Source organism: Bhargavaea ullalensis (genome assembly GCF_042432615.1).
GTDB classification, from domain to species: domain Bacteria; phylum Bacillota; class Bacilli; order Bacillales_A; family Planococcaceae; genus Bhargavaea; species Bhargavaea ullalensis.
In genome coordinates, this window is the sequence record NZ_JBHLWY010000043.1 from 111,610 (window position 1) to 334,152 (window position 222,543).

The 222,543-nt window shown below is 58.0% G+C and carries 234 protein-coding genes, 6 tRNA genes and 1 other annotated feature (1 of these 241 only partly in view); of the genes, 170 read left to right on the forward strand and 70 right to left on the reverse strand.

The window, feature by feature from the left end:
• The 73 genes from clpC to ACFFIY_RS12945 all read left to right on the forward strand — a co-directional run.
• Positions 1 to 2,026, forward strand: partial view of an ATP-dependent protease ATP-binding subunit ClpC gene (gene clpC, locus ACFFIY_RS12585; protein ID WP_354194376.1) — the 3' portion only. It extends 440 nt beyond the left edge of the window; only the last 2,026 of its 2,466 coding nucleotides appear in the window; the start codon falls outside the window, past its left edge; the stop codon is at positions 2,024 to 2,026.
• 84 nt (positions 2,027 to 2,110) lie between these two features.
• Positions 2,111 to 3,481 (forward strand): DNA repair protein RadA, encoded by a 1,371-nt coding sequence (radA, locus tag ACFFIY_RS12590; RefSeq protein WP_354194377.1) that lies wholly within the window; start codon positions 2,111 to 2,113, stop codon positions 3,479 to 3,481.
• Positions 3,482 to 3,732: 251 nt separating this feature from the next.
• On the forward strand, positions 3,733 to 4,812 hold the full coding sequence (locus ACFFIY_RS12595; protein ID WP_354194379.1) for a PIN/TRAM domain-containing protein: 1,080 nt from the start codon (positions 3,733 to 3,735) through the stop codon (positions 4,810 to 4,812).
• A 54-nt stretch (positions 4,813 to 4,866) separates the two neighbouring features.
• Positions 4,867 to 5,574, forward strand: a complete 708-nt coding sequence (gene ispD, locus ACFFIY_RS12600; protein WP_354194381.1) for a 2-C-methyl-D-erythritol 4-phosphate cytidylyltransferase — start codon at positions 4,867 to 4,869, stop codon at positions 5,572 to 5,574.
• On the forward strand, positions 5,571 to 6,047 hold the full coding sequence (gene ispF / locus ACFFIY_RS12605) for a 2-C-methyl-D-erythritol 2,4-cyclodiphosphate synthase (protein WP_354194383.1): 477 nt from the start codon (positions 5,571 to 5,573) through the stop codon (positions 6,045 to 6,047). The genes ispD and ispF overlap by 4 nt, the downstream gene beginning before the upstream one ends.
• A gap of 165 nt (positions 6,048 to 6,212) precedes the next feature.
• Positions 6,213 to 7,670, forward strand: coding sequence for a glutamate--tRNA ligase (gene gltX, locus ACFFIY_RS12610; protein WP_354194385.1), 1,458 nt, complete (start codon positions 6,213 to 6,215; stop codon positions 7,668 to 7,670).
• 410 nt (positions 7,671 to 8,080) lie between these two features.
• On the forward strand, positions 8,081 to 8,758 hold the full coding sequence (gene cysE / locus ACFFIY_RS12615) for a serine O-acetyltransferase (protein WP_354194387.1): 678 nt from the start codon (positions 8,081 to 8,083) through the stop codon (positions 8,756 to 8,758).
• Entirely contained in the window at positions 8,758 to 10,164 is a 1,407-nt protein-coding gene (cysS, locus tag ACFFIY_RS12620; protein ID WP_354194389.1) for a cysteine--tRNA ligase, read from the forward strand. The genes cysE and cysS overlap by 1 nt, the downstream gene beginning before the upstream one ends.
• 4 nt (positions 10,165 to 10,168) lie before the next feature.
• Positions 10,169 to 10,585, forward strand: coding sequence for a Mini-ribonuclease 3 (locus ACFFIY_RS12625; RefSeq protein ID WP_354194391.1), 417 nt, complete (start codon positions 10,169 to 10,171; stop codon positions 10,583 to 10,585).
• Positions 10,585 to 11,343, forward strand: a complete 759-nt coding sequence (rlmB, locus tag ACFFIY_RS12630) for a 23S rRNA (guanosine(2251)-2'-O)-methyltransferase RlmB (RefSeq protein WP_354194393.1) — start codon at positions 10,585 to 10,587, stop codon at positions 11,341 to 11,343. Before ACFFIY_RS12625 ends, rlmB begins: the two co-directional genes overlap by 1 nt.
• Complete coding sequence (locus ACFFIY_RS12635) at positions 11,343 to 11,852, forward strand: NYN domain-containing protein (protein ID WP_354194829.1); 510 nt, start codon at positions 11,343 to 11,345, stop codon at positions 11,850 to 11,852. The genes rlmB and ACFFIY_RS12635 overlap by 1 nt, the downstream gene beginning before the upstream one ends.
• A 69-nt stretch (positions 11,853 to 11,921) precedes the next feature.
• A complete protein-coding gene (sigH, locus tag ACFFIY_RS12640) occupies positions 11,922 to 12,572 on the forward strand; it encodes an RNA polymerase sporulation sigma factor SigH (protein WP_354194395.1) in 651 nt (216 codons plus the stop codon).
• Positions 12,573 to 12,792: 220 nt separating this feature from the next.
• Positions 12,793 to 12,978, forward strand: a complete 186-nt coding sequence (secE, locus tag ACFFIY_RS12645) for a preprotein translocase subunit SecE (RefSeq protein ID WP_354194397.1) — start codon at positions 12,793 to 12,795, stop codon at positions 12,976 to 12,978.
• Between the two features lie 95 nt (positions 12,979 to 13,073).
• The gene (gene nusG, locus ACFFIY_RS12650; protein WP_354194399.1) at positions 13,074 to 13,607 is read left to right on the forward strand and encodes a transcription termination/antitermination protein NusG; all 534 of its coding nucleotides are present in this window, start codon (positions 13,074 to 13,076) and stop codon (positions 13,605 to 13,607) included.
• A gap of 168 nt (positions 13,608 to 13,775) precedes the next feature.
• Positions 13,776 to 14,201 carry a 50S ribosomal protein L11 gene (gene rplK / locus ACFFIY_RS12655; RefSeq protein ID WP_052455630.1) on the forward strand — a complete coding sequence of 142 codons (426 nt, stop codon included), beginning with the start codon at positions 13,776 to 13,778 and terminating at the stop codon, positions 14,199 to 14,201.
• A gap of 122 nt (positions 14,202 to 14,323) precedes the next feature.
• Complete coding sequence (gene rplA, locus ACFFIY_RS12660) at positions 14,324 to 15,025, forward strand: 50S ribosomal protein L1 (protein ID WP_354194401.1); 702 nt, start codon at positions 14,324 to 14,326, stop codon at positions 15,023 to 15,025.
• A 40-nt stretch (positions 15,026 to 15,065) separates the two neighbouring features.
• Positions 15,066 to 15,220, forward strand: a sequence feature (ribosomal protein L10 leader region).
• 34 nt (positions 15,221 to 15,254) lie between these two features.
• Complete coding sequence (gene rplJ / locus ACFFIY_RS12665; RefSeq protein WP_354194403.1) at positions 15,255 to 15,755, forward strand: 50S ribosomal protein L10; 501 nt, start codon at positions 15,255 to 15,257, stop codon at positions 15,753 to 15,755.
• 67 nt (positions 15,756 to 15,822) lie between these two features.
• A complete protein-coding gene (rplL, locus tag ACFFIY_RS12670; protein ID WP_354194405.1) occupies positions 15,823 to 16,182 on the forward strand; it encodes a 50S ribosomal protein L7/L12 in 360 nt (119 codons plus the stop codon).
• 193 nt (positions 16,183 to 16,375) lie between these two features.
• Complete coding sequence (locus tag ACFFIY_RS12675) at positions 16,376 to 16,978, forward strand: class I SAM-dependent methyltransferase (protein ID WP_354194407.1); 603 nt, start codon at positions 16,376 to 16,378, stop codon at positions 16,976 to 16,978.
• Between the two features lie 279 nt (positions 16,979 to 17,257).
• Positions 17,258 to 20,803 carry a DNA-directed RNA polymerase subunit beta gene (gene rpoB / locus ACFFIY_RS12680; protein WP_354194409.1) on the forward strand — a complete coding sequence of 1,182 codons (3,546 nt, stop codon included), beginning with the start codon at positions 17,258 to 17,260 and terminating at the stop codon, positions 20,801 to 20,803.
• Between the two features lie 106 nt (positions 20,804 to 20,909).
• Positions 20,910 to 24,515, forward strand: coding sequence for a DNA-directed RNA polymerase subunit beta' (rpoC, locus tag ACFFIY_RS12685; protein ID WP_354194411.1), 3,606 nt, complete (start codon positions 20,910 to 20,912; stop codon positions 24,513 to 24,515).
• A 1,666-nt stretch (positions 24,516 to 26,181) separates the two neighbouring features.
• Entirely contained in the window at positions 26,182 to 26,427 is a 246-nt protein-coding gene (locus tag ACFFIY_RS12690; protein WP_354194413.1) for a ribosomal L7Ae/L30e/S12e/Gadd45 family protein, read from the forward strand.
• A gap of 97 nt (positions 26,428 to 26,524) precedes the next feature.
• Positions 26,525 to 26,944, forward strand: a complete 420-nt coding sequence (gene rpsL / locus ACFFIY_RS12695) for a 30S ribosomal protein S12 (protein WP_354194415.1) — start codon at positions 26,525 to 26,527, stop codon at positions 26,942 to 26,944.
• Positions 26,945 to 26,994: 50 nt separating this feature from the next.
• A complete protein-coding gene (gene rpsG, locus ACFFIY_RS12700; protein ID WP_040225899.1) occupies positions 26,995 to 27,465 on the forward strand; it encodes a 30S ribosomal protein S7 in 471 nt (156 codons plus the stop codon).
• Between the two features lie 51 nt (positions 27,466 to 27,516).
• Positions 27,517 to 29,595, forward strand: a complete 2,079-nt coding sequence (gene fusA, locus ACFFIY_RS12705) for an elongation factor G (protein WP_354194418.1) — start codon at positions 27,517 to 27,519, stop codon at positions 29,593 to 29,595.
• Between the two features lie 116 nt (positions 29,596 to 29,711).
• Positions 29,712 to 30,899, forward strand: a complete 1,188-nt coding sequence (gene tuf / locus ACFFIY_RS12710; RefSeq protein ID WP_354194420.1) for an elongation factor Tu — start codon at positions 29,712 to 29,714, stop codon at positions 30,897 to 30,899.
• A gap of 1,447 nt (positions 30,900 to 32,346) precedes the next feature.
• The gene (gene ilvD / locus ACFFIY_RS12715; protein ID WP_354194422.1) at positions 32,347 to 34,014 is read left to right on the forward strand and encodes a dihydroxy-acid dehydratase; all 1,668 of its coding nucleotides are present in this window, start codon (positions 32,347 to 32,349) and stop codon (positions 34,012 to 34,014) included.
• Positions 34,015 to 34,362: 348 nt separating this feature from the next.
• The gene (gene ilvB / locus ACFFIY_RS12720) at positions 34,363 to 36,099 is read left to right on the forward strand and encodes a biosynthetic-type acetolactate synthase large subunit (RefSeq protein ID WP_354194424.1); all 1,737 of its coding nucleotides are present in this window, start codon (positions 34,363 to 34,365) and stop codon (positions 36,097 to 36,099) included.
• A complete protein-coding gene (gene ilvN, locus ACFFIY_RS12725; protein ID WP_354194426.1) occupies positions 36,096 to 36,611 on the forward strand; it encodes an acetolactate synthase small subunit in 516 nt (171 codons plus the stop codon). Before ilvB ends, ilvN begins: the two co-directional genes overlap by 4 nt.
• Positions 36,612 to 36,742: 131 nt before the next feature.
• On the forward strand, positions 36,743 to 37,774 hold the full coding sequence (ilvC, locus tag ACFFIY_RS12730; RefSeq protein WP_354194428.1) for a ketol-acid reductoisomerase: 1,032 nt from the start codon (positions 36,743 to 36,745) through the stop codon (positions 37,772 to 37,774).
• On the forward strand, positions 37,761 to 39,314 hold the full coding sequence (locus tag ACFFIY_RS12735; protein ID WP_354194430.1) for a 2-isopropylmalate synthase: 1,554 nt from the start codon (positions 37,761 to 37,763) through the stop codon (positions 39,312 to 39,314). The genes ilvC and ACFFIY_RS12735 overlap by 14 nt, the downstream gene beginning before the upstream one ends.
• An 85-nt stretch (positions 39,315 to 39,399) precedes the next feature.
• Positions 39,400 to 40,500, forward strand: a complete 1,101-nt coding sequence (leuB, locus tag ACFFIY_RS12740) for a 3-isopropylmalate dehydrogenase (RefSeq protein ID WP_354194432.1) — start codon at positions 39,400 to 39,402, stop codon at positions 40,498 to 40,500.
• A gap of 18 nt (positions 40,501 to 40,518) precedes the next feature.
• On the forward strand, positions 40,519 to 41,928 hold the full coding sequence (leuC, locus tag ACFFIY_RS12745) for a 3-isopropylmalate dehydratase large subunit (RefSeq protein ID WP_354194434.1): 1,410 nt from the start codon (positions 40,519 to 40,521) through the stop codon (positions 41,926 to 41,928).
• A 22-nt stretch (positions 41,929 to 41,950) separates the two neighbouring features.
• Complete coding sequence (leuD, locus tag ACFFIY_RS12750; protein ID WP_354194436.1) at positions 41,951 to 42,535, forward strand: 3-isopropylmalate dehydratase small subunit; 585 nt, start codon at positions 41,951 to 41,953, stop codon at positions 42,533 to 42,535.
• A gap of 1,000 nt (positions 42,536 to 43,535) precedes the next feature.
• Positions 43,536 to 44,855, forward strand: a complete 1,320-nt coding sequence (locus tag ACFFIY_RS12755; protein WP_354194438.1) for a Na+/H+ antiporter family protein — start codon at positions 43,536 to 43,538, stop codon at positions 44,853 to 44,855.
• A 311-nt stretch (positions 44,856 to 45,166) separates the two neighbouring features.
• Positions 45,167 to 45,475: a 30S ribosomal protein S10 gene (gene rpsJ / locus ACFFIY_RS12760; protein WP_008298888.1), complete on the forward strand. Its 309-nt coding sequence runs from the start codon at positions 45,167 to 45,169 to the stop codon at positions 45,473 to 45,475.
• 40 nt (positions 45,476 to 45,515) lie between these two features.
• Complete coding sequence (gene rplC / locus ACFFIY_RS12765; RefSeq protein WP_354194440.1) at positions 45,516 to 46,142, forward strand: 50S ribosomal protein L3; 627 nt, start codon at positions 45,516 to 45,518, stop codon at positions 46,140 to 46,142.
• A gap of 18 nt (positions 46,143 to 46,160) precedes the next feature.
• Complete coding sequence (gene rplD / locus ACFFIY_RS12770; protein WP_354194442.1) at positions 46,161 to 46,784, forward strand: 50S ribosomal protein L4; 624 nt, start codon at positions 46,161 to 46,163, stop codon at positions 46,782 to 46,784.
• Positions 46,784 to 47,068: a 50S ribosomal protein L23 gene (gene rplW / locus ACFFIY_RS12775; protein WP_354194444.1), complete on the forward strand. Its 285-nt coding sequence runs from the start codon at positions 46,784 to 46,786 to the stop codon at positions 47,066 to 47,068. Before rplD ends, rplW begins: the two co-directional genes overlap by 1 nt.
• A gap of 39 nt (positions 47,069 to 47,107) precedes the next feature.
• Complete coding sequence (gene rplB / locus ACFFIY_RS12780) at positions 47,108 to 47,938, forward strand: 50S ribosomal protein L2 (RefSeq protein ID WP_354194446.1); 831 nt, start codon at positions 47,108 to 47,110, stop codon at positions 47,936 to 47,938.
• 60 nt (positions 47,939 to 47,998) lie between these two features.
• Positions 47,999 to 48,277, forward strand: a complete 279-nt coding sequence (gene rpsS, locus ACFFIY_RS12785; RefSeq protein WP_354194448.1) for a 30S ribosomal protein S19 — start codon at positions 47,999 to 48,001, stop codon at positions 48,275 to 48,277.
• A gap of 19 nt (positions 48,278 to 48,296) precedes the next feature.
• Positions 48,297 to 48,641 carry a 50S ribosomal protein L22 gene (rplV, locus tag ACFFIY_RS12790; RefSeq protein ID WP_354194450.1) on the forward strand — a complete coding sequence of 115 codons (345 nt, stop codon included), beginning with the start codon at positions 48,297 to 48,299 and terminating at the stop codon, positions 48,639 to 48,641.
• Positions 48,642 to 48,644: 3 nt separating this feature from the next.
• Complete coding sequence (gene rpsC / locus ACFFIY_RS12795; protein WP_354194452.1) at positions 48,645 to 49,301, forward strand: 30S ribosomal protein S3; 657 nt, start codon at positions 48,645 to 48,647, stop codon at positions 49,299 to 49,301.
• 2 nt (positions 49,302 to 49,303) lie between these two features.
• On the forward strand, positions 49,304 to 49,738 hold the full coding sequence (gene rplP / locus ACFFIY_RS12800) for a 50S ribosomal protein L16 (protein ID WP_354194454.1): 435 nt from the start codon (positions 49,304 to 49,306) through the stop codon (positions 49,736 to 49,738).
• Positions 49,728 to 49,928 carry a 50S ribosomal protein L29 gene (gene rpmC, locus ACFFIY_RS12805; RefSeq protein ID WP_040225839.1) on the forward strand — a complete coding sequence of 67 codons (201 nt, stop codon included), beginning with the start codon at positions 49,728 to 49,730 and terminating at the stop codon, positions 49,926 to 49,928. Before rplP ends, rpmC begins: the two co-directional genes overlap by 11 nt.
• 17 nt (positions 49,929 to 49,945) lie before the next feature.
• Positions 49,946 to 50,209, forward strand: coding sequence for a 30S ribosomal protein S17 (gene rpsQ / locus ACFFIY_RS12810; protein WP_354194456.1), 264 nt, complete (start codon positions 49,946 to 49,948; stop codon positions 50,207 to 50,209).
• Positions 50,210 to 50,243: 34 nt separating this feature from the next.
• Positions 50,244 to 50,612, forward strand: coding sequence for a 50S ribosomal protein L14 (gene rplN / locus ACFFIY_RS12815; protein WP_076758830.1), 369 nt, complete (start codon positions 50,244 to 50,246; stop codon positions 50,610 to 50,612).
• Between the two features lie 36 nt (positions 50,613 to 50,648).
• Positions 50,649 to 50,975: a 50S ribosomal protein L24 gene (gene rplX, locus ACFFIY_RS12820; protein ID WP_354194459.1), complete on the forward strand. Its 327-nt coding sequence runs from the start codon at positions 50,649 to 50,651 to the stop codon at positions 50,973 to 50,975.
• A gap of 26 nt (positions 50,976 to 51,001) precedes the next feature.
• Entirely contained in the window at positions 51,002 to 51,541 is a 540-nt protein-coding gene (gene rplE / locus ACFFIY_RS12825; protein ID WP_354194461.1) for a 50S ribosomal protein L5, read from the forward strand.
• 19 nt (positions 51,542 to 51,560) lie between these two features.
• A complete protein-coding gene (locus ACFFIY_RS12830; RefSeq protein ID WP_008298870.1) occupies positions 51,561 to 51,746 on the forward strand; it encodes a type Z 30S ribosomal protein S14 in 186 nt (61 codons plus the stop codon).
• A gap of 30 nt (positions 51,747 to 51,776) precedes the next feature.
• On the forward strand, positions 51,777 to 52,175 hold the full coding sequence (gene rpsH / locus ACFFIY_RS12835; protein WP_076758837.1) for a 30S ribosomal protein S8: 399 nt from the start codon (positions 51,777 to 51,779) through the stop codon (positions 52,173 to 52,175).
• Positions 52,176 to 52,205: 30 nt separating this feature from the next.
• Positions 52,206 to 52,745 carry a 50S ribosomal protein L6 gene (gene rplF / locus ACFFIY_RS12840; RefSeq protein WP_354194465.1) on the forward strand — a complete coding sequence of 180 codons (540 nt, stop codon included), beginning with the start codon at positions 52,206 to 52,208 and terminating at the stop codon, positions 52,743 to 52,745.
• Between the two features lie 31 nt (positions 52,746 to 52,776).
• On the forward strand, positions 52,777 to 53,139 hold the full coding sequence (gene rplR / locus ACFFIY_RS12845) for a 50S ribosomal protein L18 (protein WP_354194467.1): 363 nt from the start codon (positions 52,777 to 52,779) through the stop codon (positions 53,137 to 53,139).
• Positions 53,140 to 53,160: 21 nt separating this feature from the next.
• Positions 53,161 to 53,658, forward strand: a complete 498-nt coding sequence (gene rpsE, locus ACFFIY_RS12850) for a 30S ribosomal protein S5 (RefSeq protein WP_354194469.1) — start codon at positions 53,161 to 53,163, stop codon at positions 53,656 to 53,658.
• A 13-nt stretch (positions 53,659 to 53,671) separates the two neighbouring features.
• Positions 53,672 to 53,851 carry a 50S ribosomal protein L30 gene (gene rpmD, locus ACFFIY_RS12855; RefSeq protein ID WP_354194471.1) on the forward strand — a complete coding sequence of 60 codons (180 nt, stop codon included), beginning with the start codon at positions 53,672 to 53,674 and terminating at the stop codon, positions 53,849 to 53,851.
• Between the two features lie 31 nt (positions 53,852 to 53,882).
• Positions 53,883 to 54,323 carry a 50S ribosomal protein L15 gene (gene rplO, locus ACFFIY_RS12860; RefSeq protein WP_354194473.1) on the forward strand — a complete coding sequence of 147 codons (441 nt, stop codon included), beginning with the start codon at positions 53,883 to 53,885 and terminating at the stop codon, positions 54,321 to 54,323.
• The gene (gene secY, locus ACFFIY_RS12865) at positions 54,323 to 55,618 is read left to right on the forward strand and encodes a preprotein translocase subunit SecY (RefSeq protein WP_354194475.1); all 1,296 of its coding nucleotides are present in this window, start codon (positions 54,323 to 54,325) and stop codon (positions 55,616 to 55,618) included. Before rplO ends, secY begins: the two co-directional genes overlap by 1 nt.
• 56 nt (positions 55,619 to 55,674) lie before the next feature.
• Entirely contained in the window at positions 55,675 to 56,322 is a 648-nt protein-coding gene (locus tag ACFFIY_RS12870; RefSeq protein WP_354194477.1) for an adenylate kinase, read from the forward strand.
• 354 nt (positions 56,323 to 56,676) lie between these two features.
• Positions 56,677 to 56,895 carry a translation initiation factor IF-1 gene (infA, locus tag ACFFIY_RS12875; protein ID WP_040225815.1) on the forward strand — a complete coding sequence of 73 codons (219 nt, stop codon included), beginning with the start codon at positions 56,677 to 56,679 and terminating at the stop codon, positions 56,893 to 56,895.
• 37 nt (positions 56,896 to 56,932) lie between these two features.
• Positions 56,933 to 57,046 (forward strand): 50S ribosomal protein L36, encoded by a 114-nt coding sequence (gene rpmJ / locus ACFFIY_RS12880; RefSeq protein WP_076758849.1) that lies wholly within the window; start codon positions 56,933 to 56,935, stop codon positions 57,044 to 57,046.
• 25 nt (positions 57,047 to 57,071) lie between these two features.
• Positions 57,072 to 57,437 (forward strand): 30S ribosomal protein S13, encoded by a 366-nt coding sequence (gene rpsM / locus ACFFIY_RS12885; protein ID WP_354194480.1) that lies wholly within the window; start codon positions 57,072 to 57,074, stop codon positions 57,435 to 57,437.
• Between the two features lie 24 nt (positions 57,438 to 57,461).
• Positions 57,462 to 57,851, forward strand: coding sequence for a 30S ribosomal protein S11 (gene rpsK, locus ACFFIY_RS12890; RefSeq protein ID WP_354194482.1), 390 nt, complete (start codon positions 57,462 to 57,464; stop codon positions 57,849 to 57,851).
• 133 nt (positions 57,852 to 57,984) lie between these two features.
• Positions 57,985 to 58,926 carry a DNA-directed RNA polymerase subunit alpha gene (locus ACFFIY_RS12895; protein ID WP_354194484.1) on the forward strand — a complete coding sequence of 314 codons (942 nt, stop codon included), beginning with the start codon at positions 57,985 to 57,987 and terminating at the stop codon, positions 58,924 to 58,926.
• Positions 58,927 to 58,974: 48 nt separating this feature from the next.
• On the forward strand, positions 58,975 to 59,355 hold the full coding sequence (gene rplQ / locus ACFFIY_RS12900; protein ID WP_354194486.1) for a 50S ribosomal protein L17: 381 nt from the start codon (positions 58,975 to 58,977) through the stop codon (positions 59,353 to 59,355).
• 516 nt (positions 59,356 to 59,871) lie between these two features.
• Positions 59,872 to 60,714 carry an energy-coupling factor ABC transporter ATP-binding protein gene (locus ACFFIY_RS12905; protein WP_354194488.1) on the forward strand — a complete coding sequence of 281 codons (843 nt, stop codon included), beginning with the start codon at positions 59,872 to 59,874 and terminating at the stop codon, positions 60,712 to 60,714.
• On the forward strand, positions 60,690 to 61,562 hold the full coding sequence (locus ACFFIY_RS12910) for an energy-coupling factor ABC transporter ATP-binding protein (protein ID WP_354194490.1): 873 nt from the start codon (positions 60,690 to 60,692) through the stop codon (positions 61,560 to 61,562). The genes ACFFIY_RS12905 and ACFFIY_RS12910 overlap by 25 nt, the downstream gene beginning before the upstream one ends.
• Entirely contained in the window at positions 61,559 to 62,356 is a 798-nt protein-coding gene (locus ACFFIY_RS12915; protein ID WP_354194492.1) for an energy-coupling factor transporter transmembrane component T family protein, read from the forward strand. The genes ACFFIY_RS12910 and ACFFIY_RS12915 overlap by 4 nt, the downstream gene beginning before the upstream one ends.
• A gap of 34 nt (positions 62,357 to 62,390) precedes the next feature.
• Complete coding sequence (gene truA / locus ACFFIY_RS12920) at positions 62,391 to 63,137, forward strand: tRNA pseudouridine(38-40) synthase TruA (protein ID WP_354194494.1); 747 nt, start codon at positions 62,391 to 62,393, stop codon at positions 63,135 to 63,137.
• Positions 63,138 to 63,305: 168 nt separating this feature from the next.
• Positions 63,306 to 63,743 (forward strand): 50S ribosomal protein L13, encoded by a 438-nt coding sequence (gene rplM, locus ACFFIY_RS12925; RefSeq protein ID WP_076758863.1) that lies wholly within the window; start codon positions 63,306 to 63,308, stop codon positions 63,741 to 63,743.
• Positions 63,744 to 63,761: 18 nt separating this feature from the next.
• Positions 63,762 to 64,154, forward strand: coding sequence for a 30S ribosomal protein S9 (rpsI, locus tag ACFFIY_RS12930; protein ID WP_354194496.1), 393 nt, complete (start codon positions 63,762 to 63,764; stop codon positions 64,152 to 64,154).
• Positions 64,155 to 64,298: 144 nt separating this feature from the next.
• Complete coding sequence (locus ACFFIY_RS12935; RefSeq protein ID WP_354194498.1) at positions 64,299 to 64,730, forward strand: eL42 family ribosomal protein; 432 nt, start codon at positions 64,299 to 64,301, stop codon at positions 64,728 to 64,730.
• An 89-nt stretch (positions 64,731 to 64,819) separates the two neighbouring features.
• Positions 64,820 to 65,395, forward strand: a complete 576-nt coding sequence (locus ACFFIY_RS12940; protein WP_354194500.1) for a DUF4256 domain-containing protein — start codon at positions 64,820 to 64,822, stop codon at positions 65,393 to 65,395.
• Positions 65,396 to 65,545: 150 nt separating this feature from the next.
• Positions 65,546 to 66,655: an FAD-dependent oxidoreductase gene (locus tag ACFFIY_RS12945; protein WP_354194502.1), complete on the forward strand. Its 1,110-nt coding sequence runs from the start codon at positions 65,546 to 65,548 to the stop codon at positions 66,653 to 66,655.
• A gap of 54 nt (positions 66,656 to 66,709) precedes the next feature.
• On the opposite strand, the gene ACFFIY_RS12950 is transcribed toward ACFFIY_RS12945, so the two are convergent.
• Positions 66,710 to 67,678 carry a linear amide C-N hydrolase gene (locus ACFFIY_RS12950; protein WP_354194504.1) on the reverse strand — a complete coding sequence of 323 codons (969 nt, stop codon included), beginning with the start codon at positions 67,676 to 67,678 and terminating at the stop codon, positions 66,710 to 66,712.
• A gap of 130 nt (positions 67,679 to 67,808) precedes the next feature.
• Here ACFFIY_RS12950 and ACFFIY_RS12955 point away from each other — a divergent pair, with 130 nt between their 5' ends.
• The 3 genes from ACFFIY_RS12955 to ACFFIY_RS12965 all read left to right on the forward strand — a co-directional run bounded on the left by ACFFIY_RS12955 (position 67,809) and on the right by ACFFIY_RS12965 (position 69,939).
• Positions 67,809 to 68,189, forward strand: coding sequence for a MerR family transcriptional regulator (locus tag ACFFIY_RS12955; protein ID WP_354194506.1), 381 nt, complete (start codon positions 67,809 to 67,811; stop codon positions 68,187 to 68,189).
• A 147-nt stretch (positions 68,190 to 68,336) separates the two neighbouring features.
• The gene (locus ACFFIY_RS12960; protein ID WP_354194831.1) at positions 68,337 to 69,188 is read left to right on the forward strand and encodes an Hsp33 family molecular chaperone HslO; all 852 of its coding nucleotides are present in this window, start codon (positions 68,337 to 68,339) and stop codon (positions 69,186 to 69,188) included.
• 25 nt (positions 69,189 to 69,213) lie between these two features.
• Positions 69,214 to 69,939 (forward strand): MerR family transcriptional regulator, encoded by a 726-nt coding sequence (locus ACFFIY_RS12965; RefSeq protein WP_354194508.1) that lies wholly within the window; start codon positions 69,214 to 69,216, stop codon positions 69,937 to 69,939.
• Between the two features lie 76 nt (positions 69,940 to 70,015).
• Here the strand turns inward: ACFFIY_RS12965 and ACFFIY_RS12970 are convergent, their stop codons facing one another.
• A complete protein-coding gene (locus ACFFIY_RS12970; RefSeq protein WP_354194833.1) occupies positions 70,016 to 70,411 on the reverse strand; it encodes an SET domain-containing protein in 396 nt (131 codons plus the stop codon).
• A 141-nt stretch (positions 70,412 to 70,552) separates the two neighbouring features.
• Positions 70,553 to 71,317, reverse strand: a complete 765-nt coding sequence (locus tag ACFFIY_RS12975) for an SDR family NAD(P)-dependent oxidoreductase (RefSeq protein WP_354194510.1) — start codon at positions 71,315 to 71,317, stop codon at positions 70,553 to 70,555.
• A gap of 176 nt (positions 71,318 to 71,493) precedes the next feature.
• On the opposite strand from ACFFIY_RS12975, the gene ACFFIY_RS12980 reads away from it, so the two are divergent.
• Positions 71,494 to 72,309 carry a squalene/phytoene synthase family protein gene (locus tag ACFFIY_RS12980; RefSeq protein ID WP_354194512.1) on the forward strand — a complete coding sequence of 272 codons (816 nt, stop codon included), beginning with the start codon at positions 71,494 to 71,496 and terminating at the stop codon, positions 72,307 to 72,309.
• 40 nt (positions 72,310 to 72,349) lie between these two features.
• On the opposite strand, the gene ACFFIY_RS12985 is transcribed toward ACFFIY_RS12980, so the two are convergent.
• Genes ACFFIY_RS12985 through ACFFIY_RS13005 form a run of 5 tightly spaced genes read right to left on the reverse strand, consistent with a single transcriptional unit; the run spans position 72,350 to position 78,096 of the window.
• Entirely contained in the window at positions 72,350 to 72,892 is a 543-nt protein-coding gene (locus ACFFIY_RS12985) for a glycosyl-4,4'-diaponeurosporenoate acyltransferase CrtO family protein (protein ID WP_354194514.1), read from the reverse strand.
• 18 nt (positions 72,893 to 72,910) lie between these two features.
• Complete coding sequence (locus ACFFIY_RS12990) at positions 72,911 to 74,032, reverse strand: glycosyltransferase family 2 protein (RefSeq protein ID WP_354194516.1); 1,122 nt, start codon at positions 74,030 to 74,032, stop codon at positions 72,911 to 72,913.
• Between the two features lie 35 nt (positions 74,033 to 74,067).
• Positions 74,068 to 75,564: a phytoene desaturase family protein gene (locus ACFFIY_RS12995; RefSeq protein ID WP_354194518.1), complete on the reverse strand. Its 1,497-nt coding sequence runs from the start codon at positions 75,562 to 75,564 to the stop codon at positions 74,068 to 74,070.
• A complete protein-coding gene (locus ACFFIY_RS13000) occupies positions 75,561 to 76,508 on the reverse strand; it encodes a phytoene/squalene synthase family protein (RefSeq protein ID WP_354194520.1) in 948 nt (315 codons plus the stop codon). The genes ACFFIY_RS12995 and ACFFIY_RS13000 overlap by 4 nt, the downstream gene beginning before the upstream one ends.
• A 22-nt stretch (positions 76,509 to 76,530) precedes the next feature.
• On the reverse strand, positions 76,531 to 78,096 hold the full coding sequence (locus ACFFIY_RS13005; RefSeq protein ID WP_354194522.1) for a phytoene desaturase family protein: 1,566 nt from the start codon (positions 78,094 to 78,096) through the stop codon (positions 76,531 to 76,533).
• A 256-nt stretch (positions 78,097 to 78,352) separates the two neighbouring features.
• Here ACFFIY_RS13005 and ACFFIY_RS13010 point away from each other — a divergent pair, with 256 nt between their 5' ends.
• A complete protein-coding gene (locus ACFFIY_RS13010) occupies positions 78,353 to 79,249 on the forward strand; it encodes a MerR family transcriptional regulator (protein WP_354194524.1) in 897 nt (298 codons plus the stop codon).
• Positions 79,250 to 79,418: 169 nt separating this feature from the next.
• Entirely contained in the window at positions 79,419 to 80,810 is a 1,392-nt protein-coding gene (locus tag ACFFIY_RS13015; RefSeq protein ID WP_354194835.1) for an MDR family MFS transporter, read from the forward strand.
• Between the two features lie 142 nt (positions 80,811 to 80,952).
• Here ACFFIY_RS13015 and ACFFIY_RS13020 read toward each other — a convergent pair whose 3' ends face one another.
• The 3 genes from ACFFIY_RS13020 to ACFFIY_RS13030 form a co-directional block, all read right to left on the reverse strand.
• Positions 80,953 to 81,978: an LLM class flavin-dependent oxidoreductase gene (locus ACFFIY_RS13020; RefSeq protein ID WP_354194526.1), complete on the reverse strand. Its 1,026-nt coding sequence runs from the start codon at positions 81,976 to 81,978 to the stop codon at positions 80,953 to 80,955.
• Between the two features lie 141 nt (positions 81,979 to 82,119).
• Positions 82,120 to 83,832: a phosphoenolpyruvate--protein phosphotransferase gene (gene ptsP / locus ACFFIY_RS13025; protein WP_354194528.1), complete on the reverse strand. Its 1,713-nt coding sequence runs from the start codon at positions 83,830 to 83,832 to the stop codon at positions 82,120 to 82,122.
• Between the two features lies 1 nt (position 83,833).
• Complete coding sequence (locus ACFFIY_RS13030) at positions 83,834 to 84,100, reverse strand: phosphocarrier protein HPr (RefSeq protein ID WP_354194530.1); 267 nt, start codon at positions 84,098 to 84,100, stop codon at positions 83,834 to 83,836.
• A gap of 131 nt (positions 84,101 to 84,231) precedes the next feature.
• On the opposite strand from ACFFIY_RS13030, the gene ACFFIY_RS13035 reads away from it, so the two are divergent.
• From ACFFIY_RS13035 to ACFFIY_RS13100, 14 genes are all read left to right on the forward strand, one after another.
• Positions 84,232 to 84,984, forward strand: a complete 753-nt coding sequence (locus ACFFIY_RS13035) for a DeoR/GlpR family DNA-binding transcription regulator (RefSeq protein WP_354194532.1) — start codon at positions 84,232 to 84,234, stop codon at positions 84,982 to 84,984.
• Entirely contained in the window at positions 84,981 to 85,910 is a 930-nt protein-coding gene (pfkB, locus tag ACFFIY_RS13040) for a 1-phosphofructokinase (protein ID WP_354194534.1), read from the forward strand. The genes ACFFIY_RS13035 and pfkB overlap by 4 nt, the downstream gene beginning before the upstream one ends.
• Entirely contained in the window at positions 85,907 to 87,844 is a 1,938-nt protein-coding gene (locus ACFFIY_RS13045; RefSeq protein WP_354194536.1) for a PTS fructose transporter subunit IIABC, read from the forward strand. Before pfkB ends, ACFFIY_RS13045 begins: the two co-directional genes overlap by 4 nt.
• Before the next feature lie 272 nt (positions 87,845 to 88,116).
• A complete protein-coding gene (locus tag ACFFIY_RS13050; RefSeq protein ID WP_354194538.1) occupies positions 88,117 to 88,608 on the forward strand; it encodes a PTS sugar transporter subunit IIA in 492 nt (163 codons plus the stop codon).
• A gap of 36 nt (positions 88,609 to 88,644) precedes the next feature.
• On the forward strand, positions 88,645 to 89,475 hold the full coding sequence (locus tag ACFFIY_RS13055) for a PRD domain-containing protein (RefSeq protein ID WP_354194540.1): 831 nt from the start codon (positions 88,645 to 88,647) through the stop codon (positions 89,473 to 89,475).
• 42 nt (positions 89,476 to 89,517) lie between these two features.
• Positions 89,518 to 90,987, forward strand: coding sequence for an N-acetylglucosamine-specific PTS transporter subunit IIBC (nagE, locus tag ACFFIY_RS13060; RefSeq protein ID WP_354194542.1), 1,470 nt, complete (start codon positions 89,518 to 89,520; stop codon positions 90,985 to 90,987).
• 46 nt (positions 90,988 to 91,033) lie between these two features.
• Positions 91,034 to 91,303 carry an HPr family phosphocarrier protein gene (locus tag ACFFIY_RS13065; protein WP_354194544.1) on the forward strand — a complete coding sequence of 90 codons (270 nt, stop codon included), beginning with the start codon at positions 91,034 to 91,036 and terminating at the stop codon, positions 91,301 to 91,303.
• A 133-nt stretch (positions 91,304 to 91,436) separates the two neighbouring features.
• Positions 91,437 to 91,808 carry a PaaI family thioesterase gene (locus ACFFIY_RS13070; protein ID WP_354194546.1) on the forward strand — a complete coding sequence of 124 codons (372 nt, stop codon included), beginning with the start codon at positions 91,437 to 91,439 and terminating at the stop codon, positions 91,806 to 91,808.
• Between the two features lie 97 nt (positions 91,809 to 91,905).
• On the forward strand, positions 91,906 to 92,664 hold the full coding sequence (locus tag ACFFIY_RS13075; protein ID WP_354194548.1) for an SDR family NAD(P)-dependent oxidoreductase: 759 nt from the start codon (positions 91,906 to 91,908) through the stop codon (positions 92,662 to 92,664).
• 48 nt (positions 92,665 to 92,712) lie between these two features.
• Positions 92,713 to 93,147 (forward strand): MarR family winged helix-turn-helix transcriptional regulator, encoded by a 435-nt coding sequence (locus ACFFIY_RS13080; protein ID WP_354194550.1) that lies wholly within the window; start codon positions 92,713 to 92,715, stop codon positions 93,145 to 93,147.
• 18 nt (positions 93,148 to 93,165) lie between these two features.
• Positions 93,166 to 93,975: an SDR family NAD(P)-dependent oxidoreductase gene (locus ACFFIY_RS13085; RefSeq protein WP_354194552.1), complete on the forward strand. Its 810-nt coding sequence runs from the start codon at positions 93,166 to 93,168 to the stop codon at positions 93,973 to 93,975.
• A 599-nt stretch (positions 93,976 to 94,574) separates the two neighbouring features.
• Positions 94,575 to 95,099, forward strand: coding sequence for a methylated-DNA--[protein]-cysteine S-methyltransferase (locus ACFFIY_RS13090; protein WP_354194554.1), 525 nt, complete (start codon positions 94,575 to 94,577; stop codon positions 95,097 to 95,099).
• A 321-nt stretch (positions 95,100 to 95,420) separates the two neighbouring features.
• Entirely contained in the window at positions 95,421 to 96,755 is a 1,335-nt protein-coding gene (glnA, locus tag ACFFIY_RS13095; RefSeq protein ID WP_354194556.1) for a type I glutamate--ammonia ligase, read from the forward strand.
• Between the two features lie 88 nt (positions 96,756 to 96,843).
• Entirely contained in the window at positions 96,844 to 97,143 is a 300-nt protein-coding gene (locus ACFFIY_RS13100; RefSeq protein ID WP_354194558.1) for a rhodanese-like domain-containing protein, read from the forward strand.
• A 157-nt stretch (positions 97,144 to 97,300) separates the two neighbouring features.
• On the opposite strand, the gene ACFFIY_RS13105 is transcribed toward ACFFIY_RS13100, so the two are convergent.
• Complete coding sequence (locus ACFFIY_RS13105) at positions 97,301 to 98,110, reverse strand: cupin domain-containing protein (protein WP_376837311.1); 810 nt, start codon at positions 98,108 to 98,110, stop codon at positions 97,301 to 97,303.
• A gap of 222 nt (positions 98,111 to 98,332) precedes the next feature.
• Here ACFFIY_RS13105 and ACFFIY_RS13110 point away from each other — a divergent pair, with 222 nt between their 5' ends.
• On the forward strand, positions 98,333 to 99,064 hold the full coding sequence (locus tag ACFFIY_RS13110) for an N-acetylmuramoyl-L-alanine amidase (protein WP_354194560.1): 732 nt from the start codon (positions 98,333 to 98,335) through the stop codon (positions 99,062 to 99,064).
• Positions 99,065 to 99,184: 120 nt separating this feature from the next.
• Positions 99,185 to 100,300: an iron-sulfur carrier protein/transcriptional regulator SalA gene (gene salA, locus ACFFIY_RS13115; RefSeq protein ID WP_354194837.1), complete on the forward strand. Its 1,116-nt coding sequence runs from the start codon at positions 99,185 to 99,187 to the stop codon at positions 100,298 to 100,300.
• A 269-nt stretch (positions 100,301 to 100,569) separates the two neighbouring features.
• Here the strand turns inward: salA and gerD are convergent, their stop codons facing one another.
• Entirely contained in the window at positions 100,570 to 101,196 is a 627-nt protein-coding gene (gerD, locus tag ACFFIY_RS13120; RefSeq protein WP_376837301.1) for a spore germination lipoprotein GerD, read from the reverse strand.
• A gap of 143 nt (positions 101,197 to 101,339) precedes the next feature.
• Here gerD and ACFFIY_RS13125 point away from each other — a divergent pair, with 143 nt between their 5' ends.
• Positions 101,340 to 102,047: a KinB-signaling pathway activation protein gene (locus ACFFIY_RS13125; RefSeq protein ID WP_354194564.1), complete on the forward strand. Its 708-nt coding sequence runs from the start codon at positions 101,340 to 101,342 to the stop codon at positions 102,045 to 102,047.
• Between the two features lie 36 nt (positions 102,048 to 102,083).
• Here the strand turns inward: ACFFIY_RS13125 and ACFFIY_RS13130 are convergent, their stop codons facing one another.
• Positions 102,084 to 102,743: a polysaccharide deacetylase family protein gene (locus ACFFIY_RS13130; RefSeq protein ID WP_354194566.1), complete on the reverse strand. Its 660-nt coding sequence runs from the start codon at positions 102,741 to 102,743 to the stop codon at positions 102,084 to 102,086.
• 157 nt (positions 102,744 to 102,900) lie between these two features.
• On the opposite strand from ACFFIY_RS13130, the gene ACFFIY_RS13135 reads away from it, so the two are divergent.
• The 5 genes from ACFFIY_RS13135 to ACFFIY_RS13155 all read left to right on the forward strand — a co-directional run bounded on the left by ACFFIY_RS13135 (position 102,901) and on the right by ACFFIY_RS13155 (position 106,283).
• Positions 102,901 to 102,975, forward strand: a tRNA-Asn gene (locus ACFFIY_RS13135).
• A 17-nt stretch (positions 102,976 to 102,992) separates the two neighbouring features.
• A tRNA-Thr gene (locus tag ACFFIY_RS13140) sits at positions 102,993 to 103,065 on the forward strand.
• A gap of 137 nt (positions 103,066 to 103,202) precedes the next feature.
• Positions 103,203 to 104,360 carry an AAA family ATPase gene (locus tag ACFFIY_RS13145; RefSeq protein WP_354194568.1) on the forward strand — a complete coding sequence of 386 codons (1,158 nt, stop codon included), beginning with the start codon at positions 103,203 to 103,205 and terminating at the stop codon, positions 104,358 to 104,360.
• A gap of 14 nt (positions 104,361 to 104,374) precedes the next feature.
• Positions 104,375 to 105,772: a VWA domain-containing protein gene (locus ACFFIY_RS13150; protein WP_354194570.1), complete on the forward strand. Its 1,398-nt coding sequence runs from the start codon at positions 104,375 to 104,377 to the stop codon at positions 105,770 to 105,772.
• Positions 105,773 to 105,848: 76 nt separating this feature from the next.
• Complete coding sequence (locus ACFFIY_RS13155) at positions 105,849 to 106,283, forward strand: YugN family protein (protein WP_354194572.1); 435 nt, start codon at positions 105,849 to 105,851, stop codon at positions 106,281 to 106,283.
• Between the two features lie 162 nt (positions 106,284 to 106,445).
• Here the strand turns inward: ACFFIY_RS13155 and ACFFIY_RS13160 are convergent, their stop codons facing one another.
• A complete protein-coding gene (locus ACFFIY_RS13160; protein ID WP_354194574.1) occupies positions 106,446 to 107,048 on the reverse strand; it encodes an HD domain-containing protein in 603 nt (200 codons plus the stop codon).
• An 84-nt stretch (positions 107,049 to 107,132) separates the two neighbouring features.
• Between ACFFIY_RS13160 and ACFFIY_RS13165 the strand changes: the two genes are divergently transcribed.
• The 5 genes from ACFFIY_RS13165 (at position 107,133) to ACFFIY_RS13185 (ending at position 108,642) form a co-directional block, all read left to right on the forward strand.
• Entirely contained in the window at positions 107,133 to 107,993 is an 861-nt protein-coding gene (locus ACFFIY_RS13165) for a pirin family protein (protein WP_354194576.1), read from the forward strand.
• Positions 107,994 to 108,133: 140 nt separating this feature from the next.
• Positions 108,134 to 108,205: transfer RNA gene (locus tag ACFFIY_RS13170), tRNA-Glu, on the forward strand.
• Between the two features lie 9 nt (positions 108,206 to 108,214).
• Positions 108,215 to 108,298, forward strand: a tRNA-Tyr gene (locus ACFFIY_RS13175).
• A 181-nt stretch (positions 108,299 to 108,479) separates the two neighbouring features.
• Positions 108,480 to 108,554 (forward strand) — tRNA-Gln (locus ACFFIY_RS13180).
• A gap of 15 nt (positions 108,555 to 108,569) precedes the next feature.
• A tRNA-Lys gene (locus ACFFIY_RS13185) sits at positions 108,570 to 108,642 on the forward strand.
• Between the two features lie 50 nt (positions 108,643 to 108,692).
• On the opposite strand, the gene ACFFIY_RS13190 is transcribed toward ACFFIY_RS13185, so the two are convergent.
• Positions 108,693 to 109,460 (reverse strand): zinc metalloprotease, encoded by a 768-nt coding sequence (locus ACFFIY_RS13190; protein ID WP_354194578.1) that lies wholly within the window; start codon positions 109,458 to 109,460, stop codon positions 108,693 to 108,695.
• Positions 109,461 to 109,648: 188 nt separating this feature from the next.
• Here ACFFIY_RS13190 and ACFFIY_RS13195 point away from each other — a divergent pair, with 188 nt between their 5' ends.
• The 10 genes from ACFFIY_RS13195 to ACFFIY_RS13240 all read left to right on the forward strand — a co-directional run bounded on the left by ACFFIY_RS13195 (position 109,649) and on the right by ACFFIY_RS13240 (position 119,790).
• Positions 109,649 to 110,257: a GNAT family N-acetyltransferase gene (locus ACFFIY_RS13195; protein WP_354194580.1), complete on the forward strand. Its 609-nt coding sequence runs from the start codon at positions 109,649 to 109,651 to the stop codon at positions 110,255 to 110,257.
• Between the two features lie 215 nt (positions 110,258 to 110,472).
• Positions 110,473 to 111,375, forward strand: coding sequence for an arginase (gene rocF, locus ACFFIY_RS13200; protein WP_354194582.1), 903 nt, complete (start codon positions 110,473 to 110,475; stop codon positions 111,373 to 111,375).
• A gap of 158 nt (positions 111,376 to 111,533) precedes the next feature.
• On the forward strand, positions 111,534 to 112,097 hold the full coding sequence (gene sigW, locus ACFFIY_RS13205) for an RNA polymerase sigma factor SigW (protein ID WP_354194584.1): 564 nt from the start codon (positions 111,534 to 111,536) through the stop codon (positions 112,095 to 112,097).
• A 12-nt stretch (positions 112,098 to 112,109) separates the two neighbouring features.
• Positions 112,110 to 112,748: a zf-HC2 domain-containing protein gene (locus ACFFIY_RS13210; protein WP_354194586.1), complete on the forward strand. Its 639-nt coding sequence runs from the start codon at positions 112,110 to 112,112 to the stop codon at positions 112,746 to 112,748.
• Positions 112,749 to 113,002: 254 nt separating this feature from the next.
• Entirely contained in the window at positions 113,003 to 113,839 is an 837-nt protein-coding gene (cdaA, locus tag ACFFIY_RS13215) for a diadenylate cyclase CdaA (RefSeq protein WP_354194839.1), read from the forward strand.
• On the forward strand, positions 113,832 to 115,232 hold the full coding sequence (locus ACFFIY_RS13220; RefSeq protein WP_354194588.1) for a CdaR family protein: 1,401 nt from the start codon (positions 113,832 to 113,834) through the stop codon (positions 115,230 to 115,232). Before cdaA ends, ACFFIY_RS13220 begins: the two co-directional genes overlap by 8 nt.
• A gap of 41 nt (positions 115,233 to 115,273) precedes the next feature.
• Complete coding sequence (glmM, locus tag ACFFIY_RS13225; protein WP_354194590.1) at positions 115,274 to 116,632, forward strand: phosphoglucosamine mutase; 1,359 nt, start codon at positions 115,274 to 115,276, stop codon at positions 116,630 to 116,632.
• Positions 116,633 to 116,764: 132 nt separating this feature from the next.
• The gene (locus tag ACFFIY_RS13230; protein WP_354194592.1) at positions 116,765 to 117,643 is read left to right on the forward strand and encodes a hypothetical protein; all 879 of its coding nucleotides are present in this window, start codon (positions 116,765 to 116,767) and stop codon (positions 117,641 to 117,643) included.
• A gap of 138 nt (positions 117,644 to 117,781) precedes the next feature.
• Entirely contained in the window at positions 117,782 to 118,879 is a 1,098-nt protein-coding gene (locus tag ACFFIY_RS13235) for a PfkB family carbohydrate kinase (protein WP_354194594.1), read from the forward strand.
• Positions 118,879 to 119,790: a pseudouridine-5'-phosphate glycosidase gene (locus tag ACFFIY_RS13240; RefSeq protein ID WP_376837312.1), complete on the forward strand. Its 912-nt coding sequence runs from the start codon at positions 118,879 to 118,881 to the stop codon at positions 119,788 to 119,790. Before ACFFIY_RS13235 ends, ACFFIY_RS13240 begins: the two co-directional genes overlap by 1 nt.
• Positions 119,791 to 119,853: 63 nt before the next feature.
• Here ACFFIY_RS13240 and ACFFIY_RS13245 read toward each other — a convergent pair whose 3' ends face one another.
• The 3 genes from ACFFIY_RS13245 to ACFFIY_RS13255 all read right to left on the reverse strand — a co-directional run bounded on the left by ACFFIY_RS13245 (position 119,854) and on the right by ACFFIY_RS13255 (position 121,163).
• On the reverse strand, positions 119,854 to 120,321 hold the full coding sequence (locus ACFFIY_RS13245; protein WP_354194598.1) for a hypothetical protein: 468 nt from the start codon (positions 120,319 to 120,321) through the stop codon (positions 119,854 to 119,856).
• Positions 120,322 to 120,490: 169 nt separating this feature from the next.
• Positions 120,491 to 120,667, reverse strand: coding sequence for a hypothetical protein (locus ACFFIY_RS13250; RefSeq protein ID WP_354194600.1), 177 nt, complete (start codon positions 120,665 to 120,667; stop codon positions 120,491 to 120,493).
• Between the two features lie 76 nt (positions 120,668 to 120,743).
• Positions 120,744 to 121,163, reverse strand: coding sequence for a hypothetical protein (locus ACFFIY_RS13255; RefSeq protein WP_354194602.1), 420 nt, complete (start codon positions 121,161 to 121,163; stop codon positions 120,744 to 120,746).
• Between the two features lie 110 nt (positions 121,164 to 121,273).
• On the opposite strand from ACFFIY_RS13255, the gene ACFFIY_RS13260 reads away from it, so the two are divergent.
• Positions 121,274 to 122,185 (forward strand): GNAT family N-acetyltransferase, encoded by a 912-nt coding sequence (locus ACFFIY_RS13260; protein WP_354194604.1) that lies wholly within the window; start codon positions 121,274 to 121,276, stop codon positions 122,183 to 122,185.
• Positions 122,186 to 122,227: 42 nt separating this feature from the next.
• Here the strand turns inward: ACFFIY_RS13260 and ACFFIY_RS13265 are convergent, their stop codons facing one another.
• The 3 genes from ACFFIY_RS13265 to ACFFIY_RS13275 form a co-directional block, all read right to left on the reverse strand.
• Positions 122,228 to 122,773, reverse strand: a complete 546-nt coding sequence (locus tag ACFFIY_RS13265) for a hypothetical protein (RefSeq protein ID WP_354194606.1) — start codon at positions 122,771 to 122,773, stop codon at positions 122,228 to 122,230.
• A 131-nt stretch (positions 122,774 to 122,904) separates the two neighbouring features.
• A complete protein-coding gene (locus ACFFIY_RS13270; RefSeq protein WP_354194841.1) occupies positions 122,905 to 123,405 on the reverse strand; it encodes a GNAT family N-acetyltransferase in 501 nt (166 codons plus the stop codon).
• A gap of 123 nt (positions 123,406 to 123,528) precedes the next feature.
• A complete protein-coding gene (locus tag ACFFIY_RS13275) occupies positions 123,529 to 123,969 on the reverse strand; it encodes a YtoQ family protein (protein WP_354194610.1) in 441 nt (146 codons plus the stop codon).
• Positions 123,970 to 124,111: 142 nt separating this feature from the next.
• Between ACFFIY_RS13275 and uvsE the strand changes: the two genes are divergently transcribed.
• The 3 genes from uvsE to ACFFIY_RS13290 are packed head-to-tail and all read left to right on the forward strand — an operon-like array spanning position 124,112 to position 126,115.
• The gene (gene uvsE, locus ACFFIY_RS13280) at positions 124,112 to 125,008 is read left to right on the forward strand and encodes a UV DNA damage repair endonuclease UvsE (protein ID WP_354194612.1); all 897 of its coding nucleotides are present in this window, start codon (positions 124,112 to 124,114) and stop codon (positions 125,006 to 125,008) included.
• A gap of 32 nt (positions 125,009 to 125,040) precedes the next feature.
• A complete protein-coding gene (locus ACFFIY_RS13285; protein WP_354194614.1) occupies positions 125,041 to 125,868 on the forward strand; it encodes an ROK family protein in 828 nt (275 codons plus the stop codon).
• Positions 125,869 to 125,923: 55 nt separating this feature from the next.
• On the forward strand, positions 125,924 to 126,115 hold the full coding sequence (locus tag ACFFIY_RS13290) for a transcription initiation factor TFIIIB (protein WP_354194616.1): 192 nt from the start codon (positions 125,924 to 125,926) through the stop codon (positions 126,113 to 126,115).
• A 348-nt stretch (positions 126,116 to 126,463) separates the two neighbouring features.
• Here the strand turns inward: ACFFIY_RS13290 and ACFFIY_RS13295 are convergent, their stop codons facing one another.
• On the reverse strand, positions 126,464 to 126,703 hold the full coding sequence (locus ACFFIY_RS13295; protein WP_354194618.1) for a hypothetical protein: 240 nt from the start codon (positions 126,701 to 126,703) through the stop codon (positions 126,464 to 126,466).
• Between the two features lie 123 nt (positions 126,704 to 126,826).
• Here ACFFIY_RS13295 and ACFFIY_RS13300 point away from each other — a divergent pair, with 123 nt between their 5' ends.
• The 3 genes from ACFFIY_RS13300 to ACFFIY_RS13310 all read left to right on the forward strand — a co-directional run bounded on the left by ACFFIY_RS13300 (position 126,827) and on the right by ACFFIY_RS13310 (position 128,060).
• Positions 126,827 to 127,204: an FAS1-like dehydratase domain-containing protein gene (locus ACFFIY_RS13300; RefSeq protein WP_354194620.1), complete on the forward strand. Its 378-nt coding sequence runs from the start codon at positions 126,827 to 126,829 to the stop codon at positions 127,202 to 127,204.
• A 156-nt stretch (positions 127,205 to 127,360) separates the two neighbouring features.
• Positions 127,361 to 127,840, forward strand: coding sequence for a DUF2975 domain-containing protein (locus tag ACFFIY_RS13305; protein ID WP_354194622.1), 480 nt, complete (start codon positions 127,361 to 127,363; stop codon positions 127,838 to 127,840).
• A 10-nt stretch (positions 127,841 to 127,850) separates the two neighbouring features.
• Positions 127,851 to 128,060, forward strand: coding sequence for a helix-turn-helix domain-containing protein (locus ACFFIY_RS13310; RefSeq protein WP_040225610.1), 210 nt, complete (start codon positions 127,851 to 127,853; stop codon positions 128,058 to 128,060).
• Between the two features lie 42 nt (positions 128,061 to 128,102).
• Here the strand turns inward: ACFFIY_RS13310 and csaA are convergent, their stop codons facing one another.
• Positions 128,103 to 128,438: a chaperone CsaA gene (gene csaA / locus ACFFIY_RS13315; RefSeq protein ID WP_354194625.1), complete on the reverse strand. Its 336-nt coding sequence runs from the start codon at positions 128,436 to 128,438 to the stop codon at positions 128,103 to 128,105.
• 119 nt (positions 128,439 to 128,557) lie between these two features.
• Here csaA and ACFFIY_RS13320 point away from each other — a divergent pair, with 119 nt between their 5' ends.
• On the forward strand, positions 128,558 to 129,103 hold the full coding sequence (locus tag ACFFIY_RS13320) for a GNAT family N-acetyltransferase (RefSeq protein ID WP_354194627.1): 546 nt from the start codon (positions 128,558 to 128,560) through the stop codon (positions 129,101 to 129,103).
• 43 nt (positions 129,104 to 129,146) lie between these two features.
• Here ACFFIY_RS13320 and ACFFIY_RS13325 read toward each other — a convergent pair whose 3' ends face one another.
• Positions 129,147 to 129,740 (reverse strand): hypothetical protein, encoded by a 594-nt coding sequence (locus ACFFIY_RS13325; RefSeq protein WP_354194630.1) that lies wholly within the window; start codon positions 129,738 to 129,740, stop codon positions 129,147 to 129,149.
• Positions 129,741 to 130,008: 268 nt separating this feature from the next.
• On the opposite strand from ACFFIY_RS13325, the gene ACFFIY_RS13330 reads away from it, so the two are divergent.
• The gene (locus ACFFIY_RS13330) at positions 130,009 to 131,271 is read left to right on the forward strand and encodes a multidrug effflux MFS transporter (protein ID WP_354194632.1); all 1,263 of its coding nucleotides are present in this window, start codon (positions 130,009 to 130,011) and stop codon (positions 131,269 to 131,271) included.
• Between the two features lie 146 nt (positions 131,272 to 131,417).
• Here ACFFIY_RS13330 and ACFFIY_RS13335 read toward each other — a convergent pair whose 3' ends face one another.
• From ACFFIY_RS13335 to ACFFIY_RS13345, 3 genes are read right to left on the reverse strand one after another with little or no spacing between them, the layout of a single operon-like run.
• Positions 131,418 to 132,158: a class I SAM-dependent methyltransferase gene (locus tag ACFFIY_RS13335; RefSeq protein WP_354194634.1), complete on the reverse strand. Its 741-nt coding sequence runs from the start codon at positions 132,156 to 132,158 to the stop codon at positions 131,418 to 131,420.
• A gap of 15 nt (positions 132,159 to 132,173) precedes the next feature.
• Complete coding sequence (locus ACFFIY_RS13340) at positions 132,174 to 132,536, reverse strand: DUF3221 domain-containing protein (protein WP_354194636.1); 363 nt, start codon at positions 132,534 to 132,536, stop codon at positions 132,174 to 132,176.
• Positions 132,537 to 132,596: 60 nt separating this feature from the next.
• Positions 132,597 to 133,802: an MFS transporter gene (locus tag ACFFIY_RS13345; protein ID WP_354194638.1), complete on the reverse strand. Its 1,206-nt coding sequence runs from the start codon at positions 133,800 to 133,802 to the stop codon at positions 132,597 to 132,599.
• 258 nt (positions 133,803 to 134,060) lie between these two features.
• Between ACFFIY_RS13345 and ACFFIY_RS13350 the strand changes: the two genes are divergently transcribed.
• From ACFFIY_RS13350 to ACFFIY_RS13370, 5 genes are all read left to right on the forward strand, one after another.
• Complete coding sequence (locus tag ACFFIY_RS13350) at positions 134,061 to 134,456, forward strand: VOC family protein (protein ID WP_354194640.1); 396 nt, start codon at positions 134,061 to 134,063, stop codon at positions 134,454 to 134,456.
• Between the two features lie 237 nt (positions 134,457 to 134,693).
• A complete protein-coding gene (locus ACFFIY_RS13355; RefSeq protein WP_354194642.1) occupies positions 134,694 to 135,020 on the forward strand; it encodes a pyrophosphohydrolase domain-containing protein in 327 nt (108 codons plus the stop codon).
• Complete coding sequence (locus tag ACFFIY_RS13360) at positions 135,013 to 137,436, forward strand: DEAD/DEAH box helicase family protein (RefSeq protein WP_354194644.1); 2,424 nt, start codon at positions 135,013 to 135,015, stop codon at positions 137,434 to 137,436. Before ACFFIY_RS13355 ends, ACFFIY_RS13360 begins: the two co-directional genes overlap by 8 nt.
• 368 nt (positions 137,437 to 137,804) lie before the next feature.
• Positions 137,805 to 138,305, forward strand: coding sequence for a hypothetical protein (locus ACFFIY_RS13365; protein WP_354194646.1), 501 nt, complete (start codon positions 137,805 to 137,807; stop codon positions 138,303 to 138,305).
• A 30-nt stretch (positions 138,306 to 138,335) separates the two neighbouring features.
• Positions 138,336 to 139,838 carry a hypothetical protein gene (locus tag ACFFIY_RS13370; RefSeq protein ID WP_354194648.1) on the forward strand — a complete coding sequence of 501 codons (1,503 nt, stop codon included), beginning with the start codon at positions 138,336 to 138,338 and terminating at the stop codon, positions 139,836 to 139,838.
• A gap of 112 nt (positions 139,839 to 139,950) precedes the next feature.
• Here the strand turns inward: ACFFIY_RS13370 and ACFFIY_RS13375 are convergent, their stop codons facing one another.
• Complete coding sequence (locus tag ACFFIY_RS13375) at positions 139,951 to 140,154, reverse strand: alpha/beta-type small acid-soluble spore protein (protein ID WP_354194650.1); 204 nt, start codon at positions 140,152 to 140,154, stop codon at positions 139,951 to 139,953.
• Positions 140,155 to 140,419: 265 nt separating this feature from the next.
• Here ACFFIY_RS13375 and ACFFIY_RS13380 point away from each other — a divergent pair, with 265 nt between their 5' ends.
• Positions 140,420 to 140,839, forward strand: coding sequence for a DUF1801 domain-containing protein (locus tag ACFFIY_RS13380; RefSeq protein ID WP_354194652.1), 420 nt, complete (start codon positions 140,420 to 140,422; stop codon positions 140,837 to 140,839).
• Positions 140,840 to 140,878: 39 nt separating this feature from the next.
• Here ACFFIY_RS13380 and ACFFIY_RS13385 read toward each other — a convergent pair whose 3' ends face one another.
• Positions 140,879 to 142,117: a dicarboxylate/amino acid:cation symporter gene (locus ACFFIY_RS13385; RefSeq protein WP_354194654.1), complete on the reverse strand. Its 1,239-nt coding sequence runs from the start codon at positions 142,115 to 142,117 to the stop codon at positions 140,879 to 140,881.
• Positions 142,118 to 142,347: 230 nt separating this feature from the next.
• Here ACFFIY_RS13385 and ACFFIY_RS13390 point away from each other — a divergent pair, with 230 nt between their 5' ends.
• Entirely contained in the window at positions 142,348 to 143,070 is a 723-nt protein-coding gene (locus ACFFIY_RS13390) for a dihydropteridine reductase (protein WP_354194656.1), read from the forward strand.
• 188 nt (positions 143,071 to 143,258) lie between these two features.
• On the opposite strand, the gene nhaC is transcribed toward ACFFIY_RS13390, so the two are convergent.
• The 7 genes from nhaC to ACFFIY_RS13425 all read right to left on the reverse strand — a co-directional run bounded on the left by nhaC (position 143,259) and on the right by ACFFIY_RS13425 (position 149,260).
• On the reverse strand, positions 143,259 to 144,740 hold the full coding sequence (nhaC, locus tag ACFFIY_RS13395) for a Na+/H+ antiporter NhaC (RefSeq protein ID WP_354194658.1): 1,482 nt from the start codon (positions 144,738 to 144,740) through the stop codon (positions 143,259 to 143,261).
• Positions 144,741 to 144,776: 36 nt separating this feature from the next.
• Positions 144,777 to 145,931, reverse strand: a complete 1,155-nt coding sequence (gene iadA / locus ACFFIY_RS13400; protein WP_354194660.1) for a beta-aspartyl-peptidase — start codon at positions 145,929 to 145,931, stop codon at positions 144,777 to 144,779.
• A 142-nt stretch (positions 145,932 to 146,073) separates the two neighbouring features.
• A complete protein-coding gene (locus ACFFIY_RS13405; RefSeq protein WP_354194662.1) occupies positions 146,074 to 146,526 on the reverse strand; it encodes a GNAT family N-acetyltransferase in 453 nt (150 codons plus the stop codon).
• 126 nt (positions 146,527 to 146,652) lie between these two features.
• The gene (locus ACFFIY_RS13410; protein ID WP_354194664.1) at positions 146,653 to 147,204 is read right to left on the reverse strand and encodes a VUT family protein; all 552 of its coding nucleotides are present in this window, start codon (positions 147,202 to 147,204) and stop codon (positions 146,653 to 146,655) included.
• 32 nt (positions 147,205 to 147,236) lie between these two features.
• Positions 147,237 to 147,911, reverse strand: coding sequence for a 7-cyano-7-deazaguanine synthase QueC (queC, locus tag ACFFIY_RS13415; protein WP_354194666.1), 675 nt, complete (start codon positions 147,909 to 147,911; stop codon positions 147,237 to 147,239).
• 210 nt (positions 147,912 to 148,121) lie between these two features.
• A complete protein-coding gene (gene queF / locus ACFFIY_RS13420; protein ID WP_354194668.1) occupies positions 148,122 to 148,622 on the reverse strand; it encodes a preQ(1) synthase in 501 nt (166 codons plus the stop codon).
• Positions 148,623 to 148,855: 233 nt separating this feature from the next.
• Complete coding sequence (locus tag ACFFIY_RS13425; RefSeq protein ID WP_354194670.1) at positions 148,856 to 149,260, reverse strand: hypothetical protein; 405 nt, start codon at positions 149,258 to 149,260, stop codon at positions 148,856 to 148,858.
• A gap of 103 nt (positions 149,261 to 149,363) precedes the next feature.
• Between ACFFIY_RS13425 and ACFFIY_RS13430 the strand changes: the two genes are divergently transcribed.
• Positions 149,364 to 149,759, forward strand: coding sequence for a hypothetical protein (locus ACFFIY_RS13430; protein ID WP_354194672.1), 396 nt, complete (start codon positions 149,364 to 149,366; stop codon positions 149,757 to 149,759).
• A gap of 42 nt (positions 149,760 to 149,801) precedes the next feature.
• Here the strand turns inward: ACFFIY_RS13430 and ACFFIY_RS13435 are convergent, their stop codons facing one another.
• Together ACFFIY_RS13435 and ACFFIY_RS13440 are read right to left on the reverse strand one after the other, a co-directional pair.
• Positions 149,802 to 150,287 (reverse strand): GNAT family N-acetyltransferase, encoded by a 486-nt coding sequence (locus ACFFIY_RS13435; RefSeq protein WP_354194674.1) that lies wholly within the window; start codon positions 150,285 to 150,287, stop codon positions 149,802 to 149,804.
• Positions 150,288 to 150,291: 4 nt separating this feature from the next.
• On the reverse strand, positions 150,292 to 150,483 hold the full coding sequence (locus ACFFIY_RS13440; protein ID WP_354194676.1) for a PspC domain-containing protein: 192 nt from the start codon (positions 150,481 to 150,483) through the stop codon (positions 150,292 to 150,294).
• 252 nt (positions 150,484 to 150,735) lie between these two features.
• Between ACFFIY_RS13440 and ACFFIY_RS13445 the strand changes: the two genes are divergently transcribed.
• From ACFFIY_RS13445 to ACFFIY_RS13460, 4 genes are all read left to right on the forward strand, one after another.
• Positions 150,736 to 151,335: a TlpA disulfide reductase family protein gene (locus ACFFIY_RS13445; protein WP_354194678.1), complete on the forward strand. Its 600-nt coding sequence runs from the start codon at positions 150,736 to 150,738 to the stop codon at positions 151,333 to 151,335.
• 90 nt (positions 151,336 to 151,425) lie between these two features.
• Positions 151,426 to 151,731: a metal-sensing transcriptional repressor gene (locus ACFFIY_RS13450; protein ID WP_376837304.1), complete on the forward strand. Its 306-nt coding sequence runs from the start codon at positions 151,426 to 151,428 to the stop codon at positions 151,729 to 151,731.
• A gap of 98 nt (positions 151,732 to 151,829) precedes the next feature.
• Positions 151,830 to 152,039, forward strand: coding sequence for a copper chaperone CopZ (gene copZ, locus ACFFIY_RS13455; RefSeq protein ID WP_354194683.1), 210 nt, complete (start codon positions 151,830 to 151,832; stop codon positions 152,037 to 152,039).
• Between the two features lie 83 nt (positions 152,040 to 152,122).
• Entirely contained in the window at positions 152,123 to 154,549 is a 2,427-nt protein-coding gene (locus ACFFIY_RS13460) for a heavy metal translocating P-type ATPase (RefSeq protein WP_354194685.1), read from the forward strand.
• Between the two features lie 198 nt (positions 154,550 to 154,747).
• Here the strand turns inward: ACFFIY_RS13460 and ACFFIY_RS13465 are convergent, their stop codons facing one another.
• Positions 154,748 to 155,035 (reverse strand): hypothetical protein, encoded by a 288-nt coding sequence (locus ACFFIY_RS13465; RefSeq protein ID WP_354194687.1) that lies wholly within the window; start codon positions 155,033 to 155,035, stop codon positions 154,748 to 154,750.
• 164 nt (positions 155,036 to 155,199) lie between these two features.
• Here ACFFIY_RS13465 and ACFFIY_RS13470 point away from each other — a divergent pair, with 164 nt between their 5' ends.
• The 3 genes from ACFFIY_RS13470 to ACFFIY_RS13480 all read left to right on the forward strand — a co-directional run bounded on the left by ACFFIY_RS13470 (position 155,200) and on the right by ACFFIY_RS13480 (position 158,425).
• Positions 155,200 to 156,774: an amidohydrolase gene (locus tag ACFFIY_RS13470; RefSeq protein WP_354194689.1), complete on the forward strand. Its 1,575-nt coding sequence runs from the start codon at positions 155,200 to 155,202 to the stop codon at positions 156,772 to 156,774.
• A gap of 17 nt (positions 156,775 to 156,791) precedes the next feature.
• A complete protein-coding gene (locus tag ACFFIY_RS13475; RefSeq protein WP_354194691.1) occupies positions 156,792 to 158,039 on the forward strand; it encodes a phosphotransferase family protein in 1,248 nt (415 codons plus the stop codon).
• 188 nt (positions 158,040 to 158,227) lie between these two features.
• Positions 158,228 to 158,425 (forward strand): YwbE family protein, encoded by a 198-nt coding sequence (locus ACFFIY_RS13480; RefSeq protein ID WP_354194693.1) that lies wholly within the window; start codon positions 158,228 to 158,230, stop codon positions 158,423 to 158,425.
• A gap of 43 nt (positions 158,426 to 158,468) precedes the next feature.
• Here ACFFIY_RS13480 and ACFFIY_RS13485 read toward each other — a convergent pair whose 3' ends face one another.
• Together ACFFIY_RS13485 and ACFFIY_RS13490 are read right to left on the reverse strand one after the other, a co-directional pair.
• Positions 158,469 to 159,062 (reverse strand): nucleotidyltransferase family protein, encoded by a 594-nt coding sequence (locus ACFFIY_RS13485; RefSeq protein ID WP_354194695.1) that lies wholly within the window; start codon positions 159,060 to 159,062, stop codon positions 158,469 to 158,471.
• Complete coding sequence (locus ACFFIY_RS13490) at positions 159,050 to 160,066, reverse strand: XdhC family protein (protein WP_354194697.1); 1,017 nt, start codon at positions 160,064 to 160,066, stop codon at positions 159,050 to 159,052. The genes ACFFIY_RS13485 and ACFFIY_RS13490 overlap by 13 nt, the downstream gene beginning before the upstream one ends.
• Positions 160,067 to 160,252: 186 nt before the next feature.
• Here ACFFIY_RS13490 and ACFFIY_RS13495 point away from each other — a divergent pair, with 186 nt between their 5' ends.
• The 3 genes from ACFFIY_RS13495 to ACFFIY_RS13505 are packed head-to-tail and all read left to right on the forward strand — an operon-like array spanning position 160,253 to position 163,913.
• Entirely contained in the window at positions 160,253 to 162,604 is a 2,352-nt protein-coding gene (locus tag ACFFIY_RS13495) for a xanthine dehydrogenase family protein molybdopterin-binding subunit (RefSeq protein ID WP_354194699.1), read from the forward strand.
• Positions 162,601 to 163,437: an FAD binding domain-containing protein gene (locus ACFFIY_RS13500; protein WP_354194701.1), complete on the forward strand. Its 837-nt coding sequence runs from the start codon at positions 162,601 to 162,603 to the stop codon at positions 163,435 to 163,437. Before ACFFIY_RS13495 ends, ACFFIY_RS13500 begins: the two co-directional genes overlap by 4 nt.
• Entirely contained in the window at positions 163,434 to 163,913 is a 480-nt protein-coding gene (locus ACFFIY_RS13505; RefSeq protein WP_354194703.1) for a (2Fe-2S)-binding protein, read from the forward strand. The genes ACFFIY_RS13500 and ACFFIY_RS13505 overlap by 4 nt, the downstream gene beginning before the upstream one ends.
• An 84-nt stretch (positions 163,914 to 163,997) precedes the next feature.
• Here ACFFIY_RS13505 and ACFFIY_RS13510 read toward each other — a convergent pair whose 3' ends face one another.
• From ACFFIY_RS13510 to ACFFIY_RS13520, 3 genes are all read right to left on the reverse strand, one after another.
• On the reverse strand, positions 163,998 to 164,387 hold the full coding sequence (locus ACFFIY_RS13510) for a hypothetical protein (protein WP_354194705.1): 390 nt from the start codon (positions 164,385 to 164,387) through the stop codon (positions 163,998 to 164,000).
• Positions 164,388 to 164,442: 55 nt separating this feature from the next.
• A complete protein-coding gene (locus ACFFIY_RS13515; RefSeq protein WP_354194707.1) occupies positions 164,443 to 166,347 on the reverse strand; it encodes an FUSC family protein in 1,905 nt (634 codons plus the stop codon).
• A gap of 184 nt (positions 166,348 to 166,531) precedes the next feature.
• The gene (locus tag ACFFIY_RS13520) at positions 166,532 to 166,690 is read right to left on the reverse strand and encodes a YfhE family protein (RefSeq protein ID WP_354194709.1); all 159 of its coding nucleotides are present in this window, start codon (positions 166,688 to 166,690) and stop codon (positions 166,532 to 166,534) included.
• 153 nt (positions 166,691 to 166,843) lie between these two features.
• Here ACFFIY_RS13520 and ACFFIY_RS13525 point away from each other — a divergent pair, with 153 nt between their 5' ends.
• From ACFFIY_RS13525 to ACFFIY_RS13540, 4 genes are all read left to right on the forward strand, one after another.
• A complete protein-coding gene (locus ACFFIY_RS13525; RefSeq protein ID WP_354194843.1) occupies positions 166,844 to 167,980 on the forward strand; it encodes a PstS family phosphate ABC transporter substrate-binding protein in 1,137 nt (378 codons plus the stop codon).
• 269 nt (positions 167,981 to 168,249) lie between these two features.
• The gene (locus ACFFIY_RS13530; RefSeq protein ID WP_354194710.1) at positions 168,250 to 169,272 is read left to right on the forward strand and encodes a nitronate monooxygenase; all 1,023 of its coding nucleotides are present in this window, start codon (positions 168,250 to 168,252) and stop codon (positions 169,270 to 169,272) included.
• Positions 169,269 to 169,697: a hypothetical protein gene (locus ACFFIY_RS13535; protein ID WP_354194712.1), complete on the forward strand. Its 429-nt coding sequence runs from the start codon at positions 169,269 to 169,271 to the stop codon at positions 169,695 to 169,697. Before ACFFIY_RS13530 ends, ACFFIY_RS13535 begins: the two co-directional genes overlap by 4 nt.
• A gap of 109 nt (positions 169,698 to 169,806) precedes the next feature.
• The gene (locus ACFFIY_RS13540) at positions 169,807 to 170,724 is read left to right on the forward strand and encodes a cation efflux transmembrane domain-containing protein (protein WP_354194714.1); all 918 of its coding nucleotides are present in this window, start codon (positions 169,807 to 169,809) and stop codon (positions 170,722 to 170,724) included.
• Positions 170,725 to 170,785: 61 nt separating this feature from the next.
• On the opposite strand, the gene ACFFIY_RS13545 is transcribed toward ACFFIY_RS13540, so the two are convergent.
• Entirely contained in the window at positions 170,786 to 171,103 is a 318-nt protein-coding gene (locus ACFFIY_RS13545; protein WP_354194716.1) for a YbjQ family protein, read from the reverse strand.
• Positions 171,104 to 171,536: 433 nt separating this feature from the next.
• Here ACFFIY_RS13545 and ACFFIY_RS13550 point away from each other — a divergent pair, with 433 nt between their 5' ends.
• Both ACFFIY_RS13550 and ACFFIY_RS13555 read left to right on the forward strand, forming a co-directional pair.
• Positions 171,537 to 172,196 carry a C40 family peptidase gene (locus ACFFIY_RS13550; RefSeq protein ID WP_376837306.1) on the forward strand — a complete coding sequence of 220 codons (660 nt, stop codon included), beginning with the start codon at positions 171,537 to 171,539 and terminating at the stop codon, positions 172,194 to 172,196.
• Between the two features lie 85 nt (positions 172,197 to 172,281).
• A complete protein-coding gene (locus tag ACFFIY_RS13555; protein WP_354194720.1) occupies positions 172,282 to 173,154 on the forward strand; it encodes a D-alanyl-D-alanine carboxypeptidase family protein in 873 nt (290 codons plus the stop codon).
• Between the two features lie 32 nt (positions 173,155 to 173,186).
• Here the strand turns inward: ACFFIY_RS13555 and ACFFIY_RS13560 are convergent, their stop codons facing one another.
• The 6 genes from ACFFIY_RS13560 to ACFFIY_RS13585 all read right to left on the reverse strand — a co-directional run bounded on the left by ACFFIY_RS13560 (position 173,187) and on the right by ACFFIY_RS13585 (position 179,174).
• Entirely contained in the window at positions 173,187 to 173,987 is an 801-nt protein-coding gene (locus ACFFIY_RS13560) for a DUF1835 domain-containing protein (RefSeq protein WP_354194722.1), read from the reverse strand.
• A 19-nt stretch (positions 173,988 to 174,006) separates the two neighbouring features.
• The gene (locus ACFFIY_RS13565) at positions 174,007 to 174,888 is read right to left on the reverse strand and encodes a DMT family transporter (RefSeq protein ID WP_354194724.1); all 882 of its coding nucleotides are present in this window, start codon (positions 174,886 to 174,888) and stop codon (positions 174,007 to 174,009) included.
• 517 nt (positions 174,889 to 175,405) lie between these two features.
• Positions 175,406 to 176,122: a Crp/Fnr family transcriptional regulator gene (locus ACFFIY_RS13570; protein WP_354194726.1), complete on the reverse strand. Its 717-nt coding sequence runs from the start codon at positions 176,120 to 176,122 to the stop codon at positions 175,406 to 175,408.
• Between the two features lie 128 nt (positions 176,123 to 176,250).
• Positions 176,251 to 178,158, reverse strand: a complete 1,908-nt coding sequence (locus tag ACFFIY_RS13575; RefSeq protein ID WP_354194728.1) for a heavy metal translocating P-type ATPase — start codon at positions 178,156 to 178,158, stop codon at positions 176,251 to 176,253.
• Between the two features lie 29 nt (positions 178,159 to 178,187).
• On the reverse strand, positions 178,188 to 178,409 hold the full coding sequence (locus ACFFIY_RS13580; protein ID WP_354194730.1) for a heavy-metal-associated domain-containing protein: 222 nt from the start codon (positions 178,407 to 178,409) through the stop codon (positions 178,188 to 178,190).
• Positions 178,410 to 178,664: 255 nt separating this feature from the next.
• Complete coding sequence (locus ACFFIY_RS13585; protein ID WP_376837313.1) at positions 178,665 to 179,174, reverse strand: cupin domain-containing protein; 510 nt, start codon at positions 179,172 to 179,174, stop codon at positions 178,665 to 178,667.
• A 306-nt stretch (positions 179,175 to 179,480) separates the two neighbouring features.
• Here ACFFIY_RS13585 and ACFFIY_RS13590 point away from each other — a divergent pair, with 306 nt between their 5' ends.
• Together ACFFIY_RS13590 and ACFFIY_RS13595 are read left to right on the forward strand one after the other, a co-directional pair.
• Positions 179,481 to 180,533, forward strand: coding sequence for a GGDEF domain-containing protein (locus ACFFIY_RS13590; protein WP_354194734.1), 1,053 nt, complete (start codon positions 179,481 to 179,483; stop codon positions 180,531 to 180,533).
• Positions 180,534 to 180,617: 84 nt separating this feature from the next.
• Entirely contained in the window at positions 180,618 to 181,304 is a 687-nt protein-coding gene (locus ACFFIY_RS13595) for a phosphoribosylaminoimidazolesuccinocarboxamide synthase (RefSeq protein ID WP_354194736.1), read from the forward strand.
• Between the two features lie 90 nt (positions 181,305 to 181,394).
• Here ACFFIY_RS13595 and ACFFIY_RS13600 read toward each other — a convergent pair whose 3' ends face one another.
• Positions 181,395 to 182,276 carry a TetR/AcrR family transcriptional regulator gene (locus ACFFIY_RS13600; RefSeq protein WP_354194738.1) on the reverse strand — a complete coding sequence of 294 codons (882 nt, stop codon included), beginning with the start codon at positions 182,274 to 182,276 and terminating at the stop codon, positions 181,395 to 181,397.
• 172 nt (positions 182,277 to 182,448) lie between these two features.
• Between ACFFIY_RS13600 and ACFFIY_RS13605 the strand changes: the two genes are divergently transcribed.
• Both ACFFIY_RS13605 and ACFFIY_RS13610 read left to right on the forward strand, forming a co-directional pair.
• On the forward strand, positions 182,449 to 185,709 hold the full coding sequence (locus ACFFIY_RS13605; protein ID WP_354194740.1) for an efflux RND transporter permease subunit: 3,261 nt from the start codon (positions 182,449 to 182,451) through the stop codon (positions 185,707 to 185,709).
• 660 nt (positions 185,710 to 186,369) lie between these two features.
• Positions 186,370 to 186,927: a superoxide dismutase family protein gene (locus ACFFIY_RS13610; RefSeq protein ID WP_354194742.1), complete on the forward strand. Its 558-nt coding sequence runs from the start codon at positions 186,370 to 186,372 to the stop codon at positions 186,925 to 186,927.
• A gap of 109 nt (positions 186,928 to 187,036) precedes the next feature.
• Here ACFFIY_RS13610 and ACFFIY_RS13615 read toward each other — a convergent pair whose 3' ends face one another.
• Positions 187,037 to 188,179, reverse strand: a complete 1,143-nt coding sequence (locus ACFFIY_RS13615; RefSeq protein WP_354194744.1) for a CAP domain-containing protein — start codon at positions 188,177 to 188,179, stop codon at positions 187,037 to 187,039.
• A gap of 181 nt (positions 188,180 to 188,360) precedes the next feature.
• Here ACFFIY_RS13615 and ACFFIY_RS13620 point away from each other — a divergent pair, with 181 nt between their 5' ends.
• Positions 188,361 to 188,813, forward strand: a complete 453-nt coding sequence (locus tag ACFFIY_RS13620; protein ID WP_354194746.1) for a DUF305 domain-containing protein — start codon at positions 188,361 to 188,363, stop codon at positions 188,811 to 188,813.
• A 214-nt stretch (positions 188,814 to 189,027) separates the two neighbouring features.
• Here the strand turns inward: ACFFIY_RS13620 and ACFFIY_RS13625 are convergent, their stop codons facing one another.
• Together ACFFIY_RS13625 and ACFFIY_RS13630 are read right to left on the reverse strand one after the other, a co-directional pair.
• Complete coding sequence (locus tag ACFFIY_RS13625; protein ID WP_354194748.1) at positions 189,028 to 190,485, reverse strand: polysaccharide deacetylase family protein; 1,458 nt, start codon at positions 190,483 to 190,485, stop codon at positions 189,028 to 189,030.
• A 232-nt stretch (positions 190,486 to 190,717) separates the two neighbouring features.
• Positions 190,718 to 191,863, reverse strand: a complete 1,146-nt coding sequence (locus ACFFIY_RS13630; protein WP_354194750.1) for a zinc-dependent alcohol dehydrogenase — start codon at positions 191,861 to 191,863, stop codon at positions 190,718 to 190,720.
• A gap of 246 nt (positions 191,864 to 192,109) precedes the next feature.
• On the opposite strand from ACFFIY_RS13630, the gene ACFFIY_RS13635 reads away from it, so the two are divergent.
• The 3 genes from ACFFIY_RS13635 to ACFFIY_RS13645 all read left to right on the forward strand — a co-directional run bounded on the left by ACFFIY_RS13635 (position 192,110) and on the right by ACFFIY_RS13645 (position 195,130).
• Complete coding sequence (locus ACFFIY_RS13635) at positions 192,110 to 192,742, forward strand: pentapeptide repeat-containing protein (protein WP_354194752.1); 633 nt, start codon at positions 192,110 to 192,112, stop codon at positions 192,740 to 192,742.
• A gap of 364 nt (positions 192,743 to 193,106) precedes the next feature.
• A complete protein-coding gene (locus tag ACFFIY_RS13640) occupies positions 193,107 to 193,574 on the forward strand; it encodes a hypothetical protein (protein WP_354194845.1) in 468 nt (155 codons plus the stop codon).
• Positions 193,575 to 193,732: 158 nt separating this feature from the next.
• Entirely contained in the window at positions 193,733 to 195,130 is a 1,398-nt protein-coding gene (locus ACFFIY_RS13645) for a VanZ family protein (protein WP_354194754.1), read from the forward strand.
• A gap of 53 nt (positions 195,131 to 195,183) precedes the next feature.
• On the opposite strand, the gene ACFFIY_RS13650 is transcribed toward ACFFIY_RS13645, so the two are convergent.
• The 3 genes from ACFFIY_RS13650 to ACFFIY_RS13660 are packed head-to-tail and all read right to left on the reverse strand — an operon-like array spanning position 195,184 to position 197,030.
• Entirely contained in the window at positions 195,184 to 195,669 is a 486-nt protein-coding gene (locus ACFFIY_RS13650) for a nucleoside deaminase (protein WP_354194756.1), read from the reverse strand.
• Between the two features lie 41 nt (positions 195,670 to 195,710).
• On the reverse strand, positions 195,711 to 196,304 hold the full coding sequence (locus tag ACFFIY_RS13655) for a stage II sporulation protein M (protein WP_354194758.1): 594 nt from the start codon (positions 196,302 to 196,304) through the stop codon (positions 195,711 to 195,713).
• A 12-nt stretch (positions 196,305 to 196,316) separates the two neighbouring features.
• A complete protein-coding gene (locus ACFFIY_RS13660) occupies positions 196,317 to 197,030 on the reverse strand; it encodes an MOSC domain-containing protein (RefSeq protein ID WP_376837307.1) in 714 nt (237 codons plus the stop codon).
• 113 nt (positions 197,031 to 197,143) lie between these two features.
• Between ACFFIY_RS13660 and ACFFIY_RS13665 the strand changes: the two genes are divergently transcribed.
• Positions 197,144 to 198,082 carry an EamA family transporter gene (locus ACFFIY_RS13665; protein WP_354194762.1) on the forward strand — a complete coding sequence of 313 codons (939 nt, stop codon included), beginning with the start codon at positions 197,144 to 197,146 and terminating at the stop codon, positions 198,080 to 198,082.
• Between the two features lie 592 nt (positions 198,083 to 198,674).
• On the opposite strand, the gene ACFFIY_RS13670 is transcribed toward ACFFIY_RS13665, so the two are convergent.
• The 4 genes from ACFFIY_RS13670 to ACFFIY_RS13685 form a co-directional block, all read right to left on the reverse strand.
• Positions 198,675 to 199,895, reverse strand: coding sequence for an MFS transporter (locus ACFFIY_RS13670; RefSeq protein ID WP_354194764.1), 1,221 nt, complete (start codon positions 199,893 to 199,895; stop codon positions 198,675 to 198,677).
• 120 nt (positions 199,896 to 200,015) lie between these two features.
• A complete protein-coding gene (locus ACFFIY_RS13675; protein ID WP_354194766.1) occupies positions 200,016 to 200,270 on the reverse strand; it encodes a hypothetical protein in 255 nt (84 codons plus the stop codon).
• Between the two features lie 146 nt (positions 200,271 to 200,416).
• Positions 200,417 to 202,540 (reverse strand): MMPL family transporter, encoded by a 2,124-nt coding sequence (locus tag ACFFIY_RS13680; protein WP_354194768.1) that lies wholly within the window; start codon positions 202,538 to 202,540, stop codon positions 200,417 to 200,419.
• Positions 202,541 to 202,712: 172 nt separating this feature from the next.
• Positions 202,713 to 203,210 (reverse strand): CarD family transcriptional regulator, encoded by a 498-nt coding sequence (locus ACFFIY_RS13685; RefSeq protein ID WP_354194770.1) that lies wholly within the window; start codon positions 203,208 to 203,210, stop codon positions 202,713 to 202,715.
• A gap of 148 nt (positions 203,211 to 203,358) precedes the next feature.
• Here ACFFIY_RS13685 and ACFFIY_RS13690 point away from each other — a divergent pair, with 148 nt between their 5' ends.
• The gene (locus tag ACFFIY_RS13690) at positions 203,359 to 203,802 is read left to right on the forward strand and encodes a MarR family winged helix-turn-helix transcriptional regulator (RefSeq protein ID WP_354194772.1); all 444 of its coding nucleotides are present in this window, start codon (positions 203,359 to 203,361) and stop codon (positions 203,800 to 203,802) included.
• 29 nt (positions 203,803 to 203,831) lie between these two features.
• Positions 203,832 to 204,053 (forward strand): hypothetical protein, encoded by a 222-nt coding sequence (locus ACFFIY_RS13695; protein WP_354194774.1) that lies wholly within the window; start codon positions 203,832 to 203,834, stop codon positions 204,051 to 204,053.
• A 174-nt stretch (positions 204,054 to 204,227) separates the two neighbouring features.
• Here ACFFIY_RS13695 and ACFFIY_RS13700 read toward each other — a convergent pair whose 3' ends face one another.
• Positions 204,228 to 204,428 (reverse strand): cold-shock protein, encoded by a 201-nt coding sequence (locus ACFFIY_RS13700; RefSeq protein ID WP_040225409.1) that lies wholly within the window; start codon positions 204,426 to 204,428, stop codon positions 204,228 to 204,230.
• A gap of 288 nt (positions 204,429 to 204,716) precedes the next feature.
• Between ACFFIY_RS13700 and ACFFIY_RS13705 the strand changes: the two genes are divergently transcribed.
• Positions 204,717 to 205,259: an NfeD family protein gene (locus tag ACFFIY_RS13705; protein ID WP_354194776.1), complete on the forward strand. Its 543-nt coding sequence runs from the start codon at positions 204,717 to 204,719 to the stop codon at positions 205,257 to 205,259.
• Between the two features lie 68 nt (positions 205,260 to 205,327).
• Complete coding sequence (gene floT, locus ACFFIY_RS13710; RefSeq protein ID WP_354194777.1) at positions 205,328 to 206,899, forward strand: flotillin lipid rafts scaffold protein FloT; 1,572 nt, start codon at positions 205,328 to 205,330, stop codon at positions 206,897 to 206,899.
• A gap of 68 nt (positions 206,900 to 206,967) precedes the next feature.
• On the opposite strand, the gene ACFFIY_RS13715 is transcribed toward floT, so the two are convergent.
• Positions 206,968 to 207,948 (reverse strand): EAL domain-containing protein, encoded by a 981-nt coding sequence (locus ACFFIY_RS13715; RefSeq protein WP_354194778.1) that lies wholly within the window; start codon positions 207,946 to 207,948, stop codon positions 206,968 to 206,970.
• Positions 207,949 to 208,285: 337 nt separating this feature from the next.
• On the opposite strand from ACFFIY_RS13715, the gene ACFFIY_RS13720 reads away from it, so the two are divergent.
• The 5 genes from ACFFIY_RS13720 (at position 208,286) to ACFFIY_RS13740 (ending at position 214,212) form a co-directional block, all read left to right on the forward strand.
• Positions 208,286 to 209,731: a hypothetical protein gene (locus tag ACFFIY_RS13720; RefSeq protein ID WP_354194779.1), complete on the forward strand. Its 1,446-nt coding sequence runs from the start codon at positions 208,286 to 208,288 to the stop codon at positions 209,729 to 209,731.
• A 175-nt stretch (positions 209,732 to 209,906) separates the two neighbouring features.
• Complete coding sequence (locus ACFFIY_RS13725; protein ID WP_354194780.1) at positions 209,907 to 210,605, forward strand: ABC transporter ATP-binding protein; 699 nt, start codon at positions 209,907 to 209,909, stop codon at positions 210,603 to 210,605.
• Positions 210,595 to 211,878 (forward strand): ABC transporter permease, encoded by a 1,284-nt coding sequence (locus ACFFIY_RS13730; RefSeq protein WP_354194781.1) that lies wholly within the window; start codon positions 210,595 to 210,597, stop codon positions 211,876 to 211,878. The genes ACFFIY_RS13725 and ACFFIY_RS13730 overlap by 11 nt, the downstream gene beginning before the upstream one ends.
• A 148-nt stretch (positions 211,879 to 212,026) precedes the next feature.
• The gene (fumC, locus tag ACFFIY_RS13735) at positions 212,027 to 213,409 is read left to right on the forward strand and encodes a class II fumarate hydratase (protein ID WP_354194847.1); all 1,383 of its coding nucleotides are present in this window, start codon (positions 212,027 to 212,029) and stop codon (positions 213,407 to 213,409) included.
• 257 nt (positions 213,410 to 213,666) lie between these two features.
• Positions 213,667 to 214,212 (forward strand): PCYCGC motif-containing (lipo)protein, encoded by a 546-nt coding sequence (locus ACFFIY_RS13740; protein ID WP_354194782.1) that lies wholly within the window; start codon positions 213,667 to 213,669, stop codon positions 214,210 to 214,212.
• 62 nt (positions 214,213 to 214,274) lie between these two features.
• On the opposite strand, the gene ACFFIY_RS13745 is transcribed toward ACFFIY_RS13740, so the two are convergent.
• On the reverse strand, positions 214,275 to 215,348 hold the full coding sequence (locus tag ACFFIY_RS13745; protein WP_354194783.1) for an MFS transporter: 1,074 nt from the start codon (positions 215,346 to 215,348) through the stop codon (positions 214,275 to 214,277).
• Positions 215,349 to 215,716: 368 nt separating this feature from the next.
• Between ACFFIY_RS13745 and ACFFIY_RS13750 the strand changes: the two genes are divergently transcribed.
• Complete coding sequence (locus ACFFIY_RS13750; RefSeq protein ID WP_354194785.1) at positions 215,717 to 216,376, forward strand: Dph6-related ATP pyrophosphatase; 660 nt, start codon at positions 215,717 to 215,719, stop codon at positions 216,374 to 216,376.
• Positions 216,373 to 216,987 (forward strand): tetratricopeptide repeat protein, encoded by a 615-nt coding sequence (locus tag ACFFIY_RS13755; RefSeq protein WP_354194787.1) that lies wholly within the window; start codon positions 216,373 to 216,375, stop codon positions 216,985 to 216,987. The genes ACFFIY_RS13750 and ACFFIY_RS13755 overlap by 4 nt, the downstream gene beginning before the upstream one ends.
• A gap of 14 nt (positions 216,988 to 217,001) precedes the next feature.
• On the opposite strand, the gene ACFFIY_RS13760 is transcribed toward ACFFIY_RS13755, so the two are convergent.
• From ACFFIY_RS13760 to nfsA, 4 genes are all read right to left on the reverse strand, one after another.
• The gene (locus ACFFIY_RS13760; RefSeq protein ID WP_354194789.1) at positions 217,002 to 217,367 is read right to left on the reverse strand and encodes a helix-turn-helix domain-containing protein; all 366 of its coding nucleotides are present in this window, start codon (positions 217,365 to 217,367) and stop codon (positions 217,002 to 217,004) included.
• A gap of 110 nt (positions 217,368 to 217,477) precedes the next feature.
• Positions 217,478 to 218,299: a purine-nucleoside phosphorylase gene (locus ACFFIY_RS13765; RefSeq protein WP_354194791.1), complete on the reverse strand. Its 822-nt coding sequence runs from the start codon at positions 218,297 to 218,299 to the stop codon at positions 217,478 to 217,480.
• A 409-nt stretch (positions 218,300 to 218,708) separates the two neighbouring features.
• On the reverse strand, positions 218,709 to 219,887 hold the full coding sequence (locus ACFFIY_RS13770; protein ID WP_354194793.1) for a class I SAM-dependent methyltransferase: 1,179 nt from the start codon (positions 219,885 to 219,887) through the stop codon (positions 218,709 to 218,711).
• Positions 219,888 to 220,016: 129 nt separating this feature from the next.
• Positions 220,017 to 220,748 carry an oxygen-insensitive NADPH nitroreductase gene (gene nfsA, locus ACFFIY_RS13775; RefSeq protein WP_354194795.1) on the reverse strand — a complete coding sequence of 244 codons (732 nt, stop codon included), beginning with the start codon at positions 220,746 to 220,748 and terminating at the stop codon, positions 220,017 to 220,019.
• A 102-nt stretch (positions 220,749 to 220,850) separates the two neighbouring features.
• Here nfsA and ACFFIY_RS13780 point away from each other — a divergent pair, with 102 nt between their 5' ends.
• Positions 220,851 to 222,443, forward strand: coding sequence for an FMN-binding glutamate synthase family protein (locus ACFFIY_RS13780; protein ID WP_354194797.1), 1,593 nt, complete (start codon positions 220,851 to 220,853; stop codon positions 222,441 to 222,443).
• Positions 222,444 to 222,543: the final 100 nt, after the last annotated feature.

Sequence of the window (222,543 nt, forward strand, 5' to 3'; positions counted from 1 at the left end):
AAACGGCCAGGGGCAGCCGGGTGCGGGAGGCGGCAACCCGTCCGCCAGCACGCCGACGCTCGACGGCCTGGCGCGCGACCTGACGGAAATCGCCCGCGAAGGAACGCTTGACCCGGTCATCGGCCGGTCAAAGGAAATCACGCGGGTCATCGAAGTCCTGTCCCGCCGGACGAAAAACAACCCGGTCCTCATCGGGGAGCCGGGCGTCGGTAAAACGGCGATTGCAGAAGGCCTCGCCCAGCAGATCGTCAACAACGAAGTTCCGGAAACGCTCCGTGACAAGCGGGTCATGACACTCGACATGGGCACGGTCGTCGCCGGCACGAAATACCGCGGCGAATTTGAAGACCGGCTGAAAAAAGTGATGGAAGAGATCCGCCAGGCCGGCAACATCATCCTGTTCATCGACGAGCTCCACACACTCATCGGTGCAGGCGGCGCAGAGGGTGCCATCGATGCGTCCAATATCCTCAAGCCGGCGCTCGCACGCGGAGAGCTCCAGTGCATCGGGGCCACGACGCTTGACGAGTACCGCAAATACATCGAGAAGGACGCTGCCCTCGAGCGCCGGTTCCAGCCGATCCAGGTTGACGAGCCGAACGTCGAGGACACGATCAAGATCATGTACGGCCTGCGGGACCGCTACGAGGCGCATCACCGCGTGAAAATCACGGACGAAGCGGTCGAAGCGGCCGCCAAGCTCTCTGATCGCTACATTTCCGACCGCTTCCTTCCGGACAAGGCGATCGACCTGATCGACGAAGCGGGATCGAAAGTGCGCCTGCGCTCGTTCACGACGCCGCCTGACCTCAAGGAACTGGAAGCGAAGCTCGACAGCATCCGCTCCGAGAAGAACGCGGCCGTCCAGAGCCAGGAATTCGAAAAAGCGGCTTCGTTCCGGGACAAGGAACAGAAGCTGAAAGAAGAGCTTGAAAAGACAAAAGAAGAATGGAAAGAAAAACAGGGCAAGAAAGAATCCGAAGTGACCGTCGATGACGTCGCGCAGGTCGTCTCCATGTGGACCGGCGTCCCGGTTTCGAAAATTGCCGAAACCGAAACGGCGAAGCTCCTCAACATGGAAGAGGAACTGCACAAGCGGGTCATCGGCCAGGACGAGGCGGTCGATGCGGTGTCCCGAGCCATCCGCCGTGCGCGTGCCGGCCTGAAGGATCCGAAGCGCCCGATCGGCTCATTCATCTTCCTCGGACCTACGGGCGTCGGGAAAACGGAACTCGCCCGCGCGCTTGCGGAAGTGATGTTCGGCGACGAGGATTCCATGATCCGGATCGACATGTCGGAGTACATGGAAAAACACTCGACTTCCCGGCTTGTCGGGTCGCCTCCAGGCTACGTCGGATTTGAAGAGGGCGGCCAGCTGACGGAGAAAGTCCGCCGCAAGCCATACTCGGTCATCCTGCTTGATGAGATCGAGAAGGCGCACCCGGATGTCTTCAATATCCTTCTGCAGGTGCTGGAAGACGGCCGCCTCACCGACTCGAAAGGCCGCACGGTCGACTTCCGCAACACGGTGCTCATCATGACGTCCAACGTCGGCGCCGAAACGCTGAAGCAGAACAAATACGTCGGCTTCAACATCCAGGACGGCAAGCAGGCGCACAAAGACATGAAGGATACGATGCTTTCCGAACTGAAAAAGGCGTTCCGCCCTGAATTCCTCAACCGTGTCGACGAAATGATCGTGTTCCACTCGCTGTCGAAAGACGAGCTCGGCCACATTGTCAACCTCATGGCCGACCAGCTCACGAAGCGGCTGTCTGAACAGGACATTGAGCTCGTGATCACGGAAGCCGCGAAGGAAAAGATCGCCGACGAAGGATACGATCCGGAGTACGGTGCCCGTCCGCTCCGCCGCGCGCTGCAGAAAAACGTGGAAGACCGGCTGTCCGAAGAGCTCCTCAAAGGCGAAGTGCTCGCGGGTCACAAGGTCGTGTTCGATGTGGATGCGGACGGCGGGTATACTGTCCGGACCGAAGAGCCCGCAACTGCAGGAAATGCCAAAGAGTGATAGAATAAGAGTATAAAAAGAATGGTCAGGGCATCCCGTCCGCTTCACTGCGGCGGGATGTCTTTTCCGTGCCTGGAGGTCCAAATGGCAAAGAAGAAAACGAAGTTCATGTGCCGGGATTGCGGTTACGAATCGCCGAAGTGGATGGGCCGGTGCCCGGGCTGCGGCGAATGGAACACAATGGATGAGGAAGTCGAAATCGTCTCGAAAAACACAAGAGGCGCTTTCCGCACCGAGTCGGGGGCTGCCGCCAAGGCTTCCCCGATCACCTCGGTCGAGACACAGGAAGAGCCGCGCGTCGAGACGGCGTTCGACGAGCTCAACCGGGTGCTCGGCGGCGGAGTCGTACCCGGCTCGCTCGTCCTCATCGGCGGCGACCCGGGGATCGGGAAGTCGACGCTCCTGCTGCAGGTATCCTCGCTGCTGGCGGAAAAGGGCCGCCGGGTCCTGTATGTGTCCGGTGAGGAATCCGTCCGCCAGACAAAGCTGCGCGCGGAGCGGATCGGCGTCACGTCTCCCGAGCTTTATATTTATTCCGAAACGGACATGGAGCACATCAAGCAGTCGATCGGGGATCTGAAGCCCGAATTCGTCATCGTCGACTCGATCCAGACGGTGCATCATCCCGACATCACATCCGCACCGGGGAGCGTGAGCCAGGTGCGCGAGTGCACCGCGGAGCTCATGCGGATCGCCAAGACGACGGGCACGGCGATTTTCCTCGTCGGCCACGTCACGAAGGAAGGCCAGATCGCCGGGCCGCGGCTGCTCGAGCACATGGTTGATACGGTGCTGTACTTTGAGGGCGAGCGCCATCACACGTACCGGATCCTGCGCAGCGTCAAGAACCGGTTCGGCTCGACGAACGAGATGGCGATCTTTGAAATGATCCAAGCGGGCCTCAAGGAAGTGCTCAATCCGTCGGAACTGTTCCTGCAGGAGCGCTCGCAGGGGGCTGCCGGCTCGACCGTCGTCTGCTCGATGGAAGGCACGCGCCCGATCCTCGTCGAAATCCAGGCGCTTGTCACCCAGTCCAGCTTCAATTATCCGAAACGGATGGCGACCGGCCTTGACCAGAACCGGATTTCACTTCTCATGGCGGTGCTCGAGAAGCGGATGAACATGCTGCTGCAGACGTCCGACGCCTACATCAAGGTTGCGGGCGGTGCGAAGCTTGACGAACCGGCAATCGACCTCGCCGTCCTGACGAGCATCGTCTCCAGTTACCGCGACAAAGCGGTGAGCCCGTATGATGTGTTCATCGGCGAAGTCGGCCTGACGGGCGAGGTCCGCCGGGTGTCCCGGATCGAGCAGCGCGTCATCGAGGCGAAGAAGCTCGGCTTCAAGCGGGCGATCGTCCCGGCGTCCAACCTGGGCGGCTGGGATTATCCCGAAGGCATCACCGTCGTCGGCGTCAATACAGTCGCCGAAGCGCTCAACGAAGCGTTCAAATGACGCGGGGAGCCGGAACAAGCGGCTGGCCGGCTGCATACAATTGGAAGAAGGCGGTTCCGTTGCCACGCGCAGCGGTTCCGTCTTTTTTTATTTCCGCCGGGATAAAGGGTTTTGGTGAATGATTGCGAAACTTTCAAGAGAGCGGAAACGTCCTAATCCTGTATGCGCCGGGGGTTTCGGGCCCTTACGCTCCGGGAAAGGAAGTTCATCGCCCGAACGTGTATAATTTAGGAAGAGGAGGTGAATTTGAAATGCTCAATATTACCGTAAAAATTGCATACATCCTGATCGGGAGCACGCTTGGCGTCTTATTCCTTCCGTCTTTATTCGATTTCTTTTCCATTACACAGCCTTGGATTGCCAACGGATACACATCGGCGCTCATCGGCGCCATCCTGTTTTATCTGCTGAGCCTGCTTCTCGCCGAGCCGACCGTGAACTTCATCAAGTGGATGGAGGAACGGTTGCTCAAGGCGCCGGTCATCGATCTTTTATTCGGCACCATCGGCCTGGTCATCGGGCTGCTCGTCGCGTTCCTGCTCAGCTTTGCGGTCGGGGCAATCCGGCTTCCCGGTGTCACGGATGTACTGACGGTCATCCTGACGATCCTGCTCGGCTATCTCGGTTTCCAGGTCGGGTTCCAGAAACGGGAAGAGCTGCTGCAGATGTTCTCCCGGTCCGGTGGCGACCGGAAAAAAGCGGACGAATCCGCCCTGCCGGAAACGGCCACCCAGAAAATCCTCGACACGAGTGTCATCATCGACGGCCGGATTGCGGACATTTCGGCGACCGGCTTCCTCGAAGGGGAACTCATCATCCCGCAGTTTGTCCTCACCGAGCTTCAGCACATCGCCGATTCGTCCGATTCGCTGAAGCGGACAAAGGGGCGCCGCGGGCTTGACGTCCTGCGCCGCATCCAGGAAGAGCGCGCATCCGGCACGGTCATCACGGACGAAGATTTCGACGATGTGCCGGAGGTGGACATGAAACTCGTCCGCCTCGCCAAGAAAAACGGCGGGGTCGTCGTGACGAACGACTTCAACCTGAACAAGGTTTGCGAACTGCACCATGTCCGGGTGCTCAACATCAACGACCTTGCCAATGCCGTCAAGCCGGTCGTCATCCCGGGCGAGGAGATGCGTGTCACCGTCATCAAAGAAGGCAAGGAAATGAACCAGGGCGTCGCCTATCTCGACGACGGCACGATGATTGTCATCGAGAACGGCAAAAGCCAGATCGGCAAGCAGATCATCGTCACCGTGACGAGCGTCCTGCAGACTTCTGCCGGCCGGATGATCTTCGCCAAGCCGGAACTTCGGCTGAAAAACTGACGGAAGGCCGGGCGGTGATGCCTGCGCCTTCTGCCTTGATGGAGTGTTGCAAAAGTGGAATATACAGTCATGCTGCCGGCGGCGGGAAGCGGCCGGCGGATGGGGGCAGGAGAAAACAAGCTGTTCCTCCCGCTCGGCGGCGAACCGATCCTCATCAGGACGCTGCGCGTGTTTGAAGAAGATCCGGCCTGCCGCGGGATTATCCTGGCCGTCCGTCCCGATGAGCGGGAGCGGATCCGAAAAATGCTGGTGGAGGCGGGGATCCAAAAAGCGGCTGCCATGCCGGACGGCGGAGAAGAGCGTCAGGACAGCGTGCGTGCATGCGTCCGGGCCTTCATTGAGGGCGGGGGCGACGGCGGCTCGGTCGTCATGGTCCATGATGCGGCCCGCCCGTTCATATCCCGCCGGGTGATCGGCGAACTCGCCGTTTCTGCCGGGCGCCATGGCGCGGCGATTGCGGCCGTGCGCGCCAAAGATACGGTGAAACAGGTGCACGGAGGAATCGTCGAATCCACCCCGGACCGCGAGTCGCTCTGGCTTGTCCAGACGCCGCAGGCCTTCCGGGCGTCTCTGCTGTCCCGGGCGGAGGAACAGGCGGCGGCGGACGGGTTCCTCGGGACGGACGAGTCCATGCTCGTCGAGCGGCTCGGCCATCCGGTGAGGATCGTCGAGAGCACGTATGATAATGTGAAGATGACTACAAAAGAAGACCTTGCAATCGGCGAAGTGCTGCTGAAACGGCTGGAGGAGGAACAGAATTGATCAGGATCGGACAAGGATTTGACGTACACGAATTTGCGGAGGACCGGCCGCTCATCATCGGGGGAGTCACCATCCCGCACGAGCGGGGCCTCATCGGGCACTCCGACGCGGACGTGCTGCTTCACACCGTCACCGACGCGGCACTTGGCGCGGTCGGCGGCTGGGACATCGGGCACCACTTCCCGGACACCGACGCCGCGTTCAAGGATGCCGATTCCGCCGTCCTTCTCGAACGCGTCTGGGCCGACATCGAGGCCAAGGGCTACCGGCTCGGCAATGTCGACTGCACCATCATGGCGCAGCGGCCGAAAATGGCACCCCACATCCCGGCCATCCGCGCCCGCATTGCGGAACTGCTCCACGCGGAAGAAGACCGGGTGAACGTCAAGGCGACCACCACCGAGAAACTCGGCTTTGTCGGCCGTGAAGAAGGCATTGCCGCCATGGCGGTCATCTTGCTGGAAAAAGAATGAATGAAGCTTCGCCGGTCCATCCTTCGGGTGGGCCGGTTTTCTTTTCGGCCGGCCATCATTCAATTCTGCTCCCGCCAATCCTTCCGCACGCCCCCAAACCGTGCGGGCTATGTTAAAATGGACGGAGCATAAAACTATTGCACGTTCGAACAGGAGGAACCATCCATGACACAGGAAGTCCGTGTACGGTATGCGCCGAGTCCGACGGGGCATCTCCACATCGGAAACGCCCGGACGGCGCTTTTCAACTATCTTTTTGCCCGCCACAACGGCGGCAAGTTCATCATCCGCATCGAGGACACCGACGCCAAACGCAACATCGAAGGCGGCGAGGAGTCTCAGCTTCATTACCTGAAGTGGCTCGGCATCGACTGGGATGAAAGCATCGATGTCGGCGGGGAATACGGCCCGTACCGGCAGTCCGAGCGCAATGACCTTTACAAGGAACTGTATGACGGGCTGCTCGAAAAAGGCCTCGCCTACAAATGCTACTGCACCGAGGAAGAACTGGAGGCGGAGCGCGAGGCGCAGCAGGCGCGCGGGGAAATGCCGCGCTACAGCGGGAAGTGCCGCCATCTGACGGATGAGGACCGCGCGAAGCTCGAGGCGGAAGGCCGCCAGCCGAGCATCCGGTTCGCCGTGCCGGAAGGCCGCACGTACAAGTTCGCCGACATGGTGAAGGACGATGTGTCGTTTGAGTCCGATGACTTCGGCGACTGGGTGATCGTGAAAAAAGACGGCGTGCCGACCTACAACTTCGCAGTGGCGGTCGACGACCACTACATGAAGATCACGCATGTGCTGCGCGGCGACGACCACATCTCGAACACACCGAAGCAGATGATGATCTATGAGGCGTTCGGATGGGAGATGCCGACATTCGGCCATATGACGCTCATCGTCAACGAAAGCCGCAAAAAGCTGTCGAAGCGTGACGAGTCGATCATCCAGTTCATTGAACAGTATGAAGAGCTCGGTTATCTGCCGGACGCGCTGTTCAACTTCATCGCGCTTCTCGGCTGGTCGCCGAAGGGAGAGGACGAGATCTTCTCGCAAGAGCAGTTCATCGAAATGTTCGATGCGGACCGTCTGTCGAAGTCGCCTGCGCTGTTCGACAAACAGAAGCTGACCTGGATGAACAACCAGTACGTGAAGGAACTGCCGCTTGAAGAAGTCGTGGCGCTTTCCCTCCCGCACCTCCAGAAGGCCGGCCTTCTGCCGGATGAGCTGTCCACAGAGCAGCGAGAGTGGGCGGAGCGGCTCATTGCGCTATATCAGGAGCAGATGAGCTTCGGTGCGGAAATTGTCGAATTGTCCGCCCAGTTCTTCCGGGATGACATTGAATACGATGAAGAGGCAAAGGCAGTTTTGGCGGGCGGGCAGGTGCCGGAAGTGATGACCGCATTCAAGGCACAGCTGGAGTCGCTGGAATCGTTCGATCCGGCATCGATCAAGTCGGCGATCAAGGCCGTCCAGAAAGAAACGGGCCACAAAGGCAAAAACCTGTTCATGCCGATCCGCGTCGTCACGACCGGACAGACGCACGGACCGGAACTGCAGGAGTCGATCTCGCTCCTCGGACGCGAGAAAGTGCTCAAGCGCGTTTCTGCCTTCGCGGGCTGATCCGCCGGGACAGAACGATTGACTTTCCGTCCGCCCTCTGTAAAATAGTTAGATAACAGCAAGATACCGAAAGCGACGAAGAGGAGAAGTACGTTGCGCATGCTCGACAGAGAGGGCCGCCGCCGGCTGAAAGCGGCCCGGGCCGCTGCGCGCGGAAATGCACCTCGGAGCGCCGGGCCGAAATCCAGTAGGCCGGCCGGAATGCCCCCGTTACGGGCACCGAGGGGGGAAGGCCGCCGTGCGGGCATCCGTGCGGCGCCTTCCCAAACCAGAGTGGAACCGCGCATCCAAGGCGTCTCTGTCATGAAGACAGGGACGCCTTTTTGATTTCCAGAAAACCTGGTTGCCGGAAGCACCCGCCCTCACAGCCGCCCCTCGCCCTTGCTCAAAAACCTGGAGGGATTACAACGATGTTCAAACGGATGAAAGAAGATATTCATGTCGTGTTCGACCAAGACCCGGCAGCCCGCAGTGCGTTTGAGATTGTGCTGACTTACGCGGGTCTCCACGCAGTGTGGGGATACCGGGTTGGACACTGGCTGCACGGCCGCGGGCTCCGGTTCATGGCCCGGGCGGTCTCGCAGTTCACCCGGTTCCTGACGGGAATCGAGATCCACCCGGGCGCGCAGATCGGCCGGCGCCTGTTCATCGATCATGGATCGGGTGTCGTCATCGGAGAAACATGCATCATCGGCGATGACGTGACGCTTTATCAGGGCGTGACACTCGGCGGGACCGGGAAGGAAAAAGGCAAGCGGCATCCGACGCTCGGCAACAACGTCCTTGTCGCCTCGGGCGCGAAGGTGCTCGGTTCGATCACGCTCGGCGACAACGCCAAAGTCGGCGCCGGATCGGTCGTCCTCAAAGACGTGCCGCCGAACTCGACGGTCGTCGGGATTCCGGGGACGATCGTCATCCAGAACGGCGTCAAGGTGCCGAAAAAGTTGGATCATGACAATCTGCCGGATCCCGTATCGGATAAATGCGACATGCTGGAGAGGAAAATCGCCGCGCTCCAGGAAGAAGTGGCGCAGCTCCGCGAAATGACTCAGGAACTGACAATGGAACGGATCAAGGAGGAAAAATGATGGCCATCCAAATTTACAATACGCTCACAAGGAAGAAGGAGCCGTTCGTCCCGATCGAGGAAGGGAAAGTGAAGATGTACGTGTGCGGCCCGACCGTCTACAACTACATCCACATCGGGAACGCACGTCCGGTCATCGTCTATGACACTGTCCGCAACTATCTGGAATATAAAGGGTACAAAGTCGACTACGTGTCGAATTTCACCGATGTCGACGACAAAATCATCAAAACGGCGAACGAGCTTGGCGAAGAAGTCGGCGAGCTCACGGAGCGGTTCATCGGGGCGTACTTCGCCGACATTGAGGCGCTCGGCTGCCGGCATGCCGATGAGCATCCGCGCGTGACGGAACATATCGATGACATCATTGAATTCATCGGGGTCCTCATCGAGAAAGGATACGCTTATGAGTCGGGGGGCGATGTCTACTACCGGACGCGCAAGTTCGACGGCTACGGGAAGCTGTCCCACCAGTCGATCGATGAACTGAAGGTCGGCGCCCGCATCCATCCGGGCGAGAAAAAGGAAGATGCGCTTGACTTCACGCTCTGGAAGTCGGCGAAGCCCGGGGAAATTTCATGGGACAGTCCGTGGGGCAAGGGCCGCCCGGGCTGGCACATCGAGTGCTCGGTCATGGCGCGGGAGGTGCTCGGAGATACGATCGACATCCACGCCGGGGGGCAGGACCTCACCTTCCCTCACCACGAAAACGAAATCGCCCAGAGCGAGGCGCACAACGACAAAACGTTCGCCAACTACTGGATGCACAACGGTTACATCAACATCGACAATGAAAAAATGTCGAAATCACTCGGAAATTTCGTGCTCGTCCATGACATCCGCCAGAAGATCGACCCGGAAGTGCTGCGTTTCTTCATGCTGTCGGTCCATTACCGCAACCCGATCAACTTCTCCCAAGAGCTGATCGAAAGCGCTGAAAACGGGCTTGAGCGGCTGCGCACCGCCTACCGGAACGTCTCGCACCGGCTTGAGGCGTCCGCCGACAACGGTGACCAGAAAGACATCTGGCTGCACAAGATCAGCGAAGAGCGCAACGCGTTCGAAGCGGCAATGGACGACGACTTCAACACGGCCAACGCGATCTCGGTCCTGTTCGACCTCGCGCGCCTTTCCAATACGTACCTGAACGAAAAGAACACCGAACGCGAAGTGCTCGAGGCATTCCGCAGCCTGATGGCCGAACTGTCCGGCGTTCTCGGACTCAAGCTGGAAGGCGCCCAGACAGAGGAACTGCCGTCCGAAGAAATCGAGTCACTGATCGAAGAACGCCAGCAGGCCCGGAAAAACCGCGACTTCGCGCGCGCCGATGAAATCCGCGATGAACTGCTCGCCCGGGGAATCGTACTCGAAGACACGCGGCAGGGCGTCCGCTGGAAGAGGAGCTGAGCAGATGGCCGAAATCACGGAATCCGACATCCGGCAGCTCAACGCCCTGACGCTCGCCTATATGGGCGACGCCGTCTACGAACAGGCGGTGAGGGAGCACCTCATCCGCTCGGGCCGGGTCAAGCCGAACACGCTCCACAAGCTCGCCACGCGGTACGTGTCCGCCGTCGCCCAGGCCTCCGCGATCCGCTCGATGGAGGCGGACGGCTTCCTGTCCGAGGGGGAGCTCGCGGTCGTCCGCCGCGGACGGAACGCAAAATCCGGGCACTCGCCGAAAAACACCGATGTCCAGACGTACAACTACAGTTCCGCGTTTGAAGCCCTCATCGGGTGGCTTTATCTGCTCGGCCGCGGCGAGCGGCTCGGCGAAGTGATCCGCCGGGCGCTCGATCACGCCGAAACGGAAAGGGAGGACGGATGATGACGAACAGGGAAGAAGAAATCATCGCGGGACGCAATCCCGTGCTCGAGGCGCTCCGCTCCGGACGCCAGCTCAATAAAATCTGGATCGCCGAAGGGATGCAGAAATCCGGTTCCGCCGACATCCGCCGCATGGCAAAGGAAGCCGGCGTCATCGTCCAGCAGGTGCCGAAGAAGAAGCTCGACCAGCTGACCGAGCTCACCCATCAGGGCGTGGCGGCAAGTGTAGCCGCCTATGACTACGCGGGGCTCGACGACTTGTTCAGCCGTGCAGAAGAAGCCGGGGAAGATCCGTTCTTCCTCATCCTGGACGAGCTGGAGGATCCGCATAACCTCGGCTCGATCCTGAGGACGGCGGACGCTTCGGGTGCCCACGGCGTCATCATTCCGAAGCGCCGGTCCGTCGGGCTCACTGGCGTCGTTGCAAAGGCATCGACCGGCGCGATCGAGCATGTGCCCGTCGTGCGGGTCGGGAACCTTGCGCAAACGGTCGATGAACTGAAGGGGCGCGGCGTCTGGATTGCCGGGACGGATGCAAAAGGGACCGCAGACTACCGGAACATGGATGCCGGCCTGCCGCTCGCAGTCATCATCGGCAGCGAAGGAAGGGGAATGTCGCGGCTTCTTGTCGAAAAATGCGATTTCCTCTACAAGCTGCCGATGGTCGGCCACGTCAATTCGCTCAACGCCTCTGTGGCCGCCGCGCTGCTCATGTACGAAGTCTTCCGGAAAAGGAAACCCGCAGAAGGGCAAGGATGATGGACGTCCTGCTCGTCGACGGCTACAACATCATCGGGGCGTGGCCTGAGTTGAAGGCGCTCCGGGACGGACAGCTGGAAGACGCACGGGACCTGCTCATCGAGAGGATGGCGGAGTACCGGGCGTACACCGGCTGGCGGGTCATTATCGTATTTGATGCCCAGTTCGTCCCGGGCATTGCGACCACGTCGCGCCGGCACGACGTTGAAATCATCTTCACAAAGGAAAATGAGACCGCCGACGAACGGATCGAGCGGCTTGCCTCAGAACTCGGAAGCCGGCGGGTGCAGGTCCATGTGGCCACATCCGACCATACCGAACAGCGCGTCATCTTTGCCCAGGGCGCACTCCGGAAATCCGCCCGCGAACTTCAAATTGAAATGAATGGCATCCGCCGGGGAATTGCCGAAAAAGTGAGGAAACTGCAGGAAAAACGGCCGTTTTCCAAGATTCCGCTCTCTGATGACGTGGCTGAAATTTTTGAAAAATGGCGGCGCGGACTGAAATGAATGGTTGACGCTAAAATTTTCCTTCCTGTATACTGGGAGACACTACGTGTGGGGACCGGGGTGATCTGAATGTTGGCAAACAGCCGGGATGAGGCTCATGTGGACGGGTTTGGGGGATTCAGTGATGAACAGCTCGTGGAAATGGCGCATTCCGGGCGCAGTGACGCCCTGGACTTTCTGATCCGGAAGTATCAGTACTTTGTCAGGATGAAAGCGCGTTCTTATTTCTTGGTCGGTGCGGACCGGGAAGACATCATCCAGGAAGGCATGATCGGGCTGTACAAGGCGATCCGTGATTTCAGGGGGGACAAGCTCAGCTCGTTCCGGGCATTTGCCGAGCTCTGCATCACGCGCCAGATCATCACGGCGATCAAGACGGCGACGCGCCAGAAGCATATCCCGCTCAATTCGTCGGTGTCGCTGGACAAGCCGATCTATGATGATGAGTCGGAGCGCACCCTGCTGGACATGCTGACGGGACCGGAATTGGACGACCCGGCGGATCTGCTGCTCCACCGGGAGGAATTCGACCGGCTTGAAGAAGAGATGAACACCGTGCTGAGCCCGCTCGAGCGGCAGGTGCTGGCGCTTTATCTGGAAGGCCGGAGCTACCAGGAAATTTCCGCCGCGCTCGGCCGTCAGGTGAAGTCGATCGACAATGCCCTGCAGCGCATCAAGCGGAAACTCGAGCAGCATCTCGCCGCGGGAATCGGGCGCTGATCGTGCCCGGCCGCATTGACAGCATCCCCCTGCAGGTGATAGGCTGAAGACGGACCGATCTGCAATCGGCGGCCGGAATGTCTTTTTGACGGACGGCCTTCACAGATGCTTTTTAGCGCAAGGGAATAAACAAAGCGGGACACGGGTGCCACTGGCCATCCAACTCCCAGTGCAATCATACAATCCTTATTATTTTTCATTCCGGAGGTTTGGCGATACAATGGGCAAGATTCGCGAGTTTTTCAACGGCGTCGTTTCGGAAATGCGGAAGGTCAGCTGGCCGAAGCGCAAGGAACTGACGCGCTATACGGTCGTCGTCCTGTCGACGGTCATTTTCATGGCAGTCTTCTTTGCACTGGTCGATCTTGGCATCTCGACGGTGTTCCGCTGGTTCCTGAAAGCCTGATGTGAATATATTTTTGAAGAATAGCCCGTCTGATTGTCCGAACGGGCTTTTTCATTTTGACCGGAAAGGGAGGGACGGACGGCCAGTCCGAATCGATGGAGAAAAATTGGTACGTGGTGCACACTTACTCGGGATACGAGAACAAGGTAAGGGCCAACCTCGAAAAGCGCGTGGACACGATGGGGATGACCGATAAAATCTTCCGTGTCGTCGTGCCGGAAGAAGAAGAGATCGACTACAAAGACGGCAAGAAGCGCGCCGTCATGCGCAAGACATTCCCGGGCTATGTGCTCGTCGAAATGATCATGACGGACGACTCCTGGTATGTTGTCCGCAACACGCCGGGCGTCACCGGATTTATCGGCTCTTCGGGCGGCGGTGCGAAACCGACACCGCTCATGCCCGAGGAAGTGGATTTCATCCTCCGCCAGATGGGCATGAAGGAAGGCAAGGTTGAAATCGACGTGTCGGAAGGCGACCTCGTCGAAGTGCTGGAAGGGCCGTTCGCCAACTTCCAGGGGCGCATCGAAGAAGTCGACGCCGCCAAAGGCAAAGTCAAGGTGGCCGTGGAAATGTTCGGCCGCGAAACGAAGATGGAACTCGATTTCGTACAAATCCGGAAAATTTGACCGGTTGGCACTTGCAAGCAGGCGCCGATAATGGTATCATTTCAAAGGTCAGGCTGAAAATCAGCTTGTGCGGATTAACCGTATTCTACCGGCAACGTGCCGGCAGACACATATTGAGTGGGAGGGGCAACCCTATTACCACATCACGGACTTAAGGAGGTGTGTCTCGTGGCTAAAAAAGTGATTAAGCTTGTAAAACTTCAAATCCCTGCCGGCAAAGCAAACCCGGCGCCACCGGTCGGACCGGCGCTCGGTCAGGCAGGTGTCAATATCATGGGGTTCTGTAAGGAATTCAACGCCCGGACATCGGATCAGGCAGGCCTCATCATTCCTGTTGAGATCACGGTGTTTGAGGACCGTTCGTTCACATTCATTACAAAAACTCCGCCGGCAGCCGTTCTTCTGAAGAAAGCGGCCGGCATCGACAAGGCGTCCGGCGAACCGAACAAAAACAAGGTCGCCGTCGTCAAGCGTGATAAGGTCCGCGAAATCGCGGAAACGAAAATGCCTGACCTCAACGCGGCTTCTGTTGAAGCAGCGATGCAGATGGTCGAAGGCACTGCCCGCAGCATGGGCATCACGATCGAAGACTAATTGATTCTTTCACTTGATGTTGTTCTGTTTTAAGAGGGTTGCGCCCGTTCTCCGCGAACGCCGCAACCCTTATTCGTGGGAGGGTTTATCCGCTATAACCACAATCAAGGAGGAAATTCAACATGGCTAAAAAAGGCAAAAAGCAAATCGAAGCGGCCAAGAAAGTGGACCGCACGAAGCTTTATGATGTAAACGAAGCAATCGCGCTCGCAAAAGAAACGAGCTCGGTGAACTTCGATGCAACCGTCGAAGTGGCATTCCGCCTCGGCATCGACGTGCGCAAAAACGACCAGCAGATCCGCGGCGCGGTCGTCCTTCCTAACGGAACGGGCAAAACGCAAAAAGTCCTCGTTTTCGCAAAAGGCGAAAAAGCGAAGGAAGCGGAAGCTGCAGGCGCTGATTATGTAGGCGAAGCAGACTATGTCGGCAAGATCCAGCAAGGCTGGTTCGACTTTGACGTGGTCGTCGCAACTCCTGACATGATGGGCGAAGTCGGTAAACTCGGCCGCGTCCTCGGACCAAAAGGCCTCATGCCGAACCCTAAGACGGGCACTGTTACGTTTGACGTGACAAAAGCCGTCCAGGACATCAAAGCAGGTAAAGTGGAATACCGTGCCGACAAATCCGGCATCATCCACGCGCCGATCGGGAAAGTGTCGTTCGAAGACGCAAAGCTCATCGAGAACTTCGAGACGATGTTCGATACGATCCAGAAAGCAAAGCCTGCCGCTGCAAAAGGCACTTACATGAAGTCCGTCAACGTGACGACTACAATGGGCCCTGCAGTTAAAATCGACGCATCCAACGTCGCTGCAAAAAAATAATCTTGACATCATCAAGGCACATCTGGTAAGATTGCCGATGTTATGAATATCGTTTGTACCGTAGACAGCAGGGGCGGCCCGCCGCTTAAACATTCCCTGCCGAGGACAAGAAGCTTTCAATCCGAATCGGTTTGAGATGCCAATTTCCAGCTCCGTGTCTACATTCTTGTGGAACGGAGCTTTTTATTTGCGGTATGAATGAAAAACTTACAGGAGGTGTCCAGCCGAAATGAGCACAGTATTGGAAGCCAAACAGGCACTCGTTGATGAGATCGCAACGAAATTCAAAGACGCGGCATCCGTTGTCGTCGTTGACTACCGCGGCCTCAGCGTCGGCGAAGTGACCGAGCTCCGCAAACAGCTCCGCGAAGCAGGCATTGAGTTCAAAGTGTACAAAAACACGATGACGCGCCGTGCTGCGGAAGCTGCTGGCGTCGAAGCCCTCAACGAATACATGACGGGCCCGAACGCCATCGCGTTCTCGAACGAAGATGTCGTCGCACCAGCGCGCATCCTCAACAACTTCGCGAAAGACAACGAAAAACTCGAGATCAAAGCCGGTGTCATCGAAGGCAACGTCGCAACTCTCGAAGAAGTCAAAGCACTGGCGGAACTGCCATCCCGGGAAGGTCTTCTTTCCATGGTACTCAGCGTCCTCCAGGCGCCGATCCGCAACTTCGCACTTGCATCGAAAGCCGTTGCAGATCAGAAGGAAGAACAAGGCGCATAATCCGGCAGCTTAGCCATCGAATCGCGGCATAGCCGCAACCATACCGAACCATTAGGAGGAAATACCAATGAGCAAAGAGCAAATCATTGAAGCGATCAAAGAAATGACGGTCCTCGAACTGAACGACCTCGTCAAAGCAATCGAAGAAGAATTCGGCGTAACGGCTGCAGCTCCAGTAGCAGTTGCCGGCGCAGCAGGCCCTGTTGCTGAAGAGCAAACAGAATTCGACGTTGTCCTCGCTTCCGCAGGCGACCAGAAGATCAAAGTCATCAAAGTTGTTCGCGAAATCACAGGCCTTGGCCTCAAAGAAGCGAAAGCTGTTGTAGACGAAGCGCCTAAAGCAATCAAAGAAGGCGTATCGAAAGAAGAAGCAGAAGAAATGAAAGCGAAGCTCGAAGAAGTCGGCGCAGGCGTCGAAGTCAAGTAATTCAGAGCCTCACCGCACGATAGAAGAGCCCGTCAGTTTTCCGACGGGCTTTTCTTTGTATGTCCAAAGAACGGGCGGGATGTTGCAGAAGTCCGTTGTGCGCCTTCGGATGGCGGCGCCGGCTCCTGTATGCACCGCCAAGCCGGCGGGCATACTTATTCACCGTCAAATTTACACATCGGGAGGGATCGGGATGGGCGACCATTATTATTCGAAGGATCCGCACGCGGAATCTGCACCCATGACTTGGAAAACCGAGCTGCGGGGCATGCCGTTCGTGTTCAGGACGGATGCCGGCGTGTTCAGCAAGGGAGAAGTGGACTTCGGTTCCCGCCTGCTGGTCGACACGTTTGAGGAACCGCCGGCCGCCGGACCGCTGCTCGACATCGGCTGCGGCTACGGTCCCGTCGGCCTGACTGCGGCCAGGTTGCTTCCCGGCCGCACCGTCCACATGGTCGACGTGAACAGCCGGGCGCTGTCGCTTGCGCGCGAAAATGCCCGCGCGAACGGCGCGGGCAACACGGAGATCTATGAGAGTGACGGAGGCGCAGATGTCCGGGGAAGCGGGTTCGCAGCCGTACTGACAAATCCGCCGATCCGCGCCGGCAAAGACACCGTGTTCCGCATCTACGAAGATGCACACGGTCTTCTTGCGCCGGAGGGGGAGTTGTGGGTCGTCATCCAGAAAAAGCAGGGTGCCCCGTCAACCGAGGCGAAACTCCGCGAACTGTTCGGCAATGCCGAAACTGTCTCCAAAAAGAAGGGGTACCATATTTTTAGGTCGGTGAAACATTGACTTGACAAATATGCTGTGATAGCATAATAAGATGCACAATTAAGTTGAGGTCGTATGCCCTTTTTGGCGGCTCCGGCAGTGCAGCCGGCTGTCCGCCCGGAAGGCGGATGGTATAGATCCGCCTGAACATAGGGGATACTTGACCGGAATGGAATAAGCCTGGTGAAACCGAAAATGAGCTCTGCCTTGAACTCGTTTTCTTTTTGTCTTTTCGGATATCATACATCATTTTCCGGCATCCGCAAAGACCTATTATCGCTTTAATGAGGGGTGAATCAGTTGACAGGTCAACTAGTTCAGTACGGTCAACATCGTCAGCGCAGGAGTTTTGCGCGCATCAGTGAGGTGCTCGAGCTTCCCAATCTGATTGAGATTCAGACGAAGTCCTACGAATGGTTCCTTGAAGAAGGGCTGCGCGATATGTTCCGCGACATCTCGCCGATCGAGGACTTTACAGGGAATCTCTCCCTCGAGTTTGTCGACTACAGCCTCGGTGAACCGAAATACCCTGTCGGCGAATCGAAAGAGCGGGATGCCACTTACGCGGCGCCGCTTCGCGTGAAAGTTCGCCTTCACAACAAAGAGACCGAAGAAGTGAAGGAGCAAGACGTCTTCATGGGCGATTTCCCGCTCATGACGGAAAACGGGACGTTCATCATCAACGGTGCTGAACGCGTCATCGTCTCCCAGCTCGTCCGCTCCCCGAGCGTCTACTTCCACGACAAGACGGACAAAAACGGGAAACGCGGCTTCGGCGCGACCGTCATCCCGAACCGCGGCGCCTGGCTCGAATACGAGACGGACGCCAAGGACATCGTCCACGTCCGCATCGACCGCACACGGAAGCTGCCGGTCACGGTACTTCTGCGCGCGCTCGGCTTCGGTTCCGACGCGGAAATCATCGACCTGATCGGCGACAACGAATTCCTCCAGAACACACTGGAGAAAGACAACACCGAAAGCACGGAAAAGGCGCTTCTTGAAATCTACGAGCGTCTACGCCCGGGCGAGCCGCCGACCGTCGAGAGTGCGAAAAACCTGCTTTATTCCCGGTTCTTCGACCCAAAACGGTACGACCTTGCCAACGTCGGCCGCTACAAAATGAACAAAAAGCTGAACATCAAGGACCGTCTCTTCAACCAGACGCTTGCCGAAACGCTTGCGGATCCGGAAACGGGCGAGATCCTCGCTGAAAAAGGGACGGTCATCGACCGCCGCGTCCTCGACAAGCTCACCCCTTATCTTGAAAACGGCACCGGATTCAAGACGCTCACCCCGGTGAACGGCGTCCTCGACGGCGACATCACCGTCCAGGCGATCAAGATCTTTGCGCCAAAAAGCGAGGACGAAAAAGTCATCACGGTGATCGGCAACGCAGGCATCGAAGAAGAAGTGAAGCACGTGACGCCGGCAGACATCATCGCGTCGATCAGCTACTTCTTCAACCTGCTGTACCGCGTCGGCATCACGGATGACATCGATCACCTCGGCAACCGCCGCCTCCGCTCGGTCGGCGAGCTTCTCCAGAACCAGTTCCGCATCGGGCTTTCCCGGATGGAACGCGTGGTCCGCGAGCGCATGTCGATCAACGATACACAGTCTATTGTGCCTCAGCAGCTCATCAATATCCGCCCGGTCATCGCGTCCATCAAAGAGTTCTTCGGAAGCTCCCAGCTTTCGCAGTTCATGGACCAGACGAACCCGCTTGCGGAACTGACGCACAAGCGCCGCCTGTCCGCACTCGGACCTGGCGGACTCACCCGTGAACGTGCCGGCATGGAAGTACGGGACGTCCACTACTCGCACTACGGCCGGATGTGCCCGATCGAGACGCCGGAAGGCCCGAACATCGGCCTCATCAACTCGCTCTCGACCTATGCCAAAGTCAATAAGTTCGGATTCATCGAAACGCCGTACCGCCGCGTCGACCCTGAAACAGGCGTCGTGACGGATCAGATCGACTATCTGACGGCGGATGAAGAAGACAATTATATCGTCGCACAGGCGAACGCGCCGCTCGACGGGGAACGCAAGTTTATCAATGACGAAGTCGTCGGGCGTTTCCGCGGCGACAACTCCGTGTTCAAGCGCGAAACGATCGACTACATGGACGTTTCTCCGAAACAGGTCGTTTCCGCTGCCACCGCCTGCATCCCGTTCCTTGAGAACGATGACTCCAACCGTGCGCTCATGGGCGCGAACATGCAGCGCCAGGCCGTTCCGCTCCTGAATCCGGAAGCGCCGTTCGTCGGCACCGGGATGGAATATGTCGATGCGCGCGACTCGGGTGCCGCCATCGTCTCGAAGCACCACGGAATCGTGGAGCATGTCGAGGCCAAGGAAATCCGTGTCCGCCGCGTCGAGGAAGTCGACGGCAAGGAAGTCAAGGGAGACCTGGATGTCTACAAGCTTGAAAAGTTCATCCGGTCCAACCAGGGGACTTCCTACAACCAGCGCCCGATCGTCAAGGTCGGCGACCGGGTTGCGCCTCTTGACGTGCTCGGCGACGGCCCGTCGATGGACAAAGGCGAACTCGCCCTCGGACGAAACGTCCTCGTTGCCTTCATGACATGGGACGGCTTCAACTACGAGGATGCCGTCATCATGAGCGAGCGCCTCGTCAAGGACGATGTGTACACGTCGGTCCACATCGAGGAATACGAGTCCGACTCCCGGGACACGAAGCTGGGGCCTGAAGAAATCACTCGCGACATTCCGAACGTCGGCGAGGATGCGCTCCGCAATCTCGACGAGCGCGGCATCGTGCGCGTCGGGGCGGAAGTTCGCGACGGCGACATCCTCGTCGGGAAGGTCACGCCGAAGGGTGTCACCGAACTGACGGCGGAAGAACGTCTCCTTCACGCGATCTTCGGCGAGAAGGCCCGCGAAGTGCGCGATACGTCCCTCCGTGTGCCTCACGGTGCGGGCGGAATCGTTCTCGACGTGAAGGTCTTCAACCGCGAAGACGGCGATGAGCTTTCGCCGGGCGTCAACCAGCTCGTGCGCGTCTACATCGTCCAGAAACGGAAGATCTCCGTCGGCGACAAGATGGCCGGACGACACGGGAACAAAGGGGTCATCTCCCGGATTCTGCCGGAAGAGGACATGCCGTTCATGCCGGACGGCACGCCGGTCGACATCATGCTCAACCCGCTTGGCGTACCATCGCGGATGAACATCGGGCAGGTGCTCGAACTTCACCTCGGCATGGCGGCCCGTTATCTCGGACTTCATATGGCCACGCCTGTATTTGACGGTGCGAATGAAGAAGATGTCTGGGAAACGATGGAAGAGGCCGGCATGGACCGCTCCGGGAAGACGGTGCTGTACGACGGCCGCTCGGGCGAGCCGTTCGACAACAAAGTGTCGGTCGGCATCATGTATATGATCAAGCTCGCCCACATGGTCGACGACAAGCTCCACGCCCGCTCGACGGGCCCTTACTCCCTCGTCACGCAGCAGCCGCTCGGCGGTAAGGCGCAGTTCGGCGGACAGCGTTTCGGGGAGATGGAAGTTTGGGCGCTTGAAGCGTATGGCGCAGCCTACACGCTCCAGGAGATCCTGACGGTCAAGTCCGATGACGTGGTCGGACGCGTGAAGACATACGAATCGATTGTCAAAGGGGAAAACATCCCGCAACCGGGCATCCCTGAATCGTTCAAGGTTCTGATCAAAGAACTCCAGTCGCTCGGCCTTGATGTGAAAATGCTGACGGAGGAGTACGAAGAAATTGATCTTCGCGACCTGGACGAGGATGAGGATCTCCAGCCGACGGATGCACTCAATATCCTGCCGGCGGAGCAAGAGCCGATCGGAGCCGAGTGATCGATTTCCTTGGGATGAAAGAGGCGGTGCCGGGCTCCGGCCCGGACCGCCGCATGATGATGAACGGAGAGCCTGTTCAGACTGAGACTAAAGGGAGGTAGGCTCCTTGATAGATGTAAACAATTTTGAGTATATGAAAATCGGCCTCGCCTCGCCGGACAAGATCCGCTCATGGTCGTTCGGCGAAGTGAAAAAGCCGGAAACGATCAACTACCGGACGCTGAAGCCGGAGAAGGACGGCCTGTTCTGCGAACGGATCTTCGGACCGACAAAAGACTGGGAGTGCCACTGCGGCAAGTACAAGCGCGTCCGCTACAAAGGCGTCGTCTGCGACCGCTGCGGCGTCGAAGTGACCCGTGCCAAAGTACGCCGAGAGCGGATGGGCCATATCGAGCTCGCCGCCCCGGTTTCCCACATCTGGTATTTCAAAGGCATCCCGAGCCGCATGGGGCTTCTGCTCGACATGTCCCCACGCTCGCTTGAGGAAATCATTTACTTCGCTTCCTATGTTGTCGTGGAACCGGCCGACACGGGCCTTGACCGCAAACAGCTCCTGTCCGAGCGGGAATACCGCGCGTACCGCGAGAAATTCGGCAATAAATTCACTGCGCTCATGGGTGCAGAGGCGATCGAAAAGCTGCTCAAGCAGATCGACCTCGAGAAAGAGACCCATGACCTGAAGGAAGAGCTGAAATCCGCACAAGGGCAGCGGCGCACACGTGCGATCAAGCGCCTGGAAGTCGTGGAATCGTTCCGCAACTCGGGCAACAGCCCGGAATGGATGATCCTCGAAGTGCTGCCGGTCATCCCTCCGGAACTCCGGCCGATGGTGCAGCTTGACGGCGGACGCTTTGCAACGTCCGACCTCAACGACCTGTACCGCCGGGTCATCAACCGGAACAACCGGCTCAAGCGCCTGCTCGACCTCGGGGCGCCGGGAATCATCGTCCAGAACGAGAAGCGGATGCTCCAGGAAGCCGTCGATGCCCTCATCGACAACGGCCGCCGCGGACGTCCGGTCACAGGTCCGGGGAACCGCCCGCTGAAATCCCTCTCGCACATGCTGAAAGGGAAGCAGGGCCGTTTCCGCCAGAACCTCCTCGGGAAGCGGGTCGACTACTCGGGCCGTTCCGTCATCGTTGTCGGACCGAACCTGAAGATGTACCAGTGCGGCCTGCCGCGCGAAATGGCGATCGAGCTGTTCAAGCCGTTCGTCATGAAGGAACTCGTCGAACGCGGACTCGCCCACAACATCAAGAGTGCGAAGCGCAAGATCGAGCGCCTGCACTCGGATGTATGGGACGTGCTGGAAGACGTCATCAAGGAGCACCCGGTCCTCTTGAACCGTGCCCCGACGCTTCACCGCCTCGGCATCCAGGCGTTCGAGCCGACGCTCGTCGAAGGCCGCGCCATCCGTCTGCACCCGCTCGTCTGCACGGCTTACAACGCCGACTTCGACGGTGACCAGATGGCGGTTCACGTGCCGCTGTCCGCAGAGGCACAGGCCGAAGCGCGCCTGCTCATGCTGGCCGCACAGAACATCCTGAACCCCAAAGACGGGAAGCCGGTCGTCACGCCTTCCCAGGACATGGTCCTCGGGAACTATTACCTGACACTCGAGCGCAAAAACGCTGCGGGCGAAGGCATGGTGTTCAGCGACACCGACGAAGTGATGGTCGCCTACCAGACGGGCTTCGTGCACCTGCACACCCGGATCGCCATCCAGGCATCTTCGCTGAACAATCCGACGTTCACCGAAAAGCAGAACAAGCAGCTGCTCATGACGACGGTCGGCAAGGTGATCTTCAACGAGATCCTGCCTGAATCATTCCCGTTCATCAACGAACCGACGAACCATAACCTGCAGGTCGAAACACCGGAGAAGTACTTCATCGACCCGACGGAAGACGTGAAGGCGAAGATCGCGGAAGCGGAACTCGTCCAGCCGTTCAAGAAGAAAATCCTCGGCAACATCATTGCCGAGATCTTCAAGCGGTTCCACATCACCGAAACGTCGAAGATGCTCGACCGGATGAAGGACCTCGGATTCAAATACTCGACGCGTGCAGGCATCACGATCGGGATTTCCGATATTGTGGTTCTGCCGAACAAAGGGGAAATCCTCCAGGAAGCCCAGGACAAGGTCGACAAGGTCACGAAACAGTTCCGCCGCGGTCTCATCACCGAGGAAGAACGCTACGACCGCGTCATCTCCTACTGGAGCCAGGCGAAGGACACCATCCAGTCCCAGCTGATGGAATCCCTCGACAACGAAAACCCGATCTTCATGATGAGCGACTCGGGTGCCCGGGGTAACGCCTCGAACTTCACGCAGCTTGCCGGGATGCGCGGCCTCATGGCCAACCCGGCCGGCCGGATCATCGAGCTCCCGATCAAATCGTCATTCCGTGAAGGCCTCACCGTCCTCGAGTACTTCATCTCGACGCACGGCGCCCGTAAAGGTCTTGCCGATACGGCGCTGAAGACGGCCGACTCGGGTTACCTGACACGCCGCCTCGTCGATGTTGCCCAGGATGTCATCGTCCGCGAAGACGACTGCGGCACCGACCGCGGCCTGGAAGTGTTCGCACTCACGGAAGGCACCGAGATCATCGAGTCCCTGGACGAACGGATTGTCGGACGCCACGCGAAGAAAACGATCCGCCATCCGGAAACGGGCGCGGTCATCGTCGAACGCGACGGCCTCATCACGGAAGACCTGGCGCGGGAAATCATGGACGCGGGCATCGAGTCCGTGACCATCCGATCCGCGTTCACGTGCAACACGAAGCACGGCATCTGCAAGAAGTGCTATGGCATGAACCTGGCGACCGGCGAAGCGGTCGAGGTCGGCGAAGCGGTCGGCATCATCGCCGCCCAGTCGATCGGGGAACCGGGCACGCAGCTGACCATGCGTACGTTCCACACCGGCGGGGTTGCCGGCGACGACATCACGCAAGGTCTCCCGCGGATCCAGGAAATCTTCGAAGCCCGGAACCCGAAAGGCCAGGCGGTCATTTCCGAGATCAACGGGGTCATCACCGAGATCGACGAAATCCGCGAGGGCCAGAAGGAAATCACCGTCAAGGGCGACGTCGAGACACGCAAATATACGCCACCGTATAATGCCCGTCTCCGCTTTGGCCTGAACGACACCGTCCGCCGCGGCGATGCACTCACCGAAGGGTCAATCGATCCGAAGGAACTCATCGTCGTCAAGGACGTCTCGACAGTCCAGGAATACCTGCTGAAGGAAGTCCAGAAGGTCTACCGGATGCAGGGGGTTGAGATCAGCGACAAGCACGTGGAAGTCATGGTCCGCCAGATGATGCGCAAAGTCCGCGTCATCGAAGCCGGCGACACCGATCTTCTCCCGGGCTCGCTGCTCGATATCCATCAGTTCGCGGAAGCCAACGCCGAAGCCATCCTCAAGGGACGGATTCCGGCCACAAGCCGCCCGGTCATCCTCGGGATCACGAAAGCGTCCCTCGAAACCGAATCGTTCCTCTCCGCCGCATCGTTCCAGGAAACCACACGTGTCCTGACCGATGCCGCCATCAAAGGCAAAATGGACGAACTGCTCGGCCTCAAGGAGAACGTCATCATCGGGAAACTCGTCCCGGCCGGCACCGGCATGCAGCGCTACCGCCAGATCGAGATCGAACACGAAGGCATGGACACGGAAGCCGAACAACCGGCAACCGCAGAATAAAACAGAAACATCCCGGAAACCAAAAGGTGACCGGGATGTTTTTTTGTTCGGTGAAGGGGTTGATAGAGGGTGAGGCGGGAGTGAGACAGCTGATATAGGAGTAAGGAAGGGCGAAAATCGGAGTAAGGAGTCAAGTATTCGCACATGGAGCGGCGGGTTCGCACTTAGAGCGGTGAGTTCGCACTTAAGATGGCGGTTTCGCACTTAGAGCGGTGAGTTCGCACTTAGAGTGGCAGGTTCGCACTTAGAGCGGGGGTTTCGCACTTAGGATGGCGGTTTCGCACTTAGAGCGGAGGTTTCGCACTTAGAGTGGTGAGTTCGCACTTAGAGCGGAGGTTTCGCACTTAGGAGGGTGGGTTCGCACTTAGAGCAGCGGTTTCGCACTTAGAGCGGTGAGTTCGCACTTAGAGCGGGGGTTTCGCACTTAGAGTGGCAGGTTCGCACTTAGGAGGGTGGTTTCGCACTTAGAGCAGCGGGTTCGCAATTAGAGCGGTGAGTTCGCACTTAGGATGGCGGTTTCGCACTTAGAGCGGCGAGTTTTCACTTACAGCCACAAGCCACAAGCCTAATATCGGAGTAAGGAAGCGGAAATCGGAGTAAGGCGCCCAATATCGGAATATGGAAGCGGAAATCGGAGTAAGCCATCCAATATCGGAGTATGAGAGCAAAAACTAGAGAAGGCGTCCAATATTGAAGTAAGGGATCAAGAATCGTACAAGGGGAAATTTGTGGACACCATCCGGCATTTGAGACCATTACCGGACATTAGGTTGTGCGACATTCAAAGGTCCTGTCGCGACATTCACGGACTGTCGCCAGTTAACCCGGCATTCGGGGCCGCTAACCGGACATTCAGTCGTGTAATCCCGACATTCGCGGACTGTCGCCAGTTAACCCGACATTCGGGGCCGCTAACCGGACATTCAGTCGTGTAATCCCGACATTCGCGGACTGTCGTCAGTTATCCCGACATTCGAAGCAACAATCCCGACATTCGAAGGCGTAATCCCGACATTCGCGGGTCCTATCCCGACATTCACGGACTGTCGTCAGTTATCCCGACATTCGAAGCAACAATCCCGACATTCGAAGGTGTAATCCCGACATTCGCAGGTCCTATCCCGACATTCACGGGCCGCCGCCAGTTAACCCGACATTCGGGGCCGCTAACCGGACATTCAGTCGTGTAATCCCGACATTCGCGGGTCCTATCCCGACATTCACGGACTGTCGTCAGTTATCCCGACATTCGAAGCAACAATCCCGACATTCGAAGGCGTAATCCCGACATTCGCAGGTCCTATCCCGACATTCACGGGCCGCCGCCGGTTAACCCGACATTCCGGGCCGCTAACCGGACATTCAGTCGTGTAACCCCGACATTCGCGGGTCCTATCCCGACATTCACCGACAGCCATCAGTGATCCCGACATTCGAGCCCACTATCCCGACATTCACGTCCCTCCGGCATTGACTCCCTACATATAGCTTGCACCCACTATCCACCTCCGCCCAACGCCCCACCCGCCGCACCCCAAAAACAGGCCGCACGGCCCTTCTTCAATAAAAGGCTGAAATCCATATGGGTATGTGTTGACAGACTGCGCTGCAGGTGATAATATATTCAAGGTTGAGAGCTGACTTTCTGTTCCTTGGAGGAAATGGCATGGCTCATGGACAAGCGAATCAGAAGATCACGATCATCGGGATCAAACAAACAGTGAAAGCACTCCGGACGGGGAAGGTGCGGGAGATTCTCCTGGCATCGGATGCGGACGGGCGGCTGCTCGGCGATCTTCTCGTGCTTGCACGGGAGAACGGGGTACCGGTCCGCTATGCGGGTACGAGACGTGAGCTCGGCCTGGCACACGGGATCGACGTCGGAGCATCAGTCGTGGCGATCACTGAATGACGGTTTTTGCGATAAAACGCAAAGACTTTGTTTTTACCCCAAAAATGAACCACCTGGATGTGTGGTATTACAAAGAAGTGAAGGGAGGACCCTATCGATGCCTACAATCAACCAACTGGTCCGCAATCCGCGCAAATCGAAAGCGACCAAGTCGAAGTCTCCGGCACTCGGGAAAGGTTACAACAGCTACAAGAAAGCGACGACAGACGTCAATTCTCCGCAAAAACGCGGTGTCTGCACGCGTGTCGGCACGATGACGCCGAAGAAGCCAAACTCGGCGCTCCGTAAATACGCCCGTGTCCGCCTGACGAACACGATCGAAGTCAACGCCTACATTCCGGGCGAAGGCCACAACCTTCAGGAACACAGCGTTGTCCTCATCCGCGGCGGCCGTGTGAAAGACCTTCCGGGTGTCCGCTACCATATCGTACGCGGCGCCCTCGATACAGCCGGCGTTCAAGGCCGTATGCAAAGCCGTTCCCACTACGGCGCGAAGAAACCGAAAGAAAAGAAATAATTCCAATTCGGCACCCCTGAGTGCCCAACAGTTTGAAAGGAGGAACACACATGCCTCGTAAAGGTCCAGTTGCAAAACGCGACGTGTTGCCGGATCCAATGTACAACTCGAAGCTCGTGACACGTCTGATCAATAAAATGATGGTGGATGGCAAGAAAGGGACTTCCCAGCAAATCCTCTATGGTGCGTTCGACCTTATCCGTGAACGTTCCGGAAAAGAACCGCTTGAAGTCTTTGAAGCCGCTCTTGAAAACATCATGCCAGTCCTCGAAGTGCGTGCCCGCCGTGTCGGTGGCGCGAACTACCAGGTACCGGTTGAAGTCCGTCCTGACCGCCGGGTGACACTCGGCCTCCGCTACCTCGTCAACTACTCCCGCCTCCGCGGCGAGAAGACGATGGAAGAGCGTCTGGCGAACGAGATCCTCGACGCGTCCAACAACACGGGTGCTTCCGTGAAGCGCCGTGAAGATCTCCACAAAATGGCGGAAGCGAACAAAGCATTCGCTCACTACCGCTGGTAAGATCGAGCCGAAGATTATTCTATTCCGACATAACAGGAGGAGAAACACATTATGGCTAGAGAATTCTCCTTGGAGAACACCCGTAACATCGGGATCATGGCCCACATCGACGCCGGTAAGACGACGACGACTGAGCGGATCCTCTACTACACGGGTAAAATCCATAAGCTTGGGGAAACGCACGAAGGCGCATCCCAGATGGACTGGATGGAACAGGAGCAGGAGCGCGGAATCACGATCACATCCGCTGCAACGACTGCTGCCTGGAAAGGCTACCGCGTCAACATCATCGACACTCCGGGACACGTGGACTTCACAGTTGAAGTTGAACGTTCCCTGCGCGTGCTCGACGGTGCGGTAACCGTCCTCGACGCCCAATCCGGCGTTGAACCACAAACAGAAACGGTATGGCGCCAGGCTACAACTTACGGCGTGCCGCGTATCGTGTTCGTCAACAAGATGGACAAGACGGGTGCAGACTTCCTGTACTCGACCAAGACACTTCATGCCCGCCTCCAGGCGAATGCACACCCGATCCAGCTTCCGATCGGCGCGGAAGATGATTTCCGCGGCATCATCGACCTGGTTGAAATGAAGGCGACGATGTACGGCAATGACCTCGGCACCGAGATCGAAGTCATCGACATCCCTGAAGAATTCAAAGACCAGGCAGAAGAGTACCGTGAGAAACTCATCGAAGCCGTTGCAGAAGTCGATGAAGACCTCATGGAAAAATACCTCGGCGGCGAAGAACTTTCCGTCGACGAACTCAAAGCGGCTATCCGGAAAGCAACGCTCGCCGTTGAATTCTATCCGGTTGTATGCGGTACGGCATTCAAAAACAAAGGTGTCCAGCTCGTTCTGGACGCAGTTGTCGACTACCTGCCGTCGCCGCTCGACATCCCGTCCATCCAGGGCATTGACCCTGACACGGGCGAGGAAATGGAACGCCATGCTGACGATGAAGAGCCGTTCTCCGCGCTCGCATTCAAAGTCATGACCGACCCGTTCGTCGGTAAGCTGACGTTCTTCCGTGTGTATTCGGGCGTTCTCCAGTCGGGTTCTTACGTCCAGAACTCGACGAAGGGCAAGCGTGAGCGCGTTGGCCGGATCCTCCAGATGCACGCAAACTCCCGTCAGGAGATCTCCGAAGTGCACGCAGGCGAAATCGCCGCTGCCGTCGGCCTGAAGGACACGGGCACAGGGGATACGCTCTGCGACGAAAAATCGCTCGTCATCCTCGAGTCCATGGAATTCCCTGAGCCGGTCATCTCGGTTGCAATCGAACCGAAGACGAAAGGCGACCAGGACAAAATGGGTACTGCGCTTGCGAAACTGCAGGAAGAAGACCCTACATTCCGTGCGCACACAGACCAGGAAACCGGCGAAGTCATCATCGCGGGCATGGGTGAGCTGCACCTCGACATCATCGTTGACCGTCTCCGCCGTGAGTTCAAGGTCGAAGCGAACGTCGGTGCGCCTCAGGTATCCTACCGTGAGACATTCCGCCAAAGCGCTGAAATCGAAGGCAAATTCGTACGCCAGTCCGGCGGCCGCGGTCAATTCGGCCACGTCTGGATCGAGTTCTCCCCGAACGAAGAAGGCGCAGGCTTCGAGTTCACCAACGGCATCGTCGGCGGTGTGGTTCCGCGTGAATACGTACCGGCTGTTGAAGCCGGTGTCAAAGACGCACTTGAAAATGGTGTCATTGCCGGCTATCCGGTCATCGACGTCAAAGCGCGCCTGTTCGACGGTTCGTACCACGACGTTGACTCCAGCGAAATGGCGTTCAAGATTGCCGCTTCCATGGCCGTCAAGAACGCTGCAGCGAAAGTCAACCCGGTTCTCCTTGAGCCAATGATGAAAGTCGAAGTTGTCATCCCTGAAGAATACATGGGTGACATCATGGGCGACATCACATCCCGCCGCGGTCGCGTGGAAGGGATGGAGGCACGCGGCAACGCGCAGGTCGTCCGTGCAATGGTTCCACTTTCCGAAATGTTCGGCTATGCGACGTCGCTCCGTTCGAACACGCAGGGCCGCGGAGTCTTCTCGATGGTGTTCGATCACTACGAAGAAGTTCCGAAGTCCATCCGGGAAGAAATCGTTAAAAAAAATAAAGGCGAATAATTGAATTTCACCTTTGTTTCGAGTATAACTAACGTATAAGCTATGGAGGGTGGGGAAGTCCGGCTTCCCCGAATCCATACACCCAATATCTCTTACCTTTAAGGAGGATTTTCCTAATGGCTAAAGAAAAATTCGACCGCTCCAAAACGCACGCTAACATCGGTACAATCGGTCACGTTGACCATGGTAAAACAACTCTGACTGCTGCAATCGCAACAGTTCTCGCCAAAAAAGGCGGCGGTGAAGCACGTTCGTACGCTGATGTTGACAACGCTCCTGAAGAAAAAGAGCGCGGCATCACGATCAACACTTCCCACATCGAGTACGAAACAGACAAGCGCCACTACGCGCACGTTGACTGCCCTGGACACGCCGACTATGTCAAGAACATGATCACAGGCGCTGCTCAGATGGACGGCGGGATCCTCGTTGTATCCGCAGCTGACGGCCCAATGCCACAAACTCGCGAGCACATCCTCCTGTCCCGTCAGGTAGGCGTTCCTTACCTCGTCGTATTCCTCAACAAGTGCGACATGGTAGACGACGAAGAGCTCCTCGAACTCGTTGAAATGGAAGTCCGTGACCTCCTCTCCGAGTACGACTTCCCTGGCGATGACGTTCCAGTCATCAAAGGTTCTGCTCTGAAAGCCCTCGAAGGCGAGCCAGAGTGGGAAGAAAAAATCGTTGAACTCATGGACGCTGTCGATGAGTACATCCCAACACCACCACGCGACACGGACAAGCCATTCATGATGCCTGTCGAGGACGTATTCTCGATCACAGGCCGTGGTACGGTTGCAACCGGCCGTGTAGAGCGTGGCCAAGTCAAAGTCGGCGACACAGTCGAAATCGTTGGTCTTGCTGAAGAAGCTAAGTCGACAACAGTTACGGGCGTTGAAATGTTCCGTAAGCTCCTCGATTACGCTGAAGCAGGCGACAACATCGGCGCGCTCCTCCGCGGTGTAGCACGTGAAGACATCCAGCGCGGCCAAGTTCTTGCAAAGCCAGGCACAATCACTCCGCACACGACGTTCACTTCTGAAGTTTACGTCCTGTCGAAAGAAGAAGGTGGCCGTCACACGCCATTCTTCTCCAACTACCGCCCACAGTTCTACTTCCGTACAACGGACGTAACTGGCGTCATCACACTCCCAGAAGGCACAGAAATGGTTATGCCTGGGGACAACATCGAAATGAACGTTGAGCTCATCTCCCCGATCGCGATCGAAGAAGGTACGAAATTCTCGATCCGTGAAGGCGGCCGTACGGTCGGTGCCGGCGTCGTTGCAACAATCAAGAAGTAATTTCCTTCAACTGAAATAACGGGAACCGTGCAGCCTGATCAGCCGCGCGCGACCCTGCGCTGTCCAGACGTGGACGGCCGCCCTCCAGCCCAGACGTGGGCCGGAGGGCTTTTTTGTGTTGTGGGGGCGAAGAAGAGAAGAGTGGAGAACGGACGGGGGAGAAAGGGGGTGGAAATCGGAGTAAGCGGTCCAAAATCGGAGTAAGGAACCGAAATTCGGAGCAAGCAGCCCGAAATCGGAGTAAGGAACCGAAATTCGGAGTAAGCGACCCGAAATCGGAGTAAGGAACCGAAATTCGGAGTAAGCGACCCGAAATCGGAGTAAGGAACCGGAAATCGGAGTAAGCGGTCCAAAATCGGAGTAAGGAACCGAATATCGGAGTAAGGGACTGAATATCGGAGTAAGGAACCGGAAATCGGAGTAAGCGGTCCAAAATCGGAGTAAGGAACCGAAATTCGGAGCAAGCAGCCCGAAATCGGAGTAAGGAACCGAAATTCGGAGTAAGCAGCCCGAAATCGGAGTAAGGAACCGAAATTCGGAGTAAGCGACCCGAAATCGGAGTAAGGAACAGGAAATCGGAGTAAGCGATCCGAAATCGGAGTAAGGAACCGAAATTCGGAGTAAGCGAGCCAAAATCGGAGCAAGGAACCGAAATTCGGAGTAAGCAGCCCGAAATCGGAGTAAGGAACCGAAATTCGGAGTAAGCAGCCCGAAATCGGAGTAAGGAACCGAAATTCGGAGTAAGCGACCCGAAATCGGAGTAAGGATCCGAATATCGGAGTAAGCGGTCCAAAATCGGAGTAAGGGACCGAATATCGGAGTAAGGGACCGAATATCGGAGTAAGCGGTCCAAAATCCGAGTAAGCGGTCCGAAATCGGAGTTGGTCCTAACAAGCCAGACGCTCTGTCTGGCTGATCGGTTAACAATCGGCCAATGCTTCAGGGCTTCCCATATTAATTCTACGTTCGATTATGCACATAAATTTTATAATAGGCCCCCGCAAACCAAACCAAACCTTCATCATTCAAACCGCCCGCCCATCATCCAAATGCCTTCACATAACCCTAACATCATTCAAGCCCCTCTCCCACAACCCAAGCCGCCGCCTGTCCCCCACACCTTCCCTCCTTTCAACCGTGCCTCCATACTTTCATTGTCCCCATCCCGCTCCCGTCATTCATCATCCTCCCGATCAGGCTTCGCCACCCGCTCTTGAAATCGCTTTCCTTTCTGTTGTCAAACAAATATTTTAAAAACTTTTCCGAATGCGTGAAATGCGATATATCGCGGTTGTAAACGATTACATTTCTTCTCCACTATTCTAAATTGGCAAAAAACTTAAAAATCGAGGTTGACGCTGTTTCGGTTCCGCGATATGATGTTCCCAATTCATTTCCGGGGACGGCGCACAGCCGTTAAGCCGCAAGACCGCAGGGAGAGATCACCATGAGAAGCGACATGATCAAAAAAGGAATTGACCGGGCACCGCACCGGAGCCTCCTTTACGCAACGGGCGTAAAGGCGAAGGATATGGGCAAGCCGTTCATCGGCGTGTGCAATTCGTACGTCGACATCATCCCGGGGCATATGCACCTCAACAAATTTGCCGAGGTCGTGAAAGACGCAATCCGAGAAGCCGGCGGCATCCCGTTCGAGTTCAACACGATCGGCGTGGACGACGGAATCGCGATGGGCCATATCGGGATGCGCTACTCGCTTCCGAGCCGTGAAATCATCGCAGATGCAGCCGAAACGGTTATCAATGCTCACTGGTTCGACGGGGTGTTCTACATTCCGAACTGCGACAAGATCACGCCGGGGATGCTGATGGCCGCAGTCCGCACAAACGTCCCGTCCATCTTCGTATCCGGCGGTCCGATGGAAGGCGGCACATCCGCAGAAGGCAAGCCGCTCTCGCTCATGTCGGTGTTCGAGGGCGTCGGCTCCTACAAGCAGGGGACGATGAGCCAGACCCAGCTTCTCGATATCGAGCAGAACGCATGCCCGACATGCGGCTCCTGCTCCGGGATGTTCACCGCCAACTCGATGAACACCCTGATGGAGATGATGGGCGTGGCGCTTCCGGGGAACGGCACGATCGTCGCCACCTCCGACGAGCGGCACAACCTCATCCGCGAAGCCGCCAAGCAGCTCATCCGGATGGTCGAGGAAGACGTGAAGCCGCGCGACCTCGTCACCCTCGAAACGATCGACGACGCATTCGCGCTCGACATGGCGATGGGCGGATCGACAAACACGGTCCTCCATACACTCGCCATCGCGAATGAAGCCGAGATCGACTATGACCTCAAGCGGGTGAACGAAGTCGCCGAGCGCATTCCGTACCTCGCGAAAATCAGCCCGGCTTCGGATTACACGATGCATGATGTGCATCTTGCCGGCGGAGTCAGTTCCATCATCCGGGAACTTTGCGAGATTCCCGGCGCCATCCACGGCGACCGCATGACAGTGACCGGCAAAACACTTTACGAGAATGTAAAAGATCAACCGATTTTGAATGAAGCAGTCATCAGGCCGAAAGAAAATCCGTATAGTCAGGTGGGCGGCCTATCCGTCCTATACGGCAATATCGCGCCGGACGGCAGTGTCATCAAAGTCGGGGCGGTCGATCCGTCCATCAAAGTGTTCGAAGGCGATGCCATCGTCTTTGAGTCACAGGAAGACGCACAGCGGGGCATTGACGACGGGACGGTCCAGGAAGGCCATGTCGTCGTCATCCGGTACGAAGGCCCGAAAGGCGGACCGGGGATGCCGGAAATGCTTGCCCCGACGTCTGCCATCGTCGGCAGGGGGCTCGGCACAAAAGTCGCGCTCATCACCGACGGCCGGTTCTCCGGCGCCTCCCGCGGCATTTCGATCGGCCATATTTCGCCGGAAGCGGCGGAAGGCGGCCCGATTGCACTCGTCGAGAACGGGGACATCATCACGATCGACCTCACCAACCGGACGATCGAGCTCCGGGTCCCGGACGAAGTGCTGGCGGAACGGCGCAAGAACCTCAAGCCGTTCGAGCCGAAGATCAAAAAGGGCTACCTCGCCCGCTATTCAAAACTGGTCACGTCCGCCAACACAGGCGGCGTCATGAAAATCTAAATCGTTGAAGAGGTTAAAGGGAAGGAACCATGCGCTTTACCAGAGAGCCGGAACAGCTGGAACCCGGCAGGCGCATCCGACCCGACATCCCCTCCGAGTGGAACGCTGAACGGGCAACGGAGTAGGCGTTCCCGGGGCAGGCAGAACAGCCGCCCCGTTACCAAAACAGGCCGGGCATCAAACCCCGGCCGCCGAGGCGGCGCAATTTGCCGCGAACAAGGGTGGTACCATGAAAGGCTCTTTCATCCCTTCTGCAGGAGGAACGCTGTGTTCTTCCGCGCGGGGGATGAACGGGCCTTTTTCATTTCAATCAATCATAAGCGAACCAACAAAAGGAGGATGTCGCAGATGGAAACGAGCGTCAAGACGAGGGAACAGACGGCCGTCAAGGAACAGACGGCCGGCACCGGAGCCGATCTTCTGATCCGGTCACTGAAGAATGAGGGCGTGGACATTATTTTCGGCTATCCGGGCGGCGCCGTACTTCCGATCTACGATGCCCTGTACCGAAATCCGATCCGCCATATCCTGGCCAGGCACGAACAGGGAGCCATCCATGCGGCGGAAGGCTATGCACGGGTGACGGGACGGCCGGGTGTCGTGATTGCGACATCCGGGCCGGGCGCGACGAACCTCGTGACGGGAATTGCGGATGCGATGCTCGACTCCCTGCCGCTCGTCGTCTTCACCGGCCAGGTCGCACAGAGCGTGATCGGAACGGACGCTTTCCAGGAGGCGGACGTCATCGGGATCACCCAGCCGATCACGAAGCACAATTACCAGGTGAAAGATGCGCGGGACCTTCCGAGGATCGTCAAGGAGGCCTTCCACATCGCCTCCACAGGACGTCCCGGCCCCGTCGTCGTCGACATCCCGAAGAACATTTCGGTGGCCGGGCTGGACGCCGACATCCCGCATCCCGAAGAAGTCAACCTGCCGGGCTACCAGCCGACGTATCAGCCGAACTTCTTCCAGATCCAGAAGGCGGCACAGGCGCTTGCAGGAGCCAAGCGGCCGCTCATCCTGGCGGGGGCGGGGATCCTCGCCGCAAAAGGGACCGAAGAGCTGCGCCGGCTCATCGAGGAGTGGCGCATTCCGGTGACGAACACGCTGCTCGGTCTCGGAACGATTCCGGGAAGCCATGAACTGTTCCTCGGAATGGCGGGCATGCACGGGACGTTTGCCGCCAACCATGCCATCCAGGAATGCGACGTGCTGCTGAACGTCGGTGCCCGGTTCGATGACCGGCTCACCGGCAACCTGGCCGGCTTTGCACCAAATGCCAAAGTGATCCATATCGACATCGACCCGGCGGAGATCGGCAAAAACGTTCCGACCGACATCCCGATCGTGGCGGATGCGAAGCTGGCGCTCGAAGCGCTGCTTCGTCAGGAAGCCGGCAGGCCGGACACCGCAGATTGGGTCGCCAAACTGGAAGGCTGGAAAGAAAGCCGTCCGCTCGGCTACACGGTGGCTGAAAAGGACCGGATCATGCCGCAGGATGCGGTCCGGCTCATCCATAAGTACACCGGCGGCGACGCCATCGTCACGACGGACGTCGGCCAGCACCAGATGTTCGCGGCCCAGTATTACGGACTGAACAACGCCCACCACTGGGTGACCTCAGGGGGCCTCGGAACGATGGGCTTCGGATTCCCGGCTGCAATCGGCGCCCAGTTCGCCCGGCCGGAAGCGAAGGTCGTCTCGGTCGTCGGCGATGCCGGCTTCCAGATGACCCTCCAGGAGCTGTCGCTGCTCCAGGAATTCCATCTGCCGGTGAAAGTCGTCATCGTCAACAACGCAAGCCTCGGCATGGTCCGCCAGTGGCAGGAAACTTTCCACGGCGAACGTTATTCCTCGTCGCTCATCCCCGTCCAGCCGGACTTCGTGAAACTGGCGGAAGCCTATGAAGTGAAAGGCTACAAAGTGGAAAAGCTGAGCGAGGCGGAAGAGGTGTTCCGCGAAGCGCTCAACTCGGACGGCCCGGCGCTGATCGACTGCCGGGTGCTCCAGACGGAAAACGTCTATCCGATGGTGGCCCCGGGCAAGACACTGAGTGAAATGATCGGAGTGATCGAACGGTGAAACGAATCATAACGACGACAGTCATCAACCAGAGTGGCGTCCTGAACCGCGTCACCGGCCTTCTCATGAAGCGCCAGTTCAACATCGAGAGCATCACGGTCGGCCACACCGAACAGCCCGGCATGTCGAAGATGACATTCGTCGTCCACGTAGACGATCCGGGCAAAGTCGAACAGCTTGTCAAACAGCTGCAAAAACAGATCGACGTCATCAAAGTGAACGACATCACCGACCAGTCGGCGGTCATGCGGGAACTCGCACTGATCAAAGTGACGACGCCTCCGCAGATGCGCAGCGAAGTCCAGAGCATCGTCGAACCGTTCCGCGCCTCCGTCATCGACATGGGCAAAAACGTCACCACATTCCAGGTGACCGGCGACCCGGGCAAGATCGAGGCCTTCATCGACCTCGTGCGCCCGTACGGCATCAAAGAAATTTCCCGCACCGGCGTCACCGCCTTCACCCGGGAAACCCAGCGCGCCGGGATCAAACCCGACCTGATCCTGCAATAAGACGTTCCGCCGGGACGTCGCATCCCGCGAACGGCCCGCAGCTTTTCTAACGAAGTGATTCAGCGGCACGGCACCGCCGGCCGATCCAAATAAACCAATAAAACCAGGAACCCACAGGGAGGAAGATTACAATGGCAAAAATGTACTATAACCAGGATGTTAACGAAGCGGCACTCCAAGGCAAGAAGATCGCGGTCATCGGCTACGGCTCGCAGGGCCACGCACACGCGCAGAACCTGAAGGAATCCGGCTTTGATGTGGTCGTCGGAGTCCGGCCGGGACGCTCGTTCAATCAGGCAATGGAGGACGGACTGGAAACGGCAACCGTGCGCGAGGCGGCAGAGGCGGCAGATGTCATCATGATCCTCCTCCCGGATGAGCGCCAGACGCAGGTGTACAACGAAGAAATCCGTCCGGCACTCCGCGCGGGCAAGGCGCTCGTGTTCGCACACGGTTTCAACATCCACTTCAGCCAGATCGTTCCTCCGTCGGATGTCGACGTACTCATGGTCGCACCGAAAGGCCCGGGCCACCTCGTGCGCCGCACATACGAATCAGGCGCAGGCGTTCCGGCACTGTTCGCGATCTATCAGGATGCGACAGGCCAGGCGAAGGACGTGGCACTCGCCTATGCAAAGGGGATCGGCGCTACCCGTGCAGGCGTTCTGGAGACGACATTCCAGGAAGAGACCGAAACGGATCTGTTCGGCGAGCAGGCCGTCCTCTGCGGCGGCACGACGGCACTTGTCAAGGCAGGTTTCGAAACGCTCGTCGAAGCGGGCTACCAGCCGGAGCTTGCGTACTTTGAAGTCCTCCACGAGCTGAAGCTCATCGTCGACCTCATGTACGAAGGCGGCATGGAAGGCATGCGCTACTCGATCTCCGATACGGCGCAGTGGGGCGATTTCGTTTCCGGCCCGCGCATCATCACGGAAGATACGAAAGCGCGAATGAAGGAAGTGCTCGATGACATCCAGAGCGGCAAGTTCGCAAAAGGCTGGCTGCTTGAGAACCAGCTCAACCGTCCGGAGTTCAACGCGATCAACCGCCGGGAGTCCGAGCATCAGATCGAGAAGGTCGGCCGCGAGCTCCGCGCGATGATGCCATTTGTCAACGAAGGGAAGAAGCCGAAAAAGGAAGTGGTCGCCAGTGCGCAAAATTGACATCTTTGACACCACACTGAGAGACGGGGAGCAGTCGGCGGGAATCAACCTCAACACCGCCGAGAAGCTCGAGATCGCACGCCAGCTGGAACGGCTCGGCGCTGCGGTCATCGAAGCCGGATTCCCCGCCGCATCGCCGGGAGACCAGGACGCAGTGCGGCGGATTGCCGGAACGGTCAAGAACTCGATCGTGACGGGGCTCGCCCGCTGCCACAAAAAAGACATCGACGCTGCGTGGGAGGCGCTGAAGGGTGCGGAACAGCCGCATGTCCACATTTTCCTCGCCACCTCGCCGATCCATATGGCTTATAAATTGAAGAAGACGCCGGACCAGGTCGTGGAAGCGGCCGTCGAGGCGATCAAATATGCAAAGCAGTTCTTTCCGCTCGTCCAGTGGTCGGCGGAAGATGCTTCCCGGACGGAGCCGGAATTCCTCGCCCGCATCGCGGCGGAAGCCGTAAAAGCCGGCGCGACAACAATCAACATCCCGGATACGGTCGGCTACGCGACGCCTCAGGATTACGGTTCGATCTTCAAGTTCCTGAAAGAAACGGTTCCCGGCATCGAGAAAGTGAAGCTGTCCGCCCACTGCCATGATGACCTCGGCATGGCGACGGCAAACACGCTCGCTGCCATCGAGAACGGCGCGGACCAAGTGGAAGGAACGATCAACGGCATCGGCGAGCGCGCCGGCAACGTGGCGCTCGAGGAAATCGCTGTGGCGCTCCATATCCGCAAAGACCACTACAACGCCGACTCGGGCTTCACGCTGAAGGAGATCAAGCGCACGAGCGAGCTCGTGAGCCGATTGACGGGGGTTGCCGTCCAGCCGAACAAGGCGGTCATCGGCAAGAATGCCTTTGCCCATGAGTCGGGCATCCACCAGGACGGCATGCTGAAGAATCCGGACACATACGAAATCATCACACCGGCACTTATCGGCGACGCGCACACCGAGCTCGTGCTCGGCAAGCACTCCGGCCGCCACGCATTCCGCGACCGTGCTGTCCAGATGGGCTTCGAACTCGGCGAAGAGCAGCTGAACGAGGCATTTGCCGAATTCAAGAAGCTCGCCGACCGCAAGAAGGAAATCACGGAAGCCGACCTGCTCGTCATCCTGACGCACCGCCAGATCCAGGACTCGGAAACGCCGGTATACGAACTCCGCAGCTTCCAGATCCAGTACGGCACGGCGAACATTCCGACCGCGACGGTATCGGCCACGATGCCGGACGGAACGGAAGTGACGGAGGCGGCGACCGGATCCGGATCCGTCGAAGCGATCTTCAACACGCTTGAGCGGATCGTCAAGGAAAAAGTCAACATCCTCGACTACCGGGTCACCTCGATCGGCAAAGGCCGCGACGCACTCGGCGAAGCCTACGTGAACCTCCGGGTGGCCGGCACGGAAATCGCCGGACGCGACGCTTCCCAGGACGTGCTTGAAGCAACGGCCAACGCTTATTTCAACGCCATCAACCGCAAACTCGTGAAAGACGCACAGCAACAGCCGGCCGGTGCCGTACCCGCGGTGAACTGACCGCCGGAGGACCCGATGCAGGAACAGAGCAGGACAAATGGCCGGACAAAGCCGGTACACCCCATCACATAAGGAGGAAGAGAACATGGAAAAGACAATTGCCGTATTGCCTGGGGACGGAATCGGCCCCGAAGTGACAAGTGCCGCAGTCAAGGTGCTGAAACTCATCGCACGCCGCTACAACCACACATTCAAGATGACCTACGGACTGATCGGCGGAGCGGCAATTGACGCCCTCGGCAATCCGTTCCCGGAAGAAACGGCGGAAGCCTGCCAAGCGAGCGACGCCGTGCTGCTCGGAGCGGTCGGGGGACCGAAATGGGATGACTACCCGTCCGGCAACCGTCCGGAGAACGGGCTTCTGGCCATCCGCAAGCATTTCGGCCTGTTCGCAAACCTCCGTCCGGTGAAGGCGGTGCCGGCACTTCTCGGAGCGTCGCCGCTTAAAGAAGAAAAAGCGGCCGGCGTCGACCTGATGATCGTCCGCGAACTGACGGGCGGCCTGTACTTCGGCGAACCGAAGCGCCGCACGCACGAAGGGGCGGTCGACACGCTGAGCTATTCCCGGCAGGAGATCGAGCGCATCGTCGAAAAGGCGTTCGAGCTCGCCCGTGTGCGCAGGGGCAAAGTGACTTCCGTGGACAAGGCGAATGTTCTGGAGACGAGCCGCCTCTGGAGGGAAGTCGTCGAAGAGAAAAAAGCTTCCTACCCGGATGTCGAGGTCGAGCATCAGCTCGTGGATTCCTGTGCGATGAAGCTGATCACGAATCCGGCGGCGTTTGACGTGGTCGTCACGGAAAACATGTTCGGGGATATCCTGAGCGACGAGGCTTCCGTCATCACCGGCTCGCTCGGCATGCTGCCGTCCGCGAGCATCCGGACGGACGGCTTCGGGCTGTACGAGCCGGTCCACGGATCCGGCCCGGACATCGCCGGCAAGGGAATCGCCAATCCGGCCGCGGCCATCCTTTCCGCCGCCCTGATGCTGCGCTATTCATTCGGAATGGACACCGAAGCATCGGCGATCGAAGAGGCGGTCCAGACCGTCCTCGAAGACGGGTTCCGCACGGCGGACCTGGCGGAGAAGGATGAGCGGGCACTCACAACAGATGAATGGACAGAGCGGATTTTGGAACAGCTGGACAGCGAGGCGGTCTCGGACCACATCCTGTTCGCGTATATGTAATTCGGGAGGCGGAAGCGCATGGCAAAGACAATCATCGATAAAATCTGGGATCAGCATATCGTCTACGGAGAACCGGGGAAGCCCGACCTCCTTTATATCGACCTTCATCTGCTGCACGAAGTGACCTCACCGCAGGCATTCGAGGGACTCCGGCTGAACGGCCGCAAAGTCCGCCGCCCGGATCTCTGCTTCGCGACGGTCGACCACAACGTGCCGACGCGCAACCGGGCGGAGATCAAGGATCCCGTCTCGCGAAAGCAGATCCGCACGCTCGGCGAAAACTGCGAGGAGTTCGGCGTTCCGCTTGCGGGCGTCAACCATCCCGACCAGGGCATCGTCCACGTGATCGGACCGGAGCTCGGGCTCACCCAGCCGGGCAAGACGATCGTCTGCGGCGACTCCCATACGTCCACCCACGGAGCGTTCGGTGCACTTGCATTCGGGATCGGTACGAGTGAAGTGGAGCACGTGCTGTCCACGCAGACGCTGTGGCAGTCCCGTCCGAAGACGATGCAGATCCGCATCGATGGCGAAATCGGAGCCGGCGTGACCGCCAAAGACATCATCCTTGCCGTCATTTCAAAATTTGGCACGGATGTGGGAACCGGCCATATCGTCGAATACACCGGAGAAGCGATCCGCAAGCTTTCGATGGAAGAGCGGATGACGGTGTGCAACATGTCGATCGAGGCAGGCGCACGCGCAGGCCTCATCAGCCCGGACGAGACGACGGTCGAGTACCTCCGCGGCCGGCGTGAAGTGCCGGAGGGCGAGGCGTTTGAACAGGCGGCGGCCGGCTGGCTCGCACTCGCTTCCGATGAAGGGGCGGAGTATGACACGACGCTTTCGATCCATGCCGATGAGATCGAGCCGTTCATCACATGGGGCACGAACCCGTCGATGGGCGCCGGCATTTCCGGACAAGTGCCGCATGCGTCCGACTTTGAGAACGAAATGGACCGCGAAGGCTTCCTCCGGGCGATTGAATACATGGGGCTCGAAGAGGGCCAGAAATTCACCGAAATCCCGGTGCAGCATGTGTTCATCGGTTCCTGCACGAACGCACGCCTGAGCGACCTCCGCGCCGCGGCGAACGTCATCGGAGGCCGCACGGTGCATCCGTCGGTCACGGCGATTGTCGTGCCGGGGTCGCGCACAGTGAAAAAGCAAGCCGAAGACGAGGGGCTCGACAAGATCTTCCTTGAGGCAGGCTTTGAGTGGCGCGAGTCCGGATGCAGCATGTGCCTCGCCATGAACGACGACATCGTTCCGGCGGGCGAGCGCTGCGCCTCCACGTCGAACCGCAACTTCGAAGGCCGGCAGGGAACCGGCGCGCGGACGCATCTCATGAGCCCGGCGATGGCTGCGGCCGCCGCGATCGAAGGCCGGTTCACCGACATCCGCACGCCATCCGCCGTCCACGCCTGAGCAGAAGAAGGGAGAAAGCCAGATGAAGCCGATCAACCAAGTGACCAGCATCATGACGCCGCTCGACCGGAGCAACGTCGACACCGACCAGATCATCTCAAAGGAATTCCTGAAGCGCATCGAACGGACCGGCTTCGGAAAATACCTGTTCTACCACTGGCGCTTTGACGCCGACGGCAAGCCGAAGGAAGACTTTGTTTTGAACGATCCCCGGTTCGCAGGATCCGAAATCATCGTCGCCCGGGAAAACTTCGGCTGCGGCTCATCCCGCGAGCACGCCCCGTGGGCCATTCTGGACTACGGATTCCGCGTCGTCATCGCCCCGAGCTACGCCGACATCTTCTACAACAACTGCATGAAAAACGGCATCCTCCCGATCCGCCTGCCCGAAGAGGAAGTGGAATCCCTTCTTGAGAAAGGCAAAGACCGGCCGTGGGAAATCGCCGTCAGCCTGGGGGCCCAGACCATCACCGAACCCGACGGAGCGGTGCACCGATTCGACATCGATCCGTACTGGAAGGAAATGCTCCTCAACGGCTGGGACGAAATCGCGCTCACATTCAAATACGAAGACCACATCACGGCATACGAAAAGCAACACGCCTGATAGATGGACTCACCGGCAAGCCCTCCGACGGATGGAAGGCTTGCCGGTGTTTTATTCTGAGGGATTGCAGGCCCGGGGATCGGAGCAACGCGGAAGTGATCGGAGAGAGGGGGAGACAGGAATAAGGAAGCTGATTTCGGAGTAAGGAAGGCGATATCGGAGTAAGGGAGACAATATCGGAGTAAGGGAGACAATATCGGAGTAAGGGAGACAATATCGGAGTAAGGGAGACAATATCGGAGTAAGGAGTCCAAAATCGGAGTAAGGAAGCCAATATCGGAGTAAGGAGGCGAATATCGGAGTAAGGAAGCCAATATCGGAGTAAGGAAGCCAATATCGGAGTAAGGGAGGGAATATCGGAGTAAGGAGTCCAAAATCGGAGTAAGGAAGCCAATATCGGAGTAAGGAGGCTAAAATCGGAGTAAGGAGTCCAATTTCGGAGTAAGGGAAGCAACTTCGGAGTAAGGAGCTCAATATCGGTATGGTGTCAGTAGTATTGTGTAAACTCCATCAGTCCGCTCACTTGCCGCGGGCGTCATCTCTGCGCTCTGCGGGATCTGTGCGGCTCAACGCTTCGCTTTTGAGCCCAGACGCCGTACTTCGCGACGGCGTCTACTGACGCTTTTCGCAGGTTTCTTCTCTTTCTGTATGAAATCACAAAGAGAACCGGACAGCAACGCTTTTTCTGCGTCCAAAAGCGAAGCGTTGGAAAGCATCTCTCCATGATTCCGCTCAACCCGGCAACGCGCTCACTCACGGCGCCTATGATTCCACTCACCAAGCCAACGCGCTCACTCAAAGTCTCTATGATTCCACTCACCCCCGATTCACTCTCTTACAATACCGGAGCAAGGCACCCATCACCCGAACACCTCTCCCCATCTCCACTGCAAAGAAAAAACTTCCGGGTTGACGCCGGCACGCCGAATCTGTTAAATTAATTTCTGTACTTCATTAATTCACCACGCTAAAGCATTAAAGCGAAAAGGTCGTGTCTTTTATGAACGCAGTCATTCTGGCCGTTGCGGTCATGCTCATTCTCAGTCTGCTCCGCGTGAACGTGGTGCTGGCGCTCGCAATCGGGGCGCTTGCCGGCGGGTTCACGGGCGGCATGTCCATACATGAAACTGTTGATGCATTCACCGAGGGGCTCGGCGGCGGGGCGACGATTGCCCTCAGCTATGCGCTGCTCGGCGGGTTTGCCGTCGCCATCTCCAAGACGGGGATTCCGGAAGTGCTTGTCCGCCTGATTCTCAAGGTCGTGGGGGAAGGCGAGGAAAAGCAGCGAAAGGGACTGGCGAAGGCGCTGGTCGTCGTCGTCCTCCTGCTTATCGCAATTTCCTCACAGAACCTGATTCCGATTCACATCGCCTTCATCCCGCTGCTCGTTCCGCCGATCCTTCACATCCTCAACATGTTGAAGATCGACCGTCGCCTCATCGCGTGCGTCCTGGCGTTCGGCCTGACGGCTCCGTATATCCTGTTGCCGGTCGGATTCGGGCTGTTGTTCCATGAAGTGCTGTTCAATCAGATGCAGCTGGCCGGCCTCACGATCGACATGTCCGACATTCCGAGGGCGATGGCCATCCCGGTCGGCGGCATGTTCATCGGCCTGCTCGTCGCCGTTTTCATTTCCTACCGGAAGCCCCGTGACTACGGTGAAGAGGAGGCAGACGCCGCGAAGGGCCCCGAAGCGGATGTGCCGAAGCGCAATATCGTCTTCACCGTGATTGCGCTAGCCGCCGCGCTAGCCGCCCAGATCGGAACGGATTCCATGATCATCGGCGCCATTGCCGGGATCGCCGTCCTGTATGCGACCGGTGCCGTCCGCTGGAAGGAAGCCGACGAGCTCTTGAATCAAGGAATGAAAATGATGGCATTTGTCGGCTTCGTCATGATTGCGGCGAACGGATTCGCCGGCGTCATCCAGGCGACCGGCGACGTAGAGTCGCTCGTGCATGCGACAAGCGGCATGCTCGGCGACAACAAGACGGCGGCTGCGTTCATGATGCTCCTCGTCGGCCTGCTCGTCACGATGGGGATCGGCTCGTCATTCGCCACCATTCCGATCATCGCGGCGATCTTCGTTCCGCTCAGCATCGAGTTCGGCTTCAGCACACTCGCCATCGTCTCGCTCATCGGCACGGCCGGCGCTCTCGGGGACGCCGGATCGCCCGCATCCGACAGCACGCTCGGACCGACCGCCGGCCTCGATGTCGACGGCAAGCACAACCACATCTGGGACACATGCGTTCCGACGTTCCTCCATTATAATATCCCGCTCATCGTCTTCGGCTGGATCGCCGCCATGATCCTCTGAACGAGATCTCAACCGTCCCCGTCTTTAATCAGACGGGGACGGTTTTTATATCAAGGGGGCCTTAACTTTCAAACATTTCCCTTCTCCCTTGCATCGGGAAGCACCACCCGTTATACTATGAAAGTCCACAAAAGAGGATTTCGCATTGACAGTTGCGGAGTTCTTTATTTTTGTGTATAATGTGGAATGTTGGTCATCTGACTGCGATGAAGCGGGAGGTTGCTGACACGCCCGGCCGCTTTGCCATGGCGGGCGTGCAGGGTATTTCCGTGGAGAACTGTCTTGAAAAAAGGCGAAAGGGAGGGAAAATAATGGCAAAACAAAAAATCCGTATCCGTTTGAAAGCGTACGACCACCGCATCCTCGATCAATCTGCTGAGAAGATTGTCGAAACGGCAAAACGTTCTGGTGCAAGTGTTTCGGGTCCAATCCCGCTTCCGACAGAGCGCTCGGTCTACACGATCCTGCGTGCTGTGCACAAGTACAAAGACTCGCGTGAGCAATTCGAGATGCGTACACACAAGCGTCTGATCGACATCGTCAATCCGACGCCGAAAACGGTCGATGCTCTGATGAAGCTAGATCTGCCATCCGGCGTAGACATCGAAATCAAACTCTAATAAAACCAATACAACTTACACAATGCAGGAGGTGTGACGAATGACCAAAGGAATCTTGGGTAGAAAAATCGGCATGACACAAGTGTTCGCTGAAAACGGCGACCTCATCCCGGTAACAGTCATCGAAGCGGCGCCGAACGTCGTCCTTCAAAAGAAGACGGCTGAAACGGACGGCTACGCAGCAGTCCAGCTCGGCTTCGAAGACAAGCGCGAAAAACTCGCGAACAAACCGGAAAAAGGCCACGCAGCCAAAGCAGAAACTGCGCCTAAGCGCTTCGTTCGCGAATTCCGCGGAGAAGACTCGGCCGATTACGAAGTTGGTCAGGAAGTCAAAGTAGAAATTTTCGCAGCAGGAGATTTCGTGGACATCACGGGCACGACTAAAGGGAAAGGCTTCCAGGGTGCGATTAAGCGCCACGGCCACTCCCGCGGACCTATGAGCCACGGTTCCCGTTTCCACCGCGCACCAGGTTCGCTTGGACCGGTTGACCCGGCACGCGTCTTCAAAGGGATGAAATCCCCAGGCCGCATGGGCGGAGACACAGTGACGATCCAGAACCTCGAAGTCGTCAAAGTCGACGCAGAACGCAATCTTCTTCTCGTCAAAGGGAACGTACCGGGCGCACGCAAGTCGCTCATCAAAGTACGCGCATCCCTCAAGAAATAAGGAAAGGAGGACAACACAATGCCAAAAGTATCCGTACTGAACCAATCGGGCGCTTCCGTAGGCGAACTCGAACTGAACGAATCCGTATTCGGGATCGAGCCGAACGAAGCCGTCTTGTTTGAAGCCATCATCGCCCAGCGTGCTTCGCTGCGCCAAGGCAACCACAAAGTCAAGCATCGCGGAGAAGTAGCCGGCGGAGGCCGCAAGCCGTGGCGCCAAAAGGGCACAGGCCGCGCACGCCAAGGTTCCATCCGTTCGCCGCAGTGGCGCGGAGGCGGTACCGTATTCGGTCCTGCACCACGCAGCTACAGCTACAAATTCCCTAAAAAAGTCCGTCGTCTTGCTCTTCGTTCCGCACTTTCCACGAAAGTCCGCGAAGAAAGCCTCATCGTACTGGAAGGCCTCGCATTCGACGCGCCGAAGACAAAAGCATTCATCCAAGTGATGAACGACCTGTCTGCAGGCAAGAAAGCATTGTTCGTCACAGCCGAGCCTGACGAAAACGTGGCACTGTCCGCACGCAACATCCCGGGCGTCACAGTCGTCTCCGCAAACGGCATCAACGTTCTCGATCTCGTCGGCCATGACAAGCTCGTCATGACGAAGTCCGCGGTCGAAAAAGTAGAGGAGGTGCTTGGTTAATGGATGCACGTGATGTATTGAAGCGTCCGGTCATTACCGAGCGTTCCGCTGAAGCAATGGAAGACAAAAAATACACGTTCGATGTGGACGTCCGCGCCAACAAGACGCAAGTCAAACAGGCTGTGGAAGAAGTCTTCGGCGTCAAAGTCGAGAAAGTCAACATCATGAACGTCAAAGGCAAGTTCAAGCGTATGGGCCGTTACGGCGGATACACGAACAAACGCCGCAAAGCCATCGTCAAACTGACGGCTGACTCGAAAGACATCGAGCTCTTCGAAGCTTAATAAACGAACTTCACCCAAAATACAAGAGGAGGGAAAACAATGGCGATCAAGAAGTACAAACCGACGACGAACGGCCGACGCAACATGACGGCTTCCGACTTTGCCGAGATCACAACGGACAAGCCGGAAAAATCGCTCCTCGCGCCTAAACACCGCAAGGGCGGCCGCAACAACCAAGGCCGTACGACAGTCCGTCACCAGGGCGGCGGCCACAAGCGCCAATACCGCATCATCGACTTCCAACGTCGGAAAGACGGCATTCCAGGACGCGTTGCCACGATCGAATACGATCCGAACCGTTCTGCCAACATCGCATTGATCAACTACGTAGACGGGGAAAAGCGTTACATCCTCGCACCAAAAGGCCTCAAGGTCGGCATGCAGATCATGTCCGGTCCTGAATCCGACATCAAAGTGGGGAACGCTCTTCCACTCGAGAACATCCCGATGGGTTCGACGATCCACAACATCGAACTCAAGCCAGGAAAAGGCGGCCAGCTCGTCCGTTCCGCAGGCACATCGGCACAGTTGCTCGGCAAAGAAGGCAAGTACGTCATCGTCCGTCTGCAGTCCGGCGAAGTCCGCATGATCCTCGGCACATGCCGCGCGACAATCGGCCAGGTCGGCAACGAGCAGCACGAACTGATCAACATCGGTAAAGCCGGACGTTCCCGCTGGATGGGCAAGCGCCCGACAGTCCGCGGTTCCGTCATGAACCCGAACGATCACCCGCACGGTGGTGGGGAAGGCCGCACGCCAATCGGCCGCAAAGCACCTGTCACTCCATGGGGCAAGCCGGCACTCGGCCTCAAAACACGCAAGAAAAAAGCCAAGTCGAACGATCTCATCATTCGTCGCCGCAAAAAATAATTTGGTTACTCTGCGGTTCACGGGGTGGGCCGTGGGGCAATCACGGAGGGAGGTACCAACATGGGTCGCAGCTTGAAAAAAGGACCTTTTGTCGATGATCATCTTATGAAAAAGGTCGAAACGCAAAATGCAAACGACAAAAAGCAGGTAATCAGAACTTGGTCCCGCCGTTCGACGATCTTCCCGAACTTCGTCGGCAACACCATTGCAGTCTATGACGGACGCAAACACGTTCCGGTTTACGTCACGGAAGACATGGTCGGCCACAAACTCGGTGAATTCGCGCCATCGCGCACTTACCGCGGACACGGAGCCGACGATAAGAAAACGAAACGCTAATTGAGAGGAGGTACCCCTGATGCAACAAGCAAAAGCCATCGCCCGCACGGTCCGTATCGCTCCTCGCAAAGTTCGTCTTGTCGTCGATCTGATCCGGGGCAAGCAAATCGGTGAAGCGGTCGCCATTCTTAAACTGACTCCGAAAGCCGCATCGCCGGTTGTCGAGAAAGTATTGAAATCCGCAGTGGCAAACGCCGAGCACAACTACGACCTGGACATCAACAACCTCGTCGTCAGCGAAGTCTTCGTAGACGAAGGCCCGACGCTCAAGCGTTTCCGCCCGCGTGCACAAGGCCGTGCAAGCAAGATCAACAAACGCACCAGCCACATCACTGTCGTGGTATCCGAGAAGAAGGAGGGATAATTCGTGGGTCAAAAAGTACATCCAAATGGTATGCGACTCGGAGTCATTCGTGACTGGGAGTCCAAATGGTACGCTGAGAAAGACTACGCAGCACTGTTGCATGAAGACTTGAAGATCCGTGAGTTCATCGACGAAAGACTGAAAGACGCTTCCCTTTCCCAAGTGGAAATCGAGCGTGCAGCCAATCGCGTGAACGTCACCATCCACACTGCGAAGCCCGGCATGGTAATCGGGAAGGGCGGTTCGGAAGTCGAAGCGCTCCGCAAACAACTCAACGCACTCACAGGCAAGCGTGTGCACATCAACATCGTTGAAGTGAAGCGTGCAGATCTTGATGCGAAACTCGTCGCAGAAAACATCGCCCGCCAGCTTGAACAGCGTGCTTCGTTCCGCCGTGCACAAAAACAAGCGATCCAACGCACAATGCGCGCAGGCGCCAAAGGGATCCGCACACAAGTATCCGGCCGTCTCGGCGGTGCAGACATCGCCCGTGCCGAACACTACAGCGAAGGGACCGTTCCGCTCCATACACTCCGTGCCGACATCGACTACGCTCACGCGGAAGCCGACACAACTTACGGCAAACTCGGTGTTAAAGTATGGATTTACCGCGGCGAAGTCCTTCCTGTCAAGAAGAAATCCGAGGAAGGAGGCAACTAATCATGTTGATGCCTAAACGTGTGAAACACCGTCGTGTACACCGCGGCAAAATGCGCGGTGAAACTAAAGGCGGCGGCGAAGTGATGTTCGGCGAATACGGCCTCCAGGCTGTTGAATCCGGCTGGATCACAAACCGCCAGATCGAATCCGCACGTATCGCCATGACCCGTTACATGAAGCGTGGCGGTAAAGTATGGATCAAAATCTTCCCTCATAAGCCATATACGAAAAAACCTCTTGAAGTCCGGATGGGTTCCGGTAAAGGTGCCGTCGAAGGATGGGTGGCCGTCGTCAAGCCAGGCCGCATCATGTTCGAAATCGCAGGCGTTCCAGAAGAAACTGCCCGCGAAGCACTCCGCCTTGCCTCCCACAAACTGCCGGTGAAGAGCAAGTTCGTAAAACGCGAAGAAATTGGTGGTGAATCGAATGAAGGCTAATGAAATCCGTGAATTGACCACTGCTGAAATCGAACAAAAAGTGAAATCGCTGAAAGAAGAGCTCTTCAACCTCCGTTTCCAGCTTGCGACCGGCCAACTCGAGAACACAGCTCGCATTCGTGAGGTGCGCAAGTCGATCGCGCGCATGAAGACCGTCATTCGTCAACGCGAAATCAGCGCCAACAACTGATAAAGGAGGCTGCAAGCATGGAAGAGCGTAACAACCGTAAATCGTATACGGGCCGCGTTGTTTCCGACAAGATGGACAAAACCGTCACAGTTGTCGTTGAAACGTACAAAAAGCACCCGAAACTCGGCAAGCGCGTCAAGTACTCGAAGAAATTCAAGGCACATGACGAAAACAATGTAGCCAAAATCGGCGACGTCGTCCGCATCATGGAAACACGCCCGCTGTCTGCTACAAAGCGTTTCCGCCTGATCGAAGTCATCGAAAAAGCGGTCATCATCTGATTGAGAACTCAACCCTGAGAGGAGGTAACCCTCAATGATCCAACAAGAGAGTCGTATGAAAGTCGCTGACAACTCCGGCGCGCGTGAAGTCCTCACGATCAAAGTGCTCGGCGGTTCCGGACGCAAGACTGCGAACGTCGGCGACATCGTCGTCTGCACGGTGAAGAAAGCAACACCAGGGGGCGTTGTCAAGAAGGGCGACGTCGTCAAGGCTGTTATTGTCCGCACAAAGAGCGGCGTCCGCCGGAAAGACGGTTCCTACATCAAGTTCGACGAAAACGCATGTGTCATCGTCCGTGACGACAAGAGCCCTCGCGGAACACGGATCTTCGGACCGGTTGCGCGCGAACTCCGCGACGACAACTTCATGAAAATCATTTCGCTGGCTCCTGAAGTCCTTTAATCCATAGGGTAGTGCCAACCAAGGAGGTGCAAGAGAATGCACGTTAAAAAAGGTGATAAAGTCCAGGTGATCACAGGAAAAGACAAAGGGAAAACCGGCGTCATCCTTGCTGCATTCCCTAAGAAAGACCGTGTGATCGTGGAAGGCGTCAACATCGCCAAAAAGCACACGAAGCCGAACCAGGAAAACCCGCAGGGCGGCATCGTGAGCAAAGAAGCTGCAATCCACGTATCGAACGTCATGCTGCTCGACCCGAAATCGGGCGAACCGACTCGTGTCAGCTATAAAGTCGGCGAAGACGGCAAGAAAGTCCGCGTCGCCAAGAAATCCGGCGAAATCATCGCCGATCCATTCAAGAAATAAGCGACTAGAGGAAGGAGGTACTCCTGATGAACCGCCTGAAAGAGAAATTCAAAAGCGATATCACACCTGCTCTCATGAGCAAATTCGAATATAAATCGGTCATGCAAGTGCCGAAAATCGAAAAAATCGTCATCAACATGGGTGTCGGCGACGCTGTCCAAAACACGAAAGCACTCGATGCTGCCGTAGAGGACCTCGAAATCATCGCCGGCCAAAAGCCGATCGTCACGAAAGCGAAGAAATCCATCGCCGGCTTCCGTCTCCGCGAAGGAATGCCGATCGGAACGAAAGTAACGCTCCGCGGCGAGCGCATGTATGATTTCCTCGACAAGCTTGTCTCCATCGCCCTCCCTCGTGTGCGTGACTTCCGTGGCGTTTCCACGAAAGCATTCGACGGCCGCGGCAACTACACGCTCGGCGTGAAGGAACAGCTCATCTTCCCGGAAATTGACTACGATAAAGTTTCTAAAGTACGTGGGATGGACATCGTCATCGTCACGACTGCAAACACGGACGAAGAAGCCCGTGAACTGTTGACTCAGTTCGGCATGCCGTTCCAAAAGTAAACGAAAGGGAGGCGAAATTGTGGCTAAGAAATCCATGATCGCAAAGCAAAAGCGCACGCCTAAATACAAAGTGCAAGAGTACACCCGCTGCGAACGCTGCGGACGTCCGCACTCTGTATACCGCAAATTCAAGCTTTGCCGTATCTGTTTCCGTGAACTTGCATACAAAGGGCAACTGCCTGGCGTGAAAAAAGCCAGCTGGTAATCCCCCATTCTGGGAAGGAGGTTAAACACAATGACTATGAGTGATCCGATCGCAGATATGCTCACACGTATCCGCAACGCCAACATGGTACGCCATGAGAAACTGGAAGTTCCTGCTTCCAACATGAAAAAAGAGATTGCCGAAATCCTGAAGCGCGAAGGGTTCGTCCGTGACGTGGAATACATCGAAGATGACAAGCAAGGGGTCATCCGGATCTTCCTCAAATACGGCCAGGAAAACGAACGCGTCATCACAGGCCTCAAGCGGATCTCGAAACCGGGTCTTCGCGTCTACGCAAAGACAAACGAAATCCCTAAAGTCCTGAACGGTCTCGGCATCGCACTCGTTTCCACGTCCCAGGGTCTCCTGACGGACAAAGAAGCTCGCGCGAAGCAAGTCGGCGGCGAAGTCGTCGCATACGTCTGGTAATCAGTTACAATCGAATGGAGGTGCAACAACATGTCCCGTATTGGCAATAAGCTGATCGAAGTGCCTGAAAGCGTGACAGTCACGATTGCCGATGACAACACCGTCACGGTTAAAGGCCCGAAAGGCGAACTGACTCGTACATTCAACGAAGACATCACGATCAACCAGGAAGGCAACGTCATCACACTGACCCGCCCGACTGACAACAAACAACACCGTTCGATACACGGCACGACCCGTTCGCTTCTGAACAACATGGTCGAAGGCGTATCGAAAGGCTTCGAGAAATCCCTCGAACTCGTCGGTGTCGGTTACCGTGCGCAGAAGCAGGGCAACAAGCTGGTGCTGAACGTCGGCTACTCCCACCCGGTTGAATTCATCCCCGAAGACGGCGTTGAAATCGAAGTTCCTTCGAACACGAAGATCACCGTCCGCGGCTACAACAAAGAGCGCGTAGGCGCACTTGCATCCAACATCCGCGCGGTACGCCCGCCTGAGCCGTACAAAGGCAAAGGGATTCGCTACGAAGGCGAACAGGTACGCCGCAAAGAAGGTAAGACAGGGAAATAATGCCGCATAGGCATCGAAAGGAGTGACCACGATGATTACGAAAAAGGACAAGAACGAAGTCCGGAAAAAACGCCACGCACGCGTGCGTTCCAAAATCAGTGGCACTGCCGAGCGTCCGCGCCTGAACGTCTTCCGGTCGAACAAGCATATCTATGCTCAGCTGATCGACGATGCAAATGGCGTGACACTTGCAAGTGCATCCACTATGGACAATGGCTTCGAGGCATCTTCCTCTTCCAATACGGAAGCTGCGGCAAAAGTCGGCGAAACTATCGCGAAGAACGCTTCCGAAAAGAATATCAAGTCTGTCGTCTTCGACCGCGGAGGATACCTCTATCACGGCCGCGTCAAAGCTCTGGCAGAAGCAGCCCGTGAAAACGGTCTGGAATTTTAATAAAGAAGGAGGGACTCTTTAATGCGTCGCAATGAAGTGAAAAGTGAGTTCGAAGAACGCGTAGTAACGATCAACCGCGTAGCGAAAGTCGTCAAAGGCGGACGCCGCTTCCGTTTCACGGCACTCGTCGTCGTCGGTGACAAGAACGGCCGCGTCGGTTTCGGCACAGGAAAGGCACAGGAAGTTCCTGATGCTATCCGCAAAGCCGTTGAAGATGCGAAGAAAAACCTCATCAACGTACCGATGGTGAACGGCACAACGCCACACGAAGTACTCGGACGTTTCGGTGCAGGTTCCGTATTCATCAAGCCTGCAGCGCCAGGTACCGGTGTAATCGCGGGCGGTCCTGTCCGTGCGGTGCTTGAACTCGCAGGAATCACGGATATCCTTTCGAAATCTCTCGGCTCCAACACGCCGATCAACATGGTCCGCGCGACAATCCAGGGCCTGACAGAACTCAAGCGTGCCGAGGATGTTGCAAAACTCCGTGGCAAATCCGTAGAAGAACTGCTGGGCTGAGGGGGGAAAACTAATGGCTAAACTCGCAATCACCCTTAAGAAAAGCGTGATCGGTGCGAAACCGGCTCAACGCAAAACGGTCGAAGCACTCGGCCTCCGCAAGACGAACCAGACAGTTGAGCATGAAGACAACGCGGCAATCCGCGGCATGATCAACACGGTCAACCACCTGGTCACAGTAGAAGAAATCTAATTCAATCCATAAACAAGGAGGTGCCAGTCAAATGAAACTGCATGAACTGAAACCTGCAACGGGATCCCGTAAAGAACGCAACCGGGTAGGACGCGGACCGGGCTCCGGCAACGGCAAGACATCCGGCCGCGGTGCGAACGGCCAGAAGGCCCGTTCCGGCGGCGGTGTGCGCCTTGGCTTCGAAGGTGGGCAACTTCCTTTGTTCCAACGCCTGCCTAAGCGCGGCTTCACGAACATCAACCGCAAGGAATATGCCATCGTGAACCTCGATACGCTGAACCGCTTCGAAGAAGGCACGGAGATCACTCCAGCGCTCCTTCTCGAAACAGGCATCGTCAGCAAGGAGAAATCCGGTATCAAGGTCCTCGGCAACGGCAAGCTCGAGAAGAAGGTCACTGTGCGGGCCCACAAATTCTCTGCATCCGCCAAGGAAGCAATTGAGAACGCAGGCGGCTCCGCAGAGGTGATCTGATGTTCCAGTCCCTCTCAAACTTTATGCGCGTCCGGGAAATCCGGAGTAAAATCTTCTTTACGCTGGCATTGCTCATCGTCTTCCGGCTCGGGACGTTCATCCCGGTGCCGAACGTCGATGCGTCAGCACTCCAGGCAGCCGACGACTTCAGTCTCATCGGCTTTCTGAATACGTTCGGGGGCGGTGCGCTCGCGAACTTCTCCATCCTTGCGATGGGGATCATGCCGTACATCACGGCATCGATCATCGTCCAGCTGCTTCAGATGGATGTTGTCCCGAAATTCGCCGAATGGGCGAAACAGGGCGAGGTCGGGCGCAAGAAACTGGCCCAGTTCACCCGGTACTTCACGGTCGTCCTGGCGTTTATCCAGTCGATCGCCATGTCTTACGGCTTCAACCGCATGTATGGCGGCACGCTGATCAAAGATGACGGCTTCACGACTTACCTCGTGATTGCGGTGGTCTTGACGGCGGGTACGTCGTTCCTTCTCTGGCTCGGTGAGCAGATCACCGAGAAAGGGGTCGGCAACGGCATTTCGATCATCATCTTCGCCGGGATCGTGGCTGCGATTCCGAATGCTGCAAACCAGATCTACGCCCAGCAGATCCAGGACGCGGGTGACCGCCTGTTCCTGAACATCCTGATTCTCATCCTGCTCGTTCTTGCGGTTGTCGCCATTACGGTGGGCGTTGTGTACGTCCAGCAGGCGCTCCGGAAGATTCCGATCCAGTATGCGAAGCGCGTAACGGGCCGCGGCCGCCAACAGGCCGGCCAGCAGACCCACTTGCCATTGAAAGTAAACGCCGCGGGGGTTATTCCGGTAATCTTCGCCGTCGCGTTCATCATAACCCCCCAATCGATCGCCTCGTTCTTTGGCCAGAACAAATGGACGGCCGCGATCATTGAGATCTTCGATTATACGAAGCCGGTGGGGATGATCATCTATGTGGCGCTCATCATTGCCTTCACCTATTTCTACGCATTCGTGCAGGTCAATCCTGAGAATGTCGCAGACAACCTGAAGAAGCAGGGCGCCTACATTCCGGGCATCCGCCCGGGCAACGACACGCAAAGCTATCTGACCCGCGTACTGTATCGCTTGACCTTCGTCGGTGCAATCTTCCTCGCAGTCATCTCGGTACTGCCGATCTTCTTCATCAATCTGGCGGGGCTGCCGCAGTCCGTCCAGATCGGGGGCACCAGCCTTCTGATTGTCGTCGGGGTTGCGCTCGAAACGATGAAAGGGCTGGAAGCACAGCTCGTCAAGCGCCATTACAAAGGGTTCATGAAGTGATTGCGTGAACCGGCCGCTTTTCCGGCCGGGTACAACACTGTAGGAGGGCAAGACGTATGAATATCGTATTGATGGGCCTGCCGGGCGCCGGAAAAGGCACCCAGGCGGACAGAATTGTCGAGAAGTACGAAATCCCTCATATCTCTACAGGCGATATGTTCCGTTCCGCCATTCAGGAAGGAACGGAGCTCGGTCTTCAGGCCAAGAAGTTCATGGACGAAGGGGCGCTTGTCCCTGATGAAGTGACCATCGGCATCGTGCGCGAGCGCCTGTCGAAAGAGGACTGCGAAAGCGGAGTCCTCCTCGACGGCTTCCCGCGCACCGTCGCCCAGGCCGAAGCCCTGGACAGCATCATGTCCGAGCTTGGCCGGAAGATTGACCATGTCATCAACATCCGGGTGGAGCATGACGAACTCGTCAAACGGCTGACCGGCCGCCGCATCTGCAAAGTATGCGGGACTTCCTACCACCTTGTCTTCAACCCTCCGAAAGAAGAAGGGATCTGCGACAAGGACGGCGGGGAGCTCTACCAGCGCGCCGACGACAACCCGGAGACCGTCAACAACCGCCTGGAAGTGAATATGAAGCAGAGCGAACCATTGCTCGCCTACTACGGCGACAAAGGCGTTCTGGCCAATATCGACGGGCAGCAGGATATCGATGATGTGTTCCTCGACATCGACCGGCTGCTGTCACGCAGCTGAGCCCTTGCCGGGGCAGCATGACGATCCTGCAATGCGGCATGTGAAGTCCGGACGTGCCGGCCATCGGCAGTTTTGCCGGATGCCGGGACACGGGCCATGCAATGCCCGCCGGAACAAGGTATAATGGGTACCGTGGATCCGACCGCCCCAGGGCGGGGAACCCGCACGGCCGGCCTTTCCGGCCGACCTCATCCCGCTTGGTGTGTTTGCAGGAAAGCGCCGGGCGGGTTCCCGGAAACGGGATCCGCTGGTAGTCTTTCGGACATCTCTCATGCAGACCGGTCATATGTTGAAAGGCAAGGCATAGCGGGATGAAGAGAGACCTTAAATTTTGACCTGAAGGGATGATGATGGATGGCGAAAGATGATGTAATCGAAGTGGAAGGCAAAGTCGTCGAGACCCTGCCGAACGCAACGTTCAACGTAGAACTCGAAAACGGCCACACGATCCTGGCTCATGTTTCCGGGAAGATCCGGATGCACTATATCCGCATTCTGCCCGGTGACCGGGTGACTGTAGAACTTTCCCCCTACGATCTGACCCGTGGCCGTATCACATACCGATACAAATGATCTGAAGCACTCCGGACGATAAGGAGGTTGTAATCCGATGAAAGTAAGGCCATCTGTTAAACCGATCTGCGAAAAGTGCAAAGTCATCCGCCGTCGCGGTCGGGTTATGGTAATCTGTGAAAACCCTAAACACAAACAACGTCAAGGATAATCCCCAAGGAGGTGCACGATAGAATATGGCACGTATTGCTGGTGTAGACGTACCGCGCGACAAGCGCGTAGTCATCGCGCTCACTTATATTTTCGGTATCGGGAAAACAACTTCCCAAAAGGTACTCGCTGATGCAGGCGTTTCCGAAGACACTCGCGTCCGCGACCTGACAGACGCCGAACTCGACAAGATCCGTGAAGAGATCGACGCACTGAAAGTCGAAGGCGACCTTCGCCGCGAAAACTCCCTGAACATCAAGCGTCTGATGGAAATCGGCAGCTACCGCGGAATCCGCCACCGCCGAGGCCTTCCTGTACGCGGACAACACACGAAGAACAACGCACGTACCCGCAAAGGTCCACGCAAGACCGTCGCGAACAAGAAGAAATAATAAGCAAAGGAGGTTGCTGAACAAATGGCACGTAAACAACAAACGCGCAAACGCCGCGTGAAAAAGAATATTGAATCCGGCATCGCGCACATCCGCTCCACTTTCAACAACACGATCGTGACAATCACGGACACTCAAGGCAACGCAGTTTCCTGGTCGAGCGCAGGTGCTCTCGGATTCAAGGGTTCCCGTAAATCCACTCCGTTCGCAGCACAGATGGCAGCAGAAACTGCAGCCCGCACTTCCATGGAACACGGCATGAAAACACTTGAAGTCACTGTTAAAGGTCCTGGTGCAGGACGCGAAGCCGCAATCCGCGCACTTCAGGCTGCAGGCCTCGAAGTAACTGCAATCCGCGACGTGACTCCAGTGCCTCACAACGGCTGCCGTCCTCCAAAACGCCGCCGCGTATAATGGCTGTCCGTCCATTTGATTGAGAAACGAGATTTACGGATAAACTGGTTTGTGATCCTGCAATCGTTGTCTTGTAAGTTCGATTTCCAATAGGAACCGCCATGCATGGACGTTTTGAGGGAGGGTGAATTGAATGATCGAAATAGAAAAACCGAGGATTGAACCTGTAAAGACGGAAGAAAACAGCTACGGGAAGTTCATCATTGAACCGCTCGAGCGCGGATACGGAACCACGCTGGGGAACTCCCTGCGCCGGATCCTCCTGTCTTCGCTGCCGGGTGCAGCAGTCACTTCGATCCAGATTGACGGGGTCCTCCATGAGTTCTCCACCGTTGAGGGAGTCGTCGAAGATGTGGCGACCATCATCCTGAACGTGAAGCAGCTCGCCCTGAAAATCTACTCGGATGACGAGAAAGTCATCGAAATCGACGTGAAGGGCGACCAGGCGGTCACGGCTGCCGACATCACCCACGACAGTGATGTAGAAATCCTCAATCCGGATCTCCACATTGCGACCGTCGGCAAGAACGGCCACCTGCGCATGCGCATGTATGCACAGCGCGGACGCGGATACGTTCCGGCCGACCGGAACAAGCGTGAAGATCTGCCAATCGGCGTGATCCCGATCGACTCCATTTACACCCCAGTCTCACGCGTCAATTTCCAGGTGGAAAACACACGTGTCGGGCAGTCGTCCGATTACGATAAATTGACCCTCGACGTCTGGACCGATGGCAGCATCGGGCCGCAAGAGGCGATTTCGCTCGGGGCCAGAATCCTGACCGAGCACCTGAACATCTTCGTCGGGCTGACGGATGAAGCACAATCCGTCGAAATCATGGTGGAGAAGGAAGAAGACCAAAAGGAAAAAGTTCTGGAGATGACCATCGAGGAACTTGACCTGTCCGTCCGCTCCTACAACTGCCTGAAGCGTGCCGGCATCAACACGGTGCTGGAACTCGCGAACAAGTCCGAAGAAGAGATGATGAAAGTGCGCAACCTCGGCCGCAAGTCACTCGAAGAAGTCAAAGCGAAACTTGAAGATCTCGGGCTCGGCCTGCGCCACGAAGATTGACCTCAACGGCTTCGGCCGATCGATATCCACAAGAAGGAGGGAAACTCGATGAGCTACAGAAAACTCGGACGTACAAGCTCCCAGCGCAAAGCGATGCTGCGTGACCTTGCGACTGACCTCATCATCAACGAACGTCTGCAGACGACTGAAACGCGCGCGAAAGAGCTCCGTTCCGTCGTTGAGAAAATGATCACTTTGGGGAAACGCGGTGACCTCCACGCACGCCGCCAGGCTGCAGAATTCATCCGCCGTGAAACCGTCGCGAAAACCGACGAAGAAGGCAATGAAACCACCGTTTACGCAATCCAGAAGCTGTTCGACGATGTTGCGCCACGCTACGCTGACCGCCAGGGCGGCTACACGCGCATCATGAAAGTCGGCCCGCGCCGCGGCGATGGTGCACCGGTCGTCATCATCGAACTCGTCTGATCTGACTTTGACCTGAAGGATAAGGGCGTGCTGTTTACTGAGCATGGACGGCACCCCTTTTTCTTCTATCCGGTTTATACGACAATGAAAAAGCAGAGCGTTACGATGGGCGGCGCATTCCGCGTCCGATCCCGTCTAGCTCTACGCACCCCAATCGGTGCCGGCGGCGTGAGCACCCGCCGGAAACGCCATACGACAAAAGCGCAGTCACCGTTTGGGGTGCGCGCTTTTTTTTTACCAAAAGACGGAACCGGGGTGCGGAACGGCAGTATCCGGCCGAACGTTGATTGTATCCGTGGAAACGTTGATTATATCCGGCGAAACGTTGATTGTATCGGCGGAAACGTTGATTGTATCCGCCAAAACGTTGATTGTATCCCCGAAAACGTTCCTGTTCCGCCGCAATGCCGCCGTACCCGCCTCGTCCGGCAACCGGGGAACGCACCCGCGGCCGGACGACAGAAGAGCCGGTTTCCGTTAGAATAGACAGCAGAGTGGAGCAGAGGAGGAATGACGATGGAACGGATTCTGTCCATGGAGGACATCCGTTTTACTTATACACCGGATGAGCCGGATCAACCTTACGCCGTCGACGGCGTGTCGCTCGGCATGCAGCAGGGCGAATGGATCGCGGTCGTCGGCCACAACGGTTCGGGCAAGTCGACGCTCGCCCGGCTCATGATCGGTCTTTTGTTCCCGCAGGAGGGGACGGTCGGCTTGTTCGGCGACACCCTGACCGAAGAGAACCTGTGGGACAAGCGGTCGCAGATGGGCATGGTGTTCCAGAATCCGGACAACCAGTTTGTCGGCGCGACCGTGCAGGATGACGTGGCGTTTGCACTGGAGAACAACGGCATCCCGTTCAAGGAGATGACAGTCCGGGTCCAAGAGGCGCTCGCCCAGGTGAAGATGGACGGTTTCATGGACCATGAGCCGCAGCATCTCTCGGGCGGCCAGAAGCAGCGCGTGGCGATCGCGGGGGCGCTTGCCCTCAAGCCGCGGCTGCTCATCTTGGACGAGGCGACGTCGATGCTGGATCCGCAGGGACGTGAGGAAGTGATCAAGGTCATCCTTGAACTGAGGGAAAAGACGGGGCTGTCCGTCATCTCGATCACCCATGATCTTGAGGAGGCGCTGCTCGCCGACCGGATCATCGTTATGAACCGGGGCCGGAAATTCGCCGAGGGGACGCCCGCAGAAGTATTTGCAAAAGGGGAAGAGCTGACGGCGCTCGGCCTGGACCTGCCGTTCGCGGCGAGGATGACTGCCCTTCTCCGGGACCGGGGACTGCCTCTCCGGGAAACCATGTCGGAACGGAAGTTGGTGGAAAGTCTATGGACATCACGCTCGAACGGGTAGGCTATACATACGCTGCGGGCACGCCGTTTCAGAAAAGGGCGCTCGAGGATGTCAACATCCGCATTCCGTCCGGTTCCTACACGGCCATCATCGGTCATACGGGGTCCGGGAAGTCGACCCTCCTTCAGCACCTGAACGCGCTCCTGAAGCCGACGGAGGGCGTTGTGCGCGTCGGGGACACGGAGATCACCCGGCAGACGAAGGGCAAGCAGCTGCGCCCGGTCCGCCGCAAAGTCGGGATCGTCTTTCAGTTCCCGGAGCATCAGTTGTTTGAAGAAACGGTCCTGAAAGACGTCATGTTCGGCCCGCTCAACTTCGGCGTGCCGGAAGAGCAGGCAAGGGCGCGCGCTTTGGAACTCCTCGGACTGCTCGGTCTTCCGGAGGGGACGGCGGAGAAATCTCCGTTTGACCTGTCCGGCGGCCAGATGCGCCGCGTGGCGATCGCGGGGGTGCTCGCAATGGATCCGGACGTGCTCGTCCTCGATGAGCCGACCGCCGGGCTCGATCCATCCGGGCGCAATGAAATCATGGACCTGTTCCGCCGGCTGCACGACGAGCGGGACATGACGACCATCCTGGTGACCCACAGCATGGAAGACGCCGCCCGCTATGCCGACCACATGATCGTCATGCACGGGGGCACGGACGTCATGCAGGGGCCTCCAGAAGAGGTGTTCGGCGACGAGGAGCGGCTGGCCCGCTGGCGGCTCGGCGTCCCGCGCACCGTCGCCTTCCAGCGCGAGTTCGAACGAGGGGCAGGACTGCCTCCATCACCGCCCCGCCTGACGGAAGAACAGCTCGCCGATTATCTCGCGGCGGCCGTCGGGAAAGGGGGCGGCGCCCGATGATGGAGAAAATGGTATTCGGTCGCTACATCCCGGGTGATTCATTTGTCCACCGGCTCGATCCGCGGACGAAGCTCATCTTTGTCTTCATCTTCATCGCGGCGGTGTTCCTTGCGAATAACACACTGTCATATGGCTTGCTGCTGGCATTCACGCTGTTCTCGATCCTCGTCTCCAAAGTGCGGATCGGCTTTCTCATCGGCGGCCTGAAGCCGGTCATCTTCCTGATCGCCTTCACTTTCCTGCTTCACATCTTCTTCACGAAGCAGGGCGACCTGCTGTTTGAGCTCGGCTTCATCAAAGTGTACGAAGAAGGGCTGCGTCAGGGGATTTACATCTCCGTCCGCTTCCTCGTCCTCGTGCTCATGACGTCGCTGCTGACGTTGACGACGTCGCCGATCTCCATCACGGACGGCTTGGAAGTGCTGCTCGGCCCGCTGAAGAAGATCCGGTTCCCGGTGCATGAGCTCGCCCTCATGATGTCGATTTCTCTCCGGTTCATCCCGACGCTCATGGACGAGACCGACAAGATCCTGAAAGCCCAGCTCGCCCGGGGATCGGACATATCATCGGGGACGATGAAGGAACGCGTCAAGGCCGTCGTTCCGCTGCTCGTCCCGCTTTTCGTCAGCGCCTTCAAGCGCGCCGAAGACCTCGCCGTCGCCATGGAAGTGCGCGGCTACCGAGGGGGAGAGGGCAGGACGCGGTACCGGCAGCTCAAGTGGGACTGGCGCGACACCGTGGCCATGCTCGTGCTGGCCGCCCTGATTGCGGGACTGTGGCTGCTGAGGGGCTGAACCCCCGCTTGGCGGCAATGAAGGAGGGAAGCCGATGAGGCGCATCAAGGTGATCATCTCATACGACGGGAGCGGCTTTGAGGGCTACCAGATCCAGCCGGAGGGACGGACCGTGCAACAGGAGCTCGAGGCGGCGCTCTTGGTCATCCATAAAGGCTCCGCCATCCGGGTGGCGGCATCCGGACGCACCGATGCAGGCGTGCATGCGATTGGCCAGGTGCTCCACTTCGACACGCCGCTCGGCATCCCGGGCGACCGGTGGCCAAAGGTGCTGAATACGCGCCTGCCCGCCGACATCCGCGTGCTGCATGCGGAAGAAGTGCCGGAGAGCTTCCATGCCCGCTTCTCGGCGACCGGCAAGACGTACCGGTACATCTGGGAGCTTGCTGAAGTGCCGAGCCCGTTCCGCCGCCACTTCGCCTCGCCGTCCCGCGGCGGGGTGCCCGACATCGGCCGCATGAAAACCGGTGCGGCGCATCTCGTCGGCACGCACGACTTCACGAGCTTCTGCTCGGCGAAGACGGACGTCGCGGACAAAGTGCGCACGGTGGAGGAGATCCGGTTCGAGGAGCACGGCGACGAGCTCCACATGGTCATCACCGGCAGCGGATTCCTCTACAACATGGTGCGCATCATCGCCGGCACGCTCTGGGCGGCGGGCACCGGACTGCTGGATCCTGCGGACATCCCGGGGATCCTCACTGCAAAAGACCGGACGCAAGGCGGTAAAACCGCGCCGCCGCAAGGGCTGTACCTGGAAAAAGTGCACTACGGGGAATGAAACAACTTTTCCTGGCGTTTTCGGGAAAATGGTTGACTTCCCCATCGATCCACGGTATGATGATAAACGGTATTTCAATAACCCCACTAAAGAATGCCCCGGTAAGGTTTCTTTGTGTTAGGGATATAGAAACGGAACTGATTGAACGAAATATAGGAGGACTACCACATGCGTACAACTTTCATGGCGAATGCCCAAAACGTTGACCGCAAATGGCTCGTCATCGACGCGGAAGGCAAGACGCTCGGCCGTCTCGCTTCCGAAGTCGCATCGATCCTGCGCGGCAAGCACAAACCAACGTACACACCGAACGTAGACACTGGCGACCACGTCATCATCATCAATGCTGAAAAGATCGAACTCACGGGCAACAAGCTCCAGGACAAGATCTACTACCGTCACACCGGCCACCCGGGCGGCATCCGCAAGCGGACTGCCGGCGAAATGCGCGACAAGTACCCTACGCGCATGCTCGAGCTTGCCATCAAAGGCATGCTTCCAAAAGGCCCGCTCGGCCGTCAGATGTTCCGCAAGCTGAACGTCTATGCAGGCGCTGAGCATCCGCACCAAGCACAACAACCGGAAGTCTACGAACTTCGCGGGTAATTTAGAGGAGGAACCAACTTGGCACAAGTTCAATACATCGGCACCGGCCGCCGCAAGACTTCCGTTGCCCGCGTACGCCTCGTACCCGGCGAAGGCAAAGTCGTCATCAACGGCCGTGACGCAGAAGACTACATCCCGTTCGAAACTCTCCGTGAAGTCATCAAGCAACCGCTTGTTGCAACGGAAACACTCGGCAGCTACGACGTTCTCGTCAACGTCAACGGCGGCGGCTTCACCGGCCAGGCCGGCGCAATCCGCCACGGCGTAGCACGCGCTCTTCTTCAAGTGGACCCTGAATTCCGCCCTGCGCTCAAATCTGCAGGTCACCTCACGCGTGACGCACGCATGAAGGAACGGAAGAAATACGGTCTCAAAGGCGCACGTCGGGCACCTCAGTTCTCGAAGCGCTAATCCGAACCATCATAGCCTCTTCCCGGTTTTCCGGGAAGGGGTTTTTTGTGCTCTTCTCCTTGGAACGATGGACTTCGTTGACCGTGAACTTTAAACTGAGATTAAAGCCGGAGTCCAAGGAGAGAAAAAAAGGATGAATGCACAATGAAGATCGTTTCGGCATTTTTCATCTTCTTCCTCGTCATCATTGCGGGCCTTGTGACCGGAAGAATTCTTTACAAGAAAGCACTGCGCAGGCAGGAGTGGTATGAGACTTCTGGGCTCACTCTCGTGTCGGATGATTGTCCGCATCCGGTGGAAGTGCCGTACGGTCAAGCTTCCTCCCTGACTTGGAAAAGAAGGGAGATCCGTGTGAGAGCCGGTGTTTTCGGCAAACAGAGACTGTACAAGAAAGTCCGATACCGCATCCGCTGCGAAACGTGCGGAAGAAAGCACAGCTACCGGATCGTGGAGACGCCGGAGACCCTCCGCTTCAATCGTCTCGGCGTCATTTATACACTGGGCACGCTGATCTGCACGATGCTCATTTTCGGGCTGGTCATCGCGCCGGTGCTGAACTACCTGTTTGGTTTTTAAACGCCTGCGCCGGTCGGACATAAAATGGTTTCCGGCCTGCGGGAAACGCGATACGATAGAAGGCAGCCGATGTGAAGGAGGGAACGAAAATGACAAAGCAACATGGGGTAAGACGGGAGTTGCAGGCCGGGGAGCAGGAGGAACTGCTTGCCGTGCTGAAGAACCGGTTTGAACAGCATTCCGGACGCCACGAAGGCATCCGCTGGGAAGAGGTGCAATCCAGGCTGGAGGCACGGCCTGACAAGCTTTGGTCGCTTGGCGAGATGGAGCGGACCGGAGGCGAGCCGGACGTCGTGGGACGCGACGGAGAGACGGACGGGTATCTCTTCTATGACTGCTCCCCCGAGAGCCCGAAAGGCCGCAGGAGCACCTGCTATGACCGCCTGGCACTCGAGTCGAGGGCCAAAAACAAGCCCGAGACGAGCGCGGAAGAAATGGCGTCCGCGATGGGGATCGAACTGCTTTCCGAAGACGAATACAAACACCTTCAAACGTTCGGGCCCGTAGACCGGAAGACGTCCAGCTGGATCCGGACGCCGGGCGACATCCGTGCGCTCGGAGGCGCCCTGTTCTGTGACTGGCGCTACGGACATGTCTTCGTCTATCACAACGGCGCTTCCTCTTACTATGCCGCACGCGGTTTCCGGGGCAAGCTGCTCGTCTGACCGGGAAGAGGGTCCGGTAAAACGGCGCATTAAAAAGCATGGGAAGCTTCGGCCTTCCATGCTTTTTTCACTTGAACCGGCGCAGGCCCTTCCTTTGACTTCGAGCTGCTCGAAGGCGATATACTGGAATATAAAAAGGGAGGCCTTTTCATGAAGCAAACAATCACCGAGAACATGAATGGAACAGCTGTCATTGTCGGCGCCTCGCTTTCCGGACTGATGGCGGGGATTGCACTCGCGCAGGAGAACATACAGGTCACCATTTTGGACAAGGTCGGCGAAAATCGGCCCGGCGGCTCCGGCCTCCGGGCGGATGGCGGAACATTTGGCGTGTCAAAAACAGAAAAGATCCTAAAGAACCTCGTCTCGGACGGAAAAAGCAAAGTCCTGCTCTGGTCTGCGATAGAGAACCGCCTGCGCCAAGAGGCGAAAAGCGACCCGAGGATCCGGCTGCAATATCACAAGCGTGTCCTGACGGTCGGCCAGGATGAGGAAGCGGCCTGGGCTGTCGTGGAAGACGGCGGAATGTTCAAGGGAGATGTCCTGATCGGAGCCGACGGCCACGGCAGCCGGGTGCGGGCATCGGTCGCTCCGGATCATACTGAAGCCGAATACGCGGGATACATGGCATGGATCACTTCGATCGGTGAAGATGAATTGCCCGCGGCCATGAAGCCGGCGGGGAGAAGCGGCAAGGTGGATATGTTCGGCGCTGACGGGGGATTCAAGTTCGGATCGGTCCTTGAGACGGACGGAACCGGCGGACAGCCTGTGGACCGGCGGGTCGGCTGCACCTGGTATGACAACACCCGGAGCGGCCTGCTGCGACGCCTCGGCTGCGTGGAAGGGTCGGTCGTGCACCGCACGCTGCAAGGGAAGGAAATACCCGATGAGTTCCTGGATGTACTGGCGGATGAAGTGTCCGGGCAGTTTCCGGAGCCCTGGCGCACTGCAGCGCTCCGTTCCATCAGAGACCGGACGGTGATCGGCATCCCGATCAAGGAGTATGTGCCAGACCGCCTTGCAAGGGGGAGAATCACCATCGTCGGGGACGCCGCCCACGTTCCGGCGCCGATCACCGCCAGCGGGTTCAATGAATCGCTACAGGACGTCGTAACGCTTGGCAAGTGCGCATCAAAGGGAATCCGGGGACAGAAGTCTGCTGAAGCACTTGCCCGCTACGAAGCGCTCCGTCTTGAAACCGTTCGGCGGATGGTGTTGTCCGGCCGATCTTACAGCCGGGCGTACGGACGGCCGTGAATCAGCCGAAAATGACTGCCCGGGACCTTTTGAAGTTTCCGGGCAGCCTTGTTTTCAGAGGTGCATTTCCTTGTCCAGACAGATGAAGCGGAGGTCCCGCTCATCTTTGAAATCCTCAAGCCGGAAAGGCTGAAGGTTGATGTTGTCATGGCATTTGACGGTGTAGGATTTTTTTGAAGTATCCATGACTGCCGTATACAGCGTCTTGTCCCGGTATCCGCTTTTTTCATCGATGACCGCCCCGTCCGGGATATCCGACTGGGATAAAATCCGGAATGCCTGCAGAATGGCGGCCGGGCGGGCAAGATCCCTTGGTGTCGCGGAAACGAAGAAAGCAGCGCGGACGAACCGCGAAGGCGGTGTGAAATCTCCGGGCAGGCCGGCGAGACCGGTTCCTTCTCCAAACTTGGAAAGGACCGCTCCGTTCCAGGTTCTCTGTTCAATGTTCTCCGGCTGAAGCTGCAGGTAGTTCCTCAGGTTCGTCACATGCCATGGGAATTCAGGAGAATTGGTCAAGACGCCATACGGATTATCGAAAGCCTGAAGCTGTCCGTGCTTGGGTTCCAGGACGACGCGGTTTCCGTCTGCATCCATGAAGAAAAAGTGCATTTCTCCGGAAGGGGTGCCGCTTGCCGCGCTTCGTGCAGGCAATGAAAGTTTTGTTGCCTCTTCCTTCACTTCCTTGATGTTCTTGCACCGGCTCAGCAAATAGTTGAAGGCATTGGCTGTCGTCAGATTGATCTTTCCGTCCACGGCATGATCTGCAAAGGACGCACAGCCGGGCAACAGATTGCTCGACCCCATCAGTCCCATTTCGTTGATCCCGTCGCCGAACGCCGCCATATCCATGAAGGCCGTACCGATGGTCGCATAACGTGCGTCATACGCGGCCCCGTCTTCTTGGATGAATCCTTTGTATCCGGCCGGGACGAAAAGCACCTGATTGTCCAATTCGACTCCCATCTCAAGCGTCCGTCCAAAAACAAAGCCGTCCCGGCAGGAAAATCCGACTGTTGTGCACATTTGAAACACCTCTTTCTTTTCGTTTAGGAATGATCAGGGCATGGCCGCCTGGATCCGGGTCACAACCCCTATAGAAATACACTTCCCTGTAATCCATCTCCGGAACCCGATTTTGAAAGGAGGCGAATCGATGCGCACTGTGAAAGAAGTGGCGGAGCAGCTCGGCTTTCCCGAGCACACCATCCGCTACTATACAGATCAAGGACTTGTGCCGGACCTCAAGCGCGACCAAAACAATATCCGGCTGTTCGATGAAGGTGCGGTTTCCTGGCTGCTGTGCGCCAAGCACCTGAGGCAGTGCGGCATGTCCATCGATGACATCCGGACATACATCAACCTCTGCAGGCAGGGCGAAGCCACCATAGGAAAGCGTTATGAAATCATGAAGAAACAGCGGGAAACGGCGCTTGCCCAGCTGGAGGAAGCCCGGCAACGAGCCAAGTATATTGCAGAAAAGACAGAGCAATATTCAGATTTTCTAACCGGGCGGAAAGCTGAATTGAAAGGGTGATTATTGTTTTAGCCGTCGCCGGTTTCCGGTGCTTATTTGTACATATCCCAAAACATTTCCGCTTATGGGTTGAACCTTACGTTACGTCATGAATTATAGTGGAAACACAGACGAAGCGGGGAGGAGATTCACATAGGAAACCAGATCATCAAAACACTCATCCACGGCGGGCAGATCCGCTTGTATGTATTGGACAATACGGATCTTCTGAAAGAAGTATATGAGATGAATCAGTCCGTTGCCGGCTTGCCGAAGCAACTGCTGGGAAAAATGATATCGGTAATGAGCATCCTGACCGGAACGCTTAAAGGAACCGACCGGATCAGCCTTTCCGTGACACTCACAAACCGATCTCAAAAGCTTTTCACGGAGGCGGATGCCGGAGGGAATGTGAGGGGCTATATGAACGGGGCGCTTGCGGAATTTCCTTGTGACGGTGAAACCGGTGAAGAGAAGATGATAGGCGGCAATGGGACCATCCGGGTAATCAAGGGCACAGATCTACATCAGTTCACGAGTATTACGGACATGCCGAACAGGGAGATTACGAAGGACCTTGAAAACTATTTCATGCAGAGTGACCAGACGGCCACCCATCTTGCAGCGCTCATCCGCACAGGAGAAGACGGCATGCCATTGTCGAGCCATGCTTCCTATGCCCAGCTCCTCCCGGGAGCCCCCTCACACTTGCTGGAGGAAGTGAAGGAGGTCTTGCGTTCCCGTCCAGAGTTGCCTGCCGGCATCAATGCGGGTAATCTCGATAAAAGTTTACACTCTCTTCGAATGGCTTTTCCCGGGCTGCAGTTCCTCGGAACAAGCGAATGCCGTTTCTTCTGTGGTTGTACAAAAGAAATGTTTCTGGGCATGCTGCAGTCTCTCTCTGCAGAGGAGGTCGAAGAAATGATCGCACAATCGGAGCCGGCAAAGGCGGTCTGCCATGTGTGCGGCCGTGAGCATCTTTTGGAAACGGAGGATCTGCGAAGGTTGGGCTCGGCATAAAAAACATGGGGAAGGAGTGGAGCCATTGAAAGAAACCTGGAAGGTGGGGGAGGTTGCGGAGCTCACCGGCTTGACCGTGAGGACATTGCGTTATTATGACCAGATCGGGCTGTTTTCTCCGTCCCGGCATACCGAGTCGGGCCATCGCCAGTACACAAAAGCCGATCTGGCCAGGCTTCAGCCGATCATCTCCATGCGGCAAATGGGCGTCCCGCTGGAGGAAATCCAATCCTATACAGAACAAGGCAGCCGGCACTCGATCGCAGAAATCCTGGAAGTGCAGATCGAGCGCTTGAGGAGTGAAATCGCCGTGCAGCAGCAACTGCTGGAAGAACTGGAAACAGCTCTGTTCACCGCCCGCGCACGGGGAGAAATGCCGTTTCAGGATATCTTAAATATACTGGAGGCACTGAGGTTGAACCAGGAGTTATATTTCTCAAAACAGAATCTGGATAGGATGAAAGAAAGCGTTCAAAGGATTGACGTTGCCGAAGCTGAGCGGCTCGAAAAAGAATTCAAGGGATTGATCGATCGCCTTCATGCAGAATATGAAAAAGGAACATCCGCTGAAAATGCCGAAGTGCGGAGCCTGGCCGGACGATGGAAGGAAATCATCGGGACTTTTTCGGGCGGCGAGCCGGAATTGTGGAGCCAGGCTGAGCAATTTCATGCCGGGAATCCGGGCAATGAACTGCAATACGGCGTCCATGAAGAGCTTTATCGGTACATTGCTGATGCGCTGGAGCCGTGAAGCATCATGCTTGAAACAAGCCTGCAGGCCGGAATGCGGTCTGCAGGCTTGTTTTTTATCGGCCGATAGGATCTGTTCAGACTTTGTCTTCCTCGTCTTCGCGGTCGAACCACAGCTTTTCCTGGTCTTCCTCGTCACCGTTGTAGTTGATCAGGATTTCCTCTCCGGCTTGGATGTCGGTGTAGGCGTAGAAGTCGAACGTGTGCTTTTCGAAGCTGATCTCGTACGTGGCGTTCGGATGGTAGGAGTGGTTGAACAGCATCCCGTAGCCGAGGAGCATGGCGGTATGGTTGATGCCGTATTCAAATGCATAATCTGCGAGCAGCGTCTTTTCGATGTGCTCATGCTGGTCGTTCGGATAGGCGATCACCGGCGCTTCATGAATCAATTCGCCTTTTTTGATGTCGCGCGTGGCGAACACGCCGCGGTTGAATTCGCCGTCGCTCAAAGCGGAAGTTCTAATTTCGATCAAGTCACTCACCTGCTCATTTCCAATGATGGGATCCATCAGTTTTTTCACAGTATACAGGAATTCGGGATGAATGAAAAAAGACTGCCAATTGATCGGGCACACGAAAAAAGAGACCATGCATTTTCTGCATGGCCGGAAGCGTTATTTGGCGGTCTGACCGCCGTCCACGGCAAGATTCACGCCTGTAATGTAAGAGGCACGGTCGGAGCAGAGCCAGACGGCGGCCTGTGCTTGTTCTTCCGGACGGCCCATCCGGCCGAGCGGAATGTCGTTCTCGACATATTTCGCCTGTTCGGGCACTTCCTTTGCCCACGCTTCCACGGCAGGGGTGAGCGTCATGCCGGGACAGATGGAGTTGACGCGGATCCCTTGCTTGGCGTATTCAAGCGCCACGGATTTCGTCAGGCCGTTCACCGCCCATTTCGCGGCACTGTAAGTCGCCAGGTTTTCAGAACCGAGCAGCCCCGAAGTCGAGGCAGTGTTCACAATGGCCCCCCCGCCGGACTTCAGCATCGCTGGAATCTGATGCTTCAGGGACAGATACAGGCTCGTCTGGGTGATCCGGATGCAACGGTCCCAGTCGGCCGTTTCGGTCTCGGCGATCGGCTTGGAAGGAGCACCGATCCCTGCGTTGTTGTGGGCCCAGTCAAGCCGGCCGTAATGACTCACCGTTTCCTCCACCAAAGCGGCAATCTGGTTCTCGTCCGACACATCACATAAAACGAAAATGGCATCACCGCCGCTTTCCCGGATCAGCCGGACCGTTTCATGGCCCGCTTCCTCACTGATGTCGGAGACGACCACCTTTGCTCCTTCCGCCGCGAAAGCCTTTGCGCTTTCCCTGCCGATTCCACTGCCTCCTGCCGTGACGATTCCCACTTTGTCCTGCATGAGCAATCCGCTCATAACTCTTCCCCCTTCCCGTTATCTTCTAAATGTTCTGCACACACGGGCATGGAACTCCTTCCCGCGTCGCCGTGCGAGACTTTATTTCAAGTAAGCGGCCATAAGCGATATAATAGACATCATGTTGTTTGCAAGCCGGCCGGGCCGGTTCTGATACGGACGGAGGAGAGGAATACATGGAATACGTTTTTCCAAAAGAAGCGATGCGCGTCCTGAAAGAGACGAGCCGTACTTTCTATATACCGATCACCTTTTTGAAGAGGCAATTAAAGCATTCCGTGGCGTCCGCTTATCTTGTTTTCCGGGCAATCGATGAAATTGAAGACCACGAAGAGCTGGACAATGAAACGAAACACCGGATGCTGTCCGAAGTGGCCGCACTGTTCGCGGAGCCGTTCGACAATGAGCGCTACATGGAAATCCTCGGCGAGACAAAGGACAGGATGCCGGAAGTGACGCTCCGCCTTGAGGAGTGGCTGCAGGCCTGCCCGGGAGATTCCCGCCGGATTGTCGCGGACGCGGCCCGCGAGATGTCGGAAGGGATGGCCGAATGGGCGCGCCGGAACTGGGAAGTCCATACGCGGGAAGACCTGGATGACTATACTTATTACGTGGCCGGCCTCGTCGGCGTCATGCTGTCGGATCTGTTTGAGCTGTACGCCGGCGAGCAGACCGACCGGGACCTGGCCATCGGCTACGGCCGCGGGCTGCAGGCCGTCAACATCCTGCGCAACGAACAGGAAGATCTCGATGAGCGGGGGGTCTCGTTCGTCCCGGACGGCTGGACACGTGATGATCTGTTTGCCTACGCCGAAGAAAACCTGGCAAAGGCCGATGAATACATGAAGTCGCTGAGGAAGAAAACCGTCCTGCTGTTCTGCCGCCTGCCGCTCGCCCTCGCCCACAAGACGCTGAAGGCCATGAAGGAAGGCCGCGACAAGATGACCCGTGCGGAAGTGGAGGAAACGGTGGCCGAGATCGATATCGATTGATGAAAAAAGACAAGGACACTGACGGCTTTCCCGGAGGGAGCTACAGTGTTCCTTGTCTTTTTGCTTTCACGTGGCACATTACGGGAAGGTTCTCGGCGGCATTGTTTTTTCGGGTGATCAGCCTTTCGATACGGGGCCTGTTATACCTTTGGATGAAGATGAACGGAAGGTTGGCGGCGAGTGCATAGACGATCATCATCCATCCGGCCCAAGGCGGATTCCACAGAAAGAAAAGAAGGGAGGGGGGGATGAGGAGCCAATGCGTCCACTCTGCACGGCGGGATTCAAGGACAAACTCATCCAGATCATCCGGGTGTGCGGAAAGCAGCTGTTTTTTCTGAAAACCAATGCCAAGAACCGAATTTCCATCCGGAAGGCGATCTTTCCAACTTTTCACCCGCAACAGCCGTTGCCAAGTTTCCCCTCCTTTTTCCCATCCCCTGATTCTGGTAAGGAATGAAGTCCGGGCAAAAAAATGGCCGGGCAAAAAGAACAAGAAAAGTGAAACGGAAAGATGAAGGACGGCCCAGGCGGCAATGTCGGTCAGGACCAGCCAGGCGGCCGGAAGCTCAATCAGTTGCATGCGCAATTGCCCTCCGTTTCAAAGCTTGATGGTCCGGCCTCTCCAAGACACACGGCGCCGAATACGGACGAAATAAAGCGACCGCAGGAAAATAAAAGTAAAAAACAATAGATGAAACGGATAAAGGAGGATCAGCAATGGGTTGAAATTACCGGCCAGCCGGGCCAGCCGGTGAATCTGCAAACCGTAGACTGCATACATCAAGCCGCCGGCAATTGCCCAGCCCGGATTACCCGCCCAGATAGCGAAAACGATCATAAAGAGAGGAAGCAATGCCCCGGTGATCCAAGCATTGATGAGCAAGGTCACAGCGGGATGAGTGGAAGAGGCACCGGTGCCGATGCTCTTTGTCCAGCCGTCCATGAGCGAGCGCAGGCCGTCCGGGTACATGCGGAGGTCGATGAGCCCTTTGCCGCCCACTCCGTGTACAGGCAGGCCTTTCGATAGAAATGCCTGGCCAATCGCCAGGTCGTCCATCAGGGCCTCCCGGATTGCCGCGTGGCCGCCCGTGGAGTCATAATCTTTTTTATTGCACAGAATACAGGCCCCGAATGCGCCGGCCGGTTTCAAACGCCAGCCGGAAGGCACGAAAAAGTTCATCCCGGCCACGACGACGACATTGAAAACAGCGGACAGATTCTCAAACGGCCGCACAATCCGGTGGAACGGTTGCACAGACAGCAGCCCTCGCCGGCCGAGTGCCCGGTAGGCGGCGGCCAGCCGGGCAAGACTATCGGTTGAAGTGAGCCGCGTATCCGCGTCAAGAAACAACAACCATTCTCCGGATGCTGCATCTGCACCCGCCTGGCAGGCAGATGATTTTCCGGCCATTGCTTCTGAAGAGCCACCGGATTCAAGCACCCGCGCACCGTATGACCGGGCCACATCTGCAGTCCGGTCGGAGGAGTTGTCGTCGACAACAAGAATCTCCAAAGCGGCGGGCGACTGTGTGTGAAGCGATTCGAGAAGCGGCCGGATGCGGGATTCCTCGTTCCTCGCCGGAATAATAACTGTCATCGGGGGGATTTCACTGTTGCCGGGAATGGCCGGGACAGTTGACGGAAAGCGGAAAAGCATGAGGATGCCCGCCGTTAATCCGGTTAATGAGAGGAACAGGGCCACCACCAAAAGCAACTCCATTTATTTCGCCTCCATTCTGGCGCCAAGGGAACAGATCACCCATGATCGGCTTCAAAGATCTTGTTCGCCACCTGCTGGCCGCTCAGCGTCACCATCGGCATGCCGCCGCCGGGATTGACGGTACCGCCGGCGAAATACAGATTGGAGAAAAGCTCGCTCTTTTTCGGGTGCTTGAAACCGCGGTTCTTCTTTTTGTCGGACAAGGTTCCGTAAATGGATCCCCTGTCCGATCCGTATACCCGCCTGATGTCTTCCGGTGTCCACATGTCTTCTGTGACGATGTGTTCCCGCACCCCCTCAAGGCCCATCCGCTCAAGCTTTGCGAGAACACGTTCGCGAAACGCCCGGTAGTCCTCCTCCGTGAACGGAACATCTTGTATGTGCGGGATGTGGGGGAGGATCTTCAGGTTTTCATGGCCGGGCGGGGCCTGGGCCGGATCGGTCTTATTTGGATTCACGAGATAAATCGTAGGGTCTTCCGGAAGACGGCCATGATGGAAAATATCCTCCATGTTGCCTTTCAGATCTTCGGAGAAAAAGAAGTTATGATGGCGCAACTGCGGGTATTCCCGGCTGACGCCCAGGTGAAGCACGAGGCCCGATGCAGAAGGCTCAAACCGCTTTTCAAGTTTTCGGATGTACTTCACATCCACGTCCAGAAGCTTCTTGTACAGCGGAATCACTTCCATGTTGGAGACGAACCAGTCAGCGGTGCGGCTCGGACCGTCGGACATTTCCGCTGCCACGACGCTGCCGCTGCCGTCATCCGTAAGTCGGGTGATGCGGACGCCTGTATGGATCTCGACGCCGAGTTCACGGGCGAGCCGGCCGAGTCCTTCCGCGATGCCATGCATGCCCCCCGGTACATACCAGACGCCCTGATCATGCTGCATGGAAATCATCATGTTGAGGACGGCAGGCGCATCGTACGGGGAGGAGCCGACATATTTGATGAAATAGGAAAGCATCGTGCGAAACTTTTCATTGCTGATGCGCTTCTCGATGCCTTCGTACATCGTTGAAAACAGGTCGAATCCCCTGATCGAGCGAATCGGACCATGATGACGGATCACTTCGGCCGTTGTATCCAATCCTTCGCGGAAATAGCCCTGCTCCGTGATTTCATAAATCTTGCGGGAGTAGTCGAGCAGCTCTTTGTATTCACGGATGTCCTGCTCCTCCAGCAGGTCATTCTGCCGGAGCATCTGCTGCAGATCACCGTATAGGTCGATTTTCGAGTTGTCCGGAAAAAAGGAGCGCCATTCAAGACCGAGCCTGGTGGTGGGGATATAGTCTGCCATCTGTTTGCCGCTGCGGGTGAAGAGCCGCTCAAACACGTGGGGCATCGTCAAGATCGACGGCCCGAGATCAAATCCGAACCCGTCCTGTTCTTTTCGGTTCAGCTTGCCGCCGATGTGTTCATTTTGTTCGAACAGGCTGACACGGTAACCTTTTTGAGCGAGCGAAATGGCCGACGACAATCCGCCAAGTCCTCCTCCGATGATAAGTACAGACTTTCTGCTATCCTTCATGATTCCGCTCCTCCGAATTCTGTCCGCGGAAGTCCGCCGGAATCCTCTGTTGCCGCCGCTTCATCCAGGCAGGCCAGGTTAGTTTGCACCATGAGATAGATGCTCGCTTTTTCTATCTGACCGACAGACTGCTTTCTTCTGAAACAGTCATAGCCATTTTTTCTGACGGCCGCCAAAATTCCGCGATAAATACGGGCAGACAGCAAGACCGGCAGCCTGCTGTCGGGATCATAGCCGGTGATCTGTTGTTCAAAGCGATCATAGAGGGTTTCTGCCCGTCCGGCGATTTCTTCCCAAAGAGAAATGAATGCAGGGTTCACTGAGCCGGCACCGAGCATTTTCATTGAAAAAGAGTGCCGCTTCATATTTGCAGCAGGCAGATAAACACGGTTGTTCTGCCGGTAATCCTCGCCGATGTCACGCAATATATTCGTCAGTTGCATCGCGACACCGAGGTCGACGGCCTGCTGCCTGATATCGGCTGAATCCGTCTGTGAAGCGATAATTGGCAGCAAAGCAAGACCGACGGAACCCGCAACGAAATAACTGTACTTCTCCAGCTCGGGCAATGTGGAGGGCTGGCGGAAGTGAAGATCCATCCGCTGTCCGGCAATCTGGTCGCGAAATGGACCGATGTCCATCGGGAACCGGTTGAACACATCACGCAGGGCGCGCCATAGAGAGGTGTCCGGTTCTTGTCCGCATTCGAACAGGTTCAGCTCCTCCTCCAGTTTCTTGAGGGAAGCCATCTTGCGGGCCCGGCTGCCCTCCCGGTCCACAATGTCATCCGCCATCCGGCAGAATGAGTAGATGGCGTAAACGGCTTGCGCCTTTTCTTTCGGCAGCCTGCTGAATGCATAGTAAAAGCTTTTTGAGTGCCGCTTGATGATCGTTTCGCAGTAAAGGTAATCATGCTGAAGGCGGCGGTCTTGAGCTGGTGTCATGGCGGATCCCTCCTTGAACGTATCATGTGCCCGTTGCGTCGGCAGCCGCAGCAGTCTGGTTGCCCGGTTTGCATGCCGCCGTCACGGTGCCCCGGTCATCCAGCAACAATTCCTCCACCGCGATTTTTGCGGATAAAAGCACAATCGGAACGCCTGCGCCGGGATGGGTGCTGCTGCCGGTGAAGTACAGATTTTCACAGTTTTTCGCCTTGCTCTGCGGACGGAGATGATTGCTTTGGGCCAAGTTCGGCCGGAGACCGAAACAGGCACCGTTATAGGCATTGAAACGGGATTCAAAGTCCGGGGGAGTCATGAAGGACTCGGAAACGATATGGTTTTCCACATTGCCGAAACCGGGCACTTTTTTCAGGGCGTCAAGGATGAGTGTCCGGTAATGGCGGATGGTTTCTTCGTCCCATTCATACTTTGAAGTCGAAAGCTCGGACACCGGGACAAGGATGTATAGACCGTCTTTTCCTTCCGGGGCGAGCGAGGGATCCAATTTAGAGCCGATGTACACATAAAAAGAAGGGTCATCCATCCGGTTTCCCGTGAAAATGTCGTTCAGATTAACTTCCAGATCCCCGCTGAACACGAAGTTGTGGACGTTCGGGACTTCTTCGAACTTCTTGTCCATCCCGAGGTAGAGCAGAAAACATGAACAGGAATATTTCATGCTGTCGATTTTTTGATCGGTATATTTCCCCTTCGCTTTCCGGTCATTGACCAGGTTTTTCATCGCATACGGGAAATCGGCATTGCAGACGACAAAATCAGACTCAACCCTGTCTCCGCGCGCCCGGACCCCCCTGGCCTTTCCATCTTCGATGAGAATTTCGTCCACCGGGGCGTTGAGCCGGACTTTGCCGCCGAGTTCCCGGAACAGCCTTTCCATGGCGGAAGCCATCGTGTACATTCCGCCTTTGATGAACCAGACACCGTACAGGAATTCAATCATCGGGATCATCGTGTAGAGGGAAGGGCCGTTATAAGGCGAAACACCGATATAAAGGGTCTGGAAGCTGATCATCTGTTTCAGGCGTTCGTCTTTCAAATGCTTGCTGATGAAGCGGTCCGCGCTGTCGAATGTCTTCAGTTTCAGCGCCTGCCTCAGCGTAGACGGATTGTAGAAATCAGAGGGATTGCGGAAAGGCCGCTGAATGAAATGTTTTTTTGCAACGGTGAATCGTTCGTAGATTTCCCCAAGGTAATTCAGGAAGCCCTGGGCATCTTCTTCGCTGATCTCCTCGAGCGTTTTCATCAGCTCGACAAGGTCTGAGCGGATTTCGTAATGATCTTCCTCCCTGCTGCCGAAAAAGACGGAATACATCGGGTCGAGCCGCTCCATGGGAATGTAGTCATCAGGATTGCGGCCGGCAAGTTCGAATACTTCACGGTAAAGCTCGGGCATCATCACGATCGTGGGGCCAAGGTCAAATTTGAACCCATCCTGCTCGATCTGATGCATTTTTCCTCCGACCATCGATTCCTTTTCATAGATTTCCACTTCATATCCTGCATGCTGCAACCGGATGGCGCTGGCCAAACCTGCCACACCGGCTCCGACGACGATCACTTTTTTGCCCATCTGCAAGCTCCTTCCAGAAAGAAAGTCCAACCCGCCGGAATATACGAAAGGCTGTACACGGATCCTTTCTTTTGTATAATGTTGATTGTACAACATTGTACAAAAAGAACACAAGCAATATGAAAATATAAAGGTTTTTCAAGAGTTGATTGTATTTGAGGGGTTTTGTATATGGTTTTCTGTCTTAACGTTGTACAACACTTACTGAGCGACTATAATGGGGGAAGAAGAAAAAAACGGTTGAGGGACGAGCGCTATGGAGAGGGCAAAACGTTATTACGTCAAAGAAGTGGCTTCTATTACCGGGCTGTCTGCTCAAGTGATCCGAAAGTGGGAAGATCGTTATGGCATTGTCCGGCCGGAAAGACTGGACAATGGCTACCGTGTCTACAGCGAAGCTGATATTGCGAAACTGATGAGAGCGAAATCTCTCCAGCTGGAGGGGCACTCCTTGCTGAAAGTCGCGAAATTGCTTGAGGGGAGTGCTGAAACGGATAGCGGCGAGCAGTCGGTCATCCCGTCCGAAAAGAAAGTCGGGCATACAGCCAAACTTTTGGAAGCGGGCAGCAGATGTGATGAGGGCGAGCTGTCCCTCATACTCCGGCATGCCTACAATGAACTTGGCCTGAGGAGTTTTCTTGACGATGTAGTCATTCCGTTTCTTGAGGAGGTCGGCAGGAAATGGGAGACGGAGGAGTGGGGCGAGTTCCAGGAATCGTTTTCAAGTTTGGTGATCCGGGATTTCCTCATCAATCTCCGGCGAAATTACAAAGCGCATGAAGAGGCGCCACTTGTGATCGGGGCATGCTTCCCTGGAGAAACGCATGAAATACCGGTCCATATCATTTTGCTGAAACTCATGCTGGAAGGGTATCAAACTCATCTGATCGGTGCCTCGCCAGCACCGGGTGTGATCGAGGCAATCACGGACAGGCTGGATCCGGCAATCGTTTTGTTGTCGGCAGCGACTACCCTGCCGTTTATCCGGCATCCGGAAGTTTTGCCTGCACTGGACCGATTCGCTGCATCGCGTCCGGAAATCCGGTTTTATGCAGGGGGAGAAGGGACGATGCTTTACACGGCTTCTCACCAACCGGTGATGATCCGGGTTACAAATGATGTCGAAGAAATCGGACCGCCGTCCGGCAATTGAAACACTCTCACCATCCATTTTGGCGAGGGTGTTTTTGGCGGAGGCGGGCATGTAAACCGGCTTATGGTATAATCTGCGGAACATGCGGATCCATTCCGGGGAAGGTGCAGGCAGGGGAAGACCTGACCGGATCCGGTAAACCGGAGTGTACCAGAAAGTGGGCGAGATCATGGCAGAAACAGAAACGTTCGATTTCAGAAAGAATATTCCGCTGTTCGCCGTCCTTTTATCGGGCGCGTTCATCACAATCCTGAACCAGACACTCGTCGCGACTGCGCTGCCGCCGATCATGCATGATTTCGGCATCACCGAAAGCACGGTCCAGTGGCTGCAGTCGGGCTTCATGCTCGTGAACGGGATCATGATTCCGATCACGGCGTTCCTGATCCAGACCTACACGACTCGGAGGCTGTTCCTGAGCGCGATGGGCATCTTCGCCGCCGGGACGCTGGTCGCGGCGCTCGCCCCGAATTTCCCGGTGCTTCTCGCCGGCCGCCTCTTGCAGGGAGCGGGGGCCGGGATCATGATGCCCCTTCTCCAGACGATCATGTTCCTTCTGTTCCCGCTTGAGCAACGGGGAAAGGCGATGGGCATGTACGGACTCGTCATCGCCTTCGCTCCGGCAATCGGGCCGAGCCTGTCCGGCTATCTGGTGGACCAGTTCCCTTGGCGCAGCATTTTCTATGTCGTGCTGCCGGTAGCCCTTCTGATCATCGTTGCCGCCGCCTTCCTGCTGAAGAACGTCACCAAGCAGACATTTCCGAAGGTGGACATTCCGTCGATCATCTTGTCGACTCTCGGCTTCGGCGGGCTGCTCTACGGGTTCAGCATCGCGGGGAGCGGCGGCTGGCTGCAGGCCCAGGTCGGGATTGCCATGCTGGTCGGCGCGGTGACGCTGTTCCTCTTCATCCGCCGTCAGCTGCGGCTGGAGCAGCCGATTCTGGAGATGCGGGTGTTCGGGAATAAAATCTTCGCCGTGACGACGGTCCTCGGCATGATCGTGTTTTCCTCGATGATCGCCGCGACCGTCATCCTGCCGATCTACATGCAGACGATGCACGGCTTCACCGCCTTCCAGTCGGGCCTGATGCTGCTTCCGGGCGCCGCCATCATGGGGCTGATGAACCCGGTGACGGGGATCCTGTTCGACAAGTACGGAGGGAAGTGGCTGCTGCGTGCGGGCTTTGCCATCCTGACCGTCACGACGTTCATGTTCACGAGCCTGACCGACGAAACGAGCTTCGTTTATCTGGCGGTGCTGAACGCCGTCCGGATGTTCGGCATTTCGATGGTCATGATGCCGTCGACCACACTCGGCCTCAATCAGCTGCCGGCCACCCTCATCCCGCATGGAACCGCCGTCAACAACACGTTCCGGCAAATGTCCGGTTCGGTCGGGACGGCCATCCTCGTCACGGTCATGGCGACCGCTGGACTCCACGACGGCACCGCACTCGGCGCCATCCGCGGCGTGAACTTGTCCTTCGTCGCGGCCGGCTGGATCGCCGTCCTCGGCCTGATCCTCACTTTCTTCATCAGGGACCCGAAGAAAGAGGGATGAATCAAATGCAAACAGGCCTTCCCGGCAGAATCGGGAAGGCCTGTTTTGATGAGCGTTATCTTTATCGGGAGAAGCGTTATCTTTAACCGGGGGAGCGTTATCTTTATCGGATGAAACGTTATCTTTATCTGAAAACCCATTCTCAGATCCCTTCCGCCGCGTCCTTCAACAGTTCCATCGACCGCTTCTGCGATTCCAAGTCAAAGATCGGGGAGACGGCCATCACTTCGCCGAACGGCACGCGCCGGGCAAGACCGGCGAGACGGTCCCGGACGTGCCCCGCCGAACCGATGAGCCAGGAGCGGCGCACCGTCTCGATCTCATCCCGCTCCTTTTCGGTTTTCACGTCGCCGAGCGCCTGCCGGGGAGGCGGCAGCTTCACCTGGCGGCCGCGATGGGCCCAGAACTGTCCATGCAAGGCGCTTCCGGCAATGAACTCCGCTTCATCGCCGGTCTCTGCAACGAACGCGCGCATGGCGACGATCACCCGGGGCGTGCCGGCGTGTCCGGCCGCCCGGAAGCGGTCCGCATACAGGCCGGCCGTCTCCGCCATCTCTTCTTCATCCGAATTGATGAAGTGGGCGAAGGCGTACGGGAGCCCGAGTTCCGCGGCGAGCCGTGCGGAGGAAGGGCCGGTGCCGAGGATCCAGACGTCCGGCGCTTCCCGGACGGCGGGGCTCACCCGGAAGTGGCCGCTGAACGGGTGGTCTTCCGGCAGGTCGTCCGCGAGGTATTCAAGCAGCTCGCCCGTCATTTCAGGAAAGCGGTCCGTTTTCTTCGGCCCCCAGTCGTCGAGCGACCGGCCGCCGGCGAGGAGAATCGTCGGCAGGTGCGTGCCGCCGGGCGCCTTGCCGATGCCGAGGTCGACGCGTCCGGGTGCGAGGGCGCCCATGACGCGGAAGCTCTCGGCCACTTTGAACGGGCTGTAGTGCGTCAGCATGACGCCGCCCGTGCCGATGCGGATCCGTTCAGTCTTCCCGAGCAGGTGCGCCGCAAGGATTTCCGGTGCGGACCCGGCGAGCGTGCCGGATCCGTGGTGCTCGGACACCCAGTAGCGCTCGAGCCCGGTCCGGTCCGCATGCCGGGCGATTTCAACCGTCCGCGCAAACCCGTCTTCCGGAGTCATTCCCTCCATCAGCTGGGTCTGGTCCAGCATGCTCACTTTCATGGCTTGCCCAACTCCTTCCTTTGCAAGTACTTTAGCGGAGCGCGGGGAAGCGTTCAAGCGGGATGCCCGGACCTTCCGACGACCGCTCCGCAAATAAAAACGCGCGCCGTTCCCTTTATGCGGGAGCGGCGCGCGTTGTTTTCACTTCAGTCCGTCCAGGTATTCCAGCACTTCTTCGCCGGAGGCCATCGACAGGATGTCGCCGATCCGGGCTTCCATGTCGGCTTTGGACGTTTCCGCAAGCTTGGCGCGGGCCTTCAGGATCGAGGAAGCACTCATCGAAAACTCGTCGAGCCCCATGCCGAGCAGGAGCGGGACGGCGCGTTCATCGCCGGCCATTTCGCCGCACATGCCGGCCATCTTGCCTTCGCGGTGCGCGGCATCGATGACGTTCTGGATGAGCCGCAGGACGGCCGGGCTGAACGGCTGGTACAGATAGCCCAGTTTCTCGTTCATGCGGTCGGCGGCCATCGTGTACTGGATCAGGTCGTTCGTGCCGATCGAGAAAAAGTCCACTTCACGCGCAAAGGCATCCGCCATAAGGGCGGCGGCCGGGATTTCGACCATCATGCCGACTTCGAACCCGTCGCTCACCGGGACGCCGGCCGCCTTGAGCTTGTCCCGCTCGTCGAGGAGAACCGCTTTCGCGCGGCGGAATTCGTCCACGGTCGCGATCATCGGGAACATGATCTTCAGCTTGCCGTGCACGCTCGCCCGGAGCAGCGCACGCAGCTGGACGCGGAACAGATCTTCTTCCTGGAGGCAGAGCCGGATCGCCCGGATGCCGAGGAACGGATTTTCCTCCTCGGGCAGCGGCATGTAAGACAGCTTTTTGTCTCCGCCGATGTCGAGCGTGCGGACGATTGTCGGCCGTCCGTCCATCTGTTCGAGGACGCTCCGGTAGGCCTCATATTGTTCATCCTCGGTCGGCAGGGCGTCGCGGCCCATGTACAGGAACTCGGTCCTGAACAGGCCGACGCCCTCGCCGCCGTGCTCCAGCACTTTCGCCGCGTCGGCCGGCGAGCCGATGTTGCCGGCGATTTCAACCCGGTGGCCGTCTGCAGAGATGCTCGGCTCGGCCGCCAGCCGGGAAAGCTCTTCCCGCTGCAGGCCGAGCGTCTGCTGTTTTTCCGTGTAATCGGCGACCGTCTGATCGTCAGGCCGCACGATCACTTCGCCGGCGGAGCCGTCGACAATGAGGAGGTCGCCTTCTTTGACCGTTTCCATCGCGGAGCGGCTGCCGACGACGGCGGGGATTTCAAGCGTCCTGGCGAGGATCGCCGAGTGGGACGTGCGGCCGCCGATGTCTGTGATGAACCCTTTCACGTAAACGGGGTTCAGCTGGACGGTGTCGGACGGCGTCAGGTCTTCCGCCACGATGATCACTTCTTCTCGGATGAGCGAGGGATTCGGCACCGTCACGCCGAGCAGATGGGACAGAATGCGCTTCGTCACGTCGCGGATGTCCGCCGCCCGCTCTTTCATGTAGGCATTGTCCATCGACTCAAACAGGGCGACGAAGCCGGACGCGGTCTCGTCGAGCGCATGCTCTGCGTTCACGCTATCGGTTCGAATCTTGTCTTTCACCGGGCCGATCAGTTCCGGGTCGTCGAGCACGAGCAGGTGCGCGCTGAAGATCTCGGCCTCCTCTTCGCCGATCTCTCCGGCGGTCCGCTCGCGTATTTCTTCCAGTTCCCGTCGCGAGGCGGCCAGTGCTTCGTCCAGCCGGGACAGTTCGGCCCCGGTGTCCGTAATCCTTCTCTTCTTCGCCTCAAGAACGGGGTGCTCCAGCCGGAACGCCTTGGCGACTGCGATGCCGTCGGACGCGGCGATGCCGCTGAGTTTGGCTGCCATGTTACTCAGCCAGCCCTTCGGATTTCATGACTTCCTCGACCTTGGCGATCGCTTCGTTTTCATCACTGCCGTCTGCGCGGACCGTCACAGATGAGCCGGGCGCGACGCCGAGCGACATGACTCCGAGGATGGACTTCATGTTGACGGTCTTGTCTTTGTAAATGAGAGAGATGTCCGACTGGAACGGTGCGAGCGAACCGACGAGCTTGGATGCGGGCCGAGCGTGCAGGCCTTCTGAACCGCTGATGACAAATTGTTTTTCGATCATATGAAACGCCTCCGATTGAATCCGGCAGAGCCGGTTGAATGTTTTTGATTGTTTATGATAGATTATGATGGATTTGTGAAGCGTTTTCAAGTAGAATGAAACCAATCTATGAGAGTGAAGGAGTTGCGGCCATGCTGACGGCGGAAAGACACGATCTCATTATGGGCCTTCTGAAAAACAGGCAAACCGTGAAAATCGCCGATCTGGTTTCACAAACGGGGGCATCTGAGTCGACGATCCGGCGAGACCTCACCGAGCTGGAGGACCTGGGGCTTCTCGAGCGGGTCCATGGCGGCGCGACGACCCGGGAGCGGAATATCCAGGAACTCAGCGTGTCCGACAAATCGGTCAAAAACGAGCAGGAGAAGCTGGCGATCGCGTCTTACGCCGCCTCGCTCGTCGAGGAAGGCGAGTATCTCTTTCTCGACGCGGGGACGACGACGTTCCGGATGATCCCCTTTTTGAAAGACAAGCAGGCGGTCGTCGTCACGAACGGGCTTTCCCATGTGGATGCGCTCGTGGAGCACGGAATCACCACTTACCTGACGGCCGGTTATGTGAAGGCAAAGACGCTCGCACTCGTCGGCCCCCAGGCGACCGAGTCGCTTTCCGGCTACCGGTTCGACCGGTGCTTCCTGGGAGCGAACGGCTTTCATCCGCAGTCGGGGTTCACGACGCCCGACCCGGAAGAAGCGGCAGTCAAGAAACTTGCCGCCTCGCTTTCCCGCAGACCCTATGTGCTGGCCGATCATACGAAATGGAACCAGGTGAGCTTCGCACGGGTCTTCGGCCTGGAGGAGGCAACGCTCATCACGGGCGGACTTGGGGCATCGGTCCGCTCTGCGCTTGAAGAAAAAACGACCGTGGAGGTGGTGTACGGATGATCTACACTTGCACGCTGACCCCGTCACTTGACTATACCGTTTATCTTCCCGAGTTCACAGCCGGCAAACTGAACCGCTCGGAGGAAGTGTACTATTATCCGGGCGGCAAGGGAATCAACGTCTCGCGCGTGCTCAAGCGCCTCGGGACCGACAATGTTGCGATGGCGGTCGCCGGCGGCTTCACCGGTGATTACATCGGACAGTTTCTCCGCGGGGAAGGGATCCGGACCGATTTCATCCCGACCGCAGACACGACGAGGATCAACGTAAAGATCAAGTCTGCCGAAGAAACCGAGCTGAACGGGCCCGGGCCGGAATTGGCGGAAGAAGCGCGGCAACAGCTGCTCGGACGGGTGCGGCGGATGAAATCCGGCGACTGGCTCGTGCTCGCAGGCCGCATCCCGGGCTCGGACGGAGCGGCATTTGCCGTGGAACTGGCCGGGGCGTGCCAAAGCCGGGGCGTCCGGCTTGTCGTCGACTCGTCGGGCCCTGCGCTGAAGGAGCTGGCGAACATGCGCCCTTACCTGATGAAGCCGAACGGGGAAGAGCTCGGCGAACTGTCCGGAAAAGAGATTGAGACACGGGAAGATGCCCTGGAACAGGCGCGCGGACTCGTGGAAAAAGGCGTGCAGAACGTCATCGTCTCACTCGGAGGAGACGGGGCCCTGTTCGTTTCGCAAGAAGTGGAGGCGTCTGCGGAAGCGCCCCGCGGCAAAGTCGTGAACACGGTCGGCGCGGGCGATTCGCTCGTCTCGGGCTTCATCGCCGCTACCGGGGCAGGGGCGACTCCGCTTGAGGCGTTCCGGCGCGGCGTCGCGGCGGGGAGCGCCACGGCGTTCCGGTCGGATCTCTGCCGGAAAGAAGATGTGGATGCACTGGCCGGACAGGTCACGGTCACCCGGCTGGAAGGAGGAACGGAAAGATGAAGATTACTTCTTTGCTGACAAAGGAAACGGTTCTGCTGGACCTGAAGGCCGGAACGAAGCCGGACGTCCTCTCGGAGCTGGTCTCCGGACTGGACGCCGCCGGCAAGCTCAATGACCGGGAAGCGTTCGCCGCGGACATTCTCGCCCGCGAGGAACAGAGCACGACGGGGATCGGGGACGGAATTGCGATTCCTCACGCGAAGTCCGCGGCCGTCCGGGTGCCGTCGATCGCGTTCGGCCGCTCGGAAGCCGGGATCGACTATGATTCGCTCGACGGGCAGCCGGCGCACCTGTTCTTCATGATCGCGGCGAGCGACGGGGCGGCGAACGACCATCTCGAAGCGCTGTCCCGGCTCGCCACGTTCCTCATGGACGCCAACTTCCGCGACCGCGTCATGAATGCCGAAACGGCGGACGATGTGCTCGCAGCGGTGAACGACAAGGAAGCGGAACTCGACGGGCCGCAGGAGACAGAGCCGGCGGAAAAACCGTCCGTTGCCGGAGAGGCCGGCGTTAAGCCGGGCTTTCAGATCCTTGCCGTCACGGCCTGTCCGACCGGTATCGCGCACACTTATATGGCCGCCGAGAAGCTGAATGAGCGGGCAAAGGAGCTCGGCATTCCGATCAAAGTCGAGACGAACGGCTCATCCGGCGTGAAGAACCGGCTGACGCCGGAAGAAATCAGCAGCGCCGACGCCATCATCGTCGCGGCCGACACGAAAGTGGAGATGGCCCGGTTTGACGGAAAGCCGGTCATCCAGACGAAGGTCGGCAAGGCCATCCATGAAACGGATGCGCTGCTCGATCGCGCCGTCCGAGGCGAAGCCCCGGTTTACCGTCATGAAGGAACCGGCGGCGAACAGGCGGATGCCGGCGGGGAAAAGAGCGGCTTCTACAAGCACCTCATGAACGGCGTGTCGAACATGCTGCCGTTCGTCGTCGGCGGCGGAATTCTGATCGCACTGTCATTCTTCTGGGGCATCCATTCAAGTGATCCTGCCAGCCCCGAGTACAACGCGTTCGCCGCGATGCTCAACACGATCGGCGGCGGCAAGGCGTTCTTCCTCATGGTGCCGGTGCTCGCGGGCTTCATCGCCTCGAGCATCGCGGACCGTCCCGGATTTGCGCCGGGCATGGTCGGCGGGCTCATCGCGATCACGGTTTCGGGCGTTGAAGGGGCGGATGGAGGCTCGGGATTCCTCGGCGGCCTGATCGCCGGGTTCCTCGCCGGATACGTGACGCTGTTCGTGAAGAAGGCGTTCTCCCGCCTGCCGCAGTCGCTGGAAGGCCTCAAGCCGGTGCTGTTCTACCCGCTGTTCGGCATCGCCATCACCGGTCTCGTCATGATGCTCATCAACCCGCAGCTCACGAAGCTGTACACCGGCCTGTCCGCATTCCTTGAAGGCCTCGGCGGCACGAACACCGTGCTCGTCGGGCTGCTCATCGGCGGCATGATGGCGGTCGACATGGGCGGGCCGGTCAACAAGGCGGCCTACACGTTCGGCATCGCCATGCTGGACGCGGGCAACTTCCACTTCATTGCGGCCGTCATGGCAGCGGGCATGGTGCCTCCGCTCGGCATGGCGCTTGCGACGACTTTGTTCAAGAACCGGTTCACGAAGCCGGAACGCGAGGCGGGCAAGACGGCTTACGTTCTCGGCGCCTGCTTCATCACGGAAGGCGTCATCCCGTTTGCCGCGGCCGACCCGGCGCGCGTCATTCCGGCGTCGATCGCCGGGGCGGCGGCGACGGGGGCGCTCACGATGCTGTTTGACATCAGCCTCCGGGCGCCGCACGGCGGGATTTTCGTCATGGGCCTCGTCGAAGGCGGCCTCGCGAAGATTCTCCTGTACGCGGCCGCCATCCTCATCGGTGCCATCATCACCGCCGTGGTCGCCGGCCTGCTGAAGAAAAAAACCGTGCAGGCGGCTTAAACAAAGAAAAGTTCTGCCGGACACAGGGAGACCCGAGGTCCGGTATTTTTATTGCCGCCGTGATTTCAGAATAGTTAATCTTGTGTTGCCGTCTGCTCTCTTTTCGTGGTATGATGGGTCTACAAAATGAAAGCGGTCTCATGTGACTGATCCGATCAGGCATGGGAGCAACTGCGGAAGGACTCCGGTCCCTCCGCTCTGCTCCCATGCTTTTTGCATTCCCGCCCGTACAGGAGGGGAATGCAAGCAAATCCAATTTAGGAGTGATGAACATGCCGTTTAACCTGTTCAAGAAGAAAAGCAATGGCCCGCTTGAGGTGAAGGCACCCGTCAGCGGGGAAATCGTCGGGCTTGAAGACGTTCCGGATCCGGTGTTCAGCCAGAAGATGATGGGGGACGGGGCCGCCGTCATGCCGTCCGGCGGACCGGTCGTGTCACCGGTCGGCGGGACGGTCGTGATGGTCGCCGGAACGGGCCATGCGGTCGGCATCAAATCAGCCGGCGGCACGGAGTTTTTGATCCACGTCGGGCTTGAGACGGTGTCGCTCAAAGGGGAAGGATTCAGCGTCAAGGTGAGCCAGGGGGATGAAGTGTCGGCAGGGCAGCCGCTGATCGAGGCGGACTGGGCGTACCTGAAGGAACATGCGCCGAGCATCGTGACGCCCATCGTCGTGACGAACGGGGAAGGCAAGACGGTCAGCCGGTCAGCCGCCGGTGCGTGTGCGGCCGGCGAGACGGTGATTTTCACGGTTTCCGGGGACTGATGCTGCCGGGCCGGCCATGAAACAGGGGGAGTGCCCATGAAGATCAAGAAAATCCTCAACAACAATGCCGTCATCGCGGTGGAGGGGGACCGAGAGAAGGTCGTCGTCGGGCCGGGGATCGCCTTCGGGCGCAAGCGGAATGATCCCATCATCCCGGACAAAATCGAAAAGACGTTCATCATGACGGAAAACGACAAGCTGGCAACGCTGCTCGGCCGGATTCCCGAGGAACATTTCACCCTTTCGGAGAAGATCATTTCCCGCGCGGAGCAGACGTTCGGACTGAAGCTCAATGAACATATCCATCTTGTGCTGACGGACCATCTGTCGTTCGCCATCGAACGCACGATCGACGGCATCCATGTCCACAACAAACTCATGGACGAAATCAGGCTGCTGTACCCCGATGAGTTCGCGGTCGGGCTGTGGGCGGTCGGACTCGTCCGGGAGGAACTCGGGGTGGCGCTGCCGGAGGACGAGGCGGCATTCATCGCACTCCACCTTCATACGATGAAACCCCAGGGCAGCGACCTCGGCGATACGATCCGGCAGGCGACGATCCTGCGGGACATGCTGCAGGCCCTCCGCCGGTGCATCGGGCGCGACATGTCGGCGGGCGACATCGCCTATCAGCGGCTTGTGGCCCATCTCCGCCTGGCGGTCGGCAATTTTGACCGGTATGAGTTCCATGCATTGGATGAGGAAATGTGCACACTCATCCGGCGGAAGTATGCCGAGGCATACGGATGCGCGCGGAAAATGGCGGAAGCGGCCGCACAGCTCCACGGCATCCGGATTCCCGAACAGGAACTCGCCTACATTACACTTCACATCGAGCGGATCCGGAATCCGGGCAAACGCGTGTGAATCTTTGACAGACCTGCCAATCAAACAAAAGGGGATGAAGAAATGAAAAAGTATTTCCAGAGGCTCGGCGGCTCGCTCATGCTTCCGGTCGCGGTCCTGCCGGCTGCGGCCATCCTGATGGGGATCGGGTACTGGATCGACCATGACGGCTGGGGGTCCGGCAACGTCATCGCAGCCTTTCTCATCACGGCCGGCGACGCGATCCTGAAGAACATCCCGATCCTGTTCGCGGTCGGAGCGGCGATCGGCTTGTCACGGGAAAAAGACGGCGCCGCCGCACTGAGCGGTCTCGTCGCTTTCCTCGTCGTGACGAACATGCTGTCGAAGGATTCGGTCGCACTGTTCACCCAGACGGATCCGGATCAGGTTGACATGGCGTTCGGCCAGATCAACAACGCATTCATCGGCATCATTTCGGGGATCATCGCGTCCGTCATGTACAACCGGTTCAGCCAGGTGAAGCTGCCGGACTTCCTTGCGTTCTTCAGCGGGAAGCGGCTCGTGCCGATCATGTCGGCCGCGGCGATGCTCGCTGCATCGGCCGTGCTGTTCTTCGTCTGGCCGGTCGTCTACGGCTGGCTTGTCTCGTTCGGCCAGACAATCCTGAATCTCGGAGCGGCCGGCGCCGGGCTTTATGGCTTCTTCAACCGGCTGCTCATCCCGACCGGCCTTCACCATGCGCTCAACGCCGTGTTCTGGTTCGACACCGTCGGGATCAATGACATCGGCAAGTTCTGGGCGAGCGAAGGCACGAAGGGGATCACGGGCCGCTATCAGGCCGGCTTCTTCCCGATCATGATGTTCGGCCTTCCGGCTGCCGCGCTCGCCATGTACCACACGGCGAAGACGAAGCGCCGGAAGCAGGCGGCCTCCCTCATGCTTGCCGCCGGCTTCGCCTCGTTCTTCACGGGCGTCACCGAGCCGCTTGAGTTTTCGTTCATGTTCCTCGCGCCGGCGCTGTATGTCGTCCACGCCGCGCTCACCGGCATCTCGCTGTTCATCGCGGCCACGTTCCACTGGACGGCCGGCTTCGGATTCAGCGCCGGGCTGATCGACTATGTGCTGAGTCTGAGCATCCCGATTGCGAACATGCCGGTCATGCTGCTCGTGCAGGGCCTGTTCTTCGCTGTGGTCTATTACTTCCTGTTCCGCTTCCTCATCGTCAAGTTTGACTTGAAGACGCCGGGACGGGAAGATGAAGAAGCGCTCGAAGCGGAAGAAGGCGGGCCGGTTTCCGGAACGGCGCCTGCTTCGAAGGATGACAAGTTCAAGGCGATGGCCGCCACCATCTATGAAGGGCTCGGCGGCGGGGACAACGTCGTCTCCGTCGACAACTGCGCCACCCGCCTCCGGGTCGAAGTGAGGGACATGGACAAAGTCGACCAGGCGAAGATCAAGTCCACCGGCGTCCCGGGCATCAACGTCATCGGCAAACACAACATCCAGGTCATCGTCGGCACGAGCGTCCAGTTCGTCGCGGACGAAGTGAAAAACCTGCAGCAGGGGAAGTAATCCCTTCATGGACAAGGCCACCCGATCTTTCAAAGGAGCCATTATGATGAAAAAGACATTCAGAATCACCGCAGCCGAAGGGCTTCACGCCCGCCCGGCCACATTGCTCGTCTCGGCCGTCAACCAGCTTGATGCGGACGTCCGGCTCGTCCACGGCAACAAGCCGGCCAACCTGAAGTCGATCATGGCCGTCATGGCCGCCGGCATCCCGTCCGGCGCGGAAGTCACCGTCACCGCGGAAGGCGCCGATGCTGCGCAGGCGATTGATAAAGTCTCCGAGGTCTTCGCTTCGCAGAAACTCGGGGAAGAATGCTGAGGAATCAAAATAGCAGGCGCGGGACCGGTGAGGTCGTCCGTGCCTGCTTTTTTTGATGGGTTTCTTGCACATCCGCCCGTTGAAGGGCCACAATGGGGACAAATCATCCAACAGACCTAGGGGGAGCTCGTCCATGTTCATCAACCAGCCATTCGATTCATTTCTCGGATTCCGATACGACCGCCTGTCGGACGACCGGGTCCGGGTGACGCTGCCGGTGCAGGATCTGTACGTCAACAGTTCGGGGGTCATCCACGGGGGCATCATTTCATCGCTCGCCGACGTGGCGATGTCGAATCTGGTGCCGGCGGACGAAGAAGGCGTCCAGCAAATGGTGACCGTCGACCTCGGCGTCTCGTTCCTGCGGGGGGCGACCGGCGGGAGTCTCCGGGCCGAAGCGGAAATCGTGAAACACGGGCGGACGCTTGTCCATGCTGCCTGCACCGTATACGACGAAGAAGACCGCGCCGTCGCCACGGCGAAGGGCGTATTTTTCCGCAAATAGGGAAACCACAAAATGCAGTGGGGTTTTCAGGTTTAATTACTTTAACGTTAAACAATAAGGTGCTAAAATAAACTCATCAGTTAAGGAGGAATGCAACATGGCCGGACGATTGGAAGGAAAATCAGCGATCATCACGGGAGCCGGCGGAGGCATCGGCCGCGGGATGGCGCTTGCCTTCGTCAAGGAAGGCGCAAAGGTCGCGATTGTCGACATCAACGAGGACCTCGGGAAACAGACGGAGAAGGAACTGCAGTCGTACTCGCCGGATTCGTTTTTCATCATGGGTAACCTGATGGACCACGAAAATCTCGGAGGCCTCATCGAACAGGCCGTCGCGAAATTCGGCAAGCTGGACGTGCTCGTGAACAATGCCCACGCTTCCACACAGAAGCCGTTCATCGAAACGACCCAGAAAGACCTGGACCTCAGCTTCGGAACGGGCTTCTATCCGACGTTCTATCTCATGCAGGCGGCCTATCCTCACTTGAAAGAGACGAAAGGTACGATCATCAACTTTGCATCCGGTGCCGGCATCAACGGCCAGGTGAACCAGGTCGCCTACGCAGCCGCAAAAGAAGCGATCCGCGGCACAACACGCGTAGCGGCGAACGAGTGGGGCAAAGACGGCATCAACGTCAACCTCATTTCGCCGATCGCGAACTCGCCGGGCATCCGCCAGTGGAAAGAACACGAACCGAAAGCATACGACGAGATGCTGGAACGGATTCCGATGCGCCGCCTTGGCGAGCTTGAGGAAGATATCGGCCGCGTGGCGGTGTTCCTCGCAAGCGACGACGCCTCCTACATCACCGGCCAGACAATCATGGTCGACGGCGGAGCGACGATGCTGCGCTGATCTCCGGCAAACCCGGAAAGACAGCAGTCGGCAAACGGAGGGGTGGACATGGAAGAAACGGATCTGTTCGAGCTGATCCATTCGGCGGAAGCGGTCACGAATGAAATGCTCATCCGGTGGACAAAGGCATTTGACCGCAACATCGGCGTCTCGCCGGTGCTGGTCTTGTCGGAACTGGCGGAGCAGGGTCCGCAACCGCAATCGGCGCTCGCCGCCAAGCTCGGTTACACGGCAGCGGCCATCACGAACATCGCGGGCAAGCTTGTGCGGGAAGAGCTCGTGGAACGCCGGACGAACGAACAGGACCGGCGCCATGTGCTGCTCGCCATCACCGCAAAGGGCATGGAAGTGCTTGAGGCGGCACACCGGACAGGCACGGATCTCCGTGTCCGCATGTTCCGTGCACTGTCAAAAGAAGAAATCGAACAATACATCTCAATCAACCAAAAACTGCTGGACGCCCTCACGTCCGGCGACGAATAACGAAGGGAGCGATCCTCCATGACAGGACGCGTACAAGACAAAGTGGCATTGGTGACCGGAGGCGCCTCGGGCATCGGCCTGTCGGCAGCAACCTTGATGGCAAAGGAAGGCGCAAAAGTCGTCATCGCCGACTTCAATGATGCCGGCGCAAAAGAAGAAGCACGGAAAATCACCGAAGCGGGCGGAGAAGCGAAAGGCATCTTCCTCGATGCCGGCGATGAGCAGTCGATCCGGGATGCCATCGATTTCACGGTAAATGAATACGGGAAAATCGATGTGCTCTACAACAACGTCGGCCTGACGAACCTCAAGAAAGACCTGGATGTCGTCAACATGGACCTCGACGAGTGGGACCGGCTCATGAACGTCAACCTGAAAAGCGTCTTGCTCGGCAGCCGATTCGCCATCCCGCACATGATCAAAGCGGGCGGCGGCTCGATCATCAACACCGCTTCGATGGCCGGCTTCGCGGGCGACTCGACCCGCTCCGCTTATGGTGCATCCAAGGCGGGCATCGTCAACCTGACCCGCTATATCGCCACCCAGTACGGCAAAGATAACATCCGCTGCAATTCGGTCGCACCGGGCCTCATCCTCACACCGGCCGCGAAAAACAACATGCCCGATGAGGTGCTCGACATTTTTGCCAAATACAACGCGTTGCCTTACCACGGCGAGGCGGACGACATCGGCTATACGGTGCTGTTCCTCGCCTCCGACGAATCCAAATTCATCACCGGCCAGACAATCCAGGTCGAAGGCGGCCACTATAACACGAACCCGTCCATCGCCGACTTCCAGGCGTACATGGAACAGGCAGGCAAATAAGAAAAGCCGCAACTTCCGGCAGGACCGCCAATCAAGTACAGAAAGAGCCAACACTCATCGTGTTGGCTCTTTCTCATGTGCTGCGACATTCACAGGGTGAATCCCGACATTCGGGGAGTGTATCCCGACATTCGGCGCCTCTATCCCGACATTCACCCCGGGACGGCTCCTATCCCGACATTCGCAGGGTGTATCCCGACATTCGAGGGCCGTATCCCGACATTCAGCGCCTCTATCCCGACATTCACCCTGGGACGGCTCCTATCCCGACATTCGCAGGGTGAATCCCGACAATCGGGGAGCGTATCCCGACCTTCGGGGCCTCTATCCCGACATTCACCCCAGTGCGGCTCCTATCCCGACATTCGCAGGATGAATCCCGACATTCGGGGGACGAATCCCGACATTCGGGGCCTCTAACCCGACATTCACCCCGGGACGGCTCCTATCCCGACATTCGAGGGGCGAATCCCGACATTCGGGGCCTCTATCCCGACATTCACCCCAGTGCGGCTTCTATCCCGACATTCGGGTCACCGTAGCCGCGTGGTATAATGAATGTTAAGCAAGCATCACCGACCGGGAAGGGGAGGATGGAAATGGAGGAACGGACGATCCACTGGGCATGGCTGCAACACGGGGAATGGCGGTTTCTCGTGGCGGCAGTATCGGAGGGGCTCTGCTATATCGGTTCGCAGGACGGAAATTTGGAAGAAGTGGAGCGGTGGGCCGTAAAGCGGATGCCGGGGAGCCGGCTGGAAGAGGACCGGGAAGCGCTCGCGCCGTATGTTGCCGAACTCATTGAATATCTTGACGGCAACCGGACGGCATTCGACCGGCCGATTGCGCTCGGCGGAACCGTGTTTCAGCGGGAAGTTTGGCAGGCGCTGCAACGCATCCCGTGCGGAGAGACGGTCACTTACTCGGATATCGCGTCAGCCATCGGGCGTCCGGATGCAGTACGCGCCGTCGCTGCTGCCATCGGGGCGAATCCCGTCCTCATCCACATCCCTTGTCACCGCGTCATCGGCAAGAACGGCAAGCTCACCGGCTTCCGCGGCGGACTGGACATGAAGCGCCGGCTGCTGGAGCTGGAGTCGGAGCCGGCTGCTTCCGTCAAGTGACCGGCGGAGCGGGCCGTCCCGACGGGGAACCGCGGCTTTTCTTCCCTGAAATAGTTTGCGGGGTCGGCCGGTTCCGTGCTATCCTATTATCCCTCTCTTTTTCAGCCGTCGGACGGAAAAGAGCAAAATGAAGCGCTTCCAATTTCATCCTTCTCCCAATTGTGGGGGAGGGTTTTTGTTTTGCCGAAATGTAGGAGGAGGAAATTTCATTTCTTCAATAAAAATCCTGAAAAACTGCTTGCCTGGCCCCCCGGCACCCCGTATGATAGAAAAATGTGATGGCCGGGCGCCGTCTTAATTTGGAAAAGGGAGAGTGGCATGATGGGGAAGTTGACGCGTGATGATATTTGGAGATTTGTCGAGGAAGAGAATGTGAATTTCATCCGCCTCCAGTTCACGGACGTGCTGGGAACGATCAAGAACGTGGAGATCCCGGTCAGCCAGCTCGACAAGGCGCTCGACAATAAGATGATGTTCGATGGGTCCTCGATCGAGGGATTTGTGCGGATTGAGGAATCCGATATGTACCTGATCCCGGATCTTGACACGTGGATGGTGTTCCCGTGGACGACCGGAAAGGGAAAGGTCGCGCGGTTCATCTGTGATGTCCACCGGTCCGACGGCACGCCGTTTGAAGGGGATCCGCGCGGCAACCTGAAGCGGGTGCTCGCCGAGATGGAAGAGATGGGCTTCACTCATTTCAACCTCGGGCCGGAGCCGGAATTCTTCCTGTTCAAGCTTGATGAGAACATGCAGCCGACGCTTGAGACGAACGATAACGGCGGCTATTTCGACCTGGCGCCGACCGACCTCGGCGAAAACTGCCGCCGCGACATCGTGCTGGAACTCGAAGAGATGGGCTTTGAGATCGAGGCGTCCCACCACGAAGTCGCTCCGGGTCAGCATGAGATCGACTTCAAATATGCCGATGCGCTCACCGCGTGCGACAACATCCAGACGTTCAAACTCGTCGTCAAGACGATTGCACGCAAGCACGGCCTGCACGCGACGTTCATGCCAAAGCCGCTGTTCGGCGTCGCAGGGTCCGGCATGCACTGCAACATTTCCTTGTTCCGTGACAGTGTGAATGCGTTCTTCGACGAATCGGGCGAGCTGAAGCTCAGCAACACGGCGTACAAGTTCATGGCGGGCGTGCTCAGCCACGTGCGCAACTTCACGGCCGTGACGAACCCGACGGTCAATTCCTACAAGCGGCTCGTACCCGGCTATGAGGCCCCGAGCTACATCGCGTGGAGCGCGCAGAACCGGAGCCCGCTCGTGCGGATTCCGGCATCGCGCGGACTGAGCACGCGGATTGAAGTCCGCTCGGTTGACCCTTCCGCTAACCCGTACCTCGCGATGGCGGTCATCCTGAAGGCCGGCCTCGACGGCATCCGGAACGACCTGGACGTCCCGGCGCCGGTGGACCGCAACCTGTACGAAATGACGCCGGAAGAATTGGCGGAAGCCGGCATCGGCACACTGCCGACCGATCTTGACCATGCGCTCAGCGCACTGGAGTCAGATGAAATCGTGAAGTCAGGCCTCGGCGAGCATATTTACCGCAACTACATGGACGCAAAGCGGATGGAATGGGAGCAGTACCGCGTCACCGTCCATCCGTGGGAGCGCGAACACTACATGAAGATGTACTGAGTTCCGTGCTTCCGTGTTGCCGGAATGCCCTCCGGATTTTATAATGGAAGCAACCAGGCAAGCGACGATTCCCACGGGAGGGACGATGATGAAAGAGATTTCGACGAAGGAACTTGAACTCCGGCTCGCTGCAGGTGAACAGGTCGCCATGATCGACGTCCGGGAACCTGAGGAAGTGGCGGCCGGCATGATCTCGGGTGCCGTGCACATTCCGCTCATGGAATTGCCTGAACGCTTCGGCGAGCTGGACCGCGACACAGAGTATGTTCTCATTTGCCGCTCCGGCGGCCGCAGCACGATGGCCGCCGAATTCCTGGAAGGCCAGGGCTATGACGTCGTCAACATGACCGGCGGCATGCTCGACTGGCAGGGCGAGACGATCGCTTAAGGTTGTTCGAACAATCCCCGGCTCCGGGGCAGGCGGAAATGAATTTCAAGTCGTTCCGGGCCGTGAAACGGAGATGGGCGACGTCTCTTTCATTGAATAAAAAGAGCTTCCGGCAACTCAGTTTCCACTGTGTTTCCGGGAGCTTTTTCAATTGGTTTCACATTTTCTTGCTTTGCTGAAGCAGTTGGGAGACACCGGTTTTTTCCCATTGTTCCACAGTCTCGTAGGCTTTTTCGGGAGAATAGCCTTTCCCCACCAGAACCCCCATGAGAATAAATTCCTGGAGGATGTGGGTCGAATTGATTCCTCTTTTCACGTCCTCCAAGCCTTCATTCACTAAAAACTCCGTGTATCGTATCCACTCATCGGGAGTCTTGCCGCCAATCCTCACTTCTTTTCCCGCTTCATGTCCGCTTTGCCGCATTCTTGCCGCAGCATCCGCTTTTGACGGATCCACCGTATTGAACGGGTGATTGGGCGGAGCGTATATCGAGTAAAGCTTCATGGGGGTGTTGCCTGTGTTGACCACATTGTGCCAGGTGCCCGCAGGAACCATGATGGCGGAGTCGTCATGGACCGTTTTGACAAAGTCCAGTTGGTCCTTCTTTTTGCCCATTTGAACAACACCGGTGCCTTTTTCAATGCGCAAAAACTGATCGACCACGGGGTGTATTTCCAGTCCGATATCTTCACCGGGGTTGATGGACATTAAGGTTACCTGCAAATGGGGCCCGGTCCACAGGGTGGTGCGGTAATTCCGGTTTAGCCGGGATGCCCGGTTGATATCAATCGTGAACGGTTCAGGCCCATGATCGGTCAATGACACGTCGGTCTTTCCCTGGCTTCCCGGATGGGATGCGGGAGGGAAGGCGCAGGTGCATTGGGGAGGACTGGCGCGGCAATACGGGGTCTGCGTATAACAGACCGGATAAAGAGCCTGGTGGTATGCCCAGGGCTGAACATACATGTCTTTCAATCCCTTCACTTAGACTTGGGTACATCATATGCCCGGCCTATGTGTTTGAACCCATAAATAGGCGGAGTTTGACCGGCCGGTGTGTCCGATGGGGCTTGATTGAGTCCCAAATCATCCGATCTGACGCGCTTTCGTGCCGCGTTCGCCTTGCCGGGTCGTTCATAGTCGTCCACTTTCCGGCGTATAGTGGGGAAAAAGGCGGTGACGGAAGAGTTGAGCGTATGGCGAACTTTTAGAAGGCGGGTGTGGGTGCTGGCCTTCGTGCTGGTGGCTTCCGCCGCGGTGCTGGCGTACGAGACGTTTGCGTCGGACCGCGATTTCTTCTTGCCTGAGCCGCTCGGCGGGGTGAAGGTCGTCATCGATCCGGGGCACGGCGGACCGGACGGCGGCGCGGCGTCGGGCGAGGTGGTCGAGAGTTCGATCAACCTGGCAATTGCGCAGAATCTCGAGAAAGAGTTGAAGAAAAAAGGCGCGACGGTCATCATGACGCGCACGAAGGAAGGCGACGCACTTGCGGAGCGGAATCCGGGGGAGAATTTCCCGAGCATCCGTGCCAGGAAGATGGCGGATTTGAAGCTGCGCGAGGAGATTGCGCTCGATGAGAAGCCGGACATGTTCCTGAGCGTGCATGTGAATGCAGTCCCGGAGGAGAAATGGCGCGGTGCCCAGGTGTTCTACCATGCGGAGGGCCACCCGGACAGCGAGCGGCTCGCCAAGGCCGTCCAGGCTTCGTTCACCGAGACGATCGAGACGGACCGGGAGGCGCTCGCGGTGCGGCAAGTGTATTTGCTGAAGAAAGTCCCGACGCCGGCCGTCCTCATCGAAACTGGCTTCATTTCCAACCCTGAGGAGAAGGCGCTGCTGACGGACAAAGCGTATCAGAAGAAAGTCGCCGCGGCGATCGCGGACGGGGTTTCGGCCTACATGGATGAAGAGCTGCAATGATCAGCCCGTCGCCTGCGCGATGGGTTTTTCTTCGTGCGGCGCCGCTGAGCGGAGTGGGCGAAACCGGCCGTTCCCTATGGTATACTGTAGGGAGAATTGACCGGATTGGGAGTGTCTGAATTGATCAATGAACAGCAAGTACGCGAGCTGGTGGGGCAGCTTCAGGACCCGTTCCTCCACCGCACGCTGGCCGAGACCGGCGGCATCACCGAGGTCTCGATCAAGGAAGAAAAAGCGCATGTGAGCGTCAAGCTCGCCATCGCGAAGATCAACAACGCCGAGCAGATGCAGCTTCAGATGAAAGTCGTCGACGTGCTGAAGAAAGCCGGCGCGAACACGGTCGGCATCCGATTCGAAGAACTGCCGGCGGAAAAGCTGGAAGAATTCCGCGGTACCGCAACACCTGCCGAGACGCAGGATTTGCTCTCGCCGCTCAATAAAGTCGAGTTCATCTCAATCGCATCCGGGAAGGGCGGCGTCGGCAAATCGACCATTTCCGTCAACCTCGCCGTTGCGCTCGCCCGGCTCGGCAAGAAAGTCGGCCTGATCGATGCCGACATTTACGGGTTCTCGGTGCCTGACATGATGGGCATCCAGCAGAACCCCGTCGTGCGCGGCAACAGCATCATCCCGGTTGAGCGCTTCGGCGTGAAGGTCATCTCGATGGGCTTCTTCGTCGACCAGAACGCACCGGTTGTCTGGCGAGGTCCGATGCTCGGCAAGGTGCTTGACCAGTTCTTCCGCGACGTGGAGTGGGGCGACCTCGATTATCTGCTGCTCGACCTGCCTCCGGGCACGGGCGACGTGGCGCTCGACGTCCACCAAATGCTCCCGCACTCGCGCGAGATCATCGTCACGACCCCGCACCCGACGGCCGCATTTGTCGCCGCCCGCGCAGGCGCCATGGCGATCAAGACCGACCACGAAATCCTCGGCGTGATCGAGAACATGTCCTGGTTCGAGTCGAAGAAAACCGGCGAGCGCGAATACGTCTTCGGCGAAGGCGGCGGCCCGAAACTCGCCGATGAGCTCCGCACTGAACTGCTCGGCCAAATCCCGCTCGGCCAGCCGGACTGGAACGAAGAAGACTTCGCTCCGTCCGTCTACCTCGAAAGCCATCCGACAGGCAAGCTCTACGACGACATCGCCCGGAAGGTCATCGAAAAGGAAAGCGCGGACAAGCCGGCCGCCAACGAAGGCCCGGTCAGCCCATTCGACCCGCGCCAACAATCATAAAATGAACGAACGCCGCATCCCGGGTAGTCGGGATGCGGCGTTTTTATTGGTGGGCAGTGAAGTTTATTAAGAACTGGACTCTATTCGGAATCAACTCGCGCCACTCGCGGGCCAACTCGCGCCACTCGCGGCTGAACTCGCGCCACTCGGAGCCAAACTCGCGCCACTCAAGGCCAAACTCGAGCCACTCGCCCCAGTCCCTCCAAGAAAAAGACGATCCCGGAACCGCGATGCTCGCACGCAGTTCCGGAACCGTCTTTTACGGCGGCTCAGGACCCGCCGCCCGCACCTTTGTCTTTTTCATCCTTCTTGTCCCCGCCGCCTTCACCTTCGCCCCCGCCGCTCTTCTCATCTTTTTTCCCGCCGCCGCTTCCGCCCTCGCCCGCTTTCTTCACCATCTCCTGCCACTTCGGCACGAGGAGCGGGGAGTCGATCGTTTCTTCGACGATTTTCTTGATTTCTTCCCGCATGTCCGATGACTTCATCGCGTTGCCGAGGTTTTTCTGCATCTCCGCCTGGCCGAAGAACTCCTCCATCTGTTTCTGGAACGACGGATCGCCCATGAGCTGCTTCATGACTTCTTCCTGTTGTTCCTTCATGCTCTTGGCGAGTTTCTCCTTGAACTTCGGATCGTCGAATTGCTCCTTCCAAAATTCCTTGCCCTTGTCGGAAAGGAGGGTTTCTTCCACCGACGTTTTCACGTCCTGCTGCTCAAGCACCAGCAGCTCCCGGAACTGCGGATCGGCCAGAAGCTGGCGCATCGCCTTTTTGCCGTCTTCCGTCTGGAGTGCGTCGGTCATCATTTTTTTCGTTTCTTCGTACGAAGGGGTTGCCGGGCCTGCGGCGCACCCCGACAGGACGAGGAGCACGAGCCCGGCGGGTAGGAGCCGCTTCACGCGCATCATTTCCTTTCCTGCCGTCGTTTCAATTATTGTTCACATTTCCGCCGGGTTTATTCGTTCGGGCGCCGGTGAAATAGATTTTTTGCGCCATCGTTGGTACACTAATGGATGGAAATGAAAAACGGAGGCTTCTGATCGTGACAATACGAAACTGGTTTAAATTTTTCCTGAATGCGCTTTTGATCGGCGGCGGCATCACCGGATTCGTCGGCCTGCTCGTGCGCTGGAATGATACATTTTATCCGTTCATCCAAAACGGTGAAATCGGTGAATTCATCGCTGCGTTCCTCTGGATGGTGTTCCTCGGATTCACGATGAGCGTCGTCGCGCAGATGGGCTTCTTTGCCTATTTGACCGTCCACCAGTTCGGCGTGAACATGTTCCGCTCGCTCACGCTCTGGAACTGGGTCCAGACACTGCTCATCGCGGTCGTTTTGTTCGACCTCGTCTTTTTCCGCTTTGACCTGACGAAGGCGGACACCGGACGCACCATGCTTTACATGGTCCTGCTCTTCTTCCTGCTCGCCGTACCGGCGCTCACGGCATGGCTGAAAGTCAAAATGACCGGCAAAAAACACATTCTCATCTCAGCGCTTTTCTTCATGATCGTCATCACGACGCTCGAATGGCTGCCGGCACTCATGGTGCGGAGCGGCAACATCGACCAGTGGGTCACAATCCTATTGTTCCCGCTGCTCGCCGTCAACATGTACCAGCTCCTCATGCTGCCGAAATACAACGCCAAATCCGAAGAAGACCTGAAAAAACGCCAGGCCCGCCGCGAAGCACGCGGACAAGGTGAACCCGCCGCCAAAGGCAAAACGAAAAAACGCACGGCCCACTGATCGATCCGGGCTGTGCGTTTTTTTCTTTTTACGGCTTCACGGAATTGACTTTTGGCGGACCTCCATCCCGAACAGCACATCCTCGATTGTCATGAACTTGCGGGAAGCCTGCAGCCGCCCGATCTCCTCGGCCGAAATCCGGTGCTCCCGGTGATGGGGGACGGACAGGATCTCCCCGGACTTCTCTTTCGGGATCTTGCCGCCTTCCCAGCGCCGGGTTGAGCCAAGCGCATTGATTTCCTGTTCAAACAGCCGCTTTTTCAGCTCATCGGGAAACTGTTCGTCCGCCGTCCGGAAGTAAAGCGGCTTGCGTCCGAAGTGTGACTCGAACGACCGGATCCCCTCATCAAGCAGCTTCGGATCCTTTTCATAGCGTTCGCCTTCCGCCCCGAGCAACCCGACCGGAATATTCTTCTCGACGATCAGCTCCACGATATCCGGCGACCGCCCGAGCCAGTCGGGATCCACGAACAAAAGCGGATACGGCTCGGAAAGGCCTGCGACCCATTCGCGGATTTCCGAATCCCCGAACGACACATCGACCGTGAGCGCGGCTCCCTGGCTGCCCTTCACCAGTACGTCCGGCTCCGCCGTGATGCGGAACACGGGCACGAGCGGCCCCTTGCCGCCCGCGGACTGGACGAGCACCCAGGCCGTGAACAGCGCAAACACCGACAACAGCATGAACTTCTTCAAAAAGGCGCCCTCCCCAGACGGATTGCCGGCACCGGCTTTTAAATCGTATGAATAAAAGCCACGGGACATGCGCACAATGAACTTGCCAAAAAGGTGCTTGCCTGGGCAGGAAGCATATTGTATAATGGGTTTTGTCGAAAGAAAACACTTTCACTATTCCGCAGTAGCTCAGTGGTAGAGCAATCGGCTGTTAACCGATCGGTCGTAAGTTCGAGTCTTACCTGCGGAGCCATTTTTACAATATGGTTTGCTTCCATAGCTCAGTTGGCAGAGTGCATCCATGGTAAGGATGAGGTCGCCGGTTCGAGCCCGGCTGGAAGCTTATACGAAAACGTCTGTCCCTCGGGGGCGGACGTTTTCTTTTTTGTTCTGCAATGTGCTTACCGGTTTTCAGATTAGGGAATGAGAAAGGTGGAAACGCTTAATGGACATCATGAATGAGTGACGGGAGCATGACATATGGAAAATAACCTATCAAAACTGGATGAGGTCATCCATGCGCTGAACAGCCGGTTTTTTGAGCGGGAAGCTGAGATCGAAGCGATCCTCATCGCCGTTCTGGCCCGGCAGCATATTCTGATGATCGGACCGGCCGGCACGGCAAAATCCGCGCTGGTCGTCGAGCTATCGAAAATGGTCGATGGCGCCAAGTACTTTCAGTGGCTGCTCACGAGGTTCAGCACGCCGGAAGAACTGTTCGGTCCTCTGTCTTTGAAAGACTTGGAACATGGGGTGTACAAGCGGAACACGAAAACGAAGATGCCGGAAGCGGATCTTGCCTTTTTGGATGAGATTTTCAAGGCCAACAGCGCCATCCTCAACAGTTTGCTGACGATCCTGAACGAGCGCCTTTTCTACAATGACGGTTCGCCGGTGGAAGTGCCGCTCATGTCGGTCATCGGTGCGTCCAATGAATATCCGGAGGAAGGGGAGGGGCTTGAAGCGCTGTTCGACCGTTTCCTTCTCCGGTTTGAAGTGGATTATATCGAGGATGATTCGAATTTCATTTCCATGATGAAAAATGAAGGTGATGCTGAACAGCCGCCGGTCATGACGATGGAGGACCTGGCGGGCCTTCAGGAATTGACGGACCGCATCGACATCCGGGAAGACGTGTACACGGCGATCTCCAAGATCCGGAAAGACCTTCAGGATGAAGGGATCCGGCCGTCCGACCGCCGGTTCAAGCAATCGCTGAGCCTCCTGCAGGCAAGGGCGCTCCTGCAAAAAAGGGAAACTGTCATCGAAGACGATCTCATCATCCTGGAAAATTCACTTTGGGAGACCCCTGAACAAAAAGACGCGGTTTCCGCCATCGTGCGAAAGCATGCGCGTGACGAAACGGTCCGCAGGCTGGATTCAATCCGCACGGAAGCACAAGAGGTGTACGAACAGGTGAAGCAGGACCGCTCGGAAGAATTTGGTCTGGAGGCGTCCCAGAAGCTGAAATCACTGGAGGCCGATCTGAAGAAAATGAACACCGTCGATACGGACCGGAAATCCGAAGTCGAGGCGCTGCTTCACCGGGTGAATGCGATGCAGCAGGAAATGGCGCAAAACTCGATGTACGACGACGATTCAACAACGGGTCCTTCCGGGATCTTCTACCGGATGTAAAGGCGGTGAGGCGGATGCAGATGGAGGAAAATCTGTCGGTCCTGAACACGGACCGATTCGACAAAAGGCGTTTCAACGAAATGATGGAACTGTCACCGGAGCTCCAACAGCTCAGAGACGGAGCAGCCATGCCCATGTTCGAGCCGTTGCTCGGCGACATGTGGGCTTCTTTTTATAAGATGAAACCGGAAGTTCTGGAGGAAGTGGCGGAGTCGCTTGAAGTCAATCGGATGATCATGGACGTCATCATGGAAGATCCGGGTTTTGAGGAGCACCGGAAATCCACCCGTTTGAATGACTGGGCATCTGCCGCCGGGACGATCATGACCGGAAAAAAAGCACACGAATGGCTGATCCGGAAGTCCGAGAGAAACGAAGGCCTCCGCGGGCTCATGGAACAGATGGCGGCCCGGGCTCAGGAGGAGCAAAGCCGGGAAAGCGACGACGCCGACGCCTCCGAAGCGGAGAGCGAACTGTCCGGTAAGCTGGAGGAGACCCTCCGGGAAAATCTCGACAGCTTCAAGGAAGAGATGGGCCGGGCACACGAAGAGGCCCGGCAGGCGGAAGACGGCGTGAAATCGATGCTTGGCGGACTGGACGCCGGCAAGGCGGATGCCGAGCTGAAAAAAGTGCCGCTGCGGGACAAGATATTATTGGCCGAAAAAATTGCGACCGACCGCCGGATGAAGGAAATCGCGGACTGGGCGGGGAGGTTCAAGGAAGCGGCCGTGCAAAAGCAAAAAGCGAAGCAGCGCCGCTCCGAATCCAAAGAAGGCGTGACGATCGGCACCGACATTGAAAATCTTCTGCCGAGCGAATTCAGCCTGTACACGCATCCGCTGACGAAAACGGATTTCCTGCGGCGTTTCTCGGAAGGGGAAACGATGCAGTTCGAGCAGAAAGGGCCCGAACAGCTGAACAAGGGGCCCGTCGTCCTTTGCCTGGATCAGTCGGACAGCATGAGCGGCCTAGATGCGCAGTCGAAAGGGTTCGCGCTCGCCCTCATGTCGATCGCGAAAAAACAGAAGCGGGACTTCTGCTTTGTTTTGTTTTCGACCAAGATTCAGGTCTTCAAGTATGAGCGCGGGGAAATCGGTGCCTCAGAGATCATCCGGCTGGCGGAGACCTACCTGAGGGGCGGCACCGACTTTGAACTGGCGCTCGGGGAAGCGCTGGACGCGATCGGCGACAGCCGGTTAAAAAAGGCGGACCTCCTGTTCGTGACCGACGGGGAAGACCGGCTCACCGATTCGTTCCTCGAGCGCTTCAGACGGGAGAAAAAAGAAAAGGCGTTCCAGGTGCTTTCTCTCTTGATCGGCACGAATCGGGAGACGGTGGAAACGTTCACCGACCGGGTCGTGCAGGTGAAGGATTTCGATGATGAAGGCGGTTTTATCGCATTCGACGTGTAGCCGGATCTTCTTCCGTGTATGCCGTCTCCTCTTTTTGAGAACCCTTTAGGCAGTAGACCAAGGAGGAGGAGAAGGCATGCTCAAGCTTCAAACGGAACTGGAAGGACGAATGGCCTCGTTCGGCAATGCAAGCGAATGCGTTCGCGGTCTCGGCTATCATATGGGCGGTAGCTGGGATTATGACCAAGGCTGCTTTGATCGCATCTTGTACCAGGAAGGCGGCGAAACGATCTATCTCCGCCTGCCGTTCGCCGTCATGGATGGCCAGCTTGACCACTTCAATGCAGGCATCCGGTTTGGCACCCCGTACGTGATCAAGCATGTCGTCCATGTCGGCCTGGACCGGGACGGGGGCTCGCTGCTCGACGCAACCGGTTTCAGTCAATTCCAGGAGCCGATCGACCGCGACGGCCACATCGAGAACAAAAACAAATGGGTCCATGCGGGTGAGGAGGCCATTGAAAAACTGATGGACTGCCTGAATGAGCAGGGATTGCTGAGGACGGGTTGACGCGCCGAGTCGCCAAAAACTTGGCGGTTGCGCAGCGAACGTCTGGAACAACTGGCTTGACTGATGAAAACACGCGCCGGCCCCAAGGGCAGCCGCGTGTTTTTCATAGGTTGAAAGCTATTTTATGACATTCCGGATTTTCTCCCGGTTGTCCGTAGCAGCTCATTCACTTCCATCCCACTCTCTCATAAACTCATCCAAAAACTCTTCCATAAACCGGTGCCGGCCTTCCGCAATCCGCTTCGCCCCGTCGGTGTTCATCAAATCCCACAGCTTCAGCAGCTTTTCATGGAAGTGGGCGACCGAAGTCCCGGTCTCCGCCGCAGGATCATGGATCGCCTGTCCGCGGCTGCCGCCGAACGCGAATGTGCGGGCGATGCCGACAGCGCCGATCGCGTCGAGCCGGTCGGCGTCCTGTACCACTTTGCCTTCCAACGTGGACGGGCGCCGGCTGCCGTTTTTGCTGAACGAGACCTCGCCGATGATCGTGCAGACAAGTTCCGCCGTTTCGGCCGGAATGCCGTGCTCCGCCATGAATGACCGGGCATTCGGCAGGCCTTCGCCCGTGCCGAAGAGCTTAGGGTCATCCGCATCGTGGAGCATCGCCGCAAGCCCCGTGAGCTCCCGGTCGGCGTCTTCCTCCTCCGCAAGGCGCATCGCCGTCCGGTACACGCGCAGCGTATGGTGGACGTCGTGGCCAGTGGCGTCTTCTCTGAACAGTCCGCTGATCCATGCCAGGGCCGCCTCGTATAAATCGGGATTCATTTGCAGATCCCCTTTCGTGAGCAGTTCTCTCCATTCTATCATCGATCAGAAGTAAACTGGACATACGAACAGGGAGGGATGAAGATGAAAAACTTTCAGCGTGAAGTGAATGACCATTGGCGGGTCCGCTATCAAAATCCGGGATTGCCGCACGCGCAGCAGGGCTGGGTGCTGCCGCCGGGTCGGGAGGAAGCGTTTGATCCGTTCATCCTCATGGCGGACGACTGGTTCAAGCGGGGGACGTTTTCGGACCACCCGCACCGCGGATTCCAGACAATCACCTACGTCATCGACGGCCGGCTGGAGCATATCGACAATGCGGGCGGCCATTCGGTGCTTGACGCAGGGGACGTGCAGTATATGAACGCGGGATCGGGCGCGCGCCATGCGGAAGAAGCATACGGCGACGACCTGATCCACACGCTCCAGCTTTGGCTGAACTTGCCGGAGAAGCTGAAAGGATCCGAGTCGTTCTATCAGAATGTCCGCCTGGAAGACGCGCCCTCCGTGTCTGTCGACGGCGGCACGGTCCGGGTCTATTCCGGCGACATTGCGGGCGTGAAGGGGCCGATGGACAGCCTCGTTCCGATCACGATGGCGGAAATTTCTCTTCGGGAAGGCGCGGAGTATACGCATGTCCTGCCGGAGAACCACAATGCGTTCCTTTATGTGCTGGCGGGTGAACTGGAGGCGGGGGAGGCGGGCACCGTGCTTGCCAAGACGGACGCCGCGACGCTCACTTTCCGCGAAGACGGCGAACAATCCCGGCCGAGCGAATTGAAACTGCGTGCAACCGGCAGAACCCGGCTGATCATCTATTCCGGCGTGCCGCTGCGGGAAACCGTCGTCGCCCGCGGCCCGTTCGTCATGAACACGGAAGAAGAAATCATGCAGGCATTCCAAGACTACCGGTCCGGCAAATTCGGCCCGCCTGCGGTGAAATAAAGCAGCCGGAAGCGCGCGGAAATCGGCTGTGTTTTCACATACCATGCAACCGCCAACAAAAAATATTCAGACTTCAAAAAATGGCTTGCATGGCCTGTTTTTCTTTGCTAATATAAACGTTGTCCTCTTGAGGACGCGATGGCCCCTTGGTCAAGCGGTTAAGACACCGCCCTTTCACGGCGGTAACACGGGTTCGAATCCCGTAGGGGTCATATTTTTTCGGAGGGGTAGCGAAGTGGCTAAACGCGGCGGACTGTAAATCCGCTCCTTCGGGTTCGGCAGTTCGAATCTGCCCCCCTCCACCATTGATGTTTATTCCCGGTGAAACAGGGCATAACTATGAAAGCAATCCAGCCATGAAAATGGTGAGGAGCAAGCAGGTCAAGGAAGCAAATGAACGAAAGAGGGAGCGTACAAAACGTACGTGACCGAAAGAGTGAATGCAGCTGACGCAGAGATGCGCCGCTCATCGCCATTTTCATATGTTGGGGTATAGCCAAGCGGTAAGGCAACGGACTTTGACTCCGTCATTCGTTGGTTCGAATCCAGCTACCCCAGCCATTTTTTTATTTTGTTGAGCCATTAGCTCAGTTGGTAGAGCATCTGACTTTTAATCAGAGGGTCGCAGGTTCGAGCCCTGCATGGCTCATCACAAAACGCCTTCCCATTCCCGGGAAGGCGTTTTTGCTTTGTCCGGCATTAGTCTTCCATGCTGCCGGTTTTCCGGTTTTGGCGGTCCTTTTCATCTTCCCGCCCTTCCTCGGGATCGCGGTCGTCCGGCGAAGGGTTTTCCGGTCTCTCCGGATCATCCTCCTCACGGTGGTCTCCGAGTTGCTTCCCGTCCTCATCTTCCCGCTCCTTCTCCCGTTCGCGCTTCTTGTCCTCCTCGCCGACATCACGGATTTCTTCCTTCTTCTCCTCGATCTCTTCCATCTGCTCTTTGTACTCCTCCTCGACCTCCGACGTTGAAGGGATGAACGGTTCATCGTTGTAATCCGTCCGTTTCCCGTACCGGAGCATCTCATAGATGAGCATTCCGTTGTTCGGCATCCCGTTCACCGTCTTCATCGGCACAATGTCGAACAGCACATAATAGAACTGATAAAAGATGAACCGGTTCCAGAACGTCTTGAACTCCTCCAGCAGGCCGTTTGCAAGCATCGCATTGATCGTCAGGCCGGTGACCGCATTGATCAGGATCGGTCCTGAATAGATGGCGATGTAAATCCATTTGTTTTTATGCTCCAGTTCATCATAGGAATACCAGCTGTATAAATGGTAATAACGGCGGACATCCAGCATCCCGTACTTGAACACCCGCGGCCCCGAACCGATCGTGATCCGCGGCTTCTTCACCCCGAACAGCCAGCTCACCAGCAGATAGCCGAGTTCCCGCATGAAAATGACGACCGGCAAAATGATGAATGCCGAAATGATGAGCGAAATCAGGTCCTTCAGGCCAAACATGGACAACCTCCTCCAGTTCCGCAGCCCCTGCATCGTATGTCTTTACCCGATTTCATAAAAATATATCTTTTCAACAGCTGGAAAAAAGCACCGTCCGGATGGTGATAAAAGAAGGGGGCGCCTGTCCGGTGCAGGGCCGGGCCCCGTTCCGCTATAATAAATGAAGAATCCGAACAGGAGGTGGGGACATGACGGTTCTGGAACTAAACGGCGTCAGGCTCCGTCCGCTCGTGCGGACGGACTATGAAGCACTGTGGGGATTGTATTCCCCCGATGTCTTCTTTTTCATGCTCAACAAGGTGGAGACGAAGGAGAAGTTCGACAGCTGGCTTGAATCCGGAGTCCTCGCCATGGAGACGGGGGACAGCTGCCTGGCCTTCGCGGTGACGGACGGCCAGACGGGGGAAATGATGGGCACCACACGGATTTTCGGCATCGATCCGTTCAACAGGCTGTGCGAGATCGGCTCGACGTTCTACGGGGAGGCGTACCAGCGCACGCATGTCAACACGACCGCGAAATACCTGCTGCTCCGCCACTGCTTCGAGGAGCTCGGCATGATCCGCGTGCAGTTCAAGACCGACTCTGAAAATATCCGCTCCAAACAGGCGATCGCCCGTCTTGGCGCCAAGCTCGAAGGTGTTCTCCGCAACGAGCGCATCCGCTCCACCGGAAAACCGCGCGACGTCCATCTGTATTCCATCATCGACCGCGAATGGCCGGCCGTGAAGAAGCATCTGGAGGAGTTGATCCGACGGGGCGGCGGGAACAGCCGGCCAAAACGGCGAGTCGAATGATTCCGGGCCTGAGTCGAACGATTATGGGTTTGAGTCGAATGATTCAGGCTCCGAGTCGAATGATTCCGGCCGTGAGTCGAACGATTCTCCCGGATGCCGTCCGCACAGCTTTTATTTCTTTGGTGATGAATAAATATTACAAAACTTGTCCGGTTGAGCCATTCCCGCTTTCCGTTCCATAATGGAGAGGTAAACAGCGAAAGGGGAATGGGATTATGAAGGACAAACAGATTTCAATCATCGGGGTTCCGGCGGATTTCGGCCAGAGCCGCCGAGGTGTAGATATGGGACCGAGCGCAATCCGCTATGCGGGTGTTGAAGAACGGCTGCAGGAACTTGTACAGGAAATTCGCGACGAAGGGGATATCCCGCTCGACAAGGATCTGCCGCGCGACCAATCCGGCACGAACCTGAAAAACCTTCCGGCCGTGACCGGCGGAAACAAAAAACTGGCCGCAGAAGTTTCGGAGACGGTCAAGGAAGGCCGGTTCCCGCTCGTGCTCGGCGGCGACCACAGCATCGCGATCGGCACGCTTGCCGGGCTGTGCGAACATTACTCGAACCTCGGGGTCATCTGGTATGACGCGCACACCGACCTGAACACCGCGGAAACGTCGCCGTCGGGCAACATCCACGGCATGCCGCTTGCGGTCGCGATGGGGCTCGGCCACGAAGATCTGACCTCGATCGGCAACGGCCCGAAAGTGAAGCCGGAGAACATCGTCGTCATCGGTGCCCGCTCCGTCGACCCGGGCGAGCGCGAACTCGTCCGAGAAAAAGGCATCAAAGTGTACACGATGCACGAAATCGACCGTGACGGCATGAAGGCGGTCATGGAGGATGCGATCCGCTACCTGGAGTCCCGCAATGTCGACGGCGTCCACCTGTCCCTCGACCTTGACGGACTCGACCCGCTTTACACGCCGGGCGTCGGCACGCCGGTGCAGGGCGGCATCAGCTACCGGGAAAGCCACCTGGCGATGGAAATGCTGCATTCCTCCGGCAAGATCACGTCCGCGGAGTTCGTCGAAGTGAACCCGATCCTCGACGAGCACAATAAAACAGCAGACGTCGCAGTCGGCCTCATGGGCTCGCTGTTCGGCGAAACATTGATTTAAAGGCATTTTCGGCCGGTTCCGTTCTTCGGGGCCGGCTTTTAAAATTTGCAGGATTTTTAGATTTTCCTTTGCTACAATGGAATGAAGAAAAAAATGAAACCATCCTGCATGGTCGTGCGTATATGAGTTAGCCGCATGGAGCGGAGGGAAGACGGAAAATGGAAGACCTTATAAAAAAACGGATCAAGCAAGTCCTGAAGGGGGACCAATCTGCATTCGAAGAAATCGTCTCCCTTTATCAAAATCGGCTTTATCAGGTATGCTACCGGATGCTCGGCAACAGGCATGAAGCGGAAGACATCACCCAGGAAGCGTTTATCCGGGCTTATATCAACCTGCATACATTTGATCAAAAGCGGAAATTCTCTACTTGGCTGTACCGGATTGCGACGAACCTCTGCATCGACCGAATCCGGAAGAAAAAGCCCGATGCCTTTTTGGATGCCCCGGTTCCGGGAACGGAGGGGCTTGACCACTATTCAAGCATTGCGCATGATTCGCCGCTTCCGGAAGAGGAAGTCGAACGGATGGAACTCCAGGACCGCGTCCAGTATGAAATCGGGCGGCTTCCGGACAAATACCGTTCGGCGATCGTCCTCCGGTACATCGAGGAACTGCCGCTGCAGGAGATCAGCGAAATCCTTGAGCTGCCGCTCGGAACGGTGAAGACTCGCATACATAGGGGCCGCGAAGCCCTTAGGAAACAAATGAAGACTTTGTAGGAGGGACCAGGGATGAAACCGTGTCCGGAAGAAATCGTCCGTTATATGCATGATTATCTGGATGGGGAAATCACCCGCCGGGATGAGCAGATTTTAAAGGACCATTTGGAGAAGTGCCCCGAGTGCCAGCAGCACATGGACGGGCTCAGCCGTTCCGTCGCGTTTCTCAAAAGTGCGGCGCCGGTCGCCGCACCCGAAGGCCTGTCGAGCAGCATCATGGCGGCCTTGCCGAAAGAGCGCCAGGGGGCGGGTGTCCGCCGCTGGTTTGGCCGGCATCCGATGCTCGCCGCCGTCGCTATGTTCGTTCTGCTGGCAGGCGTGGCCCTGCTTTCCAATTTCCATACAGAAGATCAGTTCGCCGTCTCCAGGCAGCCGAACCTCGTCGTCGAAGGCAATAAAGTCACCGTCCCCGAAGGCCAGACGGTGAAAGGGGACCTTGTCGTCAAGAACGGCGAGCTCCACATCGAGGGCGAGGTCGAAGGGAACGTCATGGTGATCAACGGCTCGAAATACATGGCTTCCACCGCCGTCGTCACCGGTCAGGTCGAAGAGATCAACCAGGCCTTCGAATGGCTCTGGTACAAGATCAAGTCCACCGTCAAAGACAGTGTGTCCTTTATCAAGGGAGACAATGGGAACGGGGAAGAATAACTGAGCGAAGATCCGCCCCGGCCGGGACGGATCTTTTTTAATGCCGCGGGAGGGGCGGGAACGGATAAAGATAACGCTACGCGAAATAAAGATAACGTTTCGGAGGATAAAGATAACGTTCACCCGGATAAAGATAACGCTCTCACGAATCGGGACAATGCCCCGCCGTGCCCCGGCCGGTTCACACAAGCGCCGGCGGCCGGCGGTGTGCTATAATGGACGATATGCAACCGGAAGAAAAGGCGGGGATGCCTGTGTCATTTTTTGAACGTTTCACGGACCTGTCCATCTGGGAGGTACTCACCAACATCGTTGATATCCTCCTTGTGTGGTTCGTGCTGTATAAACTGATCGCCATCATCAAAGGCACGAAGGCCGTCCAGCTGCTGAAGGGCCTTTTCGTCATCATCATCGCCTGGTTTGTCACGAAGGAACTCGGCCTGAGGACGCTCTACTGGATCATGGAGCAAGTGCTCAGATGGGGGTTCCTGGCGGTCATCGTCATCTTCCAGCCGGAACTCCGGCGGGCGCTCGAGCAGATCGGGCGGGGCAAGCTGTTTTCGCGCGGCACGCTCCAGGAAGAGGAGGAACGCAATCGGCTTGTCGAAGCGGTCACGAAGTCGGTCGGCTATATGGCGAAGCGGCGGATCGGCGCCCTCATCTCGATCGAGCGGGAAACCGGCCTCAGCGAATATATCGAGACGGGGATCCCGATGCATTCGGACCTGACGTCGGAACTGCTCATCAACATCTTCATTCCGAACACACCGCTGCATGACGGGGCGGTCATCGTCCAGCAGCAGCGCATCTCGGCCGCGGCCTGCTATCTGCCATTGTCTGAAAGCCCGTTCATCTCGAAGGAGCTGGGCACCCGCCACCGCGCGGCACTCGGCCTGAGCGAAGTGACAGATGCCATCACGGTCGTCGTCTCGGAGGAGACGGGCGCCGTCAGCCTCACGGCGAACGGAGACCTCCACCGCAACTTGTCGACGGAGGAGTTCGAAACGCTCCTCCGCAAAATGTGGTTCGGCCCGGTCCAGGAACCGCAGGCCAAATCGAAGCGGAAACAGGGAGTGAAGAAAAATGGATAAGTTCATGGACAATCCATGGTTTCTCAGGGGCATCGCCTTCCTTCTCGCCGTTCTCCTGTTCCTTGTCGTCAAAACCGAGGAGGATTCGGCAGGCAGGGCGGCGGCGGGCACGGACATCGCCGTGCTCCAGGACGTGCCGGTCGAAGTGTTCTATGATGACGAGAATCTCGTCGTCACCGGCGTTCCGGAATCCGTCACCCTGACGATCGAAGGTCCGGCGAACATCGTCCAGACAACCCGGGCCCTGAAGGATTTCACCCTGTTCGTCGACTTGCGCTCGCTCGTGATGGGGGCGCACACGGTCAAGATCCAGCACGAAAACCTGTCCGACAAGCTGGATGTCCGCATCGAGCCGGACACGGTCGATGTCGTGATCGAAGAGCGGATCACACGGGAATTCCGGGTCGATCCGGAACTGAATGAACGGCTTCTCGCCGACAATTACATGATTAATTCCATCGAAACGGACCCGTCGACCGTCATGGTGACCGGCGCAAAGAGCATCATCGACTCGATCAGCTTCGTGAAGGCGTCCATTTCCGCTGAAGGCGGCATCGACGGTCCGATCGAACAGCAGGCAAGGGTCCGTGTGCTCGACCGCGAGCTGAACAAACTCAATGTCGACGTCGAGCCGGCGGAAGTGACCGTCAAGGCAGACATCGCCCAGTATACCCGCTCGGTGCCCGTCACCCTCCGCGGAACCGGCAAGCCGCCCGAAGGCGTGACGGTGAGTGAGATGGTGCCGTCATCCGATACGGTCAAGGTGTCCGGTCCGAAAAGCGTCATCGATAAGCTGGAGTACGTTCCGGTCGATGTCGATTTGGCGAAAGTGACGGGCACCGGCAAGCTGACAGTCGACGTGCCGAAGCCGTCCGGTGTCACGAAAGTGTCTCCGGGCAAGATCGACGTCAACGTGACGGCAAGCTCAAACGGGAACGAAGAAGCGCAGGCCGGAGCGGAAACAGATGAGGAGCCGGAAGGGGATAAGGACACGGCGGAAAATCAGCCGGAAAGCGACAAATCCGATGATCTGGCCGCCAAGCCGCCTGCCGAACCGCAGGAAACGCCCCCGGCTGCCGCACCTGAAGAAGGAAATCCGTCGCCTGAAGTCGAAGAAAGTCAGGAACTCAGCGGAATGGCGGTTGAAATCCGAGGACTTGTGGAAGGTAAAAAGGGGGAAATCGTCCAGCCGCCTAACGGTCAGGTGAACCTGACGCTCAAAGGCAAACCGGCTGCGCTCGCCTCTGCGGCGAAGAAGGACTTTTCCGTCTTCGTCGATGCGGCGGGCCTCCCGGACGGAGAATCCTCGCTGAATGTCCAGGTCTCCGGGCCTGAAGGCATCAGCGCCGTCCCTTCCGTGAAGCGCGTGACGGTCCGCATTCTGACTGCTTAAAAGACAAAGTTGAACTTCTACACGATGAAGGAGAGAGATCGATGGGAAAACATTTCGGAACAGACGGGGTCAGGGGCGTGGCAAACGCCGAACTGACGCCTGAACTTGCATTCAAGCTCGGCCGCTATGGCGGGTATGTACTCACCCAGCACGCAACGGGCAAACCGCAGGTGCTGATTGGGCGCGACACGCGGGTCTCGGGCCATATGCTCGAAAGCGCGCTCGTCGCGGGACTCCTGTCGATCGGTGCGGACGTCATGCTGCTCGGCGTCATCAGCACGCCGGGCGTCGCCTACCTCACCCGCGCGATGAGTGCGGATGCCGGTGTCATGATTTCCGCATCCCACAACCCGGTCGAAGACAACGGCATCAAGTTCTTCGGCGCAGACGGATACAAGCTGAGCGACGACCAGGAAGAAGAGATCGAAGCCCTGATCGACAAAGAATCGGATGACCTCCACCGCCCGACCGGCGCCGCACTCGGCACCGTCACCGATTACAAAGAAGGCGGACAGAAATACATCCAGTATCTCAAGCAGACGGTCGACGAAGATTTCACCGGCATCCACGTCGCGCTCGACTGCGCACACGGATCCACTTCTTCGCTTGCGACCCACCTGTTTGCGGACCTCGACGCGGATCTGTCCACGATGGGCTCCTCGCCGAACGGCCTGAATATCAATGATGGCGTCGGCTCGACCCATCCGGAAGCGCTCGCCGCTTTCGTGAAGGAAAAAGAAGCCGACATCGGCCTTGCCTTCGACGGCGACGGCGACCGGCTCATCGCCATCGACGAGAACGGCAACATCGTCAACGGAGACCAGATCCTGTTCATCCTGGCGCGCCATCTGAAAGAGGAGGACCGCCTCACAAAGAGCACGGTCGTCTCCACGATCATGAGCAACCTCGGCTTCTACAAGGCGCTTGATGCCATCGGCGTCACGAGCGTCAAGACGGCCGTCGGCGACCGCTATGTCGTCGAGGAGATGAAGAAAAATGACTTCAACCTCGGCGGCGAGCAATCCGGCCACATCATCATGCTCGACTACAATACGACCGGCGACGGCCTGCTCACGGCCATCCAGCTCGTGAACGTCATGAAAGAAACCGGACGCACCCTGTCCGACCTTGCCACGGATGTCCAGATGTTCCCGCAGGAGCTCATCAACATCCGGGTGACGGACAAGAATGCCGTTGCGGGCAACGCCAAAGTCGCCGCCGCGATCAGCGACGTCGAAAAAGACATGGCCGGCAACGGACGTGTCCTCGTCCGCCCGTCCGGCACCGAACCGCTCGTCCGCGTCATGGTCGAAGCGCCGACCGAAGCCGATGCCTCCCGCTGGGCGGAACGCATCGCCGATGTCGTCCGTGCCGAAATGGGAACAGAACAACCATCCTGATCCACGATGCACCAAGCCCGTCCGGAATATTCCGGACGGGCGTTTTTTATTTTCCGGCGGCAGAAAAAACGCGGTTCATCGCCGGGTAACGGAATGAGGGGAGGGTAAACAAGGGGAAAAGGAGGGAACCGGATGAAGCTTCAGCGAAGTGCATGGCTCGCGCCTGCCGCCTGTCTGCTCCTGCTCGGGGCCTGCAGCGGGGACCGGGCAGCCTCGCCACCGACGGAAGAAGAGGGGACAGCCGAAACCGATGCCGGCCAAAACGCATCGGGGGAAACGGACAGCAACGAGAAGCCGGACAGCAGTGTCCCGGATAGCGCCGGGAAACCGGATGACGGGGAATCCACGGACGCCGGACAGCCGGACGGAGGAGAAGACCCGGCGGGACAGCGGGCCCATCTCCTCTCTGAAATCAGGGAAAAGGTGGAGACGGCGTCCGACATGGAACCGGTATTGCCCGACGTCCCGGCGGCTGAAGGGAAATATTTGGGGGCCGAAGTCAATGCCGATGCAGATCAATACAAAGTGACTTACTACGAGACGGACAAGCCGTACGGACTCAATGCGGAAGAGCTGGACGGTTTGTCGCCTGCCGCCGTCTCGGAAGCGCGGATCTATGAATCGCCCGGTTCCGCCAAGGCCGAAGCGGGCTACGAACAGGAGCCGGAGGGAAAAGGCAACGTGAACCTCGGGTATGGCATCACCGGCTTTGAAGATGCGGGCGCCGGCAGCGTCTTCCTCACCTGGCATGAGGGAAGATGGTCCTTCTCGATGCGCAACCAGAACATCGACAATCCGGGCGGCGGCGATGAGATGGCCGCGCTCGCCAAGAAAATCGTCGCCAAGCTGGAAGACCGGATGCTCCCGCCGCCGGAAGAAGTCGGCGCCGGCAAGTTCGACATGTCCTCGGACACCTACAAACTCACCTGGCAGCGCGGCGCCGTCCTTTATTCCGTCTCATCCGGCGATCCGCTCGGCCTGATCGACCAGGTTGCCGATTTATCGGAATGAATGTTGAGCCCCGTCCGGAAAGTGCTCCGGGCGGGGCTGTTTTGCGCGAAACGGAACCTTTGTGGGGGTTGCTTGACATCTTGAGAACAAAAGTTTATATTATAAACAAATGTCATATACTTTCGAAGGAGGCCTTCCATGACGGACAAGGAATCGGCGATCGTCGGGCTGCTCCGGCAGAACCCGTACCTCACCCAGCAGGAGATGGCGGAGCAGCTCGGCATGTCGCGGCCGGCCCTTGCGAACCTCATCTCCGGGCTCACGCGCCGGGGCATCATCAAAGGCCGCGCCTATGTGCTTGCCGAGGAGAACCGCGTGACGGTGATCGGCGGGGCGAACGTCGACCGGAAGTTCCACTTGAAGGCGCCCGTCCAGGCCGGCACGTCGAATCCGGCGACGGTCTCGGTCTCGATCGGCGGGGTCGCGCGCAACGTCGCGGAGAACCTCGGCCGGCTCGGCCATCCGGTGAGCCTGCTCACCGTCGCCGGTCGAGACGCCGACTGGCAGCGGATCGAAGAGGCGTCGGCCGGTCACATTGACCTTTCCCATGCTGCGTTGCTTCCGGGCAGAACGACCGGCTCCTACTCCGCCGTGCTCAACCCGGACGGGGAAATGGCCGTCGCCCTTGCGGACATGGCCGTCTACGACGACCTGACGCCCGATTACATCGACGCCCACCGCGCGGCACTGGCCGGCAGCGCACTCATCGTCATCGACTTGAACTGCCCGGCGGACACCGTGCGCCACGTGCAGCGGATCGCCCGTGAAAACCGGATCCCGCTTGCCGTCGTCCCCGTCTCCTCGCCGAAGATGGACCGCATGCCGGACAGCCTGGACGGCGTTTCCTGGTTCATCTGCAACCGGGACGAAGCCGAGACGTATACCGGCATCCCCGTCCGGGACGATGCATCCTGGCGGGAGGCTGTACGGATTTTATTGAATAAGGGCTGTGGCTCTGTTGCCGTGACGGCCGGTCCCGGCGGCGTGATGGCCGGGGAGCAGGGCGGAGAGGTCCGCCGATTCCCGGCAGTGGCGGATGTGCGGGTGGAGGACGTGACGGGCGCGGGGGACGCGTTCGTTTCGGGCGTGCTGCACGGGCATCTCGCCGGCCGCCCGTTCGAAGAAAGCATCCGGCTCGGCCTTGTCAATGCCGCCAAGACGCTCGGCTCACTGCATACGGTGCGGCCCGAACTGACAGAAGACCAACTCAAATCCGAAACGGAGGAACTCCAATGATCAACCAATATCTCGACTTTTCCGCAGAAGTGAAAGAAGCCATGGACGAGGGACGGCCGGTCGTCGCGCTCGAATCGACGATCATCTCCCACGGCATGCCGTACCCGCAAAACGTCCGGACCGCCCGCGAAGTGGAGGAGATCATCCGCGAGAACGGGGCAGTGCCGGCAACCATCGCGCTCATCGACGGCAAGATCAAGATCGGCCTGTCCGACGAGGAACTTGAAATGTTCGGCAATGCGGAGGGCGTCGCGAAGGCGTCCCGGCGCGACTTGGCGTGGCTGCTCGCGACCAAACAGCTTGGCGCGACGACGGTGGCCGCGACGATGATCTGCGCGGACCTCGCCGGCATCCGGATTTTCGTCACCGGCGGCATCGGCGGCGTGCACCGCGGCGCTGAAGAGACGATGGACATCTCCGCGGACCTCGATGAACTCGGCAAGACCAACGTCGCCGTCGTGTGCGCGGGCGCCAAGTCGATCCTCGACCTCGGCCTCACGCTTGAGTATCTGGAGACGAAGGGCGTCCCGGTCGTCGGCTACGGCACAGACGAGCTTCCGGCGTTCTTCACGCCGCGGAGCGGGTTCCCGCTCGGCCTCCGGGCAGACGGTCCCGAGGAGATCGCCGGCATGCTGAAGGCGAAATGGGACCTCGGACTTGAAGGCGGCGCCGTCATCGCCAACCCGATTCCCGATACGGATGCACTCGATGCCGACTTCATCAACGGCATCATCGAGAATGCTCTGGCGGAAGCCGCCGCAAACGGCATCAAAGGCAAAGACACGACGCCGTTCCTCCTCGCGAAAGTGAAGGAGCTCACCGAAGGCAAGAGTCTGGAAGCGAACATTGCGCTTGTGAAGAACAATGCGAAGATCGGTGCGGGGATTGCCGTGGCGTTCAATAAATATTGATTGATGGAAAAAGCCGCCCGGCGTGGGCGGCTTTTTCGTGCGGGAAGAAAGGACCCCTGGATGTTAAGAAAGAATTGAACTTCCTTCTTTCCGGGGAGTCCGACGGAACATCCATGCCAGCACTCCGCCATAAAGCAGGTGCGCTGCGAGCCACACGCCGAGCGCTGCCGGATCCCCGATCTCCGGCGTCCGTTCCGACAGCGCGGTCACCGGCCAGATGCAAAGACCGACAATCCCGTTGAGCGCGACCATCCATCCCGCCAATCGCCGGCCCGTCCACCGGAAATGACGGACGAGCCATAGCAGGACAATCGCGAGGATGACCGACACGATCAAGTGAAACAGGAATTCCACCGGCGCAGGGAAGGGGTATTCCTTCAGCACCGGCACATAGTCGACGTTCATCAATAGGGTGTAGACCCGAAGGCCAGTGAGTTTTTCGGCCGCATACAGCAGTACACCGAGGAAAACGCCGGCAATTAAGCCCGCCGCTGCCGCCTGTCCCATCCATCTGCTTCGTTGATTCGCCATCGGCCTCGCGCTCCTCTGCTTTGATTGACTCCATCCTACACGAGATTCGGCCCACCCGACAGCGGGAATGCAAAAAACGCAGCGCCCTGAACCGGGGGCTGCGTTGAAATGGAATGTTCGAGATCGAAGTGGATGGTCTTGAAAACAGCTAAACCGAGGCGGCCGGCCGTCATGACACGACCGGCATCACCTCCATCCCGCGGGACACCGGGTCATCGAGACGCCCGCTGTCATACTCACTGAGAATGAAGCCGCCGCCAAGCCCTTCGCTGATCATCCGATCCACCTGCACAACGCACTCGCACTGCATGACTTCAGTTTGTCCGTTCCGTTCAAGGTCGTTCATCTCCGACCGCCTCCTTGAGAACATTGTCTCACCGCGGCCGGGCGGACACCTTGACGCCGGTCAAGCTTCGGGGAAATCAACCCCATCTCCGGATCAGCCAGCCGACGATCCATCCGAACACGACGTGCGCGAGCGTCCAGTACACCCACGCCGCCCCGTCCGAAAACGCCGGCGGCTGGTCCGACAGCGCCGTCAGTGAAAACAGCAGCGCCGACCCCGCCGAATACACCAGCACATACGGAGAAATCCAATGCTCCCGCCCGAACGGCCGGAGGAAATAAAATAAAATGATCGCACTGAAGACACAGATTCCGTAGTGGAACAGCAGCCCGATGAGCCATGTCGGCCGCCAATCTTGCACGACCGGGATGTAGTCAAAATTAAACAGCAGCACATATGCCGGATTGCCCGTCAGCATCTGTACGGCCTTCAAGACAGCGACCAGCACCGTCCCTGCGATGAATCCGATTGCGGCCAGCTTTCCGATGTTCCGCATGTCTCCACCCCCGCTTCTGGTGTTTCTATTCCCCTGGGGGTACAGGGCAAACAAAGGAGTCCTGCCGATATGATAGAATCACTTTAAATCATCCGAAAAGGGGACCCGCCATGACTTCCTGCATATTTTGTGACATCATCGCCGGCTGGGCACCGGCACACATCGTTTATGAGGACGAGCACGTCTGCTGCTTCCTCGACAAATACCCGATCAATCCCGGCCATGTGCTCGTCGTTCCGAAAGTGCATGTGCCGGAATTCACCGAGGTAGCCCAGGACAGCTTGTCTGCAGTGATTCGGGCTGCCCAGAAGATCGCCCGTGCAATCGAAGGGCAGCTGGGCACGGACGGAGTCACGATCATGCAAAACAACGGGATCTTCAAAGACGTGGACCATTATCATCTCCACGTCGTTCCGCGTTTCAAGGGAGACGGTTTCGGGTGGGTGGAACCGGACACCGACGCCTCCTCCATCGACTTCCCTTCATTGGAAAAGAAGCTGCGGGATGCAGTGACAGAAAGGGAGGACCTGACGTTGAGGACCGCCCGGTGCGTCCTGGCACCGCCGGTTTCCGGTGATCGGACGCACGTCCAGGCGCTCTATCAAAATGATCAAGTCCGTGCCTATCTCGGCGGGCCCCGGTCTGCCGCAGAAGCAGCACAGGCATTCGAGGGCCTGCAGGCAAATCCCGGCCATTGCTGGACGATCTGTCATCAGCAAACCGGCACATTCATGGGCTTGATTTCGCTGGATCTCCATCACGACGGAGAAGACACGGAGATTTCGTTTCAGCTTCTTCCGGAATTCTGGGGACACGGATTCGGAGCGGAAGCGGCCCGGGAAGTGATCCGGTTTGCATTCGACGAACTCAAGTTGCAACGGGTGATTGCCGAAACCCAGTCCGCCAACACGGCTTCCCGCCGCCTTCTCGAGCGACTCGGCATGGGGGATTTAAAAGTGGTGGAGAGATTCGGGGCAGAACAGTGGATTTATTCACTGGACAGAAAAGAGTGGGCCCGCTGAAACACCGAAAAAAGGAATCCGCAGAGGTGGATTCCTTTTTACTTATTCATCTTCTGAATCCATCAGCCGGAACTCGGCTCCAGCAGGATGCAGGGACGAGTGATCGTCGAAGCCGGGGGTGCCGCAGGCGATCGCTGCCTCGTCGAGAAGGCCGCGCCGGGCAAGCTCTTCGCTGACTGCGCGGAAGGCGAGGTCGACGTCGATCACGCAGAAATAGATGTTGGCTTTGCCGCCGCCGAAGTCTCCGCCGTCCAAATAGCCGATGCCGTTCTGCGACAGACAGTCGTCCAGTGCTTCCTCGATGACCTCGCTTTGGTCTACGGCGTCCTGCTCATTGTGTTCCTCGTATGGAAACTGGACGACCAGTTCGCGCAGGTCATCTTCTTCAATGTGCTCAAAACCGATCCTCACCTGTTCATTGGCCAGCCGGCTGATCAGCCGCGGGGCACTTTGGAACAGTCCCAGGGGCAGTTCTTCCTTTGTGCCGGCCGTGCCGACGGTTCCCGTGTGGATCGTCAGAGAACGGCCGGTTTTCCAGGCTCCCCAGTACTCCGTTTTCTTTCCGTTCCGTTTGTACAACATCATCATGTCAACGGCCCCCCTGTTGTTTTCCATAGTGTACCGGAGCGGCCGGTGCCCCGCAATCCCCTGCCGGCGATGGATTCCGTCCCTCTGACAATGGAAAAGCCGCCCGGCACCTCCGGACGGCTTCCTCCCGATCACATCAGCTTCGCCATGTAATATTCATCCACAAACTCCCCGTCGATCAGCAGGGAGTCCCGCTTCACCCCTTCAATCTCGAACCCCATCCTCTGATAAAGGGCGACGCCGGCTTCATTCTCCGAGATCACCGTGAGTTCGAGCCGGTGCAGCCTTTGCCCGGCCGCCCATTCGTCCAATGCTCCGAACAGCGCGCGGCCGACGCCTTTTCCGCGATACTCTGCATGGACGCCGACCACGATATACGCCCGGTGAGAGGTGCGCGCAGTTCCGTCTCCGCGTGCAATCAGATAGCCGGCAACACGGCCGGCGACATGAGCAACGAGCAAGACGGAAGCGGGATCCTCGCCGAGCCGGCGGATCATCGACGCCGCGCTTTCCTCTGTCATCCCGCGTTCGCCCGGAGCGAACAGCATCATCCCCGAAGCTTCGGCGCTTGCGACGGCTTCCGCAAGCCCGGAGGCGTCTTCGATAACCGCCTGCCGGACCCGCACATTCACCCGAGCCAATTCTGGTTGTAGGCGATGATCCCGAGAATGGCCCCGATCGCCGCGCCGATTCCGGTGGAGATGAAGAGGGGGAACTTGGATGATTTCTGTTCCGGATTCACCGTAATCCGCCTTTCAGTCAAAGATATACGTCAGCGCCTTCAGCGCCTGGTCGCAGTTCTCGACGGTCACGCTCGCTTTGCGCGACAACTCTTTCAGCGCGTGGATATGGCCTTCCGGGCGGATCAGGATGAGCGGCTTGCCGAGGGCGACCGCCGCGCTCGCGTCCATCGCGGTGTTCCACTGCTTGTATTTCTCGCCGAACAGGGCAATGACGAGATCGGCCTTCTGCATGAGCACCTCGGTGCGCAGATTGTTGAAGCTCGATGCGGCCCAGTCTTTGTACTCCGGTCCCGGCTGTTCGCCGATGATCTCTTCGCCGATGTTGTCGGAACGGTCGTGGTTCTCCTGTGGTCCGACAAAGTCGATCGGCAGCTTCAGGACTGCCGCCTTCTCCCGGATTTCATCGCGCCAGGACGAATGGATCTCGCCGGCCAGGTAAACAGTCAGTCTCAATTAAATCGCCTCCGCAGAAAATTCAGTCTGCTTCCATTGTATCACGACCGGCCGGCAATCGCCAAAGCCACACGCAAGCCGTGCGCCGGATTCGCCGGAATGATAGGATAGGATCAACAACCGACAGACAGGAGGGCCCGCCATGAAAGTCGGCTATGCCTGCATCAATACATCCATCAAAGAAAACTTCCGGACGTGCCGCGTGGCGACGGTCGAGAAAAAGGGGCCCGAAATCCTCAAGGAGCTCACGCTCGAGAACCTGAAGCTCACGAAGCGGATCATCGAATGGAACATCGGACACGGCATCAAGTTTTACCGCATGACGAGCGAGATGGTCGTCCTTGCGACGCATCCGGTCAATCCGTGGGACTGGCGCAACGACCCCGATGTCATTCAGATCTGCTCGGAGATCAAGGCGCTCCGTGATGAGCACGGCCTCCGTTTGTCGACGCACCCGGGACAGTACTCGGTGCTCAACTCGCCGAATCCCGACGTCGTCGACCGGACGATCGCCGATCTCGATTACCATGCGGCGCTGTCTGAACTCACCGGCGCACAGGACATGATCCTCCACCTCGGCGGCAAGTACGGCGATCCGGAAGCGGCTCTCGGCCGGCTCGTGAATGAAACGCGTGCTCTGCCCGAACCGATTCTCAAACGGCTGCGGTTTGAAAACGATGACCGCACCTACAACCTGGAAGACGTCCTGTCCGTCAGCGAAGCGACCGGCGTGCCGGCCTGCTTTGACATCCACCATCACCGCTGCAACCCGGCGGACGCCCCGCTCGAGGGACTCATCGACCGGGTGTACGAAACATGGAAAACGACCGGCACGCCGAAAGTCCATATCTCATCCGGCAAGACGGCACCGAACGACCGCCGGCACCACGACTTCATCTTCCCGGAAGACGTCGACTGGCTGCTCGATGTGCTCGCCGGCCGCAACGCCGACATCATGGTCGAGGCGAAGGCGAAGGAACGGGCTGCGCTCGGCGTGATCCAGGAGCTCGGGGAGCGGGGGATCCGGGTGGACGGCTGACGGCGGCGAGAAAACGAAGGAAGGATGATCGCATGGCAACTGCAGGAATCGACATCGGCGGCACAAAAATGCTCATGCTCGCCGAATGTGAGGGGAAGCGGATTTCAAAAACGGTGCCCACCGGCGCCCGGTGCACGCCGGAGAAGATCAGAGAGGCGATCGATGCGTTCGTCGGGGAGTTGCCGGACAGTGTCGGGCGGCTGGGCATTGCCATCCCGGGTCTTGTTGAAAATGCAGACACGGTGGTCGTGTCAGACGTGCTTCCCCTCATCGCCGGAATGGACGCCGGTTTCTTGAAATCCGGCCACTCCGTTCATCTGCTCAACGATGTAAAGGCCGCCCTTCTGCATGAAACGGCCGGGGACGAACGGACGGATACGGCAGTGATCATGGCAGGGACCGGCATCGCCATGGGCATGAAGCAGAACGGGCAAGTCATCACCGGCTGCAGGGGCTGGGCCGGGGAACTGGGGAGCATGCCGATTCCGACTTCGCAGGGCGTCAGGACGCTGGACGAATTGGCCGGCGGTGCGGGCATCCTGAACTCCGCCGATATGGATGCGGGAACGCTTCTCCAACAGTTAAAAGAGGGAGATGAAGCGGCAAAAGCGGTTGTCCGGTCCGCAGGGGAGTATTTTGGGCTGGCGCTCTCCACCGTCATTCACTTGTTGAATCCGGAGAAGATCATTTTGGGCGGCGGCACGATCCGGTACGACGGCTATCTTCAAGCCGCCGTGCGGACGGCGCAGGCGAACACGCTCCCCGAATTATGGGAAGCCTGCACGATCCGCAAAGCGCAGGAAGCCCAGCACATGGTTGCGCTGGGCGCCATGCGGTTCGCAGAACAACAGGATGAATAATAGGGGATCGGCGGCAAGAGTAGACGGATGATTCTACAGGAAAGGGTGGGGTTTGATGCAAGCTGCGAAATGTCCGAAATGCGGGGGGACGGAACTGGGCAAGGGAAAACACAGCGGATATGCCGTGATCGCCACGGTCAATAAGATGAGTTTCGGCTCAAGCGTGGAATACCTCATTTGCACGGACTGCGGGTACATCATCGAAGGCTATGTGACGAATCCCGAAAAGTTTAAAGGGACGTTTTAACAGGCGTTGAACAAGTGAAGGGTCCTCAGATGACGACAAGAAAAGGGCCGGCTGATATGGAGGCAACTGAAAAAGAGCCAACACTCACGGACCATCGTGTTGGCTCCTTTTCTAGCGCAAAAAAATGAAGTCGATATTCGTTGCGGGGGCCTGCTTTCCGCGGGTCCTCCACATGAATCCTCCCGGAGTGGTTTCTTTCCCGACATTGGGCAGCGCTATCCCGACATTCACCGGGGCGATCCGGACATTCGCAGCGCGTATCCCGACATTCACCGGCTCATCTTCTGCCTTCTCCCGAAAATCCAGTGACCTCCTGATTTGACCGGGCCTTTTCGTGCGTCCTGGGATTTATCTCTGTCCGAACTCACCGGAAAACCGCGTGGCCACGGCCTGCACTTCCGCCAGCCGCTCCGGTTTGATGAGGCCCATCATCTTCGGGATGAATGCCCGGATGTCTTCCTGCGAGAACGTCCCTTCGTCCTGCTTCTTGAAATTTTCGGCGAGGACGGCGCGCGCCTCGGCTTCTTTGCCTTCTTGCACCCGTTCCAGGATAAACTCCATAAACTTTTCCTGTCCCTGCTTGTCCATCTGTCCACACCTCCCAAAACAAATTTTTACGGATTCATCATACCACTCACGCTGCAGGCATACTCCCGTTCCATGTCCTGCCGTTCTTCTTTATCCTTGTTCATAGCAAAGGGGGAACGCATCATGACACTCAAGCAAGGGGAAATCATCACCTTCAAACGCACGTTCACGAATGAAGACGTCAAGCGCTTTACCGAGCTGTCGGCCGACGAAGGCGTCCACCACGTCACGCCGGATGAGCAGGGGCGGCTCGTCGTCCAGGGACTGCTCACCGCGACACTGCCGACAAAAGTGGGGGGCGATCATGATGTCCTCGCCCGTACGATGAACTTTGAGTTCCTGCGGCCCGTCTTCACGGGCGATACGATCGACTGCCGGGTAGCCATCGAGCAATACGAGAAAACGGAAAAAGACCGCACCGCCATCCGTGCCTCATTCGAATGCATCAACCAGCACGGGAAGCCCGTCATGACCGGTCTGTTCGCCGGCGTCATCCTCTGAATCGCTATGATCAAGCATCCCTCGTCCGGATGCTTTTTTCATGGTCGGTGGTAATGGAAATTAGATAAGATCTAATCGCATATCGATAAATATTTATTGATTGTCAATAAATATTATGGTAAATTGATCATACCCAAATGAAACGAGGTGTCTCTCATGAAGCGGGAAACGCTGTTCCTGAAGGCGGCGGTCATCGTGCTTGCACTGCCGGTCCTGGCCGTCTGCATCTTTGCGCTGCCGCAGCTCGCAATCGACATTCCAGACTACCGGACGGACGTCGCCTATGCGGTCACCGGGCTGCTGGTTGTCCTGTACGCAACGGCGCTCATCTTCTTTGCCGCGCTTTGGCAGGCATTCCGGCTGCTGAGCCGGATCGATCAAAGAGACGCATTTTCGGAAGGCTCGGTCCATTCGCTGAAGAGGATCAAACGGTTCGCCGTCCTGATCGGTTTGTTTTACGCGGCGGGGCTTTATCCGATATTTGTCCTTGCGCAAGTCGACGACGCGCCGGGGCTCGTCGTCATCGGGATGGGCATGGTGTTCGCCTCGTTCACGATGGCCGTATTTGCCGCCGTGCTCGAGAAACTGGTGCGAAATGCGATCGACATCAAAACTGAAAACGACTTGACGGTCTGAGGAGGTCCACATGCCGATCATTATCAACCTGGACGTCATGCTGGCCAAGCGGAAAATGAGCCTCACCGAACTGTCCGAAAAAGTCGGCGTCACGATGGCGAACCTGTCCGTCCTGAAAACCGGAAAAGCCAAGGCGGTCCGGTTCTCGACGCTCGAAGCCATCTGCAAGGCGCTCGACTGCCAGCCGGGCGACATACTGGAATATCAACAAGATGAATAAGAAAAGCAGCCGTTCCGGAATCAAGCCGAGCGGCTGCTTTTGTTAGGAAACCTTTGTCCCGTTTGGAACTGCCTGATCGGGCTTCAGCAAGACGACGTCGCCCTCATCCGGAACCCCGCCGAGGACGAGCACTTCGGATTTGAAGCCCGCGATGCGCATCGGCGGGAAGTTCACGACGGCGACCACCTGCCGTCCGGGAAGGTCCTCGGGGAAATACCTTTTCGTGATCTGGGCGGAAGATTTCCGGGTGCCGAGTTCTTCCCCGAAGTCGATCTCCAGCTTGATCGCCGGCGTCCGCGCCTCTGGGAACGGGCTGGCACTGATGATCGTGCCGATCCGGATGTCCAGTTTCCTGAAATCGTCAATCGCTGCCGTCATGAATGAACCGCCTCCATTATCGTCATTTTTACTTGATTTCAATGTAGCATGAAAATACACTTAACCCTCTCCGCCAAGAGAATTGAGATGAGTATAATAAGAATCGGGAGGTGGAGATTTTGAGCACTGAGTTCCCGGTGATTTCAACAGAACGGCTGATCCTTCGGGAAGCGACAGACGGGGACGCAGCGGACATGCTTCAGTACTTGACGGATATCAGGGTGGTGAAGCATATGGGACTGGCTCCGTTTGAAAGCACGGCTGACGCAATGGATGAAATCGCCTGGTACCGGTCAATCCACGCCGAAGGAACGGGCATCCGGTGGGGCATCACATTAAAGGATTCCGGGAAAATGATCGGAAGCTGCGGATTCCTCAACCGCGAAGCCAGACATTTCCGCGCGGAGATCGGGTATGAACTGAGCCATGACTATTGGGGCAGAGGCTTGGCGGGTGAGGCACTGCGGGCGGTCGTGCACTATGGATTCAACCGTCTCCAACTTGAACGGATCGAGGCTCTGATCGAGCCGGAGAATGGGCCCTCCATCAAATTGGTCGAGAGGAACGGCTTCCTGCGGGAGGGCCTGCTGCGTCATTATGAGTATACACAGGGGAAATTTGATGATCTGTATATGTATTCGCTTTTAAAAGGCGATTGCACATGAAGACGCTCCGGCATCAGGCCGGAGCGTCTTTTCTTTATTGACTTCAAATAAGCGGATCCGCCTTCGTCTCCTGCCGGGCAAGCAGCGAACGGACCTTTGCGAGACGTCCCGCTTCCTTGCGCGAGCGCCGTGCCGTCCGGCTGTCGTAAAGACTGCCGCGATGCACTGGATTCGCATCGAGCGTGTAAGTCGGCTGCACACGGTCCCACACCGAACCGAACTTCATCTCATGCTCCAGCCGCATCGCATCCATTTGGAACTTCAGCTCGTTCAGGTCCGACAGCGTCTCGGTCGAATACACAACATCTGGTGTGATGATCGGGATGCCGCGCAGCACGACGAGCCCGAACACCGTCTCCCAGTCGAACTTCAGCGCCAGCCCGAACGAATACACATGAGGCACGACAATCGCGTCGAACTCGCCCTCGTCGACCGCCCGCAGAATCGCCATCGCCGACGCGTTCTCCTTGAAACTGCTGCCCTCGCGGAAAATTTCATACTCACAGTGACGCCCGATGAGCCCGACAAGCGTCCGCTCATTCTCTTCCTGCGTTGCATGGAGCGGCCGCCTGCCCCAATGGGTCGCCCTGGAATACACCGCCGCCTTTTTGATCACCGGTAGCTCGACTTTCAACATGTAAATCTCCCCCTGCCCGATTGGTTGTGAGCCAAGTGTGGGGCAGGGGGAGGGGGATTATACCTCTATCTGAAATTATGGTGAGCATGCGAGTGAGACGCTAATGCGTCCGAGTGAGTCGCTAATTCATCCGAGTGAGACGGATTCAGCCTCGAGTGAGTCGCTTTCGAACTTGAGTGGGACGCTTTCCTCCATTCAGGTTAAAACCTGGTCGCTTTTCCGTGTATAATGGGGCAATGCCTTGCATCAAGAAAGGAAGTGGTGGCACATGAGCAGTAATAGCGGATCAATCGAAGAATCGCAGCCACCGGTTTCCCACAACCGGCTCTGGATGGTCCTGTTGCTCGGATCGCTGACCGCATTCGGGCCGCTGTCCATGGATATGTATTTGCCCGGACTGCCCGGCGTGGCGGATGATTTCGGCACGACGGCGTCCTTCGCCCAGCTGAGCATCACTGCCGCGCTTATCGGACTGGCGATCGGTCAGCTCGTGTTCGGCCCGATGAGCGACATCAAGGGGAGGCGGCGGCCGCTCCTGTTCACCCTGACCGTCTATGCGGCGGCGTCGCTGCTCTGCGTGTTCAGCAGCAACGTGTGGATCTTCGTCGGCCTCCGGCTGATTCAGGGAATCTCGGCCGCGGCGGGAATCGTCATTGCGCGGGCCGCTTCCCGTGATCTCTACTCCGGCAAGGAGCTCACCAAATTCATTGCGATGCTCGCACTCGTCAACGGGGCCGCCCCGATTCTGGCCCCGCTGCTCGGCGGCATTGTCATGAACTTCGCCTCCTGGCGGTTCGTCTTCGTGATCCTGGCCGCAATCGGCGTCTTAATGCTGTTCGCGGTAGCCTTCACGCTTCCCGAAACCTTGCCGCAGCAGAACCGGAAAACCGGCGGACTCTCGGAAACATTCAAGTCGTTCGGCACCCTGCTGAAAGACCGCGCCTTCATGGGCGTCGCGCTCGCGCAGGCATTCGTCTCCACCAGCATGTTCGCCTACATCGCCGGCTCCCCGTTCGTCCTGCAGAACATCTACGGCACCACGCCGCAGCAGTTCTCGGTCGTCTTTGCCGTCAACGGCATCGGCATCATTCTCGCCGCACAGTTCACGGGAAGGCTGTCCGCATCGATCAGCGAAGTCCGCATGATGAAATGGGGCGTGGGCGCCTCCTTCACCGGGGGCCTCCTGCTCCTGGCGGCCGTCTGGCTGACCTTGCCGATGTGGGTGATTCTTATTGCCCTGTTCCTCGTCGTCTCAAGCGTCGGCGTCGTGAACACGACCGGCTTCTCGCTCGGCATGGAGCGCCACGGCAAGATCGCAGGCAGCGCCTCCGCATTCCTCGGCATTCTCCCGTTCGCCGGCGGGGGACTCGTCTCGCCGCTCGTCGGCATCGCCGGTGACCAGAACGCACTGCCGATGGCGATCGTCATCTTCCTCAGCAGCACGCTCGCCTTCACCATCTACCACGCGGCCGTCAAACGCACCGCACAGCCGCTACATATTGAATCAACAACGGGCGCAGTCACAAAATGATGACCGCGCCCGTTTTCGGCATGGGTGAGCGCCGGAATGGGTCTCTTACGAGCGAGAATCGGACTCTTAGCGAGTGGAATCGGACTCTTAAACGGCCCAATCGGACTCTTAGCCGACTGAATCGGTCTCTTGGCATCACCGGCGAACTATATCAGCCTGCACACGCACACCACCTGCCCGCTTCCAGGCACAAACTCGCCCCTCCGCCAGTCCCCGTATCGCCTTTCGAACTCGAAACCGTGCTGCCGTACGAGCCGTTCCATCTCGAGCGGATAGGTATAGCGTAGGGAAATGGCATCCCGGCGCACGGGATCACCGTCAATCGTCTCCGTCTCACACCGCAGAACCTGACTCACCGGATCGTAAGTCTCCGTATGCAGCTCACGGACCGACCGTCCCCCGATCACCGCCGACTCTTCATACCGGTCGGGCTCCGCCAGCTCATGAAGCACCGGATTGCGGGTATCGAAGATGAACCGTCCGCCGGGGGAGAGATGGCGCCGCACTGCTTCAAACAGCAGATCCTGATCCTCGTTCGTCAGGAAATGCTGGAATGAGTTCCCCGACATCACGATAAGATCTGCCGGAGCGGGGAGGTCCAGATGACGGCAGTCCTGCAGGAGGAACCGGACATCGAGCCCTTCCGAATCCGCCTTCTCCCGGGCGCGCCCAATCATCCCCTCGTGGAGATCCACTCCCGTCACCCGGTGACCCGCCCGCACAAGGGGAATCGACACCCGCCCGGTGCCGCACGCCAAATCAATCACCCTTGCCGGCACTTCTCCCAACTCTTCTAGGATGAACTCCACATCCGCGGCAAACCCGCCGTGCCGCTCATCATAAGCCGCGGGGTCCGCGTATTTCTCCAGATTGTCTTCTGCTTTCATTTGTCCGCCTCCAACTCATTCATCTTCAAAGCCGCCCACCACTTCAATCTCACTCGCCTCCGCCTGAGCCGGATACGATTCATCCACGCCGCCCTCAATCTGCGCCTTCACCCGGTCGCCCGGCTTCAGTCGGTCTGCTTCTTCGAATCCAATGAAAATCAGCATGATCCCTTCCTCGCTCATCTCCTGCCAGTCCTTGCCGCGTATCTTCCCGTAGGTTTCCGGATCGATGTTTTCCGCAACGAGCACACGACCGACCTCCACTTCCAGCACAGTCCCGTCGATCACCATCTCATCCGCAATCGGATCCTCCTCGGCCTGTCCACAGCCGGCAACAAAAACCGCAAGACCGAGCATCACGCCCATCAGCCTTTTCAACCAATCCCCTCCCTTAGACGAAACAGACGTCTCTGGCCCTGGTTTGATTCACAAAACCGGTCAAGCGTGCTCCGCCTGGAAATGTGCAGACTTCCGCCTGTCCAAAACGGCCGCCGCGAGCAAGCCCGCCAGGAGGACCGCCAGCAATGAAAACCCGATGGCCGCACCGCGCACGCTGAACCACTCCGCCGCGAGTCCGAGCACCAAGGTGAACCCGATCTGCAGGACGCTCTGGAAGATCGCCGCAAGACTGCCGAACCGGCCCATGAGTGTGGTCGGCACGGTCCGCTGGTAGAACGTCTCATATCCCGCATTTGAAAACGCCATGAACACGCCGAGCACGATGAACGAAGCGGTCGCGGTCCAGAAGCCGCCCGAACTGTAGAACGCGGCGTAGCCGACCATCGTCATCACCATGCCGCCCGCGATGTAACGCTGGACAGATACTGTCTTTGCGAAAGCGGCCGCAAGCGACGCACCGATGAGGGAGCCGACACCCGTGATGCTGACAATGAGCCCGTACTGCCGGTCGTCGAGCCCGAGATCCTGCTTCAGGAACGTCACTTCCTGGGAATCCAGGGCGAACGCCACCATGAGCGTCACCTGGAACAGCAGGTAGATGCGGAAGAAGAACGGCGCAGCTTTCGTGAACCCGCGGACCGCCGAAAAGTCGGTCCGGATCATCCGCCAGTCCAGCCGCCCTGCAGCCGGTTCCCGTTCATCCGGAGGGGAGGGCAGGAGAGCGATGCAGCCTGCACAGACGAGGAACGTCGCGGCATTCAGGAAAATGCTCCAAGTCGTCCCAAACGCCAGGATGAGAACCCCCGCCGTTGCCGGGCCAAGTACGAACGCGCCCGAGTTCATCATCCCCATGAACGAATTAAACCGCTGCCGATCCCCGTCCGGCACGAGTTTCGTGATCACGAACGTCGAGCTCGGCCCGAAGAACGCCCCGGCCGCATTCGTGAAGAACACAAGCATGTAGACAAGCCAGATTGACCCCGCGAACGGCATGAGGAAGACGAGCAGCCCCCGCAAGATGTCAGACACGATCATCATCCGCTTTTTGTCCGACCGGTCAATCACCGACCCGGCAAATAAATTCATCAAGATTCGCGCCGCCGGGCCGATGACATACAGCCCCGCCACAGCAGCCGCCGATCCGGTCATCTCCAGCACGAGCAGATTCAGCGCCACGAGATATACCCAGTTCCCGAAATTGGACACGCCGATCCCGCCGAGCAGCAGTCCGTACTTTTTCCGCATCCCGACACCTCCGCTTAAAAGCTACTGGTTTCAGCATAACGAAAACATCCGGAATACACCCGCCCTAATGTTTCATCTTTCTGACATTTAATGTTCTCAAGAAGGTGTAAAGGCGGCCATTGCGGAATTAAACCTACATGGCGAAAGGGTTCAGCAAGATGATGGCGCCGCATTCACCAAAGCCTGTCCCAAAGACCCGGACGCACTCAAAAACCACCTGGAATCGGAACCGGTTCCGGCAAACGGAGGAACTCGATGATGGGACGACTCGTACACTTTGAAATCCATGTGGACGACATGGAGCGGGCAAAGAAATTCTACGGCGAAGTCTTCGGCTGGACGTTTGAGGACTGGACGGATTACGCCGGAATGCCGTACTTCGGAGCAGTGACCGGCAGTGCGGACGAACCGGGCATCGACGGCGCGCTCATGCAGCGGCAAAGCCTGCCGCCCCAACAGAACCAGCCCCTCAACGGCTTCGCCTGCACGATGGGCGTGGAACACTACGACAAGACCGAAGAAAAGATCCTCGAAAACGGCGGCACCGTCGCCCTGGCCAAATACGCCCTTCCCGGCATGGCCTGGCAGGGCTACTACACCGACACGGAAGGCAACCTCTTCGGCATACACCAGCCGGATGAGAACGCGAAGTGAGGAGCCGCATCAACCTCTGGCAACAGGGGTTTTTCATTGGAATCGGTCTGCTCGGAAAGGGAATCGGACTTTCCGGACGGGGAATCGATCTGCTCAATCAATGAATCGGACGATTCGCTGTAAGTATCGGTTTACTCGTCTTGAAAAGGAAAGTCTCGTTTGACTCGCCGCGTCGAGTTTTCCAGCGGGTCATGCTATGCTTAATTCAAAGAACTGGAATAGAAAGGGTGCCTATCAATGCCTGTATACAACAAACTTGTCCGAGACCGCATCCCGGAAATCATCGAACAAGACGGCAAGAAGCCGGAGACCCGGATCTTAAATGATGAGGAATACATGCAGGAACTGAGGAAGAAACTCGGGGAAGAGCTGCAGGAATACCTGGCGGCCGACAATGCCGTCGCCGCCGTCGAGGAACTTGCCGACATGCTGGAACTCATCTATGCCACTGCCGCTGCACACGGCGCCACGCCCCACCAGCTCGACATGATCCGCGAACAGAAAGCCGAGAAGCGGGGGGCGTTTGAAGAGAAGATCTATCTCGTCGAGGTCATCGATGACTAAGCTCCAACTGATCACTTCCGAACTGATCGGCCATCTGGAGCGGCTGTCGAAAGATGCTTCCGAGATCAGTTGGATGACTGCATTCACGATGGCTTCGGGCGTGCGGAAGGTGTCGCCGTTCCTCAAAGAAGCCGCAAGCCGGGGAACTACAATTAAAATCCTGACCGGCGACTACCTGTACGTCACCCAGCCGGAAGCGCTCCGGCTGCTCATCGAGGAATTGCCGCAGGCGGAAATCCGGATCTGGCAGAGCGGGGGAGCCAGCTTCCACCCGAAGGCTTACCTGTTTAGAGGAAAGCGGGACAACCACACCCTCATCGTCGGATCATCGAATCTCTCCAGGTCCGCCCTGACGACCGGCGTGGAGTGGAGCCTGCTTGCGCCTTCGGAAGCCGATCAAGGTGTTTTTGAAGAGGCGAACGACCGGTACCTCGAATTGTTCTATCATGAAGTGACCGTGCCGCTGAACCGGGAAACGCTCGCGGAATACGAGCGTCTACATAAGGAAGCAAACCAATCCAAGCCGATCAGCACCGCCTGGTCGGAAGCAGAAGAAACCGAGTTGATGCTCGGTCCGGGAGAATCGCAGGAGATTGCGGAAACCGCGGAAACGTACAGCGCCGAACCGCTAACGCCCCGGCCAGCGCAGGAAATGGCCCTCAACGCGCTCCGCGCCACGATGGAAGAGGAGTATGACCGGGCCATGGTCGTACTGGCGACCGGGCTGGGGAAAACCTATCTGGCCGCCTTTTTCGCGGCAAACTTCAGGCGCGTGCTGTTCATCGCACACCGCGAAGAAATCCTGCTGCAGGCAAGGAATTCATTTTTGCGCGTGCATCCTGGAAAAACTGCCGGCCTCTTCAATGCAGCGGAAAAGAAAACGGATGCGGACTTCACTTTTGCCTCCGTCTATACGCTCGGCAGCCGCCACAATATGGAGGAATTCTCGCCGGATGATTTTGACCTCATCGTGGTCGACGAATTCCATCATGCGGCGGCCCCGACTTATGAGCGGGTGCTTGATTACTTCAAACCGAAGTTCCTGCTCGGCATCACGGCGACCCCCGACCGGATGGACAATAAAGACGTCTACGCGATCTGCGGCGGTAACGTCGCCATCTCGATCCATTTCCTCGAAGCGATCGAGCGCGGCTGGCTGGCGCCGTTCAAGTATTTCGGCGTCTATGATGACACAGATTATGACGCCATCCGCTGGCTCGGCTCCCGCTACGACGAAGAAGAACTGCTCGTCGCCCAACTGAGGGATGAGTTTGCTGAAAAAATCTTTATGGCATGGCAGGAGCACAAGCAGACCCGCACCATCGTGTTCTGTTCATCCATCAAACAGGCGGCCTTCATGAATGAATACTTCACCGCCAATGGGATCCGATCAGCCGTCTTGCACGGCCGCACCGGGAAAGAAGACCGCCGCTCGGCCACCGGACGGCTAGAAACCGGCCGGCTTGAAGTGATCTTTACGGTCGACCTGTTCAACGAAGGCGTCGACATCCCGAAAGTCGACACACTGCTCTTCATCCGGCCGACCGAATCCCTCACCATCTACACCCAGCAGATCGGCCGTGGGCTTCGCCTGGCGGATGGGAAAAGCCACTGCGTCATCATCGACTTCATCGGAAACTACCGGAATGCAGACGTGAAACTCGCCGTCTTTGACGAATCGGGCACTTACGGAGAAAAGCGGGGGAGATTCACCGAGCCCGCGGTTCCGGCAGTATGCGAGTTCAATCTGGATCTGAGTGTCGTCAACCTGCTGAAAGAGATGGCCAAAAAACGGGCGCCGAGAAAAGACGCACTCGTCGCCGCCTATTTTGAGTTGAAACGAGAACTCGGAAGACGTCCAGACTATCTGGAATACCATCTGCAGGCCGACGCCGATTCCAGAGCGGTCAAACAGGAATTCGGCAGTTATTTTGGCATGCTGGCCTACGCAGGGGAACTGGATGACGAAGAGCTGGAAGTCTGGGAAACTTACAGAGACTGGTTCATCGAAGTCGAAAAGACCGGGATGAATAAGAGTTACAAAATGGTCGTCCTGCTTTACATGCTCTCAAGAGGTCTTAAGCACTGGACAGACCCCGTAACGCCCGAAGAAGTCGCCCCGTTCTTCCACCGGTACCTGATGGAGAAAGAGTACCGGACGCGGGCAGACCTGAGCGACAAGACCGGTCAGCGGCTAATCGAATATGACGAAACGCGGACGGCTGATCTGATTGCGAAGATGCCGATGACGAAGTGGAGCGGGAGTGACAGGACCGGAACGATTTCTTTTGAGAACCGGTCTTTCAGCATCCGGGTGAAAAATGGGTCCGGCCTATCAAGTCGTGTAATTCACGATTGGACACGTCAAATTGCAGTGTACCGACTGCATTTCTACTTTGAAAAGAAGGAAGCTTAAGTCTAAAATTGCACCATCGACAGGAGACATACGACAAAATCTTCCGGGCTTTCGATTTAAGTATCTGTGATGTTGCGGAAGCGATGATCCAATTGGATGCCGCGGCTGATGAATAGGTTGCGACTACATTGTAAACAATAAAGATTAGTATGAAACCGCCGGCAGGAAATTGTTTTCCCGCCGGCGGTTTCCGCATGTTCCATAATTTTTGGGGAAACGATGAAGGTTTGACGCTGGATAAGGGATACATACCTCATGTCAGAGTAACTTCAGTAGATTAATTGTTCAGTCTATTTAATTGATAAAATAATCCAAAAGGCGTAGTCTGTTTGTATAACAAATGATTTTGGGGATGGGAGGAAAGGCTTATGAAGAAGATGCGCTTTTTGATGGTCGGCGCGCTTTCTGCGGCGCTCGTCCTGTCTGCGTGTTCTGACAAGGAAGACGAGGCGACGAAGGGTGAGGGTGCACAGGATGTCGCGGCGCCTTCGGGCGAGTTGCTGGCTCTTTCGGGGGATACGGTGTCCGAGCAGGGTGGCTGCGTACTGGCGAGCCGGTTTATGGCCGGGGACAAAATCATCTTTCGGGCAAATGCGATTGATCCCGAGACAAATGAGCAACTGAAGGATGCTAAACTTCAGGTGCACCTGTCGACCGGGGAGACGCTCGACATGGAATACGGTCCGCATGATCAGGACAACTTCTGGGTGGTGGCCTACCCGGTCACGGAAGACACCCCGACGGGCGCGCTCGATTACTACATCACAGGTGAGAGCGGAGATGCAAAAGTGGAACTGCATCCATTCGACGTGACGCCGTCGAAGCTGATGATCGTAGAGCCCGAGGAGGAAGAACAGCCGTCTTCCTGATGGGAACCGGTAGAAATGGGGGGCAGTACAATGGAAAGAAAACCTGGAAAGTGGGGGATGCTGGCGGCGGCTTCGCTGCTGGCCGTGGCGCTTGCCGCGTGCAGTGGCCAGCCGTCGGCAGATTCGGAGGCCAAAGCGGATGAAGCGACAGAGCAGCAATCCGCGGCCAAAAATGAAGAGACGGCAATGATGAACAATATCGAGCTGTCGGCGATGATAGGAGTCGTGCGTGACCGGGTCGAGTTCAAGGTCGACGAGCTTGAGCCGGATTCTGACGTCCGGCTCATCTGGCCGAAGGTGACCGGACGCCATGTAACAGAAGACAATTACGTTTATGTAGGACCTGAATTTGAAGAAGAGGATATGACACTGCTGGAAGGCAAGAGCGATGCAGAAGGCAAGTGGTCGGGTTCTTTTGAAGTGCCGGAGGGATTTGGCGGAGATTATACCGTATATGTGGCAGATAAAGACGGCAAAATCGGTCAGACGGCGTTTACCGTGCACCCGACATTTACGATGGAGCCGGAGTCCGGTCCTGCCGGGACAGAGATTACCATCAAGATGGAGGGCCTCGGCTGGAGCACGTATGCACGAAACTGGCAATTGACGTATGACAATGCATATACCGGATTTGTCTCGGCTATTGCCACGGAAGGGACGGCAGAAGCGAAGATCCGGGCAAGCGGTCCTGTAGGCCAGCACGCAATCCGCTTGAGGACAGGCTATCTCGGAAGTCCATACATCAACTGGAAGCAGTCTCCGTATACCGACAAGCCGGAGCCGGATTTCCTGTTTGAAGTGACCGACGGGGAGACAAATGTTGAAAACCGGGTGGAGGATATTCCGGAAATCGCGGGCGGCGTCAATATGCCGGAACTCAAGCAAGCAAAAGGCGTGGACGTTATGCTCGACAAAGAGGCCGGCACAGTCGGTGAATCAGTCACTCTGTCGGCATCCGGGCTGGCGGCGGACTCGGAAGTCGAGCTTGTCTGGAACACGATGAAAGGCAACCGGGTGAGCGGTCTTGGTTTCGCCGAGGAAGAGACGGTGCTGGACAAAATACAAGCGGATGCGGACGGTAGCCTCACGTATGATTTTGAAGTGCCGGACGACCTCGGCGGCATCCCGCATCGCATCGACTTGAAGTCGGGTGATGAAGTGGTCGGACAGGCGTACTTTCGGATCCTGCCGTCGATCGTCAGCATGGAACCGAAGTCCGGCCCGGTCGGCACGAAGATTGAAGTGACGATCAACGGAGGCGGCTGGACTGAATTCGACAATGCCTATTATCTGACATACGACAATGCATTCAGCGGATACATGTGCTCATTCAACAGCCAGGGCAACCTGACATTCGATCTCATTGCGACCGGCGAGCCGGGCCATCACATGATCGACCTGTATCCGGGTATCTACCAACAGAAAGACAAGGACACGGACATGACGATCGTCCCCCAACTCACCTACTCGACGGATCATCCGGGCTCGGCCATGCCGGCGATCCGGATGGCATTCGAAGTGACGGAGGAATAAACCCAGGAGCATTGGGGCGTTTCCATCATAAAACCCGTCGGCGGGGAAAGTTCCCGCCGACGGGTTTTCGTATGGTCGTATTGTTTCAGGCCATCCTATTCTAAAGTTTATTTTATTCCTGTGTGCCCTTCATTTGCTGCTGGGCTTGGCGGACGAGGCGCTTGGTGATTTCTCCGCCGACGGATCCGTTGGCACGCGCTGTCGTTTCAGAGCCCATTTGAACGCCGAATTCGTTGGCGATCTCTTCCTTCATCTGGTCGAGTGCCTGGCGGACGCCCGGGACAACAAGTTTGTTCGAGTTGTTGTTGTTTGGCATGTGGTTTCCCCTCCTTTGTTGCCATTAGAATGGCCGTTTGCGAGAAGTCTATCCGGACATAAATTTTCCAGTCATCCCGAAAGCGAAGGAGCGGATGGCCGCCTGGATCCCGAGAAGGGCATCATGGGCAACCGGCCGGAGTACGTTCAGCGGAATCCGTGTGAAGACGAACACAGGCAGACGGATGGAACGGGAAAGACTCAATAATAAAGGTGAACGTTCAGGACGTGCCGAATCATGAATCATAATGGGAGGCGATGGACGCATGTACGAGCTGAAAACGAAAGAGACGGATCGCGATGTGTTGGAGTTCATCGAAGAAGTGGAGAATGCGAAAAAACGCCAGGATGCCTATAGGCTGCTGGATTTGTTCACGGAGGTGACGGGATACCCGGCGAAGATGTGGGGGCCGAGCATCATCGGGTTCGGCCGGTATCATTACAAGTACGCGTCCGGTCACGAGGGCGATGCGCCGCTCGTCGGCTTTTCGCCGCGGAAAGCGAAGATCAGCCTGTACCTGGCCGGGGATCCGAAAACCGACGAGTTGTTGAAGGACTTCGGAAAGCACACGAGAGGAAAGGCGTGCGTCTACATCAACAAAGTGGATGACATCGACTTGAGTGTGCTTCAGGAACTCATTCGCCATACGGTCGCTTTCCTGCAGGAACAGTACCCGAAACACTAAAAAAACGAATCAGCTCCCGCTTGGGGGGCTGATTCGTTTTTATTCCGGATAAGCCGGTGATTTCCGGCGCTTCCGGCCATCGATGAACGCGGCGCCGACGATGTCGCCCATGACGTTCGAGGCGGTGCCGCCCATCCCGATGAGGGCATCGATGCCGGCGATGAGCGCCACGATCTCAAGCGGCAGGCCGAACACGCCGAGGACGACGGACAAGGTGATGAGTCCGGCTGCCGGCACCCCGGCGGTCCCGACGGAGATGACCGTGCCGATCAGGACGATGAGGAACAGGTCGGAAAACGACAGGTTCAGGTCCATGATGTTGGCGGCGAACACGATGGAGGCACCCATGCGCAGCGCGCCGCCGTCCGAGTTGAACACGGCGCCGAGCGGCAGGGAGAAGTTGGCGACCCGTTCGGAGATGCCCGCTTTTTGGGCGGACTTGATCGCGACCGGAAGCGACGCCAGGCTGCTCGATGTAAAGAACGCCGTGCCGTAGGCTTCCTTCGTATCCTTCAAGAACGGGATGACGTGGAATCCGGCAAACCGGAGGAAGAACGTATAGACGACTGTCCAGTGGATCAGGATGCCGAGATAAAACACGGCGAGGAACTTGGACAGTGAGAGCAGGGTGCCCAGTCCCTGGGTGCCGAAAGTGACGGCGCTGATCGCCCCGATGCCGATCGGAGCAACGAGCAGCACGCCGTCCAGGATTTTATAAAACAATTTGTTCAGGGCGGCAACCACTCCGCCGAGCAGCTGGCCCTGTTCCGCGAGCTGAGGATCCTTGGAGAAGTTCATCGCGGACAGCGCGGCGCCCATCACAATGGCTGTGAACATGATGGCGAGCAGATCGCCCGACGCGAATGCCGAGAACAGGTTTTCCGGCACGACCTGCAGCAGGATGTCGGAAATATGCGGGGTCTGCGGCGGGTCGACCGGCGCATGGGGGAGGGTCAGCCCCTTGCCCGGACTGATCCAGAGTGCCAGACTGATGCCGATCAGGACGGCAGCGGCCGTTGTCGCCGTGTAGTAGAAGATGAGCTTCGCACCCAATTTGCCGAGCGTGGCGATGTTCATCTGATTGACCGCCAAGATGACCGTCAAGAACACGATCGGAATCGCGACGAAGCTGAGCAGGTGGATGAGCAGCGTGCCGACGGGTTTCAGGACGATGGCCTGGTCGCCGATGAGGAGCCCGAGGATGATGCCGGCCACGAACATGACCGAAACCTTCAGGATGAACGAAGCCTCTTTATATCTTTTCCAAAGCTTTGCCAAAATGAGTTTCCCTTTCTTTCTTTAAATGTCTTGGTGACGTTTATGATAGCGGAACTTTCGTCGTATATCCATTTTACTACTCGATATACTCCTTGAACATTGGAACCGGGCGTGCCAATTCATACGTGTGTGGTCCTGCCGGAAAGCATGATTGGGGATATTCATTGAGAATGGTTATCAGTTAGTGTAAGGTTGAGTGAGACGGAAATTTTGAAGTGGGGGACTGCCAAATGAAAATATACTGGACGAAGATCAACCGGATAATCGACGAAACGCCTGAGGTCAAGACATACATGCTCGACCGCCCGGAAGGCTTTGAATGGGAAGAGGGATCTCACACCCACATGGCATTCGAAGGGTTCAATGCCGGGGAGAAGCCGAACCGCAGCCTGATCCGCCATATGTCCATTTCGACCCTGCCGCATGAGGGGGCAATCGGAATCACCACCCGCATCCGGGAGCAGTGCTCGGAGTTCAAGGCGATTTTGCGTGAGATGAAAGTCGGAGATGAAGTCGCAATCTTCAAGACCCATTCAAACGTTCCGCTTAAGCGGGAAGACAAAAATGTCTACCTGTTGTCGTCGGGCGTCGGCCTGGCCACTTTCCGTCCGCTCGTGCTGGACTTTTTCGAGCGTGCCGACGGGGTCAATCAAATCCACTCGCTGAACATCGACTCATCGAAAAAGTTCCTGTTCCCGGACGTGTTCGGAGCGGCGCCTGAGCAGAAGTTCACGTCCCGATTTGTCGTGAACCGGAACGAATACTACGAAGAGCTGAAGAACCTTGCGGCGGACGGGGAAGGCCTGTTCTACGTGGTCGGCAGTGACGAGTTCCTCAGGCAGAACATTGATGTTCTGCGCAGAGTGGGCGTCCGGCCGGAACAGATCATGCTCGACAAGCGGGAAGGACAGCTTGCGGAATTCCTGCCGGTGGACGCGACGGTGATGAGGTGACCTTCCTACAGCGATAAAAGCAACGCTTCGCCGGATAAAGATAACGCTCGCACCGATAAAAGCAACGCTTCGCCGGATAAAGATAACGCCCGCTCCGATAAAAGCAACGCTTCATGATAACCTGAAATTTGCTCAATCTAAAAGAGACGAGAATGCAGCCTGGTTGCCGGCTGCGTTCTCGTCTCTTCTTATTCGTTCACTGCAGATGCGGGGGAGCGGTCAACGGCTTTGCTGCCGCTTGGGGGCGGAGACATTTCTCCGTCATCGATCTTCGAAATCCCGATCCCCGTATACCCGAGGATGATCGCGAAGATGAAGCCGGTGTAGCAAAGGATGGCCCACGGTGCGTATTCAAAAACCGAGACGCCGAGCGTGCCGGCCATGAAGACGCCGGCGGACGACCACGGGATGAGCGGCACGACGACGGTGCCGGAGTCCTCGAGCGTCCGGGACAGGTTCTTCGCGGCGAGGCCTTTCGACTTGTATGTATCTTTGTAGATCTCGCCCGGGACGATGATCGACAAGTACGAGTTGCCGGTGACGAGCGCCATCGTGATGCACGAAAGCACGGTCGACAGGATGAGGTCGCCGGTGCGCTTCACGATCTTCATGAGCGCTTCGATGATGACTTCAAGCGAACCGGATTTCGTCATGATGCCGGCGAAGATGAACGCGGCGAACGCGATGAGGACGACGCCGGTCATCGACTGCATGCCGCCCTGGTTGACGAGGCGGGTCACTTCGAAGATGACGCTTTCCGGATTGAATCCGGCTTTCTCGACCATGTCGACGGTGAAACCGGAGACGGTCGACGCGAAGATGTTCGTGGCGCTGAAGCCCTGATACAGCCAGCCGAGCAGGGCCGCGACGATCGAAGAAAAGATGATGACCGGCAAGGTCGGATGCTTGCGGATCGATCCGAACAGCACGATCGCCGGCGGCAGGAGCAGAAGCGGGCTGAACTTGAACATCTCTTTGAGTGTCGCGAGCATCTGGGTCATCGTTTCCGGCGTGTCCACATTGCCGGGGGACAGCTGGAGCCCCGCGATGAAATAGGCGACGAGCGCGATGACGGCGGCGGGGACGGTCGTCCAGAGCATATGCTTGATGTGGTCATACAGCTCGCTGCCGGCCGCGATCGGCGCGAGGTTCGTCGTGTCGGACAGGGGAGACAGCTTGTCTCCGAAATAAGCGCCGGAAACGATGGCACCGGCCGTTGCGGCGAGGTTTGCGTCCAGCCCGGTCGCGATGCCCATGAGCGCCACGCCGACGGTTCCGACCGATCCCCACGACGTCCCGGTGACGATCGAGATGAGGGCGGAGACGATGAAGGCGATCACGATCAGGTAGTCCGGGTTGATCAGGTTCAGCCCGTAGTAGATGAGCATCGGGATCGTGCCCGAGATCATCCACGTGCCGATCAGAATGCCGATTGAGATCAGAATGAGGATCGACGGCATCGCCTGGCGGATCTTGTCCTGGATGCCGTCCATCATGTCGTCCCATTTCAGGCCGAGGCGCAGTGCGATGAGCCCGGCGTAAAGGGAGGCGAGGACGAGGAGCGGCTCCGGCGGAAATTTGAACACGCCGTACCCGACGGCGAGCAGGAGCAGCATGACGACAATGGGCGAGAATGCTTCAAAGAAGTTCGGTCTGCGGATGGATTTCATAAATGGCCTCCTTGGTGACTGACTGGGTGAAGGGGATTACCGTTTTTCAAATGTGCCGAACACCCGGATTTCTCCGTCTTTCATCATGCGGCGTCCTTTTGCGAACACGTCCCGGAGTTCGAGCGTTTCCGGATCGAGTATGGCGAAATCGGCATCTGCATCTGTCGCGATGCGTCCTTTGCGTCCGAGCTTCAGTGCGCGGGCGGTGTTGGATGTGACGAGCGGCAAGGCTTCATCGATGGACATGCCGTGGTCATTCACCGCGGAGATGAACTGCTCGAACAAGGTGCGGGCGCTGGCCACGCCGAGTCCGATCATCTCGCCGGCTTCATTGAAAACGGGCAGGCTGCCGTTTCCGTCGGAGGAGAGGGTGAGCTGGTCCATATCACCGCCGCTTTCCTTGTAGTAGCGGATCCATTCGCCGGTGTCGTCGGCCGCCGTGATGTCGACGAACGAGCCGCGGGCGGCGAGCCGGATGGCGTCGTCGAACAGTTCTTTGCTGCGGCTGATGTGGGTGGCGTAAAGCGTGGTCGGCGGGATTTCATAGTTGTCCAGCAGATCGTGCAGCTGCGACAGATAGTTCTTGCCCGGACCGGTATGGAAATGAACGACGCCGGCCTTTCCGCTCAGAAGGCCGCCGACACGGGCCTGTGCGGCGAGCTTCGACAGTTCCTCGACGGTCGGCTGTCCGGAGCGGGAGTCGGAAATGGCGATTTCCGCGATGCCGACGATCTTGTCGATGAGGATGATGTCGTCTTTGGCGTTGCCGGTGATCGTCGGGGTGTCGACGTCGTAGTTGCCGGTGTATATGTAAGTGGTCATTCCTTCCTCTTCGAGCCCGCGGGCCTTTGCGAGGAGCGAGGTCATGTGGCGGGTCGTGCCGTCCGTGCCGAGCAGTCCGACGGCGGTCGTGATGCCGCCGCTGATGAAGTCGCTGATCTGGATTTCCGGCGTGCGCGTGGCGAATCCGCCTTCTCCGCCGCCGCCGATAAAGTGGACGTGCGGATCAAGGAGGCCGGGAATGACCCAGGCGCCGTTAGCATCGATGACGTCGACTTCGGTGCCTAGGGAAGCGAGCGCCGCCTCGTCGATTTCTCCGATGTGGAGTACTTCATTGCCGGCAAATAAAATCGACTTTCTGCCAAGCTGTTCGGGGGAGAGGATTTCTCCGTTCTTGATGAGTGTGAGCATGAGTGCATCTCCTTTCCTACAGTGAAATAGTATATTCTAAATAGTGATTTGTGTCACTAAGTTGGGAGAAGATAAACGTTTCTGTCGATGGACGATCAAGCAAAAGAGGAGGAACGCGGATGCGTCCCTCCTCTTTCGTTCGTTATTCCAAAATGAGCTTCATGCCTTCATGGCTTGCAGTGAAGCCGAGCTTTTCATAGAAGCGGAGGGCGTCCGGACGCTGTTTGTCGGTCGTGAGCTGGACGAGTCCGCATCCTTCGGCTTCTGCGCGCCGGATGGCTTCGCGGAAAAGCGCTTCACCGACTTTTTGCCCCCGGTGCTTCCTGTCGATGCGCACGCCTTCAATGAGTGCGCGTTTCATGCCGAGCCGGGAGAGGCCGGGGATGAAGGTGAGCTGCAGGCAGCCGATGATGTTCCCGTCTTCCACTGCCAGCAGGATCTCGTTTCCGCCCTGCGATTCCATTTCGGAAAATGCACGAATATACGAATCGGGCAGCGGGTCTTCAAATCTTTCCCGTCTGGACCCGAGCTCATCGTCAGCCAGAAGCCGGACGATTTCCGGCAAGTCCTGCCGGGCGGCTGTCTTGAAATGCATTTCCCATTCCTCCTTTGGTAAGCGGTGGATCGGCCGACTCTATTTTTATTCATTCGACTTCCCGAGCAGGGAATCCTCCGGCACACAAAAACCGGCACCCGCTTGCGGGATGCCGGTGGGCCGAGGTCAGTTTGCAGTCGTTGCGAAATACGGGTCTTCTCTCCGGATGAAGCGCGTCCGGCTCAGGATGAGGGCGCCGGCCATCTGGAGCGTCGTCTTGACGATGACTTGTCCGAGTATGGCGAACGGGACGGCTTCCCAGGGGAGGAACCCGGCGCCGAGCGGGCTGAGCCCGATGATGACGAAGACGGCGGAGTCCAGCAGTCCGCCGGCGGTGCCGCTGTAGAAGACGCGCCAGGCCATCGGCAGCTTGACCCGTGAGTAGACTTCCGTGTCGGCCGTTTCCGCAAGCGCGAATGAAAGGGCGGAGGCGGCGACGATCATGAGCGTGTCGCCGAGCAGGAACGAGACGATCGCGGACAGCGCGAGCGCCGTGACGATGACCATGTAAGTTTTCCTGCGGCCGTACCGGTTCTGGACGAGGTCGCGGAAAATGAACGTTGCGCCGACGAAGAACGTCCCCATCGGCACGATGAAGACGCCGAATTGGAATGGCTGGAGGGCGGCGGTGATGACGTTGGCGATGACGATGGATATCAGGTAGAGGAAGATTCTCATGTGCAGTTCTCCTTGGTGATCGGATTGGCGGGTCAGCGGGAGCCGGCCGTTTCGGTTTTTTCATTCATGTATTGCTTGAGTCCGTTCTTGCGCAGCCGGCAGGCGGGACACTCGCCGCATCCGTCCGCCTTGACGCCGTTGTAGCAGGTGAGGGTTTTCGTCCGGACTAAGTCGAGTGCGCCGAGCTCATCGGCCAGCGCCCAGACGCCGGCTTTGTCGAGCCACATGAGCGGCGTGTGGACGGTGAACGGCGCATCCAGCGCGAGGTTCAGTGTGACGTCGAACGATTTGATGAAGGCGTCTCGGCAGTCGGGATAGCCGCTGAAGTCGGTTTCCGATACGCCGGTGACGAGGTGCTTCGCGCCGATCTGGCTGGCGAGGACGCCGGCGAACGACAGGAACAGCAGGTTGCGTCCGGGGACGAACGTGGACGGCAATTTTCCGTCCGCGCCGTCCGCCACTTCGATGTCGTCCCGCGTGAGTGCGTTCGGGGCCAGCTGGCCGAGGAGCGACGTGTCGAGGACGTGATGGCGGATGCCGAGTTCTTCGGCGATGTCCCTGGCGCAGTCGATCTCGTTGGCGTGTCGCTGACCGTAGTCGAACGTGACGGCTTCAACCTCGGCGAACTGTTTCTTCGCCCATAGGAGGCAGGTCGTGCTGTCCTGTCCGCCGCTGAACACGACGAGCGCTTTTTCGTCTTTGAGCATGGGGGTGACTCCCTTTCCGGTTTGGTTTTGAATGATTCGGGACAGCAGGCACTTCGCGGGTGAAGGTAGGGACTCGCGGGCGAAAGGTGGCGATTCGCCGCGCTAAGGTAGGGATTCACAGCCCCGAGGTAGGGATTCACCCTGCTTAGGTAGCGATTCGCGCTCGTGGCCAGGGATTCACCCCTCTCAGGCAGCGATTCGCCCCTCCCTTCACCGGTTGTCGATCGTCTCCGGGTTCATATCATGGTTCATGAGCCGGTAATCGGCGATCTCTTCGTAGCGCGTGCCGGGGCGGCCCCAGTTGCACCACGGGTCGATCGAGATGCCGCCGCGCGGGGTGAACTTGCCCCACACTTCGATGTAGCGCGGCTCGAGCAGATCGATGAGGTCATCCATGATGATGTTCACGCAGTCTTCGTGGAAGTCGCCGTGGTTGCGGAAGCTGAACAGGTACAGCTTCAGCGACTTGCTTTCGACGAGCTTCTTGTCCGGGATGTAGGAGATGTACATCGTGGCGAAGTCCGGCTGGTTCGTGATCGGGCACAGGCTCGTGAACTCCGGGCAGTTGAACTTCACGAAAAATTCGCGGCTTGAGTGCAGGTTGTCGACCGCCTCGAGCACTTCCGGTGCGTATTCGAATGAGTAGCTGACATTCTGGTTGCCGAGCAGTTTGAGGTCGTTGAGTCCTTCTTCTTTAGTGCGTCCGGGCATGAAAAAAAGCCTCCTTGTCGTGTTTGCCGGCACACGCAAGAGAGGCTGTCTATGATCAGTCCATAAAAAAACAAAGCCGTCATATCCGGCATGGACATGGCGGGAAATCGTCATGGTTCCATAGGTTTTTTATAGAGGGTGATCGCTATGCAACCTCTCCCGCCTCGCGCGGGCTGTTTCATTCTTTCATTATCATATAGGGGATGGCTGGAAGAGTCAATACGGCGTGCGGGTCAGTCTTCCGGCGGCTCGCTCAGCAGCCAGGGCAGAACAGCCTCAAACTCCAGCCGCAGCTCCGGAGCACCGGAGAAACCGATCCGGAAGCGTCCGATCATCTCCGTGTTTTCGTCTGTCCAGTGCTCCGGTGCAGCCGGCGGCCCGTCCAGCAAGCGGCCTGCCAGTTCGTAGTGTCCGATGTAATACCGCCCGGAACCGGACTCGGCGGGGAAGTCGGAAAGGAGTCCGGGCCGTTCCGGATCGATCCCGAGCTGATCGAACAAGCCGCGTTCCTGCGGGTCCGGGTCTTTGACGGCTTTCCGGAAGTTCAGGCAATACAGGCAGTCGCATGGGGAATCGTGTTCACCGGACAAGGGGCGCTCCAGCCTGATCGTCCATCTTCCGATTGTTCGGGTTTTCAATTGCTCCGCCTCTCTTCCTGCGATCGTCTCATACTCGTCATGTTAAGCGGGTGGCTCCTTCAGGTCAAGAAGAGATGGCAAAGGCACGGAAGGATTAACTATAATGATTGGAAAGGGGTGGATGGGGATGAAGCGGCTGGCGATGTTCTTGCTCGGAATGGTGTGGCTGACGGGTTGCGGAATGCAGGTGGCATCGATTGAGGAACTGGAGAAGATGCCGAAAAAAGTGGAAGAGTATATGGATCCGAATGAGTTGCTGCAGGTGATTCAGGTGGGCGATTCAGATTCGTATTATCTGGTTCTCCGGTCTGACCGTGCGGTGGACTCGGCCATCGAAATGAAAAACAGCAAGGCGAACGTCAAGCTGAACGAAACAGGCAGTGCCGGCAGTTCAAGCGGGTGGCATGTGTTTAAAGTGAAGCGCAGCGGCGGTGAAGACACGGTCGAGTATTTCTTAAACGGACAGTCGGTGCCGATCAGCATGGTGATCATTAATTAACGAAAGCGTCCGGATGGGAGGAGACCCTGTCCGGACGCTTTTTCATTTTAGCGCGAGCTTCATCCGGGTCGTCTTCAGGACATGCCCGTCAAAGTCATCGTCGAATTCTTCGACCGTGCAAAAGCCTTTCGCCTCGTAGAATGTCTTGCCGATCCGGTTGCCGGATTCGACGTTGATGAAGACGGCGGACGGCTTCAGGTCATGGATCCCGTGATCGAGCAGTCGGGTGCCGATGCCCTGGCCCTGTGCTTCGGGAAGCAGATAGATCGCACCGAGTTCCGCATTGCCGTCTTCGCGGAGCGGGGAGAAGTTGGCGAACCCGATGATCGGTCCCTCCTGTTCCGCCACGTAGAACGGGGACCGGGCGCATCTCGCTTCGAGCATCTCCGGGCTGTAGGCCTGGCCGAGGAAACGGTCCTGGACGCCGCGGGGGATGAGCCCTTCATATGTCGCATGCCAGCTGTCGGTTGCGACCCGGCGGACTTGCCCGATATCGGCCGGTGTCATATTGCGGATGATGGTGTCCAATCGATCAATTCCTTTCATAAAGCGATGTGTGTTTCTCCGGGATGAGCATTCCGAGGATGAGGTAAATCAGCGGGGATGCCGGCGTGAGCAGAAACACGAGCCGCACCAGGAACGATGAAATCCCAAAGTGCCCGGCGATGCCGCCGCAGATGCCGAACAGCGCCCGGTCCTCTGTCGAACGTGTGATTCTCGTCATCTTGAACCCCTCCTGTTTGAATTTCCTATTCGGGAGCAGGGGGCGGAACTCCTTCCTTGGCGAGGAATCGTTCGACTCGGCCGCCCAATCGTTCGACTCGCGACGAGAATCATTCGACTCGGCGGAGGAATCATTCGACTCACGGCGGGAATCGTTCGACTCGTCAAAACGGCCCCGCGAATCGGACGGGCGTGCGGCTTTTATTTCCCCGGGGGAGCCGTTAAGCTGAGGGGAGGGCAAGGAGGGTGCAGGATGAAGAAATTGAGATGGGCCGGAACGGTGTTGGCGCTGCTGCTCGTCGGCTGGCTGGTGTTCATCATGATCAAGACGAATTTGCCGTCGGGCGACGGGTTTGACGAGTCGGCGTATGAAGATGCGACAATCGGGGCGGACCCGGATGCGGATGTGAAGGAGCTGCCGGACCTCGGGCTGAAGCCGGGGGAGCGGGCGCCGGATTTTCAGCTGATGTCAACGGACGGGTTGCCGGTTCGGCTGAGCGATTTCCGCGGCCGCAAGGTGGTGCTGAACTTCTGGGCGACTTGGTGTCCGCCGTGCCGCGAGGAGATGCCGCATATGCAGCGGTATTACGAGGCGCACGGAGGCGGGGAGGCGTTTGAAATCCTTGCGGTGAATGCGACGCATACGGAGCGCGGCAACGGGAAGGCGGTCGTTCCGTTCATCGAGGACAACGGGCTGCAGTTCCCCGTCGTGATGGACGAGGACGGCGCAATTTCGGAAAAATATGAGGTGCGTGCTTATCCGGTGACGTATGTGCTCGACGAGGACGGCGTCGTGATCGAGCAGGTGATCCAGCCGCTCACCGAGGAGATCATGGCGGAGAAATTGGAGTAGCGGAGGCTTGCTGGTGCGGGGAGGGGGTATCCGGGCGGTTTCCGTGTTATACTGGACATATACCCCATCGGCGTATCTAGGAAAGGATTGGTGACCCGGATGGAAGAAGTGAAGACGACCTACCGCTCGCCGGATGAGAAGGCGCGGCTGATCAACCGGCTGAAGCGCATCGAGGGACAGGTGCGGGGCATTCAGAATATGGTCGAGAATGACCGCTACTGCATCGATATCCTCACCCAGATTTCGGCGATCAACGCCGCAATGAAAAATGTCGGGCTGGAGCTGCTGGAAAAGCACACGCACCACTGTGTGACCAGCGCGGTCCAAAACGGCGAGGGCGAGCAGGCGATCGATGAACTGATGGACGTGTTCAAACGGTTTTCCAAATCCCAGTGAAACGGGTGCATTCCCGTTGACGGGAGGACGCGCCTTGATTTACAGTGAAGGCAGGTTATTTTAATACCCCCTGCGGGTAAGTGGAGGAGGATTCATCCATGGAACAAGTGAAACTGAACGTACAGGGCATGTCGTGCAACCACTGCGTGAATGCGGTGGAAAGCAGCGTCGGCGGACTCGGCGGCGTGGATTCGGTGAACGTGAGCCTTGCGGACAATCAAGTCAACGTTTCGTTTGACCCGGCTGCCGTCAGTGTGGATCAGATTGTCGACACGATCGAAGACCAGGGCTACGACGTCCAGAAATAACGAAACGAGAGCCGTGCGGGCAACCGGCGCGGTTCATTTTTTGGCTGATAAATACCCCCTATGGGTAAGAGAGGTGAGGAGCGATGAGTACAAAGGAAACGACGCTGCAGATCACGGGCATGACTTGTGCGGCGTGTGCGACTCGGATCGAAAAAGGCTTGAAGCGGATGGACGGTGTCGAGGAGGCGAACGTCAACCTGGCGCTCGAGAAGTCGAAGATCGCGTTTGATCCCGAAAAAACGGACGTCGGGGAGCTGAAAGAGAAAGTGCGCGCACTCGGGTACGATGTCGTGACGGACAAGGCCGAGTTCAATGTGACCGGCATGACGTGCGCCGCATGTTCGGCGAGGGTCGAGAAGCGGCTGAACAAGATGGACGGCGTGGACCGGGCCACCGTGAACCTGGCGCTTGAAACCGCGGCGGTCGAATACAATCCGGAACAGGTGACGCCCGCTGAGATGAAAGAAACAATCCACCGGCTCGGCTACGAACTGGAGGAAAAGAAGGAAGAAGCGGAAGGCGCGGTCGACCACCGGCAGCGCGAGATCAAAAAGCAGACTGCCAAGTTCATCTTGTCGGCCATCCTGTCTTTCCCGCTCCTGTGGGCGATGGTGAGCCACTTCAGCTTCACTTCGTTCATCTGGGTGCCGAGGGCGTTCCTGAATCCGTGGGTGCAGCTGGCTTTGGCCACTCCCGTCCAGTTTTTTGTCGGCGGGCAGTTTTACGTCGGGGCCTACAAAGCGCTGCGCAATAAAAGCGCGAACATGGACGTCCTCGTGGCGCTCGGCACGTCCGCGGCCTACTTCTACAGTCTGTACCTGAGCGTGCGGTCGATCGGAAGCGGGGCGGCATCCGGCGGCATGGTCGACCTGTACTATGAGACAAGTGCCGTGCTCATCACGCTCATCATCCTCGGCAAGCTGTTCGAGGCGAAGGCGAAAGGCCGCTCGTCGGAGGCGATCAAGAAACTGATGGGCCTCCGGGCGAAAGAGGCGACCGTCGTCCGGGATGGACGGGAGATGGTCATTCCCGTTGAGGATGTGCTCGCCGGCGACATCGTGTTCGTGAAGCCGGGCGAGAAAGTGCCGGTGGACGGGATTATCGTCGACGGGCAGTCCGCGCTGGACGAATCGATGCTGACGGGTGAAAGCGTGCCGGTCGACAAATCGGCGGGTGACGCGGTGATCGGCTCGACTTTGAATAAAAACGGCTTCCTGAAAGTCGAGGCGACCAAAGTCGGCCGCGACACCGCGCTCGCCCAGATCATCAAAGTGGTGGAGGAAGCGCAGGGATCGAAAGCGCCGATCCAGCGGATGGCGGATGTCATCTCGGGCATCTTCGTCCCGATTGTCGTCGGGATTGCGGTCGTGGCGTTCCTCGTCTGGTATTTCGCAGTCCAGCCGGGCGAGTTTGCTCCGGCGCTCGAGAAGTTCATCGCGGTGCTCGTCATCGCCTGTCCGTGCGCACTCGGACTGGCGACGCCGACGTCAATTATGGCGGGTTCCGGTCGTGCGGCGGAGTTCGGCATCCTGTTCAAGGGCGGGGAGCATCTGGAGACGACTCATCGGATTGACACCGTGATCCTCGATAAAACCGGCACGGTCACGAACGGCAAGCCGTCGCTCACCGATGTGATTCCGGCGGAAGGTTTCGAGGAAGGCGAATTCCTGCGGCTCGTGGGGAGCGCGGAGAAGAATTCCGAGCACCCGCTCGCCGAAGCGATCGTCTTCGGCATTGAAGAAAGAGGCATCCGCGTGGAGATGCCGGACGGATTTGAAGCGGTTCCGGGGTACGGCGTCCGGGCACAGGTCGGCGGCAGCCGGGTGCTCGTCGGAACGCGGCGTCTCATGGATCGGGAAAAAGTGGACGTGAATGCCGTTCTCAACATAATGGAATCTCTTGAAAAAGCGGGCAAGACCGCCATGCTTGCCGCCGTCGACGGCCGGTTCGCCGGCATGGTCGCCGTTGCCGACACGGTGAAGGCGACCTCCGCAGACGCCATCCGCCGGCTCCATGATATGGGGCTGGAAGTCCTCATGATCACCGGCGACAACCGGCGGACCGCGGAAGCCATCGCCGCCGAGACCGGCATCGACTCCGTGATCGCAGAAGTTCTTCCTGAAGGCAAGGCCGAGGAAGTGAAGAAGCTCCAGGCAGCCGGCCGGAAAGTCGCCATGGTCGGCGACGGGATCAACGACGCGCCGGCGCTCGCCGTTGCCGACATCGGGATGGCGATCGGCACGGGAGCGGACGTCGCGATGGAGGCGGCCGATGTGACGCTCATCCGCGGCGACCTCAACAGCATCGCCGACGCCATTCTCATGAGCAAGAAGACGATCACGAATATCCGGCAGAACCTGTTCTGGGCGCTCGCCTACAACAGCCTCGGCATCCCGGTCGCCGCCGCGGGCTTCCTCGCCCCGTGGCTCGCAGGCGCCGCGATGGCGTTCAGCTCGGTATCGGTCGTGCTGAATGCGTTGAGGCTGCAGCGGGTGAAGCTGAAAGGCTGAGCGGATTGGTTGTTGGGTGAGTGAGCGCGTTGCGTCGCCGAGTGAGCGCGTACGGCGGGTGAGTGAGCGCGTACAGCCATCGAGTGAGCGCATACGCCTCGCGAGTGGATTCATGGCCATGAGGCGGGCCCCGGTCCGGCTTCAACAATGGAAAAAGCACGGCGGAGACGGCCAGCTGGCGCGTCTTCGCCGTGCTTTTTAGGATGTGTGATCTGCCTCCGGCTTCAGGCCGAATTTTGCGATCAGGTAGGCGATCAGGCTGACCCAGGCTGCCGGGGCGGCCCAATCGACCGCGGTTTCACTGCCGAAAGCGGGAAGGAGGCTCAGTGCATAGAAAACGATGAATGCGGTGCCGGAAACGACTTCCGTCCAGTTTTCGAACTGATTGCAGCCGGCAGAAACCATATGTCTTGCCTGGCGCCACACGCTGTACAACAGGACGGCCATGATCCCGAGCGCAATGAGCTTGCCGATCCACTCATCCATCCACCCCGGCTCCTTTTCAATCCATTATACTCCATCCGCGCCGCGAGAGAAGCGCTTCCCCAAAGGATTCTTTCAGCTCCCAAAACCGCCCTAAAACCTTCACGCCTTTCCCGTTCAGAAAAGTGTTACACTAAAAAGAAAATGGAAGATTGGGAGGAATGGGCATGAAGACGCTCTGGCATGGGGGAACGTTCGTGACGATGCAGGCGGAAGGCGAGAAGGCGGAGGCGGTGCTCGTCGAGGACGGGCAAATCACAGCAGTCGGTACATATGAAGAACTGAAGGACCGGGCGGATGAGCAGGTCGACGTCGAAGGGGCGTTCGTGTATCCGGGATTTGTCGACACGCATATGCACATCATCGGGCACGGCCAGCAGCTGCTGAGCAACAATCTGTCGGCGGTTCATTCGGCGGATGAGCTGCTGCGCATCATGAAAGAGGCGGCGGAAAAAGTGCCGGAGGGCGAATGGGTGCTCGGCGAGGGCTGGGATGAAAACCTGTTCCCGGACAAGCATGTGCCGACGCTGGAAGAGCTGGATTCGGTGACAAACAAGCCGATGATGCTGAAGCGTACTTGCCGGCATATGCTCCTCGCGAACTCGGCCGCGCTCCGGCTGGCGGGCGTCACGGAACACACGCCCGATCCGGAAGGCGGCGTCATCGTGCGGGATGCAGACGGACATCCGACCGGCTTCCTGAAAGAAGACGCGCAGGATCTCGTCGAGGCGATCGTCCCGCCTCCGTCCGCGGAATCGGTGCGAAAAGCGCTTGAAACGGCCGTCGATGACCTGGCATCGATGGGGCTCACCGGCTGCCACACCGACGACCTCGGCTACTTCGGCCGCTACCAAAACCCGCTCAACGCGTTCCATGAAGTGCTCGGCGAAGGCAAGCGGAAGTTCCGCGCACATCTGCTCCGCCGGTCGACCGTCTTTGAGCAGATGATCGAAGACGGCGCATCGTACAACGAGCCATGGGCGGAGCCCGGCGCGATGAAGTTCTTCATTGACGGGGCGCTCGGAGGAAAGACGGCGGCTTTAAGCGAGGACTACTCGGACGACCCGGGCAACCGCGGCACATTCGTCGTCACGCCGGATGAAGCGGAAGAACTTGTGCTCCGCGCGCGGCGCCACGGGGAGGCGATCGCGGTCCATGTGATCGGCGACGCGGCGGCGGAACTGGCAATCGATTTGATTGAAAAGCACCCTTGCCCGGCAGGAAAGCGCGACCGGCTCATCCACGTGTGTGTGCTGCGCGAAGACCAGGTCGAACGGATGGAGAAGCTGCCGGTCATCCTCGACATCCAGCCGGTGTTTGTCGGCTCCGACTTCCCGTGGGCACTCGACCGCCTCGGCACGGACCGGGTCGACTGGGCGTACGCCTGGAAAAAGCTGCTCGACCGCGGATTCATCTGCGGCGGCGGCTCCGACTCGCCGGTCGACTCGGCGGACCCGTTCCTCGGCATTTACACGGCGGTCGCCCGCAAACTGCCGGACGACCCGAAAGACGGCGGCTATCTGCCGGAAGAAAAGCTGTCGGTCTATGACGCCGTCCGGCTCTACACGACCGAAGCCGCACGCGTGCTCGGACAGGAAGACCGCCGCGGCATGATTGCGCCCGGCCACTTCGCCGACTTCACGATCATCGACCGTGACTTGGAGCAGACTCCGGAAGAGGACCTGGTGAAGGCCGCAGTTTTGATGACCGTCGTGGACGGGGATATCCAGTTCAAGAAGTGATTTGAGGAGGGATGGCCATGGTTGCCGCAACAAGGCCGATCCGCAACTTCCTGCCCGGCCTGCTCGTGCTCGCCGGCGGGGTCTACACGGTTTACTACTACTATATGTACTGGCTCCGGATCTACGGCGCGCTTTGTCTGCCGGGCCGCGGCGATCCGGTGCTCGTCGAGGTGACGAAGGGAATCTGGCTCCGGCTGGACTCGCTTCTGTTCCCGACAATTTTTGGCGTGTTCATGATCCTGCTCGGCATTATGCTCGTCTGGAAGCGGAAATTTGGCGTCGCCATGCTCACGCTCGTTCTCTCTCTGGGGGTCATCAACTGGCCGGGATTCTTCCTCGCCGCAGCAGGCGCGGCACTCGGCCTCGTGTTCTGGCGGAAGACGCTCATCCCGGACATCGATCTCCCGAAACAGGCACTCGGCTGGCTGGACGAAAAAACAGCGGGTGCCCGGCTGCGGTCGTTCCGGGAACTGCCCGCCGGCGAAGGCCACCGCCTGTATGCATTCAAAAACGAAGCGGGGGACCCGTTCGTCGCAAAAGCCTTTCTTTCGGAACAAGCGGCGGCGCGGGAAGCGGAGGCACTGCGGAAAGCCACGGACCGAGGTTTGCCCGTCCCGGCACTCATCGCGGCCGACCGGGACAAGACCGAAACCGGTGCCGGCACGCTGCTGTTGAAACAGCTTCCCGGCGGGCCGTTTCTCCACCCGCTCGACTTTGACCTGTGGGCGGACGAACTGGCGGGGCTCATCGCCCGCGTCCATGCCGCCGACCCTGCGGGCTTCCCCGTTGCCCCGGTGAAATCCGCAGGGCCGGAAATCCCCGGCTGGGCAATCGACCGCACAGTGTGGGAGCGCGCGGCCCGGATGGCAGAAAGCGTTCCGGCCGATTCATCCACCCGCCTCATCCACGGCGATTTTGAGCCCGCGAACGTCCTGTTCAACGAAGGCCATGCAAGCGCGCTCGTCGACTGGGAGCGGGCCGGCACAGGCCCCGCCCAGCTCGACATCGGCCGGATGCGCATCGCCCTCGCGCTCATCCACGGACGCGAAACCGCCGACCGTTTTTTGAAGACGTACCGGGAAACCGCCGGCGGCGGGTTCGCGTACGGCCCGGAATGGGACATCCGCGCGATCGGCGCCTGGCTCCGGGAAACCGGTTCTGCCGGCCTCGCTGCCCGCTGGATCCCGTTCGGCGTCACCACGCTCACCGAAGAGGAAGTGGAGCGGCGGCTCGAGCTGTTCGTGAAAGATTTGACCGGAGAATAAAATTTCTGTTTATTTTGAGGTTTTAAGGGTACAATCCATCACAAGTCGTTCTGCGGATGCGGAGCGGCTTTTCTTTGATTCACGGGCATTGGGTTCGGAAACTCCTGCATTTTCCTGCGGGGAAGTTGACACTCGCCGCCAATAAGCCGACACTCATAAAAGGCACTTCCCGAAAGGAGTCAGCTCATATGAAAAACGGAAAAACACGCGCTGATGTGAAACCCGGGCAGCGGGTGAACATTGTCCTGAAAAAAGACCAGCGGACCGGCAAACTCACCGAAGGGATCGTGAAGGATCTCCTCACGAATTCACCGACCCACCCGCACGGCATCAAAGTGCGGCTGGAGGACGGCCAGGTCGGCCGCGTCCAGGAAATTCTTGAATAATGCCCTGTCTAAAAGATGCATGCGGTCATCCCGCATGCATCTTTTATCTTTCCATGCGGAGCAGCGCATCGTAGTCCCCGGGCGTGTCCACGTCGAAGAACGGATCATCCGCCTCCAGGTCCAGGAATCGGCCGTGTTCCCGGAGCGGCCCGCTGAGCAGGTCGCGTGCGCCGCGGTCCCCGTCCAGTTCCAATAGCCGGGGGAACAGCGGGGCGGCAAACAGGACGGGCGGGACCGGCACGCCCTTTGTTCTCGTGGCGACGAACGGGGCACCGGCGAGGCTTCCCCTTTCCAGCAGGCGGTTGAGGTGGGCGGCCGAGGTGAGCGGCTGATCGGCCAGGAGGATCATTGCCGCTCCGGCCTCCAGGCGCAGAGCTTCCCGGATGCCGCATTTAAGGGATTCCGCTTGTCCGTCCGCGCTGTGTTGGCAGGGGAGCCGGCGCACTTTTTCCCGCTCCGTGAACCAGGCCGGGGAAGCGCCGGTTCGTGTGACGACGAGTACTTCGTCCAGCCGGCTTTCGGCGGCGGCGGAGACGGTGCGCCCTCCGATCGTTTCATTGCCAAAGGGCAGGGCGAGTTTGTCGCGTCCCATGCGGGTGCTGCCGCCTGCCGCGAGCACGATGCCTATTGTACGCATGCGGTTTTTTGCTCCCGGACGGCGATCAGCTCGGCCAGGATGCTGAGGGCGATTTCTTCGGGGCCGTCCGCGCCGATCGGAAGACCGACGGGGGAGCGGACCCGTCCGGGCATCGGGCCGCCGATCAGCCGTTCCGTCCGCTTCCGGGAACCGAGAACGCCGAGGTAAAACAGGTCCTCCTCCAGCAGGTGGCCGAGCACAGAGCGGTCGCGTGCGAAATCATGCGTCATGACGACCGCGCTGTCGAGCGGGCTGAAGGGGATCGACCGAACCGAATCTTCCACGGGTCCGGTCCAAAAGTTGGCCGCATCCGGGAAATGCACCGCCGAGCAAAGCCCCGGCCGCCAGTCGACCAGATGCACGGCGTAGCCGAAGCCGGAAGCGAGCCGGGCGAGCGGCCGGGCGTCCATGCCGGCGCCGATGAGATAAAGGGCGGGCTGCGGCCAGACCAGCCGCGCATGCACCGGGCCTGCTGCGGTTTCCAGCTCCTCCGAAAAGCGGGAAAACGGCCGCGACTCCATCAGCAGCCGTTCCGGCTGTCCGGTACCGGGAAGCTTCAGCGTCCCGTCCAGGCCGCCCCCGAGACTGAAAAAGGCATACTTGTCCCCGTCTGTTTCCTGGAGAAACAGCACGGGCTCTTTTGCGTCCAGCCGGCCGACCGCCCGCCGGAGCGCTTCCCGGAAACGCTTGTCCGCATCCCGGACGAGCAGCGTCAGAACGCCGTTGCATCCCGCCCCGAGGCCCCAGCCGAGGTCATCCTCAGAACTGAGATCATAGCGGTGAAGTTCCACCCGTCCGGTTCCGGCAAGTGCAGCCGCCCGACCGGAAAGGTCTTCCTCCAGGCAGCCGCCGCTGACCATGCCGGCGGTGCAGCCGCACGTGCCGATGATCATCATGGCGCCCGCTTTCCTGTAGGATGACCCTTCCACCCGGACAAGCGTCACAAGAGCTGCCGGTCCTTCTTCTTCAAGCAGTTTCTTCCATTGTGCAAAAGTGCCTGTCATGGCTTCCGCTCCTTTCCCTCAATTAAGGGTAGTCACGCTGCTTCGCATATATTCGCCGGGCCCGGTTTTGGAACGGCGCCCGGTTGTCCAAACTGGAGAAGAAAAGCCGGACAGGGTGCGAAGGTGCCCGCCGGCGAAACGGCGGACCCGGAGGTCTAAAATCCGGGCCGCGAATGAAAAGCGGAGGTGGAAAGCTTGGAGCAAGGCTGGTATTCCGTCGGGCAGCCGGAACAGCGGATTGACGCGGAGGAAAAAGCGCGGGGAACCGTGCGTTTTGTGGGGGATTACCTGTCGCCGGGCCTGATGCATGCAAAGCTCGTGACCAGTGAACGGGCCCACGCCGAAATCCGGTCGGTCGATGTCACGGAAGCGTGGAAAGTGCCGGGCGTCCGGGCCATCATCACCGGGGAGATGTTCCCGTTTCATATCGGGCCGATTTTGGCGGACAGGCCGCCTCTGGCATTCAAGAAAGTCCGGTACTGCGGGGAGCCGCTTGCAATCATCGTGGCCGATGCGGAAGATCAGGCGAAGCAGGCGGCGGAACGGGTTGTCGTGACCTACGATCCGCTCCCTGTCGTGAATTCACCTTCCGACGCGATGCGGCCGGGTTCGCCGCTCGTGCATGAAGATGCCGGAAGTTACCAAAAGCTCATCAGCAACGTCTACCCGGTGAGCGGGACGAACATCGGCAGCCATATCAAAATCCGAAAAGGCGATGCGGGAGCCGCCTGGGCGCAGTGCGACGAGACGGTCACGGCTTCATATTCCTTTAACCTGACCGACCACGCGGCGATGGAACCGAGGGCGGCGATGGCGGAGATCAATCCGTCGGGGAAAATCATCATCCATTCATGCAGCCAGTCACCGTTCACGATCAAAAAAGTGCTCAACCAGTTTTTCAATGTCGAGCTCGGCAATGTGATCGTCCACATCCCGCTTGTCGGCGGGGCATTCGGCGGAAAGGGAACAGTCCAGCTGGAGCCGCTCGCCTACCTCGCGTCCAAGGCGGTCGGCGGCAAGCTCGTCAGGCTGGAATATTCCCGCGAGGAAGACATGCGGACGGCGCCTTGCCACATCGGGCTGGAAGCAACCGTCCGGCTCGGCGCAGACAAAGACGGGCGGCTGCTGGCGGGGCAGTATACATTCCTGTTTGACTCGGGCGCCTATACGGACCAGGGGGCGGGCGTCACGCGGGCGGCGGCGCTGGATTGCACGGGGCCGTATGACATCGCGAATGTCTGGTGTGATTCCTACTGCGTATACACCAATCATCCGTACGCCACGTCTTTCCGCGGATACGGCCATCCCGAGCTGTCTTTTGCGGTGGAGCGGACGATGGACAAACTGGCCCGGAGACTGGGCCTCGACCCGGTGGAATTCCGTCTCCGAAACGCCATCAAGCCGGGCGATGAGACGCCGACGCAGGCAGTCCTGACCGCGAACAACATCGGGGATTCCGCACAATGCCTTCTCCGTGCGAAGGAGCTGATCGGCTGGGACGGCGGGAAAGCACGGGAGGCGGCCGGCGGAAAGGTGCGGTCAAAAGGGCTCAGCCTGTTCTGGAAAACGTCCACGACGGCGACGAATGCACAGGCCGGCGCGGTCATCAAATTCGAAGCGGACGGCTCGGTGAACCTCAACTGCGCGGCAATTGAACTGGGACAGGGGACGAAGACGGTGCTGGCCCAGATCCTGTCCGAGAAGCTGAAAATGCCGCTGTCCAAGATCCGGGTCACGATGGAAGTGAACACCCAGTATGATCCCCACCAGTGGCGCACGGTCGCCAGCAGCACGACCTTCCTCGCGGGACGGGCTGTCATGTCGGCGGCGGATGACGCGATCGCCAAGCTGAAAAAGACCGCCGCCGTCGCCCTGCAGTGCGCGGAAGAAGACCTCGACATCGGGGACGGCCGCGTGTACTACCGGCCCGCCCCCGAATTCGGCGTCGACATCCAGGAGATTGCGCTCGGCTACAAATTCCCGAACGGGCACACCGTGAGCGGCCAGGTGATCGGCGTCGGCAAGCACGTCCAGACCCACCTGACGCCGATGGACGAGAAAACCGGCTTCGGCAAGCCCGGCCCGTGGTGGTCGGTCGGCGCCCAGGCCGTGGAGATTGAGCTGGACCCGGCCGATTACTCCTACCGGGTGCTCAAGGCGCTCACGGTGCTGGACGGCGGGACGATCATCAACCCGAGGATGGCCGAACAGCAGATGCGCGGCGGCATGTACCTCGGCCTGAGCTTTGCAAGCACAGAGTCGTTCCGGTTTGACGCAGAGGGCATCGTCCTGAATCCGTCGCTGCGGGACTATCAGATGCTGAGGTTCGGCGAGGAGCCGGCGGAATACATGGTCGATTTTGTCCAGACCCCGTCTGCGGCCGGGCCGTACGGCGCACGGGGCATCGGGGAATATGGTGTGATCGGGATGGCACCCGCACTGGCGAATGCGCTGTCCGCTGCCACCGGTGCCGAACTGGACGAGCTGCCGCTCACGCCGGAAACCGTCTGGCGGGCGGCCGGGGAGGGGAGCCGATGATCGGATTCAACTTTGACTACCACCGTCCGGGCACGCCGGAAGAGGCGCTGTCCTGCTTCCGCGAAAGCACCGGACAGGGTCTTCAGACAGTGTTTTATTCGGGCGGGACCGAGTTTTTGACACATGCCCGGACCGGGGAGATTTCCGCCGGTGCCGTGATCGATATCAAAGACATCCCCGAATGCCGGGAGCTTCAGTGGGACGGGGAGATTCTCATGATCGGCGCGGCACTGACGCTGAACGAATTGGCCGGCTCCGGTGAGTATCCGCTGCTCGCCCTCGCTGCCAAAGGCGTGGCGGACCACACGTCCCGCAACAAAATCACGATCGGCGGCAATGTGAACAGCCGTCTCCCGTACCGCGAAGCCCTGCTGCCGCTACTGCTCGCGGATGCAGCGGCGAAGGTCGCCGGGCCTGAGGGCGAGCGGACCTTGCCGCTTTCGGAGCTTGTCGGACAAGGCGGCCGGCTTCCGTCCGGTGAACTGCTTCTGCAGATCCTGGTGAGCCGGCGGGCGGTGGAGCGGCCACACTTCTTCAGGAAAAAGACACGCATGACAAAAGTCGGCTATCCGCTCGTTTCCCTCGCCGCCGACCGGGAAGGCAGCCGGATTTCGGGCGCGTTCAGCGGGTTGTGCGGCCAACCGTTCAGGCTCGCCCAAGTGGATGAGGTCCTCAGCGACAAGTCGCTCACACCGGAGGCGCAGGCGGCGGAGATCCGTTCGCTTTTGCCGACGGCCGTGACGGCGGATCAGTACGCGTCGGCCGAATACCGGCTGTTTGTCCTGGGCCGGATGCTCCATGAACTGGCGGAAGAATGGGAGGAGTGCCGATGAACCGGTCGATCCGGCAATCAAAAACCGTGTACCGGCTGAACGTCAACGGCGAAACGAAAGAAGCGATGGGCCGTCCGGCGGATCTGCTGCTTGATACGCTTCGCACCGGACTCGGCCTGACGGGCGCCAAAAAAGCATGCAAAAACGGAGACTGCGGTGCCTGCACGGTCATCGTGGGCGGCGATGCGGTCCATGCCTGCCTCATGCTGACCGCGGAAGCCGAAGGAAAACCGGTCCGGACAATCGAAGGCCTTGCCGATTCCCCGGTCCAGCGCGCCTTCGTCGACCACTGGGCGATCCAGTGCGGATTCTGCACGCCGGGGTTCATCGTGAAGGGTCACAGCCTGCTGGAGCATCATCCGGACGCCGACGACGAGACGGTGGAAGAATGGCTCCAGTCGAACCTGTGCCGCTGCACCGGCTACGCCGAAATCAAAGACGCCATCCAGGCTGCAAAAAAAGGATTTGCCGATTGAACGGCAAAAAAGCAAGGACGATGGATTCTCCGCGGAGGCTGTTGCCGGGCCGCGCCATCAGTCCTTGCTTTTTGTCTTTTTTGATCAGCCTTTTTTCAGGCTCTGGTTGCCCGCGTTGAGCGACTGGATGAGCTGGAGCGTCTGCGCAGCCTGCTCGATCTGCTGGAGCACCTGTTCAAACTGCTGCTGAACGGCGGTCGTCGACTGGGTCACCGCGAGCCCCTGCATGAACGCCAGAAGCTGGGTGGCCTGCTGTAGCTGCTGCTGGGCCTGCTGGAGTGCCTGCGGATTCACCATCGTGGCGTTTTGCTTGATGATGGACACCGCCTGCTGAAGCGTCTGGAGGGTCAGCTGTTTTTGCAGCTGGAACTGCTCCTCCATCATCTCCCGGTTTTGCATGAGAGATTGCTGTTTTTGGTGCATCTGCTGCAGGGTGAAAGTATCCGGTTTTGTGCGATGCGATTGCAGGTTCATCAATCCGTCTCCCGTCTTTGGCATGTTGGACTTAGTATCCGACGGCAGCCGGGATTTATCCGGAAATGGCGGAACGGGTTTCATGCAAGTCCTCCATTGCATCCAAAACCATGCTTAGTACCAGGCGGTCTTCAATGCGCGGAGCCGCTCCGATCATCGCGTGCAAATCGTCCGTTTCGCACGGGCGGCCGGATGACGGCTGCAGGCAGTTCTTGACGGCATCCGCGGCCGGCGGGGTCAGGCCGTGTTCTCCGATCCAGTGATACAGCTCATACAAAGTGCCGGCTGCGGATCGCTTATTTGCCAGCCAGGCGGTTTGTTGAGCATCTGAAGACTCCTGATTGTTCAGCTGCAGCCGGTCTTCGATCAGGGTGGTGATGATGAGAAGGTTGCGGATGGCGTCCGGGCTTCCGCCGCCGTCCGCTTTTCTTGCCACTTCCGTCCGCATTTCGCAAAGGGTGTCTTCGAACATCGCTTTCAGGTCTTGGTTGGCATCCGCCAGCTTGTACGGCAGGATGAACCGGTTGATCAGCGAGGCGAGCACCACTCCGGCCGCCACCAGACCGATCCGTTCCAAAGTCAGGATCTCCGTGGCGCCGGTTGCGAGCGCCACGGTGCCGATGGCGGAAAAGGTGACCAAAATCGTGCTGTACCGGTAGACTTTAATGTAGCTCATCAGATAGCCCGCGGCCATCAGCAGGAGGGAGCGCACCGGATTGCTCTGCACAATGGTGAACAGGACCGTGACGGCGAGCGCACCGACCGCCGTTGCAAAAATCCGGTCGCGCATTTTCTTTTTGGAGCCTTCATACAGCGGAATGATGACCGACAACACGGTGAACATCATCCAGCGTCCTTCTTCCCAGCCGAAGAAATCCACGATGAACGCGCTGAGGCTGATGCCGACCGCCATCCGGATGGCGTATGAAAGCTTGATGGAGTTTGTATGGCTGGGCGTTTCTCGAATGGAGACCTTTTGAAACGTCTTCGGGATGTTCTCCAACTTATCGGAGAACGTTGCACGTTTGCCGTCCAATTTCTTTAAGTCGGTCAAGTTCGTTTTCAGGAAGTCAAGGTGATGAAGCATCCGGAGAACGAAAAGGTCACGCCCGTGTTTTCCTTTGTTGGATGTTTGAAGCAGTTGATGGAACGTCTCTTCCAGCGCGCCCGGTTCTCCTTTGTTTTGCATGGCATCCTGGGCAACCAGAAGAAGGCGGGACACGTCAGGCAACAAAGCCCGTTGCGCTTCCTTGTCCTCCATCCGGTTGAGGAGTGAGTTCAACTTCTCCAAGGCTGCGGAAATTTTCAGCTTCAAACGGCCTTCTTCGGTCAGGTAGTAATCGTCTTCTCTTTTTTCATAGATGATGCTTCTGAGTTCGCCGATGTGGCCTGTGATTTGCCGGTCCATTTCGTCGGAAGGTTCACCCTCCCGGATCAACCGGATTTTTTCGTTGAGTTCCTCCAGGAGGGCCTCCACTTTTTTGTCGCCGCTTTTCTTGATGCGCTTCCTGTTCGCCAGCATCTGCACGGCCATGATCGCCACCGCACCGACTGCCAGCGAGGCCAGTCTCAGCGGAAGCTGCGCCGCATCAACCGGCATCGCCAGAAGAAACAGGTACTGGAGCGAAAAAGGAAAGTACAGCGGGTTTTTCAGATTGTAGATCAGGAAGTAGCTGATCACGAACATGACGATGAAGTTGAGGGGGATGGCCGTCCAGATGTTGAAGCCGGTCAAAAAGGCGGCGATGCCCATGAACAGGTTGAGCCCGACGAACTTCATCGTGTTCATCACCGGGTGGCTCGTGAAATCCCGTTCCAGCAGCATGAGCATGGCGGTGATGGTCGAAACACCGATCAAGATATTTTCGCTTCCGAACAGGGCACCGAACCCAAGTACGAACCCGAGTATGAAGACAAACAAGACGGTGTTCGAGAGGATGGTTTTTTTGGTCAGTTTCATGGCGTCACTTCTCCTGCTTGGGGTTGTGAAATAGTTTAACACTAAAGCAGTTTTGAGGAAACTAATCCGCGCCTCTTCAGCTTTCCCGGGTCACTCTTTTTCAAACTCCGGCAAAACGCCGCCATCCGGGAGAGCCGGACGGCGGCGTTTGTCAGGTTCGGTCCGAACCGCAAAGACGGCGGAGTCACTGTTTGTCTTTGCCGGATTTTTGGTTGTCGTCGGTCTTTTGTTCGGTCGCGGCGTCCGCCCGGTTGAAGTCATCTTGGTAGAGGACTTCCTGTGTGTCGGAGAGGCCGTTGTTTTTCTCGGTCATGCGTTCGTGCGGCGGTTTCTTTTCGTTCATGATGCAGCTCTCCTTTCAAAAGGTGTCTATGGTTAGTGTTTCCGGCTGCGCTGCCGGTTAAACATCCGGTAGGGTTCGGGGGATTCTGAAACCGGTTCGCCCGCCTGCGCGTCTATCGTTTACAATGGAGGAAAAGGGGGGAGCCGCTTGAAAGTGGCCGGGAAGGTTTTGTCGCTGTTGTTCATCACCGTGTTCGTCTTGATCTTCTCCATCATGCCGATTGTCTGGGTGCTGTTCGGCGGCTACGACCACTGGGCACCCGCGCTGTTCGGCGTGCTGGCCGGCTTCATCACGATCATCGGGCTGTCGATTTTCAATGTGCGCAGTCCGAAGGTGTTCTACGGAGTGCCGGCGTCGATCGTGCTCATCGGGCTGGCCGCTTCGATTCCGGGCGTGTATGTCCATTCGAAGCCGGTCGTGCAGGCGGGGGAAGTCGACTTGTTTGAGTACATGCCGTTTGACGGCAACAGGACCGCATCGCTCGACGGGCCGGCGTCTTTCCGGATCACCGAAGACGTGCCGGTGATCGACGGGGCGACCGCCCTGTATCCGGTGTATGCCGCGTTCGTGCAGGCAGTTTATCCGGAGAAGGAGTACTTTCCGTATGAGGGCGAAGTCATGTCGAACCGCACGGGACAGGCGTATGAAAGTCTGATCAGCGGCGAGGTCGACCTCATCTTCGCACTCGGCCCGTCGGAGGCGCAGCGTGAGCGGGCGGAGGCGGCGGGCAGGAAGCTCGTCCTCACTCCGATCGGCAGGGAAGCCTTCGTGTTTTTCGTCAACCGGGACAATCCGGTCGACAGCCTCACGCAGGCTCAACTGCGCGGCATTTATGCCGGTGAGCTGACGAATTGGCGCGAAGCCGGCGGCAAGCGGGCGAAAATCCGCGCGTACCAGCGGCCGGCCGACAGCGGCAGCCAGACTGCGCTCGAGGACTTCATGGGCGATGTTCCGATCATGGACGCCCCGACCGAGCGAACCGCCGACCTCATGAGCGGCATCATCGAAGACGTGTCCGACTACCGGAACTTCGGCGGCGCAATCGGCTACACATTCCGCTATTATTCCGAGGAGATGGTCGGCAACCACGACATCAAACTGCTCGCAGTGGATGGCGTCAAACCCGGCGTGGACACGGTCCGCTCCGGCGCCTACCCGCTCACCCGCGAACTCTACGCCATCACCGCCGGCACCGGCAACCCGAACGTCGCCCCGTTCATCGACTGGATCCTCACGGAGGAAGGGCAGGCCCTCGTGGAGAAGACAGGATATGTGGGGATCGGGGAATAAACGATGGCTGTCAGGCGGGAATCGTTCGACTCGGGAGCGTAATCGTTCGACTCGCGGAGGGAATCGTTCGACTCGGGAGCGTAATCATTCGACTCGCGGGGGAAATCATTCGACTCGCCGTTTTCCGTCCATCAGGCGGGAATCGTTCGACTCGGGGGCGTAATCATTCGACTCGCGGAGGGAATCGTTCGACTCGCGGACACAATCATTCGACTCACGGGCGTAATCGTTCGACTCGTCGATCCCTGACCAAAAGGAGGCTCATGCAAATGAACCGATTCAATCTGAAACACCCGGTCATCCAGGCGCCGATGGCCGGATCGACGCCGCCGGAGTTTGTGGCGGCGGCATGCCGTGCGGGCATCCTCGGATCGCTCGGCGCGGGATATATGACGGCGGACAAAACCCGGCAGGCTGTCCGTGACATAAAAAGTCTGACGGACCGGCCGTTCAGCGTGAACTTGTTCGTGCCAGAAAATCCCGCAAGGAATGAACAGATCATCCGGGCGGCCCATGATGCCCTTGCACGTTACCGGGAAGAACTCGGCCTGCCCGGTGAGCTGCCGGCCTTCAGTGATAGCGAATTCGACGGGCAAGTCCAAGTGCTCATCGACGAAGGGGTGCCGATCGCCTCGTTCACGTTCGGTCTGCCGGATGAATCCGCAGTCCGCGCACTGAAGGCTGCCGGCACCTATCTCATCGGAACGGCGACCACGCCGGAGGAAGCGGCGGCAGCCGAAGAGATCGGCATGGACGCCGTCGTGCTGCAGGGGAAGGAAGCGGGCGGCCACCGGGGAGCATTCCTCGGCGAGGACCGGTTCATGGCGCTTTCGGACCTGCTGGCGGAAACAGGCACGGCGATTCCGATCATTGCCGCCGGGGGAATCCATGACGCAAAAACCGTCCGCGCCGCGCTCGCTGCCGGCGCCTCTGCCGTCCAGGTCGGCACCGCGCTGCTCATCGCGGAGGAAAGCGGCGCCCACTTGCTGCATAAACAGGCGATCCTGGATTCCCGTGAAGGAGAGACCGTCCTGACGCGGGCGTTCAGCGGAAAAAATGCGCGCGGCGTCGCGAACCGCTTTATCCGGGAAATGAGTAAAGCACCCGTCGCGCCGTACCCGCTCCAGAATGACCTGACGAAACCGATCCGCGCGGCAGCCGGAAAGCAGGGGGATGCCGGATTGTTGTCCCTCTGGTCGGGCGAAAACGGCTGGCGGAATGAAGGCGGAACGGTCGCGGAAATCGTGGAACGGCTGGCTGCGGGAACCCGGGAGTGCGGCGCGGAGGCGTGAGCACCTTCCTCCGGCTCAACGCCGTCGCCCTGCTGTTCGCCCTCATGACCGGGATTCCTGCACTGTCCGAGCTGAACTTCTACCGGATTCTGAGACTGACGGAATGGGAGCCCGGCACACTCGTCACGGCCGGATTCATCTTCAACTCCGTCTGGATCGGCGGCCTTTCAGTCATCGGCTACCGGCTGCTGCGGAGATGGTTCGGACTGAAGCCCGTGAGATTCGCCGCGGCACTTCTCTGGATTCCGTACTATTTCCTGCTGCTCCGGGCATTCGGCGCACTGTTCCCGCTGGCGGACGCCGGCGACCTGCCAAACCCTGCATCCGGCCTCATTCTCCTGTTCGGCATCTCCGTCACCCCGTTCTGGATCGTCTTCCTGTGTGCGGTCGGGGGAACGTCCGCTGACCGGGAGGGGGATCGCTGAGCGGAGGGGGAAGGTCTCTATCCGGTATCCGGATTTGCCCCGCCCGATTGCGCCTGATTATAATGAGGTTGGGCGGCCCTCGACGGCCTGCCGTGGGAGGACGTTTAACGTGTTAAAAGAAGTGAAGATGGAAAAACGTATTTTATGGCTGTCGTTCTGGACCGGCAGCCTTTTTGCCTTGGCCGAGTTTTTCATGGCGATTTACTCAGGTTCCCAGGCGGTGTTGATGGACGCGGCCTATGACGCATCGGAGCTCCTCATCGTCGGGCTGATGCTGTTTCTCATGCCGCTGTTCCACCGGCCGATCACGGAAAAGCTGCCGTTCGGTTTTGCTCAGCTGGAATCGATTTTGGTCATCGCGAAAGGCCTTATGCTCTTATCGGTGACCATCGGCCTGTCCGCGAAGAGCGTGGAAGTGGCGCTGTCGGGCGGGAACGAAGTGGATGGTGTCCAGATTTCGATATTCCAGGGAATTGTGGCCGTGGTGAGTTTGGTCATCTTGATCGGGATGCGCCGGATGAATCGTTCGCTGTCTTCGCCGATCATCAACATGGAAATCTACGGATGGAAAGTGGACGTGGCCTACAGTGTCGGAATGGGGATCGCCTTTTTTGCCTCGACGTTCTTAAAGGGGACGCCGCTGGAATGGCTGTCACCGTACTTTGACCAGTTCGTGTCGGTGCTGATCGTGCTGTTCATGCTGCCGGAAGCGCTGAAAATGCTTTTCCGGGCGATCAAGGACGTGATCCTCATTTCACCGGAAAAAGAAACGATGGACCGCATCAAGCACTTGTGCGGCGGCGTTCTCGAAAAGCACTGTCTCCAATCGGTGTTCTACGATGTGACCCGCACAGGCAGGCGAATCTGGGTCGCGGTGTACTTTCGGACAGAAGGGGATACCTTGTCCGTTTCGTCTCTCCAATCTGCCATGCGGGAAGCCAACACCACCCTTGCCCGGGAATTCGATAACTGTACGTGCGAGCTGATCATGGCCGATCCGGATGCGGATGCACTGCCGTCAGCCTGAACCAATAAAACCTCCTCTGCGGACGACTGTCCGGCAGAGGAGGTTTTGATTTGGCGGATCCTCACCCGCGCACCGTCACGGCTGTTCCCGTCGCGATGCACATGAGCATGCCTTCGCGGATCGTTTCAAAGTCAAGGTCGACGCCGATGACGGCATTCGCTCCGTGCCGCCTGGCGCGTTCCTGCATTTCTTCAAGTGCCACTTCACGGGCTTCGGCCAGCTTGCTTTCGTAGGCGGAGCTGCGTCCGCCGATCACGTCGGTCACCGATGCAAACAAGTCCCGCACGATGTTCGCCCCCATGATCGCCTCGCCGACCACGATGCCGTGGTATGCCTCGACCGTCTTGCCTTCCAAAGTGTTCGTTGTCGTTACCAGCATTTGAATCCCTCCTCGGTCAGATAATCAAACATACGCCCCGGCCGGCCGGAAAGTTTCATCCATCTTCATGAAATCTTCATTTTCCCATGCGGCAAACCTTCAGAATTGCCGCGTAGGATGAAGAGGGAAGGACGGGCTCACCAGCGGCGGGAGAAACGTTATCTTTATTTGGCAGAGCGTTATCTTTATTTGGCAGAGCGTTATCTTTATCCGGCAGAGCGTTATCTTTATCGGCTAGAGCGTTATCTTTATCCGCCGACTCTCCGCCCTGGCCCGCCCTGAAATTTTCCGCTCTTCCGGGGCATCCGCACGAAACGTCCGGCACCTGCCGGACGTATATTAGAAAGAAGGGTCCCGGATCAACATCGGTCCCGGGACCGAGGCGGATTCCCGCCGAAGGCTGTTTTGGAAAGGGGCAATCTCGATCATGATGATGAAGACAAAGAAAATCCCCTTTCCGGATCGGACGGGCGGGGAGGACGGGGTGGAGTTTGTGAGGAACATTTATATCGTGCTGACGGACACCGGGACGGTGCTGTCGAAAATCATCCGCCGGTATACGGGCAGCCGGCTAAACCATGTGTCGATCGCGTTCGACGAGCAACTGGAGGAGATGTACAGTTTCGGACGGATTCAGCGGCACAATCCGTTTTCGGGCGGATTTGTGCGCGAGCGGCCGGGGGAGGGTCTGCTGGAGGATGCGGAGTGTGCAGTGTTCCGTTTCCGCGTGACGGAGGAAGAGCTGCACCGCATCCAGGCAAGAATCCGGGAGATCGAGCGGGAACGCGACCGGTATTCCTACAACTTCCTCGGCCTCATCGGCATCATGCTCAACCGGGAAATCCCCCGCAAGCGGGCGTATTTCTGCTCGCAGTTCATCGTGGAAACGCTGCTGGCGGCGGGTGTCCGGGTCACCGACACACCGGCCTGGCGGGCACAGGCGCGCGACTTCTCGGAATCAAAACAACTCGAGCCGCTTTATGAAGGCCCGCTCGCCGGCTGGGCCGCTCCGCAGCCGGTCCGACTGGCCGATCATCCCCGTTCGCTCCGCCGGCGCCTTCTCCGGGTTCCATTCCGACGGGCAGCAGGATAAGATTAAAAGACAGGGGACTGACCGGGAACCTGCTGGTCAAGCGGCACTGTTATCCGTAATTCATTCATAAAGAAGGTCAAAGAAAATGAAGAAGTTCTTATTATTCTGCGTGCTCGCGGCGGGAGTGGCGCTGCTCCTTCTGCGGGCGGGCCTCCTCCCGCCGCTTGGATCTTCCGGCCGGGACGAGTACACGAGCTCGTACATTTACGTGCTCGACAGGGAATCCGGCAAGCCGGTCTACGAAAAAAACGCCGATGCCCGCGCCTACCCGGCGTCGCTGACGAAGATGATGACGACGCTCGTGGCACTGGAGCACATCGGCGATTTGTCCGCGGCGGCGCCGGTCGACCTGGACACCTACCGGAAAATGGTTGCGGCCAATGCGTCGATGGCCGGCTTCCACGGACGGGAAAGGGTGACCTACCGCGACCTGCTGTACGGGAAAATCCTTCCGTCCGGCGGGGAGGCGGCCAACTCGCTGGCGGTGAACACAGCGGGCAGCGTCGGGGCGTTCGTCGCCCTCATGAATCAAAAAGCGGATGAGCTCGGCCTCGCGGGCACGCACTTCACGAACCCGGAAGGCCTTCACGACAAGGGGCAATACACGACCGCCGCCGACATGGCGAAACTGCTTGACCGGGCACTTGAAAACGGTCATTTCCGCGCGCTGCTGACGAAGGAAACCTTCCAGACTTCGCCGACCGCGGACCACCCGGACGGCATCCGGCTGCAGTCGACGGTGCTGGCCCGGCTGAACGGCGTGGACGAACCCGGCTTCCGGATCCTCGGCGGAAAGTCCGGCACGACGTACCAAGCCGGGGAATGCTGGGCGACCCTGGCCGAAAAGAACGGACGGGAATACATCGCCGTCGTCATGGGCGCACCGCTTAAGGACATCCATCACCCGGACGGCGCCCAGGTCGAAGACACGCTCAGACTACTGGAATCGATCAGATAAGGCCGCCCGGCATCCCGGACGGCCTTTCATCATTATTTAGCGCGGACCTGATACAACCGCATCGACTGCAGGCTGCCTTTGGACTCGAGGCGGCCTTCTTCGATCAGCGAGCGGATCCGGTACTCGACCCATAAATCCGAAAGCGGCTGGTCGGCATATCCGATCACCTCGCCGATGAGCCGTGCGGCCGGAAGGAACCCGTTGGGCCGGAGGTTCTCGGCATGCTCCAGGATCCGCGCGTCATCCCTCGTCAGCGGCTCATCGGTGATGCGGCCGTCTCTCCACGAACGCACGAGGCTTTGGTTGCCCAGCAGCCGTTCGCCTTCTTCCCGCAACCTCGCCGACTCATCTTCAGGCAAAGAAGTGCGGTGCGCGGCGTAAAACGAGATGAGCTGTTCCGGACTGCATTCGCCCGAGTGGAGAATCTCAATCCGGTACTTGCGTCCTTCGTTGAATGCCTCCATCGCGGTTGCCGTGTTGACGGTTCCGGCAGGCAGGGGCTTGTCCTTCAATAGGTGGAGGACGAGCCGCAGCCCGATCTGCTCGGCGGCATTTTCGCACGTCCAGATGGTGACGGGAGTTCCCGGAGGAATCGCTTCGAGCCGGCGAAGGGCTTCACGGAAGGCGGGTTCGTCATCTGTCAGGTCGCCGAAGATCGATCTGAACGTCTCGCGCACCCACCGGAAATGCCGCGTGATGCCGTCATCCTGATCGATGTGCGCGATCGGTCCGATCGAGAGGTCGGCGGGAAATCCGATCACCCGGTCCTCCGTTTTGCGGAGGGCGTATTTGAGTGCGCCCGTGACGGACGCGCCGAAGCAAATGTGAATCATGAAATCAGTCCCTTTCCAATCAGTGTTCCGGACGGATCCGCGGTTTTAATTTCAGTGAAGGTTTCAGTTCGGCGATCAGGATGGCCGCGAGGATCAGCACGGCGCCGAGCACCATGCGGCCGGTGAGCACTTCGTGAAGGAACAGCACCGACATCGCCGTGCCGAAAAACGACTCCAGCGACAGGATGACCGCGGCCTTCGTCGGCGTCGTGTAGCGGAACGCGATGTTCTGGCACACGTATGCAATCGTCGTGGAAAACACGGCAAGGTAGACAATCGGCCAAATGGCGGCGCCGGTTAACGTTGCCGGCACTTCGCCGAGCACGAGGACCGCCCCGACACTGAGCACAGACGCCGTCGCAAACTGCACGATCGTCAGCGACAAGGCATCTTCCTTCTTGACGAACAGGTTCGTGTAGAAAATATCGAACGCGAATCCGACTGCACAGAGCAGCGTCAGGAAATCGCCGAGATTGACCGTCATCGAGCCCTGGAGCGACATGAAGCCGATCCCGGCAAGCGCCAGCACGGAGCCGAGCGTCTCATGCCGGTCGATCCGCCGCTTGAACACAAGGTACGCAATCACCGGCACAATGACCACGTTCACCGCCGTGATGAAGGCGTTCTTGGAAGGCGTTGTATATTCCAGCCCGACCGTCTGGAGGGCGAAGGCGACAAATAAGATCGATCCGAGCACTGCGCCTTTCCAAAGCACGGAGCGTGTGAGCGTCCGCAGCTTGCGGTGAAACAGCACACATAAGATGAGCGTCGCCAGCACAAACCGGCCCGCCATCACCTGATACGCCGTCAAATGCTCCAGCGCAATCGCCGTCACCACAAATCCGCTGCCCCACACCACCGCCGTGATCAGCAGCAGCACGTCTCCCAAATAATGCTTCATCGCCAAACCCCCTCTGGAACTCATTCTTCTAATATAGCACGGTGGAAGGGGAAGGGGGGCGGGAATCTGGGGGGCGGAGGGAAAAGGGGGAGGGATCGGGGGTGGGGAATGGGTCCGGAATCAGCGGGGCTTGGGAAGCGGATCCGAAAATGGGGCAAGCGGGTTCGGAATGGGGCGGGGCGGGTCCAGAATCCAGTGACGCCAGGAAAGCGGCCGCGAAAAGCCCCGAAGCGGCCGCGAACTCCTCCCGGGCAGCCGCGAAACTTTCCGTCGCCGCAATTCCACCACGCCCGCCTGCACCTGCTGTCCATTTGTGGATAACAACCCACCCGCCGCCGGTCCAAATCCCTCACTCATCCCCAATTTCCACACCCATCCACACAATGACCCCGGAAATCCGGGGATAACCCGCTTATCCACAGGTCGCCGCCGATGCCGCATAAAGTTATGCACAAAAAAAAGCGGCTCCCCGCCACCGGGTTCCGCTTAAGAATTTGAACTCCACTTTCTGCTTGATTCAGTGCAATAACAGGGCGTCCATATCCAAAATCTCGATTTCCTTCTGGCCGAGCTGGCGGATCCAGCCTGCATCCTCGAAATCGGCAAACTTCCGGCTGATCGTTTCCGGGGTGGTGCCAAGGTGGGAGGCGAGATCCTTCCGGGTCATCGGCAGACGGATTGGATTGGCGGCGGCTGTGTCGGCGAGTTCTGCAAGATACATCGCGACGCGGGTGTCGACGGGTTCTGTCGCAAAGCTTGCGGCCTGCTTTTCCGACTCATCCAGCCGCCGGGCGAACTCATTCATGAGCCGCAGCGAAATGGACGGGTACTTCAGGAGGAACCGCTGGAGATCGTCGCGGCCGAGCGAACAGATTTCCGTTTTCTCCAGTGCCTCCGCGTATGAATCATGCACCGTCGTCTGGAACACCGCCAGTTCACCGATGAAATCACCGGGTCCGAGGATGCGCACAAGCTGCTCCTTGCCGTTCTCCGACAGCCGGTAAATCTTCACGCGCCCCTGGTGGACAATGTACAGTCGATCCGACCGCTCGCCCGCTGAATAAATCGTCTCGCCGCGCGTGTATTTCAGCGGAACCGTCGAGCCGACAATCTCCCGCAGTTCATCGTCCCCGAGATGGTTGAAAATCGGTACGATCGAGATGCACATCTGATGCACATTTTCCGCCGTACCATGTGCGTATCCCGCCCCTTCGTGCAGCGGCTCATTCGCCATAATCCCCACTCCTTTCGGTTAATCAAATAAGAAAACCGGCCGGCGGGACGGGCATTCCGCCCCTGATTCTCCGCCCGCGGACCGGTCCTCTCCAACTCTCCTCACTCATCCTCTACCCGCACCAGCCTTCACGCATGCTCCGCAGCCCGGCGCAGTTTCCGGACATTCCCGGCTCCTTCGTCTACGCGCCGGCCGCTTTCGTACCGGACAAGCCGGATGGCGTTGAGGATGACGAGCAGGACGCTCAGTTCGTGGATGAGCATGCCGGAAGCAAGGAACACTTTGCCGAGCAGGACGCCGGCGAGCAGGAGGGCGACCGTGCCGACGGCGAACCAGGTGTTCTGCTTCATGTTACGGACGGTCGTTTTCGCGAGCGCGTGGGCGTGGGCAAACTGGTCCAGGCGGTCGGCCATGAGGACGATGTCGGCCGTTTCCATCGAGATGTCGGTGCCGCCTTCTCCCATTGCGAGCCCGATGTCGGCGGTTGCGATCGCCGGGGCGTCGTTGATGCCGTCGCCGGCCATGGCGACCCGGCGTCCGTCTTCTTTTAATTTCTTCACGAAGCGGACTTTATCCTCCGGCAGCAATTCTGAATGAACCGCATCGAGTCCGAGCCGGCGGGCGACATGGTCCGCGGCGTGGCGGTTGTCGCCGGTGAGCATGACGATCTCTTTCACGCCGTTTCTCCGCAGTTCCCGGACGGCGCCTGCTGCTTCCGGGCGGATCTGGTCGGCGATCGAGAAGAGGCCGCACAGCACACCCCTGCATGCTGCGAACACGACGGTGTTGCCGGCTTTCTCGCGGTCGACGGCGAGCCGTTCCGCTTCAGCCGGAATATCGATACCCCGGCCATGAAGCAGGCGCCGCGTTCCGACGACAAGGTTGGTGCCCCCGACAACGGCGGTGAGTCCGTGGCCTTTCACAATCTCCACCTGCTCGGGCCGCTCAAGTTGCGCGAGGCCGCTCCGCTTCGCTTCCTCGACGATCGTTCGGCCGAGATGGTGTTCCGAAGCGGTTTCGGCGGCCGCCACAAGCTTCAGCAGCTCCTCCGCGTCAAAGCGGCCGAACACGTCGATCGCGCTCACTTCAGGCCGGCCTTTCGTCAGTGTGCCGGTCTTGTCGAACACGACCGTGTCGATTTTCGCCAATTTCTCGACCGACTCGCCTCCTTTGAACAGCACGCCGTGGCGGGCGCCGTTGCCGATGCCGGCGACGACCGAAACCGGAGCCGAAATGACGAGTGCGCCCGGGCAGGCGATGACGAGGAAAGTGAGGGTCAGCTCGATGTTGCGGGTGAACAGCCAGACGGCCGCGGCCAGCACGACGATGCCCGGCGTGTAGACATTCGCGAACTTCTCGAGGAACTTCTGCGTTTTCGTCTTGGAATCCTGTGCTTCTTCGACCAGTTCAATGATCCGGGCGAACGTCGTGTCGTCGCCGACCTTCTCGGCTGCCACTTCGAGGTATCCGCTGTCGAGCACCGTCCCGCTGAAGACGGGGTCGCCCGCACGCTTGCCGGCCGGCTTGGATTCGCCCGTGATGGCGGCTTCGTTGAGGTGGGCACGCCCGCCGACGATCCGGCCGTCCGCCGGAATCTTGCCGCCGGAGCGAATGATGACGAGATCGCCTTCCTCTACTTCATCTGCCGGGATGATGAGCTCCTCGCCGCCGCGCCGGACGGTCGCTTCCTGCGGCGCCATGTCAATCAGGCTCTTCAGCGACGAACGGGTCTTTTCGAGCGTCCGGGCTTCAAGATAAGCCCCGAACAGGAACAGGAACGTCACGGCGGCCGATTCGGTGTACTCTCCGATGAACAGCGCCCCGACAACCGCAATCGTCACGAGCAGCTCGATGCTGAATGCCTTCATCCGGAGCGCCTGGAATGCTTTGACCGCGATCGGGGTTCCGGCGATGACGGTTGCGGCGATGAGCGCCAACCGGTTGAGCTGCGGCTCGCCGAGCACATGAAAAACGAGAGCCAGGGCGAGCAGGCCGCCCGTGACGGCCGTGATCCTCGCCTTCTGTTTTCCGGTCATGGAAATCCATCCTTTCTGGTGGGGAGGGGTCAGGACACCTTCTTCGACAATACCGGGTAGCCGAGCTTTGTCACGATCTGCGCCAGCGCCTCCGCAGAAACCGCAGACTCATCGAATGTCGTTTTCACTTTTCCGGAGTTGAACAACACCTTCGCATTTTCCACGCCCGCTGTCTTGTTCAGCGCCCCTTCGATCTTTTTGATGCAGCTCGGGCAAGTGAGCGCCTCCATCTGAAATACGGCTTTCTTCATCTGAATTTCCTCCTCATCGGTTCCTTCTGACTTCATTATCGGCCATCCGCTCGGAAGCTTCCTTGACGCCGGTCAATAAACTGTACGTTTCCGCGGATACAATCAACGTTCACGCCGATACAATCAACGTTTCCGCGAATACAATCAACGTTCACGCCAATACAATCAACGTTCCGCCACGTTGACGGCTTGTCCGTCCCGCACATAAATCAAAACCGGGATCCGTCATGAAGGAGGATCCCGGTTTCGCCATTATTAATGACCTTCCGCTTCCTCCGCTTCCGATTTCGTCCGGTGCACGGTGCCGAATGGGTGGTTCGGCGGTGCGTAGATCGAGTAGAGGCGGATCGGTTCACGGCCGGTGTTCGTAAGGTTGTGCCAGGTGCCGGCCGGGACAAAGATCGCGTCGTCGTCGGAGACGGGCATCCGGTAGTCAAGCCGGTCGGGGGAGCTGCCCATCTGCACGAGCCCCTCCCCGTCTTCGAGGCGGAGGAACTGGTCGGTGTTCGGATGGACCTCGAGTCCGATGTCTTCCCCGGGTGGGATGCTCATGAGGGTGACCTGCAGATGGCTGCCGGTCCAGAGGGCAGTCCGGAACAAATCGTTCTGCTCCGCCGCGTTTTCGATATTGACGACGAACGGCCGGCCGCCGTAGTCGGTTACCGGCGGGGGAGCGGGGGCCGCGGCCGGCAAATAATCCGGCTGTGAAGGCCGGCCGTGGAAGTCTTCGGCCGGCGGGTGCCAAGGGTAAATGCCGGGGAATATCGGCTGCATCCCGCCTCCCGTCTGCATCGGATGCCCCATGTGCCCCGGCATCGCGGCGTTGTAACCCCCCGGTCCCCCGTAAACCCCGGTCACCCCCGGGTAAGGATGGATGGGCATGGGCATGCAGCACATGCACGGCGGCGGACAAGTACAATGGAACAACTCGGTTTTCGCCTCCCGTTTCAATGTGTTCCGGCTATCCTATGCATCCGGAGGCCGGCCGGTACCTCGCCCGATTCGCCGGGGTGCGCGTTTTTTCCCGGAGACGGGGAATAGAACGGGTAACAACCGGGAGGAGGAGAAGCGATGGACCAGGAGCGGAGGCATTTCACGGAAATGAAGCGGCGCGTCTATCTGCTCGTCCTGCCGGCGCTGGCACTGGCACTCGGCATGAACACCGTGCTGCAGGCGGAACTGCCGCTGAATCTGTACACGAACCTCGCCGTTCTCGCCGGTGTGATCATCTGCTGGTTCCTCCTCCTGACCCGCTTCCCGTTCCTCATCCTGGAGTGGCTCCTGCTTACGCTTGCGGGCCTGTATCTGCTGTCGATGCTGCTCCAGGCGCTGTACATCGGCATGTTGGAAAAAGGAGAAAACAGCCTCGGCGACTTCATCATCTGGATGCCGCTCATCACGATCGCCGCCTTCCTCGTCCTCGATAAAAAACAGGCGGCCGTGGCGAACGGCGTCCTGCTGATGTTCCTCGTCGCGCCCGTCATCCCGGTATTCGGGAAACTGGGGTCCGACCAGATCGATTCGGTCCTCCTGCTGTACATCGCGCTTGCCGTCTACACATTCGTCTTTTACTTTCTCAATTCGCTTTATCAAAGAAGTGCCGAGCAACGGGCGCTCGCGCGATTTGCGTACCTCGACGCGCTGACGGGGATCGCCAACCGCCTCCAGATCGACCGGTGGCTGGCTGAGGGCATCGCGGCGGGAGAGCGGGACGGCCGGCTGTTCTCGGCCATCTTCTTCGATCTCGATTATTTCAAATGCATCAACGACGCGCTCGGCCACAAGGCGGGGGACGAGGTGCTGAAGCAGCTGGCCGCCGTCGTGGAAGCGGAGCTCGGGGAAGGGGACCGGTTCGGCCGCTGGGGCGGGGAGGAGTTCATCGTCTTGACCGAAACCGGTGAACATGAGGCGTTTGCGCTCGCGGAGCGACTGAGGACTGCAATCGAAGCGCATGATTTCGGTGAAGCCGGTCCCCTCACGGCCAGTTTCGGAATTGCCGTCAATGCGCCGGGCGACACGCCGGAATCTGTCCAGGCGCGTGCGGATGAACGGATGTACGCGTCCAAGGAAGCGGGCCGAAACCGTGTCACCGGCCGGACAATGGAGACGGCGCCGGAAGAATAAATACGAAAAATACGTAGAATATATTTCGTAATGTTCGTCTTTCGGTTATAATCAAAGTGAATTGAGCCGAAAGAGGTGGAAAGCTTGGAGCTTTTGTATAAAGGGAAGACGAAGGATGTCTATGAATTGGAAGACGGAAACCTGCAGCTGAAGTTCAAGGATGACGTGACCGGTGAAGACGGCGTGTTCGACCCGGGCGCCAACACGGTCGGCCTGACGATCGAAGGTGCCGGCAAAGCCGGACTCCGCATGACCCGGTACTTTTTCGGAAAACTGGCCGACGCCGGCGTGCCGACCCACTTCGTGGAAGCGGACATCGACGGCGCGACGATGACGGTCCGGAAAGCCGAAGTCTTCGGCAAGGGGCTCGAAGTGATCTGCCGTTTCCGCGCGGTCGGCAGCTTTCTCCGCCGCTACGGCGCCTATGCGGAAGACGGCCAGCCGCTTGACGCGTTTGTGGAAGTGACGCTCAAGGACGACAACCGCAACGACCCGCCGATCAGCCGGGACGCCCTTATCCAGCTCGGCATCCTCGAAGCGCAGGAATACGATACACTTGAACAGCTGACGAAGGAAATCTCCCATATTGTGAAAGACGACCTCGACCGCCGCGGCCTCGACCTGTACGACATCAAACTTGAATTCGGCCGCGACAGCCGCACCGGTGAGATCCTCCTCATCGATGAAATCTCCGGCGGCAACATGCGCGTCTACCAAGAAGGCGAATACATCGCCCCTCTCGACCTCGAACAGCGCCTGTTCGTGAAATGAATCAAGTGAAAAAAAGATCCCTGCCGGCCAGATGCCGTCGGGGATCTTTTTTGAAGACAGTGCCGCACGGATTTGATCCGCACGGCCTGTTTAAAGCCCGAGCAGTCCGGCGAGACGCCCGGCGGAATCCTGGAATTCCGGGTAGGGGGAGAAGGCGGCGAGGGCGCCCTGGACAGCGGTCCGGTCAATGTCCTCGCCTGCACCGGCCTGCGCGTCGATGAAGTCGACGGTCGAGCCGAGGTAGGCGGCCGCCGATGCGGACAGGGGCAGCGTGTCCGCAAGTGTCCGCATCGCCTCGATTTCCGCCCGGATGGCCTTTGTGCGGCCATCATGGTCCGGGAACAGTTCGGAAAACAGGCCGCGGACGTTGCCGCCGTCAAGCAGGGCTGGCTGCCGGCCGGAGAGGAAGCTTTCGGCGGCCTGCTCGGTCAGGCGGAAGAGCAGGTCGGCGAGCGACCCCGGGTCCAGGTTCCCGGGGTTGGTGATGAACAGCTGCATGTAAGAGGTCTTGACGCCTTCGACGATGGTGGCGATGTCGACGGCGAAGGGGAGGATTTCTTCTCCGTACATGTCGGCCAGGCAACTGCCGTACCAGCGCAGCACCTCGGCGTGGAGCGACCGGATGAAGGCGACGAGTTCTTCGTTGATGCTGAAAGCCTGTTCGCGGACGTACATCATGATGAAGTCGGTGTTGCGAAGAAACTGGTCAATCTGGATTTCAGTCTGCCGCCGGTAATTGCCGGCAGGGCTCAGCAGGGGGTCGTGTGCGCGGGCGAGTTCTTTTTTGAACTCTGCAGAATAGTATTTGAAAATCTCGATCAGGAGGGCATCCTTGGATTTGAAATGAAGATAAAAGGCGCCTTTTGAAATGCCGGCGAGGTCGGCGATGTCCTGGACGGAGGTTCCGTGGAAGCCGCGCTCCGTCAAGAGGGCGGCGGCCGCCTCGATGATTTTTCGTTTTGTTTCGTTCATCCGTCGATCTCTCCTTCTTGCGGTTGACCAGCGGGTCAGTAGTCCAAGTATAGCAAAAGTCATCATGCCGGGTGCGATATCATAGTGTTTTAATTGCGGCGGAAGATGATTTGCATTATCCTTGTACAGTATAACTGACCAGCCAGTCACAAGGGAAACGGAGGAGCTTTTTTTGAGAAAGATCATTAACTTTTCGATACAGAATAAGTTCGCCATCTGGCTGCTGACGATCATGGCGATCGCCGCGGGGGTCATTTCCGCGGTGAACATGAAGCAGGAGTCGATGCCGGACATCACGGTCCCGATCGTATCGGTCGTGACCGTTTATCCGGGCGCGGCGCCCAATGAAGTCGCCGACTCGGTGACCACACCGGTCGAACAGCGGCTGAAAAATGTCGAAGGCGTGAAGACGGTCATGTCCTCCTCGATGGAGAACGTGTCGTCGATCCAGCTGGAATTCGGCTTTGACAAAGACATGGACCGGGCGACGCTTGAAGTGGACAGCGCGCTGGAAGGCATGACGCTTCCGGACAACGCGCAGAAGCCGTCCGTCTCCAGAATCAGCCTGAACGCATTCCCGGTCATTGCGCTCAGCGTGACCGACAAATCACGCGACCTCGACCAGCTCACCGAACTCGTCGAGAAGGATCTCATCCCGGCGCTCGAGAAAGTCGGCGGCGTCGCGGACGTGCAGGCGAGCGGCCAGAAAGCCAAGGAAGTCGAAATCCAGTTCGACGACGAGAAGCTCGCCGCCGCCGGCCTGGACCGCGAGACGGTCACCGGCATCATCCAGGGATCCAACCTGGCTTTCCCGCTCGGGCTCAATCAGCTTGACGGCCAGATGAAAAACGTGGTGATCGACGGTTCGATCGCTTCGCTGGACGCCCTGAAAAACCTTGAACTTCCTGCGGTTCCGGCAGGTGACGGCCAGGGAGCTGCCGGAATGCCAGGCGCAGAGGCTGCCGGCGGACAGGATCCGTCGGCACAAGGCGCAGCCGGTGCGGCAGCGGGTGGCCAAGACGCGGCTGCCCAAGGCGCGCCAGGCCAGTCCGGTCAAGGCCAGGCTGCTCAAGATCAGGCCGGCGGGGCTCAGGCGGCTGCCATCGCGGCGGCCGGCCTGCCGACGGTCACCCTGTCCGACGTGGCGGCGGTCGACATCGTCAACGAATCCAAATCGATTTCCCGCACGAACGGCAAAGACTCGATCGGCCTCCAGATCGTCAAAGGTCCGGATGACAACACGGTCGACGTCGTCAACGGCGTGAAAGACGAGATCAAAAAACTCGAAAAAGACTACGGTGTTGAAATCGAGTCGACATTCGACCAGGGGCAGCCGATCGAAGAAGCAGTTTCGACGATGCTCGGCAAGGCGCTCTACGGCGCGCTGTTCGCCGTCATCATCATCCTGCTGTTCCTGCGCAGCTTCAAGACGACGGTCATCTCGGTTGTCTCGATCCCGCTGTCGCTGCTCATGGCGCTGCTCGTGCTCCACTCGATGGACATCACGCTCAACATCATGACGCTCGGCGCGCTCACCGTCGCGATCGGGCGGGTCATCGACGACTCGATCGTCGTCGTCGAGAACATCTACAGGCGGATGCACTTGCCGGATGAGCCGCTGAGGGGCAAGAAGCTCATCCTCGAAGCGACGCGCGAAATGTTCATCCCGATCAGCTCCTCCACGATCGTCACGATTGCGGTGTTCCTGCCGCTCGCGCTCGTGTCCGGGCAGGTCGGCGAATTGTTCGTTCCGTTTGCGCTCGCCGTCGTGTTCGCGCTGCTCGCTTCGCTGCTCGTCGCGGTCACCGTCGTCCCGATGCTTGCCCATACGCTGTTCCGCAAGAACCTTTACGGGGCAGACGGCCGTGCGCAGGCCGCAGTGAAAACCGAGCGGCCGAACCGCCTGGCCGCCTGGTATCAGGGCGTGCTCAACTGGGCGCTCAACCATAAATGGATCACAGTCGGCGCATCCGTCCTTGTGCTCGTGGCCAGCTTATTCCTGGTGCCGCACATCGGCACGACCTTCCTGCCCGAAGAAGAACAGAAAGTCATCATGGCGACGTACAAGCCGGATCCCGGCCAGCCGAAAGATGAAGTGATCCAAATCGTCGGCGACGCCGAGAAGTTCCTCGCAGACCGGAAAGGCGTCACGTCCTACCAGTTCTCGATCGAGGAAGCCGGCGGAGGCATGGGCATGATGATGGGCGGCGGTGCAAACTCTGCGCTGTTCTTCATCGAATATGACTCCGACTTCAAGAACTTCTCCGATGAGCCTCAAAAGCTCGTCGACAAGCTGAACGGCCAGTCTGATAAAGGCGAATGGGGCACAGTCGACTTCGCCAACATGAGCGGCGGCTTTGAATTGTATGTATACGCCGACAACGAGGAAGACCTGAAGACGGCTTCCGACGACGTGACGGAGGCGCTGAAAAAACAGGACGGCCTTGAAAACGTCGAGTCGGATCTCGCCGAAGCGTACGATCAATACACGTTCGTCGCCGACCAGAAGAAACTCGCCGGACTCGGACTGACGACGGCGCAGATCGGCATGGCGCTTTCCGACAGCGGAAAAGGCGCTGCGATCACGACCGTCAAGGAAGACGGCGATACGCTCGATGTGTACATCGCCACCGAGTCGAAGGAATTCGGCACATTCGACGATCTGAAGAAAACCGAAATCCCGACCGCACTCGGCACGGCCGTCCCGCTTGAGGACCTGGCGTCCGTGGAAGAAGGAAAAGCTCCGACGACCGTCTCCCACCGGAACGGCAAGTTGTACACATCGATCACGGCCGACATCACGGCAAAAGACACGAACGCGGTCTCGACAGATGCGAAAGACGTGATCGACAAGCTCGATCTCCCGTCCGGCTCGACGGTTGAATTCGGCGGCATCACCGAACAGATCAACGAATCGTTCTCGCAGCTCGGACTCGCCATGGCGGCCGCCGTCGCGATTGTCTACTTCGTCCTCGTCGTGACGTTCGGCGGCGCACTCGCTCCGTTCGCGATCCTGTTCTCGCTGCCATTCGCCATCATCGGCAGCTTGGTCGCGCTCTGGATCGCCCGCGAGCCGATCAGCGTTTCGGCGATGATCGGAGCGCTCATGCTCATCGGGATCGTCGTCACGAACGCGATCGTCCTCATCGACCGGGTCATCCACAAAGAGAAGGAAGGCGAACCGACGCGCCAGGCACTGCTCGAAGCCGGCGCCACCCGTCTCCGCCCGATCCTCATGACCGCACTCGCGACCATCTTCGCCCTCGTGCCGCTCGCAATCGGCGCGGAAGGCGGCGGCCTGATCTCCAAAGGCCTCGGCATCACCGTCATCGGCGGTCTCGTCAGCTCCACCTTGCTGACCTTGCTCATCGTGCCGATCGTCTACGAAATCCTCGCCAAATTCCGCCGCAAACCGCTGGTAGAAGAGGAATAAAGAATGGAAAAAGCACCCGTCCGGGATTCCGGCGGGTGCTTTTGTGTATGCATGGATGGTGCGGGGCGCGGTTGGACGGACGGGGTTGAATCCGCCGAGTCGTACGGATCCGGCGCTGAACCGTACGCATCCGACCTTGAACCGTACGGATCGGGCCTTGAGCCGGACAGGTTGATTCTTCCGGGCTTGAGTCGTACGGATCCGGCGCTGAACCGTACGCATCCGGGCTTGAACCGTACAGATCGGGCCTTGAGCCGGACAGGTCGATTCTTCCGGGCTTGAGCCGTACGGATCCGGTGCTGAACCGTACGCATCCGGGCTTGAACCGTACGGATCGGGCCTTGAACCGGACAGGTTGATTCTTCCGGGCTTGAGCCGTACGGATCCGGCGCTGAACCGTACGCATCCGGGCTTGAACCGTACAGGTCCCGCCTTGAGTCGGACAGGTTGATTCTTTCGGGCTTGAGCCGTACGGATCCGGCGCTGAACCGTACGCATCGGGGCTTGAACCGTACGGATCGGGCCTTGAGCCGGACAGGTTGATTCTTCCAATGGTCAACCCCCTCTCGATGCCAGCCTGCCGCCGCGCACGCCGCGTCCAATTCACTGAATAGATCCGCCGTCTTTTCCCCATCCTTCACAGGAAGGAGGATGGTTAAAATGAAAAAACTGTTGATGGCCGCTGCGGCGGTCTTGCTGCTCGCGGGCTGCGGGATGAAGATGGGGAAGGAGGTGCAGGTGCCGGTCATGACGGAAGGCGGCCGGACCGCGATGGAATCGGACCTGGTGGACGCAAACGGGAAAGTGATCGGCACGGTGCTCCTGACCGGAGATGAAAAAGGGACCGGGATCCGGATCACCGCAGAGGGGATGGAGCCCGGCGTGAAGGCGATCCATGTGCATGAAACCGGCGTCTGCACGCCGCCGGACTTCGAGTCGACCGGCAGCCACTTCAATCCGCATTCGAAAGAACACGGCTTTGAGAATCCGAACGGCTTCCATGCCGGGGACCTGCCGAACATCGAAGTCGACAAAGAAGGGAAAGTCGACCTCGAAACGGTTTCCGAACACGTGTCGCTCAAGGAAGGCAAGCCGGGTTATCTGCTGGATGAAGACGGCAGCTCGATCGTCGTCCACGAAGGGCCGGACGACTACAAAACCGATCCTGCCGGCAACTCGGGCAAGCGCATCGCCTGCGCGGCATTCAATAAGGAATAACTGAGCGGCACCCGCCAAATTTCTGGCGGGTGCCGTTTTCGTTCGGCCTCCATCCGCAACCCGAAGAAAACCGCAGCCGGCTGTGTGCGGCTGCGGTGGATAGACCTTCTTATCTGAACAGGAAGTTTTCCGTGTAGTACGGCTGGTTGTCTTCGTTGAATGCGACGCCGACGCCGAGGAGGCGGTAGTCGCGGTTCAGGATGTTCTTGCGGTGTCCGAGCGAGTTCATGAGGCCTTCATGGGCGAAGATGGCGCTCGGCTGGCCGTAGGCGAGGTTCTCGCCGGCCCCGCGGAACTGGATGCCGTCTTCCGCCATGCGGTCGAACGGCGATTGGCCCTTCAGGTTTTCGTGGGCGAAGTAGCCGTTCTGGGCCATGTCTTCGCTGTGCTTCACGGCGGTGCCTGCGGTCCGGCCGTCCCAGTCAAGCACACTTTCGCCGTGTGCGACTCGGGCGGCGTTCGTCAGGTCAAACAGCTGCCGCTCGAATCCTTCCTTCAGGGAGGCGCCGCCGGATGCGTAGAGGGCATTGTGGTTCAGTTCGAGTTTTTTGTCGATGAGCTGGACGGCGGTGACAGTGTCTTTCTGATGCACATCATAAAAGAACGTCACATAGCTGCCGCCGAGCTCGTACACGTCGTATTCGCCGGTGTCCTGCATGAGGAAGGCATTGCGTCCCTTGATGATCCGGTCGAGCGGCTTGCCGTAGGCGGCGCGGACTTCGGCTTTCCGGGAGCCGTACTTGATGCCGTCCCGGGAGGCGATCATGTCCTGGTTCGTGTACAGCCCGTTCACGCGTCCCTTGGCGTCTGCCGAGACCATGACGAAGTTGTGGTAGCCGTCGTGGTAAGTGTCCCAGGCGGTGCCGTATTCGTTTGTCGTCGAGCGGGCCGGTTCGCCGAGTTCCGCCCGGACGCGGTCTTGCGGGTCTCCGATGGCGAGGTTGTGCACAGTGACGGGTGCGTCGGCCGGCGTCTCAAGGTTCGGTTTGTCGACGGTTTCGGTGGCCGCCCCCTGTCTGCGGGCGCGATCGTCTTTTACGCTTTGTTCCAGTTTGGCGTAGAGCGATTCCGCTCCGTCGCCGATTTTGCCGATTGCCTCATTCACGGCCGGCTTGTCTCGGAAGTCCGCGATCGCCGCGTCGAACCGGTCCAGAAAAGACAGATCGACGTAGCGTGAAACCGGCCCTTCCCAAAGCGGCCGGGCCAGGAAAACCAGGACGGCCAGCAAAATGAGTGATAATAATCGTCGCACGTGCACACCTCCCTCGTCCCACCATTTTACCACGCGGCGGGGCGTTTCATGCATTGGATGAACTGCGAAGGCTGAAAGCGTAAGGGAAAGAAAAGCAACAGAATGGCGGACGGGATGTATACCGATAGGTAGGAGGGGTATAGAGGAACTATCAGCTGATCAAAAAAAGGAGGCAGGTAAGATGAAGGCATATCTACGGTTCGGGCTCATGATCCTGACGTCGATCGTCGTCATGTACGTCCTTATGTACTTCAATACGTATTCGATCGATCATGTGACTTTCAGCGAGACAAGGGTATATATGGCGATCATGATGGGGGGCTTCATGGCGATCATCATGATGCTGTTCATGCTGAATATGTACAAGAACAAAAAAGCGAACATCGCCATCCTCGCTGCCAGTGTCCTCATCATCGCCGGTAGCCTGTGGCTCGTGAGGAGCCAGGCGACGGTCGGACAGGTGTCTTACATGCGGGCCATGATTCCTCATCACTCGATCGCCATCATGACGAGTGAGCGGGCGCACATTGAAGATCCGCGCGTCCGCAAGCTGGCCGACGGCATCATTGAAACGCAGAAAAAGGAAATCAAAGAAATGAAGGCGCTCATCAAAGAGTTGAAGGATAAAGACTGAATGCAAAACGGGGCTGTCCGGTAAGTGCTGGGCTTCCCTATGAGACGGCAAAAAGCAAGGACGGCGGGCGACTCCTGCGGGAAAGCCGACCGGCCGAGACCCCGCACGGCTGTAAGCCGGAGGAGGATTGGCGGTCGGTCCGCGGAGAGCAGCCAGAGTCCTTGCTTTTTGCACTTTCTCTAAGGGAATCAACTTTTGGGACAGCCCCGTGCCGTTATTGATTGAAATACGGGCCGATGTCCGAGTCGGCGGTCAGCCCGAGAAGCTGGCTGACGGTGACGAACTGATAGCCCTGGGCCTTCAGTCCGGCGATCAGCTGAGGCAGGGCATCGGCTGTGGAGGCGTGGATGTCGTGCAGCAGTACGATTGCCCCCGGATGAACCAGGCCGGAGACAAGCCGGTTGACGGCCGCGGCGTTGCGGCTTTTCCAGTCGAGCGAGTCGACCGACCAGAGGACGATCGGGGAATCCGACTCGGCCGCAACCTGCTTGACCGCATCGTTAATCGCTCCGTACGGCGGACGCTCGACATCCGGCCGGACGCCCGTCGCCGCCTCGATCTTCCGGGCAGACTGCACCATCTGCAGGCGGATGCCGTCGATGTCGTACTTCGTCAGATCCGGATGGCTGTCGGAATGGTTGCCGATCTCATGTCCGGCCTCCGCCACCGCACGCGCCGTGTCCGGATAAAACTCCGCCTGCGAGCCGAGCATGAAGAACGTCGCCTTCACGCCTTCCTTGGCAAGCGTCTCAAGAATGCGAGGCGTGACCTGCGGATGCGGGCCGTCATCAAATGTCAGCGCCACATACTTGCCCGCCGGATCAAGCGGCGCCGCTTCGGATCCCCCCTGCACCGTGCCGTCAATCGTACCCGACGGCTTCGCGACACCGAGGCGGGCGGCGGCATCCGGCTTCATCATCAGGGACACCCGGTCATAGGGCAGGTCGACCTTGACGACACCCGCAGCTCCGGCAGCCACTTCATATTCATCGAAATACACCGTGAACGCCCCGTCGCCGATCGACCATTTCCAGGAAGCCGGGTCGGCGAGCGCCGCATCCAACTCATCATCAAACACATACTCCATGAGCCCGTCCCTGGCGGCGATCGCTTCTTTCACGAGCCGCCCGAGCTCCGCGGCGTCCACACCGCCCTCCAGGTCAAACAGCTCACCGAGCGACACCGGCCGCTTCTCCTGCATATCGACGGTGAACGGCATCACATTCGTCTGGCCGTTCGCCCCGCCGGCGGACCGGTATGATGTGAACACGAGGCTGTAGAGCGACTCGCCCGCCTGCTTCGTATCCAGCCCGATATTCAAATGGCCTCGCAGCCCTTCTTTGAGCGCCGCTTCATTGTCCTGAAGCTCTTTCTTGAACGCGCTCGTCTGGGCATCGATCCACTCCCGAATCGGCGCGTTGACCGCCTCGCTGTCCGACGACAGCACACTCACGGCGGACGTATATGTATCCGCATCCTCGACCGTCGTCTTCAGATCCAGGCCGGGAAGCACACCCTTCTGTTCCGTCACCACCGCCTTCGCCTGGCCGCTCGGCTCCTTCTTCCCGGTCAGCGCCGGAATCGCCACGCTCAGCACGAGCAGGGCCGCCGTCGCCACCCCGACGAGCAGCGCCCAAAGTGGCACATTCAGCCACTTCAACTTTCTCTTCAACACCTCAACCAGCCTCTCTCCGTGATTTGGCCGCCCGTTCTCTCTGTGCGGGCCGCCCTCTATGATCCTCCTATTATATCACCTGGAAAGAGATTCCGGCAGTGGGCGAAAAAGATTCAGAAGGATAAGACAAGCCATGTCCGCGCGGCCGGGCGGAGACGCGCGGGCGCGAAAAAGCAGGCCGGGAAACGGACGTTTCCCGCCTGCTGTTTTCAGGTTTGATTTCCGGAGGTCACGGTTTCAGGATCACTTTCGTGCATTCGTCCCCGTGCTCGTAGAACGTTTTGTAGGCGATCGGCGCCTCTTCAAGCGGGACGATGTGGGAGATGATCTCGGTCGGGTCGATTTTGTGTTCGGTGATCATCTTGAACAGGTCGGGCATGAGGTGGGGGACCGGCGCCTGGCCTGTTTTGATCGTTACATTGCGCTCGAAGAACCGGCCGAGCGGGAATGCGTTGTACCAGAGGCCGTACACGCCGGTGAGCTGGACGGTGCCGAACCGGCGGACGGCGCGGTGGGCGGTCCGGATGGCACCGAGGGACCCGCCCTGCAGCTTCAGTTTCTGTTCGGCTTTCTCCACCGGCGTCTTGTCCCCGTCCATCCCGACGCAGTCGATGACGACGTCCGCGCCGCCGTTTGTCAGGTGGTGCAGATAATCGCCCGTTTCCCGGGCATCTTTGAACGGGACCGTCTCGACGCGGTTCATCCGGCGCGCCTTCTCCAGCCGGTACGGCACGCTGTCGACCGCGATCACCCGCTCGGCGCCCATCATCCACGCGAACTTCTGGGTCATGAGCCCGATCGGACCGCTGCCGAGCACGACGACGCTGTCACCTTTCTTCACACCGGAGTGGAGCACGCTCCAGTAGGCGGTCGGCAGCACGTCCGACATGAACAGCACCGCCTCATCCGGCACTTCCGCTGATTCCGGGATCACGAACGGCAGGAAGTTCCCGAACGGTACGCGCAAGTATTCGGCCTGGCCGCCCGGATGGTTGCCGAACATTTCCGTGTAGCCGAAATAGCCGCCGAAATCGGTGTGCGGCGTCGGGTTGGAATCAGGATGCTCACACTGGCTTTCCATGTCATGCGTACAGTACCAGCAGTCGCCGCACGCCACGTTGAACGGGATGACGACCCGGTCGCCCTTTTTCACCTTCGTCACGGCCTTCCCGGTCTCGACGACAATGCCCATCGGCTCATGGCCGATCACATAGCCGTGGCGGGTCGGGATGGACCCGAGGTAAATGTGCAGGTCGGATCCGCAGATGGCGGTCGAAGTGACGCGGATGATGATGTCATCGTCTTTCTCGATCTTCGGCGCAGGAACATTTTTCACCTGGATGTCTTTCGTGCCCTGGAACGTAACGGCTCTCATTCGGATTCCTCCTTTGGGTGTCTCCTCTATGGATTGCCGTTCGGGGAGGGGAGTAAACGCGGGGGATGCGGTCGGGCGGGGGACAAGGTATACTGGAAGGACGAAAAAACTTTTGAACGGAAGAGGGGGAGAGCCGATGATCTTCGGAATGGACAGCATCCCGGGGTGGTTTTACGTCATGGCGATCTGCGTCGTCCTCCTGTTCGTCTTCCTCGCCGAGTGGTGGACGAGATGACGGGGAAAATGATGAAGATCCAGCAGCCGAAAATCGGGAAGGCGCTGCCCGGTGCGGACTGGGAAGAAGCGTTCGATTTAGATGAAGGGACCGTCCATTCGGTGTGCATCGAAGGCGGAACGGCCTTCTCGGACGGCGGCAGGGTCCGCCTCGACGGCGCCGAATTCAGGAAAGTCGACTTCCGCGGATTCGAAGCGCCCGGCTCGGAAGTGCTCGACTCCGTGTTCGACGGCTGCGACCTGTCCAACGCCGACTTCTCGCGCTCCTCGCTGCACCGTTGCGTGTTCCGGCGGGTGAAGCTCACCGGCGCCGTCTTCAGCGAATCGTCGCTGCGCGACGTCCGATTCGAACACTGCGCCGGCCGGTACGCCAGCTTTAATTTCTCCAAGATCGAGCGCGTGAGGTTCGACGACAACGAACTCGCCTCCGCCGATTTCGTCGGCTGCGAACTCAAAGGCGTGGAATTCGGAAAGAACCAGCTCGACGACGCCAGCTTCCTCGACACCGACCTTGCCGGCATCGACCTTACCCGGGCCGAATACGCCAACCTCACCGTCAGCCCCCAGCTCCTTGCCGGCTGCCGCGTGACCCGCGACCAGGCCGTCGGATTCGCGAGAACGTTCGGACTGGAGATTGAAGAGTGAGGCCGAATAAGGATTGCGTCTCACTCGGGAGCCGTGGCGTCTCACTCGCGCGGCATTGCGTCTCACTCAGGAGCCTTAGCGACACACTCGGACCTGATAGCGTCTCACTCGCGGAAAACCGAGGATAAAGATAACGCTTTGCCTGATAAAGATAACGCTCCACCGGATATAGATAACGTTTCTCTCAGTAAAGATAACGCTCTATCAGGGAGCCGCGTTCGAGCGGATAAAAGCAACGCTTGGGCGGATAATGATAACGCTTTGCCCAATAAAGATAACGCTCCACCGGATAAAGATAACGTTTCTCCCGATAAAGATCACGTTCCCGCACATGCAATCAGAACAGGAAAAGGAAGGTGCACGCATGCTCAGTTTTGCAGAAAAAGAGGCCATCATTGGAAAGTTTCCGGAGCTCACCCGCAAGGAAGTGTCGATGGGCCGTGTGAACTACCACTTCGACGAGTCGCTCCATGAGAAGAAGATCGTTGTCCGACACCTCCACGAAAACGGCAACGGCTTCGTGTACGTCGGCAAGCTGCCGGAGTACGAAGCCGACAAAAAAGGCTTCATTAACATCCGCGATTTCTCCGCCGAAGAACTTGAGCAGGTGATTGCCGATGCGATCGCTTACCTCTCGACCGACCCGGCAGGCGAGCCGGTGAATGAACAATGGAAAAACCGTGAAGGCACCGTGCTTCACCTGAAAGAGGAAAACGGCTACTTCAATCTGTATTACGGCGACAACTTGGAAGAGGGCTTCGGCTCGGCCAAGGAAGCGCATGTCTATCTGCTGGACGAAGGCTTCCGTCCGCATGGAGGCTCAAAGAACTGATGGACGGCAAGAAATTCCTGCTCGTCTTCATGACAATCTTCATTCTCGTCATCATCGGTGTCCTGCTTTCGTTCTGGGTGTTCTACAAGGTGGATCAATAACTGGCACAGCCGCCCCGGGAAGGAGGGGCGGCTGCTTTTGGGTCGGGGGGAAAAGAAATGCGTCTACAAGAAATCCTCGGATTGGTGAGAGATAATTTTTACTTGGCGCTGTTTGCGGTCTCAGCAATCGCCGTCCTCTTTGCGCTGCTTTACTTGATCGGCCGCAAGACGTTTCTTAAAGGATGGAGCCCCCTGTCACTGGGACGGCTGTTCGTGCTCGCCGCATTCACCGGCTACCTGATCATGGTGGCGGGCGTCACCCTATTCAACAGGGGGCCGGGCTATCAAGCCGGCGTCGACTTGTCTCTGTTCTCGACTTACCGTGAGGCGTGGCATCTCTTCAGCGTCCGGCACTGGCAATTCATTTACCTGAACATCCTCATGCTCGTCCCGTTCGGCGCCCTGCTGCCGCTGCTTCATCCGCGGTTCAGAAAAGCGGCGTGGACGATCGGGCTGGCGGCCTTGCTCACGCTGTCGATCGAGACCATCCAGCTGATCACCGGCTACGGCAACTTTGTGGCCGACGACCTGTTCAATAATCTCCTCGGCGCGATCATCGGCTACGGTCTCACGATGGGCTTCATCCGTCTGAAGGAAAAAGGAGTCAAGCGGGCGCTGATTTTCTTTTCGCCGCTGCTGACCGTGGTGGTTCTGTCCGCCGGCCTGTTCGGCTATTATGAAATGAAGGAACTTGGGAATCTGTCCATCGTCCCCGCGCACCGGGCGGATTTGAAACAGGCCGCGGTCTCGGCGGACGTTGATATGAATAAAACCGGCGGGACAGCCCCGGTCTACAGTGCACCCGTCCTTACAAAGAAAACGGCCGATGAGTTCGCCCGTGACTTTTTCAAGCGTCTTGGCAAAAATCCGGCCGAAATCGAAGACCTTTCCTACCCCGAGGAAGGCCTGTATAGGGTGCAGGGGGAGCCGGCCTACCAGCTGTCGGTCCGGTTTCGCGACGGCAACTTCAGCCTGACGGACTTTTCGCAGCTGGATGACGGCATGGAGCCGATGGATACGGATGAAGAAACAGTAAGGGAGAGCCTGTCACAGTTCGGAGTCGAGATTCCCCGGGACGCCGAATTTCGGCAGACCGGTCCGGGAACGTACGAATGGGCAGTGAATCAGCAGGAACGCGGAGACCGGATGACGGATGGCACGCTGGCCGCCGTGTATTACAATGACGGCACGGTGAAGGAACTCGACAACCGACTCATCACCTATAGGAAGGTGAAGGAGGTCGGGCTGAAAAGTGAACACTCCGCTTATCAAGAGCTTCTGAAGGGGAAGTTCCTGACGCTTCCGGGGAACCAAAAGATCGGCACGCTCCAGGTCCACGACGTCAAACTGACTTATTCACTCGACTCCAAAGGCTACTACCAGCCGGTCTATGCCTTCCGCTGCACGCTCGACGGGGAAGACACGACGCTGTTGATTCCGGCGATGGCCCAATAAAAAGACTTCGCGTGGGACAATTCTAGTCCGGCATGCGAAGTCTTTTACTAATTTCAGTTCCCCGTGTGAAGCCGGCGGTGCAGCTCGCGCACTTCTTCAGCAATCTCCGGAACAGGACCGTCCACCTCGGTGTCGCGGATCACTTCCAGGATCGGAAGGCTGCGAACGCGGGACTGCGACGGATCCATTCCCATTTCACCGAGCCACTGCGACAGCTGTTCCGACGAACTGGCGTAGACGATCCGCCCGAGGCCGACCCAGCCGTGGGCGGCCGCGCACATCGGGCAATGCTCTCCGGACGTATAGACCGTCGCCGCTTTTCTTTCCTCCGGTGTCAGATTCCCGGCCGCCCAGCGCGCCAGGGCAAATTCGGGATGCTGCGTGTGATCCCCGCCCGCCACATGATTGTGGTCCTCCATGAGCACCTCGCCGTCGGCTGAAACGAGAATGGAACCGAACGGCTCATCGCCTTTCTCCAAAGCTTCTGCTGCCAGCTCCACGCATCGACGCAGATGTTTCAGGTCTGTTTCGTTGATCATCTGGATCCTCCTTCGATTTTCCTATTGGTTAAAAACGCTCGTTAAAACAAATCAAATATTAGATCAGCAATATATGTTTCCAGGAATGCCGCCACAATAATGAGCGGTAAAACAAGAACAACGAAAGATTTTGCCGTGTCTAATATACTTTCGAACAGAGGCACTTCCGTCTTCTCTCTCTTAAATATAGTTTTGATTTGCATCCGCATATTCTGGTTTAAACTGTACAACACTGCAGCGAATAAACAATAAGCAAAAACCTCAAATAGGTAATGAGGAAGCGTAGCGAAAATGAGTCCATAACCCTCTTCGATATGCAGCGCAACGCCAAATAGGATACCGGGAAGAGCAACTGTTGAGATTAAATTCAAGAGAAATAGAAAAGGTATTGGTATCAAAGCCAACACAAACATTTGCAGCGGCACGATAAAACCGTTATTGAAAATAAAGGCCCAGACTTTCCCCATTCCAGACGATTCGCTTATTTGCTTGGATACCCCACTTCCGATTCCGGCAGTTACTTCGTTAATGTTTGGGTTAATTACATAAGTGATCACCATCATCACGACTGAGATTGTAATGGATAGAAACAAAAAATTAATAGATCTTTTTATTACGCTTTTTTCTAGCGGCATACTGTAACCACCTCACTCCTGATTCGGCCCATACACCCGCTTTTCTACCGAGGATTCATGCCCTTGGAGGCGTTTCACCAGTGTGTGTTTCCAGTTTGCGGCGAGGAGGTCGCAGGAGGCGAGAGCGGCGGTGCGTTCCCGGTCTTCTTTGTCCCGGTACATGACGTCATTGCATTCGGCAATCGTCCACCGGGGATACGGGCGTTCGATCAGTTCCAGATGGAGGCCCGATTGGATGGAGCCTTCCTCCAACACGCGGAAGTACCAGCCGGTCAGTCCGGTATTCTGGATCCTCAGCGAGAAGTCGAGGACTCGGAACCGTCTCGCCGGCTTCCAGCAAGGCCTTCTCGGCTGGGAAACCTGAATCAGCGCATTGCCGAGCCGGTAGGTGTCACCGATGCAGACGGTGGTTTCGTCCATGTCGGTGACGGACAGGTTTTCGCCCATGGCACCTGCGCCGATGGAGTCGAGCTCCAGGTCTTCTTTCCAGTGGTCGTAATGCCGGAGCGGGTAGCAGAACAGTGCCTTTTCCGGCCCGCCGTGGTTTTTCGTGTCGGCCACCTGGTCACCGGACAATCCGGTTTTGGTGAGTGTAAGCGGAAGTTCCTTCTCCGTCTTGAAAATCGCGCTTTCCCATTTCCTGTCCATCGGGCGCTTGGCGTCCGGGTCGCCCATCGTCTTCACTTTTCCTGTAAATGTTTTGTAGACAAACGGTTGATTCATCATTGCACCTGCCAAATCCATCATATTTTCAGCGTCCGGCGGGCATCCATGTCTTCCGGACAACCATTCTTTCCGTTAATATAATAGTAACAGATAAATCAGACGGGGAAATGCCTATGAAACCAAAAAACAGAACGGCGGGCCTGTTGCTCGTCATGTCGGGGGCCATCTTCTGGGGCGTCGGCGGGACCGTTTCCCAGAAACTGTTCCAGCAATACGGCATCGGGGTGAACTGGCTCGTGTCGACCCGGCTGCTCATCGCCGGCATCCTTCTGCTCGCCGTCCAGTTCCTCTGGAAGGATCGTGCGCAAATCCTGGACGTCTGGCGGAACAAGACGACCGCTTTCCGCCTCGTCCTGTTCGGTCTGCTCGGCATGCTGGCGGTCCAGTATACATACATGGCGTCCATCGACCACGGCAATGCGGCGGTCGCGACGCTCCTGCAATACTTGGCGCCGGTTATGATCATCGTCTATACCGTTTTGCGGAAACAGGCGGTTCTGAGCGGCCGGGACATCGGGACGGTCATCTTGGCACTCGGCGGCTGTTTCCTCCTGCTGACGAACGGTTCGCTCGCCGGGCTGTCCGTCCCGATGCCGGCTGTCATCTGGGGCATCCTGTCGGGCGTAGCGCTCGCGTTTTATACACTTTATGCCGTCCCGCTTCTGGCCCGGTTTGATTCCCTCGTTATCGTCGGCTGGGCGATGACGATCGGCGGGGCGGCGCTGAGCTTCATTCATCCGCCGTGGAAAGTAGATCTGGAAGGGCTGCCGCCTGAAGCATATGGCTACCTGATCTTCGTTATCCTCTTCGGGACGATGCTGGCCTTCTGGTTTTACATCGAAAGCCTCCAGAGCCTGGCACCGAAAGAAACGAGTCTCCTCGGCAGCCTGGAGCCGCTTGCCGCCGTGCTCACGACGGTGTTCTGGCTCGGGGAACCATTCGGCTTCTTCCAATGGCTCGGGACGGGCTGCCTCATCGGCATGATCCTGATGCTGGCACTGACCAAAAGTCGGAGGGAGCCTGCCGAGGCGAAGCAGGAAGTGGATTTCTAACGTGTTTATCCGGGGCGGGAGAAAGGTAAAAGGGGATAAAGGGGAGGATTCCATGAGGGAGACGAAAAAGCGCAACCGGCTGTTGTTGCTGTTTGCATCCGGAATGGCGGTCGGGATGTTTGTATTGCCAAAAATGATCGGTTTCTTCTGATAGGAACAGGCGGCTGCTCCGAAATGGGAGCAGCCGCGTTTCAATATTCTTTTCGTAATATCCTCGTAATGCCACTTTACCCTTTATCATTACTGTTAGATAAACTAATGCGAAAATAAACATTAAGTTCTTCATAGATCTCTCGCCTCCATTTTAACTATTGTATGGTGCTTTAACTAATCAGGAAAAGGGAGTCGAGGGAGAGGTGTTTTTATTGAGGAAAAGTAGCGTGTTTTGGTTGGTTATGTTGGCAATCATCGTTGCGGGAGTATCTTTCTTAGTAGCTAATAATGAAAGTTCCGTAAATGAGCCTTCCAAAGAAAGTATAGCCGAAAAAGTATCACATTCATCGGACCCGGTGGGGAGTTTATATGGCCTTGGGAATGAGCAAAAAACAAGCGCAGAAGAGAAGAATGAGATTCAGTGCCGCCGGGCAAAAACTCAGTTAAGTTCCCTCACTCTCCTATTCGACAACCCGAGAAGGGAGGCGGCGAAAATGACAAGGCCGGCAAGGCTCATGGACCAGGAGACCCCCATCTTCTCGAGCAGGAAGCCGAATAGAGCATAGCTGAGGGGCAGAAGCGCAAGGCCGCCGAACATTTCAAAACTGACGACGCGGCCAAGCAGCTTCTCATCGATCAATTCCTGGGTGACGCTATCCCAAATGATGATAAACGCTGTGAGACAGAAACCGATTCCACTGAGTAGCAGGAGGGTCAGCCAAAGAGCGGGCTTTAATGACAGGCACAGGACAAATACGCCGGATAGCCCGATAAACAAGTAGTAAAGCAGCCCTCTGTTTGATAGTTTGTTGATCTTTCCGATCACGACTGCACAGACCAAGGCTCCGATGGCCATCGAACTTAGAAATAGTCCATATGTCCGGACACCTTCGAAAGCGGATGCTGCATATACCGGCAGGATGATCACATCGAATGCCGCGATTCCGACATTCGATACGGAACCGATCAAAATGCTAGCCCCGAGCCACCCCCTCTTCCTGACGGTTCTCCATCCTTCCATAAAGTCATCAAGAAAATTATCGCTGCGGCCGTTTTCCTCCTCATCGGGGACAACGGTCCGAACCGCCACGAGAGTAACCAACAATGCGGACAGAAGGAATGTCACCGCGTTGATCGCATAAGCCACATACAAACCGATGCTTGCGGCCAAAAACCCACCTATTGCAGGACCAATCATTTCATTTACTTGCTGGGAAATCGATCTTAATGAATTGGCCGAAATGAGCTGGGTCTTCTCAACAATCAACGGAGTGATGCCTCTCACTGCAGGTCTATAAAATGTGCCGATCAAACCGATGATGCCTGTCAGTAAGTAAACATGGATTAACCGGAGTTCCTCAACGACCAGCAGGATGGCGACGCTGAATACCAGCAAGCTTCTGATCAAGTCCGCGATCATCATGATCCTTTTCTTGGGCCATCGATCAACGAATACGCCGCTGGCCAGGAGAAAAACAAGTTGAGGAATGATGAAAATGGATTGCGCCAAACTAAGTTCCACTGCTCCTACGCCGGCATGGAAGACCAGGAAGGGCAGGCAGGTCGTATAAACAGCAAGACCGAACATCGAAATGCTTTGACCCGTCCAAAGAAAAAGAAAAGAGCGATTAGAGAGAAGGGAAGCATCCCCCTTTTCCATTTATTCAACCTCCTGTTACGACGAAACGAGGGCGCGGGAAGTGTCCTCGTGTTTTGATTAAATAGATTTGTTAACACTTTTCAGAAGGAGAAAAGGCTAGACGCCCCAAACTCTGGGGGCCTATTGTTTAGACTTCTCTTCCTTTTTCCATTTGGTGTACATATAGACCACATCACCAACCACAATAAAAGTAGCTACAAGCGGCAACCACACTTTAATATAGACATTGTCGAAATCACGATTGCCTTCCACCCCTGTTGCAACTGAGATAACCCAGTACAAAAACGCAAGGGAGAAAGCACCGCCCCAAATAGAACGAATAAACTTGTCTTTGGTATCCAGGTCTCGGTACCGGATTTTGAAATCCCCCTTCACACCACCACCTCCACAATTATTTTACCATATTTTCAGAAAACTCCAACGAGGTGCGAATCATCTTATGCCGTTCAAAACAGCCTCCAAAACCAGTGCTGGTTCGGAGGCTGTTTGTGTGTCTGAATCTTCTTCATGTCATTTTCTTCTCAGTGCCAATTTCCGCCTCGATACGGCCCTTTCCTGAACGGCAGCCACCAGTTCCATTTCCCGAACAGCTTCATGAGGCTCGGGACGAGGAGGAGGCGGATGATCGTGGCGTCGATGGCGACAGCGATTGCGATGCCGACGCCGATCTGCTTGACCGGCATGACGTCGGTGAAGGCGAATGCGCCGGTCAGGACGATCATGATGAGCGCCGCGGAGGTGATGATCTTGCTCGTTGCGGCAAGCCCTTCTACGGTGGCGCGGTCGTTGTCGAAGTCCTTCGTGTATTCCTCCTGGATGCGCGAGATGAGGAACACTTCGTAGTCCATGCTGAGTCCGAACACGAGGCTGAAGACGAGCACCGGGATGATGAGCGCGATCGTGCCCGCTTCAAGCCCGAAGTGGCCCCACTGGAAGATGTAGACGAGCGCGCCGAATGCAGCCGACAACCCGATGATGTTCATGAGGATCGCCTTCAGCGGGATGAGCACGGAGCGGAAGGCGATCATGAGGATGATGAACGTCGAGACGACGATCAGGGCGAGCACCCAGCCGATCTTGTCCCAGATTTCATCGAAAATCTCCTGGTTGAACTTCGGATAGCCGCCGACGGACAGGTTCCATCCCGTGTCTTTTTCCGCCCAGTTGCGTGCCCAGTCCTGGGCTTCTGCGGTGGCGCCGTCTGGCTTGAGCGACACCGGGATGAGAAGGGAATCGCCGTCCGTGAAGGCGTCCAGGAGCGGCTCGAGCGCTCCCGCGGCCTGCGGGGACTGCGCGGCCAGCATCCATTCGTCGGCACCGCCGATGTCGCCTTCCGTGAAGATCGTTGTGACGCCATCCGTCCGCGGATCGTCCAGCAGGGCGTCCTGGATTTTTTCAATCTCCCGGATGCCGTTTTCGCCATCCCAGCCGCCGTCGCGTTCTGCGATGAGATAGGCGTTGGAGTTGTTGAGGCCGAACTCGTCCTCGATCTTCTCGAAGGCCAGCCGGGAATCGTTCGTTTTCGGCAATGAATCCATTTCCGGGATGGTGAGTTCCATGTCCTTCACCGGGATCACGAAGATGCCGAGCACGAGGACGGCGCCGATCGTCACAAGCACCGGCCGACGGATGACCCGTTCGGCGAACTTCCGCCAGCCGGTCGCCCCGTTTTCCTTCACTTTGATGACAGTCCACTTGTTCAGCCGGTCACCGAGCACGAGGAGAACCGACGGCAGCAGCGTGAGCGAAGTCAGGACGGCGAGCGCGACGAGGATCATGCCGCCAAGCCCGATGTTCTGGAAGATTTCGATCCGGATGATGAACATGGCGCCGAGTCCGATGAACACGCAGAACGCCGAGAACAGCACCGATCGCCCGGCGGTCAGGATGGTCGTCCGGACTGCATCCTCGACCGGCTGTTTTCTCCGCTCTTCGCGGTACCGGTTGATAAAGAGGAGCGAGAAGTCGATGGAGAGGGCGAGCCCGAGCATCGGGACGATGTTCATGATGAAGATCGACAGGTCCACCGAGCCGCCGAGGATCGTCAGGATGCCGAACGTCGTCAGCACGGTCGCAATCGCGACAAAGAACGGCACGAGCGCCGCGACGACCGAACCGAATGCGAGCAGGAGGACGATAAGCGCAATCGGCAGCCCGATCGCCTCCGCCTTGATCAAGTCACGCTGGCTTGCCTTGTTGATGTCTTCTGTGATCGCGGATCCGCCTGTGAGCGTCGTGCCGCTTTCCTTCACCGCATCGCGGATGTCGGCCACCGCGGCCGGCATATCCGCTTCATCGTCAAACTGGAGCATCGCATAAGACAGTTCATCCGAATGGAGCGCATCATCATCAAGCGGGGAGACGATGTTCTCGGTGATGCCGAGCGTTTCCACCCGGTCCAGCTCCTGCCCGACCGACTCGTCGGACAGTCCGTCAAAAACGAGGAACAGCGTCTCCGCCGGCATGCCGAACTCATCGGCCACCCGTTCCATCACCTGTTCATGCTCGCCGTCCATCCGGAACCCGTCGCCTTCAAGGACACCGGGCAGCTTCACGGCCTGGAACGCCATGAATCCCGCGAGGAGAATCCAAAGAGCAATGATCCACTTTGGAAAGCGGATCACAAAGTTTGCCAAACTGCGCACGGCACGTCTTCCTTTCCCTGCAAGTAATTGAATCTTTCTATCATCAGTTTACAGGACGAAAGGCGGGGTGTCGTGCGGGAGGGGGGTGAAAGTCGATAGTTGAAAAGCAGCACCCCGTGATGCCGGAAAAAAGGAAAAGAGGATGGCCATCGCCATCCTCTTCTTCACTCATTTAAACCCCTTGTCCCGCCAGAATCTGGTCATTGATCCGATCGCCGACTTCCTCTGCCGTCATGTCGAGCGCCAAGGCGATCTCGTGGAACAGCAGATTCTGGATCGTGGCGAGGGTTTTGCGGTCTTGGTCATACATTTTCTGGTCGGTTGTCAGCTGCTGGGTGATGAGGGCGTTCGCAACTTGTGCGATCTCTTTGCGGCTGCCCGTCCGCACAAGGATGTCATAGGCCCGGCCACGCTGTCTCGTGTCCTGGATCCATTCGATTCCCGGCTGGCCGAACAGTGCCATCAGTTCCTCGGCTTCCTTCCGGCTCATCACCTTCGTGATCTTCTGTTTTTTCCCGTCCGCGGGCGTGCTGATCTTCAGCGACGGTTCATCGAGCGGGTGCAGCAGGTAATACGTCCGTGTCTGGCCAAATAAGTCTTTCTCGCAAATGTCCGTGATCTTGCAGAGTCCATGTTTCGCATAGACGACGACATCTCCAATCTCAAACATCCGCAAGGCCTCCTTCCGGTTGAAACGTCAACCTGGTTTACATACATTATACGCAACTTTCCCATTTTGGTCAACTTGGTTGACAAACGAGCCGGGGCTTGCCATGATTAACACGAAATTCACGGGAACCGGAGAGGAAGAACAACACATGGACAAGCGCCAACCACGATTGATCGATCTGCTGGGGGAGCGGTATGCACAGCTCCGCCGGGCAGCGGAGGAGCGCTGGGAAGAAAGGTCGGACATGGAGATTTCAAGTTCCGAGTGGTTCATCATCGGCCGTATCGGACAGCAGCAACCGACCATCACGGAAGTTGCCCGGCAGGCCGGCATCACACGGCAGGCCGCCCATAAACTCATCAAAAAACTTTTGGAAAAAGAACTCGTCGAAGTGAGCGCCGACGAGGGGAATAAAAAAGCGAAACGTGTCCGGCTGACCGGATTCGGGATGGCTTGTCTCGAACAGAATGAGCGGCTGAAAGCAGAACTTGAACGGGAACTGGAAGAAGTGCTCGGCACCGGCCGGCTTGAAGAGCTGAAAGTGATACTCGCCAAAGATTGGGGAATGGATAAAGAAGAGGCCGGAGAATAAACATTTGTCCGGCGGGAGGGAGGGATTGCGTGCCAAAGCTGTCTGTGACCGAATGGATCTTGCTTGGAATCGGGCTCATCATCCTGATCGCCTCATTCTTTGACCGCAGCCTGTTCCGCTATATGTTCCTGGCGTTTGCGCTCGCCTTCGTCTACCGGGCTGCGCGGCCGAAGGAAGGAGAGAAGCGGTCGTGGAATATCCTGATCGTCTTGATTTTGCTGGCGGGGTTCGTGTTGGCAGCGCCTTTTTGAGCCGGAATGCCGGGTGCCGGGGGCAGGAGGGTAATGGGCGGATACAATCAACGTTCCGGCGAATACAATCAACGTTCCGCGAATACAATCAACGTTCCAACCGTTCCGCGATCCCATTGCATGAAAAAACGCCGTCTCCCGGAGGAGGCGGCGTTTTGTTGTCGTTATCTGAAATTAGATTTTTACGACGTTCGCAGCTTGAAGACCGCGTGGGCCTTCTTCGATTTCGAACTCAACTTCTTGACCTTCATCAAGGGACTTGAAACCGTCTTGCTGGATAGCGGAGAAGTGTACGAATACATCGTCGCCATCTTCGCGTTCGATGAAGCCGAAGCCCTTTTCTGCGTTAAACCATTTTACTTTACCTTGTTCCATGTTAATTTCCTCCTTGCGTGCTTGTGGCACACGTGTGTTACTATCCTTGCTCAAGTCCTGATCAGTCAAGATGAAACCGAGTCCATCCGAACGTCACGCCGAACAAAAATAATTCATTATCATCATAACAGCTCTGGGAAATTCGTGCAAGCCTTTTGCCGCATCTTCAAGAAGACAGACCTCTGTCTTCGAAAGATTCTGTGCTCCCGATAAAATTTTCCGAACTTTTGAAACCCTGGGCACCACTTACCCGTATACCTAGTTAAGCAGACGGCGGAGGTGGGGGAAATGGAAGTGTTCGGGCTGCCGGTGACCCAGCTGTATTTGATCGTGCTCGTGGTCGCCGGCCTGGCAACGGTGCTGTACCTGTTTTTCGGAGACGTGGCGGACGGCGCGGGAGAAGCGCTGCCGTTCGTCAATCCTGCGGTGATCCTCGCGTTCCTGACGTTCCTGTCGGCGGGCGGGTTCATCCTGGAGAAGACGACCGGCATGGGAAGCGGCGTCATCCTGGCGATTTCGGCAGCCGGGTCGGCGGTTTTATCGTTCCTTCTTTATTTCTTCGTGCTGCTGCCGCTCCGGTCTGCGGAAGCCTCGACCGCCTACACTGATGAGTCGCTGCTCGGCGAGGTCGGACGGGTGATCGTGCCGGTGCCGGCGGACGGGTTCGGCGAAGTCGTCATCGAGACGGTGAATGGCCTCATCCCGAAGCGGGCGTCCGGCTACGGGAACTCGGAGATCGCCTACGGCAAGGAAGTGCTCATCCTGGAAATCGAGGACGGGGCGCTGATCGTGAAGGAATACGAACCGTTCCGCTTTCCGGACGCAAAGTGAGCCGCCGCCCGTCTCGTCTTTGTCCAGTCGCCCAAGCCAGTTACATCTAATAAAAGGGGGAAACAATTATGGTATGGATTGCAGTCGGCATTGCGGCGTTCGTGCTGCTCGCCATCATCGGCGTCTACGTGACGCGCTACCGGACGGCCGGTCCGGACGAAGCACTCATCGTCACGGGGAGCTACCTCGGGACGAAGAACGTGCACACGGACGGTTCCGGCAATAAAATCAAGATTATCCGCGGCGGCGGAACATTCGTCCTCCCGGTGTTCCAGCAGGCGGCACCGCTCAGCCTGCTTTCGAGCAAGCTCGAAGTGACGACGCCGGAAGTGTATACCGAGCAGGGTGTTCCGGTCATGGCGGACGGCACCGCCATCATCAAGATCGGCGGCTCGATCACCGAAATCGCGACCGCCGCCGAGCAGTTCCTCGGCAAGGCGAAGGAAGACCGCGAAAACGAGGCGAAGGAAGTGCTGGAAGGCCACCTCCGCTCGATCCTCGGGTCGATGACCGTTGAAGAAATCTACAAGAACCGTGACAAGTTTTCCCAGGAAGTGCAGCGCGTCGCTTCGCACGACCTTGCGAAGATGGGCCTCGTCATCGTCTCGTTCACGATCAAGGACGTCCGCGACAAGAACGGCTACCTCGACTCGCTCGGGAAGCCGCGGATCGCCCAGGTGAAGCGCGACGCCGACATCGCGACGGCGGAAGCGGAAAAAGAGACGCGCATCAAGCGCGCTGAAGCCGACAAAAATGCCATGCAGGCGGAACTTGCGCGCGCCACGGAAATCGCAGAATCGGAAAAGGACAACCAGCTGAAGGTCGCCGAATACCGGCGCGAGCAGGACGTCGCGAAAGCGCGTGCCGACCAGGCTTACGAGCTGGAATCGGCCCGTGCCAAGCAGGAAGTGACCGAGCAGGAGATGCAGGTCCGCATCATTGAGCGTCAGAAACAGATCGAACTCGAAGAGAAGGAAATTCAGCGCCGCGAGCGCCAGTATGATTCGGAAGTGAAGAAGAAGGCGGACGCCGACCGGTATGCGGTGGAACAGAATGCGGCTGCGGAAAAAGCGAAGCAGCTCGCCGAGGCGGACGCCGAGAAGTACCGCATCGAGGCCCGTGCAAAAGCCGATGCCGAAAAAGTCCGGCTCGACGGAACGGCCAAGGCCGAATCCGAGCGGGCGCAGGGTGAGGCCGAAGCGGACGTCATCCGCCTGAAGGGCCTCGCCGAAGCCGAAGCGAAGCGAAAGATCGCGGAAGCGTTCGAGCAGTACGGCCAGGCTGCGGTCCTCGACATGATCGTCCGCATGATGCCGGAATACGCGAAGAACGTTGCGGCACCGCTCAGCAATATCGACAAGCTCACCGTCGTCGACACGGGCAGCGGCGAAGGCGGCGGCGCGAACCGCGTCACCGGCTACGCCACCAGCCTCATGACCGGACTCCAGGAATCGCTCAAAGCCTCGTCCGGCATCGACGTGAAGGAAATGCTCGAAAACTACTCGGGCAAGCACAACCTCCGTCCCAGCCTCGATGACATCGCATTTGAAATGAAGGAAAAGCGGGAGAAAGAAAGCCCGAAAGCCGCACAGCCGGAAGACGAATCACCGGCGGGTGATATCGAGACCGTGGAAGTTTAATGGAAAAGAAAGCCGGAGACCGTCCTGTGATGCAGGTGCGGTCTCCGGCTTTTATTTGGATGGATATCCTAACCGGCAATCGGCCGCGGCTTCCCGAACAGATAGCCCTGGAACAGCTCGAATCCGGCATCTTTCAGCCAGCGGAACTCCGCTTCATCCTCGATGCCCTCGGCGAGGGGGACGCCGCCGGTGGACCGGGTCGCTTCAAGCACATCAAGTGCGACTATCTGCTTTTGGGGGTCGAGATGGACACCGGTGACATATTGCCTGTCGAGTTTCGTGTAGTACGGCTTCAGCTCCCTGATCGTCTCGACCGTGTTGAATCCGGCACCGATATCATCGAGCGCATAGCGGAATCCGCGTTCCCTGTAGAAGTCGAGAATTCGCTTCAGGTGGCCGAGGTCATTCACTTGCTCGGTTTCGACCACTTCAAATACGAAGCGGGAGGGATCGATGCCAAGTTCCCGTGCAATCCGGACAGTTGTCTGGAGGCAATGCTCCGGTGAATAAATCGACGTCGGGATGAAGTTGATGAACACCCGGCTGCCGACTTTCCCTGCCTGACGGACCGCATGGATCCGGCAGACCCGGTCGAGCGCATAAAGCCGGTTGCGGGTCTTCGCTGCTTCAAAAACAGGAAACGGGGCGAGCAGTTCCCCCTGTTCATCCTGAAAACGTGCCAGCATCTCATAAGCGTGGAGATTTTCGTTGCCGTCCACAATCGGTTGGATATGAAAGTGGACGGCCTCCCGGTCGATGACTCCGTCGATCCACTGGGCATCCAACAGTGAGGTGGCCTCGCCGATCGGACGCCACTCTTCCCCGCCGATCCGGAAGCGGATAGGTGCAGTGTCCATATGCTGGTCCATATAGTCGAGGAGCCCCTTCATTGCGGCTTCCCGTACGGTGAGCCGGCTGCCTTCCTCGCGGACGAGCAGACCGGCTTCGTTCAAATAGCGGCGGATGGACGGGAGGTGCCTTTCGTTGCCGGGTGTTGAAAACTCGATTTCAAATTCAATTGCCTGGGGCTTGCAGATGTTGCAGAACATGGGAACCACCTTGCTTTCGGCTTGTCCGGCGCGAAGGCCGGCGGTATCAGTATGAATAGTCGTCTGGCAGTTGCAAGATTGATCTATCTTTCTATCTATCATTATATTCCAGAAGCCGGCAGGAGGCACGTTTGAGACGGGGCGGACGCAGAGGATCAATCCGATTTTTATAGCTTCGTAGTTTTGGTTGGAGTTTAAACCACCCGTCTCCATGCTTTTGGTGTTCTTGGTAACCTTACCTGGAAAACAGATGTCAGCTAAGTGAATTTCCCTTAATTAGACCGAATACGCTATGAATAGTGAGTTAATTTGGGGGAGAGTGATTAATATTGGAAGGGTGAAAGTATATTGGATACTTGCTTCAATTTTAATGGCGTTAAGTCTAGTGTATTCAAATACTATTAAAGCGACCTTGGATAAAGGTGCTGAAATCTCTCTTAGAGAAGCAATTAATCTCGGATTGAGAAAAGCAAGGAAATGGAATGAGGATGCGTATTTAATCAGCGCGACGAGTGTGGACGAAACGATGGGGGGAACAAGGGGGACTGAAGGAAAGCGATACAAATGGACTTTGTGTTTTGAATCCTCCAGCTCCGATCAACAATTATTTGTGGGGATTTCTAAAGGGGAAATAAGTGGAACACAAGAGGGCAGGGGTCCGAGCTTCGGGAAAGTAAATTTAGGAGATATTAAATTTGACAGTCCTTATTTGTTGGAAATCGCAAAAGAACAATATAATTTGCAAAAAGGGGTGGATTGGGCAACAGGGTACCATTTTACGCTTGATAACGAAAGCGGAAACCCAACGGTCACTGTTTTGGGAAATGATCCGGATGGGCTATTTGCCAGAGTAAGTTTTGATGCGAGGAACGGAGAAATATCGGATGCCCTACACAAAGTTCCGAAAGGAGGCGGAATCATCAAAGCCGATTTGGACACCGGAGAATTCAAAGTGTTGAAAAAGGCCATGGCTATTAACGGGATAACGACCGAGGGAAATCAGTGGGCTGTTTGGGGTGATGAAAAGCCCCGGCAATTTAATCTATCTGTGCAGCCTTTTTCTGTATTCAGCAAGGATGGCGGGAGGAATTGGAGCTCAATCAATGTTGCGAAAGAAAAAGTATTAACTAAATGGATTTTGGATAATGAGCTATACGTTGCGACTGAATCAGGTCTTTGGCACATGAATACATTTGAAAATAAGATTAAAAAAGATATGCCAATAAAAATTGAGGAAGTCGCCTACTCAACAAATAACAACATCGCAGTGTTATCAAATAATCATTTTTATAAATATATAAGTAAACATGGGAAATGGATCACTGTCGGTAAACCAAAATATGATGAACTCCTCGCCTTGAAAATTTCCGAGGGAGGGGCAGTCGGTCTCTTGACGAATAACGGGGAGGTTTTAATAGAAAATGATGATGAATGGATTAGCCTTGAACTGCCTCAAGGTTTAGAAACCCCATCATACATGGAGTTGATTGGAGATCACTTATTTCTTCTTTCAGATTATACATTGTGGGTTCAAAACCTTAAATATGGCAAGTGGGATAAAATACAAACTGATTATGAATTCAATAAGCTGATTAATAAAGGAAATAACTTATTTGGTGTTTACGGGAATGAAGTGATTTATCTAATTAAACCCCGGGATGATGAGTGGGAAGTGAAGGTGCTTCTTGAAGTAGGTCATGGCATCATTACGGATATTGAACTCAGTAAAAATCACTTATTAATTGCCACCCTACCAGATTATCATTGGGCAAAGATGAATTAATGGCATGCCGTCCGTAAACTTAACATTCACAACGATTTGCTTAACATTCAAAGGCCTTTGCTTAACATTCACCGGTTTTGAACATTATCTTAAGAATTTCTTCATTTTCCCCCTCGCTTTTCCTTCAGATTTCCCTTCTATACTGAAGTCAGCACTCATTATTGGAGGAATGAACATGATCGAAGTGAAAGGGCTGGCCCATTCGTTCCGGGTCGGCAAGAAGGGGAAGGAGACGGAAGTGCCGGTCCTCAAGGGGCTGACCCTCCAGGCGGCGGACGGGGAGATCGTGTCGATCGTCGGGCGGAGCGGTTCCGGGAAATCGACGCTGCTTCATATACTCGCGGGGTTCCTGCAGCCTGACCGGGGCCAGGTGCTCGTGGACGGCACGGATCTGACGGCGATGAACGAAGCGCAGCGGGCGGCGTACCGGCTGGATCATTTCGGATTCGTGTTCCAGAACTTTCAGCTCATGCCGGGCCTGACGGCATTTGAAAACGTCGAGCTGCCGCTCACGCTGAAGGGAGTTCCGGCCACCGAGCGCAGGCGGAAGGTGGAAGAGCTTCTCGAAAGCACCGGACTGAGCGACATCCGGAGCCATTATCCGAACGAATTGTCCGGCGGCCAGCAGCAACGGGTCGGCATCGCCCGGGCGCTGATCACCGAGCCGCCGATCATCTTCGCGGACGAGCCGACCGGCAGCCTGGACTCCGAGACGGAGCAGGACATCCTGCTGCTCATCCAGTCGCTCAACCGCACGTACGGCATTACGTTCGTCATCATCACGCATGATGATGAAGTCGCCGCGATCGCGGACCGGACGTACCGGATGCATGACGGCGAACTCGCGGAAGGGGGCCTCCGCCATGTCATTTAAAGATCAGATCGCCTTCGTCCGCCAGCACATCCGCCGCAACCGGCTGCGTGTGTTCATGACGGTGCTCGCCGCCACGATGGGCACGGCGTTCCTGATTGTCCTCGCGTCGGTCGGGTTCGGCCTGCACAAGACGATCAAAGACGAAGTCCTGTCCAATCAGATGATCACACAGGTGGAAGTGTACAGCGAGGAACTGACGGACGCCAAAACAGATGCAATGAAGGAAATGGATCACGTGAAGTCGGTCGTCCACCGCAAACAGCTGTCCCCGACCGCGTTCGCAGAACTGGATGGCTATACGGCCGGGCTCAATGCCTACTTCACTGATTTTAGCGAAGAGGAGACCTCGGGCTTCAAGCTGGCGGAAGGACGCTTCCCGGAAAATCCGGGCGAAATCGTTGTCGGCTCCGGGTTCGCAGAGCAGCTGAGCGACGAAAAGGCGACCGTGAAGGAAGGCGAGGAGCTGCCGACCTACAAGGAAGCACTGCTCGGAAAGACGGTCACATTCCGGTTTGATCCGCTTGAAGAAGGTGCGGTGTCGGAGGAGTGGCCGCTCAAGATCGTCGGCATCAAGGAAGCCCCCGGCAAAGACTGGGCATTTGACGGCTATCTGTACATGGACAACCGGCTGATGCCCGAGATGGAAAAGGGCTTTGCCGCCGTTTCCCCGGAGCCGGAGGAAGGCGTGGAAGCAGAGCCGTTCACTTATCCGCAGGTGAACGTGTACGTCGACAAGCTGGAAAACGTCAAGGGTGTCACTACTGCTTTGAAGGATGACGGCTATTCGGTCTACTCGGTATCAGAGGAGATCGAGCAGCTCGACGTCTTCTTCCTGGCACTCAAGGCGGGCCTCGTCTTTGTCGGCACGATCGCCATCCTGATCGCCTCGATCGGCATCTTCAACACGATGACGATGGCGGTCACGGAACGCACGCGGGAAATCGGCGTCATGAAGGCGCTCGGTGCAGGGCCGAAGCTCATCCAGCGGCTCTTCCTCATGGAAAGCGCCTGGATCGGAATTGTCGGGACCGCGATCGCGGTCGTCATCTCCTACGGTGTGAGCTTTGCCGCAAATGCCGTGCTGCCGGTCATCGTGACGGCGGCCCTCGGGGAAGACGGCGCCGACCTCGGCGTGACGTTCTCCGTCATCCCGTGGCAGCTCGTCCTCATCGCATCGGCCATCAGCCTCGGCGTCGCCATGATCTCCGGCTGGCGCCCGGCAAGAAAAGCGACGAAGACGGACGTGATCGGCGCGCTCCGGCATGAACTTTAATGGGACGTATGAAGGAGGGGCTTCGGCTCCTCTTTTTTGGGAATTGGCCCCTGCCACCGCACCGCACGCCCCTCTATTGTATCCCCGGCGGAAATGTAGCAAAATAGAGGGTGGATTGAATCGATAGAGACGGAAAGGATGAGGAATGATGGAATACCGCATCGAACATGATACGATCGGCGAAATCAAAGTGCCGGCGGACAAGCTGTGGGGCGCGCAGACCCAGCGGAGCAAGCAGAACTTCCGGATCGGCGGGGAAAAGATGCCGAAGGAGATCGTCAAGGCGTTCGCTCACCTGAAGAAAGCGGCGGCGATCACGAGCAACAAGCTCGGCAACCTGTCCGACGCAAAGGCGAAGGCGATTTCAGCGGCAGCCGACGAGGTTCTTGAAGGCGAGCTCGACGACAACTTCCCGCTCGTCGTCTGGCAGACCGGCTCCGGCACGCAGTCGAACATGAACATGAACGAAGTGCTCGCACACCGTGGCAACGAGCTGCTTGAGGAGTGGGGCGAGGAAGACCGCCTCCACCCGAACGATGACGTGAACAAGTCCCAGTCGTCGAACGACACATTCCCGACGGCGCTCCACGTGGCATCCGTCACGTCGGTCATCGAGAACCTCCTGCCGGCGATCGATGTTCTCAAAGAGACACTCGATAAGAAGGCGAAGGAATTCGACGATGTCATCAAGATCGGCCGGACGCACCTGCAGGATGCAACGCCGCTCACACTCGGCCAGGAAATCAGCGGCTGGGTGCGCATGCTGGAAAAAGACCGTGTGATGGTCGAGCAGGCGGTCGAGCAAATGAAGGAACTTGCGATCGGCGGTACGGCGGTCGGCACGGGCCTCAACGCACCGGAAGGCTTCGGCGACCAGGTGGCAGCCCAGATCAGCGAACAGGTCGGCATCAAGTTCACATCCGCGGAAAATAAATTCCAGGCGCTCACGAGCTATGACGAGGCCGTCTTCACACACGGCGCGGTCAAGGCGCTCGCGGCGGACCTCATGAAAATCGCAAACGACGTGCGCTGGCTCGCAAGCGGCCCGCGCTCGGGGATCGGCGAAATCACGATTCCCGCGAACGAGCCGGGCAGCTCGATCATGCCGGGCAAAGTGAACCCGACACAGAGCGAAGCGCTCACGATGGTCGTCGCCCAGGTCATGGGGAACGACGCGACAATCGGATTTGCCGCAAGCCAGGGCAACTTCGAACTGAACGTATTCAAGCCGGTCATCGCCTACAACTTCCTCCAGTCGGTCCGCCTCCTGTCCGACGCGATGATCAGCTTCAACAACAACTGCGCAGTCGGCATCGAGCCGAACAAAGAGAAGATCCAGGAACTCCTGGACAACTCGCTCATGCTCGTCACCGCGCTCAACCCGCACATCGGTTATGAAAATGCGGCGAAAATCGCGAAAACCGCACACGCGGAAGGCACCACGCTGAAGGAATCCGCCGTCAAATCCGGCCTCCTCACAGCCGAACAGTTCGACGAATGGGTCGTTCCGTCGAAGATGATCGGACGTTAATAGGAATACATGAAGCAGCCGGGGACTCATGTCTCCGGCTGTTTTAGTGTTTTTGGGAGCGGTCCGGCGGATAAAGATAACGCTTCTGCAGATAAAGATAACGATTCGTGTGATAAAGATAACGCTTGGCCGGATAAAGATAACGTTTCTTCAATCAACGCTCTATTCGCTGTACTCAGCCGGACTTTTCGATAAGTTGTCACTCCACTTCCCGTCCGCCATCCGGTATAGTGGTGCCAAAGGAGTGAACTTCAGATATGAAAAAGAAGCTCATTTATCTACTCGCGGCTGCGGGCCTCATCCTCTCCGCCTGCGGCAATGAAGCGGCGAAAGAGAAGCCGGAGAAGGACGCAGAAGCACATGCGGGACACGACCATGCGGCACCGGCCGAACGCGAAGTGAAGGAAGGCCAAGTCGTGGTGGCGAACGGCGACCTCCAGGAAGTGACGGCGTCCGCGGATGAACTGCCTTCATTCCTCGATGACAAACCGGAAGACATGCGGCTCGTCTACCAGGTGGCGGGGGCCGCGACCGACATTCTCGAATGGATGCCGTGCTACTGCGGCTGCGGGGACAGCGCCGGCCACAAAAGCAACCTGAACTGCTTCATCTCCGAAGTGAAGGAAGACGGCTCGGTCGTCTGGGACGACCACGGCACGCGCTGCCTCACTTGCCTGGAAATCGCCGTCGATTCCGTAAAGATGGCGAAGGACGGCAAATCACTGAAGGAAATCCGCGAAACCATCGATGAAACCTATAAAGAAGGCTTTGCCAAACCGACCCCAACGCCGATGCCCGCGTGAGGGGCCGGTTTTTTATTTTCAACAAAAAAGGCGGAACCCGTGTGGTGCGGGTTCCGCCGATTTTATGGGGTGCTTCGGACGAAAATCTTCCTGCTGGAGAAGACAAGGACAGCCGCTGCGAGAAGCGCCGCGGACGAGATTAGAAATACCGCTCTGACGCCGAGCCAATCTACGGTGATGCCGATCAAGAGCGAGGCGATTCCGAACACGGCGGTGCCGAGCACGCCCAGGGATGCATAGACGTTGGCCAGCCTGCTTTCGGGGACGCTCGTCTGGATGAGGGTCTGTTTCGGAATCGCGACCATCTGTCCGGCGAGCCCGACGATGAGGGAGAGGAGCAGGGCGGCCATGGGTGATGAGTTGAGTCCGAACAAGGCGGTGGCCGCGGCTCCTCCGAACAGTCCTGTGATGATCAGCTTTGGCAGATGACGGTCTGCAAAACGATCGAACCGGACAAACAGCAGCCCGCCGAGAATGAGCCCGCAGAAGAACAGCCCGTTGATGAATCCCCACCACTGCCGGCCGGTGTTCAGCACTTCTTCGACATATACATATAGGATTGCCGCGATCCAGACGGTCCCGCCGATCGTTTCGAGGAGTTCGACGCGTGCGATCTTTTTCAGGACGGGTGTCCGGAACAAAGTGTGCCAGCCATCCTTGATCGGATGCAGGCCTTGCTGACGGTCTTCCTCCGTGCCGGTTGCCGTTCCTTCAAGCAGGCAGAGCAGCAGGCTGGAGAACAGGGACAAGGCCGCTACGACCCAGATCAGCTGCCCGGAATTCAAAAACAACAGAAATCTCCCGCCGGCAAGCCACACGCCGGTATTGATCGTCTGATAGACGCCTTCAAATATCCCGTTCGCCTTCACGAGCTGGTCTGCTTCGACGTAATGCGGAATCAGCGCCTGGGAAATGGGATTCGCAAAGCCGTCGCAGAGGGCGGTCAGCAAAATGGCAATGAAGATCAGCCAGTAGTTGCCCGGATTGATGAATGGCAGAATGGCGGCGAATCCGGTGGTGAAAATGGCCTTCATGATCTGAGAGGCGGCCAGGAGCCGGTTGAGGCGGAACCTGCTGGTGAGCAGCGGGGTCAGGATGCCCGACAGGAACATGCCGGACGTCATCGTGAACGGCACGACGGAAAGCCGCCGCCGCGGAACCCGTCAGCGAAAAGACGAAATTGATGACAGAGACGATATATAGGATATCGCCGACATTCGCCACTGACTGCCCGGCAGTCAGGATGGCGAAATTGTTTTTGGAAAACATTTGGATCCCCCTGATTTTTTAATTATGCAGTTGGTCATGGGGGATCAATTCGCGTTGGACACTCGGGCTGGCTCCTTCCTATAGCGGAGCGGCCTCAGGGGGCGGCTGCTCCAAGATTCAGACTGACTTTTCTGATTTCATTCCATTATAGAAGAGGCTGAAGACGAAGTAAATGGGCGCCTCACGTAGTCTCCTTTGTGTGATAAACTCGCGGTAACGGAAAGGGGAGATAAGATTGAAGGATCAGCCATTTTTCAGTTCATGGAGCGGCGGGAAGGACTCGGCGCTCGCATTTCACATGGCAGTCCAAAACGGCGGCAGGCCGGAGCGGCTGCTGACGATGTTCGACGGGGAGGGCGACCGGTCGAAGTCGCATGCGGTGAGCGAATCGATCATCCGTGCGCAGGCGGATCGGCTTGAGGTGCCGCTCGTCATCCGTCGTGCGGGCTGGACGGATTACAAGGACGAATTTCTGGCGGGGCTTGAGGAGATCCGGGAGGCCGGCATCCGGACAGGAGTGTTCGGCGACGTCGATCTGGAGGATCACCTGAAGTGGGTTCGGGACACATGCGCCGAGAAAGGAATGACGGCGGAGCATCCGCTTTGGGGGATGAGCCGCAAGGAAGTCGTGGAAGCGTTCCTCGCCGCCGGCTTCCGTGCGTTGGTCGTTGTCGGGCAGGACGGGCGGTTTCCGTCCGAATGGGTCGGCCGGCCGTTTGATGCTGAACTCATCCGCGACATGGAGGAGCGGGGGATCGATCCGTGCGGGGAATCAGGGGAATTTCATACGCTTGTGACGGGCGGTCCGGTTTTCCGTGAGCCGCTGCCGGTCCGTATTGAGGGAACGGCCGGGCGGGACGGTTATACATTCGCAAAAGTGGTGCTGGAGGAATGACGGCCGACGAGGCATTTGAGGCATTTGACCGGGGGGACTGGACGGAGGCGGAACGGCTGTACCGGGCAAGACTTGCGGAAGCTTCCGGTACTGACGCGGAGCAGTCGCCCATGCATATGCTCGCGTTCACGCTGGCGATGAAGGGGGAGTTTGAAGAAGCGATCGGCTTGTACGGAGAGCTGCTTCGACGGGCGGGCGAGCAGGATGCGGCGGAAGACATCGCCGTCGCCATGCATCAGCTCGGCATGACTTGCCGGCTTGCCGGGGATTCCCGAAAGGCCCGTGCTTGGTTTGAGCAAGAGCTGGAATTCCGCAAAGACCGGCTCCCGGATGATCAAACCGGCTTTTCCGCCAACTCGTACGAATTCGGAGAGCTGGATTTATTGGAAGGCGAATCGGAAAAAGCGCTCGCACACTTCCGGCTGGCCCTCAGGCAAGGGAAGGCGGCGGGTGACGATATTTGCACCGGATGTGCCTGGAGAGGCATCGGGAAGGCGAGCCGGGTGATGCACCACGACCCGACCACTGCCTGGGAGCTCGCCCTTGACGCGTTCCGTCGCGCGGGCGACAAGGCGGGGGAAGCGGAGATCAGGCGGATGATCGGCAAGTGACCGGCCGGCAGCCGTCAAGTGACGCCGGCTTCCATTCCGCTGTCCATCCGCTTGGTCCGGATGAACGACATGGCGTCGAGCAGCTCCTCCCTTGACAGCGGCTCACCGTCCAGGCACAGTTCATATTGGCTGATAAGACGGTCAGCCGATTTTGGGACATCGACGGACATCACATCACGGTCAAGCAGGAAATCGGTCGTCACCTGGAATACATCCGCGATGAGCAGGAGCTGGAAGAACGTCGGCTGCTTTTTCCCGTTTTCAAGAGTCCAGATCAGGCTCTTGGCCACTCCGATCCGCTTCGCCAGTTCTTCCGGGGACATCCCGCCCTGCAGGCGAAGCTCCTTCAGCCGTTCAGCGAATGATTGATTTTGGTTCAAGTTTCAGCACACCTTTCAGTTTGTTCAGAATATTTTAACCTTACCCATCATAGCAGGAAAGTATACAAAAAGAAACCGGTGACCCACGGGGATCACCGGTTTTCTGTGCATTATTTCATTTCTTCCAGTACGCCTTTCACAAGTCCGACAAACTTTTCACGCACATTCGCGGCCACTTCGATCACTTCATCGTGGCTGAGCGGCTGGTCGAGGATGCCCGCCGCCATGTTCGTCAGGCAGGAGATGCCGAGCACCCGCAGTCCAGCATGTGCCGCGACGATCGCTTCCGGCACGGTCGACATGCCGACCGCATCGGCGCCGAGCGTGCGGATCATCCGGATCTCGGCCGGCGTCTCATACGCCGGGCCGCTCCACCACGCATACACCCCTTCGCGGAGGCTGAATCCGAGCTTGTCTGCCGTCCGGGTTGCCAGACCGCGCAGCTCTTTGTCGTAGGCCCGGGTCAGATCCGGGAAGCGGGTGCCGAGCTCATCGATGTTCGGTCCGATAAGCGGATTGGTCCCCGTCAGATTCAGGTGGTCGGTGATCAGCATCAGGTCGCCCGGCTTGAAGCCTTCATTCACCGATCCGCACGCATTCGTGATGATCAGCTCCGACACGCCGATCGCCTTCATCACGCGCACGGGGAACGTCACTTCCTCAAGCGTGAACCCTTCGTAATAGTGGAAGCGGCCCTTCATCGCCGCCACCGTCCGGCCGTTCAGCCGGCCGATCACCAGCTCATTCGCATGCCCGACCGCACCGGACTTCGCAAAATGCGGAATCTCCGAATACGGAATGTGCACGGCCTCTTCAATTTCATCCGCAAGCGAACCGAGCCCCGATCCGAGGATGAGCCCCGTATCCGGCCGGTGGTCCGTCTTTTTGCAGATGAACTCTTTTGCTTCTTCGATTTTTTGAATCAGTTCCATTTGGATGCACTCCATTCTGTTGGTCGTTGGTACGGCCTGCCGCGGGCGGACAGGCCAGGGGGGTGCGAAGTTGTCGCTGTAAGTGCGAAGTTGCAGTTATAAGTGCGAAGTGGTGGCTGTAAGTGCGAACGCGTCGGTCTAAGTGCGAACTTGCTGCTCTAAGTGCGAACGTGTTGCTCTAAGTGCGAACGTGTTGCTCTAAGTGCGAAATTGCCGTTCTAAGTGCGAAGTTGTTGCTGTAAGTGCGAACGTGTCGCTCTAAGTGCGAACGCGTTGCTCTAAGTGCGAACCTGCCGCTCTAAGTGCGAACGCGTTGTTCTAAGTGCGAACGGGCCGCTCTAAGTGCGAACGCGTTGCTCTAAGTGCGAACGTGGCGTTCTAAGTGCGAACCTTTCTCCCGGCAGCACTATCAGTCCAGCACATTCGCAAGCCGGCCGCTCAGCTCGCGCTCGAGGAACGGGTCGGCGCCGAGCAGGTCGCGGAACTGCTTGTACCGCTGGATTTGGTCTTCGCCGGGTTTACGGCCGGTCCGGTAGGCACGGATCATGATGTTCTTCGGCGTGTGCGCCATGTCGATGAACTCGAGGAGCTGGGCGTCGTAGCCGGCAAGCTCGAGCAGTTCGGCGCGGATCGAGTCGGTGGCGAGTGCGGCGAACCGTTCTTTGATCAAACCATGCTGGAGCATGACGCCGAGTTCCGGGGCGTCGAGCTGATTGAACAATTCATGCTGGCAGCACGGAACGCTGAGGATCACTTCTGCGCCCCAGCGGACCGCACGGCCGAGCGCCGCATCGGTCGCCACGTCGCACGCGTGGAGCGTGACGACCATGTCGACCTGTGTTTCATCATTGTAATCGTTGATGTCGCCGACGAGGAATTCAAGGCTGTCCCCGTAGCCAAGATCGGCCGCAATCTGCCGGCAGTCCTCAATGACTTCTTTCTTCAAGTCCAACCCGGTCACCAGCACGTCCAGCTTCTGCTCGATCTTAAGGTAATGATAAAGGGCGAACGTCAGGTACGACTTGCCCGATCCGAAGTCGAGGATGCGGATCGTCCGGTCTTGCGGAAGATGGCGCAGGCTGTCGTCGATAAACTCGGTGAACCGGTTGATCTGCCGGAACTTGTCCATCTTGCCTTTTTTCACTTTGCCGTCGGGCGTCTGGACGCCGAGACGGACGAGGAACGGGTACGGCGTGCCTTCTTCAAGCAAGTACTGTTTTTTGCGGTTGTGCGACAGATCGTCCGCCGCCTCCTTGTTTGTCTGATCTGCCTTCCAGGACACTTTGAGCTTCTTCGACATGAGGATCTGGATGTCCTCTCCGGTGAATGAAGCCTGCATCTGCCTGAACTCGCGCAGCAGCCGGCCGAGTTCATCGCGCGCCTGGTCCGCGGGAATATTTTCATGCTTGAGAATCCGTTCATATTGATATTCGAACTGGACGTGAAGCTCGCCGTGCAGTTCGACCGGCTTTAAGCGAATGCGTTGCAGCCCCTCCGATTTCCGGCGGGGACCGCTGATCGTTGCTTTAATGAGCCTGCCCGCCGCCATGCGACCGGCGAGTTTATCCAGCATTTCTTCAAATTCCATTCTTCACCCTGCTTTCTTCATCCGATCGGGGCAGTGAGTGGTGATGCAGGCATAGCCATGTGCCCAACTTGCGCCACTCGCGGATCAACTCGCGCCACTCGCCCCCAGACTCTCCTCACTCAACCCCGATCATTCAAACCGGAATCCGCGCTTCTCCAGGAAGTCCTTCATATAGACACGGCGGGGGTTATGGAGGAAGCGGGCCATCGAGGAGGTCCAGTCGTCTTCCTTCGTATTCGCGCTTCTCGATGCATAGTAATCGCGCATCGTCCGGTCGTATTCGGGAAGAAGCTCATCGTATTTTCTCTCGTCGTATTCATTCTCATGAAGGACTGCCTCAAGCGGAAGGCGCGGTTTCACTTCGTGGCGCACCGCAGGGATGCCGATCGTCATGCCGTACATCGGGGCGACGCCGTCCGGGAGACTGAGCAGTTCGCTGATTTCCTGAGGGGCATTTCGCACGCCGCCGATATAGCAGATGCCGTAACCTTCAGATTCTGCCGCGACTGCGACGTTTTGCGCGAACAGCGCCGTGTCGGTCACACCGACGAGGAGCGCCTCCGCATTGGAAAAGTTGATGGCTTCTCCGTGCAGTTCCGCCGCTTTTTGAAGCCGGCGGAAGTCCATGCAGAAGATGAGCACGGCGCCGGCACCGAGGAATTGCTTTGGATTTTTCGACAGTTCGGCCAGGGCCTTGCGCTTGGCCGGATCCGTCACATGGATCACCGTGTATGCCTGCACAAAATGGGAGCTGGCCGCATGCTGGCCGGCCCGCACAAGGCGTCCGACCGTATCCCGGTCCAGTTCCTTTTCTTCATAGTCCCGCACGGAAGCGTGCGACATCAGCAGTTCAATCACCATTCATTCCTCCGCCTTCCATGTCTTTTGTCATACTTAATAGCTTATCAAAAGTGATTTAGGGTAAACAATTTTTAATATCGTCTACAAGTGGAAGGAGAGTTGATGTTGGGCAATTTTTTTGAGAACGTGTCGCTCACAGCCATGATTTTATTTATCCTGCTCGTCGTCGGGCCGATCGTGACGGTGGTCTGGCTTTTCTTCTATGACCGCAGGCAAAAGCAGCACTCGATCCTGAGAAACTTTCCGATCCTCGGGCGGGTCCGCTACTTCCTGGAACGGACCGGTCCGGAGTTCCGGCAATACTTATTCGCGGACGACAACGAAGGCAAGCCGCTCAGCCGGGAGGAATACTTGGCGATGGTGTTGCCGGGCAAATACAAAAGCAATTTGATCGGCTTCGGTTCCAAGCGGGATTTCGAAGAGCCGGGCTATTACATCAAGAACGCGATGTTCACGAAGCAGAACGAAGAAATGCGTGTGGACAATACGGAGCTGATCAATACAAAGCATTACATAATCGATGATGAGGGGCTCTTCACCCGCAAGGAACACATGGAAGAGATCCCCGCCCTGCCTTGGCTGCTCCCGCCAGATGAGGCAGTCGTCATCGGGCCTGATTGTAAGCATCCGTTCAAGGCGCGTAGCCTGCTCGGCCAGTCGGGGATGAGCTACGGAGCGCTCGGGAAAAATGCGATCACCGCCCTTTCCAAGGGAATCGGAATGGCGAAAGGCGCCTGGATGAACACGGGCGAAGGCGGCCTGTCCGACCACCATCTTTCAGGCGGACCTGAAATCATTGCCCAAATCGGTTCCGGCCTGTTCGGTTTCCGGACGGAAGACGGTGATTTTGATATCGAAAAAGTCCGGGAGAAAGCAGCCATCCCGAATGTCCGGGCGTTTGAACTGAAACTGGCCCAAGGGGCGAAGATGCGCGGCGGCCACGTGGAGGGAGCGAAAGTGACCGAGGAAATTGCCCGCATCCGGACGGTCCAGCCCTACACGACCATCAACAGCCCAAACCGGTTCAATCAATTCACCGACTATCCGTCGATGTTCGACTTCATCGGACAGATCCGCGAAGCCGGCGGCAAGCCGGTCGGCATCAAAGTCGTCATCGGCAGCAAAAGCGAAGCGGATGAACTGTCATCCTGGATGCAGAAAACCGGAAGAGGACCGGACTTCATCACTGTCGACGGATCTGAAGGCGGTTCCGGCGCCACCTACCGGGACATGGCCGACAGCCTCGGATTGCCGATCAAGACCGCGCTGACGATTCTGGACGACTCGCTCCGTGAACACGGCGTCCGCGACCGGGTGAAGATCATCGCCTCCGGTAAAATCACGACCCCCGACAAAGCGGCCGTCGCACTCGCACTCGGCGCCGACCTTGTCCAGATCGCCCGCGGCTTCATGATTTCCGTCGGCTGCATCATGGCCCTGCGCTGCCACACGAACGAATGCCCCGCCGGTGTGGCCACGACCGATGAAGGCCTCCAAAAGGCGCTCGTCGTGGATGAAAAGAAATACCGCGTCACCAACTACATCCTGACCATGCGCGAAGGCCTGTTCCGCATCGCCGCCGCAGCAGGCCTCGACTCACCGACCCAATTCAACCGGAGCCACCTTGTCTACATGGACGAACGCGGCCAAGCCCACCCCGTTCACTCCTACGGCGAGCACGTGAGCGCCAGATGATGACATGAAAACACCGTCCCCAGAGGGCGGTGTTTTTTTATGTGCGCCCAGCATGGGCGCAGTCTATAGGGTGCAAGTCCCGAGCTGTGAAGGCAGAAGT

Excerpts from the sequence above, each read along its gene's own strand:
- radA (WP_354194377.1), top strand. The coding sequence starts at position 2,111 with ATGGCAAAGAAGAAAACGAAGTTCATGTGCCGGGATTGCGGTTACGAA.
- ACFFIY_RS12595 (WP_354194379.1), top strand. The coding sequence starts at position 3,733 with ATGCTCAATATTACCGTAAAAATTGCATACATCCTGATCGGGAGCACG.
- gltX (WP_354194385.1), top strand. The coding sequence starts at position 6,213 with ATGACACAGGAAGTCCGTGTACGGTATGCGCCGAGTCCGACGGGGCAT.
- cysE (WP_354194387.1), top strand. The coding sequence starts at position 8,081 with ATGTTCAAACGGATGAAAGAAGATATTCATGTCGTGTTCGACCAAGAC.
- cysS (WP_354194389.1), top strand. The coding sequence starts at position 8,758 with ATGGCCATCCAAATTTACAATACGCTCACAAGGAAGAAGGAGCCGTTC.
- ACFFIY_RS12625 (WP_354194391.1), top strand. The coding sequence starts at position 10,169 with ATGGCCGAAATCACGGAATCCGACATCCGGCAGCTCAACGCCCTGACG.
- rlmB (WP_354194393.1), top strand. The coding sequence starts at position 10,585 with ATGACGAACAGGGAAGAAGAAATCATCGCGGGACGCAATCCCGTGCTC.
- ACFFIY_RS12635 (WP_354194829.1), top strand. The coding sequence starts at position 11,343 with ATGGACGTCCTGCTCGTCGACGGCTACAACATCATCGGGGCGTGGCCT.
- sigH (WP_354194395.1), top strand. The coding sequence starts at position 11,922 with ATGTTGGCAAACAGCCGGGATGAGGCTCATGTGGACGGGTTTGGGGGA.
- secE (WP_354194397.1), top strand. The coding sequence starts at position 12,793 with ATGGGCAAGATTCGCGAGTTTTTCAACGGCGTCGTTTCGGAAATGCGG.
- nusG (WP_354194399.1), top strand. The coding sequence starts at position 13,074 with ATGGAGAAAAATTGGTACGTGGTGCACACTTACTCGGGATACGAGAAC.
- rplA (WP_354194401.1), top strand. The coding sequence starts at position 14,324 with ATGGCTAAAAAAGGCAAAAAGCAAATCGAAGCGGCCAAGAAAGTGGAC.
- rplJ (WP_354194403.1), top strand. The coding sequence starts at position 15,255 with ATGAGCACAGTATTGGAAGCCAAACAGGCACTCGTTGATGAGATCGCA.
- rplL (WP_354194405.1), top strand. The coding sequence starts at position 15,823 with ATGAGCAAAGAGCAAATCATTGAAGCGATCAAAGAAATGACGGTCCTC.
- ACFFIY_RS12675 (WP_354194407.1), top strand. The coding sequence starts at position 16,376 with ATGGGCGACCATTATTATTCGAAGGATCCGCACGCGGAATCTGCACCC.
- ACFFIY_RS12690 (WP_354194413.1), top strand. The coding sequence starts at position 26,182 with ATGGCTCATGGACAAGCGAATCAGAAGATCACGATCATCGGGATCAAA.
- rpsL (WP_354194415.1), top strand. The coding sequence starts at position 26,525 with ATGCCTACAATCAACCAACTGGTCCGCAATCCGCGCAAATCGAAAGCG.
- rpsG (WP_040225899.1), top strand. The coding sequence starts at position 26,995 with ATGCCTCGTAAAGGTCCAGTTGCAAAACGCGACGTGTTGCCGGATCCA.
- fusA (WP_354194418.1), top strand. The coding sequence starts at position 27,517 with ATGGCTAGAGAATTCTCCTTGGAGAACACCCGTAACATCGGGATCATG.
- tuf (WP_354194420.1), top strand. The coding sequence starts at position 29,712 with ATGGCTAAAGAAAAATTCGACCGCTCCAAAACGCACGCTAACATCGGT.
- ilvD (WP_354194422.1), top strand. The coding sequence starts at position 32,347 with ATGAGAAGCGACATGATCAAAAAAGGAATTGACCGGGCACCGCACCGG.
- ilvB (WP_354194424.1), top strand. The coding sequence starts at position 34,363 with ATGGAAACGAGCGTCAAGACGAGGGAACAGACGGCCGTCAAGGAACAG.
- ilvC (WP_354194428.1), top strand. The coding sequence starts at position 36,743 with ATGGCAAAAATGTACTATAACCAGGATGTTAACGAAGCGGCACTCCAA.
- leuB (WP_354194432.1), top strand. The coding sequence starts at position 39,400 with ATGGAAAAGACAATTGCCGTATTGCCTGGGGACGGAATCGGCCCCGAA.
- leuC (WP_354194434.1), top strand. The coding sequence starts at position 40,519 with ATGGCAAAGACAATCATCGATAAAATCTGGGATCAGCATATCGTCTAC.
- leuD (WP_354194436.1), top strand. The coding sequence starts at position 41,951 with ATGAAGCCGATCAACCAAGTGACCAGCATCATGACGCCGCTCGACCGG.
- ACFFIY_RS12755 (WP_354194438.1), top strand. The coding sequence starts at position 43,536 with ATGAACGCAGTCATTCTGGCCGTTGCGGTCATGCTCATTCTCAGTCTG.
- rpsJ (WP_008298888.1), top strand. The coding sequence starts at position 45,167 with ATGGCAAAACAAAAAATCCGTATCCGTTTGAAAGCGTACGACCACCGC.
- rplC (WP_354194440.1), top strand. The coding sequence starts at position 45,516 with ATGACCAAAGGAATCTTGGGTAGAAAAATCGGCATGACACAAGTGTTC.
- rplD (WP_354194442.1), top strand. The coding sequence starts at position 46,161 with ATGCCAAAAGTATCCGTACTGAACCAATCGGGCGCTTCCGTAGGCGAA.
- rplW (WP_354194444.1), top strand. The coding sequence starts at position 46,784 with ATGGATGCACGTGATGTATTGAAGCGTCCGGTCATTACCGAGCGTTCC.
- rplB (WP_354194446.1), top strand. The coding sequence starts at position 47,108 with ATGGCGATCAAGAAGTACAAACCGACGACGAACGGCCGACGCAACATG.
- rpsS (WP_354194448.1), top strand. The coding sequence starts at position 47,999 with ATGGGTCGCAGCTTGAAAAAAGGACCTTTTGTCGATGATCATCTTATG.
- rplV (WP_354194450.1), top strand. The coding sequence starts at position 48,297 with ATGCAACAAGCAAAAGCCATCGCCCGCACGGTCCGTATCGCTCCTCGC.
- rplP (WP_354194454.1), top strand. The coding sequence starts at position 49,304 with ATGTTGATGCCTAAACGTGTGAAACACCGTCGTGTACACCGCGGCAAA.
- rpmC (WP_040225839.1), top strand. The coding sequence starts at position 49,728 with ATGAAGGCTAATGAAATCCGTGAATTGACCACTGCTGAAATCGAACAA.
- rpsQ (WP_354194456.1), top strand. The coding sequence starts at position 49,946 with ATGGAAGAGCGTAACAACCGTAAATCGTATACGGGCCGCGTTGTTTCC.
- rplN (WP_076758830.1), top strand. The coding sequence starts at position 50,244 with ATGATCCAACAAGAGAGTCGTATGAAAGTCGCTGACAACTCCGGCGCG.
- rplX (WP_354194459.1), top strand. The coding sequence starts at position 50,649 with ATGCACGTTAAAAAAGGTGATAAAGTCCAGGTGATCACAGGAAAAGAC.
- rplE (WP_354194461.1), top strand. The coding sequence starts at position 51,002 with ATGAACCGCCTGAAAGAGAAATTCAAAAGCGATATCACACCTGCTCTC.
- rpsH (WP_076758837.1), top strand. The coding sequence starts at position 51,777 with ATGACTATGAGTGATCCGATCGCAGATATGCTCACACGTATCCGCAAC.
- rplF (WP_354194465.1), top strand. The coding sequence starts at position 52,206 with ATGTCCCGTATTGGCAATAAGCTGATCGAAGTGCCTGAAAGCGTGACA.
- rplR (WP_354194467.1), top strand. The coding sequence starts at position 52,777 with ATGATTACGAAAAAGGACAAGAACGAAGTCCGGAAAAAACGCCACGCA.
- rpsE (WP_354194469.1), top strand. The coding sequence starts at position 53,161 with ATGCGTCGCAATGAAGTGAAAAGTGAGTTCGAAGAACGCGTAGTAACG.
- rpmD (WP_354194471.1), top strand. The coding sequence starts at position 53,672 with ATGGCTAAACTCGCAATCACCCTTAAGAAAAGCGTGATCGGTGCGAAA.
- rplO (WP_354194473.1), top strand. The coding sequence starts at position 53,883 with ATGAAACTGCATGAACTGAAACCTGCAACGGGATCCCGTAAAGAACGC.
- secY (WP_354194475.1), top strand. The coding sequence starts at position 54,323 with ATGTTCCAGTCCCTCTCAAACTTTATGCGCGTCCGGGAAATCCGGAGT.
- ACFFIY_RS12870 (WP_354194477.1), top strand. The coding sequence starts at position 55,675 with ATGAATATCGTATTGATGGGCCTGCCGGGCGCCGGAAAAGGCACCCAG.
- infA (WP_040225815.1), top strand. The coding sequence starts at position 56,677 with ATGGCGAAAGATGATGTAATCGAAGTGGAAGGCAAAGTCGTCGAGACC.
- rpmJ (WP_076758849.1), top strand. The coding sequence starts at position 56,933 with ATGAAAGTAAGGCCATCTGTTAAACCGATCTGCGAAAAGTGCAAAGTC.
- rpsM (WP_354194480.1), top strand. The coding sequence starts at position 57,072 with ATGGCACGTATTGCTGGTGTAGACGTACCGCGCGACAAGCGCGTAGTC.
- rpsK (WP_354194482.1), top strand. The coding sequence starts at position 57,462 with ATGGCACGTAAACAACAAACGCGCAAACGCCGCGTGAAAAAGAATATT.
- ACFFIY_RS12895 (WP_354194484.1), top strand. The coding sequence starts at position 57,985 with ATGATCGAAATAGAAAAACCGAGGATTGAACCTGTAAAGACGGAAGAA.
- rplQ (WP_354194486.1), top strand. The coding sequence starts at position 58,975 with ATGAGCTACAGAAAACTCGGACGTACAAGCTCCCAGCGCAAAGCGATG.
- ACFFIY_RS12905 (WP_354194488.1), top strand. The coding sequence starts at position 59,872 with ATGGAACGGATTCTGTCCATGGAGGACATCCGTTTTACTTATACACCG.
- ACFFIY_RS12910 (WP_354194490.1), top strand. The coding sequence starts at position 60,690 with ATGGACATCACGCTCGAACGGGTAGGCTATACATACGCTGCGGGCACG.
- ACFFIY_RS12915 (WP_354194492.1), top strand. The coding sequence starts at position 61,559 with ATGATGGAGAAAATGGTATTCGGTCGCTACATCCCGGGTGATTCATTT.
- truA (WP_354194494.1), top strand. The coding sequence starts at position 62,391 with ATGAGGCGCATCAAGGTGATCATCTCATACGACGGGAGCGGCTTTGAG.
- rplM (WP_076758863.1), top strand. The coding sequence starts at position 63,306 with ATGCGTACAACTTTCATGGCGAATGCCCAAAACGTTGACCGCAAATGG.
- ACFFIY_RS12935 (WP_354194498.1), top strand. The coding sequence starts at position 64,299 with ATGAAGATCGTTTCGGCATTTTTCATCTTCTTCCTCGTCATCATTGCG.
- ACFFIY_RS12940 (WP_354194500.1), top strand. The coding sequence starts at position 64,820 with ATGACAAAGCAACATGGGGTAAGACGGGAGTTGCAGGCCGGGGAGCAG.
- ACFFIY_RS12945 (WP_354194502.1), top strand. The coding sequence starts at position 65,546 with ATGAAGCAAACAATCACCGAGAACATGAATGGAACAGCTGTCATTGTC.
- ACFFIY_RS12950 (WP_354194504.1), bottom strand. The coding sequence starts at position 67,678 with ATGTGCACAACAGTCGGATTTTCCTGCCGGGACGGCTTTGTTTTTGGA.
- ACFFIY_RS12955 (WP_354194506.1), top strand. The coding sequence starts at position 67,809 with ATGCGCACTGTGAAAGAAGTGGCGGAGCAGCTCGGCTTTCCCGAGCAC.
- ACFFIY_RS12975 (WP_354194510.1), bottom strand. The coding sequence starts at position 71,317 with ATGAGCGGATTGCTCATGCAGGACAAAGTGGGAATCGTCACGGCAGGA.
- ACFFIY_RS12980 (WP_354194512.1), top strand. The coding sequence starts at position 71,494 with ATGGAATACGTTTTTCCAAAAGAAGCGATGCGCGTCCTGAAAGAGACG.
- ACFFIY_RS12985 (WP_354194514.1), bottom strand. The coding sequence starts at position 72,892 with ATGCAACTGATTGAGCTTCCGGCCGCCTGGCTGGTCCTGACCGACATT.
- ACFFIY_RS12990 (WP_354194516.1), bottom strand. The coding sequence starts at position 74,032 with ATGGAGTTGCTTTTGGTGGTGGCCCTGTTCCTCTCATTAACCGGATTA.
- ACFFIY_RS12995 (WP_354194518.1), bottom strand. The coding sequence starts at position 75,564 with ATGAAGGATAGCAGAAAGTCTGTACTTATCATCGGAGGAGGACTTGGC.
- ACFFIY_RS13000 (WP_354194520.1), bottom strand. The coding sequence starts at position 76,508 with ATGACACCAGCTCAAGACCGCCGCCTTCAGCATGATTACCTTTACTGC.
- ACFFIY_RS13005 (WP_354194522.1), bottom strand. The coding sequence starts at position 78,096 with ATGGGCAAAAAAGTGATCGTCGTCGGAGCCGGTGTGGCAGGTTTGGCC.
- ACFFIY_RS13010 (WP_354194524.1), top strand. The coding sequence starts at position 78,353 with ATGGAGAGGGCAAAACGTTATTACGTCAAAGAAGTGGCTTCTATTACC.
- ACFFIY_RS13015 (WP_354194835.1), top strand. The coding sequence starts at position 79,419 with ATGGCAGAAACAGAAACGTTCGATTTCAGAAAGAATATTCCGCTGTTC.
- ACFFIY_RS13020 (WP_354194526.1), bottom strand. The coding sequence starts at position 81,978 with ATGAAAGTGAGCATGCTGGACCAGACCCAGCTGATGGAGGGAATGACT.
- ptsP (WP_354194528.1), bottom strand. The coding sequence starts at position 83,832 with ATGGCAGCCAAACTCAGCGGCATCGCCGCGTCCGACGGCATCGCAGTC.
- ACFFIY_RS13030 (WP_354194530.1), bottom strand. The coding sequence starts at position 84,100 with ATGATCGAAAAACAATTTGTCATCAGCGGTTCAGAAGGCCTGCACGCT.
- ACFFIY_RS13035 (WP_354194532.1), top strand. The coding sequence starts at position 84,232 with ATGCTGACGGCGGAAAGACACGATCTCATTATGGGCCTTCTGAAAAAC.
- pfkB (WP_354194534.1), top strand. The coding sequence starts at position 84,981 with ATGATCTACACTTGCACGCTGACCCCGTCACTTGACTATACCGTTTAT.
- ACFFIY_RS13045 (WP_354194536.1), top strand. The coding sequence starts at position 85,907 with ATGAAGATTACTTCTTTGCTGACAAAGGAAACGGTTCTGCTGGACCTG.
- ACFFIY_RS13050 (WP_354194538.1), top strand. The coding sequence starts at position 88,117 with ATGCCGTTTAACCTGTTCAAGAAGAAAAGCAATGGCCCGCTTGAGGTG.
- ACFFIY_RS13055 (WP_354194540.1), top strand. The coding sequence starts at position 88,645 with ATGAAGATCAAGAAAATCCTCAACAACAATGCCGTCATCGCGGTGGAG.
- nagE (WP_354194542.1), top strand. The coding sequence starts at position 89,518 with ATGAAAAAGTATTTCCAGAGGCTCGGCGGCTCGCTCATGCTTCCGGTC.
- ACFFIY_RS13065 (WP_354194544.1), top strand. The coding sequence starts at position 91,034 with ATGAAAAAGACATTCAGAATCACCGCAGCCGAAGGGCTTCACGCCCGC.
- ACFFIY_RS13070 (WP_354194546.1), top strand. The coding sequence starts at position 91,437 with ATGTTCATCAACCAGCCATTCGATTCATTTCTCGGATTCCGATACGAC.
- ACFFIY_RS13075 (WP_354194548.1), top strand. The coding sequence starts at position 91,906 with ATGGCCGGACGATTGGAAGGAAAATCAGCGATCATCACGGGAGCCGGC.
- ACFFIY_RS13080 (WP_354194550.1), top strand. The coding sequence starts at position 92,713 with ATGGAAGAAACGGATCTGTTCGAGCTGATCCATTCGGCGGAAGCGGTC.
- ACFFIY_RS13085 (WP_354194552.1), top strand. The coding sequence starts at position 93,166 with ATGACAGGACGCGTACAAGACAAAGTGGCATTGGTGACCGGAGGCGCC.
- ACFFIY_RS13090 (WP_354194554.1), top strand. The coding sequence starts at position 94,575 with ATGGAGGAACGGACGATCCACTGGGCATGGCTGCAACACGGGGAATGG.
- glnA (WP_354194556.1), top strand. The coding sequence starts at position 95,421 with ATGGGGAAGTTGACGCGTGATGATATTTGGAGATTTGTCGAGGAAGAG.
- ACFFIY_RS13100 (WP_354194558.1), top strand. The coding sequence starts at position 96,844 with ATGAAAGAGATTTCGACGAAGGAACTTGAACTCCGGCTCGCTGCAGGT.
- ACFFIY_RS13105 (WP_376837311.1), bottom strand. The coding sequence starts at position 98,110 with ATGTATGTTCAGCCCTGGGCATACCACCAGGCTCTTTATCCGGTCTGT.
- ACFFIY_RS13145 (WP_354194568.1), top strand. The coding sequence starts at position 103,203 with ATGGAAAATAACCTATCAAAACTGGATGAGGTCATCCATGCGCTGAAC.
- ACFFIY_RS13150 (WP_354194570.1), top strand. The coding sequence starts at position 104,375 with ATGCAGATGGAGGAAAATCTGTCGGTCCTGAACACGGACCGATTCGAC.
- ACFFIY_RS13155 (WP_354194572.1), top strand. The coding sequence starts at position 105,849 with ATGCTCAAGCTTCAAACGGAACTGGAAGGACGAATGGCCTCGTTCGGC.
- ACFFIY_RS13160 (WP_354194574.1), bottom strand. The coding sequence starts at position 107,048 with ATGAATCCCGATTTATACGAGGCGGCCCTGGCATGGATCAGCGGACTG.
- ACFFIY_RS13165 (WP_354194576.1), top strand. The coding sequence starts at position 107,133 with ATGAAAAACTTTCAGCGTGAAGTGAATGACCATTGGCGGGTCCGCTAT.
- ACFFIY_RS13190 (WP_354194578.1), bottom strand. The coding sequence starts at position 109,460 with ATGTTTGGCCTGAAGGACCTGATTTCGCTCATCATTTCGGCATTCATC.
- ACFFIY_RS13195 (WP_354194580.1), top strand. The coding sequence starts at position 109,649 with ATGACGGTTCTGGAACTAAACGGCGTCAGGCTCCGTCCGCTCGTGCGG.
- rocF (WP_354194582.1), top strand. The coding sequence starts at position 110,473 with ATGAAGGACAAACAGATTTCAATCATCGGGGTTCCGGCGGATTTCGGC.
- sigW (WP_354194584.1), top strand. The coding sequence starts at position 111,534 with ATGGAAGACCTTATAAAAAAACGGATCAAGCAAGTCCTGAAGGGGGAC.
- ACFFIY_RS13210 (WP_354194586.1), top strand. The coding sequence starts at position 112,110 with ATGAAACCGTGTCCGGAAGAAATCGTCCGTTATATGCATGATTATCTG.
- ACFFIY_RS13220 (WP_354194588.1), top strand. The coding sequence starts at position 113,832 with ATGGATAAGTTCATGGACAATCCATGGTTTCTCAGGGGCATCGCCTTC.
- glmM (WP_354194590.1), top strand. The coding sequence starts at position 115,274 with ATGGGAAAACATTTCGGAACAGACGGGGTCAGGGGCGTGGCAAACGCC.
- ACFFIY_RS13230 (WP_354194592.1), top strand. The coding sequence starts at position 116,765 with ATGAAGCTTCAGCGAAGTGCATGGCTCGCGCCTGCCGCCTGTCTGCTC.
- ACFFIY_RS13235 (WP_354194594.1), top strand. The coding sequence starts at position 117,782 with ATGACGGACAAGGAATCGGCGATCGTCGGGCTGCTCCGGCAGAACCCG.
- ACFFIY_RS13245 (WP_354194598.1), bottom strand. The coding sequence starts at position 120,321 with ATGGCGAATCAACGAAGCAGATGGATGGGACAGGCGGCAGCGGCGGGC.
- ACFFIY_RS13250 (WP_354194600.1), bottom strand. The coding sequence starts at position 120,667 with ATGAACGACCTTGAACGGAACGGACAAACTGAAGTCATGCAGTGCGAG.
- ACFFIY_RS13255 (WP_354194602.1), bottom strand. The coding sequence starts at position 121,163 with ATGCGGAACATCGGAAAGCTGGCCGCAATCGGATTCATCGCAGGGACG.
- ACFFIY_RS13260 (WP_354194604.1), top strand. The coding sequence starts at position 121,274 with ATGACTTCCTGCATATTTTGTGACATCATCGCCGGCTGGGCACCGGCA.
- ACFFIY_RS13265 (WP_354194606.1), bottom strand. The coding sequence starts at position 122,773 with ATGATGATGTTGTACAAACGGAACGGAAAGAAAACGGAGTACTGGGGA.
- uvsE (WP_354194612.1), top strand. The coding sequence starts at position 124,112 with ATGAAAGTCGGCTATGCCTGCATCAATACATCCATCAAAGAAAACTTC.
- ACFFIY_RS13285 (WP_354194614.1), top strand. The coding sequence starts at position 125,041 with ATGGCAACTGCAGGAATCGACATCGGCGGCACAAAAATGCTCATGCTC.
- ACFFIY_RS13290 (WP_354194616.1), top strand. The coding sequence starts at position 125,924 with ATGCAAGCTGCGAAATGTCCGAAATGCGGGGGGACGGAACTGGGCAAG.
- ACFFIY_RS13295 (WP_354194618.1), bottom strand. The coding sequence starts at position 126,703 with ATGGACAAGCAGGGACAGGAAAAGTTTATGGAGTTTATCCTGGAACGG.
- ACFFIY_RS13300 (WP_354194620.1), top strand. The coding sequence starts at position 126,827 with ATGACACTCAAGCAAGGGGAAATCATCACCTTCAAACGCACGTTCACG.
- ACFFIY_RS13305 (WP_354194622.1), top strand. The coding sequence starts at position 127,361 with ATGAAGCGGGAAACGCTGTTCCTGAAGGCGGCGGTCATCGTGCTTGCA.
- ACFFIY_RS13310 (WP_040225610.1), top strand. The coding sequence starts at position 127,851 with ATGCCGATCATTATCAACCTGGACGTCATGCTGGCCAAGCGGAAAATG.
- csaA (WP_354194625.1), bottom strand. The coding sequence starts at position 128,438 with ATGACGGCAGCGATTGACGATTTCAGGAAACTGGACATCCGGATCGGC.
- ACFFIY_RS13325 (WP_354194630.1), bottom strand. The coding sequence starts at position 129,740 with ATGTTGAAAGTCGAGCTACCGGTGATCAAAAAGGCGGCGGTGTATTCC.
- ACFFIY_RS13330 (WP_354194632.1), top strand. The coding sequence starts at position 130,009 with ATGAGCAGTAATAGCGGATCAATCGAAGAATCGCAGCCACCGGTTTCC.
- ACFFIY_RS13335 (WP_354194634.1), bottom strand. The coding sequence starts at position 132,158 with ATGAAAGCAGAAGACAATCTGGAGAAATACGCGGACCCCGCGGCTTAT.
- ACFFIY_RS13345 (WP_354194638.1), bottom strand. The coding sequence starts at position 133,802 with ATGCGGAAAAAGTACGGACTGCTGCTCGGCGGGATCGGCGTGTCCAAT.
- ACFFIY_RS13350 (WP_354194640.1), top strand. The coding sequence starts at position 134,061 with ATGGGACGACTCGTACACTTTGAAATCCATGTGGACGACATGGAGCGG.
- ACFFIY_RS13355 (WP_354194642.1), top strand. The coding sequence starts at position 134,694 with ATGCCTGTATACAACAAACTTGTCCGAGACCGCATCCCGGAAATCATC.
- ACFFIY_RS13360 (WP_354194644.1), top strand. The coding sequence starts at position 135,013 with ATGACTAAGCTCCAACTGATCACTTCCGAACTGATCGGCCATCTGGAG.
- ACFFIY_RS13365 (WP_354194646.1), top strand. The coding sequence starts at position 137,805 with ATGAAGAAGATGCGCTTTTTGATGGTCGGCGCGCTTTCTGCGGCGCTC.
- ACFFIY_RS13370 (WP_354194648.1), top strand. The coding sequence starts at position 138,336 with ATGGAAAGAAAACCTGGAAAGTGGGGGATGCTGGCGGCGGCTTCGCTG.
- ACFFIY_RS13375 (WP_354194650.1), bottom strand. The coding sequence starts at position 140,154 with ATGCCAAACAACAACAACTCGAACAAACTTGTTGTCCCGGGCGTCCGC.
- ACFFIY_RS13380 (WP_354194652.1), top strand. The coding sequence starts at position 140,420 with ATGTACGAGCTGAAAACGAAAGAGACGGATCGCGATGTGTTGGAGTTC.
- ACFFIY_RS13390 (WP_354194656.1), top strand. The coding sequence starts at position 142,348 with ATGAAAATATACTGGACGAAGATCAACCGGATAATCGACGAAACGCCT.
- nhaC (WP_354194658.1), bottom strand. The coding sequence starts at position 144,740 with ATGAAATCCATCCGCAGACCGAACTTCTTTGAAGCATTCTCGCCCATT.
- iadA (WP_354194660.1), bottom strand. The coding sequence starts at position 145,931 with ATGCTCACACTCATCAAGAACGGAGAAATCCTCTCCCCCGAACAGCTT.
- ACFFIY_RS13405 (WP_354194662.1), bottom strand. The coding sequence starts at position 146,526 with ATGCATTTCAAGACAGCCGCCCGGCAGGACTTGCCGGAAATCGTCCGG.
- ACFFIY_RS13410 (WP_354194664.1), bottom strand. The coding sequence starts at position 147,204 with ATGAGAATCTTCCTCTACCTGATATCCATCGTCATCGCCAACGTCATC.
- queC (WP_354194666.1), bottom strand. The coding sequence starts at position 147,911 with ATGCTCAAAGACGAAAAAGCGCTCGTCGTGTTCAGCGGCGGACAGGAC.
- queF (WP_354194668.1), bottom strand. The coding sequence starts at position 148,622 with ATGCCCGGACGCACTAAAGAAGAAGGACTCAACGACCTCAAACTGCTC.
- ACFFIY_RS13430 (WP_354194672.1), top strand. The coding sequence starts at position 149,364 with ATGATTGGAAAGGGGTGGATGGGGATGAAGCGGCTGGCGATGTTCTTG.
- ACFFIY_RS13440 (WP_354194676.1), bottom strand. The coding sequence starts at position 150,483 with ATGACGAGAATCACACGTTCGACAGAGGACCGGGCGCTGTTCGGCATC.
- ACFFIY_RS13445 (WP_354194678.1), top strand. The coding sequence starts at position 150,736 with ATGAAGAAATTGAGATGGGCCGGAACGGTGTTGGCGCTGCTGCTCGTC.
- copZ (WP_354194683.1), top strand. The coding sequence starts at position 151,830 with ATGGAACAAGTGAAACTGAACGTACAGGGCATGTCGTGCAACCACTGC.
- ACFFIY_RS13460 (WP_354194685.1), top strand. The coding sequence starts at position 152,123 with ATGAGTACAAAGGAAACGACGCTGCAGATCACGGGCATGACTTGTGCG.
- ACFFIY_RS13465 (WP_354194687.1), bottom strand. The coding sequence starts at position 155,035 with ATGGATGAGTGGATCGGCAAGCTCATTGCGCTCGGGATCATGGCCGTC.
- ACFFIY_RS13470 (WP_354194689.1), top strand. The coding sequence starts at position 155,200 with ATGAAGACGCTCTGGCATGGGGGAACGTTCGTGACGATGCAGGCGGAA.
- ACFFIY_RS13475 (WP_354194691.1), top strand. The coding sequence starts at position 156,792 with ATGGTTGCCGCAACAAGGCCGATCCGCAACTTCCTGCCCGGCCTGCTC.
- ACFFIY_RS13480 (WP_354194693.1), top strand. The coding sequence starts at position 158,228 with ATGAAAAACGGAAAAACACGCGCTGATGTGAAACCCGGGCAGCGGGTG.
- ACFFIY_RS13485 (WP_354194695.1), bottom strand. The coding sequence starts at position 159,062 with ATGCGTACAATAGGCATCGTGCTCGCGGCAGGCGGCAGCACCCGCATG.
- ACFFIY_RS13490 (WP_354194697.1), bottom strand. The coding sequence starts at position 160,066 with ATGACAGGCACTTTTGCACAATGGAAGAAACTGCTTGAAGAAGAAGGA.
- ACFFIY_RS13500 (WP_354194701.1), top strand. The coding sequence starts at position 162,601 with ATGATCGGATTCAACTTTGACTACCACCGTCCGGGCACGCCGGAAGAG.
- ACFFIY_RS13505 (WP_354194703.1), top strand. The coding sequence starts at position 163,434 with ATGAACCGGTCGATCCGGCAATCAAAAACCGTGTACCGGCTGAACGTC.
- ACFFIY_RS13510 (WP_354194705.1), bottom strand. The coding sequence starts at position 164,387 with ATGAACCTGCAATCGCATCGCACAAAACCGGATACTTTCACCCTGCAG.
- ACFFIY_RS13515 (WP_354194707.1), bottom strand. The coding sequence starts at position 166,347 with ATGAAACTGACCAAAAAAACCATCCTCTCGAACACCGTCTTGTTTGTC.
- ACFFIY_RS13520 (WP_354194709.1), bottom strand. The coding sequence starts at position 166,690 with ATGAACGAAAAGAAACCGCCGCACGAACGCATGACCGAGAAAAACAAC.
- ACFFIY_RS13530 (WP_354194710.1), top strand. The coding sequence starts at position 168,250 with ATGAACCGATTCAATCTGAAACACCCGGTCATCCAGGCGCCGATGGCC.
- ACFFIY_RS13545 (WP_354194716.1), bottom strand. The coding sequence starts at position 171,103 with ATGCTGGTAACGACAACGAACACTTTGGAAGGCAAGACGGTCGAGGCA.
- ACFFIY_RS13550 (WP_376837306.1), top strand. The coding sequence starts at position 171,537 with ATGAAGACAAAGAAAATCCCCTTTCCGGATCGGACGGGCGGGGAGGAC.
- ACFFIY_RS13555 (WP_354194720.1), top strand. The coding sequence starts at position 172,282 with ATGAAGAAGTTCTTATTATTCTGCGTGCTCGCGGCGGGAGTGGCGCTG.
- ACFFIY_RS13560 (WP_354194722.1), bottom strand. The coding sequence starts at position 173,987 with ATGATTCACATTTGCTTCGGCGCGTCCGTCACGGGCGCACTCAAATAC.
- ACFFIY_RS13565 (WP_354194724.1), bottom strand. The coding sequence starts at position 174,888 with ATGAAGCATTATTTGGGAGACGTGCTGCTGCTGATCACGGCGGTGGTG.
- ACFFIY_RS13570 (WP_354194726.1), bottom strand. The coding sequence starts at position 176,122 with ATGGCGAATGAGCCGCTGCACGAAGGGGCGGGATACGCACATGGTACG.
- ACFFIY_RS13575 (WP_354194728.1), bottom strand. The coding sequence starts at position 178,158 with ATGACCGGAAAACAGAAGGCGAGGATCACGGCCGTCACGGGCGGCCTG.
- ACFFIY_RS13580 (WP_354194730.1), bottom strand. The coding sequence starts at position 178,409 with ATGAAGAAAGCCGTATTTCAGATGGAGGCGCTCACTTGCCCGAGCTGC.
- ACFFIY_RS13590 (WP_354194734.1), top strand. The coding sequence starts at position 179,481 with ATGGACCAGGAGCGGAGGCATTTCACGGAAATGAAGCGGCGCGTCTAT.
- ACFFIY_RS13600 (WP_354194738.1), bottom strand. The coding sequence starts at position 182,276 with ATGAACGAAACAAAACGAAAAATCATCGAGGCGGCCGCCGCCCTCTTG.
- ACFFIY_RS13610 (WP_354194742.1), top strand. The coding sequence starts at position 186,370 with ATGAAAAAACTGTTGATGGCCGCTGCGGCGGTCTTGCTGCTCGCGGGC.
- ACFFIY_RS13620 (WP_354194746.1), top strand. The coding sequence starts at position 188,361 with ATGAAGGCATATCTACGGTTCGGGCTCATGATCCTGACGTCGATCGTC.
- ACFFIY_RS13630 (WP_354194750.1), bottom strand. The coding sequence starts at position 191,863 with ATGAGAGCCGTTACGTTCCAGGGCACGAAAGACATCCAGGTGAAAAAT.
- ACFFIY_RS13635 (WP_354194752.1), top strand. The coding sequence starts at position 192,110 with ATGAAGATCCAGCAGCCGAAAATCGGGAAGGCGCTGCCCGGTGCGGAC.
- ACFFIY_RS13640 (WP_354194845.1), top strand. The coding sequence starts at position 193,107 with ATGCTCAGTTTTGCAGAAAAAGAGGCCATCATTGGAAAGTTTCCGGAG.
- ACFFIY_RS13645 (WP_354194754.1), top strand. The coding sequence starts at position 193,733 with ATGCGTCTACAAGAAATCCTCGGATTGGTGAGAGATAATTTTTACTTG.
- ACFFIY_RS13650 (WP_354194756.1), bottom strand. The coding sequence starts at position 195,669 with ATGATCAACGAAACAGACCTGAAACATCTGCGTCGATGCGTGGAGCTG.
- ACFFIY_RS13655 (WP_354194758.1), bottom strand. The coding sequence starts at position 196,304 with ATGCCGCTAGAAAAAAGCGTAATAAAAAGATCTATTAATTTTTTGTTT.
- ACFFIY_RS13660 (WP_376837307.1), bottom strand. The coding sequence starts at position 197,030 with ATGATGAATCAACCGTTTGTCTACAAAACATTTACAGGAAAAGTGAAG.
- ACFFIY_RS13665 (WP_354194762.1), top strand. The coding sequence starts at position 197,144 with ATGAAACCAAAAAACAGAACGGCGGGCCTGTTGCTCGTCATGTCGGGG.
- ACFFIY_RS13670 (WP_354194764.1), bottom strand. The coding sequence starts at position 199,895 with ATGGAAAAGGGGGATGCTTCCCTTCTCTCTAATCGCTCTTTTCTTTTT.
- ACFFIY_RS13685 (WP_354194770.1), bottom strand. The coding sequence starts at position 203,210 with ATGTTTGAGATTGGAGATGTCGTCGTCTATGCGAAACATGGACTCTGC.
- ACFFIY_RS13690 (WP_354194772.1), top strand. The coding sequence starts at position 203,359 with ATGGACAAGCGCCAACCACGATTGATCGATCTGCTGGGGGAGCGGTAT.
- ACFFIY_RS13700 (WP_040225409.1), bottom strand. The coding sequence starts at position 204,428 with ATGGAACAAGGTAAAGTAAAATGGTTTAACGCAGAAAAGGGCTTCGGC.
- ACFFIY_RS13705 (WP_354194776.1), top strand. The coding sequence starts at position 204,717 with ATGGAAGTGTTCGGGCTGCCGGTGACCCAGCTGTATTTGATCGTGCTC.
- floT (WP_354194777.1), top strand. The coding sequence starts at position 205,328 with ATGGTATGGATTGCAGTCGGCATTGCGGCGTTCGTGCTGCTCGCCATC.
- ACFFIY_RS13715 (WP_354194778.1), bottom strand. The coding sequence starts at position 207,948 with ATGTTCTGCAACATCTGCAAGCCCCAGGCAATTGAATTTGAAATCGAG.
- ACFFIY_RS13725 (WP_354194780.1), top strand. The coding sequence starts at position 209,907 with ATGATCGAAGTGAAAGGGCTGGCCCATTCGTTCCGGGTCGGCAAGAAG.
- ACFFIY_RS13730 (WP_354194781.1), top strand. The coding sequence starts at position 210,595 with ATGTCATTTAAAGATCAGATCGCCTTCGTCCGCCAGCACATCCGCCGC.
- fumC (WP_354194847.1), top strand. The coding sequence starts at position 212,027 with ATGGAATACCGCATCGAACATGATACGATCGGCGAAATCAAAGTGCCG.
- ACFFIY_RS13740 (WP_354194782.1), top strand. The coding sequence starts at position 213,667 with ATGAAAAAGAAGCTCATTTATCTACTCGCGGCTGCGGGCCTCATCCTC.
- ACFFIY_RS13755 (WP_354194787.1), top strand. The coding sequence starts at position 216,373 with ATGACGGCCGACGAGGCATTTGAGGCATTTGACCGGGGGGACTGGACG.
- ACFFIY_RS13765 (WP_354194791.1), bottom strand. The coding sequence starts at position 218,299 with ATGGAACTGATTCAAAAAATCGAAGAAGCAAAAGAGTTCATCTGCAAA.
- ACFFIY_RS13770 (WP_354194793.1), bottom strand. The coding sequence starts at position 219,887 with ATGGAATTTGAAGAAATGCTGGATAAACTCGCCGGTCGCATGGCGGCG.
- nfsA (WP_354194795.1), bottom strand. The coding sequence starts at position 220,748 with ATGGTGATTGAACTGCTGATGTCGCACGCTTCCGTGCGGGACTATGAA.
- ACFFIY_RS13780 (WP_354194797.1), top strand. The coding sequence starts at position 220,851 with ATGTTGGGCAATTTTTTTGAGAACGTGTCGCTCACAGCCATGATTTTA.